The organism is Desulfovibrio sp. 3_1_syn3 (genome assembly GCF_000145315.2).
GTDB classification, from domain to species: Bacteria; Desulfobacterota; Desulfovibrionia; order Desulfovibrionales; family Desulfovibrionaceae; genus Desulfovibrio; species Desulfovibrio fairfieldensis.
Genome location: NZ_ADDR02000001.1, coordinates 2,477,179 through 2,707,864, shown reverse-complemented (window position 1 = coordinate 2,707,864; position 230,686 = coordinate 2,477,179). Strand labels below are relative to the sequence as shown.

Below are 230,686 nucleotides of genomic sequence, written 5' to 3'. Positions count from 1 at the left end.
TCAGCGCCGTGACAGTGGCGGCGCTGTTTCTGTTCACCCGCCTGCTGATCAGGAAAGTCTCCCGTCCGGCCAAGGCCCTGGCGGACTGGGCCGCCGAACTGGACGAGCAACGCCTGAAAGAGACGCCGCCGGACTTCTGCTATCCGGAATTGAACAAGCTGGCCGCATTGATCCGGAAAAGCCTTGTGGCCGAGCATCGAAGCCTGGAGCGTGAACGGCTGTTTTTGCAGTACAGCAGCCACGAATTGCGTACGCCCATCAGCGTTGTGCTCGCGGCCACGGAACTGCTGCGAAAGATTATGAGCCGCCGTGGCACGGACCGGGAAATGGAAAAATCCATTGTCCAGCGCATTGACCGCGCCGGGCATACCATGACCCATCTGGTGGAAACGCTGTTATGGCTTGGACGGGATGTGGCGGAAATGCCCGCGCCCGGCATGGTGGATGTCGATGCGCTGCTGAAGGAGATAGTCCATGATACAAATAAATTATATATTGAAAAAGATCTGAAGTTCGTTCTGGAAACGGCCCCCTGCCGGATGCTTTTGCCGGAGGCCGCGGCACGTATAGTCCTGGGCAATGTTGTGCGGAACGCATTCCAGCATACCTTGCGCGGCATCATTCACATCAGCCAGCACGGCGGCGTGGTCGAAGTGGTCAATTACATGGCCAGAGAAAGCGATCTCGCGGGAGACATCGGTTTCGGGCTTGGACTGGAATTGACGCGGCGGCTGACGGCCCGGCTCGACTGGCTTTACACAAGCCAGGCTTTTCCCGGCCGGAACGTGGTGACTGTGCGCCTGTCGGAAACGGTGGCTTTGCCCTGTTGACGCACGGCAGCCGTTGCGGCGGATTTTTCAGCAAATCGACAGGAGTTATGAAAATTATCTTGACTTTGAAATTCATTTTCAATTATAAAGAAGTCACGTAAAGCGGATACAAACGGTTCTTTTCGCCACGGGGGTCAGCGGGAAGGCCATAGCCAGGAGAAAAGCTATGTGCGTTACCTTGATCGGCGGCATGGACAGGCTGAAGCCCGAGTATATCGCGGCGGCTAAGGAAGGCGGCCACAGTCTTAAGTGCATTAGCCGCAATGAACGGAATTTCATGGACAAGATCGGCAATCCGGACAGGGTGATCGTGTTCACCAACAAAATTTCCCACGAGGCCAAGCGCAAAGCCATGCAGTTGGCAAGGTCGCGCAATATTCCCATCCATATGGTGCATTCGTGCGGCGTCTCCTCATTGCGGGAATGCCTGCGTTCGTCATGAATGCTTGACATCCGGAGGACAAGTAGCTAGTTCATTTCGGAAATGAATTTCATTTTTATGGAGTCCCGGCAATGAGAGATATTCGGGTCACGGATTGTGGGCGGCAGGTGGTCCCTGCCGCCGATTATGCCATGGGGGAGGTTCCGGCATGAGTGCGGTGAGGCAGTTCAAATCGGTGGAGGAAATGCACGGCGGATCGTCCGCGATGGTGCGCATTGCGCTGGCGGGCAATCCCAACTGCGGCAAAACCACGGTGTTCAATGGGTACACCGGGGCCCGTCAGCATGTGGGTAATTACCCCGGCGTGACAGTGGACAGAAAGGAGGGCCAGTTCGTCTTCAACGGCGAGCCGGTGACACTTGTGGACCTGCCCGGAACCTACAGCCTGACCGCCTATTCCCAGGAAGAACTGGTGGCCCGGCGCGAACTGGCGGCCAACAATGTGCAGGCCGTCATCGATGTGGTGGATTCCTCCGCTCTGGAACGCAATCTGCTGCTGACCGTGCAGATGCTGGAAATGGGCATGCCCGTTGTGCTGGCCTGCAATATGATGGACGAGGCCCGCGCCGCGGGCATCCATATTGATATGGACCGGCTGAGCCGGATGCTGGACATTCCGGTGGTGCCCATGGTGGCCCGTACCGGCGAGGGACTTAAAAAAGCCATGGAGCTGGCCGTTAGCCTGGCCCGGGCGGGCAAACGGGACCCCTTGCGCCTTTCCTACGGCGCGGACCTGGATACCGCGCTTCTGGAGCTGGAAAAAGGCATTGAGAGTTCCGGACTGCTGGCCGCGCGGTACCAGTCCCGCTGGGTGGCGCTCAAGCTGCTTGAGGGCGATGGGGACATGCTCAAGGAAGCCCGCGCCGCCGACGCCAAAACCACGGTCGAACTGGAAGCCATCTGCAAAAAGGCGGTGGCGCATGTCCGCGACACGCTCAACACCAGTATGGAATCCGTGATCACGGACCATCGTTACGGCTACATCCGCAGCATTCTGCGTGACGGCATTGTGAGCCAGGATCCGGGCAAGAGCCGTCTGGCTCTTTCCGACAAGCTGGACAAAGTGCTGACCAATGCCTTTTTCGGCCCGCTGATCATGCTTGGCGTGCTCTACATGATCTATCAGATCACCTTTGAGGTCGGCGCGTATCCCCAAGGCTGGGTGGAAGACGGTTTTGCCTGGCTGGGCGACTTCTGCACCAGCGTGCTGCCCGGGGGCTTGGCCCAGTCCCTGGTCGTGGACGGCATCATCGCCGGTGTGGGCGGCGTGGTCAGTTTCGTGCCCCTGATCATGATCATGTTCGCCCTGATCTCCTTTCTGGAGGACAGCGGCTACATGGCCCGCATGGCCTATATGATGGACCGGATTTTCCGCTTCTTCGGTCTGCACGGCGCCTCGGTGATGCCCTATGTCATTTCCGGCGGCATCGCGGGCGGCTGCGCCATTCCCGGGGCCATGGCCACCCGCACCTTGCGCAGCCCCAAGGAAAAGCTGGCGACCCTGCTGACCTTGCCGTACATGACCTGCGGGGCCAAACTGCCGGTTTTCCTGCTGCTGGCCGGGGCCTTTTTCCCGGAAAACGCGGCCACGGTCATGTTCCTGATCATGATTACCGGCTGGGTGGCGGCTCTGGTGGTGGCCCGCCTGCTGCGTTCGTCCATCGTCAAGGGCGAAGCCACGCCTTTTGTCATGGAACTGCCGCCGTACCGCATGCCCACATTGTTCAGCGTGTTGCTGCACTGCTGGGAACGCGCCTGGATGTATTTGAAAAAGGCCGGTACCGTGCTTCTGGCCATTTCCGTGGTGATCTGGGCCGCCATGACCTTCCCGTCCCTGCCTGAAGAAGCCGCCGCTCCTTTTGAGCAGAAGATCGAACAGCTCGAAACGCAGGTCAACGCGCTGCCTGAAGGCGCCGAGGGACGCGAGGCCCTGGAAGGGGAACTGGCCGATGCGCGCGACCAACTCGGCGAAGAGGAGCTGGCCTACTCCGTGGCCGGGCGTCTCGGCAGGTTCGTGGAGCCCGTGACCAAACCCGCCGGTTTCGACTGGCGTACGGACATCGCCCTGCTGGCCGGCATTGCCGCCAAAGAAGCCGTGGTCGCCACCATGGGCACCGCATATGCGCTGGGCGAGCAGGACCCCGAAGACGCCGCGCCTCTGGCCGAACGCCTCAAGAGCGATCCCTCCTGGTCCAAGGCCACGGCCCTGTCCCTGATGCTCTTCGTGCTGCTCTATTCGCCCTGCTTCGTGGCCCTGGTGGTCATCCGGCAGGAGGCCGGAAGCTGGGGCTGGGTGGCTTTCAGCATCCTGTTCAACACGGCGCTGGCTTATGCCATAGCTGTGGGGGCCTACCAGGTCGGCCGGACCGTCTGGGGCTAGCGACAATTCCCTGTTTGCAAAGATCTGGCCGCGCGGGCGGCGGCTTTCGCCGCCCGCGCGGCACAGGTGACGCCCCGCGCCGCATGCCTTGACAAAGGCGTTGCGGCGCGGGCATTATTTCCGGCATTGCGTTCCGCCCGCCGCCGATCCGCGTCGCGGACGGAATCACGCGACGTCGCCGCCGATATTTCGGCGGCAGAGGAGGGCGCATGAGTATGCGGGCCGGAGCCTGTTTGCTGGTCATTTTTCTTTTCCTTTGGCTCTGCCCTGACGCACGCGCCTGGGATGCTTATGTGGTGCGGGTGGAGGACGGCAACACCGTCTCGGTCAGCGAAAAGGCGGACAGGGACGAACCTACCACCATTCTCCGTTTTTACGGCATTGACGCGCCCTCCCTGAGCCAGCCCTTCGGCCCCGATGCGCGGGACTTTCTGCTCCGCCTGATGCCCAAGGGCACCAAGGTGGGCGTGGACAGCGTGGGCGAGGACGACAAGGGCGCGGTGAGCGCCCTTGTCCAGGTTGCCGGAACATCCGTCAATTACCAGCTTTTGGTCGAGGGCCTGGCCTGGGTGAACCGTTCGACGTGCAAGGCCATGTTCTGCCGCCGCTGGTACATTCAGGAGCATCAGGCCGTTGTGGACCGGCGTGGTCTCTGGGGCCTGAATATGAGCACGCCGCCCTGGCAGTGGAGCCGGTGAGCGGCGGGCCTGGAGCAGAGTAACTTTGAAATTTTATAAATTTCAAAGTCGGCATTCTGGCGAAAAACGTGGTTATCGTTGCTGTCGCTCCCCGTATGGCTCCGTTGTCGCAACGGGGAAGTCCTTCGGGCTGCCTTCGGTCGCTTCGCCGGAATCCAAGCCGCGTTGCTCTCGATGTCTGTACGCCCTTTGGGCTACAGGCACGGCCCTGCGGGCCGCCCGTCGGGTCGGTCTTTGTGGCGGCTGCCGTTTTCGCGTCAGCAGGGCAATTTCAAAATGAAATTGTTCTAAAATGCAAGGAGTGGATATGAGCGCTGTGTGCCCGCAGGACGTGCGGGATTTTCTGGACAACTGGCAGGCTGATCCGTTGAAGGCCAAAGAGGCTTTCGTGGTCTACAAGGACTTTCTCGTGGGCCTGTCCGGCGTGAGCCTGGATTTCAAGGCCCGGCCGGGCATCAGTTATTCCCTGCGCGCCCGGCATGAGGCGCAGCGGAAGCGCGAGCTTTTCGTGCTGGTGGACGTGGTGGACGACGAACCGGAAAGCCGCTGGCTGTCCGTCTGCTTTTACGCCGACATGATTACGGATCCGGACGAAAAGGGCGATTACGTGCCCGAGGGCCTGATGGGCGAGGACGCCTGCTGCTTCAACCTGGATGAGGACGACGCGGCCATGCGCGCGTATATCGCCGCCCGTCTGGCCGAAGCCGCCCGTGCCGCTGCCGCCGGGGCATGAGCGTACTGAGCGGCCCCTGTGTGGCCATTGATTTTGAAACGTCCGGCTATGCGGCCCACAGCGCCTGCGCTGTGGGCCTTGCGCGCATTGAGGACGGCCGCGTTACGGATTGCTTTTACCGTCTGTTGCGGCCGCCGTCCGCGCGCGTGCTGTTTACGGAAATTCACGGCCTGACCTGGCCCATGCTCAGGGACGCTCCCTCCTTCGCCCAGGCCTGGCCGGAAGCGGGCGCGATATTGTGCGGAGCGCATTTTCTGCTGGCGCACAACGCCTCCTTTGACCGGCGCGTGCTCCTTGCCTGTTGCCGTGCCGCCGGTCTGCCCGCGCCGGAGGCGCCTTTTCTCTGCACCCTGAAAGGTTCGCGGCGCAGCCTGCCCCTGCCGTCCAAAAAACTCAATCTGGTCTGCGAGTATTTCGGCATCGCGCTCAAACACCACAACGCCGCCTCCGACGCGCAGGCCTGCGCCGAAGTCTATCTGCGGCTGCGCGGCCTGGGCGTCACGGACGCCCAGATGCGCCTCTGAGCGGCGCCATGTGCCTGTTCGGAAAAACGCCCTTGCCGGAGTCCTGACTCTCGCCGCATCCTGTTCCCGTTCCGAAGGAACTTCGGCCGCGCCAAAACCTTGGCGCGGCTTTTATTTTTTATCTGCAATTATCTGAATTCGCACATAAAACAGACTGTGGAACAAACTTTGCTTCTCCGGGGCAGGCATTCCTGTCGGGAATGCGGGAGGCTTTATGAAAAGTATGTTCAACAGCCAGATCGGTCTTGTCAGCCGGGTCATGGATATGCAGCTGCAGCGGCAGAACGTGATCACCAGCAACCTGGCCAACGTGGAAACGCCCAACTACAAGCCGCGCGAGCTGGCTTTTGAAAAAGAACTGCAAAGCGCGCTGGGCCTGGACATGAAGGGGCGCATGAGCGCCACCAGCGAAGGGCATATGCCGGCGGCCTTTAATCCGGACAATTTCGGCCCTGAATGGTCCAAGCAGTTCAAGCCGCGCCAGATCCACGGCGAGGACCGCGTCAGCCTGGACAAGGAAATGGCCAAGCACGCCAAGAACCAGCTGCAATACACCGCGCTTACCCAGATCATGAGCAAAACCTTCGAAGGCATGTCCACCATAATCCAGGACGGCAAGCAGGCTTAGCCGGGAGATCGTTATGGATTTTCTGACCGCACTCGATATCGGCGCTTCCGGACTGACGGCGGACCGCACCCGTATCAACACCATCTCCATGAACCTGGCCAACGCCAAAACCACGCGCACGCCCCAGGGCGGCCCCTACCGGCGGCGCACCGTGGTGCAGGCGGCAACGGACGTGGACGATCCTTTTTCCGTGCACATGCGCTCGGCCCTGGACCGCGAGCTCAAGGGCGTGCGCGTCATGGCCGTGACCATGGACAAGCGCCCGCTCAAGCAGGTCTATGAGCCTGGGCATCCCGACGCCAACGCCGAGGGCTATGTTTCGTATCCGGACATCAATGTGGTGGAGGAAATGGCCAATCTGATGAGCGCCCAGCGCAATTACGAAGCCAATGTCACCACCGTGGAAGCCATCAAGGGCATGTACAACAAGGCTCTGGAAATCGGCAAGTCATAGGCCGTGCAGTCGATAGGAGTATGTCATGAGCGTTCAGGCACTGGGCTTGCGGGCCTACAGCGATGCGTTGCAGCACTTCAACAAGGTGGACGGCTCCCTCAAGCAGGGCATGCCCGTGGGCAAACAGACCTTGTTTTCCCACACCCTGGACCAGAGCCTGCTGCGTGACAGCGTGGACAAAGGGGAGACTTTCGGCGCGCAGGCCGATTTCATCCGCTACCCCGACCAGCAGCACACGCCCGTCACGCCGTCCAACAGCTTCGGCGACACGATCAAAGGCTCGCTGAACAAGGTCAATGAGCTGCAGAGCGCCAAGGCCCAGGCCATTGACGACTTCGCCTCGGGCCGTAGCCAGAACGTGCATGAGCTGATGATCACCATGCAGAAATCCAGCCTGGCCATGAAGCTGACCAGCGCCGTGCGCGGCAAGGTGTTGGAGGCGTATAAGGAAATTTCCAAGATGCAATTCTAGAAAGTGCCGTCACGAGTATCTTTTCGGTTATCTCTGCGTCAAACTTTCGCCCGCTTTTTCAGTCGAGTACCATAAGAGTACACTCCTTTAAAGCGGGCTTGTTTTCCTTGATATAACACGAAAATCTATCTCGTGACGACGCTTTCCTACGACAGGTCCGCATTTCCCACACGATAAAAAAATTTCTTTCCGCACAACAGTCAGCCTCGCGTCCGTGTCCGGCGCGAGGCTGACTGTTTTCAGGTCTTGCGTCACAAATTTGAACAATCGGGACGACTCGCCTTGTATTTTATTAAATATTGTTGTTTTTCAATGAGTTAAGAATTGGCATGGCAATTGCTATTCCTGGGCAATGCCCGGCTTGCTGCCGGAAAGACTGAGAAAGGACCGGGGGAAACGCCATGCCCGCTTTCATTGCGAATTTCGTGGACACTCTGAAGGGAATCTGGAGCAAGATGAGCGTCATTCAGCGCGTGGCCGTGGCAGGCGGCGCGGTGGCGCTGCTCGCGGCTGTCATCGGACTCTCGGTCTGGGTGGGCCGACCAGAATACCGCGTGCTCTATTCCAATCTGGGGGCGGAAGACGCCAGCCATGTGGTCAAGGCCCTGCAGACCGACAAAATTCCCTATCAGCTGGCCGACAACGGGGCCACCATCATGGTGCCCAAGGAAGTGGTCTACGACCAGCGCATCAAGATCGCCGGAGAAGGCGGTCTGGTGGGGCAGGGCATCGGCTTTGAAATTTTTGACAAGGTCAAGGTGGGCCAGACCGACTTTGTGCAGAAAATCAACTACACCCGCGCGCTCCAGGGCGAACTTTCGCGCACCATCAGTGAATTCCCCAGCGTGGAAAGCGCCCGTGTGCATTTGGTCATCCCCCAGCGCAGTCTTTTTGTGGAGGAGCGCCAGTCCCCCTCGGCCTCGGTGGTGCTCAAACTGACCAATCCCAACAGCAAGCCCGATCAGAAAGAAATCAGCGCCATCCTGAATATGATGCTTATGGCCGTGGAAGGCCTGGACAAGGGCCATGTGTCCATCACGGATAACGGCGGCAAGGTGCTCTATCAGCCGGAAGAAGACAGTCTGGCCGGGGCCAGCAGCACCCAGATGGAGCATCGCCTTCAGGTGCAGCGCAATCTGGAACGGCGCATTGAGGAAATGCTGCAACCCCTTTTCGGGCCGGGCCGGGTCATCGCCAAGGTCAACGCGGACATGGATTTCAGCCAGAAAACCATTCGCCGGGAATTTTTCGACCCTGAAAAAACCGCCGTGCGCAGCGAACAGCGCAGTGAGGAAAGCCAGCAGGGCCGGGCCAATCTTGAAGCGGGCGCGCCGGACACCAATTTTCGCGGCGACGGCATCACCGGCTCCGTTTCGGACCAGAACGGCACCCGCGAAACCCGCACCACCAACTACGAAATCAACAAGGAAGAGCAGCAGATCGTCGCCAATGTGGGGGATTTGCGCCGCCTGACCGTTGCGGTTATCATTGATGGGACGTATGAAAAGGCTGACGGCAAATGGTCCTTTGTGCCCCGCAAGGCGGAAGAGCTGGATCGCGTGCGGCAGCTGGTTTCCAACGCCGTGGGCCTGGACAAGGGGCGCGGCGACTTGCTGGAGGTGAGTTCCGCTCCCTTTACCGATTCGGAACCGCCCAAGGACCCCAATTTCGCCGACTTGCTGGCCGATTACGCCGAGCGTCTGGGCAAACCGTTGCTTAATGCCCTGCTGGCCTTCCTCTTCCTGATGCTGATCGTGCGGCCCGTGGTGCTGGCACTGATCCGGCCCAAGGTGGAAGCCGGGGAAATGGTGGAAGGCCTGGAAGGCCTGCCCGCGGCCGAGGAACAGCTTGCCCTGTACGAAGCCCTGGAGGAAGCGGCCAAGGCCGACGAGGAAGGTCCCGAACAGGAAGAGGATGACGGCGAGTTGGTGTTCAAGGATATTGAAGCCCTGAAAGCGCACATCTTTACCCTTTCCGACAATCACATGGAACAGGTGGTGACCTTGGTGCGCGGATGGATGAGGAATGATGAAACAGCAAAGGCCTGATCTTAAATCGCTGCCGTCCGGGGGCGGGGGGACGTCCCGCCTGCCTTCCCTGGCCGAGCTCAAGGCTTTGCGGCATGCCCAGAAGGAAACCAACCAGCGGGTGGAGGAGTTGAAATTGCGCCTCTTCCACTTCACGGAGCAGCACATGGACCAGGCTGTCCGGCTGATCCGGCGCTGGCTTGAGGACAGGGAAAAATAACAACGGACGCCCTCCTGTGCGCGTGTACCCGAGCTTTAGAGCATTTTTCACCATGAAATTCTCTTTACTGTTAAAATGCTCGGCCTTGCGAGACGAAGTGGAGCAAGGCTCGCGAGATTTCCGTAGGCGGGCTTTGCCCGCCGTCAAGCGGAAATCTCAAGTGTAATTACTTTTAAGGAGTAGGGGATGGAGTTGACCGGCCATCAGCGTATTGCCGTGCTGTTGCTCGCCATGGGCGACAAATTTACGGCTGACGTCTTCAAGCGCATGGAGCGGCAGGAAATAGCCGACGTCTCCAAAGCCATTGTGGAACTGGAGCCCGTGCCCAGGGAAACCGTGGAGGAAGTGCTGCGCGAGTTCCATGAATCCCTGGTGGACGGCGTGGATATGATCTCCGGCGGCAGCGATACCGTGAAGCGTCTGCTGGTCAAGAATCTGGATCCGGAAACCGCCAAATATGTCATGGACTCCCTGAGTCTGGATACCGGCCCCGCGCCTTTCCGGGAACTGGAACAGGTCAGCCCGCGTCTGCTCTCGCAGATCCTGCGCAATGAGCATCCCCAGACCCTGGCCCTGATCATGGGCCACCTCAATCCGGACCAAGCCGCCAATTTGTTGACAAGCCTGCCCGCCGGCGTGCGCTCCGAAGTGCTCACGCGTCTGGCCAAACTGGAATCCGTGCCCGAAGACATGCTTATGGAAGTGGACAAGGTGCTCACCAGCCAGCTTATCGCCATGGGCGGCAAGGAAGGCAAGAAGGTGGGCGGCGTGCAGTCCGTGGCCGAAATCCTCAACGCCGTGGACCGTGCCACGGAAGAGGAAGTGCTGTCGGAAATCGAGGAAGACTCCGCCCAGATGGCCGAGGATATCCGCAACCTCATGTTCGTCTTCGAGGACTGCAAGAATATCGACGACCGGGGCGTGCGCGAACTGCTCAAGGAGATTTCCAACGAGGATCTTACCCTGGCCCTGCGCGGCGCCAGCGACGACCTCAAGGACAAGTTTTTCAAGAACATGTCCGAGCGCGCGGGCAACATGATCCGCGAGGAGCTGGAATTCATGGGGCCCACCAAACTCTCGGACGTGGAAACCGCCCAGCAGAACATCGTCAAGATCGTGCGCCGCCTGGAAGCCGAAAACAAGGTGGTGGTCAGCCGGGGCGCGGGCGAGGTTTTCGTCTAGAGCGGATCAGCTTTGAAATGCACTGCATTTCAAAGCTGACGCCGCCACCAGAGCATTTCAACATTTTCAACGTTGAAATGCTCCAATCTTCGTGCGGCCCCGGCGGCGGCTCAATCTGTAACTGCGGGAAGCGGCCATGGCGTCAGACGAATTGCGCAAAAAATGGGGCACCATCTTCATGGGGGAGCGCGAAGCCACCGTGGAGCAACTGGACGCCATGCAGGAGCCCATGCGCCGCGAGCGGCTCAAGCGGGAGCAGCAGGAAGATTATCTGGAGCGGGTGCGCGCCAGGGCGGCGGACCGGGCGCGCGAGATTCTCGGCGCTGCCTATGCCGAACGCCAGAAAGTGTTGGAAGAGGCCAAGGCCGAGGCCGAAGCCGAGCGCCAAAAACTGGTCCGCGAAGGCGAAGCCCTCAAGGCGGCGGGCAAAGCCGCCCAGGAGCAGGCCGCCGCGGAACTGGCCTCGGCCAGGGCCGCGCGTGAAGAGGCCGAACGCATCCGCGAGGCGGCCCACGACGAGGGCTTTCAGGCCGGTATGGATCAGGCCGGGGATGAACTCAGGGAATTCCGCGCGGATCTGGGGCAGTCCCTGGCCGTGGTGCTGCGCGCTATTGACGCCCAGCGGCAGGCCATCGGCGATTCCTGGCGCGAGGAACTGGTGGAGCTGGTGCGGACGGCCGTCGGCGCGGGCACGGGCTGGTTGCTGGACAAAGAGCATGTGGCCATTTTGCGCTCCCTGGTTCTGGAGGCCCTGAATCTGCTGGAAGACCGGGCTACCGTGACCGTACGCGTCAATCCCGAGGATGAGGCCACGGTCAGCGACATGTTCATGGCCGCGCGCGAGCGCGCGCCGGAACTCAAGCAATGGATCGTCAACGGCGACACGGCCGTTGAACGCGGCGGCCTGGTGGCTGAAAGCGTCAGCGGCAGCGTGGACAGTCGGCGCGAGCATTTCCGGGATCTGGTGGACGGCATTCTGAGCCATCTGGCTTTGCCCGTACGCGAGGACGAGGAAAAGGACGCGCCCGCCGTGCATGAGCTGGTGGAGCGCGAAGTACGCAGAATCGCGACGCTCGCGCCCGAGCCGGACCATTCGCCTGAGGCCGCCCCTGATGCTGCTTCCGAGATTATCCCTGAGCCGGAAGCTGTGCCCGCTGTTGATACGGCCTCTGAATCCGACTTCGAACCGGACCTGCCCCAGGAAGCTGCCGTTCCCGGGGCGATACAGCCTCCAACGCCCGTCCCTGCGGCCCCGTCAGCGCCTGAGCCCGGCGCGGCCTCCATTTCTGCGGAAGAGTCCGAACCTGGCCGCGCGGCAACGCCGCCGACCTCGGTCGCACCGGAGCCGGAAGACGAAATTTCCCCTGCCCCCCCGGTACAGGAAGTACGGCCCGAACCCGCGCCGCCCATGGATGCGGGCGTACAGCCCAATGTTTTGGCCGAGGATTTGCCCGAAGATTTACCCGAAGCCTGGCTGCCCCCTTTGGGCGAGGAAGGGCCCCGTATCAAAGCCGCTCCCTCTGCCGCCGCCCGGCCCGAAGCTGATACGGGCGGCTACGAAGGTACGGCGGCTGCGGCCGTATTTGACGCGGCCCCAGATACGCCCGACGCTTCGGCCAAGGAAAATCCCAGCCTCGCGGAGCTGGAGGAAGAGCTCTTTCCCGTGGAGAACGGGGACGAGCGCGAGGTGCTTTCCAATGGCGGTTTTTTGCCGGGCGCGGATGGCAAGTAGAATTTAACACTTGAACTGCTCTAGCGGCGGATCTGGAGTAAGAACGTCATGAAACTGGACCCGCGCGCCTGTTCCCAGCTGTTGCGCACCAGCAATCCCATCCGGCTGTTCGGCAAGGTCAACAAGGTGGTTGGCCTGGTGGCCGAGGGCGGCGGATTGCGCGCCCCCCTGGGCGCGGTCTGCCATATGCTCCCCGACGGGGAAAGCGAGGGCATCGCCGCCGAAGTGGTGGGCTTCCGTGACGGCAATCTGTTGTTCATGCCCTACGGGGATATGCGCGGCATCCGGCCGGGCAGCCTCATCCGCAATACCAGCTTGCCGCCGGTTTTTCCCGTGGGGCCGGAGCTGCTGGGCCGGGCTTTTGACGCCTTCGGCACGCCCCTGGACGCCGGGCCGCCCGTGAGCGCGGAAATCTACACCTCGCCCCTGCCCGCCGGGGATCGGGGCCAGGCCGACTTTCAGCGCCAGCTGGAAATCCAGGCCCCTTTCACGCCGGAATGGGCCATAAAGGCCAGAGCCCAGTGGCATCCCGAGCTGACCCCCATTTACGCCGACCCGCCCAGCCCGTTGCAGCGTCCGCGCATTACGGACATTCTGGACGTGGGCGTGCGCTCCATCAACAGCCTGCTGACCCTGGGCAAGGGACAGCGCGTGGGCATTATGGCCGGTTCCGGCGTGGGCAAATCCACGCTCATGGGCATGATGGCCCGCTATACCAGGGCCGACGTCAACGTCATCGCCCTGATCGGCGAGCGCGGCCGCGAAGTGGTGGAATTCATGGAACGGGACCTGGGCCCCGAGGGCATGGCCCGCTCGGTGCTGGTCATCGCCACCTCGGACCAGTCCCCACTGGTGCGTATGCGCGCGGCCTACGCGGCCACGGCCGTGGCCGAATATTTCCGCGACAAGGGCATGGACGTGCTCTTGATGATGGATTCCGTGACCCGTTTTGCCATGGCCGCGCGCGAAGTGGGCCTGGCCGTGGGCGAGCCGCCCACCACCAAGGGCTACACCCCCTCGGTCTTCGCCCAGCTGCCCAAACTGCTGGAACGCGCCGGGCGCTCGGCCAAAGGCACCATCACCGGCATTTACACCGTCCTGGTGGACGGCGACGACTTCAACGAACCCATTGCCGACTCGGTGCGTTCCATTCTGGACGGGCATATCGTGCTCACCCGTGATCTGGCGGACCAGGGGCATTTTCCGGCCATCGACGTGCTGCGCTCCATCAGTCGTCTGCGTTCGGACATCTGCCAGAGGGAAGATGTGCTGGCCGGGCGGGTGATCACCCGGCGCATGAGCACCTTCCGCCGGGTGGAGGACATGGTCAATATCGGGGCCTATGCCAGGGGCAGCAATGCGGAAATAGACGAAGCCATTGCCGCCATGCCGGACATCAACGCCTTTCTCTGCCAGGATGTGGGCGATCCGCAGTTTCTGGAGCAGTGCATGGCGCAGATGCGGGCCCTGGCCGAGGTGGGTCGGCCCGAGGCACCCGCGCCGTTGCCCGGAGGCGCCCGGGTGGCGCCCCTGCCGCAGGGCTAGGGGATGTCGCCATGAGTGTCTTTTCGATTATTTCTGCGTTGAATTCGCCTTTTATTCCGGTCAAGTACCAGAAGAGTGCACTCTCCTCATAAAAGGCTCTTTCTCCTTGATATAACACAAAAATCCATCTCATGACGACACCCCCTGAGCAGTCCAGGCGGCCCGCCTTGGGGGCATGCCGCGTCCGTGCGGCAAGCCCTGACGGCCTTCGCACAGATGTGCCCTCTCTCTTCGTCGGGACCTCTCTTGAAGCGGTTCGGAGATTGTGCTAGAAAAAACAATCCCCGCAATCCGGCGGAGCAACGCGGCGCGGCTTGGCGCGCGGCATGCGCATCCACCCTCACGGGGCGGCAGAACCGCCGACGGAGTCGCCATGTCCCTTTCCCGTCTGTTGGGTTTTCTCACGCGCTCCACAAAAAAAGCCTCCGGCGGGGCTGCGTCCGACGTCGGCGAAGCCGAGCGTTTTTTCGCCCTGCGCCATCACTCCTTCAAGCTCTTTCTCACCGCCTGGAATAAGTTTCAGGAAACCATGACCGAAGTGGAGTATACGCTCTGTTGCGATCACCCCTTCGGCCTGTACCGCGTCCGCGCGCTCTGCACCAGGGTCGCCACCCAGGTCTTTCAGTGCATCCAGCAATTGGAACGCCTGGATCCCACCCCCGGCCCGGCGCTCTATGCACGTTTCGCGGAGCTGCAAAAGACCGTGGCCGCCGAAGTCTATGAGCCGGAATCCTGTCTGCTGGGGCCGCTGGTGCTGCCGCTGGGCCACGGGAATCTGGACGACGCCGGAGAGGAAGCCCTGGTGGACCCGGCCACGGCCCGTCTGGAGAGCCTGCGCGGGCGTTTTCCGCAAGCCGTGCCCCTCGGCTTTGTGGTCACGGCGGCGGGCTGTCAGCATTTTTTCCAGAGCGGCGACCTGCAAAGCGAGATCAATCGCCGGATTCAGGCGGCGGGTGGTTTTGGTCCGGAGCATCTGTCCAAGCTGTCCGAAAGTTTGGGCAGTCTGGTGGAAAACACATTGTTGCCCGAAGATCTGGCCGAAGCCGTACTGGCCGAGGTGCGCGCTCTACGCGACCGATGTCAACGGCCCATGCGTCTTTTGCTGCGGGGTCGCCTCTGGCCGCGCCCGGTTCCTGAAGGTGAAAACGAGAGCGACGATCCGGGCGCGGCGGAAAACGTCACGGATCCCGGCCTGTTGCTCTGGGGGCCCTCCGTGCCGCTGGACGCGCCGGACAAGGAAATTCTGAATGCCCTGCACGTCACCCTGGCCCGCAAGCAGCGGGCGCAGGCCCTGATCTACCGGCGGGCGCGCGGCCTTACCGAGGCCGGGGCGGGCGTCTGCGTGACCTGTCTGGCCGTGGAGGAGGGCGCCTGGGGCGGGCTGGCCCACACGGGCAATCCCCTGCAGCCGCATGGCGTCAATGTGCATGTTTATGCCTGTGACGGCCTGCCGCAGGACATGGAATATTCCGCCCTGCCTGTGGACCTGCTGCGCGTGAGCCGCAGCGCGCCGCACGAGGTGCGCGGCCGCGAACCACACGACCCGGGGCATCCGGTTCTGGATGACGCCACAGCCCTGCGGGTCACGGAACTGGCCCTGGCCCTGGAGGATGTCGAAGGCCGCCCGCTTTCGTTGACCTGGGTCTGCGCCCCCGGCGCCCCGGTGCGGCTTTTGCTGGTACGGCCCATGATGTTGGCGTCGCAGGCGGATACGTCGGTCCTGCCCGTTCCGGACGAGGCCGCGTTGCCGTCGCCCCTGCTGGCGGGCGGCATGACGGCCAACCCCGGCCGGGTCTGCGGGCCCGTGGTGCCGGTCCGGACCTGGGAGGACGCGCGCCGCTTCCCGCAGGGCGGCATTCTGGTGCTGCCCGACGACAGATATCTCTGGGCTTCGCTCATTGACCGGGCCGCCGGTCTGGTTGTCGAGCGCGGCCTGCTGGGCTCCCGCCTGGGCTCTCTGGCCCGCGAATTCGGCAAACCGGCCCTTTTCGGGTTGAACGGGGCTCTGGAAACCCTGCCCAAGGGACGGAAAGTCACTCTCTGCGCGGATTTGGGCCGCGTGTACGACGGTCGGCGGGACGAACTGCTGGCCGGAGCCGCGAAACCGCGCGACTTCATGCCGGGCAGCCCGGTATTTCGCATTCTCCAGCACGCGGCCACCCATATTCTGCCCCTGACCATCGATGTGGACAGCGTGGACTTCAAAGCCGCCAACTGCGCCACCTACCACGACATCGCCCGCTACTGCCATGAAAAGGCGGTCAGCGCCATGTTCGCCCTGGGCGCGGAAAAAAAGTACGCGCCCCAGCGGGTCAAGCAGCTGCGGGATACGGTGCTCAAGCAATTCTGGGTGGTCAATCTCAGCGACGGCTTTGCCGCCACCCCTGCCGGGCCGGTCATTGATGTGGAGCGGATCGCCTCGCGGCCCATGCTCTCCCTCTGGCGCGGCATGAACGCCCATCCCTGGCAGGGGCCGCCGCCCGTGGACGGCAAGGGCTTTTTGTCCGTGCTGTTCGAGGCCACGGCCAATCCGCATCTGGACCCGGCGGCCCAGACCGCGTATTTTTCTGAAAAGAACTATTTCATGATTTCGCGTGATTATTGCAGCCTGCATTCGCGCTTCGGCTTTCATTTCGTCTCGGTGGAAGCGCGCCTGGGCGAGCGCAGCAAGGAAAATTATCTGCTGTTCCAGTTGCGCGGCGGGGCGGCAAACATTGAACGGCGCATCCTGCGGGTGCGTTTCGTGGCTGATCTGCTCTGGGAATTCGGCTTCGCGCCCGTGCTGCGCAACGACGCCGTCAGCGCCCGCCTGGAAGGCATGGACCCTGACGAAGGCGAACATCTGCTGGCTGTGGCCGGGTATATGACCATTCATACCCGCCAGTTGGACATGATCATGCAGGATACGGCCCAGGTGGCGGCCCGGCGCGAGGAAATGCTCGCCCATTGCCGGGATTTGTTCACGGGCCGGACGCTGCCCGCAACCGACGCTCAGGAGGCGCCCCCATGCCGTTGACGTCGCCCGCCCCTCTGCGGGGCTACAGAGCCATCTACCGCCGCCTGCTGCTGACCCTGCTCCTGCTGGCGCTTACGCCGCTGGCGGCTTTGGGTGTGTTCTGCCTGGACCGCATCAACAATATCTACGACGAGAAAATCAGCGCGGGCCTGGAGGCCGTGACCAGCAGCAAGCACCGTGCCCTGGACACCTTCATTGTGGAGCGGGTGGCCCAGATCAAAACCCTGGCCTTCACTCACCCCTATGCCGAATTGAGCGATCCCGCCCGACTGAGCGAGATTTTCAGCGTCATGCAGAACAACAGCCGCTCGTTTGTGGATCTGGGCATCATCGGCATGGACGGCCGCCATGTGGCCTATGTGGGCCCCTATGATCTGAACGACGCCAATTACGCCGAGACCCCCTGGTTCCACGAAGTGCTGCGCAAAGGCGTCTATGTCAGCGATGTGTTCATGGGCTACCGGCACGTGCCGCATTTCATCATCGCGGTGCTCCGGCACGAAGGCGGACGCAGCTACATCATGCGCGCCACCATCGACATGGAAGCCATCGACGCCCTGTTGCGCCGGGTCTATTCCGGCCAGCACAGCGACGCCTTCCTGGTCAGCGAGCAGGGCGTGCTCCAGACCGATTCCCTGTATCACGGCAAGATCATGGGCAAGTTCAAGCTGCCTTCGCTCAAGGCCGCGCACAACGGCATGCTGACCATGCCCTTGGACGCGCCCGCGGGCAAGGAGGGCGGCCAGAACCTGCTGGCGGCCATGATGCGTCTGGATTCCATGCCCTGGGTGCTGGTGGTGGTGGACGATGTGGGCGAGAGCCTGCAACCCCTGCGCCAGCTTCAGGTGCTGATCCTGCTCTTCGTGCTGCTGGGCAGCGCGGTGGTCAGTGTGGGCGCGGTGGTCTGCACCCGGCATTTGGTGGCCTCTCTGGCCGCTTCGGACCAGAAGCAGGCCCATATTGACGCCCGGATGCTGCAATCCAGCAAGATGGCGGCCCTGGGCAAGATGGCCGCCGGTGTGGCCCATGAGGTCAACAATCCCCTGATGTTGATTCAGGAGAATGCGGGCTGGATCCGGGATCTGCTGGAAGACGAAAAACCGGAGAGCATGAAAAACTATCAGGAGGTCTTGGAAAGCACGGAAAAGATCGAGCAGCATGTCAAGCGCGCCAAGGGCATTACCCAGCGCATGCTGGGCTTCGGCCGCCGCATGAATCCCAGCCGGACGGAAATACTGCTCAATTCCCTGGCTGACCAGGCCGTGGAAATGCTCAAAACAGAGGCCGCCAGCCGTAATATCGTCATCAGTAAGAAATTTGATCCGCAGCTGCCCGTGATTCTGTCGGACCCGGCCCAGTTGGAGCAGGTCTTCATCAATATCATCGACAACGCCATTGACGCCATCGGCAAGGACGGCAGCCTGCGCATCCGCACCGAAGCCTGCGAGCAGGGCGCGCGCATTTTTTTTACGGACAGCGGGCCCGGCATGGACGAGGAAACCCTGAAACGCATTTTCGACCCCTTCTTCACCACCAAGAAGGTGGGAGAGGGCACGGGCCTGGGGCTGGCCATCTGCTTTACCATTCTGGAAAAGCTGGGCGGCAGGATTGAGGTTCAAAGCCAACCGGGCCAGGGCACCACATTTTGCATTACGTTGCCGCTTGAACCGGCTGAAAGCCCGCAGGAAGAGGACGTTGAGGAGTACAGCCAACATCAGAGGTTGTCGTCATGAGTGCCCTTTCGGTTATTTCCACGTTGAATTCGCCTTTTATTCCGGTCGAGTACCAGAAGAGTACACTTCCTTTATAAAAGGCTCTTTCTCCTTGATATAACACGAAAATCCATCTCATGGCGGCACCCTCAGGGCTTGAAATTTCCGTTGCGGTAGCGGACGGCAGAGTCGGAAGTCAGATGAACGTTTTGAGCCAGGAGCGCCTATGCGTGTATTGTTCGTGGACGATGAAGTGGAATTCCTGCAATTGATGGAAAAGCGCCTTTCCCGGCGCGGCATGGAAGTGAGCACCGCCCCGGACGGGCAGAGCGCCCTGGATATGCTGGGTGCCGTCCTGGCGGAAGGCGGGGAAATGTTCAAAGTGGTGGTCATGGATGTGCGCATGCCCGGTATGGACGGCCTGGAAACCCTGCGGCATATGAAGGCCAAGGCCCCCGAACTGCCGGTGATCCTGCTCACCGGGCACGCCTGCATGGGCGTGGCCGTGCAGGGCATGGATCTGGGTGCCTACGACTATATGCTCAAGCCCGTGTCCATCAGCGAATTGATCATCAAAATGGAGGAAGCGGCCCGTTCCGCTGCCTGATATGACCATGTTGAAGCACCTGCGCCGCTGGCTGGGCCGCGGGGAACCGCCCGCGCCTGATTCGGCCGCATTGGCTCGCGAGGAGGAATTCAAAGCCCGCCTGCGTGAGCGTTGCGCGCGTTTCCGGCGTTTGCTTTCAGCCAACAAAAGCGCCCTGGAAGCCATGAGCGATGTGGAAGAGCGCCTCGGCGGCGCCAAAGCCTTCGGCATGGACTATGTGCGCGCCGTGAGCACCCGCGCGGTGACCGCCGTGTTCCAAATGGTGCGCGAGCTGAACGCTCTGTCCGACAACGGCTACGCCCCCCTGCAGGAGGCTTTTGACCGCATCCGGGGGGACATGGAACGCCTGCTGGCCCAGCCGGAGCATCTCGCGCAAGGGCCGCTGATCCTGCCTCTGGCCGAGGTGCGGCTGGCCGATCTGCCCAGGGTTGGCGGTAAAATGGCCAATCTGGGCGAGCTGGCCGCCAATGTGGGCCTGGCTGTGCCCGACGGCTTTGCGGTGACGGTGGCAGCCTACTATCGTTTCATGGCGTACAATGGCCTGCAGAGCGAGCTGGAGCGCCGTATCCAGGCCACGGACATGCGCAGCCTGGACGAAGTGTTCAGCCTGTCTGCGGCCCTGCAGCAATGCGTGCTGGCGGCGCCTCTGCCTCCGGACTTGGAAGCGGCCATTACCGAAGCCGTGGCGGCCATGAAAGCGCGGGCCGGGGACGACCTGCTTCTGGCGCTGCGCAGCAGCGCCGTGGGCGAGGATACCTTGGGCGTGACCTTTGCCGGGCAGTATCGTTCGGAACTCAACGTGCCTCCCGAAGAGGCCTGCGAAGTCTGGAAGGAAATCGTGGCCAGCAAATATGCGGTCACGGCCATGAGTTACCGCTATCAGCGCGGCATTCCGGATGACGCGGCTCCCATGTCCGTGGGCGTGCTGGCCATGGTTCGGGCCGCGGCGGGCGGCGTGGCCTACAGCCGTGATCCGGTGGCCGCCTCTCAGGGGCGGGAGAGGGTCGTGCTCAACGCCGTGTCCGGTCTGCCCCAGGCCGTGGTGGACGGGGCGGTCACGCCTGATGTTTTTGCATTCAGCCGTGAAAATCCGCCGCATCTGCTGGAAAAGCATCCGGCGGATGCGGAAGCCGCACCCAGCCTCACCGACGCCCAGGCCGCCAAACTGGCCCGCGTGGCCTTGGCCCTGGAAGAATATTACAATGAACCGCAGGACGTGGAATGGGCCCTGGAAGCCGGGGATGGACGCATTGTGGTTTTGCAGAGTCGGCCTTTGCACGAAGCCTACAGGGGGCACGAAGCCTACGGTGAGCGCGAGGCCGAGAGGGGGCGGAATCCGGGCGTTCAGGCGGCGGAACTGCCGCCGGGACTGACCGTGCTGGCGGGCGGCGGCGTGCCGGTGAGCCCCGGCGTGGGCATGGGACCGGCCTTTGTGGCCCGCAAGGAAGCGGACATGCTCTCGTTTCCCGAAGGCGGCGTGCTGGTGGTGGAGCGGGCCTATCCCCGCTGGGCCACGCTGTTGGCGCGGGCCTCCGGTTTGGTCAGCGAAACCGGCGGCATGGCCGGGCATCTGGCCTCCGTGGCCCGTGAATACCGTCTGCCCGCTATTTTCAGCCTGCCGGACGCCTGCGGCCTCCTGGAAAAAGCCGGTGACGTGACCCTGGATGCGGACCGCAATGTGGTTCTGGCCGGGCGTCAGGCCCAGTTGATCCCGTCCGTGAGCGCGCCGCCCAACCTCATGGCGGGCAGCCCCGTGTATCTGCGTCTGGAGGCGCTGGCCCGGCTCATGACTCCCTTGCATCTGCTGGACCCGGACGCGCCGGAATTCGCGCCGCAACATTGCCGGAGCCTGCACGATATCACCCGGTTCTGCCATGAAAAGGCGGTGCGGCTGATGTTCGACGACGATGCGGGCGTCGGCCGGCGCATGGGCAAGCAGCTCAAGGCCGGTGTCAAATTGCAGTACTGGGTGGTGGACATGGGCGGCGGTTTCACCCGGCAGGTCAGCGGCCCGGTGGTGGATTTGTCCGAAATCGCCAGTGGGCCCATGCTGGCCCTTTGGAAAGGCATGGTGGCCGTGCCTTGGGCCGGGCCGCCCGTCAGCGGGGCCGCAGGCTTTATGAGCGTGGTTTTTGAAAGCGCCATGAATCCGGAACTGGAAAGCACCGCGCCCACCACCATGGCGGAACGCAACTTCTTTATCATCGGCGAGCATTACATGATTCTGCAGGCGCGCTACGGCTATCATTTCTGCACCGTGGAATGTCTGGCCGGAGAAGACAGCCATGAAAACTTCGTAAACTTCCAGTTCAAGGGCGGCGCGGCGGACCGAGAGCGCCGCCGCCTGCGCGCCCGGATGCTGGCGGGGCTGCTGGAAGGGCACGGCTTCCGCGCGGACGTCAAGGATGATTCGCTTTTTGCCGTGGCCGAAGGCTTCGGCGCTGTGGAGACTCTGAAGAAAACACGTCTGTTGGGCTATCTGCTGATTCACAGCCGCCAGGTGGACATGATCATGCTGGAAAGCGCCAGGGCCGAGGCACTCAGGGAAAAGCTGGCCGGGGATATGGCCGCCCTGGCCGAAACGTCCCTGAACGCCGGGAAAAAACGGACGCATTGACAGCGCCCGGCCCCTGCCATATTACTATGGCCGTTGACGCATCACGGGCAGTTAGCTCAGCTGGTGGAGCACCGCCCTTACAAGGCGGGGGCCACAGGTTCAAGTCCTGTACTGCCTACCATAAATAAATCAGGAGCTTGGGAGTAAAACCACAAGCTCCTGTTGTTTTAGGGTGATGAGACGGCACAAGCCCCTGGCAATCATGATTGCCAGGGGCTTTTCTATATCTTTGGCTGACGCATATGCCGGTACGCTTGTTTTCTGTACCAGGTTAAAATCCGCCAGTTGGGAGCAGACCGTATCGAGCAGATTGAGCGGGCGGGCGAGGTTTTCGCCTATCGGGCGCAGCTCAAAGCCGGATATCCCGTTCGGCGTAGCCTATGCCTAATGGTGCGTGTTCGGCATTTTCGGGGCGCTTGTCATTGGCCTCCTGGCCTTCCACCAGAAAATCTCCCGCCGTAAACGTATTGGCATAATCCTGCTGACCATAGGCATTATCTGTATGTCTCTCGTCTGACAGGTCTGCCGGAGGTTCAGCGTAGCCGGAAGGCAAAAGGCAGCTGGACCAGCGTATTCACAGGCTGCCCCTTGAGTTTGCCCGGGACGAAGCGCATGCTGCGCGCGGCGTCGAGGGCGGCTTCCTCAAAGTAGCCGCCGGGGGTCGCCTTGACCACAACGCAGTTGCGTGGCTTGCCCGCGGTATCCACGACCAGTTGCACGGTTACAGTCCCCTGCACGTTCATGCGGCGCGCCTTGGTGGGATATTCCGGCGCCACCCGGCGGGTGATGCTGGGCCGCTGGTCCAGCGCGTCGTTGTCATATGCGCTGAGCCCTCCCACATTGCGGGGGACGGGTCCGGCAGGCGCGGAGGAGACTGCGGGCGTGGGGGCGGGTTTCGCCTTGGGCGCTGCTTTTTCACGCTTTTTGGGGCTGATTTTTTTCACGTCCGGTTTGGGAAGCGGCTTTGGGACTTCCTGTACCGCTTCTTTGGGTTGCGGTTGCGGCTCTTCCGGGGGCTGCGGAGGCGGTGCGGGCGGTTCGGGAGCTGCCTGTACGGGGGCCGGTTGGCTGGGGGTTGGGGCCAGTTCAGCCAGAGCTACGCGATAGACTCTTTCCGTACTGGTGGTAACATCCCGCGCCAGCAGCAAAAAGCCGCCCAGCAGCAGGGCGTGCATGCCCAGCGAGAAGGCCAGGGCTGTGCCGCGGGTTGCGGTCCGCATGGCTAATTCCCTCCCCTGGCTGTCGGCGTAACCGGCATTGCGGGAGTCGCCGGGGGCTCTTCGACCGGCGTTGATGTGGTGACCAGTCCCACATCGGCGATGCCCGCTCCGCGGATGCGGTCCATGACCTGCATCACCATGCCGTAGGGTACGTCCTTGTCAGCGCGCACGAAAAGCTGCCGGTCCTGTCCCTTGACCTGGACGGCCAGCACATCGGGCAGATCGGCCAGGTCTGTTTCGTATTCGTCCAGGAACAGCGCTCCGTCGGCTTTGATCGTCAGAATGAGGTGATCGTCTTCGGTGGGCAGTACCTCGGAGGACTCCACCTTGGGCAGCGCCACGTCCAGGCCTTCGGTCATCATGGGAGCCGTGACCATGAAGATGATGAGCAGAACCAGCATGACGTCCACAAAGGGAGTCACGTTGATGTCGGCCACGAAATCGTCGTCAGAGGAAGCGGCCATGCCTAGTCCTTTCCTGCGAAGCTGATGCCGTCGCCGTGTTCGGCGGCTTCGTGCTGCAGGCGGTTGAGCAATTGCCCGGCGTAGTTGATGCATACGCCCTCAATGCCGGTCAGCTTGGCCCGAAACATATTATAGCCGCATACCGCGGGAATGGCCACGAACAGGCCGACCGCCGTGGCGATGAGGGCTTCCGCGATTCCTGGAGCGACCGTTGCCAGTGATACGCTCTTCATTTTGGCAATGGCGGTAAAAGAATGCATAATGCCCCATACCGTGCCGAAGAGACCGATAAAAGGAGCGGTGTTGGCCGCAGTGGCCAGCAGGGCCAGGGACGACTTGAGTTTCGCAATTTCCTCGGCAATGCCGAAATGCAGGGCGCGGCGAACGTTGTCGTTAAGCAGGCGTTCCGTATCTCCAGTGCGGGTAATGCGATTGTATTCGCGTACCGCGCGCCGGGTGATGCCGTAGAGAGGAGAGCGCTCGTCAGCTGCGACTATGGGCAGCGCCCGTTTCAGCTCGCCGGCCTTGTCGAAGGCTGACAGGCCTTCATGCGCACGACGCTGCGCAGCGCGTAGCGTCAACCATTTGCCGCACATGTATGTCCAGCTGGCGATGGACATGGCCAGCAGCAGTACCAAGACGAATTTGGAAATAAGAGTCGCTTGCAGTACTGCGTGAATCAAGGAATCCATTCTGTCATTCCCCCTCTATATGAAATTGAAATTTAAATCTCTTTTCATAAAAGGACAAGCCGTTTCACCCGACACGCAGCCGCATGACCGGCATGGCGTCTGCGAAGGTGCTATGCCGGTCTGCCCGCAATGGCCGTAAAATCCGGCGAGAGCGGTTTGTCTGCACGGAGTTTCATTTTGCGACCAGCCAGAAAGTGTGCCTGACCCTTCGCGCGAGAAGAAAGCTCACGATAAAAAGACTTATGGTCAGAGACAGCCACCAGCCCCGTATGCCCAGCAGATCGGGAGAAAGTCCAAGACCCCAGGGGAGTGGCATGCCTGACAGCACATAGCCGACCGGTAGGCAGAAAAGCCAATAGACGATTGCCGTGATTACAAAGGGAGCTGTGGTATCCCCCACTCCGCGCAGTACGCCGTTGAGGCAGACCTGCATGGAGTCGGCCAGTTGGAAGAAGGCGCCGAAGCGCAGGGCCGAAGCCGCCAGAAGGGCTACCGCCGTGTCTTTTGAGAACATGTATGCGAGACTGGGGGCGCCTGCCAGCATAAGAACAGTAAAAACCAGTCCGATGATGACGCTCAGGGCCATGATGCCCTTGATGGCGTCGCGTGATTCCGCGACGTGCTTTTCTCCCCACAAATTGCCCACCCGTATTGAGGCGGCCATGGAAAGTGCTGCGGGGGTGGCGAAAAACAGCATCATGCAGCTGAAGGCCACCTGGTGGGCCGCAACGGCTGTAACTGTTGTTGTGCTGATAAAAATGGTGATGACGGAGGCAACGAGATATTCGGATGTTATACCGAAAGCAACGGGCAGCCCCAGCTTGAAAAATTGTTTTATGGTCTGAAAGCGCGGCCACTGGATGTGGCGCATAAATCGTCTTGCGGCGAAGTGCTTTGAAAAGCTGATATAAAAGGCGAGCATAAGCAACAGAAGGCCCATGGATATGGCCGAAGAGAGGCCGCAGCCCTGAACTCCCAGGGCCGGTGCTCCAAGGTTGCCGAACATGAGGGCGTAATTGAGAATGGTTTTGCAGCCCACAATGATGACGGCCATGACCGTGACGGGAAAGACGACATTCTGCCCTTCACAGAAAAAGCGCAGGCTGACGGCCATGCCGCCCAGCGGAAGCCCCCAGGCCACGGACCATATGTACGCGCGGGAGGTCTGCATGAGTTGGGCGTCCGCGCCGAACCAAGCGGCGTACTGCGAAAGCGGGATGATGATGCACGAGGCCGCGAGCCCCAGAACGCCGCCCATCCAGAGTCCCTGGTGGCCCAGAACCACCGCGCCGTCCCGGTTTCCCGCGCCGTGACTTTGCGCCACGAGGATCAGCACGCTGATGAGTATGCCGATCACGAACATATAGACGGGCATCCAGATGGCCACGCCGACAGCCACGCCGCCAAGCTCGACTGTTCCCAAGCGCGCGGCCATGGCCGTATCAATGATGCCGTTGGCGATCTGGGCGTACTGGGAGATCAGCAACGGTCCGAATATTTTGAAAATATGCGGAGCTTCCTGACGCAGGGCTCTGAAATAGGGCATCATGTTCTCCAAAAAAACGGGTTGAATGCTGTCATTCCCAGCCAATCTGAACAAGTCTATCCGTCCCGGCTTCTTAAAACTGCTCCATTCGGCAGAAAATATGTACAAAAGCGTCACGGGTTCCCGGCCGTCCGGCTACCATGCCGGTGGGATATAGCCCGCGGCCGCCGCCACGGCGTATACGGCGCTGCCCAGAAACAGCAGAAGAATGATGGCCTGCACCGGGCGGCAGGCATACCAGCCGCACTGCCACGGCAGGCGCTCGGGGTTGGCCTTGCGCGCGCGGTTCAGCATGAATATGGGCAGGGTGGCTATAAACACGCCCCCGAAGGTTCCGGCGAAGTAAAGCGCGTCCACAAAGTTCGCGGCATTGGAATATGCCATGAAAAAGGGAGGAATGCAGACCAGGGTGAGCACGAAAAGACGCTTTGCCGGGATGGTGTCCCTTCCGATCATAAAGTGGTCAAAAATATTGCTTACAAGGCTGCCGCTCAGGCCCCAGTATGAGGTCAGCATGGCCAGCAGCGCGAAAACATTGGCCGTGTAGTACGCCCATACGCCAAGCGTGGTTCCCCAGGTGATGGTCGCCACCTGGCTCAGATTTTCCATGCCGTCCAGGCTGATGACGGCGGCGGGCACCGCGGCCAGCAGGATGAAGCTGCCCGTGATTCCCGCGATGATGGCGGGAGCGAGCCTGCGGGGCGTGTCCTTGTTGCCGCGGGCGATTTCAGGAACCATGTACTGGGCTGAAAAACAGAAAACCGCAATGTTGAAAACCGGCAGCATATTCTGCCATTGCGCCTGCCACAGGTTTTGCAGGGTGGATTTTTCATGGGTGATGGTCGCCGCAATGAGAGTGGCGATGAGCAGCACCATGGAGCCGCTAATCAATGTTATGCCTTTGCCCACAGCCTTCAGGCCCGTGTACAGTATGATGACGGCGGGGATGAAGAACAGCAGGCTGCCGATGGGCCTGGTGACGCCCATTGAGCCGAAGAAACTGTTCATGATTTCTCCACTGCCTGCTATGTAGGCCGTCAGCGCGCCGTAGCTGTTGGCCGCCACGCCCGCGAAAAGCAGCCATGCGCCCGCCCTGCCCAGATGGTGCTCCGCAAGTCCGCTGAGCTGGTGGTTGCCCTTGGTGCGCAGGCATATTTCCGCGACATACAGCATGGAAATGCATGTAAAAATACCGGCGACGGCAAGCCAGAGCAGCAGGGGCAAGTAACCGGCCTTGCGCGAGGCATAGGCCAGTCCCAGTATGCCTGCGCCGATATTGGTGCCGACGATGATTCCTATGCTTTCCGCAAGAGTGAGTTTGTGCAGGGAGAGGCCGGAGTCACGAACAGGGATGTTTTTGCTGTCCAAAGCAGAACCTACATATGGCCGCACGTGGGTTTCCAAGGGAAAGCCTCCTATATTGCGGGCACGTTTTCATGCGCGCGGGCATGCAGATATTCGAGCGTTTGCCCGCACAGCCATCCGGCGACCGTCAGCCATATGAAGGCCAGCCCGTATTCATATCCGGGAACCAGCGCCAGAAGCAGGCCCGGATCTTGGACGCCGAAGAGTTTGAGGTATTCAGCCGCGGCGTCCGCGAGCCCCCAGAGGGCCGCCGCGTAGCAGGCGGCTCTGAGGCCTCCTGTAAATCTGCTGAGAAAGGCATGGCACAGGGCCAGAGCTATGCACGGCGGATAGATGAATTGCAGTATTGGCGTAGCCCAGGTGAATATGGCTTCAAATCCGGCGCAACTGACGATGAATGCCGTCAGAAAGCAGAGCAGGGAGGCAGTTTTGTAGGATATTTTCCCCCCTGAAGCCTCTTCGATAAAGGAAGCCGTTCCGGCAAGCAGTCCTATGGCTGTGCTCAGGCAGGCCATGAAAAGGCAAAAATTGAAGACTATGCCTCCCGCCACACCGAGTTGCACCAAAGCGAGGGTGGCTGAGAGTTTGGCATAGCTCAGATCGGGAAAGACGCTGCTGGCCGTGCTGCCTCTGTACATCTCGCCGAATTGCGCGCAGGCCATGATCAGAAAGCCCAACAGGCCCGCCACGGCCAGAGCGCGATTGACGGACCGCGTATCTTTGCCCAGACGCATTTGCAGGTCATAGATGATAAAGCCCGAAAACATGATGGCGCAGATAAGGTCCATGGTCTGGTAGCCGTTGATGAATCCGTAGCCCAGCGGGTGAAGCGCATAGTTTTTCCCGGCGGCCTCGCCGACAGGCATGTATATGGAGACCGCTATGATAATGATTTCCATAAGCAGAAAGACGGGAACAAGTATTTTCCCGACCCGGTTAACAATGGCGCCCTTCTGATAGAAGAACCACAGCGTCACAAGGTAAAAGGCAAGCATGAACAATATGGACAGCAGAAAGGCGCGACCCCCGGCCTCTATGGAAAAAAGCCTGCTGACGGCGTCCCAGGATGCCGCGCTCATGCGGGGCACGGCAAAGAGCGGCCCGAGAGCCAATACAGTGATGCCGCCGTAGATCAGGCAGAATTTGCGGCCGACGTTTCGCGTCAGGCCGTAAAATGTGGCCTTGCCCTTGCTGACGGCCAGATATCCCAGCCATGGCAGAAAAATGCCCGAAAGGAAAAAGCCCATGAAGGCCACGGGGTAGCTCAGGCCGGAATCCCGCCCCCAGGTTGTGGGCCAGAGCATGGAAGCCGCCCCAAAATGCAGGGAAAAGATGGTCGCCGAGACCAGAAGGAGAGCGCGGAAAGACAATTTGGCGCGTGGTATTTTGCCCATGCTACCTCCGCCATACGGGGCAGGGAGTGAATGTTGCTGCTGGTTTTATTTGAAATATCGCCTTGTTGTGAAAAAGATCAGGCCTGCCCGGCGTCGAACACGCGTCGCAACACGGCCATGTCGCGGCTGTCGATGTCGTCGGTGGAAGCGTGCGTGCCGGGCGAAGACGGGGCGGAGGGGATTTTCCCCGTTTCATCAATGCGTCGGCACAGGGCGTTGACGGTCTTTGTCTCAAACACGTCCTTCATGCTGAAGGTGATGCCCTCTTCCTGTGCCAGGCGTATCATATGCAGCACATGCACGGAGTTGCCGCCAAGTTCGATAAAGGACGTGTCACGATCCACCGGGTGCATGCGCAATATTTTTTCCCAGATGGCGGCAATGACATCTTCCATCCGGCGCGCCCCGGCGCGGCTTTCCCCGCCCTGCGGCTGGGATATTCCGGCATGTTCGACGGGTTCGGCCGGGGGGTGGACAGCGGGCGTTTCTTCCGGGGAGATCCAGATGCGCCTTTTCCGCATGGGAAGCTGCGGCAGGGGGCAGCGGCGCGCGTCAGCGCGGATGCCCCGCCAATCTATGTCCGCCCCGTTGAGCCACAATTCTTCCGCTATCGATGCCGGGACCTGATGCCCGCCGTCTTCGGCAAAGGGAGAGAAGGCGATAATGTCCGGGCCGACATGCTGCCGCAAAAGGGAAGACAGCACACTGCCCGGACCGACTTCCAGCGCCATGCGCGGGGTGGCGAAGGCCGTCTCGAGGCATGCGTCGAATCGCACGCAGGAGCGGATGTGGCGCACCCAATACTGGGGCGACGCCATTTCATCTCCCGCCCAGCGGCCGGTGACGTTGCTGATGACCGGAATGGACGGGGCGTTCATGGGGATGGAAGCGGCAACAGTCTCAAAAACTTCGAGAATGCCGTCCATGGCGGAGGAATGGAAGGCATGGGACGTGCGCAGGAAAATACCGGCCCCGCCTGCGCATTCCAGCGCCTCCCGCGCCTGCTCCAGAATATTCTCCGGCCCGGAAAGCACGCAATTGGACCGGCTGTTGATGACGACTGTTTCCATTCGGTCCAGAAGGGGGCCAAGGGCCAGGCTCAACTTTTCGCGCGGCAGCAGGGCCGCGAGCATTCTTCCCTCGGGGGCCTGCTGCATCAGGGCTCCGCGTTTTGTAACCAGCCGGGCCGCGTCCACCGGCGTGAACACTCCGGCGAAGCAGGCGGCGGCAATTTCGCCCAAACTGTGTCCCAGCAGGCATGCAGGTCGGACTCCCGCTTCCTCGAGCAGGGTGGCCAGGGAAAGCTCAAGGGCGAAAAGAACCGGCTGCATCATGTCGGTCCGCGTGATGCGCCCAAAAGAACCCGGCTCGTCATCCCAGCTCTCGCACAGCAGATTGAGAATGTCCGGACCCCCCGCCGCAAGAATATGCCTGCGGTTTTCGGCCAGCAGTTCACGAAAGCGCGGGTTTTGCCGGTAAAGACTCCGCAGCATGTGGGGCGACTGCGAACCCTGGCCCGGGAAAAGGAAGCAGATTTCTTTTTTGCCGTCCGCGCTTTTTACGGGAAAGCGATCATGATTGCCGAGCGCGGCGAGAACGTCCTGTGGGGCCTGGCCTGTGACAATGCGCCGTAAACGCCCGTGCCGACGCCCGGTGGCGAGGGTAAAGGCGAGGTCCCGCAGTGGGGGAGGGCTTGGCTCTTCACGCTGAAGGCAGGTGGAAAGGGCCTGCTCAAGCCTCTCCATTTCCCGCTCCGTGTCCGCCGACAGGAAGAGAGGCTGGGGCTCGGGCGGGGAGGATACCGGGGTGGACGTTTTTTGCCGTGCGCCCTGCAGGATCATGTGCACATTGGTGCCGCCGAATCCGAATGAGCTGACTCCGCCGATACGGTTTTGCGGGTCGTCGTCAAGAGGACGCGGCTCCGCGTTGACCTCGAACGGGGCGATGCCGTCGCCGAAGCGGGGATTGATGCGGGTGAAGTTGGCGGTGCCGGGAAATACGCCGTGGTGCAGACTGAGCGCTGCCTTGATGAATCCGGCCAGGCCGGAAGTGGCGTCAAGGTGCCCCACGTTGCCCTTGACAGAACCCAGATATACAGCGCTCTTTTTCTCATGACCGGCATAGGCCGCGCGCAGGGCCGCCACTTCTATCGGATCCCCCAGAGGTGTGGCTGTGCCGTGCCCCTCCACAAAAGCCATGTCGGACGGGCATACCCCGGCCATGAGCATGGCCTCCTGTATGACGGCGGCCTGGGCGGCCAGGTTGGGAGCCGTGAAGCTGACTTTTTCCCGCCCGTCGTTATTGATGGCGCTGCCGCGTATGACGGCCCAGATTCCGTCTCCGGCTTCCACGGCGTCTTCCAGCCTCTTCAGCACAACCGCCGCGACGCCGCTGCCGAAGATCGTTCCGGCGGCGTTTGCGTCATAAGGTCGGCAGCGGCCGTCCGGCGAGCGCATGCCGCCGGGTATGTACATATAGCCAAGTTCGGCGGGCAGGGGAATTGTCGCCGCGCCGGCGAGGGCTCTGTCGCACTCGCCGGAAACAAGCGCCTGGCAAGCCATATGCAGGGCGGCCATCGACGATGAGCAGGCGGTCTGGACGTTGACGGCTGGGCCGCGCAGCCCCAGTCTGTAGGCTATGCGGGTGGCGAGATAGTCCTTGTCGTTTCCGAGCAGCACCTCAAAGGGATCGAGCGTTCCCGTCAGCATGTGGCTGTACAGGTTGCCCAGCATGTATGAGCTTATGTTGACGCTGGCATAGACGCCGGTTCGCGTTTTTTCGGCGTCGGGCCGCGTGTCGCCGGAATTTTCCAGCGCGCGCCAAGCCGTCTCCAGCAGCAGGCGGTGCTGCGGGTCCATAATTTCGGCTTCAGCCGTGGAAAGGCCGAAAAAGTCCGGGTCAAAGAACTCCACATCCTCAAGGCGGCAGCACATGCGTACATATCCGGGAAGCCGCCAGACGTTTTTATGCGGACCCGCGTTGAGCGCTTGTTCACCGACAGGGCTCATGGCCTGCCGACCGGTCAGAAGATTTTCCCAGAATTCCTCAAGCGAGGCCGCGCCCGGAAAACGGCAGGCCATGCCCACCACGGCCAGAAAATCATTTTGTGTTTTGTTGCAGTCCATCAGTAATGCTCCCGCCGGAAAGAAGCCGCTCTCGCGGCGATTCTGCGCGCCCGCATGCCGGAAGGCGGCTGCCCCTGCGCGGGCGCGCATGCCTGAGGCCTTCCGCCTACCTCACGTCTGCGCAACAGGGCCGCCTGACTTTCAATCGTGGGGTGTCGGAACAACTCGGTGAGGGGGAACTCCGTGTGGAATTCTTTCTGGATGCTTTCGTGAAGCTGGACGAGTAAAAGAGAATTGCCGCCGGCTTCAAAAAAGTTTTTTTCCGTGCAGATGTTCTGAAGGCCGATGGCTTCCCGCCACAACCTTTCAAGAGTCCTTTTGACGCTGTCCCCGATCGTCGGCATACCGGACGGACGTTCCGTATTTTCCGTCTCCAGAGATTTCAGAAGAGTTTGCCTGTCGATTTTTCCCGAGGGCGTCCGGGGCCACTGGGCGACCACCCTTATATTGTCCGGCACCATTACGGTTGGAAGCCTTTCGAGCAAAAAACCGCGTAACTCCTGCGCATAGCGGTCCTGTTGTTCTTCCGGAACATGATTCTCCATGGTAATGAAACCGGCCAGACGCTGATGCCCGAATCTGTCACTCCAAATCCCGACAACGGCCTCCTGCACGCCCACGTATGCCTGCATAGCATCCCTGACCGCATCGGCCTCGATGCGAACGCCGCGTATTTTTATCTGCTGATCCCTGCGTCCCAGATAGTGGAGGTTACCGTTCTCATCTATCCGGCCCAGATCACCGATGCGGAACCAGCGGCGTTGGCCGTCCTCGCCGTCAAGGCGCAGGAAGGCTCTGTTATGGTCAGGCGTCCTGTAACCCCGCGCCAGGCTCGGCCCGGCGATATGAATGACGCCCGTGCTTCCGGCCGCGACCAGCAGGGAGAAATCGTCCATAAGAGCCACGCTGGTCCCGTCAATGGGGACGCCGAGCGGCACGTCCTTCATGGCGGCGACATCTTCCGCATTGTCCCCGGATATGCAGAAATACGTGGCGTCCATGACTTCGGTGGAGCCGTAGAGATTTACGATGAGAATGCCGGGGATGGCCCTGACGACAGAAACCGCCAGCTCCGGGGCAAGGGGTTCGCCGCTGCTCAGAATGGTTTTCAGACCGGGCAGTCTTCCCGCGATTCCTCCCGGGACCCGCGTCATGGCTGAGAGCAGGGAGGGGACAAGGACGATCTGCGTTACCCCGTGGCGTTCCATTTCCTCCACCATGGCGGGCACATTCCGGGCCGGGGCGCGGTCTGTGATCAGAAGCGGCGTTCCGGCCAGCAGCGCGCCGAAAACTTCCCACAAAAAATCCACAAAAAGCGGAGACGTCTTGAGGTAGGCCAGGTCGCCGTCCTGCCAGGGCAGGCGACGCCACATCCATTCCCAGCGATGGGCCATGGCTCCGTGCGTAAGTTCTATCCCCTTGGGAACGCCCGTACTGCCGGAGGTGTGGAGAATGCATGCCAGGTCTTCGGCGGAGGTCGTGCACGCGGGCGGAGGCGGAGGGAGTTGGGCGGCGTAATCCAACCGGAGGGGAGCGGGCAGCAGGCGGACGGCCCCATCGGGCAATCCGCTCCGGCACAGGGCTTCCAGATGCTCGGGGGCGGCAACAAGAATGGACGCGCCGGAAGATAAAATAATATCTTTGTTGCGGGTGGACGGATGGTCGGGGTCGAGAGGAACCCAGGCCGCTCCCGTGCGCCATACGGCGAGCATGACGACAATCAGATCCAGGGACGAGGCTGGCATCAGGGCCACGATTTTTCCGGGACCAAGGCCCTGTCCGCTCAGAAGGCGTGCCGCGCCGTCAACCATGGCCGCAAGCCGGGCATAGGTGATATCCTGTTCCGGCGCATCCGCATGCCTGGGTGGACGGATTTTCAGGGCCACGGATTCGAAGCGGGTGTGGACGCAGCCCATAAACCTGCTCCAGACATCCCGAAATGCATGGGGCTTTTCAGGTCCGGAAATGACGGATTCATGACCGCTGAAGGGAAAAGAAAAAATTTCGGGGTCACGCAGCAGCACGCGCAAGGGGGGAGCGGGATCGGATGCCAGCTTTTCCGCCATGACGGACAAGGCCCGGCAGGCGGCCTTTGCGGTCTGAAGGGAAAAAATATCCGTGGCATAGGTCAGGTAGAGGGTGTGTCCTTTCGTCCCGGGCTCGACAAGCAGCTCCATATCCAGGTGGGTCGAGTTTGAGGGAACAAAGATGGAGCGCAGTTCAAGACCTGCAGGCAGATTGCGCGGCATAGGCGCGTTCTGGTAGGTGAGGGCCGCCTGGTATACAGGGTTGCGGCTTATGTCGAGGTTCTGTCCCAGGCCCTCGGCGATAAACTGGAAGGGCAACCCGGCGTGCTCAAGGGAGAGCAGCACGCTTTGCCGGATGTTCCGGAGGTGGGAGATAAAGTCCGCGTCGGAGTTAATATCCGTCCTGACCACAAGATTGTTCAGAAAAAATCCTACCATCCGCTCTGTCAGCGGATGTTCCCTGCCGGATATGGAACTGCCGACGGCAAAGGAGGACTGTCCGGACATGCGGCCCAAGATAAGGGCGTATATTGCCAGCCAGGCCATGAAGGGGGTGGCTCCATGCCGGTGGGCCAGTGCGTCGATGGCGGAACTGACTTTGTGCGGTACGGAAAAGGAAAGGGTATGCCCCTTGAAGCTCTGCACGTCGGGCCGGGGGAAATCTGGGCGCACTTCCAGACTGGGCAGATCGTCCAGGTGCTTTTTCCACCAATCTCTTTCCTGCCGGGCATGCGGCCCGTCCATGCCGGCCCGCTGCCATCGGGCGAAGCGCGCATAGCTTGGCGGTTTCGGCAGGTCCGGGACGTTTCCCGTGCATATGCCTTCGTAGACGGCGAAAAGTTCATCAAGAAAGACAGCCAGCGACCAGCCGTCAAAAATAATATGATGAAACGTATAAAGCAGTGTATGGCTGGTATCCTCAAGTTGATAGAGCGTGCCGCGCGCCAGGGGGCCGGAAGCCAGGGAAAAACCGGTCGCAGCTTCTTTTTTCATGGCTTCCCGAAGCGTTTTTTGCCGCTGCGCGCGGTCGGAGGCTCGTATGTCGACCATGCGCAGGGCGCATTGTTCCGCATCAATATGCTTCAGTTCCGGCGTGCCGTCCGGCGTGGCGGGGAAGACACTTGTGAGGCATTCATGCCTGGCAATGACCGCAAGCCATGCCTGCCGGAAAGCCCTATGATTCAAGCTTCCTGTAATTTCAAGGCCAAATGGGATATTGTAGAAAGGATTTTCCGGGGAGAGACGATCCATGAACCAGAGGCGCTCCTGAGCAAGGGAAAGCCCGTTTGCGCCTTCATTCTCCGGGATCATTTCCCACGGCGGCGCATCATGCGGTTCGGCCGGACCTTTTTCAGCGGCAGCCTGTTTTTGAGGGTAGATGGAAGCCGCGAGGGCAGCCAGTTCCTCAAGGGACAGAGCCCGCAGATTTTTCCCGGATATGGTCACGTTGAACCTCCATGGCGGGAAGGAAAGCGTCGTTGACAGGAACCCGCCGGATTTCCCCGGCGGGTTCCCAATGCGGTTAGAAGCGGTAGGCCAGCTCCACGCCGAAGGTCTGCGGAGGCGCCATGACGCCTATGGACGTTGTGGATGCATAGGACTGAAGGTAACGCGTACCGAAAATATTTTTTCCGTACAGATAGATGTCGAAGTTGTCCCCTTCATATCCGAGACGCGCGTTGAAGACGGTTACGGGATCACGGTAATAGTCATTGGCGTCATCCCAGTAGAGCTTGTCGGCATAGATGGCTTCCATGCGGGCGAAGACTCCTGAGGAATGCCTGTACTGCAACCCGGCGGTGCCGGAAAAGGTCGGCGTGTAGGGAATGCGCTTGCCGTCATAGGAGACGTCCTTGCCGGTCGTGGTATCCATGGTGCTGTAGTCGTCATACTGCGCATAGGTATAGCCGCCGCTCAGATCGAATTCGAGGCCTTCGAGTATCCTCCAGGTAAGGTCCAGTTCTGCGCCGTAGCTGGAAGCCCTGCCGGCGTTTCTCGCCACATACGCGGCAAGGGTGGGGTTGTATTCCATGATCTGGAGATTTTCGAAGGTCGAGTAAAACAAGCTCAGATTTGCCAGGAATTTGTTGTCAAACCAGCCGGTTTTGGCGCCGATTTCATAGTTCCAGGCGGTCTGGGAATCGTAGGTGAGCTCGGTCGGCGTGGAAGCACCGTAGTTGAAGCCGCCGGGCACGGCACTGCGACTCACGCCCGCGTAGATCATGTCGCTGGGGTTTATCTGCCAGGTGAGCGCAAAACGGGGCAGCAGCTCGCTCCAGCTCTTGTCCGGGCTGGTCTCCATGGGTTTGGAACCGAAAAGCGCCTGCATGTCGCTGTTGGGCTCATATTTGATGGTGGCGGACTTGTAGGCGTTATACCAGCGCAATCCGGCGATGGCATGGACCGATTCCGTAAGCGGAATGTCAATCTGACCGAAGGGCGCTATTTCCTGAGTGGTCTGCTTGAAGGGCTGATTCAGTGATATGTTGTCGAAGCCATACATGGGCATGTAATTGGCGTAGATGTTTTTGATGTCCAGGTCGGTATAACTTCCGTACAGCCCGAGCAGCCACTGCACTTTACTGTCTTCAGGGGAATTGAGCCGGAATTCCTGGGTGACTTCTTTGCGTACGATATTGCGGCCGGAGGTGTCCGCCATAGGCATCACCGGATTGAGATATGCCTGGAAGTCTATGGTTTCAGTGCGATAGGTCGTTACGGAGTTGAAGGTCATGAAGTCCATGTCCACCGAGGCGGTCAGGGCCAGATTCAGGGTGTCGCTGTCGGAGTAGTCCTTGTTGGTGGAAAAGGAGTCCAGAGTCGGTTCGTCTCCCTTGATGTAGGCGGGCCGTTCGCGCGAGCGGGTGTAGTCGCCGTGCAGGGAAATATCAACCTGCTTTGTAGGCGTGAGGCGAAGCGTTCCCTTGAACCTGTCTTTCTGACTGGTATTGCTTCTGTCGCGGCCCGAGACGTCCATGTAGCCTTCCGACTGATCATGCATGGCGGACAGGGAGATATAGAACAGGTCTTCTTTCAGAGGGCCGCTCACGGTTCCGCCGAGGGCGTAGCCCTCATATGACTCGGCGCGGGTAAAGACCTTCCCCCTGATAGTATTGTCCGGCTTTTTGGAGATGACGTTGATAATACCGCCGAAGGAATTTTTGCCGTACATGACGCTCTGCGGGCCTCGCAGCACTTCGACCCGTTCGATGTCCAGAAGAGAGGCGTCCATGTTCATAAAAGTGTCCGCGGGAACGCCATCCACATAGATCACCAGTGGGTTGGTTTCCGTGGGGATGACCGTGGGCGCGCCGCGAAAGGACATATAGTTCATGCCGCCCATGCCCCGGTTGACGGAGAGGTTGGGTACGCGCCGCAACACGGCGTCAATCTTGGTGACGCCCTTGTCGTCAAGCTGTTGTGAATCCAGCACGGTCAAGGTCATGGGCGTCTTCTGTACCTCGGTTTTTCTTTTATCCACCGTCACGATAACCGGCGGCAGTCCGTACGGCGTGGCATTATTGGTTTTTGCCTCATCCGTGCCCGAATTTTGCCGGGGTTCTTTGGCGTCGTCTTCCTCCGCCATGGCGACGACTGGCGCAGCGCACAGGCATGCGGTGATCATAAGGTACAGGCAGTAGTTGCCAAGTTTGCTCTTGGCTGGCGACATGGGTTCCTCCTTGGAAATAAAAATGAATTTCTTTTTCAATTGGACGACGTGCGTCCACCCCCAATACGTGTGTTTGGACACGGAACTGCCCAAACACACGTCAACCTGTTCAAGGATATGGATAGCAATACAAAAAGCACCCCCGGAAATGTAAAAAAATTATCCTATTGCGCTCCGGGATTGGGAAGCCATCCCTCCCTGAGCATAACGCTGTGGTATTTTTTAAAAAGTTCAAAGGAAAACGGGGGAATTTTCGGTGCGGCCATGCCGAGAGTGTTGCTCATGTCGATGCGCAGGGGCTTTATGCTGTCGCCGCCGTCCTGCCTGACCATGGAAAGCAGTATTCGCAGATTGTCGTCATTGCTGCCTTCCGCCTCCCGATTGAGATGCCGTACCCAGTCCGAGGAGGGCACAAGTGAAACGTTGTAGCCCAGGCGGTTCAGGTAGTCTGTCCAGCAGCCCCACGGTTCCGGTCTCGGATTGCAGATATGAAAGGCGCGGCCGTAGCTTCCCGCGCGGGTCGCTATGCTTGGAACGACAGAGGCCGCCACATTAACGGGAACAATGTCCACAAGGCGACGGCTTTCAGGCACAAGACCCATCTGGCAGCAGACCCGCAGGAGCCGCCAGTAAATTTCCGTCGTATCGCAATGATGGCTGACAGTGTCGCCGCCGACGGTGTTGAACCTGTAAATGGCTACCGGCAGCCCCCGGTTCCCGGCCCTGCGCACCATGGCATCCATAACCCATCTGCTGAGGATATAGCCGCTTGAAAGTCCCTTGTTGGATGTGAAATCATCGTCTTCCCGGATGATGCTGTTCTCTTCACGCGCACTGTGGTCGGCAATGGACAGGCTGCTGATAAAATGCAGAGGCTTGCACCGGCCCGTGCAGCAGAACGCAATGGCCTCTTTTGTGCCCGCCACATTGATCCGGCGCAGGTTGCGATAACTTTGCGCCAGATTCACCTTGAGGCCGCTGTGCACAACAAGATCGATGTTGTCGGCCAGGCGCGCCCACTCTGCCTCGCCCAGTCCGAAACGCTCCTCGCCCAGCCGCCCGTGAACCATGCGCAGATGGCGCGCGTAGTCGCTGTGCCAGCAATGGGATTCGCGCATGCGCTGTTGCAGGCACTCCAGCGGACCGGCATTGCCGGTGGAGCCTTCCGGCTCTTCCAGGCAAAGGATGGTGCAATCGCGCCGTTCCAGCAGATGAGACAACACCCAAAGCCCGATGGCTCCAGGAGCGCCTGTCACAAGGATGCGCTGGCCGGGGAGCAGGGGATGAGCCGCCAGGGAGTCCGGCACAGCGGCGTCAGCCATGTGAATGTCCTCCTCGGGCAGCCCCTCGGGGATATTGAGATGGGCGTCGGACAGGCCCTCGACGCACCCGGGCTTCACGTTTCCGGCAAGATAGGCGGCCATGTCGCGAAGGGTGGGAACCTGGTAAAGATCCCTGAAGTTCACATGATTGCCGAATTCTCCTCGCAATATAAAAGCCAGTTGCGTAATGGAGATGGAGTTCCCGCCCAGCCTGAAAAAGTCGTCTTCCCTGAAAACATGCCGCACTGCGAGCAGGCCGCGCCATATCTCGGCCAGCTTTTTCTCTTCGCTTGTTTGCGGCAGACTGCCCTTTGCATCCTGTTCCTGGCGGAAGGGATTGGGCAGTTGCTTGACGTCAATTTTCCCGGTGAGGGTTTTGGGTATGAATTTTGAAAACAGCAATATTTCCGGTCTCATGGGAGCGCTCAATTGCTCCTCAAGATATTTTTCAAGCTCTGTGCGCAAGTTGATCTGTACGCGGTTCTCAACGGGAGAGTTGGATAGCGGGCCTTCCGTGCGATCATCAGCGCCGGAAAGGGGAAGTGCGGCTTTGCCGCTGCCCTTGGGACGGAAAAGCGCGTCGATGGAAAGTCCGTCAGAAGCAAAATGGACATCCACCTCGCATTCCGTTTCCTGGGCAAGATCATGCAGGGCTTCGCGGGTAAATCCCGCACTTTCTTCATGAGCTTCGCTTTTTTGTAACAGCATGGACATGGAGGAGAACATTTCGCCTGAAGCCACGGCATCTTCAAGCGCCATTTTGAAACGCAGCCAAGGGGTCAGGCGCGCGTTGGCCATGCGCCGGACGCATAAATCCATCCCCTTTTGCGTGGCCTGGCGGACCATTCGGGCAAGTTCCCGCCGCCCGTGCCTTGCCGCGTCCCATTGGACGGAGCTGCCGCAAAATTCGCGCAGCGGGATGGTATCCAGGTAAAGAAAAGCCTCATAGCGGAACCGTGTCAGTTCGTTGTCGGCATGTCCGCGCTTGGGCATGGTTTCCACCGCGCGGACGCGAGGCAGGCTGCCGGGCAGTTGATGGAAAAAGCGCGGAGACACCAGCAGTTCTTTTTCGCCGCTCTTCATCCTGGCCGTACGGCTCAGCACGTCCGTAACCAGGAACTCGTTTTCCGTGCCGCGCTGGTCCTTGTGGCTATGTATCAATAGACTGTAGCGAAAAATATCTTCCGCATCATAATTGCGCAGATCTCCAAGATATATCCTTCCGCCGTGGCCCAGCTTTCCTATGGCCTGTTCCAGGGCCGTGAGCAGGTATTTCCTGTCGGGAAAATACTGAACAACGGAATTGTATACCGCAGTGTCATAGGGCTCGTCCCTGATCATGGAAAGATCGTGCGCATGCCCTTCGTACAGGCAAACGCCCTTTGTGGATGCCTGCCCGTCCCGCCACGGGGTTTCCAGGGCCTGGGACAGGCGCAGCAAGGCTTCCGGCGCATTGTCCGTGCCTGTGTACTGGCGGCAGACGGCCTTCAGGGGGAAGAGCAGAAAACCTTGCCCGCAGCCGATCTCAAGAATGCGCTCCGGATTCAATGCCGTGATGGAACGCACGGTTTCAGCCATGCACTCGTCCATTTCCTCCCGCGTGAGCGGCAGGCCGGTATAGCTGCTGACCCATATATGGTAGTCTGCGGTGAAGTTGCCTTTTTGCGCGATCTTTTCATAAGTCGCGTTGTAAAGATGCTTCCACTGCTCAAGATGGCTTGTACCGGCATTGACATGATCATTACGGCGGCTGTCAGGAGCGATATAGGCCACAAGCCGTTTTTGTTCCGTCCTGTCAAGAACGCCGTAGACAACGGCCTCTGAAACGGCGGGGTGCTTTTCAAGGATGTGGCGCACTTCATCAGGCTCCACGCGTACGCCACGTATCTTGACCTGCCTGTCTTTGCGGCCCTTGTAATAGAGGAGGCCATCTTGACCTATATGGGCCAGGTCGCCGGTGGAGAACCATGTCGCGCCGGGACTGAATGCCTCCAGTGCCGGAAATTTGCGGAAGCACTTGCGGGTCATGTCTTCGTTATTGTGGTAGCCTGTGGCAAGGCAGGCCCCGGAAACAAGAATCTCTCCCTCTTCCCCGCGTGGCAGGGGGCGTCCGTTTTCATCCACGACGGCGACAAGGGTGTTCGCAATGGGCTTGCCGATGGAGACCGTGTCGCCCAGGCTACCGGAAGCGGAAGCTTCATGCCAGGTCGCGTCCGCCGTCACTTCTGTCGAGCCGTAGAGGTTCAGGAGGCGCACTTCCGGAACTTGGGCGAGTATGCTTTCCACCAGCCTCGGTGAAAGGGACTCGCCGCTGCAGGACAAAAGGCTGAGACGGTTCATCCACCTGCCGAACAGTCCGGAGCCCACCAGGGCGGAAAGCAGCGAGGGCGTGATGACCAGACGGCTGACAGCATGCTCGTGGACAAGTTCCGCGAGAGAGGCAATGTCCTTGGCGGAGTCGGCGCTGGGAATCACCACGGGCGTGCCCGCCAAAAGAGCGCCAAAAATTTCCCAGAAAAAGTCTGCGAAAGCAGTGGTCGTTTTGGCGCAGGCCCGCTCGCCTTTTTGCCAGGGGTACTCTTTCCACATCCACTGAAGGCGGTTGCCGAGACCGGCGTGGCTCAGGCAAACCCCTTTGGGCCGCCCCGTTGAGCCGGAGGTATACAGTAAGCAGCCCACATCCCTCTGGTCTGCCGCAATATGCGAGGGTAGAGAGTGTCCCGCATCGTCCGTGGTGTCGCTGTCGAAACCGTCAATAAAGAGAACGCTGTTCAAGGAGCCGGGCATGTGTCGGTCATTCCACAGGCCTTGTCCGGCAATAAGAACGGTTATCCCGGAATCTTCAATTATTCTCACTGATTGTCTTTTAGGATAGATTGGGGGCAGGGGCATCCATGCGCCGTTCAGCCGCCATACGGCCAGCATGGCGGCGATCATGTCGGCGCCGGGTACAGCGCGGATTCCGGCCTTGTCTCCGGCGGCGAATCCTCGGCCATGAAGCAGGGCGGCAATATGATCCGCCTTCTTGTGCAGTTCGCCGTAGCTGACAATGATATCCCGCTTTTTGCCACTTTTTTTGTCCGCCGGATCTGCCGCCAGTATAAGGGCCGGTTCGTCCTCTTTCCGTTTCACCAGGGAATCAAAAACAAGCCAGGGATCAAAGGGGGGAAAAATATGCTCCTCCCCGGCAAGTATAACAGCCTTGTCCGCAGGGGCTGCGGAAAGAGCGGTGGTGATCTGGGAAAGAGGGAGATCCCGGCCATGCGCCAGGGCGAGCATGAACTCCTTCATTTGCAGAAGCATGGTTTCCGCATCGAAGTCGGAAAAAAGTCGACGGTCATAGATGAGCACCAGGCGAAGCGTATGTTCGGGAAAGCCCATGACGGTCAGGGGGTAACTGGTTTTTTCAAAGCTTTCCTCAACGGTCATCTCAAAGGGAAGTTCCCCGTTGCCTTGGCCGGAAATATTCTCGAATACGGTCATGGTATTGATAAAACTGCCGTCGGCGCTGGCGGTGCAGAGTTCACGCAATGCGGTGACTGACACATGGCCGTGCTCGGCTGCTTCAATCATGTCATTCTGGATGGATTGCAGCCAGTCGCGGCATATCTGCCCGTTGAAGGCAATGCGAATGGGAAGAACGTTCAGCAGCGGGCCGAAGATTTTTTCAACATCGGGAATTTCGGCTGGGCGGAGCGCAAAGCTTGAGGCGAAAAGTACGTCGGCACGGCCTGAGTTTACGGAAAGAACATGCGCCCATGCCGCCTGAAAAAAGACGTTCAGGGTCAGGCCCAGCCCGGCGGCGGATCGTGTCAGAAACGCCGTTTCGTCCTCAGTCAGTGAATGCTCCAGCCTGCCCGGCATGCCGCTTTGATCCGCTTCTTCTCCGTCGCCCTGGGGATGTTTTTCCCTCCGTGGCAGGGGAGGGCATTGGGCGGCGTCAAGTTTGGCGGCCCACCAGCGCAAGGAGGTTTCGTTGTTTTTGGCTCCCAGATAGGCCACATATGCGCGCATGGAGGGGAGGTTGCCTCTGCCGGTCGGTAGTGGAGAAGATCCGCAGGAATAGGCTTTGCAAAACTCTTCGAAAAGCACACCGATTGACCAGCCATCCGCCACAATATGATGCAATGTCAGCAGCATATGCAGATGGTCATCCTTGAGGTGGTGGAATGCCAAACGAACCAGCGGAGGTCTGTCGAGTGCGAAGCTCACGGCCCGGTCTTCCTCCATAAAGCGGCGCAGTCTTTTTTCCTGTCCATCCGGAGGCAGGGCGCGCAGGTCTTCATGGTGAAATCTGTAGTCAACCTTGGCATGCACCGCCTGCAGGGGTTTGCTCAGTCCTTCCCAGTGAAAGGAAGTACGCAGGGAGGGGATCCTTTGGAGCGTCAGCATCCAGGCCGCGTCCAGTTTTCGCATGTCAAAGCGACCCCTGACGGCAAAGGCGTACTGCTGGATATAGACAGAGGCGCCCGGCTCTTTAAGGTCGTGGAAGAGCATACCGGCCTGGAGCGGAGTTACGGGGAAAACCTCTTCAATATTGGGGGGCAAGTCCATGACGACCTCGGGAAGTAATCTTTGATGTTATAGAAAAGAATTTTAATTTCATTTTCATTAAGTGCCTGGGCCGATGGAATGATTCTCCCATGGCCGGTCGCGGCTAAATGCTCCAGGACTTCAGGCGTTCCTGGCATTGCCAGAATTGATAGTAAATGCCCTTGCGGCGCATTAGTTCCTCATGGCTTCCTTTTTCAGCAATGCCGCCTTCCTTGAGCACGAGTATCTGATGCGCCCCGCGCACGGTGGACAGCCGGTGGGCGATGATCAGCAGAGTCTTGTTCTTGACGAGGGTCTTGAGCGCCTCCTGGATCAGGAGCTCGTTTTCGGGGTCCACGGAGGCTGTGGCCTCATCAAGCACCAGTAGGGGAGCGTTTTTCAAAATGGCTCTGGCTATGGCAATGCGTTGGCGCTCGCCGCCGGAAAGGCGAGCCCCGCCTTCCCCGACCATGGTGTCGTACTTGTTTTCCAGTTCCATGATAAATTCATGGCAGTGAGCCTTGCGGGCCGCCTCCATCACTTCTTCTTCGCTCGCCTGGGGAGAGGCCATGCGTATATTGTTCAGCACGGTATCGTTGAACAGGTATACATCCTGAAATACCACGCTGAACAGTTTGTAGAAATCGTTTTGCGAAAACGTCCGAATATCGGTTCCGCCGATACGGATAGATCCGCCGCTGACATCCCAGAATCTCAGCAGGAGGTTGGCTGTGGTGGTTTTGCCGCTTCCGGACTCCCCGACAAGGGCGGTAACCGTACCCTGAGGCATGTGAAATGATATATCGTTCAGGACCTGGCGTTGCCCATAGGAGAATGATACACGGTCAAAAGTAATGTTCAGATCAGCTGGTGGCGTGTAGCCGGGCAACTGGGGTAAGCTCTTTTCCTGAAAAATCGACGTAATACGGCGCAAGGATTCCGTAGCGAATCTGAATTCCGTCAAAAAGACGCCAATATTTTGCAATGGTTCGTAAAACCTGCCGCTGATAAGAAGGATGAAAAGCAGTACGGCAGCATCAGCCCTGTGAGTGGAAACGGCCCACCCGCCGACAGCCACGGTAGCGATAAAGACTATATCCAACAGAGAGATATAGGAGCGGCACAGGTCGCCGACCTTGATTTCCAGCTCAAGGGCGAGCTTGCGAAAGCGGGCGTTGGCCATTGTCCAGGGCGTAAAGCCGCGTCCCGTGATGCCGTTGGCCTTGAGCTCAGCGATGCCGCCGAGGTATTCCAGGAGCGTGCTGTCCGCCAGAGCTCTGCTGTCCAGGAACCCCTGCGTTTTTGAGCCGGTGGCGGTGTAGGCCCTGTAAAGGATGGGCAAAGAGGCTGCAATCCCCACCAGGGGGATGAGGCTCAGGGGGCCGGTCACGAATGCCGTGGCGATTCCCAGCATGAGAACAATGGCTATGCAGGCGGCCATCTCTTGAATGTATACGCAAAAAATGGACTCAGCGTCGACCATGTCGTGCAGAAAGCAGCCGCTGATCTTGGCATTGTTGGTGCGCCTGAAGTACGAGAGCGGCAGTGTGCGCAGATGGGCGGCAAGGCGAACCCTTATGTCGGCGACAATATCATAGCCCGATTTCAGCGAAGCGGATGATGCCGCGAAGCTGACAAAGTAGTACCCCAGCGCGAGCAGGAGCAGAGCGAGGCTGAATGCATGAATGCCGATGTATGTGGGATCTGACGTCAGATAGAGCATTAAAAAGAATACCAGAAGATAGGCTGCGGTCTGTACTGCCTGAACGGAAAAAGTCAGTACAATGGCCTGTAACAGGGGCTTTTGCTTTCCCTGGATAAAGGCAAGTATATTCTTAAGCATCTTTGCCCCCGGAGCTGTTTTTTTCAGAAGGAGAACAGAGTTCCCACGAGCGTGTGGTTTGCCAGGCATCCCACATGCGGCTGTATACGCCGTTCTGCTGTAGCAACTCCGCATGGGTTCCGCTTTCTGCAATGGCTCCCTTGTCCAGCACGATGATGTTGTCGGCATGGGCGATGGACGACAGCCGGTGCGCGACGACGATGACGGTCTTGTTTTTCAGAAAATTTGACAGTCCTTTCTGAATGGCTTCCTCGCTTTCGGGATCGACAAAAGCGCTGGCCTCATCAAGCAAAACAACCGGGGCATTATGCAGAGCCATGCGGGCCAGGGCCAGCCGCTGGCGCTGGCCGCCGCTGAGGTGGACTTCGCCGCCGGAACCGATCCGGGTGTCGTAACCGTTGGGCAGGCTTTTAATGAATTTGTCACACTGGACCATGCGGGCGGCGGCTTCAATTTGTTCCTGTGAAGGGTTGTCCAGGCCAAGGCAGAGATTTTCCCTTACTGTTCCCGAAAAAATAAAGGGATTCTGAAAAACCAGAGCCATCAGTTTGCCGAGCTCGCCGCTTGCGAACTCCTGCAGATCTATGCCGCCCACGGTGATTCGGCCGGAACTCAGGCGCTCCATGCCTGCAAGGGCCGCGACCAGAGTGCTCTTACCGGAACCGCTAAAGCCGACAATGGCGGTTATGGCGGATGCGCTGGCCTCAAAGCTTATGTTTTTCAGCACAGGTTTGTCGTCATAGTTCACTGACAGATTTTCAACCCTGAGGTCCGGCACGATGGAGCTGTCGTATTTGCGGTCGCCCCGTACTTCTTCCGGCACGTCCAGAAGCTGTTTCATGCCATGGTAACCGACACCCGCCTTCCACAAAAAAGTGATGAAGCGGGGCATGCGCGTAAGAGGGACGAAGGATATCCACCCCACCATTATGAACAACAGCATGATATCAAGCTGAATGTAACCGGACTTGTATAAATAGGCGCCTGCCATGGCTGTAATAACAAAGGCCATTGCGGTTATGGTAAGAAAATACATGCACCTGTGTAAAAAAACTTTTTGTATATCTATTTGTATTTTTTTGAAATTTTTTATTGCATCGTCCATTCTTCGATATGATTCATTTGTTCTGTTAAATATCTTTATATCCTGCATTCCATGTATAAACTCTATTGTATCAGAATGAAGTATTGATACTGTTTTGAAATATTCATCATTAAGAGTTGTATTCTTCATGAGTTTAAATGTTATATAATGAATATATATTGCAATTATTATTATTGAAAGGATTACAAAGGAAAGTGTTGTATTGATAAAGAAAAGGATGCATATGCACAGTATGGGAAGTAAGACACAGGCTATGCTGTCAGATATGTTATGAGCAATAAAATACTCCATTAATTCGATGTCATGTTTAAGAATTTTCTTTAATTCTCCAGTACTTTTATTTGAAAACCAGTGCAGGGGGATTTTTCCCAAATGGTCCATCAATACCGCACAGATTTTTGTCCCAAATATGAAAGAAGCCTTATGCGCAAAGGCCGTGCACCGCGCCCTGCAAATGAAGACCAGGATGATAGCAATAGTTGCAATGGCGAAAAAAAGCGCCAGCAAACTGTTGCTCGTACCGTTTTGCAGGCTGCGGAAAACCATCCAGGCCATAAAGATGGGAATAGGATAAAAAAACGCCGCCGCTGCGGCGAAGAAGACGGCCTGGCGCATAGGAGGAACGCTTTCGGGTGCCAGTTTCATGAGATGACGTATAGCGCATATGCAAGACATGTTTTCTCTCCCTGATTATTCTATAAAATTGGGGTTCTCAACAAGAGAAAGACTTTTTTCAACAATGTACTCAATGAATCTGTCATATTCTTTTGCGAAAAATAACTGATCCTCTTTAAATTTTTGAGCCATGAACAGATTGCTCGTGTATATACTCCATTCAAGGATATCATGCTCAGGAGTTATTGCATCTTTTTCTCCATAACATACTGATATTGGGAATAAAAATTTGCATTTTGGATATGGTAAAATAAATTTTTCGTCCATTATAAAATCTGATTTAAGCATTGGTAAGTATAGATCGAGAAGTTCTCTGTTGCTAAGCACAATATCGGAAATAAATCCAAGCCGGTGCAATGTGCTGATAAAATCATCATCTGTCATGCCGCTGACGGGTACAGGTGGGGGAGTGTGCGGGGCCCTGCCGCCCGCAACGATGATGCCCACGGGAGGGCGTCCGGCTGCGGTGGTGAGCTGGGCTGTCAGGTAGGCGAGGCCGGCCCCGTAGCAGAGGCCGAGCATGACATAGGGCTTATGGATGTGGGCAAGAACGGATGCGGCAATGCTCTGTGCCAGTTCATGAATGTCGTCGGGCAGTTTTTCGGCACGGCGTTTTTCCTTGCCGGGCAGGGACACCGGACAGAGGCGCAAACGGTAAGGTTGCAGTGACTTGTCCCACCCATGGAATACGGATGGCCCTCCGCCTGCGTATGGGAATGCGATGATTGCGGCCTGGTCGTTCTCGTCCGGCGCCTGGGTCAGCCATTTGTCCGAAGCCGTGCCCGGAAAGGCAGACGTCTTGGTAAGGGACATAGGTATCCTGCTGTTTGTGTTTTTAGTAGGCTTATCCCAAAAATGCCGCTTCCCTCTGCTCAAAAGGGCAATAAAAATATCCAGTTTGGGAGAGAGGAAATAATCTTGAGGTGTAAATGAAATTGACTTTCAATGTCTAATGACCTATCGTGCGAACAAAACTTGGTTTTTTGTGACTGCCTGGTGTCTGGACGGCAGTAACCGAATGGACTCGGGGTGTCAGCCCTCCTTTGCCGTTGCGGCGCCTTGCCTGAAAAATTCCTCTGTGCGCCGGAATCCCGGAATGGCAGGAGGACCTCGCCGGAGATTGTTTTGTGAATGCGCAGGGCGGTGTTGAGCAAGGCCGACCAGTCGCCGCCCGACCCTTCATTGCGGCGCTGGTTCTGCCTATATAGACCAATTGCACGCAGTTCCTTGCCTGAAATATCGAATTTACCTGTAGAGGGCGGCAAATAGGTTTTAAGAAAATCAATGAACATCAGATACAGCCTTCAGGAGATTGCTGAATGGACGCAAAGACTTTGTTTGAAAGAGACTTTACTCTTTCCCGTGTTGCTGAAATCAGCCGGATGCATCGTTGCCATGAAGAACCGAGAAATGTCTCTTTTTCCTGCGACTGGGCAGAGGGAAGCGGTGTGGCCTTTGAGCCTTTTAAGGGCGTTCAGTTTGGGGTTTGCGGTCCAATCACTGTTACACGGGAAAAGGTTTCCCATCTTCGTTGTGAATCCTCCGTGCTGGTATGCATTGTTGTCGCTTCAGGCGAAACACATATAGAGTTTGACTGCAAATCTGAAAATACTGTTTCTGTAACTTCAAATATGTTTGCGCTTGGGGAGCTTTCGGATGTGGATGTCGCGCTGCGTTTGCCGAGACAGAATGATTACAGGCATGTCGGCATTTTCATCTCCAGGAATTTTTTGGAAAGCACTTTCGGGCAGGGAGCCTATGCACATTTGAAAGAAGTGCTGCGCGGAATGGGAAGCAACGGCAGGACGCCCATAATGGCTGCCGGCATCGCCAGCGCGGAATGCATGAAATGCGTGAGGTGCTTCATCGAAAACAGGGGATGCTTTAATAATAATGAGCTCTATGTTAAATACTCCATCCTTGAATTCTTTTTCAAGGCTATGCGCAGCGCTGAAAAAAGGATGGAAAGCTCTGACGTTTGTTTTATGGACGATGAGATATGCAGGATAAAAAAACTAAAAAATGAAATAGAGAATCAATTTCTGATGATAGACACTGTTGAGGAATTGTATTCAAAAGTCGGCATAAACAGATCGAAAATAAACCAGGGTTTCAAGCATCTTTATGGAGTAAGTATCGCCAAGTTTGTTCATAAATGCAAAATGGAATATGCCTATTCAATGCTGGAAAAGCGTCGGATGAACGTCAGCCAATGCGCGTTTGCTATAGGCTATTCCAATGTCGGGCATTTTATCAGTGCATATAAAAAGCTTTATGGTATAACACCCAAGCAGACAATGCGCCAATTTTCGACACTGTCCAATTAGGACCTGTCGGCACTGCGTTCTTTATCCGTAGGCAGCTTGCTGCAACGGTTGAGGCAAGAATACACTTCTTTTATAAAAGTCTCGCTCTCCTTGCCTGACTGACCTGAAAGGAGTTGAAGCCGTGGCTGTAGGCGTGCAGCGCCATACGCGCATCAAGAGCGGAGCGAACAGAATCACAGTAGTATCAGGTCTGGTGCGCGTTGGGGCAGGGCGAGCCCCAGGGTATCGACAGCCGCGGTAAATTGCGTTTTTTGCGGCAGAGGGCAGCGTGCATTTTGAACTGTGCAATATTTATGCTCTAAAGAAAAAATGCCCGGTTCGCCGGGCATTTTCTCTTTTCAGATCACTGTGCCGTCACGCTGAAGTTTCGTGCCGGACGGCATGTCCGTATCAGCGAAGCGTAAGATCTTGAGCTGCCGCCCCCATGATGTGTCGGGCCAGAAAGTCCGGCATATCATTTTTTGTATCGTAAAGATAAAAATGTTCGCCGGGAAAAAGATGGATGGTGCAGCCGCCGGTGGTAAGCTTTGCCCATTCTTCAAGGAGGGGCAGGGGCGAGTCCTGGTCCCTGTCGCCGCAGCAAACACAAATGGGGCAGGAGACGGGTGGACTTGCTGCGGATGTATGCGTTTCCACCAAGCGGAAGTCATCGCGCACCACAGGTAACAGCACATCAAGGAAATCCCTGTTTTGAAGAATGTCTTCCGGGGTTCCGCCAAGCCTGCGCAGCTCGTCGAGCAGGCTTGGCGTCGGAGCACGGAACAGCGCTTGCTTATGATTCTGCATCACATGTGGCGGATATCTGCCGGAAACAAAGAGCAACGCAGGAGTGGGAATGCCCAGACTTTCAATTTCTCTCACGGTTTCCAGGGCGATGATGCTGCCCAGACTGTGTCCGAATATGAAATAGCGGCTGTCGGGCACGCAGGCCGCGACGCATTGCGCCGCTTTCCGGGCCGCTAAGGCGACTGAAGGACAGAATGGCTCGGCCATGCGCCGTCCGCGGCCCGGCAGTTCCATGGGATATATGGTGGCGGACCCGCTGAGTGCTTTTTGCCACTGGCGATAGATATCCGCGCTGCCTCCGGCGTGAGCGAAGCAGAACAGGGGTGGAAAGAGAGGCCTCCCAAGAGGCACGTCCGGCAGCCAGGCGGCTATTTCCGCCGGAAAAGAATATTGGTCAGGCATGTGCGCCTTCCATTTTTTCCGGGTCCTGGGCGTAAAAAAGAGCGGTCAGCGAGAGGCCGTCCCGGTGATCAAGCAGAATATCCGCCCTCATGCCGTGAGCCTGGGCCAAGGCGTGTACTTCTGCGGGCAACAGCCCAAGCTCCCGGGCTGACCCTGCCGCGTTTTCCGCCAGATCGAGGGCTGATGCAAGTGTCAGGGCCGGGGAGGACCCTTCTGCGAGCATGCTGGTACAAACGCTTCTTTCCTTATGGGTTCTGGCGTCAGGAATGCCCGTGACGCTTAAACCGCATGTCTGAGGGACAGGCAGCAACAGACCGGCCAGAATCCCGGCCAGAATGTCCTGAGGCTTTCCCGCCTCCGAAATTTTTTCCCACGGCAGGACCAGTTTCGCGGACAGAGGCGGGGTTTTCTCATCCACAAGGGTTACGTCATAGCGGAATTTCATGAGCTCATTATACGCGGAACCCGGTTTGGGCCTGGTGAAAGCACGCATGCGTGCGAGACGTTCCCCCTGTAAAGAGTGCCAGAACTCCGGGGGCACAAGAAGTTCTTCTTCGTCGGCCATGGAATTCAGCTCTTCGCGGAATCGCGCGGCGCTTGTGCCGCCGGGGAGCTCGCATAAGAGCCTGGATATCCGGAACAACGGCAATGCGGCGGCGTTTCTGACGTCTCCTATGAAAACCTTGCCCCCTTTCCGGATGTGTTTCAGGCCGTGCTCCAGCGCATGCAGCAGATACGCCGTGTCAGGAAAATATTGTACTACAGAATTGTATACGAGGGCGTCAAAGATTTCTTCGCCGACGGAGGCCAGATCGGTGGCTTCTGCCTGGCAGAGATCCACATCGAGATTCTCAAGCTGCTCCGGCGGGAGTTTTTCCAGCGCTTTGCAAAGGCGGTTCAGCGCGGCGGCCGAGAAGTCCACACCGACATAGCGTGCGCATTCGCCGGCCAGGCGCAGCAGCAACAGGCCATGCCCGCAGCCGACTTCAAGAATGGAATCCGCGTGGAGGTCTCTTATGGCATCCAGGGTATCTTCCAGCCATTGCCGCATTTCATTGCCGGGAATGGGGTCGCCCGTGCAGGCGCTTTTCCAGAGGGAGAAGTTTTGAAGCAGCGGCATGGAGCTATCCATTTGCCGGTATGTTTCCTCATATACTGCGGCCCATTGCCGGATTCGCTGCCGGCGTTCCTGTTCCGTCATGTCAGGCTTCCTGCGCGGCCTGTTGAGCCGGGGCTTCAACGGCCAGGCGTTCGAGGATGGCGTTTGCAACACCTTCCACAGTGGGAGAGATAAAGAAAACAGAAAGCGGCAGAGGCACGGGGATAACTTCCCTGATGCGTCCGATGACCTGCATGGCGCGCAGAGAGTCACCGCCGGAGTGGAAAAAGTTGGCGTCAAGGGGAGGCTCCTCCGTATCCAGAACTTCCGCCCACTGGCGTGCCACAAGTTTTTCCAGAGGCGTCTGCGCCGGACGGCGGACGTTTTTCCCCTTCATGCTCCCCTTTCCGGCGATTTCTGCCAGAAGACGACCCACGGTTTTTCTGTCCACCTTGCCGTTGGCGGTCATGGGCGTTTGGTCTTCTATGGCCCAAAGCCGTGGAATCATGGCGAGGGGAAAGGATTTTTGCAGAAACTCCGACAACTCTTCGGGGAGCGGGCGTCTGCCTTCCGTCTCAACCCAGGCACCGAGCACGGCCCTGCTTTCCCCGTCGCTGCCGTCGGCGCGCATGGACACCGGCAACAGAAGGGCGCGCACGACGCCGGAGCAGGTTGTGAGAGCCGATTCAATCTCGACGGGATCAGCGCGGTAGCCGCCTATATTTATTTGAAAATCTTTTCTGCCCAGGATTTCGATAATGCCGCCGGGCCGGTAGCGCCCCATATCGCCGGTTCTGTATAGGCGCTCGCCCGTACGGGGATGTGCGACAAAAGAATTTTCATCCCCGCCGGTAGTGTGAATGCATACCCCTATGCCGGAGCAGTACATTTCGCCTGCAACCCAGTCAGGAAGCTCGTTCAAGGCAGAATCCATGATATAATAACTGTTGTTGGCTATGGGGGCGCCGTAGGGAATGGAAGGCCACTCCGGGTCAAGACCCCGCACGGGGTGAAGGATGTTCCAGAGGGTGGTTTCCGTGGGACCGCCGCAGGAGTATAGTTCCGAGCCGGGGCAGAATTCCGCTATGCTCGCCAGGGTGACGGGGGGAATCCAGTCTCCGCCAAGAATATGCAGTCGTAGAGGAAGCTGAATCCCCTGTTTCCGACAATGTTTCATGAGCGCAGAGTGGAATCCGGGCACGCTGTTCCAGATGGAAGCGCCACGCCGCATTATGGTTTCAACCCAGTGCCGGGGATCGGAAGCCTTTTCCGGGGCAAGGATAACTATGGCCGCTCCGGCCGTCAGCGCTCCGAAAATGTCATACATGGACATGTCGTGGTGCATGGCGGTAATGGCCAAAAACCTGTCTTCCTGCGTCACCTTGAAGCGTCTGTTTGAATGGAGCACGGCATTCATAAGGCCTTTCTGCCCGATGGTGACGGCCTTGGGCGTTCCGGTGGTCCCGGAGGTAAGCATGACATAGGCCGCTGCATGTGGCGCGTGAAGAAACTGTCGCTCATGAACCGGGGAATGCCGGTCGGAGCCCGCCTCCGGGGAAGACGAGTCAAAAACGAGCCTGGGCAGGCGCAGATTTTCCGCCGCATGGCTGCACGGCTCATCCGTGATGACAGCCACGGCGCCGCCGATGCGCACGAGGGTCTCGAGACGCGCGGCAGGGCAGGAGGCGTCAAGGGGCAGGAAGGGTCTGCCAGCCGCCATAATCGCCAGAACAGCGGCAACAGCCTTCCAGCCGCGTCGCATGAGGACGGCCACGCATCCGCCATGAGGCGGAAGCTGTTCCGGCCTTGCAACGACACCGCACAGCATCTTTTGAATCTGTTGAGAAACACGGAAGACTGCATCATGCAGGGCGTGGTAGGAAACGGCATCCTCGCCGCAGAAAATGGCGATGTTCTCCGGATGGCTCCAAGCCTGGTGAGAAAAGAGGCGCAGCAGGTCGGTGTCGGGTAAAGGTTCGGGGGCCGCCGCCGCTGTCTGGCGCGCCTTTTTCTGTGTTTCGGGCAGTTCCGCCAGCCTTGGCCGCTCCCATGCTTCTTTTTGCGACGCAAGCAGACGGACAAGACGCATGAACTCCTGAAACATATCCCCAATAAGTCCGTCGGGAAACTGGCTGTCTCTGGAATCCCAATATATATGCAGTTTACCGGAAAAAATCGAAAAAACGCAATCCAGGTGGACCTGAGGCGTTGAGCCGTACAGGCGGTGCAGAATGCCCATGGCGCGTATATGCTCATCCAGGTCCGCGCCGTCGGAAGCGCCGTCGGGCATAGCCGTGAACACAACGGGCATGGAGGCGGACTCGGCGGAACCTTTTATCCGCGCCAGTTCGCGCAGCAGCGACATGCCTGAAACCTGCCCGTGGCGGAGGCTGGTCCAAGTTTCCTCCTGAAACTTTGCCGCCTTGTCCCTGAAAGATACGCCCTGAGCGTCGTCAAATTCCAGCAGGGTGAATGTGGCGAACTCTCCGATGATGTTATTGATGTCGGGGTGCCAGCTCAACTCCCTGTTAAAACGGGGGGTGTTCAGCGTAAAGCGTCGGGTGCCGCTCCAGAGGGCCAGAACCTCTCCATAGGCCGCCCCCAGGGCGGAGGCATGGGAAAGGCCCATTTCAGCGCAGATACTCTTCAGAGCCAGCGTTTCTTTTTCCGTCAGAATATCCGCCCGCCGCGTTACCATGTCAGGTGTGGCCGGAGAGGCGGGGGAACTCCGTCTGGGCAGGGGAGGGGGCGGAGGCAGGGATTTGAGCCTGTCCTTCCAGTAACGTTCGCTCTCAAAATATTCCACGCCGTTTTTGGACTGCTCAAGCGCGGTCAGATAGTCGCGGAAGGTTATGCGCAAGGGGGGCAGAGCGGTTTGCGGAGACGCGTACAGTGTGCCCAGTTCTTCGAAAATAATCTGAAAACTCCTGCCGTCTATGGCCCATTGGTCAAAACGGAAATGCAGCCTGCCCGCTCCGGAAGGGGACAGGCGGCTGAAACGCACCTCGGACTGGGGCCAGACTGAAAGATCGCTGACCGTGGCGATCATTTCCACGGCGATATCGTTGAGGCGCTGCTCCCGAGCCTCGGCGTCAAGATGCTGAAGATTCTCTTCACGCACGGACAGGCGACGGGGAAGCGGCAAAACCTGCTGTCGCCCGTCTTCCAGCACGACCGCGCGAAGCATCGGATGGCGTGAGACGAGCGTGTCCAGTGCCCGTTGCAGCCGCGCGACATCCAGAGCCGGACAATCTATTTCTACGTAACTCTGCATGGCAACACCGCCTCCGCCGATATCCTTGTCTCTGCCAATCCAGTAGGCCTGCTGCATGTCGCTCAATGGGAAGGGCTTATACATGGCATCCGGCGCTGCTTTGACAACCCACCGGGAAGGCAGTTTCTTGTTTTTTGCCCTCAGGGCAAGAGCATTCAGTTTTTCCATGCCTGACAAGGCAGTTTTGGAGATGCGCTCTGACTGCATGAAAGGGCCTCGCTTATGCTATTGTTCCGCCGCGTCGAGCTGTTCGGCGATTTTCCGAATAAGCCCGTCAACCGTACGGGCCTCCATAAATGTGCCCATAGTGAGCTTGATTCCGAGCTGAAGTTCGATGGCCGCGAGTATCCGTAAGGCGGTCAGGGAGGTGCCGCCCGCGCGGAAAAAATCGTCGTTGGCGGCCAGATCGCCGATGCCCAGGGCTTCCCGCCAGATATCAAGCAGAAGCCGCTCGGCTGGAGGCGTATCGTCCTCGCTCGATGCCCGGGGCGGGGAAAGGGGGGGCTGATCGTCATAGTTCAGGGGCAGCCAGTGGCTGTCGGGAGAGAACGTATAGCCGGGCAGGAAAATGTGGGGCGCTTCTTTATCGGGCAGGAGCGGAGAGAAGCCGCACAGAAAAAGCTCACCAAGGACAGACGCCCAGTTTCGGGCGGGCGAGGCTTGCGCGTCCGTCAGGTCAAAGACGGCCGCAGGCCCCGGCAGAGGCGCATTTTTGTCGCGTTCCAGCCGGTATTCAAGAAATGTCAGGGGCGCTCCGTCCGTCATTCCGACCTCTTCGACGGATGCATGGAAAGGCAGCGTGGAGAAGCTGATTCCTGCGTCCGCCGCCCGCCATGCCCGGTTTCCGGCCTGGAACCGTGCAAGCCCGCGCAACCCTTCCTCCCGCGACAGGATGTTTGCCTGACACATACCTGCAATGGCTCCGGTTCCCTGTCCCACGACAGCAGATATGGGCAGCTTCGCCCGGCGCAGAATATCGGACAGCGCATACCCCAAGGCCAGCGCCAGACTTTCTCTGCACAGGACGTTTTCCTCCAACAGGGGAAGGGATGAAGACAGTTGTTCCAGCTTTATTCCCAACGGGGCGAGGCAGAAGGAGAAAACGTCGTGTTGCTCGGGATATTCTCCGAGTAATTTCATCGAGACGGCGAGCAGCCAATCGGCCGACTGCAAGCCGTAGTCCGGATGAACAACCGCGAGGCGTGCCATCTGCGGCGAGGTAGCCATGCGGATGTGCCCGTCGCGCAGGGCGGAAGCCGCCTCATCGGTGGTGGAGACCATGAGCAGGGCCCGGTGGGAAAAATGTTTTCTGTGGCGGCAAAGGGCGGTGCACACAGCAGCCATATCGGCATCGGCATGTCGCGCGAACCATATCTCGAAGGTTTGAAGCTGCCGACACAGGCTGTCATGGTCGGGGGCGCTGAACATAAGGGGGTAGAGGGGCCGAACGTTTCTGTCTTTCACGGCGTTCGGCGGGGCGCTCCGGGCGTGCGGGGACGATATGCCGTTTTCACGGGCCCATGCGGGTGTTTGCTCAACCACAAGGTGGCAGTTGGTGCCCCCAAAGCCGAAAGAACTCACACCGGCAAGGCGCGGCATGTCTTCGGGCCAGTCCGCGCCCTTGAGGCATAGCCGGAACTGGCTGTTTTCAATGTCGATCTCCGGATTGCACTGATGATGATTGACAAGTGGGGGCATATATTCATTTTCGAACATGAGAACGGTTTTGATAAGCGACGCTGTTCCGGCCGAGATGTTAAGATGGCCGATATTGCCCTTTACGGAGCCGATTCGGCAGGGTTGCCGCCTCGGAGCGTCAAAAGCCGCGCGCAGGCCCGCGAATTCGACGGGATCGCCGAGATTTGTGCCAGTGCCATGAGCCTCGACATAGCTTATGTCCGCATTGCTTACGGCTGCGGATCTGTGCGCCATGCGTATGACTTCCGTCTGACCCTTGACGCTGGGCGCGGTGTAACCGGCCTTTCTCGCGCCGTCATTGTTGATTCCATAGCCGCGTATGACCGCCCGGATATGATCGCGTCCGTTGATGGCATCCCCGAGACGGCGCAAAAGCAGCGCGCAGACGCCCTCGCCCATGATCGTGCCGTTGGCGGACGCGTCAAACGGGCGGCAATGCCCGTCGGGCGAAAGAATCCCGCCCGGCTCCGCCCAATAGCCCCAGTGCCGCGGGCTGAAAACGGAAGCGGTGACGACCAGGGCAAGATCGCAACTGTAGTCCAGGAGGCTCTGGCAGCCTGAGGCCACCGCCACAAGCCCCGTGGAGCAGGCCGTGTTGATGTTCAGGCTCGGACCGGTGAGATTCAGTTTGTGGGATATCCATGTGCTGTTGAAACCCTGCCCGCTTAAAACCAGATTTTGACCGAATGCCGCACTCAGGTGATCGCGGACCGTGGGCCGGGTGTGAAAAAGCCAGTAGAAACTCTGAGCCGCACCTGCGAATACGCCCGTAACGCCGGCACGCTCATCGCCCGGGATATGGCCGGCATCCTCAAAGGCATGCCAGGACGTTTCCAGCATCAGCCGCAATTGTGGGTCAAGGGCACGGGCCTCGGCCGGGGTAAAGCCGAAAAAGTTCGCGTCAAACAGGTCCGCTCGGTCTAGCTGCGCGGTGACAGGCACATGGCAGGGATGCTCCATGATCGGAACCGGGCAGTCTTGCGCCGCAAGCTCTTCTCCGGTCATGCGGTGCAGGGTTTCCCGGCCGTCGCGCAAGACATCCCACAGAGCTTCAATGGTATCGGCATCGCGAAAGCGCCCAGCCATGCCCACAATGGCTATGGCGTTGGCATACTCTTCCTGTTCCCAGGGGGAAGTTGCACTCATGAAAACACCTCGTGCTGACGTTTTCTTTGTTGCCGGACTTTGCGCTGGAAGGTTTCCCGGGATGGCACGGGAGCTTCGGAGGGCAACGGGCCGGGAGATGCGGCGTTGTTTGCCAGTGATGCAATGTGCATGTGGAGGTCATTAAGGTTGGAGTAGGTGAATATACCCGCCATGCCGATGTCCACGCCGAGGTTTTGCCGGATTTTGTCCCGAAGAGGCGGAATCAGCACGGAACTGCCTCCCACATCGAAAAAGTTGGCTTCCGGATCAGGATCATCCAGCTCCAGAACTTCCTTCCAGATTTGGACGAGCGTTCGCCAGACTTCGGATGCGCCGTTTTCGGAGGCATGGGCGACAAGACGCGGCGCTGTCGGCAGGCTCGCGGCCAAGACCAGGGGGTGCGGTAACGGCGGGAGTGCATCGCCCTGGCTGACCCTGATGTGCAGATAGCGGGCGGGGTAGGCAAAGCCCTGCATATGTCCGGATGCAATCGCATCCGCCGGGCTTTTCCCTGCAATGACGTTGTCATGGCCGCTTTGCAGCATGCGAAAGATGCGGCTGGCCGCCAGTCGTGCCGTATCCGCATTGCGCCAGACAGGGAGGCACAGGCACAGATGGGTATGCGGGGCAAATTTGTTTTGTCCGGCGAAATAGTCACACAGGGCGTCAAAGTCTTCTCCCGCCATGCCCGCCCGGTGCCGCGAAGAGAACGAGGGCGAGCCTCCATCCCGCAAAAGGCAGATAACCGGCGCTTCCGGAGCCTCCAGATGAAATGGGTGGTAAAATTTTTCTCCCAGTTTTTCCGGGGAAATATGCCTGCCGTTGCCCTGGGGGCTGGGCACGAGATGCAGCAGGCCGCCGGGGAGGGCATCGAAGCTTTGCCGTCCTCGTTCCAGGGCTTGCCTGACGGTCTGGTCGGGAAGTGCCGAATCGGAAGAGCCGGGTTGTTCCAGAAGAAAAAAGCGGGCTGTGGACCGTTGTCGTAGTGCCCGGACCAGCATGCGCCCTTCATCTCCCGCCCCATTTATCAGCAGGCAGAAGCGATCGGGTGCAAAGGGACGATCCCAGTCGGGCACGGAGGCGGCGTCCGGGATGACGGGGCGCGCGAAACGGTCGGCCCCTTGCGTAAAAAGTACATCGCGAGTCAAGGGTTCTGGATCATGGGGATCTGTGGCTTTCACCTCATAGGCGCCGGCAAGTTTTTGTACCTGATCCGCAAAAAAGTCGTTTTCGGCAATGTACAGCCCTTGCCGTGCAAAAGAGCTGTGAGAATAGCGCTGGAAAAAACGCTTCAGAAGCTCTTCTGTCGCGATCGGAAGCAGTGACAGGTAATGCCGGTCAGGACGCAACCTCCGGTTGTGAGAAACCCGGATATGCGGCATTTGCGTCAGTTCGACCGCGTGCGCGTGGGGCAGCCAGGAGGGTATGCGGGAAAGAAGGTTTTTCACAGCATCGGAAGCAACGCTCCCGTCATGCCAGAGGATGCATTCGCCCCGTATATCCAAGAGGGAATCAGACGTTTCAGGAGCTGCGAAAGCAAGGGCCGCATGAGGCGAAGAGCCCGGCGTGTCCGCCAGCAGAAAATCGGTCAGCGCATCAAGGTTCACAGAGCGTCCCTTGAACCAGAGGTGGTCGGCAATGGCGGACGGCAGCGGAATGGACAGCGTATCGGATGACAGGGGCACGGCGCGGAACAGGTTGCCCAGAGCAGCCGGTTCGCCGCAGACGCAGTCCGCGGGAAGGATATTCTTTCCGATGACGGCCCGGCAGAACCGCTCGTCGCCCTGCCAGCCCTGTCCGTCGAGCAATGCTGTTGCCCAGCGCAGGCTGCGGGGGATACGCAAAAAAAGCCGGCAGCGGTCGAGTGCGGACCGGTTTTTTGCCAGAAAGGCGGCTGTGGGCAGATCATCCATGATCCATAGCGATTGCACGCCGTTTTGCAGCAGGCGTAGCGCACTTTCCCAGTTTGTTGTGACGGGAAGCGCGTTTTCGCATATTGCGTCGTCAGGATGGCCCCAGACAGGAATTATTCCCTGAAGCAGGGCGGACAGAGCCACAATGCCGGCGCGGTCGGCATCTTCGTTTTCAAGAAAGCGGATCTGCCCCTGCCCTCCGCTCAGGTTTTGGCAGGTTTCCTCCAGACCCGCCATGAAAGCGTTCGCGTCATAAGCCTGCCATGCAGCCGGACTTTCCCCGTCATTGACCAACAGCGGAGGAATGCCTTTTCCCTCGTGGAAAAGAGCATCTCCAGCCGGAAGGTCCGTGATTTGCAGCAGGTCTTCCCACAGGAGGTTCACAATTTCGCAATATTTTGTTTCCGGCATGGCCGGACGGCTCAAGCTTTTTTCCCCTACCGCGAGGACGCCCAGTGGAGGATGCCGCATAGCTGTTATGAGGGAGGAAACGTCTTCATCCTCATAAGCCAGAGCAAGTGTAATCCCGCCGAGTATGCAGGCTTTTTGCAGCATATGTCGCGCCTGGGTATTGCCTCCCCGCCACAGGCACAGCACTTCCGACGGCCGGGCTGAAGGGAAATGCGTTGCGAGTGCCTGCAGCAGGCGACCCAGAACCGCCGCATTTTCATCTGTGCGCAGGGCGGACAGAAGACGCCGTAGTCCCTTGGCGGGTTCCGCATGCTCTTTCGGCCCAGGATATGGGCGGGCATCGGATGTCAGGCCACGGGCAGTATGTTCTTCGGCATGAGGCAGTGCTTCGCAGGTGCGGGAAAAGTTGTCCATAAGGAGCTGGATACGTTCTTTTTCAAAAAGATCTTCTCTGTATTCCACGTGCAGCCAGGTATTTTCAACGCCGAAATCCCACACGATAAAGGAAAGCTCATGCTCGGTGACAGGATGGTCAGGAAGGCGTACGCGCATTTTTCCGGCATTGCGGCCTGCAAAGGCATTCTGCAGCAGAAACATTATCTGACCGATGGGCTGCCATGCCCGGACACGGGGCAGCCCAAGGGCATCAACAATGGAGCAGAACGGAATATCCTGGTTGTCCAGCGCCGCCAGCACGGCGGCATTGCTTTGCCGGAGCTCTTCGCATAGAGGAGCATCGCCATCCAGCGGGCAATAGAGGGGCAGCACATTGATAAAGCAGCCCACCATCCTCGCGGTACCTTCCAGTTGTTGCCGGTTGGCGGAAACGGTGAGGATGGGAGCGTCCTCCTGCCCGCTCGCGCGGTAGAGCGCCACGCGCAGGGCCGTATGCAGGGCGGCAAAGAGACTGCAACCGTGCCGTGCCGCCCATTGCCGCAGTTCCGTAAGCAGTTCCGGGCGGAGGCGCGTTTGGATAAGCCCGCAGCTCCGGACGGAGTCGTTGCCTCGGGCGACTTTTGTGGGAAAGGCGTGTGGAGCGGACCCGAGGGGCAGCACGTTGCGCCAGTATGCGTCCTGTTTTTCCCGGACGGCTGGCAGCAGGATCTCTGCGGCCCATGCGGCGTAGTCCGTATACTGAAGCTCCTGTTGCCGCTGCGCGGCTGCAATGGATCCGGCTTCAGGCGAGAGGAGTCTTTGCCAGTCTTCAAGAAGTATCCCAACCGACCATCCGTCCATGATCAGGTGATCCACGCAGAGTACAAAAGCGGCCCTTTGCTCCGGCACAGCCACATAGGACGCCCGTATCAAGGGGTCGGAAGCCATGGAGAAGGGGGTTCTTTTATATGCTTCCAGAATTTCAGCAATCTTGTCGTTGAAATTCTCCGGCGAAGTCTGGTGGATCTCAGGACGTACAGGGCGTCGCACGTCCAGAAACTGCTCCGGTTTGCCGCCAGTAGAAATCCTGATGGACAGGCGCAACGCCCCGTGAATCTCAAGCAGCTTTTCAAAGGACGCCATAACCTCCTGCTCCGTAGGAACAAAAAGCAGATCGAGAACTCCCGTCTGGTTCAGCACATTGGTATTGTCGCGCTCGTCAAGGTGCAGATTGTACAGTCCCAGCTGATAGGGGGACAGAGGGGCTTTTTCCGCATAACGAGTAGAAGGCGGCGGCAAGCGCTGGACAGGAGAGGCATTCGCGCTTTCGAGCCGTCTGAGAAGCATACGCGAGCCGCGCTTGAGTTCCATGCGCAGATCCGGCGTCAATGCGCTGGCCGGATTCACAAGAAGTCGTCCGTTTTTCCCTTCAACCTGTATGTTGCGGTCCGCGCACCGGCGGAGGATGTCTTCCGCTCTCATTGTTCGTCTCCCACAGCTTTCTCAAGAGAAGAAGGCCGTCTTGTGCGCCTGTGGAAAGAAAACCTGACCGGCTCCGTTTTTGGGGCGTCATGAAACGTGTTCACACCGGAATTCCGGGCACTCTCGACATAGGCCTGTACTTTGGCGGCGGTATTGTCTTCAAGAAGCAGACTGAACGGTACCGGGACCTGTGTCGCCTGTCTGATCTCACCGATGAGGCGCGCGGCCTTGATGGAGGTGCCACCCGCATCGAAAAAGGAATCCTGGAGCCTGTAGTCACAGTTGCCGAGAACTTCGCGGAACATCCCGAGGATACTGCCGTCTTCGACCAGCGTGGGAGTTGGCACCGTGGGAAGGCGGCTGCGGTCAACTTTGCCGTGCGTGTTCAGGGGCAGACTGTCCACCAGGATGTAGTGCCTGGGAACCATGTATTCGGGCAGACGGGCAAGCATGTGATCTTTCAGACCGGCCACGAAACGTGCCCGAAGATTCCGGTCGGTCAGCATCTCGGGGGATTCGGGCGTGACATAGGCGACAAGTTCTCTGTCGGCGCCCTGCGTGAGGGAGATAAAGGCCATTTTTACATCCGGCGCCCCCATGGCTGTGGAGCAGATTTCTCCAAGTTCCACGCGGCGTCCGGATATTTTTATCTGGTTGTCCTTTCTGCCGAAGACCGTCAGGCTGCCGTGTTCGTCCAGGGTTCCATAGTCGCCGGTCCGGTAAACGGGTCCCTCGAGGTACGGCAAGTGCACAAAGGCGCGGCCCGTCCGCTTCGCATCCCCGATGTAGCCCAGACCCACGCATGGTCCGCTTATGATCACTTCGCCCACGGAACCGGGCGGAAGCGGGCGCATGTCGTCGTCCACGATAAGTATTCCGGCGGCTGCAATGGGGCGGCCCGCAGGAACTACGGCAGGTTCAAGGCTTTTCGGGGTGATACTCTCCCGCGTGACGTATATGGTGCATTCCGCCGGTCCGTAGCAGTTGTGGATAGTGGTGCCGGGGCATGCCGCGCATACCTTCATGATGGCTTCGCGATTGGGCATTTCGCCGCAAATGCATACGTCGCGCATGCTTTTCAGGGTCGTAACGTCCTGTGTGGACAGAATGTTGAAAACTCCAGTGGAGAGTATGGCCCAACAAATGTCGTAGCGGCTGATGTGGGATTTGAGGCGTTCCGCATCCAGGGATACTTCGGTTTCCGTTACAATGATCGTTCCGGCATGCAGAAGGCTACCCCAGACCTCCATCATGGAAAGGTCGAATGTGACGGCGATGACGTGCGCCATGCGGTCATGTTTTCGCACGCCGTATTCCGAGGGATTTTGCAGTACTGCGTATGTGTTGGCATGGGTCAGGGCGACGCTCTTGGGTTCTCCGGTGGAACCCGAAGTGTGGATGACATACAGAGGCAGGGATTCTTCATCGCGGGATTTTTGGACACGTATCTCAATAGCGGGGGCGTTGTCCGGCATGTCCAAAAAATCCGCAACATCCAGCACCTCGACCGGCAGGTCCCGTGGAATGATTGCCGCGCAATCCCCGCCGGTGAGCACGACCTTTATGCTGCAGCGGCGCAGGATGCCCTGAATTCTCGCCGGGGGCCAGTCCAGCCCGATAGGGGCATAGGCGATGCCCGCCTTTGCCGCTCCCAGCCAGCAGGCCACGTTGCCGATCGAACGGGGCAGCAGCACACCCACAACCTTGACCGGCTGCTCAGGAGTTTGGGAGTATGACCGCTGCAGGCGCGCCGCAATGCGGTTGGACACTGCATCAAGCTCTGCATAGGTGATGCTCTGTTCTCCGTCCACTACGGCTTCCTGATCGGGGAAAAGCCGTGCATTTTCCAGAAATGAAGCGATGAGTCTTGTCTTGTTCAGTTCCAGCGATGCGTTGTTATTGCACATGATGTTCACCCACGTGTGCGACACATCCCGTGATCACGTTGAATTGACTTACGCAGCAACAAAAAGATTTTTCCGGAGTACCCGCCCAAGCCACGGATACGACCCCTTCTTCCACGCTGTTCGCCAAGTGGACAAAACGCACCGGCGCGGGGCGGCCGTCGATGCGGATGCTGCCGGTACTCATATCCGTTTCCATGGAAGGAAAATGGAGCAAAAGTCCCAGTCCAAGGACTTTTGAAACGGCTTCCTTGGCAGTCCAGAGCCGAAGAAACTGATGTGCCGGGCGTCCGGCTTGCGCCATGCGCTGCTGTTCATTTTCATGGCATACCAGGGGGATCAGGGCCTGCCAGTCGCCCAGATGTTCTTGAAGCTCCACATCCACTCCACAGCGTCCGTGGCGGCAGAAAGCAATAGCGGCCCATGGCCAGGAATGGGAAATGTTAAAGTCGCAGAAGGCGTCGGCGACAAGGTAGGGTCTACCGTAATTACTGGAGGCGAAAAGCCACTCATGCGGCAAACGGCGGCCTTTTTCCAGGCTTAATAACATGCGCAGTGCAGCATGGGACGCCATATACAGGATTCCGTCATTCAGTCGGTGAAAACGAAGCGCTTTGTATTGTTCCTGTGGGGAAAGCAGGGCAAAAGCCCGGCCCAGCGCGGACGCCGGATCTTCACGTTCCAGCAACGCCTCCAGGCCGTGCCCCTGCTGCGCCGGAGAGGCCAAGTCCATCAGGTCGCGGGCGTGGGTAAGGTATACGTGCACTTTCTCCTCGCCTTCAGTCTCTGTATCAAAGGGGGCCGGACGCAGGACAACATGCTGCTTGGCCGGATTTTCCCGTGGGCTTTTCATGTCAGCTCTCCTTGCGATGGGCATGCTGCATTTCAGACCCGATCCAAGATATCGCATGATCCGACATGGGGCTGCTCATGTTTGTATTTTTTTTATCCCAAAAAAATTATGGGCATTTTTAATTAATATATGGATAGTTATCATTCATATATGGCCGTGAATATTTTGTTATTATGGGCAAAAAAATAACCAAAATGGGCATGACAGCGAGTGCATCGCGTGTATCATCGACAAACATTCTCACATTGCTTTGTGAGGATTGTTTTTACCATCCAGTAAGAGAGGAGTCATGGCAACAGATCTGCTCAGACGCTTTACAGAGGTAGCGCGCTCCAACCCAGGCGTCCCGGCGGTTATGGGGCCTGACCTGTGCCTGTCGTTTTCGGATCTCGATTTGCTTTCCGACAGAGCCGCCGCAATTTTTACCCGTGCCGGCGATGCCGGGATTCTGCAGGGAGAGATGCCATACTCGATAGATACCTTGCCGGTCATCGGGTTCTATCACTGCCGCTCGGCGCGGCATGTCGTGGCTGCGGTGGGGGCCGCCAAAGCAGGCATTCCCTATATGCCCCTGGGCTGCGACTGGCCGGACAACCGTCTGAAAGCGGTCAGGGGCAACTGTCGCATGTGCCTGCTTGTGTGCGACAAGGAGGGTATGTCCGTGTCCGGCTGGGGCGGTGAAACGCCCGTTGTTTATACCGATGATCTGTTTGGAGCCGAGAAGGTTGTTTCAGCCTGGAGCAGAGTGGAAATGAGAGATGTGATGCGGGCCCGGTATGGGGATATGCCCCCGCCGCTGTATGTCATCCACACCTCGGGCTCCACCGGAACACCCAAGGGGGTGGCCCTGCCCCATGACGGCATTTGCGCCAATTTTGTCGGCTCACGTGGCATGCCCGGATTCAGCGCCGGCAAGAGAGTGCTTTACGGAGGGGCACTTACTTTTGATCTTTCCATTATAGAGCTCTGGATCAGTCTGCTGAACGGCTGCACGCTCGTGCTCACCCCGGAAGAAACGCTGCTTGATGCCCATAGTCTGAAAATGCATCTGAAAAAATGGGAGATCAATACGGCAGCCATGCCTGTAAGCGTCATGAGCGCGCTTGCCGCACAGGATGAAAGCGTTTTCAGCGGTCTTGAAGTCCTGATTTTCGGCGGAGAATTGCCCAATAAGGGTCGTATAGAAAAGATCATGCGCGCCTGCCCCGGCATCGTAATGAACAACTCTTACGGGGCGGCGGAAACCTGCGCGGTCGCCGCCGCCGGGAACATAAGTCTTCCTCTGCCCGAAGGTCCCCTTGCAGTGGGAAAACCCTTTGGCGATGCCGAGTTGCTGGTCGTGGATGACGATCTTGCGCCTCTGCCTGCAGGACAGGTGGGGGAACTGCTTATCGGCGGTCCGGGCGTGGGGCTTGGGTATATAAATGATCCGGAACGGACGGCCCGTTGCTTTGTGATTGACCCCCGAAGCGGAAAACGCTGCTACCGGACAGGTGATATGGCCTATCTGCAACCCGACGGGCGGCTTGTTCTGGTGGGGAGAAGAGATGCGCAGTTCAAGATCGGGGGCAAAAGGGTGGACCCCGATGAAATCAGTTCGGCCGTCATGCGCCAACCCTGTGTGTCCAATGTGCATGTCGCCTTTGTGCGCGGGGACTACCCGACCATTGTCGCCTATGTGGTGGCCCACGGCTCCGCGTTCGGCATGGAACCCGGGATTTTCGCTGAGAACCTGCGCAAGGTTCTTGCGGAAGAACTTCCCGCCCATCTCGTTCCCGGGCACATCCTTGTTGTGGAATCCATTCCGCTGACCGCCCACGGCAAAGTTGATCAAAAGCGCCTGCCGGCACCCCCTGCCGTGAAACCATCTTCCTCAGGTGGTGACGTTTGCGCGGCCTTTCAGGCAGTGTTGCGGTCTGAAGCTTTCAGCGAAAATGACGCTTTCTTTGATCACGGCGGCACATCATTGCTTGCCGCGCAACTGATTGCCGTTTTCCGCTCCGTCTTTCAGGTGGCGGTTCCTTTCAGACTTTTTTCACATCCGCGCACCGCCTATGTGGTCAGGCTTTTCATTGAAAATGCCAGAATGAACGGCCCGGCGGCCGCCGGGAGCGGTGCGGGAGCGCGGCTCCTGCCCGTCCGCGGCACAGGGCTTAATGCCCAGGACGAACTGACCGTCAAGATTTAGGGGTATGCCATGAATGCCGGGTATCCAGCGGAACTTCTCGAATTTGTTTTTGAACTGCGCAGTCAGGGCATAGTCTTATATGCTGAAGAGGGGGAGATTGTCTGCCGCGGCCCGCGAGAGGCCCTGACAAGCAGTCGTCTGGATACTCTCAGGCTGCGCAAGCGGGAGCTTTTGCAATTGCTTGAGGAAGAAGAGAGGGCCCTGCGGCAGGAGATTCCGGAACTCAGTCCGGATGTCCAAAACCGTTTTATGCCCTTTCCGCTGACGGACAACCAACAGGCATACTGGATCGGGCGCGGAGACACGCTGCAATATGGGCAGGTGGGCATTCACGCATACTTTGAGCTTGAGGTCCCGAGCCTTGATGTGGAGCGCCTGGAAAAATGCCTGAATACGCTGGTGCAGCGACATGACATGCTGCATGCAGTGGTCGTCGGAGACGGCATGCAGCGCATCCTGAGGGAATATTCCCCCATCAGGATAATGCGTACGGACGCCTCGGACCTGTCTGCGCGGGAAGCGGACAAGACGCTGGACTCCATCCGCCGCGATTTGTCCTGCCGCTGCTATTCACTCGAAACATGGCCTCAGTGTGCGTTTCACGCGGTGCGGCTGCCGGACGGAACTGACATTCTTTTTGCCAGCCAGGACACATGGTGCCTGGACGGGCAGAGTTACCGCGTGCTCATGGAAGAATTGACCGCCCTGTATCACGGCCTGACGCTACCTCCCCCGCCGGGCTTGAGCTTCAGGGATTATGTACTTGCCGTGCAGTCCTTCCGGAATTCCTCCGCCTATCAGGCCAGTTTTTCCTACTGGAAAACCAAAGTGACCACCCTGCCGGCAGCACCCATGCTGCCGCTTGAAAAAAAGCGGGGCTATCGTCCGGAGGCCCGTGGCTCCGGTAAAAAGAGCTCGAACGACCCCGTGAAGTCCTATCGTCTGGAAGCAAGACTTTCGGAAGCAGAGCTTAAAACGCTGAGAAATTCCTTGCGCGGCAAGGGAGTGACCTTGGCCGCCTTTTTGCTTGCCTGCTATGCGGAGACCCTGGGGCACTGGTCCGAAGAACCCGCGTTCACCATCAATGTGCCCTGGGGCAACAGGCTGCCCGTGCATGCGGATGTGAATGCGTGCGTTGGTGAATTCGCCAGCATGACGCTGGTAAAATACGACTGCATGGCGGGCGGGAGTCTTCTGGAAAGGACCCGTCTTGTCATGGCGCAACTGCTGGAAGACCTGCAATATTGCCATGTGTCGGGAGTGGCCATCCTGCGTGAATGGCGTCAGGCCAATGCATTGGGGCCGGAAGCCTGCATGCCCTTTGTTTTTACAAGTGAAACGGATGCGGGAGAGGGTGCGAGCTCTTCCTGGATGGAACCCCTTGAACGCATAGGTCGTATCCGCAAGGGGCTCAGCCAGACGCCGCAAGTTTGGATTGATGCCCAGTATGCCGTGGTGCGCGGAGAACTGCGCCTTTCATGGGATATTCTGGATGGCGTTTTCCCCGAAGGGCTTGCGGAAAACATGTTTGCCGCTTTTGAGGCCCTGGTACGCGCCTGCGCCGACAGGGACGGCATCTGGCATGAAGCATTTCCCCTGTCTGTTCTTGCCCTCCCTGTCCTGTACAGTTTGACCTGGGGTGGAGATTGCTCGATTGCCGACATGGACGTTGCCGCCGTTATTGACGAATTTTCATCCACGCGCGCGGAGTATGTCTGCATTGAGGATGTCCGGGGCGCTCTCATGTGGCGTGACGTGCCCGCACTCGTGTGCGGCGCATCAGCACGAATGTGCGAGGCTGGCCTCAAACCCGGCGAAGGGGTGGCCATTCTTTTGGAAAAAGGCCGCTGGCAGAGCATCATGCCTTTTGCCGTGAAATCTGCCGGGGGCGTGTGCATTCCGCTGGATGTGGAAAGCCCCGTTGAGCGGCTGGAAGAAATCGTGCGGCGTTGCGGCGCGGCCATGGTTGTGACCGACGCGTCGCTTCGGGAAAAAGCGGCGGCCTTCGGCCTGCCCATCCTGGATGTGGCATCGGGTGAACCGGTGCGCACAGCCCTGCCGACCGGGCGGCGAGTGTGGGACAAGAGCGTCTTCTGCGTCATCCACACATCGGGCAGCACCGGCGTCCCCAAGGGAGTGGAACTGCCTTTTGCCGGTATTCTCAACGTGCGCGCCCACATGGGCAGGCTGGGGCTGGGGGCCGATGACGTGGTTCTCGCCCTGTCGCCCCTGCAACACGACATGTCCATACCGGAGTATATGGGCAATATGCTGTGCGGCATGCGCGCGGTTTATCCCGATCCCCGCCTGCGCAAGGATCCCCGGCACTGGTTTGAGCTGATCGAAAAGCACGGCGTGACGTTCTGGCATACCGTGCCCGCCATGCTGACCATGCTTGTGGATTATTGCCGCGGACTGTCTGAAGAAAAGGTCAAAAGCGTTCTGGCATCATTACGTGTCGTATGCCTCGGCGGCGACTGGACGCCGCTGGAAACCGCACGGACGCTGTTCCGGCTGGCGCCCGGAGCAAAGATCGTTACGGTTGGGGGCCCCACGGAAATAACAATCTGGAATGTCACCCATACGGTAACCAGGGTGGAGGATTGCTGGAACAGCCTGCCGTATGGAACCCCCATAGCCAATTGCGGCTGCCGCGTCGTGGACGCGGCAGGCAATATCCGCCCGCGCGGGGTGGTGGGGGAAATGTGCTGCACGGGGCCTTTTATGTCGCCGGGATATTCCAATGACGATCGCCTGACCCAACAGCTTTTTCCCACCTGCGGGAAAAATGGCGAGCGCCTGTTCAAAACGGGCGATATGGTCCGTATGCATGCTGACGGCGTTTTGGAATTCGTGGGGCGCAAGGACAATCGGGTCAAAATTGGCGGTTACCGCATCGAACTGAGCGAAGTCGAACACCATCTTCAGACCTTTCCCGCCGTGGAGGAAGCTGTGGTTCTCGCCAGGACCGGCCCGGCAGGTTCTCCTGTCATGGTTGCCTGGGTCAGGGGGAGAGAAGGCAAAGATATTTGTCTGAAGGAGCTTCGAGCCCATCTTATGCGCTTTCTTCCTTCGTACATGATTCCGCCATTTATCGGCTTGTGTTCGTCTTTTCCGGTGACCTCCAACGGCAAGGTAGACAGAAAGGCCATTCTTGAATGGCAACTGCCCCGGACTGGCGAGGACGTGCGGCTGGATACGCCGCTGCGCTCAACCTTGGCAAAAGTATGGGAAGAATTGCTTGGCCGCAGGCCTGAATCAGAAACAAGCAATTTTTTTGAATGCGGCGGCGACTCCATTACGGCCATTCGTCTGCTCAACAAACTCATGTCCGCCGGTTTTCCGCATCTGGGCATACTGAGCGTATTCCAGCACCCTTCATTTGCGGCGCTTGTCGGATATATAGCCAGCTTGGGTGCGGGGGAGGAGCGTAACAAACTGCCTTCCCTCAGTGAGGCGGCGCAGTTGCAAAGTGCTTCCGGCCTGTACCCTGCTTCGCGCGCGCAGCAACGTATCCACGTGGACGAAATGATTCAGCCTGTCAGCGGGCTGTACAATCTGCCTTTCATGTTCAGTCTGCGGGGTCGGATCGACACTGACCGCATTATTGCCGCGTTCGGGACGGCGATAAACGCGAATCCGGCATTGCGCACTGTTTTTGAAGAGAGGCCGGACGCGGCCGGGGGCATGCTGCTTGTTCAGCGGGTGCTGCCTCGGATTGAAGCGCCTTTTGAGGTGCTGGATCTGCGAAACCTCTCCCCGGACAGCGCCGCCGGCAGGTGGGCGGACGCCGCCAGGAAGAGAGGGGCGGAGGCGCTGAATATGCTGGAGGGGCCTCTTGTACGGGGAACCCTTGCCCTCATGCCGGTGGAAGAGGGGCAAGCCCAGGCCGCCGAGCTGCTGCTTGTGGTCCACCATGCGGTTTTTGACGGCTGGTCCATGAAGATCTTTCTGGCCCAGTGGCGCTTGGCCATGGAAGGCATGGAAGTGCCCATGGCAAAATATTCATATGGCGATTTTGCCTGCTGGGAACGTCTGCCGGAAGTCATGGACGCCATGCAGAAGCACACGGACGCCTATGCTGCGGCCCTGCGCAGCCTGGATGCGCAGCCGGCTTCTTTTCACGCAAGCCTGGCCGGGGCAAGGCCACAGGCGAGAGAGGGAGGCGGAAGTCACAGTTTCTTTCGGCATACCCTTCCTCATGCTCTGGCAGAGCAGGTGCGTCGGGCGGCGGCGCAGGAAAAAGTAACGCCCTTTATTTTCCTTCTGGCCGGTTTCGCCCTCGTGGCCTCACGCTACTCTGGAAGTGAGCGCATTCTTCTGGGCACCTACTCGGCGCAGCGTTTTCTTCCCGACCTGGAAAGTATCGTGGGTATGCTGGTCAACCCGCAGCCCCTGGCTTTTGATTTTGCCGGAGCCCAAACCTTTGAAGATATTCTGGAAGCCGCCCATAAGGGACTGATGTTGGCCAAGCAACATGAGCTCGCCCCTTTTGAACTGCTGGTAAGAAGCGACGACTCAAGCATGGAATCCGCCGGAAAGACATTTTTCTCCATAACGTTCAGCCAGGACAATACCGACAAAAGCCTGGTCAGGGCCGGGGACGTGACCTTATCCATTGCGGCGGGAGGAGAACACAAGAGCGGTATGGACATGGAGGTTGCTCTGCATGAGGCCGATGGCGGCTTGAGCTTCGTTGTGGTGTTTGATGAGGCCGTGATGGAGCACAGACATGTGGAAAATCTGTTTGCCAGGCTGGAGTATGTCGTTGCTCAATGCGCCCGCCAACCGGATATGGCTCTTTCAGAAATGCGATATTGCCTTGACCGGGATGAGGTGCTGCTTGAGAGCGTGAACTGCCAGGCGGCCGTCCCCCTGCGGCATGCATCCCTGTGGGACTGGTTTGTTGAGACGGCACGCCGCCATCCGTATCAGGTCGCGATTATGGAGTATGCGGGCCGGGACCGCCGGGAATACAGTTACCTTGAGTTATTTTCACGGGCCGTAGGCATGGCGGAAACAATGAAAAACCTTGTCCCCGCCCTTTCAGCCGAAACTCCCTTGGAGCATTCACGCCTCATCGCACTCTACATGCCGCGAGGAGCCGAGCTTGCGGCGTCCATGCTTGCGGCATGGCGACTGGGAGCGGCGGTCATGCCTATAAGCGTCACGTTGCCCGCCGAAAGAGCGCTTTCCATACTGGAGCACGCCAGTCCCGTTGCACTTGTGGCAAACTGTCCGCAAGACTTGGCAGGACTTTGGGGCCGGTGCCTGGAAAGGGCTTTCACAGGTCCTGTTGTGCTGGGGAGCGATATTGTGCAGGGAAACGCCGGAGCAGCGGTTCTCGCGGTCGAACGCCCAGCCGGGATGTTGGAGCGAACTGCCTGGGTGATCTTCACCTCCGGTTCCACCGGCAGGCCCAAGGGAGTGGCTCTCTCCCATGCCGGTCTTGTGGGAAGGCTTGAATGGGGAGAAAAATTAATGCCGCCAACCGTGCAGGACAAGGGATGCTCCAAGACGGACATGGCATTCGGCGACTGCTTTTGCGAGATTTTCGGGCCGCTGTTTTATGGCTTCCCTGTGTTTTTCATGGAAGAAAAAAGCATCGCCCATGTGGATACGCTGTATGAAATTTTGAAGACCGAAAAAATCACGCGGCTTGTGGCGGTGCCGAGCCTGCTGCGTGAATTTGCCGCCATGGCGGAACGAGGAAAGGGGACTCTAGACGCCTTGCGGCATATTGTGTCCAGCGGCGAACCTCTGCCTTCTGCTTTGGCGCACCGCCTACAACGCGCCTTCCCTTCAGCGAAAATCTATAATTTCTACGGCAGTACCGAGATAACCTGCGATGCCTCATGGCATCTCTGTTCTTCATCCCTCACGGGCACATCAGCTGTCCCGGCCGGAAAACCCATCGCCGGTGGCCGTATCCTTCTCATGGACAAGACCAGAGCCGTGCTTCCTCCCGGCATGCGCGGGGAAATCTGCGTATGCGGCAGAATGGTTTGCCAGGGCTATCTTCAGGAAAACGGCAGCATAATCAAAACAGACGTCTTTTTCAGGCATAAGGAAGAACCCGCCTTTGGCACCGGTGATATGGGAGTCTGGACGGAAGACGGGAATCTGATTTGCCTTGGAAGAACTGACCGGCAGATCAAGATCCGTGGACAAAAGATCGCTCCTCAGGAAGTGGAAGGGCTGCTTCTTGCTCTGCCCGGCGTTCAGCAGGCCTCGGTGCTCTGCATGGATGACAATGGTCACGACAGCCTTGTGGCATGCCTTGCAGCTGACTGCGGAAATATGCCCCGCGTGGAAAAAATGCCTGTGTTGGAGCTCTTGCCGGCGGCCCTGCGCTTGCAACTGGAGGGAAGGCTGCCTGCCGCTTTCATCCCACGTTATGTTCTCTGGATGGAAGATATGCCGCGTATCCATACGGGAAAAATCGACCATGCCGCTTTGCGCTCCATGTGCAAAGAAGAAATGACGCGACTGGCCGAGCGGAGCAGGGAACAACCGTCCGAATTCGATTCCGGGGTGGCCAAGGCCCTTAGCGGCTGGTGGAGCGATGTGCTCCATGTTCAACCGGGGAGTGACAGCAATTTTTTCAGCGATGGGGGAAATTCCCTGCTGGCGGTACGGCTGGTCCATTTCATGGAAAAAGAGTTCGGCGTTTCAATGCAGGTGCGCCAGATTTATAGCTTAATTTGTTTTTCTGGGATGGTAACCTACATTGAAGAACAACAACGCGGCAGTGTCGGCGAATGGGAAGAGATTTGACAGTAAAGCGACTGCATACCGGCTTGGTTTTTATCGGCACTGGCGAACTCCGGCGAGCGACTTGTTCCGCCTGCCGTAACTCTGTCTTTTCCCGTCCGGCGGCAATGTGGATAGGGACCGGGAAAGAAGGGCCTTTGTATTAAGCAGACGCATTGTCGCCTATGACCTGTTTTGGAAAAACCGGGAAGAGGTCTCATGACAGCCAGTTCAAAAAGCAACCGCGACATTGTGACGGAAGAGATATCACAGCTGCCTGCATTGCCACTCTCTGGCGATATTTTGGAAGCTGTCGCGTTCCGCGATGGCTGTGGCCTGCCGTAGCTGCCGCTTGTGGTCTGACGGGTAAAATCCCCCTGGACAACATGCGCTTCGCCTCTTCGTGGCGTTCTCTGGCGTCCTTGAGCGATACGGTGGGATATTCCCCGAAACTGAGCAGCTTGCTTTTGCCGTCAAAACGGTAGGCCATTCTCCAGAGTTTGCTTCCGTTGGCGGGGATGAAGAGAAACAGACCGCCGCCGTCAAAATACTTGCGGGGCTTCACGTCGGGTTTCAGACTGCGGATGTGGGTATCGGTAAGAGGCATGGGCACTCCTTGGCTGTCGTTGGACGAAGAGATACCCACATGGATAAAAATATTTTTGATTCCGCGCGGTTATTCATGTAGGTATCAGAAATGTCGTACCACATTTCTACCTACGGATATACCCATAAAATGTTTGGATGCAAGCGGACAAGGCTGGACTTTGGGAAACCATACCGGAAGGAAAAAACAAAGAATGCCAAGGTCTTTTAGACCTTGGCATTCTTCTTTATAAGGGGCTTTAGCCAGTTGAGCGAGCGTTTGCGAGCGAAACAGAAATCCACCCGCTATGCGGGTGGAAATAATTTGTTATACAAAAAACACCTTTCCCATACGATAGAGTTGTTCAAGCCCATCGTAATTTTTAAGGGAAAGGTGTTTTTATATGGGAACTCGAGTTCAAAGTTTAGCCCACACAAAATGGTTGTGCAAGTATCACATTGTCTTTTCTCCAAAATACAGGCGGAAAATAATATTTGCCAACATTCGAGAAAGTATCGGAGAAATTCTTAAGGACTTATGCAAATATAAAGGTGTTGAAATTATCGAGGGCCATCTCATGCCGGATCATGTGCACATGCTGGTGAGTATTCCTCCAAAAATCAGTGTATCAAGTTTCATGGGGTACCTGAAAGGAAAAAGCTCATTGATGATTTTCGATAAGCATGCAAACCTGAAGTACAAATTTGGCAATAGGAAATTCTGGGCGGAAGGATATTTCGTCAGTACGGTAGGACTCAATGAGGTAACGGTCAAAAAATACATTCAGCAGCAAGAGAAGCATGATATTCTGCAAGATCGAGTAAGTACCCGAGAATACCAAAACCCCTTCCAGGGGTAAGCCAAAGCGGCAAGGGCACTGGGCTTGAACAAAGTGAAAGCCAGCGCCTTTAGACGCTGGCCGGTAACAAGCCCTTATAGGGCTGGAGCAAACCACCCGCTATGCGGGTGGTTTTGATTGCCCTGAAAAAATACCACGGTATTTCCCGCCTTGCCCTTTTGGAAAATTCACTGTAGGTCGATAAGTTATCTAGACCTATTCATAAGCGGCAGGGATGACATGACTATTCGTAATAAGATTCTGATTTCCATCATTGTCTCCGTTTGTGTGGCTGTTGGCGGCTGTGCTCTGCTGGCCTTCTGGCAGAGTCGGAAGGCGGCGGTGGAGGACTTCAGCGCCAACGCTGGTGGTCGCCTGCGGCTGGCCGGGCAGTATCTGAGCCAGATGGTCGGTAGTTCCAAGGGCATCGTGGATATTCTAGCCCAGCTGCCGTCCGTGGCCGAGGCCGACGGGCAGGTGACGTCCTATGCGGACAACACCGAGAGCGTCAAACCGCAGGGCGCGCGGCTCAGCGGCCCGGAGCGCGTGCTTTATGACGAATTCAGCACCTTCATCAAGGTCTATCCGCAATTTGAGCTGATTTATTACGGCACGCGGGGCGGCGGTTTCGTACAGGCACCGGACGACACGCTGAGTGCGGGCTTTGATCCGCGCAAGCGTCCCTGGTATGAGGCGGCCCAAAAAAGCGACGGCGTGGTGCTGACTGAATTCTATCAGTCCGACAACGGCAACCTGGTCACCACGGTGGCCAAAAGCGTGCGCCGGGACGGCACATTGCTGGGCGTGGTGGGCATCGACATCAATCTCAATGCCCTGAGTGCGTTTCTGGATACCCTCAAACTGGGCAAAACCGCGCGTCTGCTGCTCACCGAGGATACGGGGCTGATTTTGTACAATCCCACCCGGCCCGAGCGTGTTCTGAAAAACATCCGGGACGTGGGCGAACCCGGCCTGGCGGCGGCCTTTGACCAGGGCACGGGCAGCGGCGAGGTGAGCTACGACGGCAAGACCTATGTGGCCGTGAGCCAGGTGACGCAGGGCGGCTGGCATCTCATTGCCCTGGTGGACCGCGCCGAGCTTCTGGACAATGCCATGAAAGCCGTCCGGCGCATGCTGTATACCGGTCTGGGCTTGGTCGCCGTCGTGGCCTTGCTGGGTCTGCTGATCTCGCGCAGCATTGTTTCCCCGTTGCGCAGGCTGGGCACGGCGGCCCAAGGCGTGGCTGACGGAAATTTTGACGCCATTCCGCGTGAGGACTGTTTTCACGGAGAGCTGAAGGGATTGCACGCCGACATGCTGCGCATGGTCGATCAGTTGCGCGAGCTTATCGGCACGGCCCAGAGCAAGACGGCCCAGGCCGAGGCGGCGTTGCGGCAGGGTGAGGCGGCTCTGGCCGAAGCCGAACAGGCGCGCAAGGAGGCGGAAAACGCCCGGCGCGAAGGCGTGTTGCAGACTGCGGAGCAACTGGCGGGCGTGGTGGACGCGTTGGATTTCACCTCTTCGCATCTGAGCGAACAGACCCGTTCCATCGCCGGTGCTGTGGACACCCAGCTGGCGCGCACCACGGAAACGGCGGACGCCATGCGCCAGATGAACGGCGCGGTGGCCGAGGTGGCGCGCAATGCCTCCGATGCCTCGGGAATCGCGGCCAGCGCCCGCCGGGAATCCATGGACGGCCGGGAAAAAGTGCAGGATGTGGTGCAGAGCATCAATCAGGTGGCCGCGTTCACTGAAAAAATCAACGAGAGCATGGAGCAATTGCTGCAACAGGCCACGGACATCGGCCAGGTCATGAATCTTATCACCGATATTGCCGATCAGACCAACCTGCTGGCGCTCAATGCGGCCATTGAAGCGGCTCGGGCCGGAGACGCCGGGCGCGGCTTCGCGGTGGTGGCCGACGAGGTGCGCAACCTGGCGGAAAAGACCATGGAAGCCACCAGAAGCGTGGGCACGGCCATCAAAAATATTCAGGATGGGGCGCAGGCCAACAGCGCCTTTATCCGGCAGTCGGTGGAGCAAGTGGGCATTTCCAGAGAACTGGCTGGCAAAGCCGGTCAGGTCTTGGAAAGCATTGAGCGGATGGTCATGAACACGGCGGACCAAGTGCACGCCATAGCCGCGGCCAGCGAGCAGCAGTCGGCCTCTTCGGAAGAGGTGAACAAGAATACAGAGGTCGTGAGCCATATCGCCGGAGATGTGGCCCAGGCCATGGCCGCTGCGGACGAGGGCATGCAGGAGCTGAACCGGCTTGCCGGTCAGTTGCAGAGCATCATCCGTTCATTGAAGGAGGGCGCGTCAGGCTAGGGCCAGCCCCTTCGCAAAAAACATGCTTTTACCAGGACGTTCCCGGCTATATGCGGGTTTCCCCTACAGCTTGTGCTCCTTGCGGAAGGCCGGAATTTCCCGATGGGAAAACAGCCCCGGCGCGTCCACCCGCACGCCTCGCGCGCGGCGGGGCTGTCCGGTAACAATCCTGTTCTTGGTCGGGAAATCCCGCTGCCCGGCGGCCCGGTTTCTTTGGGCCTGGGGATGGGTCTGGTCCGGCTGTTTTTTCAGTCGGCCGGGCGGGTCAGCGGCGCATAGGCGCCTTGCGTGGCGCGCAACAGGTCGTTGGGCCCAAGCTGGATCTGCACGCCGCGCAAACCGGCGCTCACGTAGATGCGTTCGTGTGCCGCGGCGCTTTGGTCAATCAGGACGGGGTAGGCCTTTTTGGCGGCCAGCGGGGAGCAGCCGCCCCGGATATAGCCGGTGAGCGGGCGGACTTCCTTGAGCGGCACCATTTCCGCGTGCTTGTTGCCCGAAGCCGCTGCCAGGGCCTTGAGGTCCAGTTCCGCGGCCGCCGGAATGCAGGCCATCAGCACGCCGTTTTTGTCCCCCCTGGCCACCAGGGTTTTGAACACGCGTTCCGGTTCGGCGCCCAGCTTGCGGGCCATGCTCACGGCGGAAAGATCTTCCTCGTCCACCTCGGCGCGGTGCAGACTGAACTGAATGCCCAGCCCTTCCAGCAGGCGGGCGGCATTGGTTTTGGGAATCCTGGCGGTGGTCATGGGAGGGAAATCCGGAGCTCAGCGGCGTTTGAGCCAGTAGGCGAGCTTGTTGCGCAGCACGGCCGCGTCAAAGGGTTTGGAGATATGGTCATCCATGCCCGCGTCCAGAATCTCGTCGATATTCTCGGGCAGGGTGGCGGCGGTCATGGCGACAATGGGCAGCGTAGAGGATTTTTCCCTGACGGTCAGTTTCTCGCGGATCAGCCGGGTGGCTGTCAGCCCGTCCATAATCGGCATGCGCACGTCCATGAGCAGCAGGTCATAGTCCTTTGCCAGAGCCATGCTTACGGCTTCTTTGCCGTTCTGGGCCAGATCGCAATCCAGACCCAGCTGATGCAGCATGGCGCGGGCGATCTCCTGGTTGATTTCATTGTCTTCCACCAGAAGAATCCGGGCTCCACCGGGCAGAGGCAGAGAGCTCTGGACGGTCGGGCAGGCACCCGGAAGCTTTCGCGAAAGGATACAGGGGATGCTCAGATGAAAGGTGCTGCCGTTGCCCGGCTCGCTTTCGCACCATAAATTGCCGCGCATCAGACCGGCGATGCGCTTGCAGATGCTCAGGCCCAAGCCCGTGCCGCCGAAACGGCGGGCAATGCTGGCATTGGCCTGGGTGTATGGGTCAAAGAGATGCTGCTGGTATTCCCGGCTGATGCCCATGCCCGTATCCGTGACCATAAAATGGAGCAGATCCTGGCTGTCGCTGTTTTCCCGTCGGATGCGCAGCCGTACGCTGCCTTTGGAAGTGAATTTGACCGCGTTGCTCAGCAAATTGAGCAATACCTGTTTGAGGCGCAGGCCGTCTCCCCAGAGCTTGAGCGGCACGTCGTCGGCCACTTCGCAGATATATTCCAGCCCTTTCTGGTCCAGCGGGAAACGGATGGAAGTATAGACGAAATCCAGCACTTCTTCCATGGTGTAATTGACGTTTTCCAGGACCATCTTGTTGGCCTCGATCTTGGAGAGGTCCAGGATGTCGTTGATGATGGCCAGCAGGCTGGTGGCGGAAGAGCGGATCTTGTGCAGATAGTCTTTGTGTTCCGGCGAAGGATCGCTTTGCAGGGCCAGATGGGTAAGCCCGATGATGCCGTTCATGGGCGTGCGGATTTCGTGGCTCATATGCGCCAGAAATTCGCTTTTGGCCTGGGAAGCGATTACGGCCGCCTGTTTTTCGTGCTGCGTTCGCAGAAGATCGGTGACGTCGGTGCTTATGGACAGGCGCACGGGATGCCCGGTATCCCAGTGGATGACTTTGTCCACCACCGTGTACGTCCGCTTGGTGAGCTCGTTTTCATAGGTCCACTGGTAGGGTTCGTTTCTGGAGGCGATGATGGCGTTGGTGCAAAAGGGGCAAGGGCTGTCGCGCCCTTGCAGGCGCTTGTAGCAGATATTGCCCATCGGCCCTTCCGGTTTGGGAAAGCTGGCCTCCACGCTCTTGTTCAGGAAGAGCAGCTCGTAACTCTCCATATCAATGATGTAGACCGGGTCCACAAAGGCGTCCAGAATGTCGCACAGCTGGTCGTGTTTGTGGCGCAGGCGCTCATAAAGGCGGAAATGCGTCAGGGTAATTGCCAGCATATTGCCCAGCAAATGGCAGATGCCGGCATCCTCCGGCGTCCACTGGCGTGGGGCCACGCGGTGCAGAAGGCAGATGCCCCCGAACAGCTGGCCGTCATATAGAATGGGCAGGCAGAGCAGGGATTTGACCTGGAGCCGCAATAAAAGATCCCGCTTCGGACCGGCGGGCATCAGGCTGGTGTCCGTGGCGCAGAAACTTTTGCGGTGCAGCAGGATGTCGAGAATGGGCGCCAGGAGTTCCGTGTCGGCGGGGGGAGAAGCGCCGTGGGCTTTCTCCAAAACTTGATTGAACCAGACGAGCGGCTCCCGCCAAGTCTTGTTTTCGTACTCAAAAAGACAAACTTGGCCGCAGTGCAGTGATTCGCCGATACTGGCCAGAGCTGTTTTGAGAAAAGGCTCTTTGCGGTCGTTCAGAAGGGCGGAGCTTGATATTTCCAATGCCAGGGCCAGCGGATTAGAAAAGTGTTCCCCCGAGAACTGCGCGGTAGTCGGCATACATTCACCACAAGGAGTTTACTGCGTTTCCTAGCATCGGAATAAGTAGTATAGGTGGCTAGATGGGACCATGTCAAGTGGACAATTCTTCAGGCAGAAAAGCTTGTTGCGTGTCAGCCGCCTGGAACTCATTTTCGAAATAAGCAAACAGACCTCTGCGGAACGCCGTTATTTTGGCAAGATTGAACTCCAGTATGGCCCAGACGTTGATTTTGAAAAGGCAGGCGGCTAAAGTCCAAGGTGCGATGTGTTATGACTTCAACCGCCCACAACTCTTTTTTAGAATAGAATTCTGCTTTTTTCAATTAGAATTGTGGGTAAAATATTAAAATTCTGTTCAAAGTATTATCTCCAATCATTTCAGAATATTAATAGTATTCTGGCTTGAATTGTGAGGATAGTCTCTTGAACAGTGGAACTTTTACCCATGAATTCTACACTTGGGCAGCGCATAAAACTAGCTCGCGGGAAACAGTCGCAGGGGGCCTTCGCCCAGGCTATGCAGATCAGCAAAGGGGCCCTAGGTTTCTATGAACGGGACATAAATCTGCCCAACAGCGAGGTCGTGTTAAAAATCTGCTCGGTTTCCGGTGTGAATATCGAATGGCTTCTGACCGGTCTGGGGCCCATGCGGAGAGGGGAAGTGCGGGTGGGACCGCACGAAGCGGCCGCCGCCCCGGCGGCCTGGGCTCAGGAGGATTTCCGCTGTGCCAGGCTGGAGGAAAAACTCGACCGCGTGGAACGCCAGCGCGATGAACTGATGGATGAAAACCGACGGCTTTATGCCAGAAAAGACAGTCTGATGGAGGAAATCGCGGCTCTGCGCGAACGCGTGGCTCGCCTTGAGGCCAGAATCGGCAGGATGGAGCTTTCCGGCGGCTGCGAACCCTTGCCGGACCCGCTTGCCTAGGGTCAGCCCTCCTTAACCCGTCGCCATGTTCTTTTGTCCGCAGGCTGCGTCGCTCGCCCCGCGCGGCGGCTTTGAACAGACCCCACCGCCCGGGACTCACCTTTCCTGCCGAGGAACGAAAATCTTCGCTCGCAAACAGCCCCTGGAAGCGTCGGCAGTTTTCAGATAGCCACCGTCCGCACCAGCGGGCATCACTGCCAGAGCGCTTCCAACGCGCGCCGCCGCGCCGCTTCCTCTTCCCGGCGGAGGTCCTCCAGACGGCCGGTCAGATCCCTGGCCGCATTTTCCAGCGCCTCCGGCGAACCGCTGTTGTCCACCAGCAGATCACAGGCCGCCTCCTTGCGGGCTTCCGGCCATTGCCAGGCTTCCAGGGCGGCGGTCTTTTCCTCGCTCCAGCCCCTGTTGGTCATGATCCGTTGCAGTCGCAGGGGCAGAGGGCAGTGCACGCCCACGGTCAGGGGCGCGGGATTGAACGCTGCTTGCCAGCCGCATTCAAAATACAGCGGCACTTCGGCCACGGCCAGAGCAGCGCCCGCCGCTTCCTGCGCCTGCCAGAAATCCTTAATGGCGACGCGCACCAGGGCGTGTACCAGTTCTTCCACTTCGCGGCGCAGGGCCGGGTTTGCGCGCATGGCCGCCAGCAGGGCCGTCTTGTCAACGCCGCCGTTCTCCGCCAGCAGGTCCCGGCCCGAACGTCGTTCCAGCCATGCGGCGACTTCGCCGCCCGGCGCATACAGCCCGGCCACCAGGGCGTCGGCGCTGACGCAGGGCAGGCCCAGTGCCGCCAGATGCCGGGTGAGTGCGGACTTGCCGCTGCCCGGATTGCCGGTGACGATCAGCCGCCGCATCCGGCGACAGGCCGCCAGAGCCGCCTGGGGCAGGTCGTCGGGCGGCGGGCAGGCGAAATGCATTTCCTCTCCGCTGTCCGGATGGCTGAAGGCCAGATGCCAGGCGTGCAGCATCTGGCGTGGGGCCAGCTCGCGCACCGGCGCGGGCGCATACAGCTTGTCGCCCAGCAGGGGATGGCCCAGATGGGCCAGATGCACGCGGATCTGATGGGTACGCCCGGTATGGATGCGCACGGCCAGCAAGGAAACCCGTTGATCCGGCGTATTCCAGAGCCGCTTCCAGGTGGTATGCGCGGGCTTGCCGCCGCGCGTTTCGGGCAGTACGGCCATTTTGATCTTGGCCGTGGGATGGCGTCCCAGGGGCTCGCGGCATTCCCCCTGTTCCGGCGGCAGGCCGCTGACCAGGGCCAGATATTCCTTGTGCACCTCGCGCCGGGCAAAAGCCGCGCTCAGCGCCAGGCGCGCGGGTTCGGTCAGGGCCACCAGCAAAAGGCCGCTGGTATCCTTGTCCAGACGGTGGACAATGCCGGGGCGCAGGCCTTCCAGTCTGCCCAGTTGCGGAAAGCGTCCCAGCAGGCGCTGCACCAGGGTGTGTTCCGGGCAGGAAGGGCAGGGGTGCACGGTGAGTCCGGCGGGCTTGTTGCAGACCACCAGGCTTTCGTCCTGCCAGAGCAGTTCAAGATGGCCTTCCTCGGGGCTGAGCGCGTTTTCCGTCGGCGGCAACTCCAGCAGCACTCGCTGACCCGGACGGGTTTTGGCGTCAGGCCGGGACACGGGCAGGCCGTCCACCAGGCAGCGCCCGGCAAGCACGGCCTTTTGCAGGGCCGCGCGCGAAAGTCCGGGCGCGGCGTCCCGCAGGACGCGGTCCAGGCGTCGTCCGGCCGTGTCCGCCGTGATCAGCAGCTCAATACGGTTCACGGCGTGATCCCGCCAGGGTGGACAGGGTGCGCAGCCGGTCGGCAAAGGTCATGGGCCGGTATAGATTTTTCAGCTCCGCGCCGGGCGTGATGGAGGTGACCACAGCCCGGCCGATGATGAAGCGCGCGTCGTCGTTGCCGTCCTCAATGGTGCGCACGCCCCAGACGTTGTGGAAGATGGCGGCCCGGCCCTTGTACTTGCCCACATAGAGGGTAATATGCCCGCGCATGCCCACCAGGCTTAAAAACGGCACGCCGTTGTTCAGGATCAGGGCTTCCTTTTCCTTGGCGCTCAGGCCTTCCAAGGGCTGCACCACGCCCATGCGCGCCTGCGCCCCGGAGTTGCGCGGCAGCCAGAGGCCGAAGGGCGTGAACAGCTCGCGGGTCAGGGCGGAGCAGTCCCGGTCGCCGAACATGCCGCCCCAGCCGTAGCGTTGGCCCATCATCACATTACCGACCCCGGCTACGTTGCCGGGGGTCAGGGGCAGAGGCTTGGGCACGGCGTCGCCTTTGGCGAGAACGACTTCCGCGCTACGGGCCATGCCGTCCGGTCCCTTGAGCGGCACCAGCACCCGCAGGCCGCCTTCCGCGCTTTCGCTGTTCAGGGGCAGCATGGTACCGATATTGGCCTGGCCGTCGCCGCCATTGGGGCCGACGCCGGGCAGGGTTACCTTGTCGCGCAGCAGGGCCGCGTAACGGCCCGAGCGCCAGACGCTTTTGAATTCCTGATCCACCAGGGCCACGTCCTCGGCGTCCACCCAGCCTCCGGCCACCGGGCATTCCACAAAATGCCAGCGTCCGTCCAGACTGGTATGCGCGATGAGCAGCGGCGTGCCCGGCGGCAGCAGGGAATACTGGAAATAATCAAAGGGATTGGCCCTGGAATCGGGCGTGGGCTCGGAAAAGCGGGTTTCGTGGGTGGGCATTTCACGCAGGTCCGTATTGCGTACGGTAATGGCGGCCTGCGCGCGCGAGGGAAAGGTCCGCAGATGGGCGTTGCGGCTTATCTGATCCCATTCCGTCTGGGACCAACGGATGTCGTCGCGTTTGAAGCCGCGCGCCCGACGGAAAATGGCCGCCACATCGCGTTTGCGCATGGAAGTTTTGCCCATGTCCCAGGGGCCGAAAAAAATCCGGTTGAAGCGCGCGTCCTGTGCGGCCTGTTCCTCGGCGTCGAGCAGGGCTTTGTCCGGGCCGGCGGCCTTGGCGTAGACGTTCAGATCCTGCGGAAATTGACGCAGATCCGCCAGCGTGCCCATCCAGGGGGGCAGATCTCCCTCGCGGGTGGGTACCTGTTTGCCGCCGCAGGCCGTAAGCAGCATCAGGCAGAATACGGGCAGGAGGAGGCGGAGGACAGTTTTCATGGGCGTTGTTTCCTTCTCTGGCGGGAAAAGCAATGACGCGGCGCACGCGAGATGGATTGCGTGCCGTCGTTCGGGCCAAGGGCATACATAGCATCAGGGCCGCTGTTCCGGCAACGCCTTCTTTGCGGACCGGATATCTCACGCGGGCACTTGACAAAGCGGCCCGTTCCAACTATTACAAACGCGCTGTCACCATCGTCTATCCGGTTAGGACGGCGGCCTCTCAAGCCGCTAAGACGGGTTCAAATCCCGTTGGTGACGCCAAGTTTCCAGGTTTTGCGATTTGAGCATGTGCAAATTTATGTGCAAATCGCTTTTTCCAGGGGGGCGAAGGGTACGACCTTCGCCCCCTTCTTTTATGATCGAAAACTCCCCGCTAATGTGGTCTGACCCTGGTCTGACCCCTGTCAAGTAGACAGGTAAAAATCCCCCGGGGCAACGATTACGCGGCCAGCTTTTCTCGGTACTCTACCGGGGAAAGCTGGCCGAGCCTTTTCTGAAACCGTTCCTTGTTGTAGAAGAGGATATATGCTTCTACCAAGGCAATAGTTTCATCCTTGGGTAACGGTTGGTTGTCTGTAAATAATTCTGTTTTGAGATGAGAGAAGAATGACTCCGCACAGGCGTTATCCAGGCAGTTCCCCTTACGGGAATGGCTGCCAAGAATCTGCAAACTGCCAAGCCGTTCCTGATATGTCTTGTGGGTGTACTGAAAGCCCTGATCAGAGTGCAACACGGCTCCAGGCATGGCCGGAAGTCTAGACAGTGTGGCAAGCACCAGTTCAAGGTCATTTCTGGCTGAGAGGCTGTATGCGATAATCTCGGTATTGTGCAAATCCTGCACTGCCGACAAGTAAATAAAACCGGAGCTTGTCGGCAGATAGGTGATATCTGTCGCAAGTTTTTTACCGGGAACATCGCTTTTGAAGTCACGGCCAAGGAGATTCGGAAACACAATACTGCCCGATTTGCCAACGTAACGGCGTTTTTTACGGATAACCGATTGAATGCCAAGTTTTTGCATCAAACGATGAACTCGCTTATGGTTTACGATAAGCCCTTCACGATGCAAAGTTGTCGTTATACGAAGATATCCGTAGAAGGGGCGTAATGAGTGAATCGCTTTAATGTACTCCACGATATCTTCATTGTTGTCTTGCTTGGGTACACTCTTCTTCCATTTATAATATCCAGACCTGGATAATCCAGAATAAGACAGCAAAATTGACAACGAATGCCGCGTCCGCAATTCATCAATTATTCTGAAATGCTGCCACTTTTGTCTGCTCCCCATTCGTGTCCGAATCGGGAGCGATATAACTTTTTTAAGTAATCACGTTCCGCCTTCACATAGGACAACTCTTCTTCAACAGATGCGAATTGAGTGCGAGGTCTCCCTCTGCGAGAACCCGTTGCCTTGCCGCGTCCATCTTCGAGAGATTCGCCTCGCTGAAATTTGGTTACCCATTCACGGAGTGTTTTCTTGTCTTTCAGGCCAAGCTCATCCGCCAACTGCTGCTAGCTTCGCCCTCCTTCAAGGTAGCGCCGTACAGCTTCTTCCTTGAAGGAGGGCAAATAAGTCGTCTTCTTTCCGTTTGCCATGCAAGCCCCCATCAGGGTTCTAAAGTTTGAGCCTAGAGGGGCTTTTTTACTTTGTCTACCTTGATGGGGGCATATCATTAGCGGGGAGTTCCAAAAAGGCGAAGCCTATAGCTGTCAAAAAGAAGCTCTCCTTTGCTACAAAAAAGTTATCCTGACTTCCGTAGTAGCAAAGGAGAGCGACAATGGATGATCAAAGTTTAGAGCACACGCGTTGGAATTGCAAATATCATATCGTGTTTGCACCGAAATTCAGGCGCAAAATTATTTATGGCAAATACAAGAAAGAAATTGGCCTGATATTAAGGAGGTTGTGTGAGTATAAAAAGATTGAAATATTAGAAGCGCATGCATGTATTGATCACGTCCACATGTGCATAAAAATACCTCCCAAGTATAGCGTGGCACAAATCATGGGATACTTGAAGGGAAAAAGCGCGTTAATGATATTCGAGCAGTTTTCGAACTTGAAATATAAGTTTGGGAACCGTCATTTCTGATGCAAAGGCTATTTTGTCAGCACGGTAGGGGTGAATGAAGCCACTCTTTTGAAGTATATTCGTGAGCAAGAGATACGAGACAAAATAGCCGATCAGCATAGTTTGTTTGAACATAAAGACCCATTTATGGGTCGCTAGGAATAGCGGCGGAAGTCAGGTCTGGCCTCCCTCAGGGGGCGGACGAGTAACAGGCCCTTATAGGGCCAAATCAAACCGCCCCTTGAAGGGGCGGTGCTGATTGCGACACTTCGTTGACTTGCACCCCCTTTTGGAGGCAACCTTGGGCATCCGCTCCATGGTTTGAAGCCTCCACACGCTGGAGCCGCGTCAAACGACACATGTCGCAAAACCGTAAAGGCTTGCGCGCCGCTGCGGGCGGAGTGACATCTTACTGGTCTGAAAAGGAGTTGCCGCATGGCATTTTTCGCCGCCCGTGACGCTGAAACCACGCTCGCTTGCCCCCGCTGCGGAGCGCGCCTGCACATCGCCCGCACCTGCCACGAAGCCTACATGCGTTGTCCGGCCTGCAAGGCGCAATTCCCGCTCAACGACTATATCAACCAGGTGGATGAAGTCATGGAACGCTTTCTCGAAAACGTCTATTGCGACCGGATTTGAGCCGTTTCAAAAAGGCTTGTGTCCTTCTCACGAAGTGAGCCTGACGCGGGCAGAGGGCAAAAAGCCCACTAATCACTGCTTCCTTATATTCCGTCCGGCAGCCATGCCGCTGGCCCAGGCCCAGTGCAGGTTATAACCGCCCAGCAGGCCGGTCACATCCAGCAATTCCCCCACGATGTACAGGTTCGGGCACAGCAAACTGGTCATGCTCCGTGGGTCCACCTCGCGGGTGTCCACGCCTCCGGCGCAAACTTCGGCCTTTTTCAGGCCCGCCGTGCCGTCGGGCGTTATCATGCGGGCCTGCACGGCCTCCGCAATCCGGCTGCGCGCGGCGCGGGACAGCTCGGCGATTTTGCGGCGGGCCAGAGGAGAGGGCAGCAGTGCGTCCGCCAGTCGTTGCGGCAGATGGCGGGCCAGCAGGGCGCGCGGGGTCTGGCGTCCGGCTTCGGGCGCATCCAGCAGCGCCGCCACATCCCGACCGGGCAGGAAATCCAGCCGCATGGGCGCGCCCGGCCGCCAGAACAGCGAGGCTTTCAGCGCCGCCGGGCCGCTCAGGCCGTCATGGGTGAAAAGCAGGTCGTCTTCCCATGTATGCTCGGGCCATGCGCGCTCCAATCCCACGTTCGAAACGGTCCGCTCCTGATTGCCTGCCTCCGGCAAACTGATCCGCACCGGCAGGCTGATGCCGGAAAGCTCCAACAGGGCCGCGCTGTCGGGATCATCGGCGGGCAGGCGCAACGGAACCAGAGCCGGGCGCGGCGGAATGACCGTATGTCCCAGGCTCTGGGCCAGCCTGTAGCCGGAGCCGCTGCCGCCCGCCTGCGGCCAGGCCGGGCTGCCCAGCGCCAGTACCAGGGTTTTGCCGCGCCAAAGCGCGCCCCCGGCCTCCATGCTGAAGCCCTCGCCGTCGTGGCTGACGCTGGTTACGGTCGCGCCGCAGACCAGACGGCACCCGCGATCCCGGCAGTCGCGGACCAGGGCCTGAACTAGGCGCTGAGCCGGAACGGTCAGAAATAATTGGCCGTGGGTGCGTTCTTCCACGGGCAGATTCCAGGCGCGCACCAGGGACAGCATGTCCTCAGGCCTGAAGGCGGCCAGAACCGGGACGCAGAAGGTGCCGTCGCGGTGCGAGTGGTAGTCCCGCGGCGTGATTCCGCGATTGGTGAAATTGGCCTTGCCGCCGCCGCTGACCGCCAGCTTGCGGCCCGGCACGGCGGCCCGCTCCAGCAGCACGACGCGCAGGCCGCGTCCGGCCGCCTCCCGCGCGCAGAACAATCCGGCCGCCCCCGCCCCCAAAATGAGCACATCCGCCTGTTCGCACGCATCCGTCCGGCGTGCGGGCCTGACTTCGCCGCGCCGGGGAGCGGCATTTGACAGTTTTTCACGGCGAAGGCTAGAATCATATTTTGCGCACATGGCGCAAGCGTACACGAGGCCTTTGCCCATGCCAATACTTCCTTCCCGCTATACGGCCCCGCCGGGCCTTGCCAACGCTCACCTGAACACCATCTGGCCGGTGCTTTTCCGCCCCCGGCCCCGCTTGCCAGCCGATTTGCGGCGCATCCGCATCGACACGCCGGACGGCGATTTTCTGGATCTGGATCTGCACCCCTGCGCTTCGGGCGCGCCGCGTGGGCTGGCCGTCCTTTCCCACGGCCTGGAAGGCAACAGCCGCCGCAAGTATATTCTGGGGCTGGCGCGGCTGCTGACGGCACGCGGTTTTCAGGTGTTGGCCTGGAATATGCGTTCTTGCTCCGGCGAACCCAACCGCACCGACCGCCTCTATCACATGGGCGAAACCGGCGACCTGGGCACGGTGGTCCGCTATGCGGAGTCCTTTGACTTGCCCATTCTGCTGGCTGGTTTCAGCATGGGCGGCAATCAGATCTGCCGCTATCTGGGGCGGGGGCCGGTGTCGCCGCTGGTACGCGCGGCGGTGGCCGTGTCCGTGCCCTGTGATCTGGCGGGCGCTGCCCCGGTCATGGACGGGCCGTCCTGCCGCCTGTACATGACCTACTTTCTGCGCACCATGCGCCGCAAAGTACGGGAAAAGGCGGCTCGCTTCCCGCACTATCCTTCCGTGGAAGGCCTGGAGCGCATCCGCACCTTCGCGGAATTCGACGAGCGCTTTACCGCGCCGGTTTATGGCTTTGCCTCGGCGCGCGACTACTGGGAGAAAAACAGCGTGCTGGCCGATCTGCCTGCGGTTCGTATTCCTCTCTATCTGTTGATGGCCGCCGACGACCCTTTTTGTTCCCCCTCCTGTTATCCTTGGGACGCGGCGCGGGAAAACAGCTCCCTGCGTCTGGAAGTGGCCCCGCACGGCGGCCACGTGGGCTTTGTGCCGTGGGGAAAGCCCTACTACAGCGAGCAGCGGGTTCTGGAGTTCATGGAAGAGATCTGGAATTGAGCCGCGGGGCTTGCTTTCGGTTCGGACGGGCCTATCTAGAATGGCAGAGCATGTGCATTTCGAAGAGGCGGGATGCTTTGGCGGCATGAGCTGACGCCCGCGCCTGAAGGCAAGGAGACAAATGCTGTTTCCACTGTATGCTTCAAGAATATATGCAGGAGGCCCTAGCATGGAAAAATATCTCAAAAATCTGGATTACGCGGCAGCGCTGCCCCTGGCGCAGCAGGTGGACTATCTGCCGGGGCAGGTCATCAGCAAGACCCTGGCACAGAACAGCGCCTTTGGCCTGACGCTTTTCGCCATCGACAAGGGCGAGGAAATCAGCGCCCACCGCTCCACGGGCGACGCGCTGGTCATTGCCCTGGACGGCACGGGCGAAATCACTATTGATGACACGAAGCATATGCTGCATGCCGGGGACTGCATTGTCATGCCCGCCGGGCATCCGCACGCCGTGCGCGCCCCCGAGGCGTTCAAAATGCTGCTGGTTGTGGTCTTTCCACCGGAAAGCGCCACGGATTAAGCGTCATTTCCGGCCTGGGGGCCATGGGCGGCTCCTCCTGTGAGGGCTGTCCCTTGCCTTGAGGCTTTGTTTTCGGCAGCCAGTTTTTTCTTGGTCAGGGCCGTGGCCGGGGCCGTGAGCGGATCTTCCGGCCAGGGATGTTTGGGGTAGCGGCCCCGCATTTCCGCGCGCACGGCCTGGTAGCCGTTACGCCAGAAATGGGCCAGATCACGCGTAACCTGCAGGGGACGCCCCGCCGGGGAGTTCAGCCGCAAGGTCAGTGCGATCCGGCCGCGCGCGATGCGCGGGCTTTCCTCACAGCCGAAAAGCTCTTGCAGTTTGGCGGCCAGCCAGGGGCCGCCTTCCTCTCCGTAAACAATGGGCCGCATTGCGCCTGAGGGCACCTGCCAGCTGTCGGGAGCTTCCTGCTCCAGCCGCCGGGCCAGAGCATAGGGCAATTGCGCCCGCAGGGCCTCCAGCAGGCGGCCGGACGTTAACCGGCGCAGCGCGGTGCAGTCTATAAGGTAAGGAGCCAGCCAGGTTTCAGGGTGCCCCAGCAGGGCGGCATCGCTCAGATCCGGCCAGGGGTCGCCGTCCAACTCGCGCAGCAGACTTACCCGCGCCCGCCATTGGCGGATTTCGTCGTTCCAGGGCAGACGGGCCAATATCTGCGGGCCGCCTTGGTGTATGAACTCACACAGGGCCTCGGCGCATGTCCCGGCGTCGGGGCGGGGCAGCGGTTCGTCCCGCAGCAGCAGACTGCCCAGAGTTTGACGGCGGCGGGCCAGTACCGCGCCGTCGTCCGAAACGCTGACGCTGTCCTCGGTGCTGATCTGCGAGCCGAAGAGTTCTTCCAGTTGCTGGCGGTTGAGCTGAGCGGCCAGACGGATGCGCCCGCGCGAACCGTCGCCGGATACGGCGGCCACGGCCAGAAATTCGCAACGGGCCAGGGCGTCGCTCACGGGCAATTGCGCGGCCCGGCCGGAACGCAGCAGAAATGAAGCCATGGCTTGTCCCCCGGCTTGTCCGGGCTGGGGGGCGGGAAGACGCTGGGCCAGCCATTCGGGCCAGGCCAGGGCCAGCAGCGGCCCCAAGGCGTCCTGATCCGCCAGGGCGGTCTCGAAAATTTTTTGCCGGACGTTCAGCAGACCGGCCAAACGCCGGGCCCAGCGGCGCGGGCGCGTCTTTTCCGGCACATCGCGGCCCCGGCAAAGCCAGTCCAGGCGGCAGGCCAGATCGCTGCTTGTTTCGCCGTTGCCTTCCCGGCCCGCGCGCGGCAGCGGGCCGCGCTCTTCCAGGAGGGCGGCCAGACAGCAGGCCAGGGCCCCGTGCCCGCGTTCTTTGCCGTGGAGCAGCAACCGGGCCAGGCGCGGGCTTGCGGGCAGCGCGGCCATGTTCCGGCCCAGGGCGGTGGCGCGGCCCTGGTCGTCCAGCGCGCCCAGATCACACAGGGTCTGCCGGGCCACGGCCAGCCCGGCGGCGGGCGGCTGATCCAGCCAGGCCAGGGAGGACACTCCGTCCGGTCCTCCTGTTCCCCAGACCGCCAGCTGCAGCAGCAGGCCGCTCAGATCGGCATCCAGAATTTCGGGCCGGATCTGCGGGCGCATGCCGTTTTCCTCTTCTTTGGCCCAGAGGCGGCAGCAGATGCCCGGTTCCGTACGCCCGGCCCGCCCCGCGCGCTGGGCCGCTCCGGCCAGGGAGACACGGTCGGTGACTAGGCGGCTGAGGCCGCAGGAGGGATCAAAATGCGCGCTGCGCGCCAAGCCCGCGTCCACCACCAGGCGCACGCCTTCAATGGTCAGGGATGTTTCGGCAATGGCTGTGGCCAGCACCACCTTGCGCGTGCCGTGCCGGGCCGGAGCAATGGCCGCGTCCTGTTCGCGGGCGGAGAGATTGCCGTACAGCGGGCAGAGACGCGCGTCCGGCGGCAAACGGCTTTCCAGCAGGGCTGCCACCTGCCGGATTTCGCCCGCACCGGGCAGAAAGGCCAGCAGGCTGCCGGGTTCCTCACGCAGCAGTTGCAGGATTACCGCCGCTGTATGACGCCAGAGTTCGGGGCCAAAGGGCGTGCCCATGCCGCGCAAGGGCAGCCGCCGCGTTTCCACCGGAAAGCTGCGCCCTGCACAGCTCAGGCCGGGACAATTCCCCAGCAGCCGAGCCACGGCCTGCACGTCCAGCGTGGCGGACATGACCAGCAGGCGCAGGTCGGGCCGCAGGGCGGCCCGGCTTTCCAGGCAAAGGGCCAGGCCCAGATCGGCCTGAAGCGAGCGCTCGTGGAATTCGTCGAAAATCACGCAGGCTGCCTCGGGCAGTTCCGGGTCGGCCTGCAACAGGCGGGTCAGTACGCCCTCGGTAATGACTTCAATGCGGGTGTCCGGGCCAATGACACTTTCCTCGCGCATGCGCCAGCCCACGGTGTGCCCCGGTTCCTCGCCGAGCAGGCGGGCCATGTAGCGGCCCAGAGCCCGTGCAGCCACGCGGCGCGGTTCCAGCAGCAAAATCTTGCGGCCTGCCAGCCAGGGCGCGCCCAGCAGCCAGAGGGGCACGCGGCTGCTCTTGCCCGCGCCGGGCGGGGCACTGAGCACCAGGCTGCCGCCGCTCTCCAGGAGGCGCAGCAGCTCGGGGCGCAGTTCGTCCACGGGACAGGGGGGCCAGGGAGGGCAGGGCGGACAAGAACGGCGGGATGGCTCTTGCGAAGCGGGCGGGGTGGGTGCGGAAGGTATCTGGCTCATGGGCGATGTGTAAAAAAGTTGCGCCGGTGCGGCAAAACAAACCGGCATCCTGTTTTTTTCACTGGCAATTCAGCGCGCGTCAGTGTATTGACACCTGAAAAGCTCTGTAACGCGGGGAAGAGACCATGGAGCTAAATACAAGCGGCATTATCGGCCAAAGCACCACGCTGGCCGAAGTCTTCAAAATTCTCGGCAAAGTGGCCCCCACGGACAGTACTGTGCTTGTAACCGGCGAATCCGGAACAGGCAAGGAATTGCTGGTGCGCGCCCTGCACGCCAACAGCCGCCGCGCCGACAAGCCCTTTGTGCCCATCAATTGCGGGGCCATCCCCAAGGAATTGTTGGAAAGCGAACTTTTTGGGCATGAAAAGGGCGCCTTCACCCATGCCATCCGCTCCAGGCCGGGCCGCTTTGAACTGGCTGACGGGGGCACCATTTTTCTGGATGAAATCGGCGAGATGGAGCTGAGTCTTCAGGTCAAGATTCTGCGCGTGCTCCAGGAAAAGGAAATTGAACGCGTGGGCGGCAGCGGTTGCAAAAAGGTGGATGTGCGCATTGTGGCGGCCACCAACCGTGACCTGGAAGCCGAAGTGGAGGCCGGTCACTTCCGTGAGGACCTTTATTACCGTCTGAACGTGATTCCCCTGCATCTGCCTCCCCTGCGCGAGCGCGGCGGCGACGTGTTGCTGCTGGCGCGGCATTTCCTGGATCATTTCTGCCGTAAGAAATGCCGCCCGACTCTGGCCCTCGCGCCGGATACCCGCCGCGTTCTGGCGGCTTATGCCTGGCCCGGCAATGTGCGCGAGCTGGAAAATTTTATGGAGCGCCTGAGCATCCTGGTGGACGGCGCGGTGGTGCAGCCCTCGGACCTGCCGCGCAAGATCCTGGACCAGGTGGGCGATGTGTCGGCTCTGCCGGAAGTGGAAGAGCAGGGCGCGCCCGAGGATGCCGCCTCATCACCGCAACTTGCTCCGTCCACGCAATCGCTGCCGGGCGCGCCGCTCCCTGCGGAGCCCGGGCACGTACCGGCCCGATCCGGGGACTTTGTCTGGCCGGATCTGGGCGTGTTGGAAACCCATGGGCTGAATCTCAAGGATTTTCTGGACGCCGTGGAAAGCCGCCTGATCGACGAGGCGCTGAGACGGGCCGAGGGCGTGAAGAACCAGGCTGCGGAATATCTGGGCATCAAGCGCACCACCCTCATTGAAAAGCTCAAAAAGCGCAATCCCTGATGCCGATGGCGCGAAAGAGCTTCTTTTCCGCCATGCGCAGGCATATCTTTTGCATAAAACGGGGCGGATGTCTGATCCGTCATATTTTACTGCCATAGCCAGTGAATAGAATCCCGAGCGCCGGAATGTCCCGGTCTCATAGCGCCGTTGTGCAGGGTGCGTTCCGCCGCTTTTTGCCGTGGCTCTGCCTGCTGTTGGGCGTGTGCCTGCTCCGGCCGGAGCAGGCGTGGGCCATGCTCTGGCAATGGCTGCCCGGCGCGGATGCCGGACGGCTGATCCTGGTGCTGGACAGCCCCGGCCAGGCCCGCAGCGTGACGCGCACCGGCGCTGCGGATCTGGAGCTGCTGCTGAACAGCCCGGCCCATTCTTTGCGCCAAGCCGGGGTTGCCCCTGAGCCCGGCGCGTTGCTGCAAGCTCTGGCGCTCGACAACGGGCGGCTGCGCATCCGCCTTTCCCCGCGCGTCGTCAATTACGTGCTGACCCGCCCCGCGCCTGACAGGGTGACTATGGAATTCTTTGCCGCCCCGGCTGCGGGGGATCCGACGAATACGCCTGCCCAGGCCGCCGCTTCGGTCGCGGCCCCGGTCGACACGCGGGCGCGGCTTTCTACGGGCTTGGCAAACGCCGGGAACACGGTAATTCTTCCGGTCGGGCAGATTCCTTCTGATCTTTTGCGCCGCCAGTTAAGCGGATTACGCGCTTTGCCGTATTCCCGGCTGGCGGATCTGGCTGTGCCGACGCCTTTGGCCGCGCCTGTTGCGGTTGAGCAGCGATCCATACCGGATTTTTCCCCGTCCGGGGCCGAAAGCGGAGGCTTCTGGTCCGCACCGGCCTATGCCGCTGAGGTTCCGGAAAACAACGGCCCCAAAGAGTTGGGCGACAGGGGGATGATGCTCTCCCGCCAGGATCTGCTCGGCAAGGTCAATACCGGCGGCCCGGAAGACTGGCCCGAAGCCGGCGGCCTTTCCACGGCTACATTGCCGGAATCCGGTAAGAGCGCCTCCGCATCCGCCGGAAATAATGAAAACAGGACAGAGGCCCGTCCCGGCGGGGCCGACGGTAACGCGGCTCCGACGCAGAACGTTGAGGCGGCGCAACCCACTGCCGCGCCTGGGGCTCCCGCGCAAGAAAGCGGTGAGACCGCGCCACCCGTTGCCTCTGAAACGTCCTCCGCCCCCGTTGTGGAGCGGAAGGCTGCGGACGATGCCGTGGCTGCCACCCCCGAAGCGCAGACCCCCCAGGCCGCCCAAATCGGTCAGGACGAACAGGATGCGCCGGTTCCGCAGAACACTGTTTTGCGGGAGAGCCGGGAAAAAGCCCCGGACGCGCCTTTGGTACAGGATAAAGGGCCGGAGGCTTCCGGCGCGGTGAACAAGAGGGCCGTGGGCCTGCCTGTGGGCGAAAACAAGGACGAGAAAAAAGACGCGGCTGCGGAAAAGCCCCGGGAAGTCATCTACGTGGATGAGCAGGGCAATCCCGTGCCCAAGCCGCCGGAGCCGGATAAAATGCTGGCCGAGGCCGAACGCCTGATCAGCGAGAACAAATTTGACGAAGCCCTGCCGCAGCTGGAGAAAATCCGCGCGCTGACCGACATCACGCCTGAAATGCGGGAAAAGGTGCTCTATTATATCAGCGACTGCCTCTGGGCGCGCTATGCCGATAACCCTCTGGCGGGTTATGAGGCTATTGTTTCTTCCACCAGCGAAGCCATGAACGCCGACCTGCGTTCGCCCCGCGTACCCGATGCCCTGCTGCGTCTGGGTCTTGCCAACGTCAATGTGGGCAATCTGGTGGACGCGGGCGGCTATATTGTGGCCCTGCTCCGGCGTTATCCTGATTATCCCGGTGTGGCGCAGGGCTTCACGGCCCTGGGGCAGGCGCAGCTCAAGCGGAAGCTCAATGCCGAAGCGGAGCAGTCCTTTTCCATAGTGCTGGACAAATATCCCGAATCCTCCCAATTGCAGGCCGCCTCCGTGGGCTTGGCACAGGCGTTTTTCAATCAGAAAAAACACGACCAGGCCCAGATCATTCTGGATTTCATCAGCAAGCGCTGGCCGCGCTACTATATTGGCGAGCCCTCCTTCCTGCTGTTGCAGGCCGGTAATGATGAGACCCTGCAAAGGATCGACACGGCGCTGGATCTCTATTGGCTCTACATCAACCTGGAGCCCGGCCGCCAAGGCAACGACTCGATTCTGCTTAAGATGGGCGACACCTATCTGCGCCAGGGCAATGCCACCGCCGCTGACTTTATTTATCACGAGCTGGAGCGCCGCTTCGCAGCCTCGCCCGCAGCCTCCACGGCCCGGCTGCGTCTTGCGGAAAAGGGCATTTACGAATCGCCCATCACTTATGAGGAAATGAGCAAGGTCTTCGCCAAGGGTGGGGAGCCGCCGCTGTGGCAGACCTACGCGGCGCTGGCCGAATCCTCCAAAACGGCCCCGGACGCCGTGCTGGCCCGGCTCAAGCAGGCCATGTGGCTGTACTGGGACAAACAGTATACCGAGGCCATGGGCAAAGCGGCGGATTTCATCGACGGCTACCCCGAACACCCCGACGTGCCCCAGGCCCGTGAAATCATCTGGCGGGCTTTTCAGAAGGAACTGGCCAATTCCCTGGCTGAACAGAATTACGGCCGTATTCTGATCCTGTGGAACGGCTTTCCCCTGGTGCGTGAGCGCTACGGCGCGCCGGACCCGCGTTTGCGCTACGCCCTGGCCCAGGGCTGGCTGGAGCGCGGCAATGAGCAGAAGGCCTTTGAGCTGCTGGGGGAGTTTTTGAAGTCTCCCATGGACCTGCAGTACGGCGAAGCGGCCTTTACGGAATTTTTCAACCGTTATCTCAAGGCCGGGGCCTGGGACAAGGTTCTGGACTTGGGCAAGCTGGTTTCCACCTGGGATATGAAGCCCCAGTTGCGCAAGCAACTGGATTACGCACTGGCTCTCTCCGCTCAGAATCTGAATCTGACCGGACCGGCGTTGGCCATGTGGCAACAATTGGCGGCACGTCCCGATATTCCGCTCTACCAGCGGGCCTATGCCACCTATTTTCTGGCCCGTGACGCGGAAAACCGCAAGGATATCAAAAGCTCCTACGAGCTCAACCGCAAGGTTATTGACCTGTTCACCCAGCTGCAGGATGAGCGCTCCGACAAGGCCGATCCGCAGCGTATTAAGGACGCGGTGGCCGCGCTGATGGATATTTGCGAGGTGGGCAACCGCATCCCCGAGGCCCTGCAATGGGTGAACCGTTACAATGATTTTGTGCCGGAAAATTCGCCGGAATATCCGGGTCTGCGCTTCCGGGAGGCGCGCCTTTACCGCAAACTGGGCAATTCCAGCCGCGCTCAGGCCCTGCTGGAGGACCTTGCCCGACGTTTCCCCGACTCGCCCTTCGCCAAGGCTGCGGCCGCCGAACTGCGTACCTTTGAGGTTTCGCGCGACCTGCAGAACTACATGCCGGGGGGCGCCCCCGCGCCGCAACAACAGCCCTCCCAAGCGCAACAGCCGGCACAACAATAGAGCAGGTTACCTTTTGAGATTGTACAATCTCAAAAGGTTGAAACTGAGCCCTCCGGCAGGCCGGCGCATGTACATTACGCTTGCACCTATCTCTGCTGTCGCCATCCATAAGGCGGCATAGCCGCCAACGGCTGGCGCTCGCGTCGGGCGGCTGTCTTCGCGGCCGCCGGGGCAATTTACTCTGAAATTCTCCGATTCCCGCGCTTCCTTTCTTTTCTGCCGCCGTAATGGCGTTCTTTCGGCCGTATCCGGCCATTCGTTCCACTGTTCTCATAATAGTGATTGCCAGTCGCCGGGCCTTGGCATATGTTTGTAGTGGATAAGAAACAGTTACCCGGCGTCTGGCCGGATTAACGGTGGAACGCCGATCTTGAGGAGCATTGCGCAATGGCGATAAAACACATGCGTCTTTTCTGTGTGGCGGCTCTGGTGTTGCTGATGACCGGCTGTAATGCCGCGCAACAACGCGGCATGCTGGGTTCAGCGTATGTTTCCACAACCCGCCCGGCTATTTCCTTGGAGGCTAAAAATATGCCGCTGCTCACGGCAGGGCAGGGCTCGGTCAATCTGACCTGGAGCGGCATGATGGGCGGTCTGCCCATTCGAGTATGGCTTGCCGTTTACGGAACCGGCGACATCAGCCCCATGGTTGTGGTGGCCCAGGCCGAAGTGCCGCAGGGCTGGTACTGGGACGGCATCATGCGCCGCCCGTTCAGCGTGGATGAAGGCGTGGAGGTTTTCGACGGCGTGGGATATCAGGCCTGCACCTATATTGTGGATAACGGCCATGACCCCTTCGGGGCTCTGGTGGCCGACAAGACGACGACAGGACAGCCCGTGCGCTGGCTGGCGCGGGGCTTTGCGGCCCGCTATAATTTCAATGACGACAAAATCATTATGGAATATCGCGAACCGCTTCCCGCCGGTATTGAATCTCTTTCGGCCTTGCCTCTGGGTGCCGCCGATACGCTCAGAGCCTTTGAGCAACGGGCTCGGGAAACGTTCAGCGTGGGGCCCGTGCCCTCCGACCTTTCCCAGCTGCGCCAGGGCTATGCCCAAGGCGTGCAATGGCAGTACATGGATGAAAATTTCCTGGGCACCGTGTCAAAGTATGATTTTTTTAACGCCAATTGATCCGCTTCTGAATGGATGAAAAATGGCTGTAGCAACCCCAACAGAGCACAATACAATTGACGTGTTGAAAAACTGCGTGTATGGGTAAAAAACCATATAGTATGTGGGGGCTAAAGCTGTCCTGGGGCACGGCTCTGCATGTTAAGGCACCGTGCGTCGCGCTGAAAACAGAAGACATACCAAGAAGGGGTTAGGTAATGGACGATTATTTAAAAGAAGCGCTGGAAATAACCCGTGCGCAGGCCGGTGTACGGATCATGACCGAAGAGGAAATCGCGGCCTTTATTCAGAAGGTGGCGATGGGCATCCGTGCCGTGGCCGAAGGCGAAGCTCCTGTGGAGCTGGACAGCGCGGAAATGGCTCAGGAAGCCCGCAAGTCGGTAAAAGAAAAATCCGTTACCTGCCTTGAATGTGGAAAGAGCTTTAAAATCCTGACCAAGCGGCATCTGGCCAGCCACGGCATGGATACCGCCGAGTACAGGGAAAAGTGGGGCTTCAAGAAAGATGCGCCTCTTGTTTGCAAAGCCCTGCAACGCGAGCGTCGCAAAAAGATGAAAGATATGAAGCTGTGGGAAAAGCGGCGTAAAGTTAAATAAAACGGAAAAAAGCCCGCTGTATGGCGGGCTTTTCCATATCCGCTGTTGCGCCGGATGCGGTCGCGTATGCCGAAGTGCCTTTTATTGTTGTCTGACCCGTGGCTGATCGCGGTTAAAGCGTAATTTGTTCTGTACGGCGTCGGCCGTTGATGTCTGTGCCGCGTGTGAACAAACAGCGGCGCGGCTTTCTTTTTAGCGTATTTACTACGTAAAATGCTCGTTTCCGGCGAGCAAAGCCCGCCGCCGCGCATTTCGCGGCAAGAATTTCAAGGTCCTTATGCTCTCTCCGGCGCATGCCGGAGAGAGCACTTTCATGAATTCCGAAGGTTGGTACGATGAATATGTTTCCGGCGGCAACGCCCGCCCAGGCTCAGGCTCTTTTGTCTTTGCCCGCTGCCCGGCTTTTCGAACAGGCCGGGCGTTTGCGCGAGGCGGTCTTCGGGCGCAAGGTGGATCTTTGCGCCATCATCAACGCCCGCAGCGGCAACTGCGCCATGGACTGCCGCTTCTGTTCCCAGAGTCGGCACAATCACACGCCCATAGCTGTTTTCGATCTTTTACCGGACGAAACGCTTCGGGAACGCATTCTGGAATTGGCCGCTCTGCCCGTAAACCATATCGGCATCGTCACCAGCGGTGCCGCGCTCAGCGAAGCGGAGCTGGCGCGACTGCGCGCCGTGCTGGCCGCCTTGCCTGACAATGTGCGGCCCCGCGTCTGCGCCTCGCTGGGACGGCTGAACTCGGCCCAGCTCGAACAATTGGCCCAGGCCGGACTCACGCGCTATCACCACAATCTGGAAACGGCACAAGGCCATTACCCGCGCGTCTGCACCACTCAGACCTGGGAACAGCGTCGAGACACTGTGGCCCACGCCATGCGCGCCGGTCTGACAGCCTGTACCGGCGGCCTGTTCGGCCTGGGTGAGAGCTGGGAAGAGCGCATTGCCTTTGCTTTCAGTCTCAAGGCCCTGGGCGTACGCAATGTGCCCATGAATTTTCTGCATCCCCATCCGGAAACGCCTTTGGCCGGTCAGCAGCCGCTCTCCGCTGACGAGGCCCTGCGGATCATTGCCTTGTTCCGCCATATTCTGCCTGAAGCCACGCTGCGGATCTGCGGAGGGCGGCCCACGACGCTGGGGGCACGGCAGCATGAAATTTTCGCCGCCGGAGCCAATGCCCTGATGACCGGCGATTATCTCACCACCCACGGGCAGGGCATTGAAGAGGATTTGGCCATGATCGCGGCTCAGGGCCTGGAGGCGGGCGGTGATGCGTGATGCGGAATCCGGACGGGATGCGGTCCGTCGCCCTTTGTGCGCCGTTTTTGTCAGCGGCACCGGGACGGATGTGGGCAAAACCGTTGTCACGGCGGCCCTGTTGCGGGCTCTGCGTCTGGCGGGCGTGGCGGCCCAAGCTGTAAAGCCTGTGCAGACCGGCGTGCGCGCCGGGGAGGAATACGCCGCGTCCCAAGCCGACGCGCCGGTGTACGCGGCGGCTGTGGCCGATCTGCCGCCCCTGCCGGGGCTGGCTCCGGCGGCGGTGCTGCGTTGTTTTTCCCTGCCTGCCTCACCCCATCTGGCTGCCGCGCGTGAGGGCGCGCGCCTGGATGTGGCGGGTCTGGCCCGGACCATCCTGAATCATTGGGAAAGCCTGGACGGAGCGGCGGATATCCTGCTGCTGGAAGGCGCGGGCGGCCTGTGCGTGCCGCTCAATGAGCGCGAGGACATGCTGGATCTGATGTCCGACCTGGATCTGCCTGTGCTGCTGGTGGGCGGCAACGGACTGGGAGCGCTGAATCATAGCTTGCTTTCCCTGGCCTCTCTGCGCGACAAGGGGCTGGCGCTGTGTGCCCTGGCCCTGATTCCCACGCGTCCCGCTGCTGCGGATGCGCCGGATGACGACGAAGCCTGTATTCTGGCTGACAATCCCCAAATTCTGCGCACGAGGCTGGCTCAGGCCGGTTGCGGCGCGCCCGTGCTGGAACTGCCCCGCCTGGAACGATTGGACGGTGCGGGTTGGCAAATCCTGGCCTCTGGCCTGGCTCCGCTGGTTGAAGAACTGCGCCGCCTGGCGGAGCAAGGGCGCGGTCCTCAGGTTCCGGATTTGGTGGTACGCGACCATAGCGCTGTCTGGCATCCCTATGCCTCGGCCGTGCATTTGCCGCCCCTTTGCGCGGTTCGGCGCAGCCACGGCAATCGTATTGTCCTGGCCGACGGACGGGAATTGATCGACGGCATGTCCTCCTGGTGGGCGGCGGCGCATGGCTACAATCATCCCCGGCTGCTGGCGGCGCTGCGGGCCCAGGCCGGACGCATGCCGCACGTGATGTTCGGCGGGTTGACGCATGTTCCGGCGGTGGATCTGGCCGAACGCCTGCTGCGCCGCATGCCCCAAGGTCTGGAGCGTGTTTTTTTTGCCGATTCCGGTTCCGTGGCAGTGGAAGTGGCCCTGAAGATGGCCCTTCAATATCAGCAGAGCAGGGGAGAGACTCGGCGTACGCGTTTCCTGACACCGCGCGGCGGTTATCACGGCGACACTCTGGGGGCCATGTCGGTCTGTGACCCGGTTACGGGCATGCACAGCCTGTTTGCGGGCCTGTTGCCGCAACAGATCTTCATGGAACGGCCGTCCTGCCGTTTTGACACGCCTTTTGATCCGGCCTGTCTGGACGACGCCCGCTGTCAGCTGGAACGGCACGGCGAAGAAATTGCGGCCGTGATTCTGGAGCCCGTGGTGCAGGGCGCGGGCGGCATGTGGTTTTACCACCCGGACTATCTGCGAGCTTTGGCGGACCTCTGCCGTAAGGCCGGCACGCTGCTGATTTTTGACGAGATCGCCACGGGCTTCGGCCGCACCGGCAGATTTTTCGCCGCTGAATGGGCCGGAATCACGCCGGATATTCTTTGCTGCGGCAAGGCCCTGACCGGCGGCATGCTCACCCTGGCGGCCACGGCCTGCACCGGGGAAGTCGCGCAAGGCATCTGCCGGGAAGGCCGGGTCTTTATGCACGGGCCCACCTTTATGGCCAATGCCCTGGCCTGCGCCGTGGCCGGGGCCGCCTTGGACATTTTGGATGAAAACCGTTGGCAGGCGCAGGTGGCCGGGCTGGAAACGGCCATGCGCCGTGGATTGGAGCCCTGCCGCCGCGTGTCCGGCGTGGAGGATGTGCGGGTGCTGGGCGGCATCGGCGTGGTGGAAACGAAGCAGCCCGTGAATACGGCGGCCCTCCAGAATTGCTTTGTGGAGCAGGGCGTCTGGATCAGACCGTTCAACCGCCTTATTTACCTCATGCCGCCCTATGTGAGCCCGATTGAGGATGTCGCCCGGCTCTGCGAGGCTGTGGAGACGGCTCTGCGCCGGGGCGTGCATTGCGCATGAAGTTAGGGCCGTTCACGCATGAAACGCGCCGACTGCTCCGCGCGGTAGCCGTTAGCAGGCAGAGCCTGCTAACGGACAGAGACAGTAGTTTCCTGGCTGTCTGTCCACGTAACTAATTGCTGTCGCCGTCCGTAGCTGCGTTGCTGTCTTTATCCGTACAGCTCACAAATTCGCCTGCGGCTAAAGCTCCCGCGCCGACCGTTGCGGCGCAGGGCGCAGACAAATCCTTGTCGCGAAATGCGAGTAGGCGGCCTTTTCTCGCCGTAAACGAGCATTTCAAGTGTTAACTGTTCCAGACGACTGTTATTCGGCGGGAGGCGGCGGCACCGGCAGGCCCCGGAAGATGAGCCGCGTGGCTGTGGCGTCGGCCAGTTCAGCCACGTCCATGAGTTTTTCCAGCAGTTCCAGCAGATAAAAACGGTCGTTCTCGCAACCGTCTTTGAAATCCGCTTCCAGTTCGCCGGAACGCATGTAGGTTTCCAATTCTTCCAGATCGTTGACTGTCAACATGTTGCATCCTTTTGTTTCGCCGCCAAGTCGGCCAGGCAGCGCTCGGTCAGAGCGTCGGCCATGTCTTCCACTGCGGCGATTTCTTCCCTGCTGATGTCGTCGTAATGGATGCCCGCGCTCACGCAGACAACGCACTTCAAAACGTCGGCCATACGCCGGGCCATGCGTCGGGCCAGTTGGTCCTCCCTATGGCCGGGCAGAACAAATAAAGCTGTTTCAGAGGCCTTGTCCGGCGCGGCCAGAGCAACTGCTCCCAAGTGCGCCGCGCCGCCGCTCAGAATTACCTGGAGATCGCGTCCCAGGTGCTGGACGCGCAATTCCAGTTTCAGCCGTCCCCGTTGCAGACAAAAATGCATATCCGCTCCTTCAGGCGATCTTTTGGCAGGATGGGGCAGAATGGTTGTTATGGCAAGCCGGAGAAACTTGTCCGATAATGCGCCGAAATTATTGCCCGGTGATCTGACACAGATGAAATGTTCCCCAAAAGAGGACCCACAGGGCGAGCGGCAGGGCATTGGAGGAACGGCCCGATTCCTCTACTGTTTTTCACGGGGCCTCTCACGATTGAACCGCCTCAGGCGGGATCAGGCGGGCACACTCCCGGCAGCGCCGCCGCAACTCCAGCGCATTGGCATTTATGTCGATGTGCGCCGTGGAGCAGTCATAATCCCGGAGCGCCTCGGTACATTCTTCTTCCGTCAGCGGCGAGTTGTGCGCATAGCCTCGTCGCTCCATTTCCCGGACCAGTTCGCCATGCCGTTTGTACATCCGGCACGGGTCGATCAGGCCGCCAGACAGAAAGCCGGTGATGGATTTCCCTTTCTTCAGGGTGCCGAGAAGCATGTGCAGTTCCACATGTTCTCCCAAAAGGTGCTTCCGGCACATATGTGACGGCGGCACCAGCCACATCCGCATCGTCGGTCTCCTTGTTCACGTTATTGAGCCGTTACGGGGCTGTTATTATTGTTTGTAAGCATTTGAGGCCGCTTGCCAAGTCATTCGTATTGACCGGCTGAAAGGCCTGAGGTTTTCCCCGTCTGGACAAGGCGCAGCGGGCAACGTATATATAAAAGAACGATAATCTTCGGTTTCATATGGGAAAAATATTGCGGTTTTTCCTTGTAGTTCCCAGGGCTGAGGCGGCTTGGCGGCCGTCTGTTTCAGGCTCACGTGTTCCAGCAGGAGCAGGCGGCGCGCATGCCCATATTTTTCCAGTCTGACAAGCCGTTGAAACGGCGCGGCGGGGCTTTTGCCCAGGCCGTGGCCGTTGTGTGCTTTCTGCTGGCAGCGGGCGTTTACGGCTTTGCCGCGGATATCGCGCCTGGAGTTGTTCCGGGCGGCGACAGCGCTGTTTCAGAGCGTCCCAAGGTGCTGGATCAGGTGGACGAGTCCGCCTTCAGCGTCGTGCCGCCGTCGCTCCCCAAAGATGAATCTGCCTCCTTGCCCGACGGAATGCCGGACGTCGCGCCGTCAGTGACGCCGTCTCCCGATGCCGCTGCCCAGGTCGTTCAGAGCCCTCCAGATTCCACCTCCCCCGATAGTGACGGATATTCTCCCGCACAAGCCCGACGCCCCGTTTCCGCTGATACAGTGGGGGCGCCGCCCGCTGTTCTGCCCGAAAAGGACGATCTGCCTTCTGCGGCAGCTGCGGAACCTCCGGTCGCGTCTTCCGCATCTGCCGCGTCGAAAATCAAACTGTTCGGCACGGTAGAATTCAAGCGGCCGCTTTCATCGCTGCCCGCCTGGCTGGATCTGCTCAAGCGCAATCAGGTTGATCCCATTTTTCTGCCGGAAAAACATTTCAACAAGAAGATGACTTGGGCGCAGTTCAAGGAGAAAGCCAAGGGTAAAAATGCCATGGATCTTCTGCGCTACGTCAATTCTTTCTGGAACACCTGGCCGTACCGTGAGGACATAGACAATTGGGGCCAGGAAGATTATTGGGAGATCCCTGCGGAATTTCTGAAGAAATCCGGCGACTGCGAAGATTATTCGATCATCAAATATTTTACGCTTAAGGAATTGGGCATTCCGCCCGAAACAATGCGTATAGTGGTGGTGCGCGATACGATCCGCAATATGGCCCATGCCGTGCTGGTGGTGTATATGAACAACGACGCCTATGTGCTCGACAGCCTGAGCAACGCCGTTTTGTCCCATACGCGCTTCAGCCACTACAGCCCGCAATATTCGGTCAATGAATTCGGGCGCTGGGCGCATCTCAAAGGCCGCAAGCTGAAATAAGGTGAACTGATATGGAAATGCAGGAAATGAACGCGCAGGCCGTAGCCAGGCAGTACCGCATGAAAAAGACCGTCGTGGTGAGCGTGGGCCTGTTGCTCTTTGTGCTGGTGGCCGCCGTGGCCTTTGTGCTCTGCAATTTCCAGCTCAAGTACACCACCCAGGAGATTCTGAGCAAGCAGCGTGATATCCAGCAGGCCTGGGTGGACAAGTCGCTGGAATCCGTCCGCGCCTGGCGCAACAAACTTGTGGAGCAGGCGCGTTTCATCAGTTCGGCGGAAATGTTCCGCCTGTTCGCTGCGGATGTGCGCGGCCTGGGGCCCGAGGGGCTGGCCCGGCTCTCCGCTTCCGACGCGGCCCGGAGCGAGAATGAGGCCCTGCGCTCCATGGCCGAGCAGCTCTCCTATATGCAGGATATCCTGCAGGATTTCGTGCGCCGCAGGGGCTGGACGGCCGCCCGCGTGGTGGCTCCGGACGGGACTTCACTGGTGGCCCCGGCACAGGCCGCATCTCTCAGCCCGGCGCAGATCGCGCTGGTGCGCCGCGCCGATACGGCCAGGGCTCTGACTTTCGGCCCTGTGCGCAATCTGGGCGACGGTCTGGTCATGGACATGGTTGATCCGTTGTATGAGGTGCTGGGCGAGGGCGACCCCAAACCTGTGGCCTTTCTGCTGCTCACCGTGCCCGTGGAAAAAGCCATGATCGGTTTTCTGACCCAGAGCCCGGAGCAGCATGAGGATTTCCAGCCGCGCATTTGGGATCGGGGCCCCGAAGGCCTGGAGGTTGTGCTGTTGCGTGACGGCAAAGCCGTCCTTGTACCGGCCGCCTTTCAGCCGGGAAATGACCTGAATCTGCCTTTTATGCGTCGCAACGCCCTGGCAGGCGGTGGAGAAGTCTACTCCCTGGGCGCCAAACTCACGGACCTGGACTGGTGCTTGGTCGTGGAGGTGCCCGCCTCTCTGGTGGATTCCCAACTGGAAGGACAGGCCACCCAGATTTACGGCCTGGGCGTGCTGGGCAGTCTGGGTGTCGCCCTGTTGCTGGCTTTTGTCTGGGCCAGCATGGTCAGCCGATCGCACCGGGCCACGGCCCGCCATTTCCAGCATCTGTATACGGTGATTCGCCAGCAGAAGCTGATGCTGGACAGCATCAATGCCTCGCTGCAGGCCGGGCTCTTGCTGGTGGACGGCCAAGGCCGTGTGCAGGTCTGTAATCCGGCATTTTGCCAGATCGCGGCCCGAAACGAAGAGGACATGGCTAACGCGGCCCTGGCAGACGTGCTACCGCAAAAGGCCGCATCTGATTTACTCCAAGGTATGGAGCGCGTGAGCGGCAGCGGCCGGATGGACAGCATTGAAATTTCTCTGGACCGGCCTGACGGCGCGCGCCTCTACCGCGTGACGCTTTTTCCCTTTGAGGACAATCAGGAAGACGGGGCAAAGGTCAAGGGCGGCTGCGTGGGAATTTTCCAAGATATCACGGAATTCCGCCGTCGGGCCGAGGCCGCGCGCGAACGTCAGGCCAACAGCATTGCCGCCCTGGTACGGGCCATTGAAAGCGTGGACGTGAATCTGATCGGCCATTCGCAAAAAATGGAGCGGGTTTCGGGATTATTGTCCGCCAGCATGGGGCTGCCGGACAAGGACAGGGAAACCCTGCGCCTAGCCGCGCGGCTCTCTCAGGTGGGCAAGATCTTTGTGCCGCATCATCTTCTGACCAAGAAAGGCAAGCTCACACCCGAGGAACAGCAGGAAGTCCTGCGCGCGCCGGAATATGCCTACAAAGCACTGCACGATCTGCAATTCGGCCTGCCGGTGCCCGAAGCCGTTTATCAGATGGGTGAACGCGTGGACGGCACGGGCCAGCCCCGGCACCTCAAGGGTGAGGAAATCGTGGCTAATGCCCGTATTCTGGCGGTGGTCAACGCTTTCTGCGCCATGGTCAGCGCGCGTTCCTACCGGGCGGGCATGAGCCCGGATGAGGCGGTGCGCCTGCTTTCCCAGGATCCCGGCTTTGATCCCGCTGTGGTGGCGGCGCTGGCACAATTGCCGACGGATGCCGTGCAACGGGCCATTGAAACGCCTGTGGCGGATGATGGGCAGGAAAGCGGCGGGCCGGTGGATGAAAGGAGCGAGTCGCAAATCGATCCCGCACGGCATTGGAGGGGAGCATAAGCCGTTATGGATGACAGGCAAATGCCTCCCGTACCCCTTTCCGAGGGCGCTGAAACGGTGGACGTGGCGGTCAATATTTTCGCCAAACCGTTTCAAACCGCACTCTCGCTGCTGTCGCTGCTCAAGCACAGCGGAGAGCATGTGGGGGTGATCTGGCTGCAGTTTGAGCCGTATGGTTCGCGATACGATGCCATCAGCCCGTATTATATTGCCCGGTATCTGCGAGAGGAGTTGGACGAGCGCTGTCAGGTATTCCAGCCGAATTTCTGGCTGGCACGCGAAGCTGTCGATCCCGCCCGGCTTGACGATCCGGACTACCGGCTGGGCATCCGTTATCAATATGCCTTTGAGCAGAGCCGGAGCCGCAAGCTTTTTCTGATGCACAACGACGTGCTGGTGCTGCGCGATATTCTTGGCGACATGCTGCGGGAAATGGGCGACGCTTTCGCTGTGGGAGCCGTGGGGCAATGTTGGAACTGTCCGGCACGGTGTGAGGAACTGACGCGCGAGGTTATGGGCCGCAGCGCATGCGGCCCGTTGCGGTATACGGAATTCAGGCCGGAGTATGAGGCCTTGTGCCGTCTCTATGCCCTGGCGCGGCAGCGCGGTATTTTTGTGCGGCCTTATGATGAGGGATTCGCGGGCATGTTTGACAGCCGGCCCTGGCCCCTGCCGGAATGCCGGGTCAGCGAATGGGCCTGCCTGCTGGATCTGGAAAAGATCCGTCCGTTCTGCACGCCATGGGGTCCGGCCCTCACGCCGGGAGCATTTCGTCGTTGCGGTACGGAAAACCTTGATACGGGCGTGGCCTGGTTCAGGGATATGCACGCTCTCGGGCTGCGCGCCCGGCATTTCGAGCTTACGCGATACCTGAAACACTGGGTGGGCACGGGCAACAAAACTCCTCGGCGCTATGCGCTGGCCGAGTTAAATGCCCTGGAGTTGCTGCAACGCCAATATCCGGATTATGTGAAATGGCTGACGGAACAGAGCGGAGAGACTTTTTAGAACAATTCACTCATTTCAAATGTGAATTGTTCCAATAGACGCCTGTTTGAGGTAACAACAATGAAAAATATAGTTGGTATTATCGGTGGGGCTGGTGTTGCTGCAACAAATATGCTGCTTGAAATCATGGAGATTTCCAAGTTGCAAGATGGAGCAGTGCGGGATATGCACCATCCGGAAATGATTATATTTCAGGCAACGCAAGCACCCTCACGCAGTATGTTTCTTGAAGGGAAGGGGCCGTCATATATCGAGGCCTACCTTGAAGTAATCCAAAGACTGCGCTCTGCCGGAGCGACAAAAATTGCGATGTGTTGCAATACTGCGCATTGGGGAATAACTACACTTGAGAAAAAATCTGGTATGCCATTTATTAACATTGTCCATGAAGTAATCATGCAGGTAAAGGGAACTGGAAAGAAAAATATAGGGCTACTTGCTTCTGATGGTTGTCTTAAGGGGAGGGTTTATGAACCATATTTTGAGGAATTTCTGCCATATGCAACATTAATTTATCCTTCATTGCATTTGCAACGCGAGGTTACACGCGGTATATGTAATACAAAAAATAAATCGCGTTTACTTCCTGACGGGCATGAGAATCGACCCAAAACTATCTTTACGCGTGTTGCCGATGAAATGTTCGGTGCCGGTGCGGATCTATTGATCATTGGATGCACTGATATACGAGTAGACTTCAAGTGTGCTTATAATGCTATAGATTCTCTTGAAGTTTTGGCTCAATGTATTTTGAGGGAAAGCTGTTATGAATGATAATGCGCTTAATTTCTTTGAAAAAATGGCACACTCGGAGAAACTTTCTCCTAATTCAGTAAAATTGGCAAAAAATAGTGATTTTTCAGATATTGATACCGCTTTTATACGGAAATATACAGACAATAATTCTTCAGTTCTTGATCTCGGTTCTGGGACGGGCTTGATTGTAAATAAACTTTTTCCATATGTTAAGAGTATTATTGCTGTTGAGCCATTCATTCAGTTTACACAATACATTGCAAAAAATAATAAGATTACTGTAATTAATAGTAATATTGCTGAATTCTCTGTCGATATAAAATTTGATACAATTTTGCTTTTTGCCTTAATGCATTATGTAAATGAGAGAGAAGCAATGTCAATATACAAAAAGTATATAAATTATCTGTCAAAAAATGGGAAAATGATTATTAAAAATCAATTTGGACTGCATAAAGATGTTACTATAGATGGATTTTCTGAAGAATTGCAGGAAAATTATTTTGCACAATATCGTTTTATAGATAAAGAAGTGCGCCTGTTGCATGATGCTGGATTCGGCAACGTCGAAATCGTCGATATCTATCCCAAAGAGTGTAATCGCTGGGACAATACACACTTTTACGCTCTTGTCGCGGAGAAATGAAATTTATGACTTCCAGCCGCGCACGAACTGGATAGCACGTTCGTAGTCCTCAAAAGTGTCTATGTCACAGGCCCGTATTTTGAGCCCTTGCATGGGGAGGAAGGTCTCAAGCTGATTATAGACATTTCCTGAGGTATAGTGGACTTTATTACGATCGATACAGGCTGGTCCTGTCCATTCGAAATCGCCTTGTTGTGTGGAGAAGTTCACAACTCTACCCTGCTTGTCCACAACAACAAATACGGCGTCATCGGACATTTTTTCACTGTAGGCTATATATTCGCCTTCGGTTTCGAGGCAAAGCCGTACATCATCAGGGTGGACCAACAAATCTCCGTCGTACTCGATAACATATTTGTTGGCGTGGCGCGAACCTAGGTAAAAGCTGGCGCCTGTTTTGGTATCAAAATAGTTGTGATTGTAGATGAAGATTACGTCACTGCGGTATTTTAGTACTTCTTTAACTACCTCGTTGGCTTGATAGCCTATAACAACCCGCACATCTTCCACGTCTTTGAAGAGTTCCAACTGCCAAGCTATTAAAGAACGACCTTCAATTTCCAACAGGGCTTTAGTCGTCCCCAGCCCAAGACGAGAGCCTATGCCCGCGCAACTGATAACAATTGATTGAGCTGTCTGCATAATGCTTCCTCGCTGAAGACCAGATAATCCGCGATTGACAGAACACCGGGAGCCGGCCAATGGGTCAGCCCTGTGGCAATGGAAATGTCAGCCAGCCGCATTGCTTCGATATCGTTGTTGCCATCGCCGATAAAGACGGTAGTTGCGCCTAAATTTTTATAGTACGTGACAACTTTTTCTTTCTTCAATATACTTGTCAATTTGGCTATTCGGTCATTTTCAATCAAGCCGCCGGAGCAGTAAAAACGGGAACAAACCCGTTCCGCAAGCCGGGCAACCCAACAGTCCAGATTGCCTGTGGCAATAATGCAGTCTTCCGCGTGGGCATGGATGAAGTCCACAACCTTTTGGTACAGCTTAACTTGGCCGAGCAGCTCGGCGACTTCGTGTATAGGCAATTTCCCCAGAATATGAACACGCCTGATAAAACTTTCGACAAAGGGGACATTCCCTGCAATAGTCTCCTTGGTTAATTCTTTTATTTCATCCTGCACGCCAAAAAAGTCAGCAATCAATGGGAGTGTTTCCTGGGCGGTTACAGTACCATCCAGATCAAAAATAAACTTTATCATAAGACAAAGTATCCGCAGTAACAGGTTTAAAAATCAAGAAAACATGAAATGCATCATGTATATCATGCTTTTTATGAGCCTTAAAATATTTCGTGAGTGAATGTCTCAGCTATTTTACTTATACATATTCTGAGTTAGCTAATTTGTTTCAATGGTTAAAGGCAAAAAATAAGATCAAACCCCATCAAGTAGAATTGTTTTATGTCTGAGGGTAAGAGTTATATGCCATATTTTTGTATGTATTTGTCCCGATATAGATGATGATGGCCAATTCCTAAATCAGGTGGAAATTTCATAAAATCTTCAAATTCAAAGAGTAAATATTCTTTTTCCTTATTGGGGGCATAAAATTCAGTGTTTTCAAATTGTAGTTTTTTTAGTGGAAATATTATATCATATGGTATAAAATTAGTATTAAAGGGCTTGCTATAAGACATAACGCAATCAATGCCAAAGTAAATCTTTTTACTTTCTCTGACTATATTTTTATTGCATTTTATTTCTTGATCCAAGAAATTAATTATTTCTGCAATATTATCTATAGTAGACTTTTTTTGCGAAATATATTGCAAATATTCTTTATGTTCTGCAAAAGAATAGCTTTCATCATAAAAGTCATATGCCCAAAAGTCAATTGCCTTTCTGTCTCCTATGGATGTTCCATAAAAAATTTGGATTTGATCAAGCCAGATATCTAAAATATATTGGTTGGGATATTTTTTTAAATATGGGCGTAATTCGCTGTATCCAATAACAGAATTCCATTCACTTTTTTTATAATTTTTTGTGTAGTCTGTTACAATATAGTGTTTTTTGCAAAAATTGACCAGCTTGTCATAGTCTTCCCGCATCAAGCCAAAATCCAGATCCTCATCCCAGGGGATAAATCCCTTATGACGAACCGCGCCCAGCAAATTTCCTGCAATAAGAAAAGGCTTAATATTCAGCTCCTTAATTTCTTCAAAAAAATTCTTGGCAAAATCAACCAGTTCCAGTTGTTCCTGCCGCAATTTTCCTGTAGCGGGCTTTAATGTTGTAATATCGGCATGTTCTTTCAGATAGTCGAGCTGCGCCTGAGAGCTCTGCCAGAGGCGTTTATAATGCTCCGCTTCATACATTTTTTGTTGGAGTTTTTTCAGAATCATGTCGGTGGGAGAAGCGGGCATATAAAACCTCTATTCTAATGTGATGCATACTAAATGTGGCAATAACGCTGCTAAAAATATTATTGTATTTTCAGATGCTCGGCAATACGTTGTGCCGCCTTGCCGTCGCCATAGGGGTTGGCGGATTCCAGCATTTTTGCGATGCCCGAAGGGTTGCTTACAAGCCCGACGACTTCATCAAAAATATGTTGCGTATCGGTGCCCACCAATTTATTGACTCCCGCCTCTATCCCTTCGGGGCGTTCCGTGGCATCCCTCATGATGAGAACGGGCTTGTTCAGTGAGGGGCCTTCCTCCTGGATTCCGCCGGAATCTGTAAGAATAAGCGTACAGGCATCCATCAGGCGCACAAATGCCGTATAGGGCAGGGGAGCTTCCAGTAAGATATTGGGCACTTCCCCCAGCATTTCGAAAACCGGGCCCTGTACATGCGGGTTAAGGTGTACGGGATAAATAATCCGGACATGGGGCAGGGCCAGGGCTATTTTTTTCAAGGCCGCGCAAATGCGTTGAAAGCCGTCGCCGAAACTTTCCCGGCGGTGTCCGGTAACCAGAATAACAGGGTGGTTTTGCGCCAGAGCCGCCTCAATGCGGGGCGTCAGAACCGGCGGATGGCGGCGGATCGTGTCAAGCGTCATATACAGCGCATCAATGACGGTATTGCCCGTAACGATAACGGCTTCCGGCCTGATGCGCTCTGCCAGCAGGTTTTGCCTGGCACGTTCGGTGGGGGCGTAATGCCAGCGCGCCGTAAGTCCAACCACGCGTCGATTCAGCTCTTCAGGAAAGGGGGAGTCCAGATTCCAGGTGCGCAAGCCCGCCTCCACATGGCCAACAGGAATGCGCCTGTAAAAGGCGCTCAGGGCTGAAACCTGGACAGTCGTCGTATCGCCCTGCACAAGAACCACATCAGGGGCAAGCGTATCAAGTATGTTGTCCACTTCGGCAAACAGGCGGCTGCTGAGTCCGGCAAGGCTTTGATTGCCGGTCATGACACCGAGAGAAGAATCCGGCTTGAGACCAAAATCGGCCAGGGTTTGTTCAAGCATGCTCTGGTGCTGGCCGCTGGAGCAGAGGTGCACCTCAAAATCATCCGGCCTGCGACGCAGTTCGTGTACCACTGGGGCCAGCTTGACGGCTTCGGGCCGCGTACCGGCGATAACAAGTACCTTTTTCATAGGGCGCGACCGTTATACCTTTTTTCGGGTAGCGGCCAGACCGAAGAAAAGGCCGTCCCGGCGGTTTTCATAGGGCAAGTCGGCCGCAATATTTTCAACGGTGAATCCATTATTGTTGAGCAGGTCCGCCAGTGCTTCCCTGTCAAACCACTGCTCCCAGGGCGGAATGCCGCCGGGCCAGGCGGCAAGCCGATCAATATTTTTGTCAATGATAATCAGTTTGCCGCCGTCGCTCAGAATGCGGCTCAACTCTCTGACGGCCGCAGGCAGATCAATGCAATGTTCAAGCACTTCACAAAGCGTCACGGCATCAAAGGCGGCGTCATCCCAACCGGTGCGCAGCACCGTGCCGATGCCTGTCGCTACTCCTTTGGGCATGAAGCGGAAAAAGCTGGGATGCACATCCTGCGCCGTCATGTGCGCGGTGATGCCCATTGCGCGTAATCTGCGCAAATAACGTCCTTTGGCAGTGCCGATATCAAGAATGCGAGCCTCGGGAGAGCACGGCAGAGTATCGCGTACGAAAAGCAAACGGCCGTCGTCAGAGGCGATGTCATCCTGGAACAGCGGAAACTCCAAGGCAAAACGGCAGCGCTGCATGGCGGAAAGGGCATCCAGAAAGGCCTTTGCCGTCAGTGCGTCGAAAATATCGGATTGCAGCGCTTTGCTGTTGCCGTCCGCAAGGGCGGCGACGGCCCGGCAGAAAGCGGACTGTCCCAGCTCGTCATCACCCAGCGTCCATGCGCCCCACGCAAGCGCCAGAGAAAGGGATGCATATGTTTTTTGCATATGCCCGGCCTGGGGCGGAAGGCCGATGCCTGCCGCCACTTTGCGCAGCAAGGCCACGCCATTGGCGGGGGTGAGCAACTGCCCCACGCCGACAGATTCCAAAATCAGATGTACCGAAGGCGGCTGGTCCGGCAAGCCTCCCTGGCGCGTGGCCCAACTTCGGGCGCAATCCGCCCAGCTCTTTTCCCCTAACGTCATACCGGCATGCAACAGCTCGTTGAAGCAGTAAAAAAGACCGGGAGCTTCATGCACGGTTTGCCGTTGACGGCGAAATACGTTCAGACAAAGTTCCTTCAACGGGGCATCGCCTTGCATCATCCGCACTTCAGGCTGCCGGAAGACACGGATCAGATCACCCTGCAGGAACAGTTTTTCAGGCGCATCCCATGTAGTTGCGTCCATTGCTGATAGGGCATGTTTTACCAGCGCCAGTGCCTCGGCCCTGCGCCCCCAATCCAGAAGGGTGGGCACAGAATCGAGCTCGCTTTCCGCCGTAGCGGGAGAGTCGTACTGCGCCGCCATGCGCTTTTCGGACTCGAGATGTTTTATGGCCGCCTGTTCCAGACTGATGATGGGTATTTCCTTTTCCGAAAAGATACGGACTTCCTCTCCATATACGGCTACAGAATCGGATTGATCAAGGGGGACATCGTACTGTTCATAGTGCTGCAGCGCATCCAGCCAGAATTTGGCTGCCCAGGAGAGTTCTTCGTCGGGAAAGTACATCGCGCCGTTTCCGACACTGCCGGGAAATCCGCCCGACGCCGTCTGGAGCGAACCTGCCAGACGCAAGGCAGGCAGGGCGTGTTCCATATCTTTCAGCTTGAGCCAGACCAGAGCAGACTGAATCAGGCCCGGTGTGCAGATCCACGAGACATTTGCATACGCGGGTATCAGGCCGTTATCCCCCTGAATATCCTCCAATACGCGCATACCCAGGCGGCAAATATCGTCAGCGCCAAGATCAAAAAGCGCTTCCTGAATATAGCAGTAAAAATGCAGCAGCATGTTGGGCGCGAGAAAATTGGTCAAATTGCAGTGTGTAATATAGTAGTCCAGTGAGCACCGGGCAAAGTGGGCATACTCGGGCTTGTTGAGAACATCTCCTGCCGTGACCAGCCCCGGCAACACATAGAGGTGGATGGCTTCATTAACGAACCCACGGCCGTCCGGCAGACGCCACCCGTTCATATTTTCAGGCAGGGCCAGCCGGCCTTCGGGTGTGGCTGTGCGCATAATCCAGTCGCAGGCTTTTTCCAGAGCCACTTCCGCTTCGGGTAAAGAAGGAACGATAGCTGCGAGCCCGCGGATAATCTGCCCTGTATCAAAAGCAAAAGGTGTTGTCATGCCTGGGCCGGAAAAAGAGCCATCGGCATTTTGTACCGTTAACAGCCAGCGGGCATAACACATAGCCAGTTGCGGTTGATTCCATTTCAGCAGGGTGGGGATCAGGTAGCCGGTAACCTCAGGATAAGGGACGGTATTTTTATGGCTGACATTGGCTCCTCCATTGGATGAGTGCGTATGTAGCCAGCTTATGGCATTACAGGCGCTGTGCTGGATTGGGGTCATAGTATCAGCTGTATTGCATTTTTTCGCAATTGATATTTTATTTTTTGGGGAAGCCTGACAGTATTTCATGATAACATTTGCTGCGCGCTCACTGGAATGGCCATCTCTTTTTCCTAAAAAATATTCGATATCTACTGTAGTTACAGGAAATGTATTTTCAAAAAATTTTTCTATATATGTGGAAAGATGGTTTTTGGCATTGATGACAGGCGCAATTTCAAAAAGTTCCGGGTAAAATTGTTTAAGGGCTGGCCCATTTCGCGGGGTAAGAAAAACTGCCGGTTTGGAATTGATATAGAGGGATTCCAGGCTGGCTCCGCTTTTTGCATCGGTAATATAAAAATCAGCACAACTACAAATGTCCGTGAAAGAAGCATTTCCATCAAGAACTTTGTCAGAGATGGCATAAAGTCTTTCAAGATCATATGATTTTTCTGGTAGTCTTGCTGTACAATGATGCGGCTTGGTAAGTATATAAAATTTATCCCGCAATACTCCTATTTCATTTCCAAATAATTGTATGGACGTATCTTCATCATATGTTGGAAGATAGACAAGAATAGGTTTATTGGTAGCTATGTCAAGTTGATGCAGGAGAACATTTTTTTCTGGTTTGTTTTTAAAATAGCTGTCATGCTTTGGGTAGCCGATAGGATAGAGTACGTCCCTATCCATATAGGGGATAAGATTTTTTTGGGAAAAAAGACCATGTAAAATTCTGGCATCAAAGCCGAAGCAGGATTCGTTGCTGAGGCTAAAAATAGATTTTATCAGACTAACGCCATAAGATAAATGAATTTTAGTATTTTTATATTTTTTTAAAATATTAGATCTTTGTGTTGTAATAGAAACACATGCATCTGGATTGCACTCTGTGGAATAGTCAATATTGTTTTCTTCTAAAATTTTAATAGCTGTATTGTAATCAAAATAGCCGCCGCCAATATTTATAGAACATGGTTCAGAAATTATTTTTGTGTTAACGCCACGCTTTATAAGCTCATAATATATCGGTAAATAATGATATATCTCAAAGGCATCAACGAGGTAAAATTCGACCTCAGATTTTACATCTTTTTTTTGAAGCATACAAAATCCTGCCTTTATGGCGCGATTAGAAATCAGTATAGTTGAGCTGTGAAGCTGCCACTTGCTGCAGTAATTCGCTTTCTTTCAGCTCGGGAAGCGCGAACGTCGGGCAGCAGAAAGAATCTGTACCGATATAACGGCGTTGTTTTGCACAGTGCTCTCTGAGTTGAACAAATTGTTCCGGGGCGCTGATTTCCCCTTTGTGGAACAGATCTTCGGCATCCTTCCAACGTCCATGCCATGCCAATGCCACAGCGTAATTGCCCATAGCCGCAAGATCGTCGGGATGTTGCGCATATGCCGTCCCCAAGTATTTGGCGGCAAAGCCCTTAAGAAAAGAAGATGGTTCCAGAAACCTGCTGCCCAGTATCAAATGGGCGTGAAAAAAAGCGAGCTCTTTATCCTTGCAATGCGCGATCTGGGGAAAAAGCGCTCTCACGCCTCCGCTTTTTTCCACGCGCCGCAAAGCCCGAGCGGCTGTACGGGTTGAAGATAATCGAACTTTGTCCGATATCGTGGCGGTAAGGGAATTGTCATGATTCCGGTAGTGATACAAGACGTATGGTACATGGATTACCTTGGTGACCTCTAAAAGACGCAGCCACATATCCCAGTCTTCGGCACCTTCCAGGGCGGGATCATACTGCCCGACTTTTTGAGCCACATCCCGACGATACATAAAGGCCGCGACTCCCGCATTATTCGCCAACATCCGGTCCAATGAAATTTTGCTTTCCAATTTCCCCGTGATGAAACCTTGCCTGTCGACAATGGCAAAAGGTGCTGTGGCAAAGCCTGCCTGTGGGAAGGTCTGCAATGCTCTGGCCAGCCTGCCGCAAAAATGCGGCAGGCAGATATTATCCGCTGAAGTCCATGTCAGATATTCGCCACGTGCCAACGCGAAGCCCCGGTTCAATGCTGTGGGCAAGCGGGTGTTGGGACCACTCAGCGTCCGTATTTTGGGTGAAGAAAGGCCTGCCAGATAGTCATGCGTTCCGTCGGTGGAACCGTCATCCACGATAATCAGTTCGAAGTTTGGATAGTCCTGTTTAAGAACAGAATCAACTGCCTGGGGCAGAAAGGCAAGATGATTATAGGTCGGCAGGACAATACTGACCAAGGGACATACAGCATCGCCTAATTCCACAGCTTCGCAAGCTGTATCTTCCGTGTTTATGGCAGGCGCCGGGTCTGATGTCGTTGCCAAAACCATATCGTACATTCGCCATAGCATATCTCCGGCTCGCTCAGGGGAAAATTCCCTGGCCACCCGCTCCCGTCCCGCTTGACCCGCGCGGCGGGAAAATTCTTCATCAGCAAGTAAATATTCAACATGTTTTGCAAGAACAACCTCATTTCTTTCATCCACTACAAAACCGCTTTTCCCGTGCTCCACCACGTCATCTACTGCGCCGCAACGGGTAGTGACCACAGGAATTCCATAGCTCTGAGCTTCAAGAATGGCATTAGGCAGGCCTTCCACATGGGCCGTATGCAGAAATACTGAACATTGGGATAAAAATGCAGGTACATCCTTGATGAGGCCGGGAAAAAGAATGCGTCCGGCAAAGGGCGTATGGGCGATGAAGTGCATGAAGTCCTGATTGCCGGGGCCGCCGACAACAGCGTAAAGGTCTGGTATGGTCGAACAGGCCCGAATAGCAGTGCTGACCCAAAGTTCTGGATCTTTGATTGAAACAGACCGGAACAGACCTCCGAGTATACGTGCGTGATTAGGAATACTTAGGTTCTGACGTAGCCTCCCCATTTGTGCAACATCAGGATGCGGCCATTTTTTCAAATCAAAGATATTTGGAGTAAGGGAAACTGTTCCTAGAGGCAGGCCCAGCCATTCTTCATATGTCCTGCATCCAGCCCGGCTGTTATTGGTCATAAACACGTTGGGCAATTGCATGATATTGGCAAGAATACAGAACGCAGCCTGATCATTAACACTTTCAAAGCCATATGGCGCTCGTTGTGCAGGGGAAAGACTTTGCCCGGCGATAATAATTCTAGGTACACCAGCTATGACAGCGGCCAACAATGTTGCGAGATTATCGGCATTCCAAATATGCAATATGCGTGGCCGTATACATATCAACCATGCGGTATAGGCAGAAATGCTGTCACGTAGAACTGGAGAAAGGTCATCAATAAAATTTGTAATGATGTGGCGCGCTATTTTAAATAAGTCGTGATCTATCATCTTAAGTGAGAATTCTAGAACTTTAGAGCAAGATCTGGCATCTTCGAGGAAAAAATTATTTCCCTCATAGGTAATATTATAGCAGAGTAAAGTAATTTGTCGACCTCGTTCTTGAAAATACTTAGCGCTAGCTACTACTTGGCGCTCAATTCCTCCGCAGGTTAATGAATCGCTCCACCAAGCGATAGGGCCGATAAAATGTGAGGGAGGACGCATGGGGGCGCCCTTGATAAATTCCGAAACTGTCATGCCATGTCTCCAACAAGATCTTTGTGTATTTTTGATAATGCGTTATGATAGCCTTAGAGACATTTCAATAAAACAGTAATTCAAAATAAATATATATACTATAAAAAATTATCTTTGAAACGCTTTGCTGTTTCAGAAGATCATTTATCCGAAGGAATCAGCTATAGCTGCTGTCAATCTTCGCATAGCTATGTTGTCGCCAATAAGGATTGACAGTAGCGATACAGCGTTAGAATAGGCCAATTTAAATTATTTAGAACAGGCTGACTTTGAGATAGCAATAACTAGCAAGTTAATCTAGATCAGCGAGTGTAATGTGCTTTGATTGTCGTCATCATTCTCTCTTTGCCACAACATAGCCGAGGGAAAATTTTTTTTTGTTTTGCATCCAATGCATCGTTGTCCAGGGCAAGCTGAGAATAGTGTTTTGTAAGAAAGCTGACTGCCTTTTCCTGGCTGCGGCTGGAGAAGGCGGCAAAATTTTTGGCCCGCAAGAGGTATTCCCCGGCGAAGTAGCGTTCCGCCAGAGGCAGATACATATCCTCCGGCTTCGCTTGATCTGCCAGTGCTGCGGCTCTCAGTATGCCTTGGGCCGACTCGTCCATCAGCCTCAGGGCAAAATCCGAAGCGCGTTGGTACAAACCGCAAGCACTACCTATGGTTCCGGCAGCGTGCGCCAGCCAGCCGTAAAATTTTCCGGCCCGGGGAAAGTCCGGTCTGGTTTCCAGCAATCTGCTGATTTTAAAACGAATAGCACCGTCATGGGCCAACTGTCGTGACATCTGGCTGGTCATGCTTTGGCCGTGCTGCCGGTAAATGACCAAGCCCTCGGGATTGGCCCCAAAACGCTTGCCCAGAGCGGCGCAACGCAGCCAATAGTCCTGATCCTCGCAGGCCTTGAGATCGGGGTCAAAAAAGCCGATTTCCTGTGCGGCTTCGGCGCGTAGCATAAAGGTATGCACTGGAGAAATATTACTGTGGCAAAGGTGCATATCCAGATGGGCGCATTTGAGCGGCCACAGATAATTGCGTCTTTCGCTGTCAGATGAAAAGGTCTGAAGGCTCAGGCAGACACTGACGTCCAATTCTGGATGGACTGCAAAATTGTCCAGATGGCTTGCCAGTGTTCCAGAGGTCAGCAAATCGTCGGCATCCAAAAAAACAAGGTAGTCACCATGGGCAGCCCGGATGCCTGCATTGCGCGCTGCTGAAAGCCCCTGATTTTCCTGATAGATATACTGGATGGACGAACCCAGACGTTGAGCCACATCAGCAGTGTCGTCCGTGGAACCGTCGTCCACGACAATGATTTCTACTGCCAGCCCGTCTTTTTTCTGATCTAGCACGCTTTTAACGGCGTCAGGAAGAAATCGGCCGTAATTATATGTGGGAATGATGACTGAAATGAGGGGGAGTCTGTTTGTCATCTTCGCTCCGTTCAATGATATTTGGGACAATCGGCAAAGGCAAGTCCTTCCCGGTCTTTGGCGGAGACGACAAGTTCTTTGGCGAGTAATGGCCATGTAATGCCGGGAACTGGATCATCCCAGCGCAGACAGTATTCGTCATCAGGCGCGTAATACGTTGTGCACTTGTATATGAATTCCGCCTCTGAGCTCAGCACCAGAAAGCCGTGCGCAAAGCCGGGCGGTACCCAGAGCATATGGTGATTCACATCATCCAGCAGGGCGGCGAAACTCTTGCCGAACGTGGGAGAGGAAACACGCAGATCCACAGCCACATCATAGACTTGCCCTCGAATCGCCCGCACAAGTTTTCCTTGAGGCTGCCGGAGCTGATAGTGCATGCCGCGCAGGACGCCTTGCCGGGACTTGCTGTGGTTGTCCTGGACAAAAGCATGCGGGCCGCATTGGGCCTCAAATTCATTCTGGCGAAAAGTTTCCATAAAGAAACCGCGTTCGTCGCCGTGGACAGCCGGGATCATCAGCACTGGACCGTTAGGGGCCAACCTCTTGAATTCCATGTTTTTTCCTTCAGCGTGTCCGCAGCAGGCGCAACAGATATTGCCCGTAACCGGTTTTGGCAAAAAAACGTCCGGCCTGTTCCATGGCCGCGTCGTCTATCCAGCCCTGCCGCCAGGCGATTTCTTCCAGGCAGGCGACCTTGAGCCCTTGGCGTTCCTCAATGGTCTGGACATAGGCCGAGGCCTCCAGAAGGCTGGTGTGCGTGCCTGTATCCAGCCATGCAAAGCCGCGTCCCAGTTTTTCCACGCGCAGTTGGCCGCGTTCAAGATAGACTTGGTTGACACTGGTGATTTCCAGCTCGCCGCGCGCCGAGGGAAGGATATCCTTGGCGATGTCCACTACAACGTGGTCGTAAAAATACAGTCCGGTGACGGCAAAAGGCGACAGGGGCTTGGTCGGCTTCTCCACGATAGCCATGGCTTTGCCCGCATCGTCAAAGCTCACCACGCCGAAGCGTTCGGGGTCTTTGACCATATAGCCGAAAATGGTGGCTCCATGCCGCTGGGAAGCGGCGCGCAAAAGTTTTTCGGTGAAATGCTGGCCGTGAAAGATATTGTCGCCCAGAATCAGGCAAACCGGCGACGACTCCAGAAAGCGCTCGCCGATAAGAAAGGCCTGGGCAATGCCTGCGGGTTCGGGCTGCACGGCGTAACTCAGGCTCAGTCCGAAACGGGAGCCGTCTCCCAGCAGGCGCTGGTACTGGGGCAGGTCCAAAGGCGTGGAAATGACCAGTATTTCCCTGATGCCCGCCAGCATGAGCACGGACAGGGGATAATAGATCATGGGCTTGTCGTAAATGGGCAGAAGCTGTTTGGACACGCCCAAGGTAATGGGGTGCAGGCGCGTGCCCGTGCCGCCGGCCAGAACAATGCCTTTGTAGTCCATGCCTCTTCCCTTCCTCAGACCTGGGTTCCCAGGCGTTCGCAACGGTAACTGCCGTCCAGCACGGCCCGCCACCAGGCTTCATTGTCGAGATACCAGCACACGGTTTTGCGCAGGCCGGTGGCAAAACTTTCGCGCGGCCGCCAGCCCAGCTCCGCGGCGATCTTGGAGGCGTCAATGGCATAGCGCCCGTCATGGCCGGGCCGGTCGCGCACAAAGCGGATAAGATCCGCATAGCGGCTGACTCCCGCCGGTTTCTGAGGCACCATTTCTTCTAGAAGTTCACAAATGGCGCGCACCACGTCGATATTCCTTTTTTCGCAGTGCCCACCCACGGCATACGTTTCGCCCACACGCCCACGCGCCAGCACCAGGAGCAGGGCGCGCACGTGATCCTCCACATGGAGCCAGTCGCGGATCTGGCCGCCGTCGCCATACACAGGCAGCTCCCGCCCGGCCAGGGCATTGAGAATGGTCAGAGGAATCAATTTTTCCGGAAATTGGCGCGGCCCGTAATTATTGGAGCAATTGGTCACCAGAGTTGGCAGGCCGTAAGTGCGCTGCCAGGCCCGCACCAGATGGTCCGAAGCCGCTTTGCTGGCCGAATAGGGCGAACTGGGCGCATAGGGCGTCTCTTCAGTGAAAAAGCCCTGGCCGCCGCTCAGATCGCCGAAAACCTCATCTGTGGAAATATGATGGAAACGAAAATCCCGAGCCTTGGGGGAACCCGAGGCAGTCAGGCTTTTCCAGTAACGACGGGCCTCTTCCAGCAGGACAAAGGTGCCGTGCACGTTGGTTTCCAGAAAGGCCGCCGGGCTGTCAATGGAGCGGTCCACATGGCTTTCCGCCGCCAGATGCATGACCGCGTCCGGCTCAAAAATTTCAAAGGCCGCGCGCATGGCCGCAGCATCCGCGATGTCGGCCTGGATGAAATTATAACGCGGATTGTCCGCCACATCGGCCAGGGAGGCCGGATTGCCGGAGTAGGTGAGCTTGTCCACGTTGACCACGCGCCAAGCGCTGGCCGAAAGCATCTCGCGGACTACAGCCGAGCCGATGAAGCCCGCGCCGCCCGTAACCAGAAGAGTATGTGCCATCAATTCATCCTGTGGGACAGAAGCATAGTGATATGTCCGAAGTAATAGCAAAATCCGTTCCGCAAGGCAAAGTTCGCCGCGTACCCCGTAGCCTTTTGTTATGCACAAGTGCAAGGCCGTAAATTTTTTATTTAACTATAATAAATAATAAGGCATTTTTAGAACATGCGCCTCTTGTCAACAGGCGCGGATGGGGATACTTCAAAAGAAGTATAAGGTAATATATGAAAAAGCTGTTGCCCCTGACCTTCTTTTTGTTTCCGCTGTTCTTTTTCGGCGGCGGCTTTTTGACAATACAGAGCGGCGGAAAAAGCATTTGGAGCCATAACCATGACAGAGTCGGTCATCAAGGAGATGCTGGCCAAGATTGACGTACAGATAAACGGATCCCGACCTTGGGATATTCAAATACATAACCCTCGCCTTTGGGGCCGGGTCATCCGTCAGGGCAGCCTGGGCCTCGGCGAAGCCTATATGGAAGGCTGGTGGGACTGCCAAGCCTTGGACCAGCTCTTTTACCGGATTATGCGCGGCGACCTGGAAAAGCATTTCCGGCTGACCCTGCCGGTCTTGCTGGGCATTGCCGCCTATGCCTTGCGTAATTTGCAAAGCGTGGCCCGCGCACGCATGGTGGCCAGAGGGCATTATGACTTTGACAACGACATGTTTGAAGCCATGCTCGACCCATTCATGCAGTATAGCTGCGGTTATTGGGAACACGCCGACAGCCTGGAGCGGGCCCAGCAGGATAAAATGGAGCTGATCTGCCGCAAATTGCAGTTAAAGCCGGGTATGCGCGTCCTGGACATCGGCTGCGGCTGGGGCGGCCTGGGGCGCTATATGGCACAGCAGTATGGTGTGCATGTGACGGGCGTCACGGTTTCCTGGGCTCAGGCCCAATATGCCGAGAGCCACAGCCAGGGCCTGGATGTGGAGTGGCTGCTGAAAGACTATCGTTCCCTGATCGGGAAGTATGAGCGCGTTGTTTCCGTGGGCATGTTCGAGCATGTGGGCCACAAAAACTATGCCGTGTTCATGGATTCGGCCTATCATCTGCTCCGTGAGGACGGCCTTTTTCTGCTGCACACCATCGGCGCTAATCAGAAACGCCTTTCCGTGGACCCGTGGATTGAAAAATATATCTTCCGCAACGGCATCCTGCCCAGCATTGCCGAGATCGGTAATGCCATTGCCGGACGTTTTGTCATGGAAGACTGGCACAATTTCGGGGCCGATTACGACAAGACTCTGATGGCCTGGGCCGAGAACTTCAGACGAGGACGGGAAGAGGGAAAATTCTCTTGCTCGGAAAGCGTGTTTCGTATGTTTCATTACTATTTGCTGAGTTGCGCCGGGGCGTTCCGCGCGCGTGATCTGCAATTGTGGCAGATCGTACTCAGCCCGCACGGGGCTGTGGGAGGATATCGTCGGCCCTGAAGCCGCAATGCCATGCCGAAAGCAAATCATATGGAAAAGGCCGCGCGACGGTTGCGCATTATGGAAGGCGACATCACCCGCCAAGCAGTGGATGTCGTTGTCAATGCCGCCAATGAAGGCCTGCTGGGCGGAGGCGGCGTGGACGGAGCCATTCACCGTGCCGCCGGACCGGAACTCCTGGCCGTCTGCCGTCCTCTGGACGGTTGTCCCACGGGCGAGGCCAAAGTCACGCCCGGCTTTCGCCTTCCCGCGCGCTATGTCATCCACACAGTGGGCCCGGTCTGGCGGGGCGGCACGCACGGCGAAGCGCGTCTGTTGGCCTCGGCATACCGACGCTCTCTGGAAGAGGCCGTGGCCGTCAAGGCGCGGGTTGTGGCCTTTCCGGCCATTTCCACCGGTGTTTACGGCTATCCGGCACGGGAGGCGGCTCATATCGCCGTGGCCACGGTGCTGGATTTCCTGCGCGATCACTCGGAACCGGACGAGGTGCGGCTGGTTTGTTTTTCCCCGGCTTCCCGTATGGCCCATGAGGAAGCGCTACGGGAATGCCTCGGCATATGTAGCGATTCATCTTTGTAAGACATTGGCGGCAAAGCCCCCGTTCGGATTTCGGACGGGGGCTTTGTCGCGTTTAGAGCCTTTCAAGTAGAATGTCGGCTATGACAGGCCGAGCAGTTGCGGCAGGAATGTGGAAAGCCGGGGGAAGAGCACAATGACGGCCAGGGCCAGCAATGCCGCGAAAATCAGCGGCAGGGCCGGTTTGCTGATCTGCTCCATGCTCAGGCCGCTGATGTTGGCCCCCACATACAGATTGACCGCCACGGGCGGCGTGACCTGTCCCACGGCCAGGTTGACCGTCATCATGATGCCGAACCAGATGGGGTCCCAGTGAAAGTGGGCCATGATGGGCAGCATGAAGGGCAGAAAAACGTAATAAATGGAGATGGCGTCCAGCAGCATGCCTGCCAGTAGCAGGATGATGTTGATCATCAGCAGCACAACCCACTGGTTGTCCGAAAGGGAGAGCAGCACGGCCGAACCTTTTTCCACCAGGCCCACGGTGGAGGCCACCCAGGAATAAAGGCCCGCGCAGGTCACCACAATCATGACCACGGCCGTGGCCCGCATGCTGGCGGAAAAAATTTCGAACAGCATGTTCAGGCTGTTGATGGTGCGGTAAATGAACACGCCCACGAACAGGCCATAGAACACGGCCACAGCCGCGGCCTCGGTGGGCGTGAACACGCCGCCGTAAATGCCGCCGAGAATGACCACAGGCGTCATTATGCCCCAGAAGGCCTCGCGCAAGGCCTTGCCCACCGGCTGGCCGCGCTTTTCGCCCCGGTAGCCCTTTTTGCGCGAAATGATCAGCACCGCGCCCATGATGAACAGGGCCACAATGACGCCGGGGATAAAGCCCGCCGCGAACAGCGCCGGTACCGAGACGTTGGCCACGCCGCCGTAGACGATGAAGGCGATGCTCGGCGGAATGACGATGGCCAGACCCGAGGTCACGGAAACCGTGGCCGCGGCAAAGGCTTTGTCATAGCCCGCCATGGCCATGCCGGGGATCAGGATCAGGCCCAGCGCGGCCACGGTGGCCGGGCCGGAGCCGCTTACCGCTCCCCAGAAGGTGGCCACGGCCACGGTAGCCACGGCAAGGCCGCCGGTCATGGAGCCGGTCAGGGCTTCCATCAGGGCAACGATGCGCGCCGCGATGCCCGCGCGCTCCATGATATAGCCCGCCAGGATGAAGAAGGGGATGGCCAGGAGGGGAAATTTGGCGATGCCCGCGAAAAAGTTGTAGGAGAGCATGCTGAAGCCCATGTCCCACTTCCAGACGACCACCAGGGCCGCAAAGCCCAAGGAAAGGGCGATGGGCACCCTGAGCAGCAGGGGGATCAGAAAGAGCGTGAGCAGCCAGAACGCGGGGTCCTGAAACAAGGTTGTTTCCATGACGACCCCCTCTAGTAGTTGCCCGAGCGCAGATCGGCGCAGGACCGTTGCAGCATGCGGAAAATAATCAGCAGGGAAAAGAGCGGCGTGGCGATAGTGTACCACCAGACCGGAATGCCCAGGGACTCGGAAATGGATTCCAGATCGTACTCGTCCAGCACTTCCAGCGTGCCGGTCCAGCACAGCGCCCCGAAAAAGGCGATGCAGAGCAGCATGCCGAGCCAGTAGCAGATCCGGCGCGCGTTGCGCGGCAGTGCGTCATAGAGCAGGTTCATGCCCAAGTGGCTCCCTTCCCGGAAAGAGCGCGCCGTGCCCAGCAGCACCACCCAGACAAAAAAATTGACGGTCAGCTCCTCGGTCCAGGCGAAGGAAAAAGACGTGCAGTAGCGCACGATCACATTGATGAAGGCGATGCTCACCATGACCGCCAGCAACAGCGAACCGAGAAGTTCCTCAAAGCGCGTATCCAGAAAACGCAACATCCTGCTCTCCGCATTCCGGCGCGGATGCCGGAGCAAAGGCCCGTTCGCCAACAGGCGCTGAGCTTCGGCATCCGCCCGATTCTTTAGAGCATTTTCACTTTGAAATTGCTCTAACGCCGCACACGGTGCGGCGCGCCGCGAAGACCGACCCGACGGGCGGCCCGTAGGGCCGTGCCTGTAGCCCAAAGGGCGTACAGGCATCGAGAGCAACGCGGCGTGGATTCTGGTGAAAACCACGTTTTTCGCCAGAATGCCGACTTTGAAATTTGTAAAATTTCAAAGTTAATCTGCTCTAGTTACTTGGCGGCGGCCATGTCCTCTTCAGCGGCTTTGACCAGACCCGGGCCGATCTTGGCGGTCCAGTCCGCGCGCACCTTTTGGGTGGCCTCATGGAATTTGGCGATCTGTTCCGGGCTCAACCGGGTGACGACCATGCCCTGTTGTTCCATGAAGGCGTAGGGCTCGGTCACTTCCGGCAGTTTGTCGATGCTCTTCAGGTAGGACAGGGAAGAGCCGTCGTCCATGCCCAGGCGGGAAAGCGCCTTGCCGTATTTTTCGGTTTCCGAGGCGCATTTCAGAAGCAATTTCTGGTCCTCGGGGCTGAAGCTTTTCCAGACCGTGGGGTTCACGCCCATGAGCAGCGGGTCGATGATGTAGTGCCAGTCGCAGTGATACTTGTGATAATCCCAGATTTTCAGCGGGATATTGATGCCGTTGGTGGGATTTTCCTGCCCGTCCACCACGCCTTGCTGGAAGCCGGTGGTGGCTTCGCTCCAGTTCATGTTCACGGGATTGGCGCCCAGCGCCCGGAAGGTCTCAATGAAGATGGGGCTGCCCACCACCCGGATCTTGAGCCCGCTCATGTCCTCGGGCTTGCTGATGGGGCCCTTGCTGGTGGTCATTTCGCGAAAGCCGTTCTCGGCCCAGCCGATGATTTTCACGCCCTTTTTCTCAATGGCGTCAACCATCATCTTGCCGGATTTGCCCGCCATGACGGCGTCCATGGCCTTGTAGCGGTCCGGCTGCACGGCCAGGAAGAAGGGCAGGGCCGTGAGGTTCAGTTCCTTTATCTGGGGGGACCAGTTGATGGTGGAAGCCAGGGCGAAGTCAATGGCCCCGTTGCGCAGCATCAGGAATTCCGAGGTCTGCTTGCCCGCCAGCAGCTGGCTGGAAGGATAGACCTTGATGTTGATGCGCCCCTGCGAACGTTCGCGCACAAGATCGGCGAAATACGCGGCGGTCATGCCCCAGCCGGACGTGGCGCCGGGCACCACGCTCAATTTGTACTCGGCTTTGTAGGGGGCCGCCGGGGACAGGAGCGGCGCGGCCAGCAGACAGGCGCAGAGCGCCAGGGCGCTCCGGAGCAAACAGCGTTTCATCAGTAAAACCTCCTCTGAAGATATGCGCGGTAAAATCAGATATTTTATCGCGGGATCGACTGCGGCGCGCCGGGCGTCAGAGCCGCGGCAGGACCAGAAGCAGAGCGGGCAGCACCGCCACCAGAGCCAGTGTGCTGAAAATCCAGCAGGCATTGGCCAGATCCAGGTCCAGACTGAACAGGGACGGCGGCACCAGCGCGGTCATGGCCACGGGCATGGATGAGAGCACGGCCACCACTTTCAGGGGCAGGCCGTTGTCAATGGCCCCGTAACCGACTGCCTTGGCAATGCCGGTGATCAACAGCGGCACGCCGATGAATTTTATGGCGCACACGGCAAGGCTCTGGCGGGCATACCGGGCCAGACGCGACAGCCGCAGGCTCAGACCGATGGCAAACAGAAAAAGCACGGTAGCCAGAATCATGAAGCCGGAGGCCAGGCGGCCGCAGAATTCCGGGCGGGGCACATGCAGCAGATTGAGCGTGATGCCGAGCAGAAGGGCGCTGAGCACCACTTTTAAAATGGGATCAAAGCGCAGATTGCGGAAGGAAAGCCGTTGGTTGTCGTTTTCCCGGCTGTACCAGCGGGCGATGGGAAAGGAAACGCTGAAATAAAACAGTTCCTCGCAGAGCCGGTACAAGGCCACCAGGGCGATGGCGCTTTCGCCGAGAAAGAGCACGCAGACCAGTGAGCCCACGGCGCCGATGTTGGTGAAGGTGCCGCAGCAGTACAGGCTGCCGGTCTGGGCCCGGTCCAGCCTGAGCCAGCGGGCGAAGAGCAGTGAGAGGGCGCCGCCCCAGATCCAGGCGGCAAGGCCCAGCAGGGGGAGGGCCAGCAGGCGCGTGTCCGGCGAGGGCAGGCCCCAGAGGGAGAGCATGGCCGAGATGGGAATCAGCACAAAGACCGCCGCTGTCTGCAGGCGTTGGCGCGCAAGGATCAGGGTTCCCTCGGAAAGGCGGACGCGCCCGGTCGTGACGGCGTGCCGGAAGGCATAGCCCGCCGCCAGGCTGACGAAAATGATCCCGAGAGTGAGCAGCAACCTGTCCATGAAAAACCGGCTCCGGCCATTACAACATTTTGCGTTTGAAATGTTGCACATCTCAAACTCTATACCGCCCGAGTGCTGCGGGGTCCGCTCACGCGACCGCCAGAGCAATTAACATTTGAAATGAGTGAATTGCCTTGGCACGGAAGTTTCCCCAACGGGTTCCGAAACAAAAGGGGGAAACAGAATATGGTCTCGGCCAATCCTTGTCAAAGCAAACAGCCCGACGACGCCGTGCGCACATGGCGGACACGCACTCAGGGCAGGCTTTCCGTCACCACCCGTACGCTGCTCGCCCGGCCCAGGTCGTCAACGGCCGTGAGCCGGGTGACGCCCGGCGCGGCCTGCCAGAGCAGCGGTTCGTCCGGCCCGCTGCGGCCAAGATAGCGCGTATCCGCGAACCAGTAGACACAGCCCGCGTCGGCGTCCGCGTCGGCCAGCAGAGGAATTTTTTGCGGATGTTTGAGGCTCGCCGCATAGACCAGGCCCGGTTTGGGCGAAGAAATCAGCGGGGCGCGGCCGGGAACCTGCCAGGGGGTATCCGTCTCGCGGCATTCCGGAGCCAGAGGTGGGGCCGGGGGCTTGCGTACGCCGGCCTGACTGAAAAGACGACGCAGGTCGGCGGGCCAGAATTCCCAGACGACTTCCCTGGTGCGTCCCGGCACGGCCCGGCATTGACGAAAGCCCGTCGCATCATCCACCAGGATGCGCCGCAGAATGCCCGAATCGCGGATGGGCGAGATGCCGGGGATGAACCAGGTGCCGGTCTGGCGCGATGGTTCCGGGCAGAGGCTGAGGTCCGTATCGCCCGTGGCCGTGCAGACGGCGATACGGCGGATATTCAAGCCCTCGTCGTCGGCGGCCGGATCCGGCAAAGCGCCGGTCGGGTTCAGGGCCTCAAGGGAGCGCCGGATACTGAAGAAAATGGGGGCCGCCGCGTGCAGGCCATTGAAGCCGGGATTGGCCGCGCCGTCAAAACGGCCCACCCAGACCACCAGGACGTAAGGCCCGAAAACCCCGGCGGTCCAGGCGTCGCGCAGACCGTTGGACGTGCCGGTTTTCCAGTAGGTCGGCGTGCGGTCAAAGCCTTGGGGCGACGGCGCGCGCAACATTTGCAGAGCCACAAAGGCCGCTTCGGGCTTGAGCAGGGGAAGCGGACCGGTCGCGTGTTCGTCTCGCCGGAGCACGGGAGCGCGCCAGATGCCCCGGTTGGGCAACAGGGCATACAGCCCGGCCAGCTCGCGCATGCTCACCTCCGCGCCGCCCAGAACCAGGGCCAGTCCGTAATGCTCCGGTCCGTGCTCGAAATGCACCCCGGCTTTGCCCAAAAAACCGTACAGGCCCGGCGCGGGCAACTGGCTGGCCAGAGCGATGGCGGGGATGTTGCGACTGCCCAGCAGGGCTATACGCGCGCTGATAGGGCCGCGAAAACCGCCGTCGGCATTTTCCGGCTCATAGCCTTTGAACGCGCGCGGCGTGTCGGAAAGCAGGGTTTCCGGATGGATCAGTCCCTCCTGCAGGGCCAGGGCGTAAATAAAGGGCTTCAGGGTGGAGCCGGGCGAGCGTCGCGCCGCCGTGCCGTCCACCTGCCCCTGGATCGCGGCGTTGAAATAATCGGCTGATCCGGCCAGGGCGAGGATTTCACAGCTGCGCCAGTCCAGCAGCAGGGCGGCGGCATTGTCCATGCCCCACAGCCGTCCGGCCTCCACGGCCCGGCGCAACTGGCGCTCCAGCAGGCGTTGCAGGCCGAGATCCAGGGTGGTGGAGATACGGCCTTGGGGAAGTTCGCTTCCGGCCAGCAGGCTGTCCACGGCATGCGGCGCGGCAAAGGGCAGCTCTGAAAGCGCATGCACCCGCAAAGGCACATTGGGCAGGCCTTGGCCGGCATCCTGTGGATGGGCCTCGCGCCAGATTCTGTCCAGGCGCGCACGGGCCAGGGACAGGGCGCGGCCCCGGCTTGCCAGGGGATTGCGCGCAGCCGGGTGCTGGGGCACCGGTGCGAGGGCCAGAATTTCGGGCAGGCTGAGTTCGGCGGCCTCCTTGTGGAACCAGATGCGCGCCGCCGCGCCCACGCCTTCCACATTGGCGCCGTAGGGCGCAAGATTGAGGTAGGCTTCGAGAATTTCATCCTTGCCGTAATGCCGTTCCAGCACCAGAGCCTGCCAGATCTGGCGCAGTTTGCCGGGAATGCTGGCCGTGGAGAACTTCCGGGTCAGGCGCACCACCTGCATGCTGATGGTGGAGCCGCCCATGCGGCGGCCCCCGAGAGCCATCTGGGCCACGGAACGCAGCAGGGCCAGCGGATTGACGCCGGGGTGGCGATAAAAGGAACGGTCCTCGTAGAGCAGGGTGGCTTCCATGAGTTCCGGGGGCATGGCCGTCAGGGGCGTGAAAATACGGTATGCGCCGTCCGGGGCCAGGGTAATGCGCAGCACGCGGTCCCGGCGGTCCAGAAAAATGCGCGAGAAGCCCGCCTTGCCGTAAAGGTCGGGCCTGGGCGCGGCATGCAGCGCCAGCACAAAGGCCAGCGCCGCGCAGCAGAGCGAAAGCGGGAGGCCGACAAGGACCAGCCTCCCGCACGGACGCCGTTTACTCCTCAATGACTATCTTCTCCGGCAGGCTCAGGGCCCGGGCTTCCGGGTCGTACATGGCTTCGGCCTGCACGGGCGGCCAGGTAAATTCGCCCCGGCCCGTGATCTTGACCCGGTAGCGGAAAACCCGCTCGCTCGTCGCCAGATCCGTGAAAATCAGCATCCGGTCTTCCCGGCGTTCGGCATAATCGGGCTCCATGTCCCGGTCCTCGTGGACGCTTCCCTGATTTGTGGCCAGTTCCGCGCTTTCTCCGCTCTGGCTGACCACAAATTCAAAGCAGCCGGGCAGCATGTCCACAAGGGCGATATTCTCCCGCTCTCTGTCAAAGGCGCGGGCAATGACAGCTACCACCACCTCGTCGCCCTGTTGGGGGGCTGTGACGGGATCGCCTTCGGGCGTGCGCAGTTCGCGCCGTATGCTGAGCCCTTTGCTGACGGCCCGCGTGGGCAGATCTCGCCCGAAGCCCACGTTTTCCAGTTGCCAGAAAAAGGGCGCGTCCGCCGTGAAGCTCAGCCCGGCCAGTTGCTCCAGCAACGCGCGGGAGGGCGCGCCGCTTTCGCTGTCTAGGGCCAGGGCGCGCACGCCCTGGCCCTGAAGCGGCGGCAGGGCGAGAGTTCGGCCTGTCTGATCCAGCCCGCTGACCGAGGCCTGCGCCAGCCCGGCGTCCAGGCTCTGGCTGTACGCCATCAAGGCCCTGGCCGCCTGCGCCGCCGAGATGGTCGTATAGCGCTGTTGCGCCGCCAGGTCGAAGATGTCGTCGAGCATGTCCTGGGCCTTCTGCCCCCGGAGTTCCTCCGGGAATTGTCCTGCCAGCACCGTAAGAAACAGGGCGCGGGAGCTCAGGCCGTCGAAAGGATAATCCGCCCGAAAGGATTTCGCGGCCTCGGGACGGTATCCCCTGATCAACTCTCCGGCCAGTTTGTCTTCCCTCATCAGTTTCCAGCTGCCGGCCATGAACACGGTGGTCAGGTCATTGCGCCACTGCTCCGGCCCATAACGCTCCAGCCAGGCCGAGAGTGTGGCCAGGATGTTGCTGGTCAGTACGCCGTTGCGGGTCAGCACCCATGTCGCATAAGCCTTGACGCGGGCGTCTTCCAGGCTGTCGGGGCTCTGCATGGCTTCCTGTTCCAGAGCGGCCAGGAATCCTTTGTCCAAGCCTTCGGCCAGAGAGAGGCCCGCCGCCCTGGCGGTGGTCAGGAAGTCCGCCGCATAGGCGGAAAGGAAGAGATCGCCTCTGCCGCCGCCAGGCCAGGTCGCGAAATGCCCTTCATCCAGCTGCCGGGCTTGAAGCATCTGCATGGTTTCCAACACCCAGGCACGAATTTTCTGTGGCGTGTAGCGGGCGTCAGGCGGCGTCAATTCGGGCCGGGCCAGAAGCGCCAGGTCGGGAAAAGCCGCGCTGACGCGTTGCTCCGTGCAGCCGTAAGGATACGCGGCCAGCCAGCGCATTAGGCCGTGGGCCAGCGGCAACGGCAGGGCGGAGATGGAGGCGCGCAGTTCCGCGAACTGCGGGTAGAGTCGGCGGGGCGACTTGGCCTCGGCCGTGTACGGGGCCTGCCCGACCCGGCCCAGAAGCACGTCGGTGGAGCGCGGCAGCGCGGGCCGGATGGAAAGGCCCATGGGCCGCGTCACCGTTTCGCCGGGCTGGCCGGGCAGGGGCGTGGCGATAAAGCTCAGCTTGTGTCCTCCCGGCAGGTCCTCGGCACGGAAGCGCAGGCGCACGGTCTGTTGCCGCGCCGGTTTAAGATCCAGGGGCTCGGGCAGGGCGTCCAGCAGCGTGCAGCCGCCGTCGCTCCGCACGCCAAGAGCCACACGGCGAGCTGTGTCCTCCTGACCCTCCGAGCGTTCCAGCATGTCCGTCAGGCTGACGGAGGCCTCAAAGACATCACCCGGCGTCACGAAAAGCGGCAGCATGGGTTGGATGACGACTTCGGCCCTGGACACTGCCTCGGTCCGGGCCGCGCCCACGGCTCCGGGCGCGCAGCCCACGGCCATGATCCGCAGTTTGCCGTTGAATTGCGGCGGCACCGGGATCTGGACCAGGCTTTCCTCGGGCCCCACGTCAAGCACGCCGGACCAGAAGACCATGGGCGCTTCGCCGGGCCTGCGGAAAGGGTTCTGACCCAGGGCGGCCTGATTCGGCGGAGCGGGAGCTTCGCCGCCGCCAAAGGCCGAAATCATGCCGCGCAGATGGCGGTATTCCGGCATCAGCAGGTCGAAATACTGATAGGTGTCCACCTCCAGGGCCCGGTCGCCCAGCAGTGCCCGCAGGGGGTCGGGCGTGGCGTAGGAGGTGAGCTGCAAAATGCCTTCGTCCACGGCGAAAACAATGGCTTTGGACGGTTGTTCGGCGCGCACCCGCACGGGGAGGGTCTGCCCCGGCCTGACCAGCTGGCTTGCCGCGCGCGCGGCGTCCGCCTCGGTGCGCACGCTCAGGCCCAGATCGCGTCCCCGCATATTAATGCTGAACGGCAGCACCACGCCGGCCATGGGTTGGGTAAAGATATCAGCGTCGTCCATGGCCCGGAAATAGGTGATATTGCAATATACCCGGCCTTCAGTCCCCCTGGGCAGGGTCAGGCGCTGCACGCTCTGTCCGGCCATGGCTGTGAACCAGGTTTCAGCCAGCACGTCTTCCCGCTCCACCGTAATCAGGCCCGCGCCTTTGTAAGGCGTGTTCAGGGCTATTTCCATGGTTTCGCCCGGGGCGTAGTCCTGCTTGCTGAGTTTTGCGGTAAGCCTGGCCTCGTGTTCCTCGCCCAGGCGCGCCTGGGCCGTACCGGCTACTTCGTAGGGCACCCGCAGGACCAGATTGCCGGTCTTGTCGCGGGCTTCCAGCAGATGCGGGCCCGGTTCGTCCAGGCGCAGGTCCACAACCGCCTTTTTGTCCATGCGAAGCTTTTGCGTGCCCAACGGCTTGCGCCGGGGCAGATTTTGATAGCGGTACTGTCCCTGGCCGTCGCGGGTCAGACTGCGCGTATAACTGATGCCCACAAAGCTCAGTTCCAGTTCTCCCAGGTCCACGGGGGCGAGTTTATGGTCCACGGCCAGCAGGTCCAGCCGGGCTTTGCCGTGCTGGGGCAGATAGTTCAGGTCGGCGTCGCTACGCCAGCCCACTACTGATTCCAGAGGCGAAAACAGCAGGGAAGCGTCGGCCATGACGCTGCGCCCGCCGCCGGCGTCCATGCCTTCGGCCAGGGCGCTCAATCGGAAGGTGGACTTCTCGTAGCCCGCCAGATCCAGGGCGAACACGGCGTCCCCCTGGTCGTCGGTCTGCCGGGTCGGCACTTCCGCCGATTGGCCGTTCAGACTCCGGGCCGCATTGTAAAAGTTGTAGTCGGCATATTCGCGGAAGTGAAACGCCGCGGGCGCGAAGCGCACTTGCAGTTTGACGTCGTGGCCCACAGCGGGCGCGCCGAAGAGATTGACCAGATTCACCCGCGCGGACAGGCCGTTTTCCTGATCCTTTTCCGGCCCTTGTTTCAGGTCCTGGGGCCGCAGCCAGCCCTTGCCCGCGCCGGGCGTGAGCCGCAATTGCAGGCGAAGGGTTTCGGGCTGGAATTCCTCCACCATGACCCTGGACACGCGCAAAACTTCGCCGCGCTGTCCGCCGTCGGCGGTGCTCAGGCGCAATTCCCAGGGGCCGGTGGGGGCTGTTTCCTCCAGGGGGAAAGATAGTTCGCCGAAACCCTCGGCCGTCAGTGTGATTTTTTTACCGGCCGCCTTGTTGCCGCGCGGATTGTACAGCGTGGCCCGCAACGGCAGGCCCGCAAGCTCCGTGGAGCCCCATTGTCCCTGTTTGACAAGATAGCCGAAATGCAGGCTTTCACCGGGACGGTACATGCCGCGCTGGCTGAACAGATAGGCGTTGAGCCCTTGGTCGGAAAGCCGGTTGCCGCCCACGTCGAAGCGCGAATAATTGAGCTTGCGTGCATATTGCTCCAGGGGCAGGAAGGCCAGATCGCTCCCCTGGGCCGCCGCCAGGGCCAGGGGTTTCTTTTCGCGCGTGAAGCCCGCGAGAGAGGGCAGCACGGCCTTGCCGCGCGCATCGGTTCTGGCGCTGAACACAGGCAGGCCATTGGCTCCGATCACCTGGACGTTCACATTGCCGCGCGGTTTGCCGTCGGCCAGGCTGACGGCATAGACCACACTTCCGCCTTGGGCGGAGGTCTTATGGATCAGGCCCAGGTCCGTCATCAGCACAAAGCGGTTTTCTTTACTCACGCTGTCGGCGTCGCGCCGACCTGTGAGGCTGAGATAGAACAGGCCTTTCTGACCGTCGCGGAGCAGGGGGCGCAGATTGAGCGCGCTGAACTGGGCCGACATGGCGTCACGCCGCTGCAGCGGCAGGCTGCCCCGGCTGATGACGCTCAGATTGTCAAGATCCGGGCGGCTGCCGGTATAGGGCTGATCATAATCGTAATTGTCGTAGTCCAGTTGATCCAGGTTGGCCAGCAGAAAGGTATTGAGAAATTCGGGCCGGATCTGGGCCACTTCATAGTCCACGGCATCCAGATTGCGGCTGTAGATGGAGACCACGGCGTCGCCGGTCAGAGCCAGCACGCCGCCCTTCTGCATAATACGCAGAGCTTCGGGAAAGGCGGGCGTTTGCAGCAGCTTCCGGCTTTCCGCGCCGGAATGCAGCCCCGCGGCGCTGGCCAGGCCCTGGGGCAGGCACAACAACAGGCTGCGGTCGGCCTCCAGGTTGTCGGCAATAGCGAAGAAAATATCCGTGGACGGCTTGTCCTCCTCATCCCCGGCTTGCAATGCGAGCCGGGGAGCCTGGGAGACTATTTCCGGAGTGAGCTGTTCCATGGTCCAGGCCGGGGCTCGCCGGGATTTTTCGTTTCCATCGCCCTCTTCGTCTTCGTTGTCGGGCTGTCTTTGTTCCTCACTTTCCAGGCCCGGCGGCAAGAGGCGCACGTCCAGCTTGCCCAGAACCTCCGAAGGCTTGACCGGCAGGGAAAAATGCAGCGCAAGCACCATCTGCGCCCGCAGGTCGGGCCGGGTGGCGACGCTGAGATCAGCGGCGTTCAGTGTGAACAGGTTGTCGATGGTGGGCAGGCGCACGAAAAAGTCCTCGCCCTTGGAAGGGGGGCCACCGTACACCGCCGTGAAGCCCGGCGCCAAGGAGACGCGCAGGCCCGCGTCGTTTGCCGCCAGGCGCAGGACCGGCAGGCTGTAGTTCAGACGATCATCACCGTTAAAATGCAGCACGGGCTCACCCAGCAACAGGCCTTCGCCCTGGGGAGTGGCGCTGAAACGGCTCTCCACGCCGGTTTTGTCCACAGACGAATTGAAGTGTATTTCGCCGCTGACGGCCATGGTTTTGAGATTTTCAGGATCAAATTTGAAACTGCCCGTAATTTTTGCGCGCAAGGGCGCGCTGCGGAAGGTCACCGCGCCGGACACGGCTATGCGCGGCGGCAGGGCCCGGCTGATATCCACCTTGTAGGCCGTGTCCACGGGCCAGCCTTTTTCCGGGAAAAAGAGCAGGCGGTCTCCGCTCCATTCCCAGTGGCCCGGAATGGGCGGCGTGATCGTTACTTCGGGCGCGGGCCGTCTGCCGAAATTACGCCGACAGACCGATTCGCCGTCCTCGCCGTAGGCATCTCGGCACTTTTGCTTGTCCATGCTGAAGCCCAGTTCCAGCCTTTCCTGGCCGCCGGGTTGCTCCACCGGGCCTTCAAAACGCCAGTAACTGATCAGGCCGTTGACCTTCTGGGGGATCGGAGCCTTGTATTCCGGCGCGGCCCAGGCGTTTCCAACAGACAGGAACAGCAGAAAAAGGGCAAATGCAAGCCTGTTGCGCACAGTGCCGAAAATGAGCTCGGGCGTGGACATGCTGATTCTCCGGGCTTGGAGGTGGGATAAAAATGTTTTTATTTTGAGCTTGCCTAAAGCCGCACTGTTGTCAAGTACGGGGCGGCCGTGGTGCAGGGCAGACGCATCTAAATTCTGAGAGCCTGAAGGAGAAAATCTTCACTCAGCGCAATCTTGAACCTCTTGCCCTTCAAGCTCGATTTCCCTGGCATGCGCCGAAGTAAATTGAGGCAGATACTTCGCAAAATTCCAAGATTTTTGCCCGCATTACGAACCCGTGCTCGACTTTGATCTTCATCAAAAACTATATCAAGACACCAGTGCAAGGCGTTTTCTATCTGCCAATGAGCTCTCACGCTTTTAGCGGCACGCACTTCATCCTGAGCTAAACTACTTATGTAGTAACGACGGTTTGTCTCGATTTTTCCTCTACTTTCACGCACTGACTCAATAAGTACAAAGCTTTGCAAGCCAGCCCACTGCTCCTTATCGCTATACCAGTCTATTGAAGGTGATTGCCAACACCGCCGGGTTTCAATACGGCCATGTTCTTTCTCAATTTGTTCAAATCCCGGTGGAACGTCACAGGATAGAGCATCCATATGCATACGTACTTCCTCGTAAAACATAGGATGATTGCTCTTCAATGCCAAAAGGTAAGCAGTCTGTTTCTCGATGGCTTTAGCCGCTACAACTTTTTGGCAGTTGAGCGTATCGGCCGTTACTACACACCCTTTCAAGTCCAGCATATCCATTAATTGGGGAATGGCTGTAATTTCATTACTCTTTTCTTCTACGGCCAGTTGTCCGAGAACCAAACGATTTTCCACGGACCAAGCGTTGAGCATATGTAAAGCTGTCCCATTCTTCCTGGTAGTGCGCCGGTGTGTTTTTCCGTCAAAGGCCACTATGTCGCCGGTCACTTTCTCCCGAAGACGTCGGGATAATTCAAGGAGACATTCGCCAAAGCAACTCGGGGAAATTGCCTGAAATACGCGGTTGAAGGTATCATGACTGGGAATGCTTTGCATGCCTATATGGCTGCTGAGCCAATCCTGTCTGGCATGGGCATAATCTTCCATGTCATAAAAGCCGTCACCGCCTGACAAATACGAACATAAAGCAATAAACATAATAGTCTCAAGACTATGTATCTTTGTGCGCTCTACTCGTGGGTCAGTCAGGTCACGGAAAATAGCCAATGTGATTTCAATAGGGTCTTCCATAGCCCCCAGTCTATAGATCTTTTTTAGATGCGTCTGCCCTGGGCCGTGGTGCCGCAATGCTTGCGGGCGGCATGGTTCAGGTGGTAATTTGAAATGTTGCATTCAGGCGGCGTCTTTTCGGCCGGCCGGATGCATCGAACGTATTTAGTTGTGATGGAGATATGGCTAAAAATCTGACTCAGGGCAGCCCGGCGAAGCTGATTTTTTTCTTCGCGCTGCCGCTCTTTATCGGCAATCTTTTCCAGCAGATCTACAATATGGCCGATACCCTGATCGTGGGGAGGACCATCGGGGTCACGGCCCTGGCGGGCGTGGGCAGCACCGGCAGCCTGCTGTTTCTGGTCCTGGGCTTTGTCATGGGCATGACTTCGGGGTTTTCCATTGTCACGGCCCAGTTTTTCGGCGCCTGCAACAAGGTGGGCGTGCGGCGCAGTTTTTGCGCCGGTATTCTGCTCAGCGCGGTTGTGGCGGTCGTTCTGACGATCTCCGGCGTGTTGCTTTCACGCACGGTGCTTGTACTCATGCTCACGCCGCCAGAGATCATGGAGGACGCCCACAGTTATATCATCGTCATTTCCTGGGGCATCGGCGCGGCCGTGCTTTTCAATCTGCTTTCCAACATGATCATGGCCCTGGGCGACAGCAAGACCCCGCTGTTTTTTCTGATCATCGCCTGCCTCCTGAATATTGTTCTGGATTTCATCTTCATCCTTTACTTTAAGATGGGCGTGGCGGGCGCGGCCTGGGCCACGGTGCTGGCCCAAGTGGTATCGGGCCTGCTCTGCGTGGGCTACATCCTCAACAAGCAGCCCCTGCTGCGGCCGCACGCCAAGGACTGGAAACTCGGCTTCAAGGATATCTGGAAACCCATGCGCATCGGCTTGCCCATGGGCTTCCAGATGTCGGTCATCGCTGTGGGCGCGATCATTCTGCAGGCGGCCCTGAACAGCCTGGGCCCCCTGGCCGTGGCCGCCTACACCGCCGCGCAGAAAATCGACATGGTGGCCGTGCTGCCCATGATGTCCTTTGGTCTGGCCATGGCCACCTACACGGGACAGAACTACGGCGCGCGCAATCTGGAGCGCATCCGGCAGGGCGTGCGCCAGTGCTGTTTCATGTCCGTGGGTTTCAGTATCGCTATTGCCGTGGTCAATATTACGGGCGGACACCATCTTATCGCGCTTTTCGTGGGTGAGGGGCAGGAGCGAGTCATCGAGATGGGGCAGACTTATCTGGAGATCAGCGGTTGCATGTACTGGGTGCTGGCACTGCTCTTTATTTACCGTAATACCCTCCAGGGTCTCGGGCAAAGTCTGATCCCCACGCTGGCCGGGGTCATGGAGCTGCTCATGCGCGCGCTGGCCGCCGTGGTGCTGGCTGTCTGGTGGGGCTTCAACGGGGTTTGCCTGGCCAATCCTCTGGCCTGGCTGGGGGCCGCGTTGCCCTTGGGCATCGCTTATTACGCGAGTATGCGCCGCCTGAAGCGTGAGGGCCTGCCCCCGCCCGAGGCCGTGTAACACACTGTGCCCGAGGATTCAGATCAGGCTCTCCGCGCCGGGCCGCCGCGACAACAGCCGGGCCCGGACCACAGCCTGGGATTGATTGGCATAACAATAGACGCAGGCGTGGGCGCAGGTGCTGTACGCGCCGATATCCTTGGCGGGCAGGCATTGGCAGTGCTTGCGGCGGCTGGGATCTTTGGCGGCCTTGCCGGGTCTGCTTCCAGGCAGTAAGGACGCGCGTGTCGGGTCCAGGCCGCAGAACCGCTGGATCTCCGCGTCGTCCGGGCAGAGGCGACTGATCAATGCCGGATCCACGCAGGCATTGGGCGCGATGCCCAGGGCGGAAAGATTCAGAGCTTCGGCGCAGGTGCACAGCGCCAAGGGATGCGGCCACGCGGCGTTGCGGCGGGCCAGGCCTTGAGCCAGGGCCAGCATTTCCGCTTCCGAAGGCGCGCGCGGCACTGCGGCATGGGCGGCCAGACGGCTTCTGATCTTCAGGTACATATCCAGAAAGCTGATTACCAGCTTGTCCGTATACGGACTGATCCTGCGGCCCAGGGCATCCAGGCGTTCCAGCAGGGCTTCCGGAGGCAGTTGCGCGGCCAGCAGCAGCGGGTCCCAGCGCCAGATCACCCGCTGCCTGCCGAGCCGTTCCGACAGGCGCCAGAAGGTTTCCAGGCGCTGCTCCAGCGGGGGCAGGCCCGGCTCCAGGCCCTCGGCTTCATAATTGTTGAGCGTGAACTGAAAGTAATACTTGAAGCCGTAATCCTCGATTTCCGACAGATGCGGCAGCAGGGGCAGGGGATTTTTGCTCCAGAAGATCAGCAGCCTGCAACGCTCGAAGGAGACGTATTGTCCTTGTCCGGCGTTAAAGGGATTGCGCCAGAGGCAATATCCGGCGCGCAGGCGTTCCAGCAGCCAGCGGACGTGAAAAGCCGGAATGTCCGTGGCCCGGCTGGCTGAAATGACATACGGGGCCACGGCCCGGCTCGGGCCGTGGGCTGTGGTGATCTGAAGAGTGGGCCAGGGGGACATGGCAGCGCGCGGGTTCAGGCCCGCCGGTGCCCGCGCAGGGCGGCCCAGACGCAGCTTGCCGCGAACCAGCAGCAGGAAACCAGAATTATGGTGGCTCCACTGGACGTGGCCAGCCAATCCTGGGCGGACAGAGTCAGCCCGGCGAAGCCGGAACTGATGCCCACCAGCAAGGCCCACCAGAACATGCCGCCTGCGGTGCGGGCCAGATTGCGGGCTGTGGCCGCCGGTACGATGAGCATGGCCGTGACCAGCAGCACGCCCACGGCCCAGACCGAAAACATGACCACCAAGGCCAGCAGGCCCGCGAAAAGATATTGCCAGAGAGCCACGCGTATGCCGTGCACCCTGGCCATGACCGGATTGAGGGCTATAGCCAGGAGGCGGTTGTAGCCCACGGCCTGAAAGAGCAACATGCCCAGGAAGAGCAGGCCCAGAAAGGCGATTTCGCCTTCGCTGATAGTCAGGATGTCGCCGTAGAGGAATTGCTGCATGTCGCGGGCCACGCCGCTGGCCCGGCTGACCACGGCCAGGCCGAAGGCCACCACCGCTGAAAACACGATGCCGATGGCCGTATCGGCGGAGAGATTGCTTTTGCGGCGCACGACCATGACCGCCAGCCCCACCAGCACGCCGAAAAGCGGCATGGACAGCCGGGGGTTCACAGCCAGAATCAGGCCTAGGGCCACTCCGGCGAAGGCCGAGTGCCCGATGGCGTCGGAAAAGAAGGCCATGCGGAAATTGATGACCTCCACGCCCAGCACGGCTGCCATGGGCGTGAGCAGCAACAGACCCAGCAGGGCCTGTTGCATGAAGCGGGCCTGCAGGCAGTCCAGGGGCAACAGGCCGATCAGCGTGTAAACCGGCGAGAAATCAGGCATGAGGATTTCCCCCGGCGGTATTGCCCGCTTCGGCCGGATTGTCCGGTGCTGCCGTGGCCGCCGGGGGCACGTGCAGAGCGCAGCCCCGGCAGGGAAGGGGGGCCAGGACGTTCAGCCGCTGTCCCGGATCGGACGGCAGATGATCCGGCCCGTGCAGCGCCCCGCACTGGGGGCAGGCCGGGTCCGCGCCGTCGCACTGGTCCGGATAGAGGTGGATGGGCACACCGAAGAGATTCAGCAAGGTGGCGGCGGTCAGGGTGGTGCGCGGCGGACCCTCGGCGCGCACATATTTGTTCAGGCAGATCACATGCGTGGCGTAATGGGCCGCCAGGGGCAGATTGTGGCTGACCATGAGCTGGGTAAAGCCGTATTCGCGCCGGGCCGTGTCCAGGACTTCCCAGAACAGGCGTTCGCCCTGAAAATCCACGCCCGCTTCCGGTTCGTCCAGCACCAGCAGCTCCGGCTCATGGCCCAGAGCCGCTGCCAGCAGCACACGGCGCAGTTCGCCGCCGGAGAGGTCGCCCAGGCGGCGGTTTTCCAGATGTTCGGCCCGTACCAGAGCCAGCAGGCGGCGAGCCCGTGCGCGCGCCCCGGCTTTCAGCCCCAGCCAGAGCGGCCTGCGCTGGCGCTCCAGAGACAGAAATTCGCTGACCAGCAACGGCAGGCCGCCGTCCATCTGCAATTGCTGGGGCACATAAGCCAGGCGCGGCCAGGCCGCGCCGCGCCTGCCGTCGGGAAGGATGCGCCCGGTATAGGGCGCTTCGCCGATGAGGCAGAGCAGCAGGGTGGTCTTGCCCGCGCCGTTGGGGCCCACCAGCACGGTATTGCCGCCGCGCGGCACGCCGGCGCAGATGTCCTCAAGAATCTGATTGTTTCCCCGGCGTACGCTCAGATGCTCAAAGGCGATGGCCGGGGCGGAGTCTTCAACGCGGGTCAAAATAATGCTCAAGGGTTTTGCAATTGGCGGTCATGACGGTCTCATAGTAGCTCAGGGGCGCATCGGCGGGACCCGAGGCCACGGGATCAAGCTGCGCCGCGGGCACGCCGGTTTCGCGCGCCAGGGTCTGGGCGGGTTTGTCCGAATACTGCGGCTCGCCGGCAATGAGCACGGGCTTTTCTTCGCGGATGCGCCGCACCAGTTCCATGAGCCGGGCCGCCGAGGGTTGAACGTCCTCGCTTTCCTGAATCACGTCCATAACCTCCAGGCCCGCGTCATGGACCAGATAGGCCAGCGCGTCGTGTTGCAGCACAATGCCCTTGCGCGGGGCGCAGGCCCCCACCTCGGCAAGACGGCGGCCCACGGAAAGCAGGCGCGCGGCATAGTCCTCGGCGGCGGCACGATAGGCCGCCGCCCCTTGAGGATCAACGCGGGCCAGGCCTGCGGCGATATTATAGACCATGGCGGCGGCTTGCCGCGGTCCGGCAAAAATGTGCGGATTGACATTGCCGTGGTCGTGTCCGGCATGCGGAGAAGGCGACATGCCGCGCGGCAGGGGCAGAGGATCAATGCCTTTGCTGCTGTCAATGACCGTGACCTTGGCGTTGATTTTTTTCAGGGGGGCGGCCAGGAACTCTTCCAGCCCCAGGCCGTTCATTACCACCACCTGGGCCTGCGCCAATTTTTGCAGATCGAGGGGCGTGGGGGCGTAGTCATGGGGGCAACCGGCCTGAGCCGGAATCAGTAGCTCCACCCGCACATAGGGGCGGCTGTGGGCCACATTACGGGTGAACAGATATACCGGAAACGTGGTCGCCAGCACGCGCAGTTCAGCGGGTTGGCCGGAGGCTTGGGGCGGTGCGGCCTGCACGGGCTGGGGCCGTATGCTGAAAAAAAGCCCGGCCAGAACAGCCAGGACAAGCAGAATATGGGTCAGACGGACAGGCGGACGGCCCGGCGCGGCGGAATGTGCGGACATGGCGGTATTCCACGGTTAAGATAGTAGCAAGACTACCTTTCATAAGACCCGAAATGGGCGCTGTCAAGGCGGCGGACGGGCCTGCGACGTTGCCGGGGCTTGCCGAGCCGCCTCGCCCACAGTACTCTGAAAGAACGTGCATGCCCGGCACGCGGGTGGTGTAGAGTTTGAACTGTGTCACATTTCAACCCTAAAATATTCTTAATGACAACAGGCTGTGCCGGAACAATCCGGTACGGCGGGAGTTTTATATGATTGAAAATATTTCCGCTTTGTTGCGTCTTAATGACGGCATGGAGATGCCCGGTTTCGGCTTCGGCTGTTATAAGGCTTCAGGGCCTGAACTGGCTCTGGCCGTGCGGGAAGCCGTGGCCTGCGGCTATCGCTATATTGACACGGCCGCGTATTACCACAATGAAGGCACGGTGGGCGAAGCCTTGCGGCGAAGCGGCCAACCGCGCGAAACGCTGTTCGTGCTTTCCAAAATCTGGCCCACGGACTTTGCCGAGCCGGTACGCGCTCTGGATCAGAGCCTCAAGCTGTTGGGCCTGGATTATCTGGACGGCTGTCTGTTGCACTGGCCGGGCCTGGACGACGCCCGGCGGCTGCGCGCTTTTGAGCAGTTGTTGCGCCAGAAAGAGCAGGGCAAGATCCGCGTCCTGGGCGTTTCCAATTTTCTGGCCGAGCATCTCAGCGAAATGCGCGACACCTTCGGTTTCTGGCCTGCGCTCAACCAGATTGAAGTCCACCCTTTGTTCAGCCAGGCGGGGCTCTGCCGTTTCTGCGCCCAATGCGGCATCCAGGTCGTTTCCTGGAGCCCGTTGGGCCGGGGACGGGACATGGAGCAGCCTGTTGTGCGGGAACTGGCCGCCACGCTCAACAAAACACCGGCTCAGATACTGCTGCGCTGGCATCTGGAAAAAGGTCTTTTGCCCATTCCCAAATCCGTCCATCGGGAACGGATCAGGGAAAACAGCGAGGTTTTTGATTTCCGACTGACCTCGGAGCAGGTGGCGGCCTTGGATAACCTGGAACTACCGGACGGGCAGGGACGTATGGGACCGGACCCGCTGACCTATCCCCGTTGACCTATCCCCGCTGTCCCCCACTGATCCACTGTCCGGCCTCTTGTCTGTTTGCCTTTTCTCCCGGCCCTCCTCATATAATCTTCTTTTCCCGGTATCCTGGCCCCCCCAGGGGCGGCCCAGATACCGGGGTTTCGGCCCGTTCAATAAGCCGCATCAAACACTTGGGATGACCCTTGTGATGTTCCGCCGGGAACGATTGCCGACAGACAAAATAACCGGGGTCGACCAGCAATCTCCCATATATATTTTTTAATAAATATGATCATATGAAGGCAAGGCGTTTGCCTGTTCCGGGCCGGAGGCATTCATGGGCCCGTGGTTCAGGTCGGCCCGTTGCGAAGGACTTCAGCGCACAGCCGCGGACGTTGCGGCCGTGCGTCTATATACCGCAATGAAGCGGGTTTCTCCACATAACGAGGCGTTCTTATGTTTACGAGCAGTATAGGCAAAAAAATCGGCAGCGGTTTCGCGCTGCTTCTTCTGCTCGCCTGTCTGGCGGGCTACCTTTCTTCGGCGGAAATGCGGCGGGCGGCCGATGATTCCCGGCGCGTGGCCGCCGAATATATTCCCAAGGTCAAATTCGCCCTTAACCTGGGCTGGAGCCTCAACGACGCGTTGACCCGCATCAATGAGGCCCCCGGAAGCGAACAGGCCGGACAGGAGGCGTTACAGGCTCTGGAAAAAGTGCGGGCCGACTTTGAAAAAATGCGTGAGCATTCCATAAAATACCCCTCGCATGTGCCCTTGGTGGAATTCGTGCGCGATTTCCCGGCGCCGTTTGAAGCTCTGGTAGCATCCACCCGGGAAACTATTGAAACCGGGGAACACACGCGCGCCGTCATAGCGCGTATGGAGGGGCTCGGCGCGGCGGCTCTGGAATCCCTGACGGCTCTGGAAGATCTGGTCCGGGAAACCACACGCGAGTTTGTCGAGGCCGGCAATACGGCCATGAGCCTGCAATATGCCGACAATCAGCGTGACGCGGCGCGTCTTTACGCCATGACCCAGGAAATCCGCCTGTTGATGAAAGGCGTTATATACAACAACGATGCGGCGGCTTTTGCCGCGGCGGAAGAAATTTTCACGCGTATGAACGCGCTTGCCGCGACAGTAAAGGGAAGGCTGGTCAAGCCCGCCTGCCAGGAAGCCTTTGCGCGGGCGGAAAAAAGCATGAGCGAATATATGACCGGCGCGCGCGAAATGTTCGCGGCCAAAGGCAAAGAGGCTGAGATTTCGACGCGGCTGGCAGACTATGCCGCGGCCACAAGCCGTCTGACGCACGACATCGGGGTAACGGGCTTGCGCATTGCCGAAGGCATTGTCAACAGCAATTACGAGGATCTGAAATCCACCGTTCGCAACAGCCTGATTATTCTGGCGGCGGTATTGCTTTTGGGCGCCGCGCTGGCTGTGGGCATTACGCGTATGATCACCAAACCCCTGCGCGCGACCGTGGACTTCGCTCAGGGAGTGGCTGCCGGAAATCTGGACCAGGAACTGGCTCTGCACGCACGGGATGAGACCGGCCGTCTGGCCGATGCCTTGCGCAGCATGGTGGGCAGCCTGCGGCAGCGTCTGGCGGAAGTGACCGAACAGTCGGAACAGGCGCGCCGCAAGGGCGAGGAAGCCCGGCTGGCCTTGGAGGAAGCCCATGCCGCGCGCAAGGCTGCCGACAGCGCCCGCAGGGAAGGCATCCAGTCCGCGGCCGCGCGGATGGAGGACATTGTGCGCGCCGTGTCCGAGGCATCGGAGATTCTGAGCAGCCGCATTGCCGGAGCCGGGGCCGGAGCGGAAGATGCCGCGGCGGGCATGGGCGAAACCTCTACCGCCATGGATGAGATGAACGCCACGGTCTCAGAGGTGGCGCGCAATGCTTCTGAAACGGCTTCGTTCAGCGACAGGATGCGCAGCCGCGCCCACGAAGGCGCGGGTGTGGTGCGTGACGCCGTGAACGGCATTGAAAAAGCCCGTAATCAGGCCTCGGTGCTCAAAGAAGCCATGGAAGCGCTCGGCGAGCAGGCCGAGGGCATCAGCCGGATTATGACCACTATCTCGGACATTGCCGACCAGACCAATCTTTTGGCTCTGAACGCCGCCATTGAGGCGGCGCGGGCCGGGGACGCGGGACGCGGTTTTGCCGTGGTGGCCGACGAAGTGCGCAAGCTGGCGGAAAAAACCATGAGCGCCACCACGGAAGTGGGCAGCGCCATCGGCGACATTCAAAAGGCCACAGGCAACAATATCCGGTATGTGGAACAGACCGTCGCAATGATCGTCAGCACCTCGACCCTGGCGGACAGCTCCGGCGCGGCTCTGGAAGAGATCGTCTCCATGGCCGTTGAGGCTTCGGACAAGGTGCGCACCATAGCCACGGCCGCTGAGGAGCAGTCTTCGGCTTCGGAAGAGATCACCAGGGCCGTGGGCCGGGTGAACGGTATTTCCGGCGATGTGGCCGAAGCCATGCGCGAGGCTTCGCGGGCTTTGGAAAGCCTTGCGGCGCAGGAAGAAGTGCTGCGGCAATTGATCATGGAACTGAAGCAGGGATAAGGAAAGGCCGGGAGCGTTGATTGTCAACGCTCCCGGCCTCCGGTTTTCGATAATGATTCGCTGATGCTCTGGGAGCTATTTCTAAATTAGGCTTTTCGTTCTCTGCCAAGAAAGGCGTATCCTGGGCGGAGGGAGCATATTCAAACATATTCGACCTTCGCACGGGCGAGCCTGACGCCGGCAGAGAGCGAAAGGACAATTTAGAGACAGCTCCTAGCCGCGCAGCACGCGCTGGAACAGGTCCCGGCGGGAGATGTTCCGGGCGGGCTGCGTTTTTTCGGTGCTGGCCAGCATGGTCCGTGAGGCGTCGGCCACGGCATGCTCAAAGTAGGCGGCCGGGGCTTCTTTGAAGAGATAGATGACGCGCACGCTGTCCGCATCCCCCAGGCTGGCCTCGGGCCAGTCTTTTTTGACTTCCTCCAGGCGCTTCCCGGCGAGGGCCTGCATTTCTTCCTCGTCGCCGAAGTTCATGCAGCCCGTGGGGCATGAGGCCACGCAGGCCGGAACCATGCCCTGCGTAATGCGGTCAAAGCACATGTCGCACTTGGTGATCCGGCCGCTTTCCTCGTCTTTGCGGGGAATGTCATAGGGACAGGCCGAGCGCACGCCTTCAAAGTCCACTTTGGCCGAATCCGGCATGGGCACCACGGCCCCGGTGGCTTCATCGTGCAAAAAGGCGCTTTCCGATTCCATATCCGCCTGTGCTTTGCAGGGGGCATCCACACAGTGGCGGCACTGCTCGGGGAAGAAGTTCCAGCTGACCTTGCCGTTCTTGTCCGCTGCTTCCTTGAAACGCACCACCCTGATGGTCTGCCCCGAGAGATCGGGCGGGTTCTGGTGCGAACCGCTGTTGCGGGTTTTTTCAGCGGGCAGGTTTTTCCATTGCTTACAGGCGATCTGACAGCCACGGCAGGCTGTACAGCGCGTCAAATCCACAAAGAACATCTTGCCCATGACTAGCCCGCCTTCTTTTCAATGTTGACCATAAAGGCCTTGCTTTCCGGAATACCCGTGTTCGGGTCGCCCACCATGGCGGTGAGCAGGTTGGCGGCGTCGCCGCCGTCTTCCGGAACCAGCCAGCCGAAGTGCCAGGACGTGCCGATGACGTGCACTGTCTTGCCGTTGGCGGTGTAAGGCTTCAGGCGCGGGGTGACCATGGCCACGCATTCTATCTTGCCGCGGGGGCTGGTCAGCACGACCTTGTCGCCGTTTTTGATGCCCTTGGCCTTGGCCAGTACCGGGTCCAGCTCCGCGAAATTCTGGGGCTCGGCCTCGGTGAGCCAGGGCACGCGACGGGTCATCAGGCCGGTCTGCCAGTGCTCGGTCACCCGGTAGGTGGTGCCGATGTAGGGGTATTTTTTGTCATTCACGGCCAGTTGCTCGCCCGGAGCCTTGTAATAGACCGGACTGCGCGCCTGGGACGAGAAGTCGTGCTTGGCGAAGGGAGATTCGGCGGGTTCGTAATATTCGGGGAAGGGCCCGTCAGCGCAGCCCGGCCCGTAAATGGCCCCGAAGCCGTCCTTCTGCATAATGAAGGGATGCTTGGCCCCCGGACCGCCTCCGCCGTCCACGATGTCGCCTACCCAGGCCTTGCCGTCCCAGGCGATGACCGCCTTGTCCGGATTCCAGGGGTTGCCGTTCTTGTCCACCGAGGCACGGTTGTAGATGATCCGGCGGTTGGCGGGCCAGGAGAAGGACCAGTTGGGGAACAGGCCGATGCGCGCCTGGTCCTCTGTCTGGCTGTGCTCCTGCCGGGCCATCAGGTTGCCCTTTTCAGTCCACGCGCCGGAATGCAGCCAGTTGCCGCTGGCCGTGGAGCCGTCGGCCTGGAGCACCACAAAGTTGGGCACCTGCTCTCCGGCTTTGTATTCCTTGTCGCCGATCTTCACGTCGCGGGTGAAGTAACCGTTCATGATCTTGGCCACCTTGGCCGGGCTGAAGGCATGGCCTTCCTTCCAGCCGTCGATGCCCAGCTGCAGCACCGGTTCCGGAAACGCGCCGCCCTGCTGGTAGAGCTTGCGGATTTCCTCCATCAGCTCCAGCATGATGTCGCCGTCGGGCTTGGTTTCGCCCCATGGGGTGGGCCCGGCATAGCGCCACTGGATCCAGCGTCCGGAGTTGCTCACCGAGCCTTCTTTTTCAATGGAGACGGCGCAGGGCAACAGGAAGACCTCGGTCTTTATCTGGGCGGGGTCCATGCCGGGACCGCGCCAGAATGAGCCGGTTTCATTATCAAAGAGATTGACGTTGACCAGCCAGTCCAGCTTGGTCATGGCCTGGCGGTGTTTGTTGGAGTTGGGACCGGAGCAGGCCGGGTTCATACCCCAGGCGAACAGGCCCTTGATCTCTCCTTGGCCCATCTTGTGGAATACGGACTGCCAGTAGTAGTCCAGCAGGGATTTGCCCGCGTCCACGCGTGGCAGCAGGCTATAGCCCTCCTCGGGCGAAAGCGCCGGGAAGAAGGATTTGATCAGGCTGGCCATGTACTTGGGCCGGTGCTGCCACCAGTTCACGCTCATGGGGTCGGCGGACTTGGGCGTGGTCGCGTTGTAGTCCGCCAGGGTCGCATGGGCGCTGGTGGGACCGGCCAGATAGCCGGGGAAGCTGGACGAAAGCAGGCCGTGGTCCGTGGAGCCCTGCACGTTGGATTCGCCGCGCAGGGCGTTGACGCCGCCCCCGGCTACGCCGATGTTGCCCAGCAGCAGCTGGACCATGGACATGGTGCGGATATTCTGCACGCCGTAGGTGTGCTGGGTCCAACCCATGGCGTACAGAATGGTGCCCGCCTTGTCCGGCCTGCCGGTGGCGGCAAAGGCCTTGTAGACGGTTTCCAGATCCTTGGCCGGAGTGCCCGTGGCCTTGGCCACGGCGGCGATGCTGTAGCGCTTGTAATGGCCGCGCAGCAGGTTGAGCACGCAACGCGGGTTCTTGAAGCTCGCGTCACGCACGGGCACGCCCTTGTCGTCCAGCTCAAAGGCCCAGGCCTTTTTGTCGTACGCGGCTTTCTTGGCGTCAAAGCCCGCGAACAGGCCGTTTTTAAAGCCGTACTTCTTGTTCACCACCAGAGGGGCGTTGGTGTATTCGCGCACGTATTCCTCGAAATAGAGCTTATTGTCGAGGATGTATTTGATCATCCCGCCCAGAAAGGCGATGTCCGAGCCGGGGCGCAGGCCCACATGATGGTGGCACAGGCCCGAGGTACGCGTGAAGCGCGGGTCCACATGGATGAGCGTGGCGCCCTTATCTTTGGCGCGCAGCACCCACTTAAAGGAAATGGGATGGTTTTCGGCAGCATTGCTGCCCATGATCAACACACAATCACTGTTGGCGATATCGTTCCAGTGATTCGTCATCGCACCGCGTCCGAAAGACTCTGCCAGAGCCTTGACTGTGGAGCTGTGTCAGAGACGCGCCTGGTGCTCGATATACACCAGGCCCAGGGCGCGCTGCATGGCCTGAAGGGCCCAGCATTCTTCATTGTCCAGAGCGGCGGAACCCAGGGAGGCAATGGCCTCGGTGCGGTTGACCACCTGACCGGCCGCGTTTTTCTCCGTAAAGGTGGCGTCGCGGGTGGCTTTGACGCGTTTGGCGATCTCCGGCAGGGCCCAGCTCCATTCCACTTCCTTCCATTCCGTGGCGCCGGGCGCGCGATACAGCGGCTTTTGGGGCCGGTCTTTATTGGACGCCAACTGGAAGGTGGACGCGCCTTTGGCGCACAGGCTGCCTTCATTGATGGGATGGTCTGGGTTGCCTTCCACGTTGATGGCCTTGCCCGGCCCGTCGGGGTGCCCTTCGGCGCTGGTGCTGACCAGCAACCCGCAGCCCACGGCGCAATAGCAGCAGACCGAGGTGGTCTGCCTGGTCCATTTCAGCTTGGCGTCCTGCGCCGCCGCGGCCACCGGAGTCAGGCTGATGCCCAGACCGCCGAAGGCCACACTGGCGGTGGCGCCCGCGCCCAGCTTCAGAAAGCCTCTGCGCGAAAATTGCATATGCTCTTCTCCTTGGTAGAGGAATGCGCTGTCCGGCATTCTTTATTTTATTATGCTTTAAAAAACATAATAAAAAATTTGTGTATAACGCGCTCATGCCATCAGAATATTCTCGCCATCCTCATATACTTCTTCCTTAAGCGATGAAAATGACAGTCATCATGGGGTATGCTGCGTTATGGTAACGGTATATGTGCCTTGCTGCCATGTCAATATAGTGAAAAAAAATTCATGATTGCCTCTCAACTTCCGCTGTTATAAATTCCGCCGTATTGTCAGATACGGGCGGGACAAAGGGCCTCGGAGGCGGCCAAGGCGACGCGTAAAATTTTTCGCGCGGTTGCACGGTTCCGGCTTCTGTCGTATAGCACGAGCGGGGGATTGTCCCGCATCCTCCGTGGTCCTGCTACTTTTACCCGGCACCCTCAGCGCCTATGGAAGAAATATATGGTCACTCTCTTTTCCCTTGATGACGCCGCCCTGAGCCGCCGCCTGGAGCGTCTTGCCTCCCTGGCCTGGCTGCCCGGAGCCCTGCTGGAAATTGTGGGCGGCACGCTGCGTCTGCAACGGGCGGCTCGCAGCAGCCTGAACCCGCCGGATGCGGCGCGTCTTGCTGTAGCCGGACCCGGGGCCCGGGCCCAGAGCGCGCCCTTGCTGGCCGCCGCTGACTTTCCCTATGATCCTGCTCCGGCCCGTCCGCTCTGGGACGAACTCTGCGTCCTGCTGGCCTCGCTCCGGGGCAGCCCGGCCGAGGCCGTGCAAACCCTGCGCCGGGAAACTGCGGCGGATGAGATGCTGCCCGCCAAAGCCTTCGCGGCCTTCATGCAAAACGATGAAGCCTTTTTCTCCGCCTGGGCCGGCCGCCTGCCGCAGGCCCCGGCCCTGATTCATTTTCTGGCCCAGGCCACCCTGACTCCGCAACTGGCCGCCGTGACCGATGCTCTGGCCACCGCGCGCGACGACCGGCGCGTCTGGGAACACGGGCATTGCCCGCACTGCGGCCGTCCGCCCTTCATGGGCGAACTGCACGGCAAGGAAGGCCTGCGCCGGCATACCTGTTCATTCTGCGGCGCGAGCTACAGAGCGGCCAGGTTGCAATGCCCCTTCTGCCTGGAGCGTGGAGAGGACAAGTTACGCATGTTTACCACCGACAGCCTGCCGTTCTTTGAAGTGCATGTCTGCAAGACCTGTAACAACTACATAAAGCTGGCCGATCTGCGTGAACAGGCCGAAGCCCTGCCGGCGGCCCTGAGTGATCTGGCTTCGCTGCCGCTGGACATGCTGGCCCGGCAGGAGGGCTACAGTCGCCCGACGCCGTCGGCCTGGGGTTTCTGATGCATAGCGCCCGCGGCGGATGGCCGTCCGGCCCGGCCCCTCTGGATGTGCGGGCCCGGCGCTTCCGGCGCGGCCGCTGGGAGGATCTGCCTGAGGTGGCCGCCCGTGAAGAAGCCGTACGCGTGCTTCATCCCGGCGGAAGCGCCGACCTCTGGGCTTGGCCGCATGAGCTGGAGGATCTGGCCTTGGGGCATGTGCTGCTGGACTGCTCCCCATGCGGAACGGCGGTATCCCGCTCTGACCGAGGGCAGGGGAATGTCTTGGGGGACAGGCCCGTGCCCCTGCGAGCCGGGCGGGTGGAGCGTCTGGACACGCCAGAGGGACGGCATTGCCTGCGGGTGTGCTTGGAGCTTTCTTCGGCTGATCCCGCTGCCCCTGCCACGACGCCGCGCCTCGGCGCCACCGCTCTGCTGGCGCGGATGAATGATTTTTTTGCCGAACCGGGTCTCTGGGACGGCACGGGTTCGTTCCACCGCGCGGGCTTGTTCCACCCCGAAAAAGGGCTGGTACGGGTGGCCGAAGATATCGGACGCCACAATTGTCTGGACCGCCTGGCCGGATTCTGCGCCCGACAGAACCTTGAACCCGCTGCGCATGCGCTGTTTATCTCCGCCCGGATCACCGGCAGCCTGTATGCCAAGGCCCGGCGGGCGGGCTTCGCGTTGCTGGTCAGCCGGGGCGCGGTGACCGGCGCGGCCCTGACAGCGGCCATGGCCCAGGACATAACTCTGGTGGGCTTTTGCCGCCCTGCGGAGGAACGGTTGACCGTGTTCTGTGACAGTGCCGGGCGGGTGACGGCATGACCAAAACCACCAGGGGCGATGTGGCCGGTGTGGTGCTGGCCGGAGGACTTTCTTCCCGCCTGGGACAGGAAAAGGCCCTCTTGAGGGTGCACGGCCGGGAACAGCCGGATCTGCTGTGCCGCACGCACAACCTTTTGACCGCGCTTTTGCCCCAATGCTGGGTGGCCTGTCGTCCGGGACGCCCGCGTCCGGGCTATGACTGTCTTTATGATCAGGTGGCGGGCCTGGGCCCGTTCAGCGGCGTGCATGCGGCCCTGCGCGGGGCAGCGCAACAGGGGTATGCCGCCGTACTGGCCTTGTCCTGCGATCTGCCTTTCATGGACGACGCCACCTTGCGCCGCCTGCTGGCCGCGCGCGACGCCGCGTCCTCCGACCGCCTGCTCACAACATTCTGCCAGACCGAAACGGGTTTTATCGAGGCGCTCACGGCCATCTATGAAGTGGCGGCGCTGCCCTTGTTCGACAAGGCCCTGGCCCAAGGCGAGCGCAAGTTGAGCCGCATCATTCCCCTGGAACGGCAGGAGCGCATCGCCTACAGCCAGGGCGAAGCCCTGCCATTTTTCAACATCAATTATCCCGCTGACCTGGAGCTGGTGCGCCGCCTGCTGGCCGCAGTCTAGACCGGATTACCTTTGAAACGCTTTGCGTTTCAAAGGTTCATTCAGCCGAAGAACGCGGTCTTCGGCTGAATCCGCTCCGCGCTGCTCTTGATGCATGTATGCCCTTTGGGCTACAGGCACGGCCCTAGGGGCCGCCCGTCGGGTCGGTCTTCGCGGCGCGCCTCACCGTGTTCGGCCTCAGAGTATTTCAAAGTTGAAATGCTCTGAGGCCGCCAGATACGAAAGGAGCCGATGAAAGAAGGTCACGCCATCCTTTCATCGGCCCGGTCTCAGGAATATTGGTAGGCGTATACGATTACGCTCGGGCTCCCGCGGTCTTTTTGGCGTGCTTGATAAAGGTGCCGTCCTCCAGTTCCTGGAAGGCTTCGCGCAGTTCCTCCTCGCTGTTCATAACGATGGGGCCGCCCCAGGCCACGGCTTCGTGCAGGGGCTTGCCGGATACCAGTACCAGGCGCGCGCCCTCCGGGCCGCCGGTCAAAGCCACGGCGTCGCCTTCCGTAAAGAGATAGGCATGCTTGGCCGACAGCATGGCGTTGTTTTCCGTAAGCGCGCAGGTGCCTTCCACCAGATAGGCGAAGACCGTATGCGAGGGCTTGGTCTCCACGGTCCAGGTGTAGCCCGGCTTGAGGGTCATATCCAGAAAACGCACATCCACATAGTCGCCCTTGGTTGCGCCTTCCACATTCTTATACCGCCCGGCCACCACAGCCACGGTGCCCGCCTCTTCTTCCACCTTGGGCACCATGTCCACGGTGATGTCGCGGTATTTGGGCTCTACCATCTTGTCCTTGCGGGGCAGGTTGATCCAGAGCTGCAGGCCCAGAATCCTGTCGCTGGCCTGCGGCATTTCCTGGTGCAGAATGCCGCTGCCCGCAGTCATCCACTGGCAGCAGCCGTCCAGAATCTTGCCCGAATTGCCCAGGCTGTCCTTGTGGTCGATCTCGCCCTGGATAAGGTAGGTGAAGGTTTCAATGCCCCGATGTGGGTGCATGGGAAAGCCCTTGATGTAGTCAGCGGGATTGCGGGAGTCGAAAGCGTCCAGCATCAGAAAAGGATCAAAACTTCTTACAGTGGGGGAACCCAAAACGCGGACCAGATGCACACCCGCGCCGTCAATGGCGGGATGGCCGGTAACATCGCTTTTAATAGTGCGGTATTTCATGGTGCGCTCCTTTTCCCGGCCGCTCCATGCGCCGCATGGCGGCGGAAAGGAAATATATATGTAACCGGATCACGCGGCCCTGGGGCAACGTCCCCGGCAAAAAAGGATTGCGCTTCGGAGCCGGAGGAGCGGACGTAACGCTTGCCCGGCAGCGGCAGCGCGGCTGCCGCCAAGCAATCCTAACGGATTGCATATAATTCCGAAAAACAGACTGTCCAGTGGTGGAGCGGCGAGCATAAAAAACTCCCCGGCGGTAACCGGGGAGAATATGAAGACTGTCCGGGCTGGTCGCGCTCAGGGCTTGAGCTTGTCCATCAACTGTCGGATTTCGGCCATCTGGCCGTTGAGCTGCTGGGCGGCGTTGTTGGCGTCGGCAATGACCACGGCCACATCCTTGAGGGTGCTGTCCACCGCTTCCACGGCTTCGTTGATCTGCGCCGACGAAGCGGACTGCTGTTCCGAGGCTGTGGCAATGGCCCGCACCATGTCGGCGGACAGGGCCGTGATTTCCACAATGTCCTTGAGCCGGTCGCCCGAGGTGTTGGCAAGGCCGGTCACTTCCTCGATGCTGACCACGGCGCGGTCCACATGTTCCATATTGCGGCGGGTGCCCTGCTGGATGTTTTCAATGGCGCTGCCCACTTCCGTGGTAGCGTTCATGGTTTTTTCAGCCAGCTTGCGCACCTCGTCGGCTACCACGGCAAAACCGCGCCCGGCATCACCGGCGCGGGCGGCTTCAATGGCCGCATTGAGCGCCAGCAGGTTGGTCTGGTCGGCGATATCCGAGATCACGGTCATGATCTGGTTGATGCTCTGGGCTTCGTCGCTCAGCTTTTCCATGTCCGCGCGCAGAGCCAGAGAGTTTTTCTGCACCAGGTTGATGGAGGAAACCACCTGTCCCACGATGTTCTGGCCGTCCGTGGCCGTAGTGCGCATGTTGTCGGAGCTGGCGGCCGCGTCGCTGGCGTTTTTGGAAATGTCCAGCACGGCCATATTCATTTGTTCCATGGCCGTGAGCGTATCGTGCATGCGTTCCGTTGTTTCGGCGGTGGCCTTGTCGGTTTTCACCAGCACGCTGACCAGTTGCTCGCAGGCCGCATTGGCCGCTTGCAGCAGATCCAGCACCGAGGCAGCCACGCCGCGCATGGTTTCGCTGTTGCGCTTGATGGCTTCCTGCTGCTCAAAAGTTGTAGTGGTGTCCAGCAGGATCAGAATGGCATGCGACAAGCGGCCCTTGTCGTCGCGCATGGGCTTGGTGAAAACGTCCGCATGCATGGGTTTGCCTGTTTTCCGCTCGACAACGAAGTCCATGCTGGCCGCTTCTCCGCTTTCCAGGCAACGAGTGATGGAAGTGGCGCGTGCCTCGTCATTGTAGTAAAATTTGCCGGATGTCATGCCGATGAAGCCTTCCATCTTTCCCGGATGGCCAAAGGTGCTCAGCATGGGGGCATTGGCGAAAGCCAGTTTGTTTTCCGTGTCGAACACGGCGCAGGGCACGGGCAGGGTGTCCAGTACGCCGCGCGAAAAGGCGAGTTGGCCTTCAAGCTTGTCCAGCATGCCATTGAGGGCTTCGGACAACGTACCGATTTCATTGTTCGAATGTGTTTCAATACGCGACGCGTAGTCGCCGGCCATGACTTTTTGGGCAAAATCGGAAAGGCGCTCCAGTGGCCGGCAGATGCCCCTGCGGGCGTAGACGGCTGAGATCAGACTGAGCAGCAGGGTCAGGACCAGAGCGAAACAGAGGAAGAGGCCGTTACGATCGACACGCTCGACGCTGCTGTCCACCTGGGCGCTGGTGCGCTTTTCCAATGCGGCGAAAAACTCATTGAGCGGGGCCATGATTTTTTCGGTTTCCGCATTATAGGCCGGACCAAAGACCAGTTCACGGGCCCGTTCCATATTGGGTTCGCCCTTGATCGTGTAGTCGCCCTTGGCGTCTTTGTAGATGCCTTTGACGGCGTTCATGGCTTCGGTTTCCAGGGCGATCAGCGCGTCGGAAAGCTGGTTGCCTTTTTCCACCAGAGCGAATTCACCGGCGGTGACTCCGTACTGCTTCATCAGGTCGGTAAGCGCGATTTTCTGGCCCGGGGCCACGTCGCGGCTGGCCGCGCGGGGCGTTTTGCCCGCCCGCTCGTCCACAATGCCGAAATAGATTTTTTCATACCTGCTGTCCCCGGTGGCGGCGTATTGGCGGACATTGCTGGTGAGCTGCTTGGAGGACTCCATCAGTTCACCGGCAAGCTGAACGGCGATTTCCTTGTTGCGCGCGAGATCCAGATTATTTTGAATGGCGTAATACAGCTGGAAGACAAAATAACCCACAAGGCATGTCAGGATAATAATCCCAGCGTTTATGGCGGATGAGGCCTTGCTGATGCTCATGCAGTGCTCCTGAGGCAGAGGTAGTTTTTATCACGAACGTTCGTGTTTGCCTGATTAATCGCCAGAAATCAGAAAAGTTTTAGGGCAAAATCCTTGTCAATCGGCGATTTTTAATGATTACGGGAAAAAAGAGCTTCGTGTTTCCTTGCCATGGCGGGACTTGACGCGCAAGCCCCAGGCGGACAAAAAGGCGTAGTATATTCATCATGGGAGGCCGAGTTTGAAAACCATGCTGCACCATGCCGCCGTTACGGCTTTGTTCCTAGCTCTGTCGGTCGCCTTGCCTTGCCTGGCGGCGGAGGAGAGCGGCGTGCCGCAAACCCCGGCCTTGCCTCCGGCCGCTGATGACGGCAGCGCGACAACGGCTGCGCCGCCCTTGTCCGTTGAGCGGGAAGCGGGCAAACTGCCGCCCTTGGCGGAAATGATCACCTCGCCCTTCGGGCGGCGGCGTATGCCCGGTTGGCTGAGTCGGCGCGGCATGGTGATGCGCGAGCATTCCGGCCTGGATATCCGTGCCCGGCTGGGCTGGCCTGTGGTGGCTTTTGACGGCGGCATGGTCAGCCATGCCGGGCCGCACGGCCTTTCCGGCATAGTGGTGGAAATCCGGCAGGATGACGGCATGACCGCACGCTATGCCCATCTGCAGAAGGTCCTGGTTTCTGCGGGACGGCGGGTGCGGCGCGGCGAAGCCGTGGGCCTGGTGGGCTGTACCGGCAGGACCACGGGCGCGCATCTGCATTTCGGCCTGCAAAACGCCAAGGGGGAGCTGGTGGACCCCCTGCCGTATCTGCGCAGCGCCGAGCAGTTGTTGCGGCCCGTGCCCGAGCAGGTTCCCGCTGAACTCACGCCGCAGCAGTGCGGCCCGGTGATCCGGGGCCGTAACGGACGACCCGCGCGCATGGGCGACCTTAAGGCCCTGGAGAATTACAGCCCGCCACCCCTCCCCGCCTGGGACGAAGGGCGGTAGCGGCATCCGGCGCATCCGGCCGCCTGCCTGAAATTTAGTCTCCTTTTTCTTTACGCCTGTTTTGCCGTCCCTCGCCGTTTCCGTGCGCGGGGCGGCGTTTCTGTTGTTTCCGCGCGCCGCAACACAGGCGTCAGCCATAGAGCATTTACCATTTGCCCTGAGCGCCGGACTTCGTAAAATCTCTTTCTGGCCCGGACATTGCATATCTACTTAACGTTTGGCCGGCTATGCCGGACAAAGGGCTTTTGTTGGACAGGTTGAACAAGGCGGTTCGCGCCCACATTCTTGGAAAATGGCGTTGTGGGCCGCCGCGGACCGCTTCACGCAGGCCATATGGACCGTTTTGCGCAACCTGTTGTTCTGTATAATTGTTATACAGGTGGCAATAATTTTTACAGCTGCCTGTATAGACCAAACAATAAGGATACAAACATGACCACTCTTGGTACGAGATACCCCACTTTGGCGTTCATTTCCGGCGGCGTTGGCGAAGCGGAAGACGGCATCCCGCCGCAGCCCTTTGAAACCTTCTGCTATGATTCCGCCCTGTTGCAGGCGAAAATTGAAAATTTCAACGTCATCCCCTATACCTCTGTTCTCCCCAAGGAACTCTACGGCAACATTCTGCCCGTGGACAAAGTGGAAAAGAACTTCAAGCACGGCGCCGTGCTGGAAGTGATCATGGCCGCCAACGGCGCCCGCATCGAGGATCACCGCGCCATCGCCACAGGTCTCGGCATCTGCTGGGGCAAAAAGGACGGCAAGCTCATCGGCGGCTGGGCCGCTGAATACGTGGAATACTTCCCCACCTGGATCGACGACGACATCGCCAAATCCCACGCCGAAATGTGGCTGAATAAATCCCTCAACCATGAACTGACCCTGCGCGGCGTGGAAAAGCACAGCGAATTCCAGTTCTGGCACAACTATCTGAACATCACCAAGCCCTACGGCTACTGCCTGACGGTCATGGGCTTCCTCAACTTTGAATTTGCCGATCCCGTTGTGGTGAAAAACTAGGAAAACCGCTCCGGCCTGTCCGTGAGCCTTTGTGCGCCCGGCCCGCGACGGATTGTTAGCGTGGGCCGGGCGTTTGTTTTAGGAACTTTTGCCGCTGCCGGGCGGCACGGTTCCGACGCAGACCCGATCCGGACTTTGTTCCGCCCGGTCGGCCTTTAAGTAAATTATTTCCATGAAGCCACGCCGGCACAAGGGCGAGGTTTAACATATAGAGGATAGAGCAATGGCGCAAAGCACAACCAAAAAACTCGGGGTCGTGGCGCTGGCCAGCGTGGTGGTCAGCTCCATGGTCGGCGGGGGCATTTACAGCCTGCCGCAGAATATGGCCGCCGCCGCTTCCGTGGGCGCGGTACTCATTGCCTGGGTGATCACAGGCCTGGGCATGTATTTTCTGGCCAATTCCTTCCGTATTCTTTCGGATATCCGCCCGGACCTCAAAGCGGGCATTTATATGTACGGGCGCGAAGGTTTCGGCCCCTTTGTGGGCTTCCTCATCGCCTGGGGTTACTGGCTTTGCCAGATCTTCGGCAATGTGGGCTACGCCGTCATTACCATGGACGCCCTGAATTACTTTTTCCCGCCGTATTTCCAGGGCGGCAATACCATCCAGTCCATTATCGGCGGTTCCATTCTGATCTGGATGTTCAACTTCGTCGTGCTGCGCGGCACGCATCAGGCCGCCATCATCAACACCATCGGCACCATCGGCAAGCTGATCCCGCTGTTTATCTTTATTATCGTGATGGTGTTCATGTTCAATATCGACAAGTTTGATTTCGACTTCTTCGGCAAGCTGGCCGTGGACAACGGCCACCACCTCGGCGGCCTGGGCGCGCAGGTCAAGAGCACCATGCTGGTGACCCTTTGGGCCTTTATCGGCATTGAGGGCGCGGTAGTGCTGTCCGACAAGGCCAGGACCCCGAATGACGTGGGCAAGGCCACGGTTATGGGCTTTCTGGGCTGCCTGGTGGTCTACGTTCTGCTGTCCGTGCTGCCGTACGGCTTCATGACCCAGGCGGAACTCTCCGCCGTGCCTACGCCGTCCACCGCCGGTGTGCTGGAGCGCGCCGTGGGCCCGTGGGGCAGCTGGCTGATGAACGTGGGCCTGATCATCGCCGTGCTGGCCAGTTGGCTGGCCTGGACCCTGATCACCGCTGAAATGCCATATGCCGCGTCCAAGAACGGCACCTTCCCCCGCCAGTTCAGCAAGGAAAACGCGGCCGGGGCGCCGTCCGTGTCCCTGTGGGTCACCAGCCTGCTGATGCAGCTGGCGCTTCTGCTGGTTTATTTCTCCAACAACGCCTGGAGCATGATGCTGAGCATCACCGGCGTGATGGTGCTGCCCGCTTACCTGATTTCCATGCTCTTCCTCTGGAAGACCTGCGAGGATGGGCAATACCCCCAGAAGGCCCCCACCGGGCGCGCCGCGGCCCTGGCCTGCGCCGCGCTGGGCACGCTGTACGGCTTCTGGCTGATCTACGCCGCCGGTCTGCACTATATGCTGATGGCCATGGTGCTGATCGCCCTGGGCATTCCCGTATACATCTGGAGCCGCAAGCAGCATCCGGATCAGACGCCGCTGTTCAAGAACTATGAAAAGGTCATTCTGGTGCTGCTGGTACTGGCGGCGCTGGTCGCGATCTATCTGTTCGCGCGCGGCATCATCACGTTGTAACCTCTTGCCTGGAACGGAGACGTTCCCAGAAGGAGTGCCATATATGTCAATAAAATGGAAACAAATCGGCGGATTCGCCATAGCGGCCTTTCTGTTCGTGGCCGTGCAGTCCCAGGCCGCCCAGGAAGACAGGGCGGCGGAAGGCCAAAAGCTGTACGACGACCTCTGCGCCATCTGCCATACGGAAAAACCCGCCAAGATGATGGGCCAGCCCGTGGATGGCCTGGTCGCCAAGATGAACAAGGTGAAAAGTCTGACTCCGCCGCCCAATGAGAAGGTGGAGCAGATGCAGGAAGCGCTGAAGCCGCTCTCCGATCAGGATCTCAAGGATATCGCCGTGTATCTGAACGGCCTGAAATAGCCGTTTGACGAAATAACTCATAGAGAGCAGCCCGGAAAACAGCGTCAATCGCGATTTTCCGGGCTGCTTTTGTTTGCTGCGGAACGTGGTTGTTGCGTGCTTATGACGACATCCGCGCCGCGATTGCGGTTGCGCCTACGCGGATGGAGACAGAAACCGTTCCGCTTCCACCACGGCGATGCGCCGGACCAGCTCGTCCGCCAGCGCGCGTGAGGACAGCCGTTGCAGGGCCTCATAGTCTTTTTGGCGTTCCCACGCCGTTTCTCCGTCCTCGTAAACATCCTCCGTCTGTCGCCGGAACCGGCAGGGACCGGCCCCGCTCAGAATCCATTCCGGATTGACGTTTGCCACACGCAGCAAGGTCAACAGCCATTCCGCCGGGATCATGCCCGTGCGCTTGGCATTGGTTACGGCGGAACGGCGCACGCCCAGATAAGCGGCAAGCCCGCTCTGGTTGTGCGTGCCGCTAATCTGGTGGATACGTTTAAGTTGTTCGGTAAATTGGGAGGAATTTTCTGCGTATATCATTACTTCACTACCAGATAACTGATTAATTTATTTTGATAATTGTGCCTTTACATCTACCGGTCAAAAATTATTTTCTGACCTAGCTTACCTTATTGCGGGTCTGAAAAGCGCCTTCGTTGTATCGATGATCTATTAGAGAATAAGATAAGCTATGTTTTGATTTATAAATCAAAATCTTGGCTTGGTAAAGATATATGGTTCATGTTGTGCCCTACAAAAGAAAGTTACCCTTCCTCTCCGGAGGGCGGCATGAACGATAATAGCTTAATTTTGCTTGGAAAACGAATCAGGGAATTGCGAGTAAAACACGGATTGTCGCAGGAAAAACTTTCCGAACTGTCCGGCATCAGCTCTCGCCATATCAGTGAAATGGAACGGGGAGAATCGAATCCGAGTTTTCAGGTCATGGAACAGCTCACTTTCGCCCTTGGCGTCTCAATGAAAGAATTTTTTGACTTTGAACACCATGCGGATGACGAGGCAATCCGTGACGAATTGTGTCGAATGCTTGTCGGGTTTTCGCGTCCCAATCTGCAATTGGCCTACAAGTTGCTGCGAGAGCTGTCTGACGGCTGACTCCGTATTGTGCCGCATCTCAATAGGCGGAACCTATTATCATCCACCCCCGCGACTGCCCCAAAGAGGGCGTCAGCTCCCGCACGGTTTCCCTCGTTCCTTTCCTAGCTTCGTTTCTGGCATGGCGACCGACACCGGCGGCACTCCGCCGGGATGGTGCTCATGCTTTTGGGCGTTGACCACGCAGAGCGGCGCGCGCCTAGATAACTATTAGTCAGAGGGGCGACCAACTATTGCTAGCCAATCGACCTACTATAGTCGGTCGAGTTTGTAAATAGGCATTGTATGTGGGAGGTATGAAACCCAAATTCGACGAAGATAACCTGGCAAAAACCTTCATGCCTGCGGTGCTCAGACGGTATCGGGATGCGGCCGGACTTTCCCAGCGGCAGCTCGCCGACAGAGTGGGCATAACCAAGAGCTATGTCTCTTCTTTGGAGCTCGGATACCGCGCGCCTAATCTCAATCTGCTTATCAAGATCGCGCGGTCGCTGGAAGTGCGCCCCGGCGAGCTGTTGGATGCACTGGTTGATGAGGCTGAAAAAAATTAGCGTGACATGGGTATATCGGCATGGGGAGTATGCAACGACGGGAGATAGGTAACCATGCCGGAATACTGCAAAGCTGACGCTGAGATTTTGAAACAGTTTGGCGCGGCTCTCGGAGCCAAACGAGAGGCATTGCATATTTCGCAAGAAAAGTTGGCGGAGAGGGCGGGCCTCCATCGAACATATATTGGAGGTGTCGAGCAAGGACGCAGGAATCTGAGCCTTCTGAATATTGTAAAGATTGCCACGGCCCTTGGCGTAAATCCCGAGGAATTTTTTATTGACTGCGACTGTATGAAAAAAATGTGATTCTCGTGATGGTATGTGAGGTTAACGAGATTTACAAAAATGAGTGTGAAGTCAGTTTTTACCAAAGAATATGCCGTAATGCTGGATGTGCTGATCCAAGCAAGAAAAAGCCAAGGATTCAGCCAACAATATGTTGCGGATCGCTTGGGCAAGCCGCAATCGTTCGTGTCGAAATATGAAAACGGTGAACGGCGGCTGGATATCCTGGAGTTTTTTGCTATTGCCGAGGCTTTGCAAAAAGATCCTGTTTAGTTGCTGAAAAAGACCGGATTACTTTAATCTTACGCCACGCTGCCCCATTTTTTGTGTCTGTCTAGAGCGGATTTGCTTTGAAATTGGCACAATTTCAAAGCTGACGCTGCCCTCAACCTGCGGCGGGAACATGGTCCCGCCTTGGCTTCAGGCGCGGGCGTCCGCTCACGCGGCCGCCAGAGCATTTCAACATTTTCAAAGTTGAAATGCTCTAAAGGGATAAAGAGCAAAAGGCGGCCCCGAAAATTTTCCGGGACCGCCTTCATGCTACGCAGTTGGAATCCGCTTTACATGCATCAAGTTATAATCAGCCAGGACGGAACCGGTTTTGCTCAACATTCCCAGCGAGCGCGACAACAGCTCTCCAATCTGGTAAAGAGTGAAGTTGGTTATCCTGGTGTCGGCGTCATAGCCCTTCATAAGAAAGACCGTGGCGAAAAGGTCGTTGTAAATGGCGTCCAGGGCGGCGGCGATATTCTCGGCCTTATATCGGTCAAGAAGCTCGCCTTCTTCCGTGAGGGCATACGGCGGCAAGTGGTATTGCCGGTATTCTCCCGGCTTACATCCGTGCTCGACGAGCTCCGCGTCGTCTTCCGTTTTTGATGAATCCTTTTCAGCGCTCGTGGAACGGCAAAAGGCCAGCATTGCTTCCGCCGTTTCTTGTAGTTTGCCCGCCAGGACTAAAAATGCATCAAAAGGGAACTCGCAACGGCTGAAATTGGTTGCATCGGACATAAAAACTCCAATGGTTCAGTAGTGGCGGCATTTGGAAATGAGAAATGCCGGGACTCAACTACGCCCATTGGAGCGCTGCTCTTATTCCCCTCACGGGTATTTTATTCGGAGCTATCGACCCGGCAATACTATGCTGTTTGGGCAAAGCCCAAAAAGAAACCCAGCACAAAAGCCGGGCAGTGCACACCTGATTATCCAGCGGTGTGGACGCTGCCAATGGAAGTAGTATAAGAAAGATGAATTAAGAATAGAAAAAAGTCAAGAGGTGCTAGCCAAGACGGTCTTAATCTGCATGCAGTTATGATGAGGGCCTTTTTTATTAAACTCGTTTGAGTATACCGCGGAGTCAATGATGTTTTTCTTAAAAATATTCATCAATGTAGTGATATCTCTTTCTAAATCTAGGAATTCTTTCTCGGAAAACTTTCTTCCCTCGCCATGCGCAATAGCATGTCTTACCGAAACAAAATTATAGTCAATGAACTGTAATCGAGTTTCAAACTGAGAGAAATTAGCCCCCACTAGTTCAGCAATCTGTTTAAGATTTTTTGAGTCCAGATTTGATTCCGTTCTTATAATCTGGTCAAGAGTGGAGCAAATTTGAGAACCTTCACTCAAGCAATGTAATGAGTGGTAAGCACGTTCAAATTTTGAATATTTGGCTTCAAGAGTATCACTCATTCTCGCTAGGTGCGAGATTAAAACATATTCAGGAACAGTGTTTATGTTTGCTTTTGCAAAGCAGTCTAGAAATTTTTGACTGATATGCTTTATGAATCCCTCCCAATGAGCATATAACAGCAGAATACCAGCTCTTGCCAAAGTATTCTTTTGGTATTCGTCAACTTTTGAGAGAGCTTGCTTAAAAAAGGTAAGTTCTCTTTGTCGCCAAACCCAATCTCTCTCAATGCTAGAGAGAAGCTTTTCAAGTTTAGCGTCGTTCATTGCTTGAAGTAATCAATTGCATGGGGGACAGTTTTAGGTATACGACTGTTCGCTCGGACTCCAGAACCACTAGCTGATAAGAATTCAGGGCTAACTGAAAAATTTTCAATTTTCTTCTTTAAAGTGCTGTTATCAAGAGTGGTAGAGATTGATGAAATATTTCTTGCTATACCTGTAGAAATAGCTTCAAAAAGAGCAATCGAGAAGCCACCTTTATGTTTATTATCGGATGGATAAAATTTCCTAAATGCATCGCTTCCCAATGCAGCATTTATGAGTTGAAATGATTTAGAAAAAGTATCATTCATAATCTTGGTGTCAAAAGAAGTGTTCTTCGCTAAAGCAACTATTTTATCATTGAGAAATTCACCTATATCATCAATTGTCGAAGAAGTGACATTGCTCCAGTCGAGCGTGAAGAAAACGATGAAGCGCATCAATAATTCGAGATTGTATTGTTCAGAATACTTGTCATCACTAAGTGGCGTTGTTTCTATGAAGTCTGCATTTTTTGATAGAGCAATTACCCACTCATAAAATTCTCTGTTAGTCATTAAGAGCAAACAGTTTCGAACTTCTTGATCAGAAAGTTCAGAGCCACCCGTATTCAAGCGTCTAAACAAATCATATTTTGTATCAGAAGTGCTTTCCTTTTTAATGATTTTGAAATCTATTTTTTCACGGCGGAAAGACAGTTTCAATGGTTTCGATATTTTTTCTTCATCATTCCACGTTGCGCCATCAAGTTCCGAAAGATAGCCTCCCTTTGTCAGGGCCAATGGAGGTAGTTTTTCTCCATCTTCATTCTTGAGCTCGCCCATGAAAGACAAAATTGTCGAAAATCTTTGAAGACCATCAACTAAGTCCCATACCCCATCTTCGCGCTGAGCCACGAAGAAAGAGGGGATTGGTATACCGAGAAGTATTGACTCTATGAACTTGGACTTTTGAGGCAGAGTCCACCTATAAACGCGTTGAAATTCTGGATGGATATCCATTTCACCATTTATATACATGCTGACCGCTTCGCCAATAGACATTGGGTAAGAATCAGAGTGAATCTCTTTTTTATGCTGTTCAATTTCTTTGTCTAGCGAAGTCATGATTCCTCTCATACATTCTTAATAGTTTAGTGGAACGCTCATCAGAAATATTTTGATAGCCGAAAAATATGGAAGAAAGTAATAAGCGGGGGGTAAAAGGCCTAATTAGAAAAAGGACTTACGGCACTCACCGTAAGTCCTAAATTTTTGGTCGGGATGAAAGGATTTGAACCTTCGACCCCTTGAACCCCATTCAAGTGCGCTCCCAGACTGCGCTACATCCCGACGCAAGAGAAGTAACTACGCGGCAAGGCCCTTTCTGTCAAGAATTTTTTGTTTTTTAATCTTCGCGCCGCAGCACCAGAGCCACCAACGGCGGTAGGTATAGGGTCACGTCCTGTTCACGGCGGTCGGGCAGGGGCGTGGTGAAATGTTCCACCGGCGGGCGCGTCACGCTCAGGTTGCCGTGACCGGCAAAGCGTGCTTCGTCGGAGGAGAGCAGCTCCACATACTTGCCCGGCGTCACGGCAAAGGTCAGGTCCTGCCTGGCCTCCAGCTCATGGAAGTTGAAGGCGAAGAGCAGCCGCCCGCGTTCAAAGGCCAGCAGGCGTTCTTCCTCATGGATGAAGCGGAACAGCGGAGCCTGCTGGAAATCCTCCATGTGCGCGGCCGCCAGATCCCACAACTGGGCCTTGTCCCAGGCGGCCAGGCCCACATACTTGAGGTCGGGGCGGTCCGCCAGATACCACTGACGGTGGGCGTGGGCCTCGGCGTCCAGCCATTCCGGATGCCCGAACTCATTGCCCATGAAGTTGAGATAGCCCGCGTCCGCCGTGGCCAGGGTGATCAGCCGCATCAGGCGGTAAAAGGCCAGCCCGCGCGAAACATTCCAGCTCTCCGTGCCCACGGACATATAGTGGTACATATCGTCGCCCAGCAGCCGCCAGATCATGGCGTCATCGCCGTTGATGCACTGGTCGTGGCATTCCACATAGCTGATGGTGCGGTCATAGGGGCGGTGATTGGTCATCTCGTACCACAGGCTGCCCATGTCGCGCGGGGCCTCAATGCACTTTTCCCAGTAGTCGGGAATGCCCATGGCAAAGCGGTAGTCAAAGCCCAGGCCGCCTTCCTGCGGCGGGCAGGTCAGGCCGGGCATGCCGGAAAATTCCTCGGCAATGGTCACGGCCTGGGGCCGCAGTTCGTGGGTCAGGGCGTTGGCAAGGCAGAGATAGAGCTCGCCGTCCTCATCCGCGCGCGGCTCGCCGTCTTTGCCGTAAAAGCAGCGCCCCACATGCGAAAAATCATCGTCCACGCCGTGGTCGCGGTAGAGCATATTGCCCACCGCGTCAAAGCGGAAACCGTCCACGCGGAATTCCTCCAGCCAGTAACGGCAGTTGGAGAGCAGAAAGCGCCGCGTCATCTCCCGGCTGTAATCAAAGGAGGGCGTGCCCCACTGATTGAATTTTTCGCTGAAAAAATACCGGCTGCCGTCATAGCGGGCCAGGCCCTGCTCCGTATTGGGGCAGGCATGGCCGTGGGTGATATCCAGAATCACGGCCAGGCCCAAGCCGTGCGCCGTATCCACCAGGGCCTTGAACTGGTCCGGCGTGCCGTAGCGCGAGCTGGGCGCGAAATAGCTGCTGACCTGATAGCCGAAAGAGCGGTACAGGGGATGCTCCAGAATGCCCATAAGCTGCACGGCGGTATAGCCGTCGGCCTTGATCCGGGGCAGAACGGAACCGCTGAACTCGTCGTAGCTGCCCACGCTTTCGCCGTGATGGGTCAGGGAGGACTGGGCCATGCCCACATGGGCCTCATAGATACGGGGAAAGACCGGCGCACCGGGGCGGCGGTGGCGGAAGCGGTAAGGCTGCCCGGGCGTCCAGAGCCGCGCGCACCATTGGGTGGGCACAACTTTATCCTGCTCCACCCAGTGGGCAAAGGCGGGCACGCGGCGCAACGGCGGCGTGCCGGACTTAACTGTGGGCAGGCCCGGCTGGTCCGGCTGATTCCACGCCGCGAGGGGCAGCACGCGCAGTTCCAGGTAGTCGCCGTGCGCGAGCGCCTCAAGCGGCAGGGTCAGCTCAAAGATGCCGTTCTGCTTGCGCTGGAAACGATGGCTGGCATGGCGCTGAAAATTCAGTTTGTCCGTGGTCAGCCAGACGGCTTCGGCCTGGGGCATATATTCGCGCCAGCGCCAGCGGGTTTCGCCCTTGGCATTGTTGACGCGGTGCAGGCCCAGGCTGGTGTGCAGATTGGCATAGGCGCGCAATGAGCCGTATTGCGTGGTGATGCGCAGCAGCTCGTCCGTGAAACGGCGGCTGCGGCGCAGCAGAAAAGCCCGATAGGGTTCCAGGGCCGGGTCTTCCAGGGGATTCTGAGGCGGGAGAATGGGCATGGCGGCCTCACAAAGACGTCTGTCAGCGTGGTTGCAGCCCGACAGCAGCGGGGCTCAGGCGCGGCATGCGGCGGCCCCGGCCGACGTCCACATCATGCCGGGACGTCAGCCGGGCTGGGCAAAGATTATTCGTGCTTGCGCCATTCCTTGCCGGAAAGCGTGGCCAGGCACTGGATCAGAGCCTGTGTGCCCAGGCGGCCGTGGCCCTGGGCCTGCATCATGCGGTAGAACTCCTCGGCCAGGGTCACGCCCGGCAGCACCAGACGCATGCGGCGGCATTCCTCCAGGCAGAGGCCCAGATCCTTGATGAAATGGTCGATGAAGAAGCCGGGGGCATAATCGGTCTTGAGCAGGCGGCGGCCCAGCGTGCCCATGGCCGTGCTGCCTGCCGCGCCGGGCACCACCAATTCCAGCCATTGGGCCACATCCAGACCCGCTTCCTGGGCAAAGAGCAGGGATTCGCAAACGCTGAACATCACCCCGGCCACAGCCACCTGATTGGCCAGTTTGGCCTTCTGGCCGGAACCGGCCGGGCCGCAGTGCATCAGGCGCTGGCCCATCTTGGAAAAGCAGGGTTCAACGCGCTCAAAGGCCGCCTTGTCGCCGCCCACGAAAATGGAGAGCCGGGCTTCACGCGCGCCCACGTCGCCGCCGGTCACGGGCGCGTCCAGAGCGGCGCAGCCTTGGGCGGCGGCCGCTTCGGCAATGCGCTGGGCCAGAGCCGGGCTGGAGGTGGTCATGTCGCAGACGATGCCGCCCTTGTTCAGGCCGTGCAACGCACCGTTTTCGCCCAACATGACTTCTTCCACATCCTTGGGAAAACCCACAATGGAAAAAACAATATCCGAGGCGGCGGCCACGGCGCGCGGACTCTCGGCCCATTGCGCGCCCTGGGCGAGCAGGCTGTCGGCCTTGGCTTTAGTGCGGCTGTAAACGGTCAGCGGCCAGCCGGCCGCCAGCAGATGGCCGGCCATGGACGAACCCATGACGCCGGTGCCGATCCAGCCGATACGCAATTTTTCCGCCATTGTTGTGCTCCTTTGCTACTGGAAACGGCGTTCCAGAATTTCCTTTAGCATGGCCTCACGCGAGAGCGGTTTGTTCTTGCGGAACAAATCCACGTGCTTGCGGAACAAGGCCAGATTGCGGCGCATATTTTCATTAAAGGGATCGTTGCCGCTGAAATCCTTGCCGAGCGATTCCTCGACGGCGGCCAGGGCGTCCGGCGCAAGCTGCGTGCCGTCTTCCACCTTGCTGCGGTAAAAGGTCAGGGACTTGTCCAGACTGGTGTCCAGCATGGCAAGGCCCCTACCGGCAGTATCCATGATCTGACGCAGTTTTTCAAGGGTCTGCCCTTTAGCGGTCTTGCTGTCGCGTTCCATGCTCTGCAACTGGCTTTGCAGGCTGTTGCGGCGGCTGGCGTAATTGCGGATGGTTTCAATCATATAGACGCCGGTGCGCAGCAGGGATTGGGCCTCCAACTGCTTTTGCCGCTCCAGCATGATGTTGTTTTCCTTGATGGTGTCGCGCAGCTTCTGCAGATTGTTTTTGACCGCCGGATCCTGGGCCAGGGCCAGCATGCGGTCCAGTTCCTCCAGGGGATTGCGGGCCGCCTGCATGCCGGGAGTCATGCTTTCACCGGCCTTGTTCCATTCGGCCAGCAGTTCCTCGGGGCGGTTGCCGCCCGGCGTGTTGATGCCTGAAATTACCGGCCTGAAGCCCAGATCGCGGGCGTGAGCCGGTCCGTCGGCCAGAAAGAAGGGCGTTTCCTCGCGGCGGCCCGGCAGAATTTCCGCATCGCCGGAGAGAAAGGAGCCGCCCTTGCGCACAAAGCCCCCGGCGGAACCGTGCAGGCGTCCGGCCAGAGAAAAGCGGAAGCTGTCCAGCACCATTTCCGCCGCATTGCCCGCCGTATCGTAAAGGCCCAGGGGGTTGGGCTTGCGCGAGCCGATGCGGGCCGTGCTTTCGGGAATATGGGCCGCGCCTTCGGGGCGGTACACAGCGTAATCCCCTTTGCCGTCCCCTTGCGGCAGCGGGAAGAAATCCTCCTGCAAGAGTTGTTGGCTGCCCGCTGTCTGGCCGCCGCGCGCCGCGTATTCCCATTCGGTTTCCGTGGGCAGACGCACAAAACCCACATTGCGGCTGTCCCCGGCGAAGCGGGGCAGGGCGTCCGGCGCGTTTTTCAGCAGCCAGGCCGTGTAGCGGCGGGTGAAGTCCACGGCGTCGTACCAGCTCACGTCGGTCACGGGCCGGGCCGCGTCCGCCGGAAGATTCTGGCTGTCCGGGCAGGAGGCATCCATGACGGCTTGCCATTGCAGATTGGTGACTTCGTATTTGGCGATAAGATAGTAGTAATTCTGCCCCTGCGGGGCCGGCTTGCGCCAGGCGGCGGGCAGATCCTCCAGGGCGAAGGGGCCGGAAAGAGCGGCGTTGTAGCGCCGGTCGTAAAACGCCCGCTCGGCATTGGCGCTGTCGTCCAGGCCGGGGCGCACGGGCATGTCCCAGAGAAAGCCCTTGGCCGGTACGGCCACCAGCTTGAACACCATGCTCAAGCCGCAGGGCATGGGCAGTACGATATCATCGCCAGCAGGCTGCGGATTATAGGCGTCGGTCAGGTTGACGCTGCCTTTACGGGCCAGGGCCGCATCGGCGGGACGGACGCCGCCGAGGATCAGGCCCAGCGCCAGAAGGCAAAGGCAGAGCGGCCGAAGACGGCGCTTTACATCAGACATCGCGGATCACCTCCGAAGGTTCCACGCGCGCGGCGCGCAGGGCTGGCCCCAGGGCTGCCAGCAGGGAAAGCCCGGCCACCAGGGCGAAGGCCAGCAGAAAATGCTCTGGCAGCAGGCGGCAGACCTGCTCCATGCCGTTGAGGCTGGCGGCGAAAAGATGGTTGATGACCGCAGCGGCCACGGCGTAGATGCCCGCAGCCAGGGTCGTGCCCAGCAGGGCGGTGAGCAGAGCCTGCACCAGGGGAAAGAGCATTAGCGCGCCCGTGGCAAAGCCCGTGAGCCGCAACAGACCCAGAATCCGTTCCTTGCGTTTGACTCCGGCCAGGGCGCTGCTGGCTGTGGAGGCCAGAAAACCGGCGGCCGCCGCCGCGCAGATCAGGCCGAAGATCAGATTCAGGGCTTGGGCCAGGGTACTGACCTGCTCAATTTCCTCGGCATGGGTATACACGTCCAGCTTTTGCCGGGCAAAGCCCCGGCGCAAGGCGCTCACCGCCGCCAGGTTGCGGGCGTACAGGCGGAAGCCGGGATACACGCGCGGGCCGTCGGGCCGGGGCTCGCCAGTCCAGCCGTTGCCCGCGCCCAGCTCCGGCACGGCGCGCCCGTCGCGGAAGTCCTCGGTGGCTTCCAGCAGAGGCAGAGGCACATAGGCCACATCCTTCTGCTGGGCCGCCAAAGGCAGCACCGCAACCACCTGCAGGGGCACGCGGGCGCTCTGCACCTGTCCCTGATAGCGGCGTTCCACCCGCCCCAGCAGCGGGTCGCCCTGGCGCACGCCCAGCTTTTCGGCGGCGGTGGCTGAAAGCGCCACGCCGATGGGCGTGAGGGCCGGAGACGCTGCATTGCCGTCCACATTATTCTTTCCCACGGCTGTGGGCATGGCCGGGACGGTCGCATGGTAGCGGGCCAGAAGGGGGTCGCCGGGGGCTGTGGGCTCCAGAGAGGCCAGCAGAGTTTTACGCGCCTGCCCCTCGCCGTGGCTGAGATCCATAGTGGCGGCAATGGAGCGGGTACGCGGCAGCACGAAGCTCACATCCGGGTGCGCGGCCAGGCGGGCCAGGTAGTCGGGCGTATAACGTCCGCTGGTCACTGGCGAGATTTCCAGCGTGCGCGGATCCTCCAACAGGCGGTCCGTAAGGGTCTGGACCACGCCGAACTTGACCCCGTAAAGCACCAGCAGCGGCGTGAGCACGGCGGCCAGTCCCAGCACGGAACAGGTCGACAGCAGGCCTTCATGGGCATAATCTCTGAGCGCCAGCAGGCAGGCGCGGGCGACTGTCCGCATACGCTTACCCCCTCCCGGCTTTATGGCGCACATCGGCCACAACGCCGTCGGGACCGGATTCCACGGCAAAGTGGACCAGGGTGAAACCAACATCCGCCGCCATGTCCGGGGCGTGCGTAACCATGATCATGGTAATGCCCAGTTCCCGCGTCAGATCCGTGAACAGATTCAGCACATTGCGGGCGTGCCAGGGGTCCAGTGCGGCGGTGGGTTCGTCGGCCAGCACCACGCCGGGGCCGTGGGCCAGAGCACGGGCGATAGCCACCCGCTGGCGTTCCCCCACGGAAAGCGTGCCCGGATATTGCCCGAGCAGATGGCGGATGCCCAGGCGTTCCACAATGGCATCCACGGCTTCCCCGCGCTGCCTGACAATGCCCAGACTGCGGCAGTGCAGGAGGATGTTTTCCTTGGCGGACAAGAAGGGCAGCAGGCCGCCGGTCTGCAAAACATAGCCCAGATGGCGCAGGCGCAAGGCCGCCAGGGCATCCGTGCCGCCGCGCCGCCAGGCGGCCAGTACATCCTCACGCCGTTCAGGCGTGGGGGCGAAGGAAAAGCGGACGTTGTCTTGTTCCGCGTCCGCCGCCGGAATATCCGGTCTGAGTATGCAGGCCAGCAGATCCAGAGCCGTGCTTTTGCCGCAGCCGCTGGGCCCGGCCAGGGCGAGCAGGCTGCCGCGCGGCGCGTCAAAGGCCGCGAGGCGCAGATGAAAACCCTCATGGCCGGGACGGCGTTTTCTCACGCCGCGCAGCGAAAAGACCAGATCGCCCGTACCTTCCATATTCGTGGTCCGGGCTACGGCAGCATGTTCAAGGGCACGCGGTAGACCCAGTCTCCGGCGTTGGGCTGGCCGAAGCTCTCCCAGTTAGCGCGGTCCCGGTCATATTCCTCGTAACGGGCCAGGCGGGACTTGAGGCGGTTGATGAAGGCCGTCTGCTCGCCGATGCTCATGCGGTACCAGTCCTCCTCGCGCAACAGCATGATGTCGCTCTTGTAGGGCAGGCCGTCCAGGAATTCGGACAACACGCCCAACTCGGCTAGGTTCTTGCCCTGTGTGGGCAGGTTTGGATCGCGGGCCATGCGCGTGGAAGCCGAAAGAATGCCCTGGAAAAAATCGCGCGAGTCGGTCTTCTTGGTGCGTTCGGCATTGTCGATAATGGCCTTGAGCTGCGCGCTGAGGTCGTTGAGCTGATTTTTTGTCAGCAATACGGCTACTTCCACGCTGGGGCTCTGTTCATGTTTGGCCAGCCTCTTGAGGTCCATATCCGCGATCCAGGAATTGACCACGCTGGGGGCCTGGTTCTCGCGCGCGCGGCCCAGATATTCCAGTTGCATTGCGTACCCCAGGGTGGCGGCCAATTGCTCCGCCCGCTGTTCGGGCGTGGCCTGCTGCGGCGTTTCATCCTTGGGACGGGTCATGATTTTACCGGCGGCCGTATTTTTGACCATGTCCACCATGCCGGTGGCCAGGGCCTTGGCCACGGTCGCGAACTGGCGCGCGCCCTCCGCCGGGGTGGGCGCGGCCACGGCCTGATAGTTGGAGCGGTTGCCGGAAAGTTTGCTCAGGGCACGGTAGCTCTGCTCGGCGTAACCGTGATTTTTGGCTCCGCCGGGGCTTTTGATATGCAGCACCGTAATCCAGATGCCTTTCTGGCGTGCAAAGTCGTTGAGCTCGTTAACGCCCATTGTCACCGAGGCGTATTTATCCCCGTTTTTCAGGGGGCCCGCGTCGGTGATCAGGAGGATCAGACGCGAGGAATAATCGCCCCAGTTCAGGGCTTCCACGGCCTTGTACACCCCGGCCAGAGAGTCTTCGTTAAAGTCGTGGCTGGAAACCGTGGCCTCCCGCACCTGGGCCAGTTTGTCCTCCAGACTCTTGCGGTTTTTGGCCGTAGCGAAGTCGCTGACCACTTTGGACACATATTCCAGGCCGGGCGTGGCTGTGGTGCTGCTGCGAAACGCGACCACCGCGAAGCCCACATTGTCGGCCATCTTGTCCGTTTCAATCTTGTCGTAGATCTGGCGGACTACGTTGAGGCTCTGCTCAATATAGGGCTTCATGGAAATGGATGTGTCGATGACCAGGGCTATGCCGGTTTTGGGCGGCCCGTTTTTGCCGCCGTTCTTGTTTTTCGCATAGTCGCCGGGGTCAATGGAGGCCACGCGCAGGAATTTTACTCCGTCAAAGGGATCCTGCATGGCCAGAATGGGCATGAGATAAAAACGCTTTTCCGAAACGGCCCCCTGACTTCCCTCAGGTTCGCTGGCCACAATGGGCAGGTCGGCGGGAACCGTCCCCCCCTTGGCGGCCTGCGTCGCGGCGGACAGCAGTGTACCCAGCCGTTTCTCCATGTCGGCGGCCGAGCAGAGGGCATTGAGATCCTGCTCGGTTTTGAAAAAGAGCACCGGGTCGCGTCCCGTGCGCGGGGTGAACAGCAGGGTCAGGGACTGGTTCCAGTCCGTGGCTTTGGCCGCCTCCAGCCATCCGGCAGGCTGGGTGGTGGAGGGACCCACCTGCAACCATGCGTCCTTGCGGGCATAGACATAGAGCACGGTAAAGGGGACGACCGCTTCCTGCAGCACCTTGGCGTCGGCCTTGGGCTCTGCCAGCAGTTTGGCCCCCGGATGGCTGACCACCCGCTGGAAAAGGCTTTTTTTGCCCTGTTGCAGCAACGGGCTGACGGAAACCGGAGACGGTTCGGCCTGAACCGCCATGGCGGCCAGACTCAGACACAAGGCCGCAAGCAGCGCCGACCACAGACGGACGGACATACGCATTATTTTCTCCCGGCGCGCCGTGTGGGCACGCTCTACTTCCAGTTTTGCAGCAAACTTCGGGCCTCGGCATTGCCCTTGTCCGCTTCGGTCTGCACATGGACGCGCAGGGCGTCCAGAGCTTTGGCCGCTTCGGCCTGGCCTTTTTGCCTAGCCTGTTCATACCAGTGTTTGGCCTGTCCCATGTCCACGGGAATGCTGCCGCGCGGCAAGGAGCTGACTGGGTCATAAAATTGCCCCACCAGCAGCATGGCCTCGGCATTGCCCTTCTGGGCCGCGTCTTCCAACAGCAGAAAGGCCGCGTCGCTTTCTTCCGCTCCGGCTCCGGCCTTGCGCATGGGTTTGGCCAGGGCCAGGCTCATTTCAGGCCGGGCTTCGCCGCGCAATTGTTCGCGGGCGGCGGCCAAGGGAGATTGATTTGCGGATGCGGCGGGTGCTGTCTGGTTCTGGGCCGCCGTGGGGGCTGACGGCAGAGGCGGTTTTTCCGGCGCGCGCAGCATAAACCACCACACAGCGACGCCTGCCACCAGCACAAGCAGCGCAAGGCCGACCAGCAGGCCGCCCTTACCGCTTTTTCCCTCTCCCGGTTCCCGGGCCATCCGCAAGGGAGGCTCCGTAACAACAGGCTCCGGTTCGGGGGCTTCCACTGCGGGCTCTGTTTCCGGCACGGCCTGCAAAGGCTCGGTCGGCGGCGCATAGACGCCCACGCCCTGGCCGCCGCTGATATGCGAATAAACCAGATTCTGAACCACCAGTACACAGGCCCCCGCGCCGGTCAGGCTGATGCGGTAGGCGTCCAGATTGTCCATCTCATCGACCACGGCCGGGCCCACGGCCAGGCGCAGGCTGCCGCCGTCATTGTCCCAGGCGTCGGGCGTGAGCGCCGTTTCGCTTTCCTGCCAGCCGCCGCTGGAAAGGGTTTTGCCGTCCGAGCCCCGGCGCAGCACGAAAGCGGGGGCGAACACATTGCCCGCGTCGTGGATTTCAATAATGCCGTAACCGGGACCGCGCGAAGGGTCCGCTGTGATTGTGGCGCGCATGCGCTATTCCTTGAACGCCTGCAAAATATCACGCAGGCGGTTGTTTTGTTCTGGGTTGACGGTCTGTCGGCCGTCAAAGTCCACATTGGCCGTCACGCTGTAGGCCAGGGCCCGCAGCCAGTCCGTATACCAGAGGCGGTCATAGGGCGATTCTTCTTCCGCGATATGCGGCTCACCCGTGATGACCGGCGGCGGATTGAACAGGCTGACGCTTTTGCCGCCGAACAAAACTGTACGCGCCGCCTGATCCTTGAAGCGCGGGTCAAAGCCCAGCCAGTCCACAAAGGCGTTGATAGCGTCGGCTGCCAGGCTGACCTGCTTCCAGACCAGACGTTCGCGGGCCATATTGCTGTAGGCGGAACTTCGCCGCAGTTCGGTTTCCAGGTTTTCGCGCAGCTTGCAGCGTGCGGCGGCCGTGATCAGTTCGTGGCAGAACTGGTCCAGCTCCTTGGCGGGCAGGCCGAAATAGTTGCGGGCCTCCGCATCACCGGCCAGATCGCGCAGCCGCCCGATCCAGTGCTCCAGCGCCAGATTGGCGAAAACGGCGGCCGTGTCACGGGCGCGGTCCTCTTCTTGTATTGCGGATGCCGCCGGTACTGCCTGGGCGTCGCCGAAAATGTCGCCCAGAATGTCGTCGGCGGAAACCCGCGCGCCTACCACCGGCGCGGGCGCGACGGAAGCCGTCCCCTGCTTCGGGCTTTGTCCGGCCCGGAAGCAGATTTCATAGAGGTCAAAGTCCCGCACCTGCAGGGCGCGCAGAAATTCGCCGAAAAGCTGCTTCTCCGCCAGCCGGGCCAGCAAGGCCACAAGGGTGCGCGAAAGCTGTTCCTGCCGACGGCGCAATTCCTCGCGGTCGTCGCTTTTATAAAAGGGGGTGAGCTTGGTCAGGACCTGCTCGCGTTTTTCGTCCAGGCTGACCGTGATCTGGCGGCGTTTGAGCTCGGGATTGCAGAGCGGACGCAGTCTTTCGCGCAGCAGGGCCACGCCGCCGTCATTGAGGGTCATGGCCGCCTGCCAGACAATTTCCGGCTCGGCCACATGGCGCTGGACCAGGGGCGACTGCAAAAAGGCCTGACGCACCTCTTCCACGTACAGTGTCTGTTCCGGGCGGATGCCGCTCTCCTTGTCGCCGTCAAAGCTGAAAATGGCTTCGCTGCGGAAATTGGGATTGCGCAGCAGAAAGACATTATTGAAAGGATGGCTGCCGTCCCAGTTTTCCGGCCAGTCGTGCTGTTTGCCGAAGAAGTCCAGAAGGGAGGATTGCAGGCGCGTGGTCCAGCGCGTTTCCACGGAGGGCGTGCCCTTTTTCTTTTCAAACTCCATGTCCATCTTGGTCAGCACAAAGAAGAGAGCCGGAGCCTTGCCCGCGCGGTGGGCCGGGTTTTCGCCGTGGGTGGAGCAGATCCATTCGTACACGGCGCGGGGCAGGTCCTGTACCTCCTGATTGCCGGGTCCGATGCAGAGCAGCATGCTGGTGAGTTCCTTTTCCTCGCAGTAACGCTCGAAAAGGTAGGCCACCTTGCCGCGCAGAAAGAGGTTTTCCAGCGTGCCTGGTCGCTCCAGCTCCTGATTGAGATTTTCGAGTTTCAGGCGCGAACGGTAGCCGGGGAAGTCCAGCAGGTCGGTGTGGTCAAAGAAGTCGTCCGGCTTTTCGCGCATGTGGATAGTGATTTCAGCGGTCAGAGCCGTGACCACCGCGCGCGGCAGAGAGGCCTTGCGACCCTCGGCCCCCAGAATCGTCAGCATGTCCGTGGCGGGTTCGCTGAGCCCGTGCAGCAGGGCCACGTCGATGATGCTGGTCTTGCGCGGAATCAGGGCCTCAATGGGACATCCTGCTTCCGCCGGATTGCCCAGATCGCGCAATGCGCCGCAGAGTTGCAGATAGAGGCTCTGGAATTGCGGCACATTGTCCCAGATCAGGCCCAGCAGTTGCGCCCTGTCTTCCAGGCCCAGGCGCGGAGCGAGTTCCACAGCCCGCAGCCAGAATCCTTTTTGCAGCATTTGCACGCGCGGCCGGGAACTGAAATTTTTGTTAATGTAATCCCTTAAGTCTTCCAGGTCATCGCCGCTCAGCACGCCCGCGCTGACAGGAGATTGGGCGGCGCGGGCTTCCAGGGCGTCCAGAGCCGCTGTCAGGGCTTCGGGCTGCGGGGCTTCCTTGTGTTCGCAATCGGCGTAATAGGTGTTGGCCAGCACGCGGGCCACGTCCGTCTCCGTAAGCAGACGCAGGCGGATGGGAAAACCTTCGCTCAAACCTTCGGGCGGCGTTGTGGTGAAGCGGGTCACCAGGCCGGTGGATTCCTTGCCGCCCTCGGGATTGATCTGGGTGATGAAATCATAGGACTTGCCCCCGAAGTCCGCCAGCAAGGAGCCTTTGGCATCGCGGGCCAGAGCCGAAATAAGATAAGATTTTCCGGATTGGCTGGGGCCAAAAACGCCCACGCACATCTTGCGGCGCGCGGCCTGCTCGCATTTGTGAAAAAAGCGGGCGGCATGGCGCATGTCCTTTTGCAGGGCCGCGCATTCGTTGCCCACCAGTTCGCAATTGTCCTGAAGCCAAGCCACGGCCTGGCGGGATTCCTTTGCCAGATCGCGACAAAGCCGGGCCAGATCGGTATCCTGCTGCTGCATGGTCATCCTCGTTTAGCCGGCGTCGGTCACAATGCCGGTATCCAGCCAGTAGCCTTCGTCCAGTTTCAGGGTTTGCAGACGGATTTCCAGATCGCGGCGGTCCACGCTGCGGCCCTGGTTGTCCGTAATGGCATCAATGCTGAATTCGCCTTCGCTGCGGCGTTCCTTGTCGTCGTCCGTGCGCGGGGCGTCATCCCAGACGTCCTCCACGCGCAGGCGTACTTCCACCGTGTAGGGCAACCGCCCGGAAGCGCGGGAGCGGGCCTCCTCGCTGGCAAAAGCCAGCAGGTGATAACGCGTGGTGGGCCAGCGTTCGGCGTCCAGCTGGCGGTAGCCGATGGACAGCGGGCCGCTGAAAGCCACCTGGCGGCTCTGTTCCGTGCCGTCCTTGCTTTCCACATCCACCTCAAACCAGACCTTGGGACGTTTGAGCTGGCTGTTGATGTCCATCTCGCCGATATAACGGGCTGTAGATGTCAGGCGCAACGCGCCGGAATCAAAGGAAAATCCCTCCAAATGGCCGTCGGCCAGGGCGCAGAGAATGGCCCCCACCACAACCGTGGTTTTGGGGTCCGTGATTCGGCCCAGGGCGTCGGCAAAAGGATACCAGCTGCCCACATGATACTGGCGCATGGGAATGATCCTGTCCGGCGGCACGGGCAGCTTGGCGAGCACCGGCGCGATGACGCCCTGCCAGGCGCTGGGGCGTCCCGTGAGCAGAAGCACATCGCTGTCGTACAAATGGACCAATTCGCAGAGCGCGGACAGGGTGGGACCCAGGGTGGCGCGGATCGTGGCGTCCACCGCGCGCGGGCGGACCTGAATGGGCACGTCGAGAATATTAAAGTTTTGGATGAAGGGCGCCGCGCGGCGCACCAAGTGATCCACGGCACGCAAAATGGCGGCCTGAGGCCGGGGAGCGCGTACGGCCGGAGTGAAGCCGCCGCCTTCTTCGTCGTCCGTGGAAGGAGCGGTGGTGGCCGCGGCCAAAGGATCCGGCTCAAAAAAGTCGCCCAGAACGCAGCTGTAACTGTCGTCCCGCATGTCCGGATTCTCGCAGGCGGCCAGCAGGCCCAGAGCAACGGGCACGGCGATCTGGCGCACCAGGCGTACGCGGGTATTGCGTTCCTCCTGGGACATGCCGATGGCGTCGCGTCCGAACAGCTGGCCCAGCAGTCCGCGCGGTTCCGCCAGGCCCTGCTTGACCAGAGCTTCGCCGATGGCCGGGATGACGTGATTTGCCGCAACTTCACGTAAAACTTCATCACCCGCGATGTTAAAGCCGTCGCGGAATTCCGTATGCGGCACGATACGGGCCGTGTCGCCCTCGCCGCTGGCCAGCTCATAGGTGGTAATGGAGAGATCCGTGGTGCCGCCGCCGATGTCGATGGAGGCAATGCGTACGCAGGGATGATTGCCGTAGGCGGCGCGCGGTTTGCCCATCAGCCGGAAAAGATGGTGGGCGTCGCCGTGCTGTTTGACGGCCAGCTCATTGTAGAGCAGGACCAGCTGCGAACAACTGGCTTCGTCCCAGTCGCAACGCACCTGCGGGCTCAGGCGGTAATCGCCGCTCTGGCCCTTGTTCTGTTGCTGGGGCAGATACCATTGGCCCCAGCCCAGGGCGTCCCAGATCACCCGTACGGCCCAGAGCACCCAGCGGCGGAAAATGCGTTTTTCCGCCACGGGCATGGCCGTGGGTACGGTGAAAATCAGCCGTCGCAGCCGCCGGGGCAGATTGGGCAGTTCCCGCCGTGCCCGGGTGGCCGGGGAATTGATGGTCACCAGGGCCTGGGTGAGGATCTCGCCCATCATAAAGAGCATCAGTGACGAACGGGTGAACAGGGACTCAAAAATGGGTTCGGCCTGTTGTTTTTGCAGGGCAGGGCTTTTCTTGAACAGCGGATCGTCAAAGCAGGCCAGGGGCGTGCCTTGGGGATTGAGCTGGCGGGCGAACAGCCCGCGGCTGACCATGGGCTCGGCCTTGCCGCCGGTGTTGTAGCGCCAGCTCTGCTGCCAGGGGCGCTCGTCCCAGAGATAGCGTTTGGGGCTGGACATGCCGGTGGTGCCTTCAGCGCAGACGGCCTGGGTTGCCAGGCGCGCGGCCTCCGGCCCGATACGCACGGCCGCAGGCCAGGCAAAGGCCGGGCTCTGGCGGCCCGAACGCCGGGAAAGGGCGTCGTTGCCGAAAGCCGCGTCCACAAATTCGACGCGGGTTTCAAAGGGCTCGGCGTAGATCCGGTCGGGCTGGCTGAGATCACGCAATTCCAGCAGATAACTGTCATTGAGATTAGTGACGCGCTGGGGCAGGGTTTCCACCAGTATGCCCGTGGTGCGGGAATTGCCGATATCCAGAATCAGGTCCACATCCACCGGTGTGTCGCGGTCCGGATTGATGACCTGGGCGGCCAAATCGTCGAGAGCCAGGCGCACCACTTCCAGCCAAGTCAGATAGCTGGCCAGGTGTTCAAGAACATAGGGCGTTTCCTCCTGCCAGGAGCCGCGCCCGTGGTGTTTGCCCTGTCGCCAGGCGCTGTAAATGCCGGAAAGCCATTCATCCACCCAGGCAGCGTTGAGGAACCAGGAATTGTCGCGCACCTGACAGGCCAGCATGAAATGTCCGTGGGCCGCCACGTCCTGCGGCGAAAGGGCGTAATATTCCTCGCCTTCGGCGGGACGCGGCTCCACGTTGGTGTCAAAAGCCAGTACGACGCGCAACCGGCCGGGATGCTGCTCCGAACGCATGATTCTGGCCCGCGCCCAGTTGGAGGGGCCGCATTCAAAGCGCCTGCCGCCGTCGGGCCAAAGCTGGTCCAGGGTGCGCAGAAAGGGAATGGGCAGCCACTGTCCTTCCCAGACGTCCAGGGCGCGGCGGGCGTCCATGTCGTAGTCGTAGTCGCAGGGCTGGCCGGTCAACTGGTCCACAAAGCCGTTTTCCGTTTCCACCAGGCAACGCAGATAGTGGGTATAGCGGCCCCCGGCGTCGCCCTCCTGCTTTTTTTCCTCGCGGAAATAGCGGCGCAGGCGGTGGATGGCTTCCTCCGGGAGGGCGAAATCCAGAAACTGCGGGCAGCCGCCGGGAATGATGCTGACGGGCGAGAGATAACGGGGAATGGCGTCCATGCTTATTTCCTTCTGAAACGGGCGTCCCACTTATGGCGGGCCCCGCCCAGTTCATTGCCTTTGCACTGGGTGCTGCTTTCACTGCCCGTGCACTCCACTTTCTGGGGCACATAGGTGCCGCCGCGCGGGCAACGGGCCGGATCGGAATCAAAGAGCAGGCGGTTGCCCTGGAAGCGCGCGCTGGCCGAACCGCTGCAAACCTGTCCATTGCGTTCGCGCACGAAACGGCGGCCCTTGCCGTTCTTGTCAAAGCAGTATTCGGCAATGATCGGCTCATTGGAAGGATGCGAATACAAGCCCGTCTCACTGGTCCAGCAGCCTTCCAGGAAGGTGAGGTCGTTCTTTTTGGCCGCATCGCTGGGGATGTTCAGGTCCTCGTTCTTTTTGGGCGCTGGCCTGGGGGCAGGAGGTTCGGGCTTGGGCTCCTGCTTTTGGGGCTTTTCCTGTTTGGGCTTCTCAACCTTGGGGTTTTCCGGCTCCGGCGGGGTTTCACCCAGGAAGGGTTCCACCACTTCCGGTTCCTTTTTAGGTTCTTTGACCGGTTTTTCCGGTTCCTTCGCCGCCACCGGCGGGATCACGGGCTTACAGAGGGCTGCGCGTTCCTGCAATTGCTGCCAGAGTCGGGCCAGCTCGTCGTCCAGTTGAGCGGCACGGCTTTTTTCGGTTTCCAGAGCCGCTGTGTCCGTTCTGAAGCAAGAGGCCGGAAGAGGCGAGGGCAGAATGCCCAGAGCCGCCAGCAGCAACCAGAGCAGAAGCAGGAGCAAAAGCAGGGGCAACAACCAGGGCAGGCAGCCGCTTCGGCTCGGGGGCGGCGGAGGCGTGGGGGCGGCCATTGGCGCGGGGGGCGGTACGGCCCCCAGGCGGGAAAGATCCTGGGGCTGGGCGCCCACGGCTCCGGGCGCGAAACCCCAGTTGATCAGGACCGGTTTGCCGCCCACGGACCAGAGGTCATCTTCTGTCGGGTGCTGCAGGGCCAGTTGCAGCAATTGGCCTGAAAGAGCCTGCCGGGCCTGGGCCTCGGCGGTCAGGGACCGGGAAAGGTTCAGGATATCCTTGGCGAGGCCGCCGGCTTCGGCGCGCAGGGCCTGGGCCTCGGCTTCAGGCAGTTCTTTGACGGGCCGTGCCTCTCCCTGGCCTGCGGCATACCAGTCCACATTACGGCCTTCCGCGTCGTGCTGGGGTTCGGCCAGCAGGGCCGCGTGCTCCGGCCCCAGTTTCTGAAGCAGGATGGCCCGCATCTGGGCATAGCAATCCGTGGCGAAAATACCCTGGCTGGCAAGGGCCCGCATCTGACCGCGCAGGCTGACGGCAATCCGGGCGCTCATGGCTTGCCTCCCCCGGCGGCTTTGGCGGCCGGAGCGGCGGGCGGGGCCGCCAGACTGAATGGAATCCCCACGGAACGCAGGTAGTCGGCCAGGCTGGCGCTGACGATAGCCAGGCTGGACTGGCGGTAGGATTCGTCGTCCAGTTTGATGAAAGTATTGATGCCCGCCACCTCGCCTTTGTCGTTGACCAGCGGGCCGCCGCTGTTGCCTTGGGAAACCGTGGCCGTGTGCACGATGAGCGGCGGATCGCGTTGCAGGATCACGCTCACCGAGCCGTCGGTATAAACGACTTCCGGCGCGGCGGCGGCATTGCCCTGCAAGAGGGCAGCGAACTTGGGATCATCCACGGTGACCGCGCCGGGGAAGCCCCAGGCGCTGACCCGTTCGGTGCGCTTGATGTCGGCGGCCAGCTTGAGCGGCGTGATCGAGGGCGCGCCCTGCACCTGGAGCACGGCGAAATCGCGCCCGCCGGACTGGGTGGTGCGCAGAACCTTGGCGGTCAGCAGGCCCCTGGTGGCTTTGTTGGTGACAATGGCCTGGGTGGCGTCGCCCACCACATGGGCATTGGTTACAATGTAGCCGGGAGCCACAAAAAAGCCGGAGCCCATGGAGAGCCCTTCCTTTCTCTGGGCCAGCACCAGTACCGTGCCCTGCTCCAGAAGTTCAGCCACGCTGGTCGGCGGGGCGGGCGTCGAGGCCTGCGGCTGGACAGCCGGAGGCGACGCGGGCGTTGCCACAGGAGCTTCAGGCCTGGCGGCCGGAGAAGGGGAGGGAGTAGACAGCGGCGGCCAGACCACGCCCGGCGGCGGGCTGAGCCTGTTCAGCTCGCGCTGAATATCGCAGGGGTCTTTTTCAAGCAGCAAGCGCAGTTGCCGCAAAAAAGCCTCGCGCGCCTCGTTGTTGTGCCGGGCTTCCGCTGTTTGTTTTTCCAGGGCCGCACGTCGGGCTTCCGCAGCCTGCCATTCCTTCCGGAGCAGCCAGGTCGCCAGCAGCAGGAGGCACAGAAAAAGCAGCAGACCCCAGAACCAGGGCCGCCGATACCAGGGAATCGCCACGGGGGGCGTCCGGGGCGCGACGTTTTCCACCGGAGGGGGGGGCGTACCGGCGGGGGAGCCGGAAGTCTTATTTTCGCCGTCTGTCATGCGCAAGCTCCGCTTTCACAAGCTGCCCGGCAGGGCAAAACGCGTCCCGCCCCGCAACAGAAACGCCGTGCGGGGCGGGCGCGGGTCAGATCAAGAGATTGTCCACTGTCTGCTGATAGGCGTTCAGGCGCGAGTCCACATCCTGTCGCGTGCTTTCCAGCTCTTCGCGGGAGGTCTTCCACTGTTCGGCCTGGGCTGTGACGTTGCTCTGGCTCGGGGCCGGAGCCGGTCGCGCGGTCGCGCGCTTGCCGCTTTTGGCCGTGCTGGCGCGCTTGGCTGAGGCCGGTTCGGCGGCGGTGTATTGTTCGGCCAGAGCCCGCTGATATTCGCTGTCCTTCTGGGCCATGGTCGTGGCCGTGCTGTTCAGGATGAAGGACGTCTCCTCCAGGCCGCTGCGGATCTCATTGTAGCGGTCCTGAAAGTCCAGCCGGGTGATCTGTCCGGCCTTGAACTGATTGGCCGCCAGCTGAAACTGTTCGTCATAACACTTGGCCGCCACCTTGGCCGCCGCCGTGGCGCGGTTCATGCTGGCCGCTTCGGAACCCAGCTGGCGCGAATAGGCCTGAAGATAGGCTGCGTCCCGGTCCCGGGCCTGGGATTTGCCGTAAATGTTGCCGGCCACCGCGCCGGACACGCCGCCCACGGCCGCACCGGCCACCGCGCCTTCCACTTTGCCGGTAGCCAGGCCGCCGATCAGCGCGCCCAGCAAAGCGCCCCCGGCCGCGCCGACGGCGGTGCTGGTGCCAGTGCTGTTCTCATCCTGCCGCAACTGAGCCACGGGCTGGTAGCACTGCGGATAATAGTTGACCTTGGTTTTTTGCGCGCCGTACTGGCTGGCGCAGCCGGTGAGCAGCAGGCTGCCCGCCAGAAGCAGAGCCAAGCCCGGAAGAAAAACGCGGTGTTGCATGGGACGGCCTCCTCGGATGCGGTTATGAAATACCCACGTATTTTTGCATTTTACTGCAAAGCAATGGTAAACGGCAAGCGGCAATCCTCTGTCGCGCCAACCGACCCAGAGCCTGGTTCAGGCGCGTCGGAGCGCTCTTGATTTGCTTTTGGCACCTCACTGGTGTATGCATACATAGTTCCCATCGTTTTTCCACCCGTGGCGCACGGCGGTCGCATTGGACGCGGCCCGCCTGTCTGACGGGTCAACCCTGTTCAAGGAGTATCCCCAGATGAAAAAAGTTTTCAGCCTTGTTCTGGCCGGCGCTTTGATTCTGGCCGCCGCCACGGCTTTTGCCGATGCCAAACGCCTGACCCTGGCCACCGGCGGCACCTCCGGGGTCTACTTCCCCCTGGGCGGCGCCATCGGTCAGGTGCTCACCTCCAAAAGCAACGGGGCTCTGGCCATCACCGCGCAGGCCACGGGCGCCTCGGGCGAAAATATGCGCCTGGTGGAGGCCGGCGACGTGGATTTCGCCATCGTGCAGAACGACGTGGCTGACTCCGCCTTCAACGGCAAGGCCCCTTTCCGTACCAAGCTCGAGGACGTGCGCGCCATTGCCCGTCTCTATCCTGAATACCTGCACGTGGTCGCCAGTAAGGACAGCGGCGTGACCAAGCTGGAAGACTTCAAGGGCAAGAAGGTTTCCGTGGGCGCGCGCGGCAGCGGCAATGAAGTGAACTGCCGCCAGATCTTCGGCTTCTACGGCCTGGACTACAAGAACGTGGAGCCCATCTTTTTGCCCTACGGCGAAACCGCCGACCAGTTCAAGGACCGCCAGCTGGACGGCTTCGTCTTTACCATCGGCACCCCGAATCCGGCCATCCAGGACATCACCACGGCCCAGGAAGTGGTTTTCGTGCCGCTGGACGGGGCCAAGGCCGATGAAATCGTGGCCAAGTTCCCCTATCTGGTAAAGGACGCCATCCCGGCCAAGACCTACAAAGGCCAGGAAAATGCCGTGCCCACGCTTTCGGTGCAGGCCATTCTGGTGGCCAACAAGAATATGCCCGACGACGTGGCCTACGCCCTGACCAAGACCCTGTTTGAAAATCTGGGCGACGTTGCCAAGGCCCACAACAAGGGCGCGGAAATCTCTCTGCAGCATGCGGCTGACGGCGTGACCATTCCCTTCCATCCCGGCGCGGCCAAGTACCTCAAGGAAAAAGGCGCGTTGAAGTAAAACCTTGGGGCGAGGGGCTTTCCCTCGCCCTGTTTCGTTTCAGAGCTATTTCAAAGTGGAATTGCGCTGACGGCTGTGCGAGTGGACACCCGCTCAAACGAAAAATGCCGTAGACGATGACGGCCGGGCGGGGGCAGGGCTTCCGCCCGACGCGGCCTGCGGGCGGAATGGACATGCCGAAATTTTTTTTGTACATGCCGACAGCTTTGCTGTGTCTCTGCACACTGCTCTGGGCAGGGGCAGCGCGGGCGGCTTCCCCGGACGGAACGGACGGCGACCTGGTGCTGAAGAATGCTGACGGTGTTGTGCTCTTTTCCTGTCCGGCGCGGGAAGGACTGAGCTTCGGCATTCGTTACATCCATTCCGTGGCCAAAAGCCCGGTGGAAGACTGGTTCCGCGTCAGTCATCAGACAATTTTTCTGGAAAAAACGGTTTATCAGGATTTCGGGGCGGGCCTGCCGCACACTCCGGGGCCGGGGCAGACCATGTCCACCGGCGACGGGCACATTGTAATCAGCGGTTATCACAAGGCGCTGCCTTCTTTTGATGTGCGCGTGGGGCGCATTGCGCGGCATACGCTGCTGTTGCCGCGGGAGGGCGCGGCTGAAGGAAAATCCGCGCGCGGCATGACGCGCGAGATTCCCTTGGCGGAACTGGCGCCGCCGGGCAGTGCCGTTACCTTTACGCTGGTTCCGCGCGTCCGCGCGGGGGCTGCAATCCGGTAAGCGGAACGGTCGCCGCCCCGGCGCATGACAACGTTTAGTTTTGAGGCAGGTAAGGATGAGCCATAAAGAGCGGATGAAGGTTATCGAACAGGAGGGGTCCGGCGGTTTTGCCTTGGAAGAGGCCGAAAAGCTGGATTCCGCGACGGTGGAAAAGGTTCAGGACACCGTCGACGTTTCCGAAATCGTAGCCAAGTATGATAAGGAATCAGCCTATCGTACGTTCAGGGGCGGCCTGGAAGTTTTTATCCGCGTGCTCTGTATCGCCCTTTCCGGATTCCATCTTTTTACAGCGGCCACCGGCGCGTACCCGCCGCAAATCCAGCGCGCCGTGCACCTGGGCTTTGTGCTGGTGCTGATCTATCTGCTGTATCCGGCGCGGGCCACAGGCAGCAAGCATAAGCTCGCCTGGTACGACGTGTTGCTGGCCGCTGCCGGAGCGGCGGTCTGCGGCTATATCGTCTGGAATTACGACGTGATCGTGCTGGATGCCGGGCCGCCCACCGAGATGGACTTCATTTTCGGCTGTGCCTCCATTCTGCTGGTGTTGGAAGCCACGCGGCGCATCGTGGGGCTGCCCATCACCCTGGTTGCCGTCTGCTTTCTGCTCTACGCCAAGTTCGGCAACCTGATTCCCGGCATGATGGGCCATCCCGGCTTCTCAATGAAGCGTATCGTGGCCCATATGTATCTGACCACGGAAGGCCTGTTCGGCATGCCGCTGGGCGTTTCAGCTTCCTTTGTCTTTCTGTTTATTCTGTTCGGCGCGTTTCTGCACAGTACGGGCCTGGGCAAGTTTTTCATTGACCTGGCCCTGGCAGCCGCCGGACGCTTTGTGGGCGGCCCGGCCAAGGTGGCCGTGCTGGCGAGCGGCTTTTTCGGCACCATTTCCGGTTCTTCCGTGGCGAATACCGTGTCCACGGGCACCTTCACCATCCCTCTGATGAAAAGCGTGGGCTACCGGGGAGCTTTTGCCGGTGCGGTGGAAGCGGCTTCCTCCACGGGCGGCCAGATCATGCCCCCGATCATGGGCGCGGCTGCCTTCATCATGGCCCAGTTTCTGGGCGTGGGCTATGTGGAAATTGCCAAGGCCGCGCTGATCCCGGCCCTGTTGTATTATCTGGCCGTGGGCTTCATGGTCCACATGGAAGCCAAGCGCCTGGGCCTCAAGGGCATTCCCAAGGAACGCCTGCCGCGCGCATGGTTCGTACTGCGCCAGGGCGGCTATCTGCTCATTCCCATTTTCGTGCTCATCTATCTGCTTATTCAGGGCTATACGCCGCTCAAATCGGCTTATTACTGCATTTTGGCGACCGTGATCATTTCCTTGGTGGCCAATAACTGGAAGGCCTGGGCCGGAGCCGGTTCCAGCGGCATGAAGGTCGGGCACGCCCTTGCGCAGTGTAACCGCCAGGCCGGAAAGGACATCCTGCAAGCCATGGAGAACGGCGGCCGTCTGGCCTTGGGCGTGGCCGCGGCCTGCGCCTGCACGGGCTTTGTCATCGGCGTGGTGACGCTCACCGGCGTGGGGCTCAAGCTGGCTAACGCCATTCTGACCCTTTCCGCCGGCAGCTTTGCCCTGACGCTCTTCTTCACCATGCTGGCCTCCATTGTGCTGGGCATGGGCCTGCCCACCACTGCCAAGTACATCGTGCTGGCCACCATTGCGGCCCCGGCCATCCAGACTTTCGGCGTGCCCATGCTGGCCGCGCATCTCTTCATCATGTACTTCGGCATCCTGGCCGACCTGACTCCGCCGGTGGCCCTGGCCGCGTATGCGGCAGCGGGCATTGCCCGGTCGGAACCCAACGCCACGGGCTTTATGGCCGTTAAGCTGGCTCTGGCGGGTTTTTTGATTCCCTATATCTTCTGCTACAATCCGGGCCTGCTGATGATCGGCGCCAGCAATACGGAGATTGTTTTCATCGTCTGCACCGCGGCTGTGGGCATTGCCTCACTTTCCTTCGCGAGTGTGGGCTACTGGCTGCGCAACCTTTATCTCTGGGAACGCTTGGTGCTGGTGGCCGCGGCCATTACGCTGATCACCCCGGGACTGGTTACGGATATCATCGGCCTTAGCTTGATGGCGGCGGTCTATGTCTTGCAGAAGGTATTCAAGGAAGGGCCCCGGCATCCGGAAGCGGTCGCGGCGTAAGTCCGGCTTTGCGTCGAGTGGCTGATCGAGGCGACGGACGGGTTCTGAGATAGTAGGCACAAAACTGCTCGCTGATCGCGAGGCACGGATCAAACAAAGGGCGCGGCATCACTGATGATGCCGCGCCCTTTGTTTGATCAAAACGAGAGGTCGGGTTTTATCGGCGTGCGTGCTCAGGCGCTTGCCGCGGGCCAGAAAGAGGAGGCCTTGCGGCCTTCTCTGTCCACGGCCCATCCCAGCAGCCAGCCGGCCAGGGAGAAGGCGAAACCCACAAAGAAAGGCGGAATCAGCGCGGCCTGTTCCCAGAGCAGGGGGGTCAGCGCGAAACTTTTATGCGCCAGCAGATACCAGAGCATGCAGCTGGTGAAGCCCGCCACGCAGCTTATCCAGGCAGCCAGGGAGCTGCGCTTGCCGAAGCGCACCAGGGCCACGTAGGCCACCAGAACAGTGGCGCCCACGATGCTCCAGCTGGTGGTGCAGAGCAGGGCGATGAGCTGGCCCTTGATCTGGGCGCAGCCCCCGGACAGCAGCACGCAGAAGGCGATGCCCAGCAGCCACATGGAGCGCGAGGCCTTGCGCCCCGGCAGATCCTCGGCAATGGCCGAGACGGCGATATGAAAGATGGCCGTGGCCGTGGAAAGCGAGGCCGAGACAATAGCCAGCACAAAAATCTGCAGGCCCACATTGGGCAGCAGCATTTTGACCAGAGTGGGCATTACGTCATCCGGCGAGGCCACTTCCGGCAGGATCAGGCGGGAAAGCGAGGCCACGAAGTAGGCTCCGCCCACCAGCACGGTAAGCACCAGCATGGCCAGCGGCGTGATTTTATTGACCTGCTTCGCCGAATTCAGGGCGAAATGGCGCTGGATCATCTGCGGCTGGGCCCAGACGGCAATGGAGGTCACCACCACCAGGGAAATGATGAACCAGCCTTGTTCGCCGCTGGACAGGGCCAGGAATCCTTCATTGGCCTGGGCCGTGGGAGCCAGCTGGGCCAGATCGGCAATGCCCTGGATGGGGCCGCCTACTTTACTGAACACGGCCCAGACCAGCATGCAGATGCCCAGCAGCATAACAAGGCCTTGCATGGCTTCGGTGTAGAGCACGCCGCGCAGCCCGCCCACAAAGACGGCGAAGCCCACCAGCAGGGCCACCAGCCAGATCAGGGACCAGAGCGGCAGCGGCAGAATCTGGGCCAGCAACAGGGCCGCGCCCTTGATGACCGCCGAAGCATAGACGCCCAGAAAGACCGCGAAGAGCAGAGCCAGCGCTTTGCCCAGAAACGGGCTTTTGTGCCCTTTTGCCAGGAGCTGGGTGGGAGTGCGGGCCTGGAGGTTGCGCTGGCAGACCCGGGTGGGCCAAGCCAGAAAACGGTATACGATCCAGGTGCCCAGCCAGACGTTGCCTGCGGCCACCAGGAGCATTTGCAGGCCGTAGGCATAGGCCAGACCGCCGAAGCCCACCAGAGCCACTGCAGAAATGTAGGTCGCCACGTAGGCAAAGGCCTGAATGCCGAAGCCCACGCGACCCGAAGCCAGGGCGTCATGCCCTTGGCCTTTGCGGGCCAGCCAGACAAAAACAGCGATGTAGGCGATCCATATCAGGGCATCGAGCAGCATGGTCAGCTCCGGCGGCGGACCTGGCGGCCCAGGCCGACCAGGGCCAGCAGCAACGACCCGGCCAGAGAGAGAATGGCTATGCACACGGCGGTATCGGCCAGCAAAAGCGTGGAGAGAGTATCCATGGAGCCTCCTTCAGGCATAAAAAAACCGCCGACCCCATTGGTCGGCGGTATATACCATCTTTGCATGCTGTCTGAAAAAAACGGCGACGCAACCGAACCGGGGTCAGTGGCTGACTCTGGCGACGTAATATCGAAAAAATCGAAACGTCATGGCTGCGTTCATGCCTCAACCCTTATCCTCCACCGGGCGGGCTGTCAATGCCCCCGGAGTGGAATATGCCGGAAAAGATCAGGCCTTGATGGAACGGGCCACAAAGTCCAGCACATCGCTGTACAGGGTGGGCAGGGCGTAAGGGGTCAGCACTTGGGTACGGTTGGCCCCGACCATCAGCGAAATGATCACCTGGGCCGTGGCCTTGCTGTCCACCCTGGCCAGGCTGCCGTCATTGACGCCGCGCGCGATGAGTGTTTCCAACAACTGATGGACCTGTGAGAACATGGAGTCCATCAGGTCGCGGTCGGTCTTGGTCTTCATGTCGCTGTAGGGCGAACAGCGCACCAGAACCAGCCAGTTGGAATTTTTGTCAATGGAGAAATCAAGGTAGGCTTTACAGAAGTGCATCACGGCGTCAAAGCCGGAATCCGCGTCTGCGGTGGCCTCGCGCAGTTTGGTCAGGAAGTGCTCCAGCACATCCAGCCCGGAGGCCAGAAACAGTTTTTCTTTATTTCCGTAATGATGGGTCAGAAGGCCCAGAGCCACGCCGGCCCGGTCGGAGATTTTCTTGAATGTGGTTTCCACATAACCGCATTCGCCGAAAAGCTCCTTGGCCGCCTGGAGCAATGCTTCTTTTTTGCTTTTGTTCATATTCATTTCGTGGCGCTGGTACAAGGCCGGGCTGAAGTATTGTCAGGGCCGAAAACCATTACCGCCTGGGAACGGCAAAGTCAATAAAAGAACCGATTTTCAACTTTTGCGGGGCCTGCGGAAGGCATTTTGCGCATATCCCCCCAGGCGTTCCAGACGTCTGTCCGCCAGATCATACAGACTGCCCGACGTAAAACCGCCGCTTTTGCGTCGCCGTCCGGCGGGCAGGCCGGTGAGCAAGGTCAGCGCTTCTTCAATGCGGCGTACCGGATAAATGGCAAACTGTTTTTTCTCCACCGCCGTCAGCACGTCCGGCGCAAGCATCAAATGGTCCACATTGTCGCGGGGTATGATGACGCCCTGCGAGCCAGTAAGCCCGTGCCGGGCGCAAACCTTGTAAAAGCCCTCGATTTTGCGGGTTACTCCGCCCACGGCCATGATCTGGCCGGAATGGCTCACCGCGCCGGTAAAGGCCAGATCCAGGCGCACCGGCACGTCGGCCAGGGCAGAAAGCAGGGCCACCAGTTCCGCTCCCGAGGCCGAATCGCCTTCAATGCCGGCGTAACTCTGTTCAAAATAGAGCGAGCCGGAAAGCACCAGCGGTTTTTTGCGGGCGAAAAGGTCTGTGAGATAGCTTTTCAGAATCATCATGGCCTTGGTATGGATGGGGCCGCCCAGCTCCGCCTCGCGCTCCAGGTCGATGATGCCTTCGTGCCCCACGCCCACAGTGCAGGAAATGCGGTGCGGCAGGCCGAATTCAAAGTCGCCGTGCCAGGTGACCGAAAGCCCGTTGACCTGCCCTACGGCCGAGCCGGAGGTACGCACCTTGATCATCTCGCGGTCGTATTCCTCCATGAAGATTTCTTCCACCAGATTGGCGCGATAGGTGCGCGCGGCATAGGCTTCTTCCAGAATGGCGGCACTGACCAGAGGCAACCGGCGCATCTCGGCCAAGGCCGCCGCTTCGATCATCAGCTCGCGCAGCAGAGGGAATTTGAGCGAAAGGCGGCGCTGGTCCTCGCAGAGATGCGAGCCCAGATCCACCAGCCAGGCCAGAGCAGTGCGGTCAAAGGGCCGCAGCTTGTTTTCCTCGATGATCCTGGCGATATGGCTCAGGTAAATACGGATGTTCTCGGCGTTGCGCTCAGTCACGTCGGCCATGTGGGCCTTGATGCGGAAGAGTTTGGCGAAGCGGTCGTCATTGACCAGCAGGGTTTCGTAAAGTTCTTCGCCGCCGATCAGCACCACCTTGAGATCGAGCGCCAAGGGTTCAGGCGTGATGCCCTTGGTGCGGATGGCCGTATCCGGCGTGTCGCCGGTGTCCTCAATGCGCGCCTGATTGGAGCGCAGCGCGCGCAACAGGCCTTCCCAGGCGTTGGGATGCTGGAGAAGGTCCTCAATGTGCAGGACCAGGAAGCCGCCGTTGGCCTTGTGCAGGCTGCCCGCCTTGATCAGGGTGAAATCCGTGACCAGCGCGCCCATTTCCGACTCGCGTTCCACACAGCCCAGCAGATTGATCGCCGTGGGGTGGTCCTCCACTACAATGGGCGCGCCGTTCTGCCCGCTGTTGTCCACCAGCAGGTTGACTTCGTAGCGGTAGAAAATGTTTTCCATGGGCGGCAGGGCGTGCCCTTCGCCGCCGGGCTGCCCCGGCATGCCGTCGCGCGGCAGAAAGGATTCGGTGTTTTTGAGGATATCTTCGCGCAGGGCCGCGAAATAGTCCGCCAGCCCCGGCACGGGGCAGGCCTTCAGGATGCGCTGTTGCGCCGGAGTGAGCAGGGCGTCCAGCACCTGGGCCATGGCCTGGCGTTCCAGGTCGCGTTCATCGTCGTGAAAGGATTCCTCGGCCTTGTTCAGTTGGCGCATGAAACCGGCCATGGCCTGCACCAGACTGTCGCCCCGACGCTTGAGGTTGAGGCGCACCGTATTGTCCAGGCGCTCGAACTCCTCTTCGCTCAGGCGCTTGCCTTCTACCAGAGGGTAGAGGGTCAGGCCGCCGTTTTCGTCCATGTCCAGATTGAAACCCTTATGCACGGCCACCGAGTTCATCTTGTGCAGCAGACCGATGCGCACGTTCTGGAACTGGTCCACCAGCTTGGCCCGCTGCTTGACGTAGGTTGTGGCCTCAAAACGCCGGGCCAGCTCTTTGCCGACGTTTTCCAGTGTTTCTTTCAGGGATTGCTTGAACTTTTTACCCTGTCCGGCGGGCAGGGCCAGCAGGCTGGGGCGGTCCGGGTCCGCGAAGTTCTGCACATAGACCAGATCCGGCGGCGTAGGAGCCTTGCGCGCCTGGGGACGCAGATAGGAAAGCAGCATATAGCTGCGGCCGAGGTCCGCTTCGCCGGAAAGATATATGTTGTAACCGGCTGTGCGGATTTGCAGGGCCAGGTCCAGAGCCTGCATGGCCCGTGGCTGGAAGGGATTCTTGCGGCTGTTGCCGTTGCGCGGCAGCGGAATGGCCCGGCTGTCCTCCCAGGGAATGCGGGCCGGATCAAACGTGGCGTGCAGCCGGGTGGTGGGCAGAGGTGTGATGCTTGGCATAAATATATAGTTCTTACTGTTGTTGGTAAAGTTTTTCCAAAATGGCGCGGCCGCCCTTGTTCAGGAGTTCCCCGGCCAGTTCCAGGCCCAGGGCGCGGGCGTCCGCGGCATTGCCGTTTTTTTCGCCGCGCAGGATCAGGCTGCCGTCCACTTCGGCCACCAGTCCCTTGAGGCTGACGGTTTCCTCGTCCACAAGGCGGGCATGCCCGGCGATGGGCACCTGGCAGCCGCCTTCCAGTCCGGCCAGAAAGCCGCGTTCGGCATCCACGCAGACGCGGGTGGCGCGATTTTCCAGGCTCGCCAGCAGGACGAGCAGATCATAATTGTCTTCGCGGCATTCAATGCCCAGCGCGCCCTGGCCCACGGCGGGCAGAAAGCGTTCGGGGTCCAAAGGGGCCATGTACGGCGCACTGAGCCCCAGACGATTGAGTCCGGCGGAGGCCAGGATGATGGCGTCGTATTCCCCATTCTGCAGTTTGCGCAAGCGCGTGTCCACATTGCCGCGCAGGCTGGAAATACGCAGATCCGGCCGCATGGACAAGAGCTGTGCCTGCCGCCGCAGACTGCTGGTGCCCACATGGGCCTTTTGCGGCAGGGCGTCCGGGTCGGCATAGTGGACGGAAAGGAAGCAGTCGGTGCAGGCCTCGCGCTGCGGCACGCAGCCCAGAATCAGGCCTTCCGGAAGGACCATGGGCACATCCTTGATGCTGTGCACGGCAAGATCCGCCCGCCCGTCCAGCAGGGCTTCCTCAATTTCTTTCACGAACAGCCCCTTGCCGCCCACTTTGGAGAGGGGCACGTCCAGAATGATGTCGCCTTTTGTTTTGATGACGTTGAGCGAAACCGTGAGCCCCGGATCCTGGGCTTCCAGGCGGCTTTTGACATGTTCGGCCTGCCAGAGAGCCAGACGGCTGCCGCGGGTGGCGATGACGAGATGCTTGCGCATAGCTTCCTGTTCTTTGTTCCTAGTGTCTGATTACAAAAATTTCGAACATATTTGTGCTCTCAATTTTTGCAGGATCGTCAGCGAAAAAGCGTGGTTTTTCGCTGACTCACGGCTACGCCGCCGCAAAATCCTTCGGATTTTGTGTGTCTAACTTGAAAAATTAGACACTAGTGAAGGGCGATGCCCGTGTCAGTTTTGTCCGGCGCGGTGCGCGTGGTTTAATGCCCGCAACTGGCGCAATTGCCGCCGGAGCATCCGGCGCAGCCGCCGCCTCCGCCGGAGGACGGCGCGGCATACTCGCCGCCGTCGCTGCCGCCCGTACAATGGGCGCAACGGGACATGAGCTTGTGCGTTTCACGCGAACCGCAGTGGGGGCAGACGGGCGCGGCGTCGTCAAAAAACAGTTCCTCAAATTCCCGGCCGCATTTTTCGCAGCTGTACTCATAAATGGGCATGCTCAATCCTTCTGTTCCTGGTCTGATTGGAAATACGGCGTAAGCGCCGTAACATTTTCAAACAGATAATAATCAGTGAGCTGGCAGAAAAGATGTCCGGCGGCAATATGCAGCTCCTGAACGAGCGGCGTGTGCCGCGTGGGCGTTTCCAGCAGGATATGGCAGAGCGGGGCCATTCCGCCGCCGCCCTGGCCCGTGAGCCCCACGGTGAACAGCCCGGTCCGCCGGGCCGTCTGCAGGGCCGCGAGCACATTGGCGCTGTTGCCGGAGGTCGAAATGCCCACCAACAGATCGCCTTTGCGCCCCAAAGCCTCCACCTGCCGCGCGAAAATCTGGCTGAAATCCAGATCATTGCCGATGGCGGTCAGGGCCGATGTATCCGTGCTCAAGGCCAGTGCCGGCAGGGCCGGGCGGTCCATCAGAAAGCGGTTCACGAATTCGGCGGCCAGATGCTGGGCGTCGGCCGCGCTGCCGCCGTTGCCGCAGAGCAGAATCTTGCCGCCCCCGGCCAGGCAGAGGGCCGCGCGCAAGGCGGCCTCGCGCAGATCGGAAGCCTGCGCGCGGAAAAATTCCTCACGCAGGCGCGCGCCGTCCTGGGCATGGCGGGCTATGATCTCCAGGGCAGAGTCTTTCATGCTGCGCATCCTTAGAGCATTTTGCGTTTGAAATGTCACACATTTCAAACGGTACACCGCCCGCGTGCTGCGGAAGCGGTAGCCGTTGGCGAGTCTTCGAACCGTACGGATACCGACAGCAATGCTAAAACGTGGTTTATCGCCGCTGTCGATGCCCGTTAGCCCAAAAGGGCTACGGGCACGGCTGCGCCGCCTTCGGTCGCTCCCTTGCACTTGGGCATGGGTGACCGCTCACGCGACCACCAGAGTAATTCACTCATTTCAATCGTGAATTGCTCCAGGACTTGTGTCTAGAGCATTCAACACTTGAAATGTTCGTTTACGGCGGCCAAGGGCCGTCTACTCGCATTTCGCGGCAAGGATTTTGTCTGCAAATCCTTGCAGAGCAATTAACGCATTTCATGCGTGAACTGCTCCAATGAGGATTTTTGTTCTCTGCCCGGAAAGGCGAGCTTCGGGCGGAGGGAGTATCTTCAAATTGTTGACCTTCACACGGGCGAGCCTGTTGCAGGCAGAGGGCGAAAGGACAAATTTGAAACAGTTCCCGGCGAGTGCCGCGCGAACGCCGTTTGATTTCGGGATGCCCATACTTATGCCAAAGCGGCGCGGCTGACAAGCGCGCCCGGAACACGTACTTGCGGTCGCGGCCCTGATAACGTAAATTACCTGCTTATGCAAAATACAGTCTTCCGGCATGTACTTCTGGTCTGCAAGGCCCGCCACGAACGCGCCTGGGAGCTCGGTTGCGAAATCCTGCAATGGTTGCGCGCACAAGGGCACACAGCGGTGATGATTGAAGCGGGACATGAGGATTCCGCCTATGCCGCCGAACTCGATTTCGTGGTCGTGCTCGGCGGCGACGGCACCATGCTGGGCGTGGCCCGTCGCATGGTGGGGCGGTCTGTGCCCCTGTTCGGCATCAATTTCGGCCGGGTGGGTTTTTTGACCGACGCCCAGCCCGAGCACTGGGAAGAGCGGCTGGTGGCCTGCCTCAAGGGCGAACTGGCGGTGCGCACCTGTCTGGCCTTGAGCTGGAAGCTCACGCGCGGCGGCAGCCTGCAGGCCGGCGGCTCCGCCGTCAACGACGTGGTCTTGAGCCGGGGTTCCCTTTCCCGCCTGGTCTGCGTGAACATCACCGTGGACGGACAGCGTATGGGCCTGCTGCGCAGCGACGGGATAATTCTTTCCACGCCGGTGGGCAGCTCGGGCTACAGCGTCTCCGCCGGCGGCCCCTTGCTCTATTCCGGGATGAACGCCGTGGCTTTCACGCCCATCTGTCCTTTTTTGAATACTATTTCCCCCATGGTCTTTCCGGGCAAGACCGTGTTCAGCATGCGCATTGAAGCCGGTTCCACGGATTGCTACATCACCGTGGACGGACAGGAGGGCCAACGGCTGGAGATCGGCGATCTGGTGGAAGTCACCGGGCTGCCTGCGGCCGTGCGCTTCATGGGCGATGAAATTTCTTTTTTCGAGCGTCTGCGCACGCGGGGTTTTGTGCTTGAGCGGGCCTCCGGCGCCGGTGCGGAGAAAGCATGAAAAAATCCCGCGAGCCGTCCAGCGTGCGCGACATTCGCCTGGGCCGGGACGTCTGTTTCGACGCTTGGCTTTACAGCATGCTGATGGACAACAACCTGGCCTATCGGATGAACCCGGACATCATCGCGAGCCCGGAACAACTGGCGTTCATGATCCAGCTGGACGACAATCAGGTGTATCTGCCCTGTTCCGATGCCACTTTCGCCATGCTGCGCGCCGATAATCTGTTGCCGAAACTGCAGGCCCAGTATAACCGCGCCTGGCGCATCATCATGCGCCTGATCCGCTCCATGGTGCAGGACCGCGCGGAGCGGCGGCGCATCCTGCATTTCTGCCGCTACCGTTTTTTGCAGTATATTGCCCAGCGGACGCTGATTCCGTCGCGTCTGGTCAAGCGGATGACAGATCTGGTTCTGGCCCAGAGCTACAGCCTGGGCGATCCCTGGCGGGAACGCCGCAGCGCTTCCACATTGCGCCAGCAGGAAATGCTGGATATGCCCGAGATCAGAAACAACCTGGAAGCCATGCCGCGCGGCAAACTGCCCGCCGATATGTGTGAAACCCGGCAGTTGCTCGACAGCCTGGAACTGGTCCGCTTTTTCTGCCTTTCGGCCATGGCCAAGGAATGGCAGGAGCGCTTGCCTTCGGCCCAGGGCATCCATAGGGCCATGCGCGAGGCCGAACAGGCGGCCGCGCCGCTGCGCGGCTATTTTTCGCGCACCGCCGGGCGCTCGGCCACCGTGCTTTTTTTGTGCGACGCCGACGGTGGCATCCTTTTTGATCTGGCTATGTTGCAAAGCCTGATCCGCATGGGGCACCGGGTCATTTGCGCGGTCAAATCCGGTTTTTATTTTTTCGCGCCGACCATGGACGATATGGAAAGCGATCCCACGCTGGAGCGCTGGCTGCGCGGCGGCATTGTGCTGCGCGAAACTCAACTCGGCAAAAACGACCTTTTGCGGCATCTGCGCGAACACCGGCTGGTGGTTATTGACGACGGCACGCGCGAGCGCCTGAATCTCTACCGGGTCTCCGTGACCTTTTCCCGGGCCTGGAAAGAGGCCGACGTGGTGCTGTGCAAAGGCTGGCGCGCGGCGGACATTTTTTTGGGCAGCAGCCATGAATTCACCCGCGACATTGTCTGCTATTGGCGGGACGAAAGCGGCTTTCGCATCGAATTGCGCAGGCACGCGGCCGCGGCGCGCAAATTCAGCGAGGAAGACATCGCCGCCCAGGCCGACGCCATTATCAAGGAGATGCGCGCGGCCCACAGTGAAGGCCGCTCGGTCATGTTCTACAGCTGCGTCATCGGCAGCATTCCCGGCCAGACGTCCGTGGCCGTGACCCTGGCGCGGACCTTTGTGGACAATCTGCGAAAAAAAATGGATAATATTTTGATTATCAACCCGGCGGAGCACTTCGTGGAAGGCATGGACGGGGACGACCTGATGTTCATGTGGGAGCGGGTGCAGCGCAGCGGCCTCATCGACGTCTGGCGCTTCCAGACCGTGGAGGACATTGAGGAAAGTTTCGCCTTGCTGGGACGCAAGGTGCCGCCGTCCTGGTCCGGTAAGGACGCCACCTATTCCACGGGTTGCACCAAGGAAATGCGCATCGCCCTGGACATGCAGGCCAAGAATCGCGAAATGCAGATCATCGGGCCTGAGCCCCGGCTCTTTTTCCGCCGGGGCGAGTACGGGGTGGGTAAATATTTTGACGCCAGCATCAGCCGGCCCACGGGCCGTTGAGGCTCGGCCGCAACACAAAGCATGCGGGTTCCAGCCCCCGCGACAGGGAGTGGATTGAGATCATGGCCGCCTATGAAGCCGTTATCGGCCTGGAAGTGCATGTGCAACTGGCAACGGCCTCCAAGCTGTTCTGTTCCTGTTCCACCAGATTCGGCCAGCCGCCCAACACCAATGTCTGCGAAGTCTGCGCGGGCATGCCCGGCGCGCTGCCCGTCCCCAACCGCCAGGCCGTGCATTACGCCGCTCTGGTGGGCCTGGCCACCAATTGCGCCATCAACCGCCGCTCCATCTTCGCCCGTAAAAACTATTTTTATCCGGACCTGCCCGCGGGTTACCAGATCTCGCAGTTTGATCTGCCCATCTGCGAGCACGGCCACCTGGATATCGTGGCGGAAGGCCAAAGCAAGCGCATCGGCATTACCCGCATCCACATGGAAAATGACGCGGGCAAAAACATCCACGCCCAGGGAGAGAACGCCAGCTACGTGGATCTGAACCGCGCGGGCACGCCCCTGGTGGAGATCGTTTCCGAGCCGGACATGCGCTCCGCCGCCGAAGCCGTGGCCTATCTCAAGACGCTCTACGGCATCGTGACCTATCTGGGCGTCTGCGACGGCAATATGGAGGAGGGCAGCTTTCGCTGCGACGCCAATGTTTCCCTCCGGCCGGTGGGCGCGACGGCCTTCGGCACGCGCACCGAGCTCAAAAATCTCAATTCCTTCCGCAACGTCCAGCGGGCCATTGAATACGAAATAGCCCGCCAGCAGGATGTGCTGGACGACGGCGACAGCGTAGTGCAGGAAACGCGCTTGTACGACGCGGTGAAAAACCTTACCGCCTCTATGCGCAGCAAGGAAGAGGCCCACGATTATCGTTACTTCCCGGACCCGGATCTGTTGCCCGTGGAAATAGAAGCCGCGGAACTGGAACGCTGGCGGGCCGAACTGCCCGAATTGCCTCAGCCCCGTGCCGGTCGTTTCATGGAGCTGACCGGCCTGCCCGAGGCGGAAGTGGAAGTGCTGGTGCAAAGCCGGGCTTTGGCCGACTTCTTTGAGGCCGCCGCGCAGAAGGCTGATCCCCGCAAGGTGGCCAATTACGTGCTGGGACCGCTGTTGCGCGAATGCAACGCGCGCAACGTACCCACCGGCGACCCGGCCCGGTGGGCGATGAAGCCCGAAGCCCTGGCGGAGTTGGTGCGTATTGTGGATCAAGGGTTGATCAGCGCGAAGATCGCTAATGACATCTTCGGCGACCTGTTCAGCAACGGCGCCATGCCCGAAGCCTACGTCAGGGAAAAGGGCCTGGGACAGATTTCCGACTCCTCGGCCCTGGAAGCCGCCGTGGATGCGGTAATTGCCGCCAACCCGGCGGAAGTGGAGGCCTATAAGGGCGGCAAGACCAAACTGATCAGCTTCTTTGTGGGCCAGATCATGCGCGCCACCAAGGGCAAGGCCAATCCCGCACTGGTCAACGAGCTGCTGAACAAAAAGCTGCAATAGAGCAGTTCACGCATGAAATGCGTCAATTGCTCTGCAAGAATCTGTCTGCAACTTCTTGCCGCGAAATGTGAGTAGCGTGTTAAATGCTCTGGCAAAACCGGGTCAAGTGAATAAAAGACTCGGGCCTGTCGGCGATGTCGTCGGCAGGCCCGTTTTTTCGTCAGAGCGCTCTGTTGGTTTCGAGGTCGGAGAAAAGGCTAAACATTGAGGTTCAACCCGGACAGCAGGGAGAGATTGCCGCCCGAGTAATTGCCGAAATAGGAACTGGCGCTGCCCGAATCCGCCCACCAGGCGGCCATGGATTCGATCTGGATGCGTTTGCGCATGGCCGTGGGCGAAACCTGCATGGCTTTGCGGGCGTCGTCAATGCCGGACAGGGTTTCGATCTGCCGGTATTTCTTGATCAGATCGGGGTTGTCGTCAAAAAACTGCTGTACCTTGTCGCGGTCGGCATGGTCGCTGATGACGGTCACGCTGCCGTCGTCATTGACCTGGATGGAAAACTTGATGTTCGGGTCAACGCCTAGGCTGTCCAGGCCGTCATGGAGTTTTTTGCCCGCCTCGCCCTGCTTGTCCAGCACGGCCTGGATATCATTGAGCCCGGCATTATTCACGCTGATCTGCACAGGGCCTTCGCTGTTCAGGCGCAGACTCACGGCCGAGGCGTCCACATCGCGTTTTTCCAATTGCGCCTTGACCGCGTCGGCCAGTTTGGGATTTTCCTTCAGCCATTGGTTGATGGCCTCGGCCTGCTCCACATCATTGCCGACAGCCAGATTGCCTTCGTCGTCTAATTTGAAGTTCAGGCCGTTGGTCATATCCACGCCCATTTTCTTAAGCGCCGCGCGCAGATCGTTGGTCAGGTCCGCATCGCTGTTCAGTGCCGACTGCATATTGTCGGCGGTGGTATTGATCACACTGAGCTTGCCGCCGGAACCGACGCGCAGATCCACCGCGCTTTCGGCGTCAATGCCGGCATCGGTCAGAGCTTTGCGCAGATCCTTGCCCAAGGCGGGATTGGCGTCCAGCCAGGCCTGCGCGGCCTTTCTGTCCGAGGCGTCGTCGCTCGCGGCGGTCAGCTTGCCGTTTTTATCCAGGCTGAAACTCAGGCCGTTGATGTCATCGATGCCTATCCCGGCCAGGCCGTTTTTAACGCTTGCGCTAAACTCGTTCTGCAACTGTTCGCGGTATTTGGTGATCTGGTTGAAGGTCACCCGGCTGTCGTTGGAAAGCCCCATGGCATCCATGGCATATTTGGTCAGCTCCACCATGCTGGAAAGCTGGTTGGTCATGGACGTGTTGCCGAAGAGGCTGTTCAGGCTGTTGGCGGAGGAGCTCTTGGAGCTGCCCGAGCCCGTGTTCTTCAATTGCTGGCCCTGCCACTGGAGCAGAATATTGTTGTAGTTGCCGATGCCTGATATGCTCATGGTTCCTCCCGGCAGATTTTGCCTGTGTCCGGCGCGCGGGCCTGCCGCAGACAATTTTTGCAAATATCGGGCCAGGAACGATGCGGGTCGGCTTCCAGGCATGCCGCCGACCGGGCCTGTCGTTTGAAAAGATGGACAGTCCCGCTGAAATAGGCTAGCTATGGCCTATGGCAGTACATTCCTCCATGCTGGAGACAGTGGAGTTTGACGACCCCGCCCTAGCCAACCAGCTTTTCGGTCCCCACAATGCGCATCTCGACCTCTTGGCGGCAGCCAGCGGCGCGCATATCGGCAATCGCGGGGCCAGCATCTTTATTGAGAGCCCGGATCCGGACGTGCGGCAGAGCCTGTGCAATGTCTTTGTGCAGCTCTACGATCTTCTGCGCGGCGGCCTTGCGCTGAGCCAACAGGACATGACCCGTGCCTACGAGATGCTCAGGGCCGATCCCGGCTTGAACCTCGGCCAGGTCTTCCGTGACGCCGTCTTTGTGAATACGCCGCGCAAAACCGTCACCGCGCGCAATGTGGCGCAAAAGACCTATCTGGAACTTTTGCGGCGGCATGAGCTGGTTTTCGCCGTGGGGCCCGCGGGCACAGGCAAGACCTATCTGGCCGTGGCCATGGCCCTGTCCATGTTTCAGCAGCACCGGGTCAAACGTATCGTGTTGACCAGACCGGCTGTGGAGGCGGGCGAACGCCTGGGCTTTCTGCCCGGCGACCTGGCCGATAAGGTGAACCCGTATCTGCGGCCCCTGTATGACGCCCTGCACGACATGATGCCCCAGGCCAAAGTGGCCTCCATGCTGGAAGTGGGCTCTATTGAAGTGGCCCCCCTGGCTTTTATGCGCGGGCGTACCCTCAACGACGCCTTCATCATTCTGGACGAGGCCCAGAACACCACCCAGGAGCAGATGAAGATGTTCCTGACCCGCATGGGCTTCGGCTCGCGCATGGTGGTCACCGGCGACACCACCCAGATCGACCTGCCCATGCAGCCCGGCGGCGCCCGGCCGCGCTCGGGCCTGATCCATGCCCTGAACGTCCTGCATAACGTGCCCGGTCTTGCCGTTCATCGTTTCAGCAAGGCCGACGTCGTGCGTCACCCCCTTGTAGGAGCCATTGTCAGCGCTTATGACCACGCAGAAAAAGACGGTGCGTCCGGCTAGCATCCTGGCGCTTATCCAAACGCTGAAAGTGCGGCATCACTGCGGTTGGGGCCTGTGGGCGCTGATCGGCACGCTGCTTTTTCTGGCCCTGCTGGCCGGGGCCAATTTCGAGGCCGTGCAGCGGATTTACGTGGCCGGTCAGGTGGCGGAAAACGACGTCATCGCGGACCGGGATATTTTGGTGGAGGACACCCAGGCTACCAAGGCCCGCCGTAAACAGGTGCTCTTGCTGCAACCTCCGGTCTATGACCTGAGCCTTGAGCCCTATACCCAGTTTCAGAGCCGGATTCTGGAAATCCTGCGCAGCCTGAACAATGCGGGCGAGCAGAGGCCCGTGCCCGACGCCCCCTTGCAGCGTCTGGTGGAAGAACTGACTCCCGCCGTGGCCGACGAAGTGCTGCCGGAACTGGCCCTGCCCGAAGTGCAGACCTATCTGCTCAAAAAACTGCTGCCTCAAATCCGCGAGCACATGGCCGAAGGCCTGGTGGGCGACATCCGCTCGGCGCGGGTGGGACGCTCGGGCGTGATCATCCGTAATCTTGACACCAATGCGGAAATTTTGCGCCCGGACGTCAACTCCCTGCCGGACGTGCAATCCTTCCTGGCCGAGATATCCTCGCAGATCCGGCAGGCTCCCAGCCTTAATCCGCAGTCCCGCCGGGCCATCAATATTTTGCTCTCAGCCACCTTGCCCGCTTCCCTGACCCTGAACCGCGAGGCTACCCAGAAACGCGGCGCGGCCGTGGTGGCGACGGTGGAGCCGGTTTATTATCAGATCCAGAAGGGTGAGCTGGTGCTGCGCAAGGGCGAGCGCGTGAGCCGCGAGCAGCAGATCAAATTGCAGACCCTGTACAAATCCGCCTCTGACCCAATGCGCTGGAGCACGGCGGGCGGCGCGTTTCTCTGCACTCTGCTGCTTTCCGTGGGCTTTTTCGTGGCCCCCAGCGGCAAGCCCGGCACGCCGTTGCGCTGCAAGGACATGCTGCTCATCGCCCTTTTGCTCTTCCTGTTCGGCGTGGGCGCCAAGAGCGTCTATCTGCTGGGTCTGCGCATGGACAGCATAAGTCTGCTCAATTCCTTTGCCGCCGCTTTTCCCGTGGCCGGGGCCGTGGGTCTGGTAGCCATGGTGTTCGCGGCCCGGCGCTACTGTACCATGGGCCTGTTGCTTTCTCTCCTCTGCATGCTCATGTTTCAGGCGGACTATCCGCTCTTCATTTACTATTTTCTGGGCGGCATGCTGGCGACCTGGCTGGTGACCAGCGCGCAGAGCCGCCAGGATGTGGTCTGGAGCGTGATTCCCCTGACCGTGGGCCAGATTTTGATCTGGTTCGGCACGACGCTGCTGGCCCAGACGCCTCCGGCGGAAATCCCCGTGCAGCTGACCGCCGTGGCTATCAACAGCCTGCTTTCCCTGATTCTGCTTTTCGCCGTGAGCCCGGTGCTGGAGCTGACCTTCGGCTACAGCACGCGCTTCCGCCTTATGGAGCTGATGAGCCTGGAACAGCCCCTGATGCAGGAACTGATGGTCACCATTCCCGGCACCTACCATCACTCCTTGGTGGTAGCCAACATGGTGGAGGCCGGGGCCAAGGCTATCGGCGCCAACAGCCTGCTCTGCAAGGTGGCGGCCCTGTATCACGATGTGGGCAAGCTCTCCTATCCGGAATATTTCATCGAGAATCAGTTCGGCGGCCCCAACAAGCATGACAAGCTGGCCCCGTCCATGAGCGCCCTGATTCTGCTCTCGCACGTCAAAAAAGGCACGGAGCTGGCCGAGCGCTATAAGTTGGGCCAGGAAATCACGGACATCATCCGCCAGCACCACGGCACGCGTCTGGTCCGTTTCTTCTATCAGAAGGCTCTGAACCTGGGTGAAAAGCCGCGCGAGTCGGATTACAGCTATCCCGGCCCGCGTCCGCAGACCAAGGAAGCGGCCATCCTGATGCTGGCGGATTCCGTGGAGGCTAGCAGCCGCACCCTGACCGATCCCACGCCCGCGCGGATCAAAAGCCATATCGACACTATTATCAAGGGCATTTTTTCGGAAGGGCAGTTGGACGAATCCGAACTGACCTTTAAGGATCTGCATTTCCTGAGCGAAAACTTTCAGCGTATCCTGACGGGTATTTTCCATCAGCGCATCGCCTATCCGGAAGCCAAGATTAAGGACGTGGCTCAGGCCGACAAGAGCAGGACGGAGGCCAAGCCTTGCGACGGCAAGACCCAGCCCTGCGGCAAAAACGGCGCGCCGCTTGCTCGCCCCGGCGGAGAACCCCTTGGTCTGCCCGCTGCCAAGACGCGCAAAAACGAGACCGGCCGCCCGGGAACCCCGGCGACCGAGCCGCAGTCCGGCAGCGGAAATTGAGACCATGGCCCTGGCGAAAGTCCATACGCAAGCCGCGCGATGCGCGGAGCGGGTGCGGATACTGCCCCATTACGCCGCTCATGCCTGGCTGTTGCCCCTGAACCGCCGCGAGCTGGCTTTGGCCCTGCGGATCATGTTGCGCGCCCTGGCCGATGCCGAAAGAGGCGCGCCTGACAGCGTGGAACTGCATCTGTTGGACGACGCGGCCGTCAGCGCGGCCAACCGGCGTTTCATGAACTGCATAGGGCCCACCAATGTGCTTTCTTTTCCCGGCGGCGAGGACCTGCCGGGCATATTGCTGCTTTCTCTGGATACGCTGGCGCGGGAATGCCTGCTTTACGGACAGGAGCCGGCGGAGCACGCTTTGCGGCTGCTGGCCCACGGCATGGGCCACTTGGCGGGTTTGGACCACGGCCCGGCCATGGACCGGGTGTGCGCGGCCTGTTTTGATGCCGCGCGGCAGGCTCTGCGCGTCTAGAGCAGATTACCTTTGAAATGCTTTGCGTTTCAAAGGGGGCATTCCAGAAAAAAAGCGGTTATCGCTGCTGTCGATCCCCGTATGGTCCCGTTGTCGCCAACGGGGACAGCCCTTCGGGCTGCCTTCGGTCGCTTTTCCGGAATCCATGCCGCATTGCTCTTGATGTCTGTACGCCCTTTGGGTTACAGGCACGGCTCTACGGGCCGCCCGTCGGGTCGGTCTTCGCGGTGCGCCTCATCGTGTTCGGCATTAGAGCATTTCAAAGTTGAAATGCTCTAATGCGTTGAGATATTGTCAATATCAAAACGCTCTAAGGCATCATTGCGTTGAAGCGGGGTCAGCGGGCAGTTCCGCCAGAGCCCGGCAGTGCAGTTCGCGCAGCTTGCGCGCGGACTGTTCGCCTTTGTTTCGCCAATCCGGCGGCAGGCTGACGGCCAGCAGGGCGGCCAACTGTCGGCGGGCTTCAATGCTGACGCGGCTGTTGCTGTCCGCGTCGGCCAGCCGCCAGAACGGCGCGCTCAGACCGGCCTGATGCACGCGCCAGAGCAGGTCGCGCCGGGTGCCGGGACGCAGGGTCGGGAACATCCCGGCTTTCATGTGCTCGGCGGCGGCCAGCGCGCCCGCCTTGCGAAAAAGCACGGGCAGGCGCACGCGCTCGGCCAGGGCCAGTGCCGGAGCGACGCCGCGTCGCTCGTGGCCGTAATGGTGCGGGAGCAGGGACGGGTCCGTGCTGACTTTGCCCAGGTCATGGCACAGCGCCATCCAGGCGGCCAGGGCGTCGCCTGCGGTGAGATTCATGATCCGCAACGTGTGGCCCAGGACAGAATTTTTATGCCAGCGCGCCGGTCCGGCCGGAATATCGCGGGCGGCCTCCAGCTCCGGGAACCAGGGAGACAGCGCGTTTCCCTTTGCCAGGATCTCGAAAAAACGCGCGGGTGCGGGCGCGGCCAGGGCTTTGCGCAGTTCACGGCAGACCCGTTCCGCCGGGATGGCCGCCAGAGTGGCGGCGGGCAGGGCGCGCATCTGTCCGTAGGCAGCGTCGTCCACTTGCCAGTCCGGCCACTGGGCCGCGAAGCGGGCTAGACGGAAGACCCGCGCCGGGTCGTCGGCCAGGGCCGTGGACGAGGCGGGCCGCAGGCGGCGGGCGCGCAGATCGGCCAGGGCCTCGGGATGGAAGCGCAACAGGCCGCGGCTGTCCAGAGCCATGGCATTGACGGTGAGATCCCTGGCCAAAAGGTCCGCTTTCAGGCTGCCGCCGCGCAGGGGCATGCATTCCCGGCCGCGCCAGAGGCAGACACGCACGCTTTTGCCCACCGGCCGGGCGTCGGGATGGGCGGCCAGAAAATCGGCCATGTCGCCGGAAAAAGCGAAATCCAGCTCAACGGGCACGCGGCCCAGCAAGAGGTCGCGCACGGCCCCGCCCACGAGGTAAAGTTCCATGAGTTCAGTATGCCACAGCCCGGAGCGCGGGGAAAGCGCCTCCGTGCCCGCCGCGAACGACGACGGTTCTGTCCGGCCGCCTTTTGTCTGGCGTTTCGGCGAGGTCTCGTCCAGTCTGGACGTGGCTTTTTTGTTGTCCGGGCGCGGGTGGCTGGACGTCTGGGACAGCGTCCAAGCCGTCAGCCAGACGTCGGGACGCGGGCAGTTGCGGCGGCACTGGGTGTCGCCGCCGGGCAATATCTATGCCGCCCTGCGTCTGCCCTCGCTGCCGCCCTTTGACGGCACGGCCGCGGCCCCGGCCACGGGCCTGCTGCTGGCCTGCGCCCTGCGCGCCGAAGGCTGGCCCGTGCTGCTCAAATGGCCTAATGACCTGGTGCTCTCCCTGCCTGAAGGCCCCCGCAAGCTGGCGGGCATTCTGTTGGAAGAGCGGGGCGGCGTGCTGCTGGCCGGCATCGGCGTCAATGTGTCCTTTGCGCCGCCCGACAATGCGTTACGAGCCGACGCGGCCCTGCGCGCCGCCAGCCTGGACCGGCACCCTGTTCCGGGACGTCCCGCGCCTCTGGCCGAAGAACTGTGGCAGCGGCTTGTAAAGCATGTGCATTCGGCATATAACAACGGCCACTCTCTTTCCGAGCAGTGGAAAACACGGGCTGAACAATTGCTGCTCTGGCGCGGCAGGGACGTGGAGCTGATCGACGGAGGTCGCAGCGTCCGCGGCAGACTGGAAGGTCTGACCCCGGCGGGGGGGCTGCGCCTGTTGCGCAACGGCCGCTGTGAGGAATGGTTAAGCGGAAGCCTTCGGCTTTCCGAAAGATTATCATAAAGGGCTGAAAAGGCATGGCCAACAAGACATTCGCGGAAGTGCAGGATTTTCTGAAGGGCAAGGTCATTCTGGTGGCGAACCGGGGCATTCCGGCCCGGCGTATTTGCCGTTCCATCCGGGAGCGCTTTGACGCGGTGGCGGCCATGACCGCCACAGACGTGGACAAGACCGCTCCCGCCGCCTCCACGGCCCAGGAGTTGGTGCTGCTGGGCAGCGAGCCGCGCGCGTATCTGGACATCGACAGAATCATCGACATGGCCAAGCAGCGCGGCGTGGTGGGCATCCATCCCGGCTGGGGCTTCGCCTCCGAGGACACGCGCTTTCCTCAACGCTGCAAGGAAGCCGGTATTACCTTTATCGGCGCCACGGCCGAGGCCATGAACCTCCTGGGCAACAAGGTCCAGGCGCGCGAGGTGGCCCGTAAACTGGGCATTCCCGTGGTGCCCGGTTCCGACGGAGCGGTGGATATTTCCACGGCCCGCCGTCTGATCAGCGAGATCGGCCTGCCCATTATGCTCAAGGCCGAGGGCGGCGGCGGCGGCCGGGGTATTTTCGCCATTCATAACGAAGCCGAGCTGGAAGACGCCTTTTTCAAGGCCTCTTCCATGGCCCAGGCCTCGTTCGGCAACCCGCGTCTTTTTGTGGAAAAATTTCTGAGCGGCGTGCGCCACATTGAAATCCAGGTCATTGCCGACATGTACGGCAATGTCTTCGCCTTTGATGAACGCGACTGCACCGTGCAGCGCAACCATCAGAAGCTGATCGAAATCACGCCTTCGCCCTGGCCGGGCGTAACCCGCGAGCTGCGTGAGCGCCTCAAGGATTATTCCCGCCGCCTGGTGCGCGCCGTGGGATACCATTCTCTGGCCACGGTGGAATTTCTGGTTACGGCCGAGGGTACGCCGTATCTGATTGAAGTGAATACCCGTCTGCAGGTGGAACACGGCATCACCGAGTGCCGCTACGGCATCGACCTGGTGGAAGAGCAGATCGCTGTGGCTTTCGGCGCCGAGCTGCGCTACCGCGAGGAAAACCTGCGGCCTTCCTACTGCGCCATGCAGGTGCGTATCAATTGCGAAAATCCGCAGGACAACTTCGCGCCCAACTCCGGCCTGATCTCGCGTTATGTTTCGCCCGGCGGCCTGGGTGTGCGCCTGGACTCCAATATCAGCGCTGGCTATGAGTTCCCGGCCAACTATGATTCCGCGGGCGCGCTCCTGATCGCCTACGCCCATGACTGGGAAAAGACCCTGGGCATCATGGACCGCGCTCTGGGCGAATACGTCATCGGCGGCATCAAGACCACGATTCCTTTCTTCCGCAAGGTCATCAAGAATCCTTTGTTCCGCAAGGGCGACATCAATACCAATTTCATCGCCGACCATCCCGAGCTGATGCTCTATACGGATCTGGCCCCGGAAGGGGAGCGCCTGGCCCGGCTGGTGGCTGAAATTTCGGCCAAGGGCTTCAATCCCTATGTGCAGCTCGGGGAATACCGTTCTGCCACCACGCCCTGTCTCGGCCCCTTCGAGCCGGTGCTGCCGACCATCAGCACGGCCGCCCGGCGGCAGCCCTCGCCCTACCCGCAGGGCGACAGGCTGGCGACCCTGGATTTCATTCGTGATTCCGGCTACGTGCACTTTACGGACACCACGCCGCGCGACTTCACCCAGTCCAATTCCGGCAACCGCTTCCGCTTGGCCGAGGACAGGCTCATCGGTCCTTACCTGGACAATGTGGGCTATTTCTCCATTGAGAATGGCGGCGGCGCTCACTTCCATGTGGCCATGATGGCCAATATGACCTATCCCTTCACCGAAGCCCGCGAGTGGAACAGCTTCGCCCCCAAGACGCTCAAGCAGCTGCTGGTGCGCTCCACCAACGTGCTGGGCTATACGCCCCAGCCGCGCAACCTGATGCGCAAGACCGGGGAAATGATCTGCGATTACTACCAGGTGGTGCGCTGTTTCGACTTCCTCAACCATGTTGAAAACATGCGGCCCATCGCTGAAGTGGTCATGTCCCGCAAGGACGTCATCTTTCAGCCCGCTTTGTCCATGTCCTGGGCCAAGGGTTTTGACGTGGCCCATTACCTCAACGTCACCGAAGCAATTCTGCGCATGGTGGGCGACGTCATGGGCGTGGACCCCAAGGAGGCTTCACGCCATATCATCCTGGGGCTCAAGGATATGGGCGGCGTCTGCCCGCCGCGCTTCATGACCGCTTTGGTCGGCGCCCTGCGCAAGGCCTGGCCGGAACTGGTTCTGCATTACCATCGCCATTACACGGACGGTCTTTTCGTACCGGCCTGCGGCGCGGCGGCCAAGGCCGGAGCCCACATCCTCGACGTGGGCCTGGGCGCGGCGGTGCGTTCCTACGGGCAGGGCGACGTGCTCTCCACCATGGCATATCTTGAGGACGAACTGGGCCTCCAGTGCCACTTGAATAAAAACGCCCTCCGCGACGCCAACTTCGTCTGCAAGCAGATCATGCCCTACTATGACCGTTACTGCGCGCCCTATTTCCAGGGCATCGACTATGACGTCACCCTGCACGGCATGCCCGGCGGGGCCACGTCTTCCTCGCAGGAAGGGGCCATGAAGCAGGGCTACATCCATCTGCTGCCCTATATGCTCAAATTCCTGGAAGGCACCCGCCAGATCGTGCGCTACCATGATGTGACGCCCGGTTCGCAGATCACCTGGAATACGGCTTTTCTGGCCGTCACCGGGGCCTGGAAGCGCGGCGGCGAGGAAGAAGTGCGCTTTCTTCTCGAAGTGCTGGGCGAAGTGACCCGCACCCCCGAGGCGGAACTCTCGCCGGAAATGCACAAGGCCCGGCTTTCCATCTATCAGGATTGCAACGACGCCTTCCGCAACCTGCTGCTGGGCAAATTCGGTAAACTGCCTCTGGGGTTCCCGGCGGACTGGGTATATGAAAGCGCCTTTGGTTCCGATTGGAAGTCCGCCATTGCCATGCGCACCGAAAATTCGCCTCTGGAAACGCTGCCGGACGCCAATCTGGCCGCGGAGGAAAAGGCCTGCACCGAAATTCTCAAGCGGCGGCCCAATGAAGAAGAGTTTGTGCTCTACCTCAACCATCCGGCCGACGCCCTGAAAACAGTCCAGTTCAAGGCCAAGTTCGGCGATCCCAACAATCTGCCGCTGCATGTCTGGTTCGAAGGGCTGAAAGTGGGACAGGATCTCTATTTTAACGATACCAGCGGCAAGCCGCACCATCTGGCTCTGCTGAGCATTTCCCGTCCCAACGAAGCGGGCATTTCCATCTGCCGCTACGTGCTGGATTCGGAATTCATGAGCTGCGAAGTGCAGGTCAGCCAGCCCTCCGCCCAGAAGGGCAAGGGCACGCTGATGGCCGATCCCTCCAACCGATACCATGTGGCCGCGCCCAGCAACGGCGACCTGTGGGTCATGTACGTCCATCCCGGCGAGGTGGTAAAGGCCGGCGAAGAACTCTTCAATGTCTCGATCATGAAGCAGGAAAAGGCTGTGCTGGCCCCGGTGGACGGCATCGTCAAACGCGTGCTCAAGACCGCCGACTTCAAGGAAAGCAAGCAGATGGTTTCTGTGCGCGAAGGCGAACTGATCGTGGAACTCGGGCCGGTGCCGCGCATGTGCAGCAATGAAGCCTGCGGACAGCCCATTCCCATGGAAAACGCGGCCTTCTGTCCCTACTGCGGTTCTCGCGTGGGTTAGGAAGCTATGGACAGTTTTGCATTACTGGTATATGTCGCATAGAAGAGCGCTTTTTCTTTCCCGTCATACCGGAGGAAATCATGGCTAAAAGTCCCGCCGCTAAAACAGCGCAGGCCAAGCCCAAAACCAATTCTGCCGAATTGATTCAGAAGAAGCTAGTGCTGACCGGCGCGGACATCGTGAAGCTCGGGCCCGAGGCGGAATTGCTTGTCGGCGGCAAGAACTATAATACGGCCCTGATCAGCCAGATTGAGGGCATTCAGGCGCCGCATTTTCGTGCGGTCTCTTCGCTGGCCTTTCATCGTCTGCTGGATGAAACCAAGGTCAATGGCCGTGTAGTGCGCTCTGTGGTGGATAAAGAGTATGGTCGCATTGACTGGAACGATCCGGAAATAAATCAGGATCCCGATTTCCTGCAAAAATTTGTACGCCAGTTGGGCAAGCAGAGCCATGACGCCGCCAAGGCCGAGGGAGAGCAGTCGCATACCAAATTGCGAACCTTTATCAATAATATTGTGGAAGGTTTTGCCACGTCTCCTGAGGGTATCGACCAGCTGCGCAAGCGCTCGGTGATGGTGCAGGCCGCCATTCTTTCCGTGGATATGCCCGCTGAAGTGGATGAGGCCGTGCGCGGGGCCTACAAAGCCATCTGTGAGGAAAACGGCGACGACATGACCCCTGTGGCCGTGCGTTCTTCCGCCGCCGGCGAAGATTCGCGCAAAAAAGCTTTTGCCGGTCTGCAAGATACTTATCTGAACATGGTAGGCGCGGATAAGGTGGTGGAAGCCTATCACTGGGACTGTTCCTCTGCTTACAATCTGCGCTCCATGACCTACCGGCGAGAAGCCATCCTGGACGCTCTGGCCCGTGCTGAAGAGACCGGCGACGAATCCATTGCCGAAATGGCAAAACAGGAATGGGCCATTGAGCATACGTCTCTCTCCGTCTGCATGATGCAGATGATCAATCCCGTGATTTCCGGCACGGCCTTTTCCGCCGATACGGCCACAGGCTGTCGGGGCACGGATCGCAAGGATCTGGTGAGCATCGACGCCAGCTATGGTCTCGGCGAGGCCGTGGTGGGCGGCAAGGTGACGCCTGACAAGCTCTATGTCTTCCAGCGAGACGACGGCAGCGAGGTGGTTATCCGCCAGATGGGCTGCAAGGATATGAAAATCGTCTATGACGAAAAGGGCGGCACGCGCGAAGTGCCCGTGCCCGAGCTGGAAGCCCTGCGCTGGGCTTTGTCTCTGAGCCAGGCTGAACGGGTTGCCAAGGGCGTGCGCGCCGTGAGCAAGGCCTACGGCGGCATGATTATGGATACGGAATTCTGCATCGACGCCAACGACAAACTCTGGTTCGTGCAGGCCCGGCCTGAAACCCGCTGGAACGAAGATCTGGAACTGCACCCCACCACCATTTTCATGCGTCGCCGCGAGGTGGACGCCAAGGCTGCGGCCGAAGCGGAAATTCTGGTGGAGGGCAACGGCGCTTCACGCGGGGCGGGTCAGGGCACGGTGCGTTTTCTGCGCTCCGCCCTTGAGCTGAATAAGATTGCCAAGGGTGACGTGCTGGCCGCTGAACGCACAGATCCGGACATGGTGCCGGGTATGCGCGTGGCCTCCGCCATCATGGCGGATGTGGGCGGCGACACCAGCCATGCCGCCATCACGTCGCGCGAACTGGGCATAGCGGCGGTCATCGGCATTCAGCGGGTGGACGTGTTGCGCGCCCTGGACGGCGCGGAAGTGACCGTGGACGGTACGCGCGGGCGGGTCTACCGCGGCTTGCTGCCCCTGCATCAGGTGGGCGGCGAAATGGACGTGGCGAAACTGCCGCCTACGAAAACCAAAGTGGGCTTGGTGCTGGCCGACGTGGGCCAGGCGCTCTTCCTTTCGCGTCTGCGCAACCATCCCCAGTTTGAAGTGGGCCTGTTGCGGGCGGAATTCATGCTGGGCAACATCAGCATCCATCCCCAGGCTCTGGAGGCCTTTGATAACGGCGAACTTGACGGTGTTGTCCAGGCCAAGGTCAAGGAGCTGGAGAATCGCCTTTCCAAGGTGTTGCGCGAGCAGATGGCCGCCGGTCTGATTGTCTTTAATTTCAATCTGCGCGAATACGTGGGTGAAATCACCGGCCTGTCCGCTGAGGTCAGCGCTCTGGCCGATGCCGACAAAAGCCTGAGCGCCGAGGAAGTCCTGCTGCAGCATCGCAAAATGCGCGAGCTGGACCACAAGATTGACCAGCATATGGAGATGGCCTCGCGCCGTATCGAGGTGCTGAAGACCTCGCCCGATCTGGCGGATCATGTGCGGATCATCATGGGCTACGACGACGAACTGGCCCTGCTGTCGTCCGCTGATCCGGAATCGGCCAAGCGCGCTGCGGAAATCGAAGCCAGCGTGGAAGCGCATGTGCAGCGGATTCAGGATCTGCCCGCCGTGGTCAAGCTGCTGGAAAACATCCTCCATCTGCGCGAGGAGATTGGCCTGCGTACCGGGCTTAAAAAGGAAATGGACGATGTGCGCAACCTGCCGGAAAAAATCCGCGGCCTTATCAAGGCGCGCGGTTTCCGCACCGGCAAGGAGCACTATGTCCAGACCCTGGCCCAGAATCTGGCCCTTTTTGCCATGGCCTTCTACGGCAAACCCATTACCTACCGCACCACGGACTTCAAGAGCAACGAATACCGCAACCTTCTGGGCGGCAATCTTTTCGAGCATCAGGAAGCCAATCCCATGCTGGGTTATCGCGGCGTGTCGCGGAATATCCATGACTGGGAAATAGAGGCCTTCAAGTTGGCGCGCGGCGTTTACGGCGGCAGCAATCTGCGTATGATGCTGCCCTTTGTGCGTACCCTTGAGGAAGCCCGCTCCATGCGCTGCTATCTGGACCAGGTGCACAAGCTCAAGAGCGGCCACGACGGCCTGAAGATCATCCTCATGTCCGAACTGCCCTCCAACGCCATTCTGGCGAAGCAGTTCGTCAGCGAGTTTGACGGCTTCTCCATCGGTTCCAACGACATGACCCAGATGGTGCTGGCTACGGACCGTGACAACGCGCGCCTTGCCCATATTTATGATGAAGAGGACCCGGCGGTGGTCTGGGCCATCCTGGTCAGCATCTTTACCGGCCAGAAGTACGGCAAGAAGGTGGGCTTCTGCGGTCAGGGCGTTTCCAACAGCGTCATTCTGCGCGGCTTGGTGGCTATTGCCGGGATTACCTCGGCCTCGGTGGTGCCGGACACCTATTACCAGACCGTCTTTGACATCGCGGCTGTGGAAAAGGAAAACATCCCCACTTCCCAGCTCGGCAAATGGCTTGGACAGCAGCACCATAAGCGGCTGGCGGAGCTTATGGAAACAGCCGGTTATGGGCATATTCTCAAGAAATACACGGAACCGCAGGACATTCAGGAATGGTACGAAGGCGAGCTGCAGCGGCGGCATGAACAGTTGCGCGAGCATCTGGACACGCCCAAGGAAGGCTTCTACCGCGCCGAGTTGCAGAGCTTCCGTTCCACCTTCCACAAGCCGGTGATCTACGCCACCTGGAATTGGGACGATACCGTGCTGGATGCCCTGCATCAGTCTGGTTTTGAGAACTTCGATGAGCAGGCCAAGGCGTTGGAGATCTCCCGCGAGCTGAATGCCTAACCTTAGAGCAAATTGACTTTCAAAGTTAACCTTTTCTAAAAAAGAAACATACTGAAAGAGGCCTGGACCCTGTGGGGTCCGGGCCTCTTTTCTTTAGGAAGGTGGTTGGCTTGTTCGCGTCCGGCGATCATGGAAAAACGTGTAAGCACCCGCGCCTGTCACGCTATGCGCGAGCGGCTTGAATTTCTGCTGCCACAGGGGAGGAATGAGAGGGGCGACAGATGAAAAGGGGAGCTTGAGCTCCCCTTCATTGTTATTGCTTTGCCGTGGCGGCAAATTGTTGCTGCTGTTTGCCCTGGTCTCCGCCAGGCCCCATACTCACGGCCTTGGAGGTGGACATGAGGTAGATCTCATGCGGGTCAAGGATCAGAATCACGGAGCCGTCGCCCATGATAGTGGCCCCGGAAATGCCTTTGAGATCGCCAAGATACGCACCCAGGGGTTTGATGACGATTTCCTGGCGTTCCAGAAGTTGATCCACGACCAGACCCAGACGGCGTTCATTATCATGGATGACCACCACGGACAGGACATCGGGCAGAGGGTCGGTACGCGGCAGGCCGAGCATTTCCGAAAGTTCCACAATGCCCAGCACTTCGCCGCGCAGTGTGACGGCCTTACGTCCCTTGACGTCGGTGAGACGTTCAAATTCTATCTTGGTGGTTTCCGACACGGCGTCCAGCGGAATGGCGTACATCTGGCCGGACACATTGACCATCAGAGCGTCGATGATCGCCAGGGTCAACGGCAGGCTCAAGGTGAAGCGCGTGCCCTTGCCCACTTCGGAATAGGTGTTGACGCTGCCTTTGAGATTTTTGATGTTGGTGCGCACCACGTCCATGCCCACGCCGCGCCCGGAAATATCCGTGATTTTTTCGGCGGAGGAGAAGCCCGGCGCGAAAATCAGTTCCATGGCCTCACGGTCATCCAGCTGAGCCGCTTCCTCGGGCGTGATGACGCCCTTGCGGATAGCTACTTCGCGCATTTTATCCGGGTCAATGCCCTTGCCGTCGTCTTCAATCTCAATGGCGACGGAATTGCCCTTGTGAAAGGCGCGCAGGGTGACCTTGCCCTTGGGCGCCTTGCCCGCAGCAAGACGCACGTCTTCCGATTCAATGCCGTGGTCCACGGAGTTGCGGATCAGATGCACCAGAGGATCGCCGATAACCTCCACCACGCTCTTGTCCAGTTCCGTTTCTTCGCCTTCCATGATCAGATCGACTTCCTTGCCGCTTTTGCGCGAAAGGTCGCGGACCAGGCGGGGGAAGCGCGAAAAGACCGAAGAAACGGGCACCATGCGGACTTTCATGATGGTGTCCTGCAAATCGTCGGAAATACGGGCCATGGCGTAGGTGGTTTCCGAAAGGCTCTGGGCCACTTCCGAAATATTCACGTTCTCGCCGCCGCCTTCAAGGGAACGGGCAATAAGGGTGTAACGGTTACGGTTGATGATCAGCTCGCCGATCAGATTCATCAAATGATCAAGGCGCTCGTGATCTACGCGGATAGTGGAGGAACTCTTGTGCGCTTCACCCGCCGGAGCGGCAGCCGCCGCTGCCTTTGCGGCGGAAGTCATGGGTTTGGGCTTGGCGGCGGCCGACGCGGGGGCGGGAGCCGTTTGGGCGGCTGGGGCCGGAGCGGAGGGAGCTGATGGGTTTGGTCGCGCCGAAGTTTTAGGCGTGGGCTCGGTTTTGACTTCTCCGGCAGGCGAGGGAGCGGATTGCTGCTTGGCCGACTCCGGCTTGGGGGTCGCCGTTACGGCGGAAGTCGACTGAACTTCGGAAGTCTTGGGAGAGGTCTCGGGTGCGGAAGAGGCTTCGGGAGTCTGGGCGGATGAACCCGCGTCAGCACTGATTTTACCTTCATCCAGCGCCTTCTGCACCATATCGTCGATAATGCTTACTTCCTGGCTCAGCAGGTCAACCATCAGTCCGAAATCAATGCCGCTGACGCGGCCCTGATCCACAATGCCCGCCGTGCGTTCAGCGTAGACCTTGATTTCCGTCTGGCCCACAAAGCTGCAGGCGTTTCTGACGGCGACAAGACAACGGTATACAGCGTCTATGGATTCCTTGTGACTGCCGTCTTTTTGCAGGGTTGCCAGAGCGGCGCGGATGATTTCGATCTGCTGGCGCACCGTCACGCGAAAAACTTCGGCGTCGTCGCCCTCGGAACCTACGGGAATAATGGTGGGATTGACCACTTCCACAGGCGCGGCCTCTTTTTCCGGAACCTCGTCCTGCGTGTCGCTGCCGTTGTCCGCCATGCCGGGCGTCCCGTTCTGGGCAGCCAGCAATTCTTCGGGCAGAGAAATAGCGCCCCCGGCCAGAACCTGCTGTAACTGTTTGATGACCGGGCTGGTGTCGAAAGGCGTGGCTTGGCCGCTGGCGACCTCGATTTTTTGCACCAGGCCTTCCATCACGTCCGCAACCAGCAGGAGCAGGTCAATAAGCTCATGGCTGGGCGTGATTTTGCCCTGGCGCACATTGTTGAGCAGCGTTTCGGCTTCATGGGTCAGGGCATTGAGCTCATTGTAGCCGATAATGCCGCTGTTGCCCTTCATGTTGTGGAAAAAACGGAAGAGATCGTTGACCAGATCGTCCCGGCCGGTGGGGTTTTCTTCCAGTTCCAGCAACCCGTCATTCAGGCTCGCGATAATTTCATAGGATTCGTCGATGAAATCCTTGAGATGGCCTTCGCCAAAAGCGGTAAGCGCGTAGGACTCGCGACAGGGCAGAGCGGCGACCCATTCCTTGGTGCTCAGACCCGGGCTGTCATTGTCTTCAGCCGGGCTTCCTGCAGACTGTGCCGATGCCTCGGCTTTCGCCACCGGTTCGAGAGCTTCGGCGGCAAGCGGAGTGTCTCCCATCGGAGGCGCGGCCTCTTGCGGCGCGGCGGGTTCCGGTTGGGGCGTGCTGTCGCCGGCCATAATGGCTTCGATCTGCGCCATGATGTGCTCGATTTCCACATCGCCTTCGGCATTGGTGACTTCGAGATTGTCGATCATCTGGCGCAGGGCGTCCGTGGAGGCCAGGATTACATCCATGATCTCCGAGGTCACCACCATGCTGCCTTTGCGCAGTTCATCCAGGATATTTTCGGATTTGTGAGCCAGCTGGTTGATACGGTTCAAGCCCAGAAAGCCGGAAGCTCCCTTGAGAGAGTGCATGGGCCGGAAAATATCGTTGAGCAAGGCCAAGTTGTCCGGAGTTTTTTCAAGCTCCAGCAGATTCGGCTCGATGGTTTCGAGGTGTTCCTTGGCTTCAGCGATAAAATCCGCGAAAAGTTCCGGATCAAAAAATTCCTGGCTCATACCCATACCTTCGTTTGGCTGAAAGAGCAGAAGTGCTCCAGGTGGGGCACATACTGCTTTTCTTATCGGCTAGCCAAGAAGCATCTTTATGTTCCGGACCATTTTTTCCGGCTGGGCGGGTTTGACCATGTACAGGTTGGCTCCCAGGCTCATGCCGGTCTGGATGTCCTGTTCCTGGCCTTCGGTGGAAAGCACGATGATGGGGATGTCCTTATAGGCGTCCTGCGTGCGAATGGTCTTGATGAAGGTGAAACCGTCCATACGCGGCATATTGACGTCTGAGACGATCAAATCCACCGGCTCAAGGCTGTACAGTTTTTCAATGGCGTCCAGCCCGTCTTCGGCGGTACTGACTTTGAAGCCTTCGGACTTGAGCACAAAAGCCACCAGATTGCGGATGGTCTTGGAGTCATCAACGACCATAATGTGTTTAGGCATAATTCGTTCCTGTCCGTCATATGTGGGACTGTCATGGATTCCGGAATATATCTGGACACGTTAGTCAGTCTTTGTCACTTTTGCAAGCAGGTCTTTCTGAAAAAATTATTTGTAATGATGCAAAAACACAGCATATCAGGTTGCAAGAAGTTTTTGTACAATCATGTCAGGAGCAAGAATGCCGCATACATGATCATTTATATCGGCTATCCCGCATAAAAAATCCGCACTGGTGCCCAGCTGAACTTCGGCATTCCAGGTTATTTTATCTTGTTCAACAGTATGCATAGTTTGCACTTTGTCGATAATCAGACCTAGTTGCATTTGTTCAGCGGTGCAGACAATGATGAAACTCTGCGGCGTGTAGCGATAGTCCCGCTCCAGGGTGAGCAGGGCGTCCAGATGGAGCAGGGGAGTTACGCGCCCGCGCAAGTTAACGACCCCGGCCACAAACTGCGGGGCCAAGGGCAGCCTGACCAGTGGCATATGCCGCAATACTTCCTGAATGGCCGTCACGGGCAACAGAAAGGTCTGCTCCCGCACAAAAAATGAAACCATCTGAACGCGGGCTTCGTTGCGCAACCTTTGCTTCAGTGAAAGCTGTTGCGTCGTCGCCGCTGCCTCTCCGGCGACCGGCAACGCCGCGTCCGGTTCCAACACGGGCAGACCGGCCAGAGCGTCATTGCCGAGATACTTCTGGACGAAAGCCTGTTCAGCGTCGCTCAACCCGTCGTGCGTGCAACGGGAATCCAGTGCCTCAAAGCACTGGTCGGAAAAATATTCTTCCGGCGTCTTTACCATAAACCGAGCACTTCCTCAGCCAGGGCGTCATAACTCAGCGCGCCCCTGGATTGCGCGTTAATATCGTAAATAGTGCAGCCCAAGGCGCTGGCTTCGCGAAAATGCGTGTCCACGCCGATGATTGTTGTGAAGAGGGCATGTCCCATTTTGCGCCGCATCAATTCCAGCACCCTGGTGCAGGCCTTGGCCCTTTTATCATACATGGTGGGCACCGCCCGATAACGGACGGGAGTCGGCAGCACCTTGTTCAACGTGTGCAATGTGTCAAACAGTAATTTAAGGCCGTGCAAAGCCAGAAAATCCGTCTGAATGGGGATAATCAGCAGGTCGGCCGCCACCAGGGCGTTGACCAGCAAAATGCCCACATGCGGCGGACAATCCAGCACCACAAAGTCATAGCCGTCCGTGAGGCTGCATAAGCTGCGGGCCAGTACGCTGCCCTTGGCGCGGCGCTCCCGAAAATCCACTTCCAGCTCCGAAAGACGGATGCTTCCCGGCGCGATATCCATCCCCTGCAAGACCGCCGGGCGGATGAGCTCCGGCCAGATTTCAGGCCAAGTGCCGTCCCGCGCCAGAAAAATATCATACAGGCTGGTGCGCAGTTCCTCCGGATAAATCTTGGCGTGCAGCGTAGCGCAGGCATGCGGGTCAAGATCCAGTAGCAGGATCTTTTTACCTCGGCGTGCCAGCGCGCTGCCCAGCGTCAAGGATGTGGTGGTTTTGCCCACCCCACCTTTCTGATTAGCTATGGCCAGAATTCTCGCGCCCATGACGGCATGGCATCAACCCAGTTTGCGGTAGACGATTGTACCCTTGTGATGCTCAAGTTGGAACGCTCGGCTGATATTGTGCAGCGATTCCGAATGGCCGATGAGCAGCGCGCCGCTGGGTTCCAGATTATCGTAAAAGGCATTGATGACCTTCCGCTTCATTTCGTCGTCAAAGTAGATGATGACGTTGCGGCAGAATACGATCTGCGATTTCTCCACCCGCCGGAGCTGTTCCTTGTCGCTCAGGTTGATCTGCCCGAAGGAGATGAGCCGCTTGAGCATGGGGTCCACTTTGTAAAGATTGCCTTCCTTCCCGAAGTAGGTGGAGACAATTTCCTTGGGCGTGGTGCGCAGGGCGTATTCATTGTACACGCCGCGCCGGGCCGCGGCGAGCACGGCTTCCGAAAGGTCGTTGGCCGTGATCTTGATGTCCCAAGTGCGGATGTCGCTCTTAAGCACCTCATGCAGGATGATGGCCAGCGTGTAGGGTTCTTCGCCCGTGGAACAGCCGGCGGACCAAATTCTCAGCTTCTTCTGGCCGGACTTTCTGCATTGCTCCAGGGTTTCAGCCAGCACGGACTTCTGGAAGACCTCCAGTTGCGGTGGATTGCGGAAAAAACTGGTTTCATTGGTGGTGACCACCTCAAAGAGTTTGTTCAGCTCCTTGCGCCGATTGGCGTCGAAACGCAGAAAATTGTAATATTCATTATAACTTTTGAGGTTCAGTTCCTTGATCCGGTTGGAGAGCCGGTTTTCCACAAGATATTTGCGGTTTTCGGCAATAAAGATGCCGCATTGCAGATAGATGAAATCGCGCAGCAGCACGAATTCCTCGTCGGAAATTTGCAAATCCTTGCGAAAGGGCGAGGTGGCCCGGAACGCGGGAACCGTCTGCCCCTGTGGCCGGAAGGCCGAACCGGGCTGCAGCGTCGGGCGCTGGGGTTCGGCGGTCTGCTGACGGAGCAGGGAAGGACGCGCTGTTCCGTCCGCCCTGGCGGCAGGCTTGGCAAGGGAACGAGACGTCGTCTGGCTCTGCCTGTCCGCTGGCGTCTGACCGGCGGGTCGGAAAGTGGAAAACGGGCGCGTGCCGGTCTGGGGAGCGGCGGGTGTACTTTGCGCGGATCTGAACGGCGAGCTCGCAGGTGCGTCAGCGGCCGGGGCAGGCGTTCTGAAAGCCGATCCGGGCTGGTTTTGTCCGGCGCCGGAAAACGCGGATGGCTGTCTGGGCTTGTACAGCGAGGTGGGCCGCTCCGCCGCGCCCGTGGCGGCGGGTTGAGCGCCGGGCTTATTCTCGGAAGCCTCTGCCTTGGAGTCCGATTCGCCGTTTTTGAATAAGGACGTTTTGGGAAAAAGCGTGGGAGGGGTAGCCATAATTACTCCTGTTCCGCCTGAATGGCGGCCACGGCATCAGCCGCCGCATGCTGGATTTCGAGATCTTCGTGATCCATCATGCCCAGCAATACGCTGAAGGCGACATTGCCGCCGATCCTGCCCAGCGCTTCAATGATCTTAAAAGCGATCATGGGACTCGCGTGTTCCAGCATCTGCGCCAGGGTGGGCACGGCTTCGGTATTTTTATTCACGCCCAAGGCTTCAATGGCGCGGATACGTACCCAGTCGTTCTCATCCCTGAGGGCGGTGACCAGATGCGGCATGACCGCCGATGTGCCGATTTGCCCCAGAAGATCCACCAGTGCCACGCGCACATCTTTGTCTTCGTCAAACAACCGGGGCAGCAGGCGAGGCAGATAGCGCTCCGCCGCGCCCCCCATATTCAGAAAGGACTCCACCGCCACCCGGCGGATGGCGGGATCCGCGTCCTCCAAAGCTTCCGTGATTTCCGAAAGGTTCTCGGACACGCTGTAACGCCCCAGAGCATACACGGCCATCATGCGCTGTATGGCATCGTCGCTGCGGAAGCGCTCTTTGAAGCGCTCGTTCAACTTGGAACTGTGCAGGTTGATGCAAGCCTCCAGGGCCATTTCCTTCACGTCCACATAGCGGTGTTCGAGCTGGCTGAAGACCACGTCCTCCACGTCCGGACAGGTATGCTGATTGCCGAAAAAGACCAGCGCGCTTTTAAGCACTTCGGCGTCTTCGCATTCGTCGATGATGGAGAGAAAGAAGGGCATATCGTCGCAGCTGCCCAACTGCGCCACTTCCGCCACGGCGGCGCGTTGCAGTTCGCGGCTCACGCGCCAGAAGAGGTTCTTGATTTCCTCCACCGGGCGGTGGTCGTCCATGAGCTGGCAGGCTTCCATGGCGATCATGATCCGATTTTCGTCCGCGCTGCGCAAGGCGTCGCGCACAATATCGTTGTAGCCGATGGAAGCCAGGGCCCTGATGGCGGCTTCATACAGCTCGGCCTTACGTTCCGGGTCCAGCTCAGATGCCAAGTCGAGGATGGCGCTGCTGGCCTCTTCCTTGCCAATGGCGCTGAGGCCCTGCAGGGCGGCCATCTGAATATCCTCGTCATTGTCGGAAAGCGCATCCAGGAGGTAGGCGCGCAGGCGCTCCTGGGATTTGGCGGCCAGGAGGGAGAGCGAGCGCCCGCTCAGAATCTGGACAATGGCCTTGACGATCTTGTGGCGCAGAATCACGCTGACGTTTTCCAGAGAATTGAACAGCAGAGGGATGGTTTTGATGTCGCCCAGACCGCCCAACGCGTCAATGATGGCCGAGCTGACCAGCATGGAAGATTGCGGCAGCAGTTGCACCAGAGCGTTGATGGCTGACGGATCCTTGATTTTGGCCAGGGCCTCCACCACGGCAAACTGCACCCATTCCTCATCGTGCATGGCCTGGCAGAGGTCGCCCACGGACTCGGGGAAGGCCAGGTTGCCCAGACTGACGGCCGCCTGGTAGCGCACATTGACTTCCGGATCCTTGAGCAGCGCGTCGCCGAGCAGCAGCGCGGACTGGTGGCTGCGGCAATAACCCAGAATATCGGCGATGAAGATGCGCAGGTCGGGATCGTCGTCGCGGAGGTAGGGCTGCATGCTTTCAATGCTGTCCACCCCGATTTCCCGCAGGATGTCCATGGCTACATTGCGCACCGGCGCTTCGTCGCTACGCAGCAAAGGCAGCAAAGCCTCAATGGCTTGCGGCCCGCGTATTTTGCGCAGGCCGTATTCCGCGGCTTCCTGCACGCCGATGTTTTCGCTTTTGATTCGTTCGCAGAGCAGAGGCACAGCCTCTTCCATGCCCATATCGCCCGCGCTGAAAGCCGCGCTGCGGGCGTTGTCGTTATCACCGGATCGAAGGGCTTCGAGAATCTGCGCCGCGCTGTATTGCGAATTTTCCATGCTCATAGTGGGGTATCCTGATGAAATACGGGTCAGCCTTTGACCGTAGAGATAATGGCTTGAGCTATATCGTCGGCATCCAGAATCAGATTGGCGAGTCTGGCGTCCACCACGGCCTTGGGCATGCCGTAGACCACGCAGGATGCCTCGTTCTGGGCAATGAGGCAGCCACCCTTTTCCTTGAGAATACGGGCCCCTTCGCAACCGTCGGAACCCATGCCCGTGAGCATGACCCCCATGGTACGGCGCCCAAGACAGCGCCCCGCCGTTTCCATGAGCACGTTGACTGTGGGCTTGTACAGCGCGTCGCGCGGCTCATCGGTCACGGCCACTTCGGGCAGGGGGCCGCGCATGCGCACGCCGATATGCTTGCCGCCCGGGCAGACATAGGCGTGGCCGTTTTTAAATTTGTCGCCGTTGACCGCCTCGGAAACCGAGATTTTGCATACGCTGTCCAGGCGCTTGGCAAAAGGACCGGTAAAGGTCGCCGGCATATGCTGGGCGATGAGGATGCAGGCCGGAAGATCAGCGGGCAGGGCGGAAAGAACTTTCTGCACGACCGGCGGTCCGCCCGTGGAAACGCCGATGACCACCAGATCGCGCGGTCCGTGGCAGGGCGTCTGGACATAGTCCGCAGGTTGCGAAGGTTGGCTGCGATGGGCAAGAGGTTGCACGATATGGTTGATGCGGCGGTATTTCAGCTTCACGATGGTTTTTTTACGGGCAATCGCCTTGACCTTGCGACGCAACTCGTCCCCGAAACAATCGCGGTCGTTGCTCATGGTTTTGAGAATAAAATCCAGAGCCCCGTATTCCATGGCTTTCAAGGTGCTTTCAGCGCCGCTTTCCGTGAGCGAACTGACCATCAGCACTGGCATGGGGTGCGTTTTCATAAGTTCCTGAAGGGTCGCCAGGCCGTCAAGACGCGGCATTTCCACATCCAGAGTCATGACGTCGGCATCCAGCTCTCCGGCTTTCTGCAGAGCCTCCTGGCCGTCGCGTGCCGTACCGGCCACTTTGATTTCCGGATCCTGCTCCAAGAGGGAAACCAGGGCATGGCGCATGAAAGTTGAATCATCCACAACAAGGACACGGATCATAAAAACGCTCGCTCCGGAATGAAGTTTTCCCGCGTTCCGAGAATACATCGGCCATGTTACGCCAGGAGGGTTGATTTGACAAACAAAAAAAAGCCTTGCCAAATGTATTCGTCCGGCGTAAAGTGCCTTTCTTAACGGGATGTGGCTCAGCTTGGCTAGAGCGCAGCGTTCGGGACGCTGAGGCCGCGCGTTCAAATCGCGCCATCCCGACCAGGAAATTCAGGGCTTGCGTATCCACGCAAGCCCTTTTCCATAAGGGGCTTTAGCCAGTTGAGCGAGCGTTTGCGAGAGAAACAGAAATCCACCCGCTAATGGTCTGACCCCTGTCAAGTAGACAGGTAAAAATCCCCCGGGGCAACGATTACGCGGCCAGCTTTTCTCGGTACTCTACCGGGGAAAGCTGGCCGAGCCTTTTCTGAAACCGTTCCTTGTTGTAGAAGAGGATATATGCTTCTACCAAGGCAATAGTTTCATCCTTGGGTAACGGTTGGTTGTCTGTAAATAATTCTGTTTTGAGATGAGAGAAGAATGACTCCGCACAGGCGTTATCCAGGCAGTTCCCCTTACGGGAATGGCTGCCAAGAATCTGCAAACTGCCAAGCCGTTCCTGATATGTCTTGTGGGTGTATTGAAAGCCCTGATCAGAGTGCAACACGGCTCCAGGCATGGCCGGAAGTCTAGACAGTGTGGCAAGCACCAGTTCAAGGTCATTTCTGGCTGAGAGGCTGTATGCGATAATCTCGTTGTTGTGCAAATCCTGCACTGCCGACAAGTAAATAAAACCGGAGCTTGTCGGCAGATAGGTGATATCTGTCGCAAGTTTTTTACCGGGAACATCGCTTTTGAAGTCATGGCCAAGGAGATTCGGAAACACAATACTGCCCGATTTGCCAACGTAACGGCGTTTTTTACGGATAACCGATTGAATGCCAAGTTCTTGCATCAAACGATGAACTCGCTTATGATTTACGATAAGCCCTTCACGATGCAAAGTTGTCGTTATACGACGATATCCGTAGAAGGGGCGTAATGAGTGAATCGCTTTAATGTACTCCACGATATCTTCATTGTTGTCTTGCTTGGGTACACTCTTCTTCCATTTATAATATCCAGACCTGGATAATCCCGAATAAGACAGCAAAATTGACAACAAATGCCGCGTCCGCAATTCATCAATTATTCTGAAATGCTGCCACTTTTGTCTGCTCCCCATTCGTGCCCGAATCTGGAGCGATATAACTTTTTTAAGTAATCACGTTCCGCCTTCACATAGGACAACTCTTCTTCAACAGATGCGAATTGAGTGCGAGGTCTCCCTCTGCGAGAACCCGTTGCCTTGCCGCGTCCATCTTCGAGAGATTCGCATCGCTGAAATTTGGTTACCCATTCACGGAGTGTTTTCTTGTCTTTCAGGCCAAGCTCATCCGCCAACTGCTGATAGCTTCGCCCTCCTTCAAGGTAGCGCCGTACAGTTTCTTCCTTGAAGGAGGGCAAATAAGTCGTCTTCTTTCCGTTTGCCATGCAAGCCCCCATCAGGGTTCTAAAGTTTGAACCTAGAGGGGCTTTTTTACTTTGTCTACCTTGATGGGGGCATATCACTATATATGCGGGGGGGGTTGATTTTTATTTCTGAAATCTCCGGCTCAGTCTCAGCGTTCTCCGCTCGTCTCTGCGTTTTCATTGCATATGCCGCACTTGCCGTGCAGGGCGGGTGCCGCACGCCTGTCAGGCTGCGGCCACGGAGAATTTTTCAGCCGGGCCCGGGTCGACAGGTCAGCGGTTGATGCCGTCCCGTTCCTGCCAGACGGCCAGGGTGCTGGAAATATAGTTGCAGATGGCGGTGTGTTCTTCCTTGCCCTGGCCCTGGACGCATATGGGTCTGGCAAAACGGTACCGTACAGTCATGCCCGCCTTGACCGGTCCCAGCTCCTTGATTTTTTTACCCTGGCCCCAGGCGTCCGTCTTGAGCGCCAGCGGCACGATGGGCACCCCGGCCCTCCGGGCCAGCTTGACGCCGATGCTGTTGAAATGCCGCTCGTCAAAGACGCTGGACCGCGTACTCTGCGGAAAAACAATGATGGAAACGCCTTTTTTGAGACGTTCCACACCGCCGTTCAGTACGGCCGAAAGATCCTCGCGGGGGTTAACCCGGCCTACCACGATGGGGTCGCGCGAGCGCATTACCGCGCCGAAAAAGGGCATGGTGGTCAGGCTTTTCTTAACCACAAAGGTCACGGGGCGTCTTGGGCGAATCATGCCCGGCAGCATGAACGTTTCCAGAGTGCTCATGTGGTTAGCCACAAAGAGGCAGGGGCCGTCCACGGCATTGATGGCGTCCATGCCTTCCACCTCAATGGGGCAGCCCATGCGTTCCATGAGATCCGCCGTCCAGATACTGGCATAAACCCAGGCAGCGTCGTCGCATCTGCCTTGAGAGGCCCGACGGCAGAGCCAGCGAACGGGCCCCAGAAAAAGGCGGCTGTAAAAGGAGAGCGAGGGCAGCAGGCGGCTGAACGCGCCCGCCCGGACTTCCGGGCTGCGGTAAACGTCGCCGGTGAGGAATTTTTCAAGAAAAACGCCGTCAACATGCTGGGGGATCATGACTGCTCATCCGTCTTTTTGATTTTATGGATTTTGCGCCACCACTGGGAAAGGCGCGGCTCCTCGCCGTTGTCGCGCGGCTGGTAAAAGCGCCTGCCCTCCAGTTCGGGCGGCAGATAGGGCTGTTCCACCCAGGAATCGGGGTAATTGTGGGGATATTTGTATTCCTTGCCGTAGCCCCATTCCTTCTGCATTTGTGTGGAAGGATTGCGCAGATGCAGGGGGACGGGCCGTGCGCCGTTGAGCTTCACCTCGCGCGCGGCATTGAGGTAGGCCGCATAGGAGGCGTTGCTTTTTCGGGCCAGGGCCAGATAGACCACGGTTTCGGCGAGGGGGATGAAACCTTCCGGCATGCCCACGAACTCCACGGCCTGCTGGCAGGCCACAGCCAGGGGCAGAGCGCCGGGGTCGGCCAGCCCCACGTCCTCTGAGGCGGAAAGAATCAGGCGGCGGCAGACGAAACGGGGGTCTTCGCCGCCTTCCAGCAGGCAGGCCAAATAGTAGAGAGCCGCGTCCACATCGCTGCCGCGAATGGATTTGATCAGGGCCGAGGCCAGTTCGTAATGGCTGTCGCCGTCTTTGTCGTGGCGGACCAGCACTTCGGGCAGGGCTGCCTTGATCTGCTCCAGGTCACGCTTGTCCTCGGGCAGGGCGGCCACGTATTCCACAAGATTGAGCAGACTGCGGGCGTCGCCGTGGGCCACTCCCGCCAACAGGTCCAGCACCTCATCGTTCAACTCTACCTGAAGATCCTGCGCGCCGC

General features: G+C 59.2%; 161 protein-coding genes, 4 tRNA genes and 1 pseudogene (2 of these 166 running past the window's edge). 72 read left to right on the top strand and 94 right to left on the bottom strand.

Annotated features, from left to right (window positions below; genetic code table 11):
• The 19 genes from HMPREF0326_RS11325 to HMPREF0326_RS11235 all read left to right on the top strand — a co-directional run.
• Positions 1–830, top strand: the 3' portion of a protein-coding gene (locus tag HMPREF0326_RS11325; RefSeq protein WP_008683648.1) for a sensor histidine kinase. 460 nt of this gene lie to the left of the window's left edge; 830 of the gene's 1,290 nt are visible here — the last part of the coding sequence; its start codon lies off the left edge, out of view; its stop codon occupies positions 828–830.
• Positions 831–996: 166 nt separating this feature from the next.
• Positions 997–1,272, top strand: a complete 276-nt coding sequence (locus HMPREF0326_RS11320; RefSeq protein WP_008683651.1) for a DUF2325 domain-containing protein — start codon at positions 997–999, stop codon at positions 1,270–1,272.
• A 148-nt stretch (positions 1,273–1,420) separates the two neighbouring features.
• Positions 1,421–3,652 (top strand): ferrous iron transport protein B, encoded by a 2,232-nt coding sequence (feoB, locus tag HMPREF0326_RS11315; protein ID WP_009301329.1) that lies wholly within the window; start codon positions 1,421–1,423, stop codon positions 3,650–3,652.
• Between the two features lie 209 nt (positions 3,653–3,861).
• The gene (locus HMPREF0326_RS11310) at positions 3,862–4,350 is read left to right on the top strand and encodes a thermonuclease family protein (protein WP_009301331.1); all 489 of its coding nucleotides are present in this window, start codon (positions 3,862–3,864) and stop codon (positions 4,348–4,350) included.
• Positions 4,351–4,657: 307 nt separating this feature from the next.
• Positions 4,658–5,083, top strand: coding sequence for a hypothetical protein (locus tag HMPREF0326_RS11305; RefSeq protein WP_008683657.1), 426 nt, complete (start codon positions 4,658–4,660; stop codon positions 5,081–5,083).
• A complete protein-coding gene (locus tag HMPREF0326_RS11300) occupies positions 5,080–5,607 on the top strand; it encodes a 3'-5' exonuclease (protein WP_008683659.1) in 528 nt (175 codons plus the stop codon). The genes HMPREF0326_RS11305 and HMPREF0326_RS11300 overlap by 4 nt, the downstream gene beginning before the upstream one ends.
• Before the next feature lie 214 nt (positions 5,608–5,821).
• A complete protein-coding gene (gene flgB / locus HMPREF0326_RS11295) occupies positions 5,822–6,235 on the top strand; it encodes a flagellar basal body rod protein FlgB (RefSeq protein WP_008683661.1) in 414 nt (137 codons plus the stop codon).
• Between the two features lie 13 nt (positions 6,236–6,248).
• The gene (gene flgC, locus HMPREF0326_RS11290; RefSeq protein WP_008683663.1) at positions 6,249–6,689 is read left to right on the top strand and encodes a flagellar basal body rod protein FlgC; all 441 of its coding nucleotides are present in this window, start codon (positions 6,249–6,251) and stop codon (positions 6,687–6,689) included.
• A 25-nt stretch (positions 6,690–6,714) separates the two neighbouring features.
• Positions 6,715–7,161, top strand: a complete 447-nt coding sequence (fliE, locus tag HMPREF0326_RS17530) for a flagellar hook-basal body complex protein FliE (RefSeq protein WP_008683665.1) — start codon at positions 6,715–6,717, stop codon at positions 7,159–7,161.
• Positions 7,162–7,562: 401 nt separating this feature from the next.
• Positions 7,563–9,209: a flagellar basal-body MS-ring/collar protein FliF gene (gene fliF / locus HMPREF0326_RS11280; RefSeq protein ID WP_008683669.1), complete on the top strand. Its 1,647-nt coding sequence runs from the start codon at positions 7,563–7,565 to the stop codon at positions 9,207–9,209.
• A complete protein-coding gene (locus tag HMPREF0326_RS11275) occupies positions 9,187–9,408 on the top strand; it encodes a hypothetical protein (protein ID WP_008683671.1) in 222 nt (73 codons plus the stop codon). Before fliF ends, HMPREF0326_RS11275 begins: the two co-directional genes overlap by 23 nt.
• Positions 9,409–9,594: 186 nt before the next feature.
• Entirely contained in the window at positions 9,595–10,590 is a 996-nt protein-coding gene (fliG, locus tag HMPREF0326_RS11270; protein ID WP_008683673.1) for a flagellar motor switch protein FliG, read from the top strand.
• 136 nt (positions 10,591–10,726) lie between these two features.
• A complete protein-coding gene (locus HMPREF0326_RS11265) occupies positions 10,727–12,322 on the top strand; it encodes a FliH/SctL family protein (protein ID WP_008683675.1) in 1,596 nt (531 codons plus the stop codon).
• A 48-nt stretch (positions 12,323–12,370) separates the two neighbouring features.
• On the top strand, positions 12,371–13,867 hold the full coding sequence (locus HMPREF0326_RS11260) for a FliI/YscN family ATPase (RefSeq protein ID WP_008683678.1): 1,497 nt from the start codon (positions 12,371–12,373) through the stop codon (positions 13,865–13,867).
• 373 nt (positions 13,868–14,240) lie between these two features.
• Entirely contained in the window at positions 14,241–16,883 is a 2,643-nt protein-coding gene (locus tag HMPREF0326_RS11255) for a PEP/pyruvate-binding domain-containing protein (RefSeq protein WP_008683680.1), read from the top strand.
• Positions 16,874–18,616 (top strand): sensor histidine kinase, encoded by a 1,743-nt coding sequence (locus tag HMPREF0326_RS11250; protein WP_008683681.1) that lies wholly within the window; start codon positions 16,874–16,876, stop codon positions 18,614–18,616. The genes HMPREF0326_RS11255 and HMPREF0326_RS11250 overlap by 10 nt, the downstream gene beginning before the upstream one ends.
• A gap of 205 nt (positions 18,617–18,821) precedes the next feature.
• Positions 18,822–19,202, top strand: coding sequence for a response regulator (locus HMPREF0326_RS11245; RefSeq protein ID WP_008683684.1), 381 nt, complete (start codon positions 18,822–18,824; stop codon positions 19,200–19,202).
• Between the two features lies 1 nt (position 19,203).
• Entirely contained in the window at positions 19,204–21,819 is a 2,616-nt protein-coding gene (locus HMPREF0326_RS11240; RefSeq protein WP_008683686.1) for a PEP/pyruvate-binding domain-containing protein, read from the top strand.
• Between the two features lie 45 nt (positions 21,820–21,864).
• Positions 21,865–21,940, top strand: a tRNA-Val gene (locus HMPREF0326_RS11235).
• A gap of 412 nt (positions 21,941–22,352) precedes the next feature.
• On the opposite strand, the gene HMPREF0326_RS11230 is transcribed toward HMPREF0326_RS11235, so the two are convergent.
• The 14 genes from HMPREF0326_RS11230 to HMPREF0326_RS16865 all read right to left on the bottom strand — a co-directional run bounded on the left by HMPREF0326_RS11230 (position 22,353) and on the right by HMPREF0326_RS16865 (position 48,092).
• Positions 22,353–23,039 (bottom strand): energy transducer TonB, encoded by a 687-nt coding sequence (locus HMPREF0326_RS11230; RefSeq protein WP_008683690.1) that lies wholly within the window; start codon positions 23,037–23,039, stop codon positions 22,353–22,355.
• 2 nt (positions 23,040–23,041) lie between these two features.
• Entirely contained in the window at positions 23,042–23,503 is a 462-nt protein-coding gene (tolR, locus tag HMPREF0326_RS11225; protein ID WP_008683692.1) for a protein TolR, read from the bottom strand.
• 2 nt (positions 23,504–23,505) lie between these two features.
• Entirely contained in the window at positions 23,506–24,195 is a 690-nt protein-coding gene (locus HMPREF0326_RS11220) for a MotA/TolQ/ExbB proton channel family protein (RefSeq protein WP_008683695.1), read from the bottom strand.
• A gap of 172 nt (positions 24,196–24,367) precedes the next feature.
• Entirely contained in the window at positions 24,368–25,741 is a 1,374-nt protein-coding gene (locus tag HMPREF0326_RS11215) for an MATE family efflux transporter (protein ID WP_008683698.1), read from the bottom strand.
• A gap of 135 nt (positions 25,742–25,876) precedes the next feature.
• Positions 25,877–27,145: an aromatic amino acid transport family protein gene (locus tag HMPREF0326_RS11210; protein WP_020990540.1), complete on the bottom strand. Its 1,269-nt coding sequence runs from the start codon at positions 27,143–27,145 to the stop codon at positions 25,877–25,879.
• 11 nt (positions 27,146–27,156) lie between these two features.
• Entirely contained in the window at positions 27,157–28,500 is a 1,344-nt protein-coding gene (locus HMPREF0326_RS11205; protein ID WP_008683702.1) for a branched-chain amino acid transport system II carrier protein, read from the bottom strand.
• Between the two features lie 77 nt (positions 28,501–28,577).
• Complete coding sequence (locus tag HMPREF0326_RS11200) at positions 28,578–31,625, bottom strand: type I polyketide synthase (protein ID WP_008683704.1); 3,048 nt, start codon at positions 31,623–31,625, stop codon at positions 28,578–28,580.
• Positions 31,625–35,098 (bottom strand): non-ribosomal peptide synthetase, encoded by a 3,474-nt coding sequence (locus HMPREF0326_RS11195; RefSeq protein ID WP_008683706.1) that lies wholly within the window; start codon positions 35,096–35,098, stop codon positions 31,625–31,627. Before HMPREF0326_RS11195 ends, HMPREF0326_RS11200 begins: the two co-directional genes overlap by 1 nt.
• 76 nt (positions 35,099–35,174) lie before the next feature.
• Entirely contained in the window at positions 35,175–37,322 is a 2,148-nt protein-coding gene (locus HMPREF0326_RS11190; protein ID WP_020990539.1) for a TonB-dependent receptor, read from the bottom strand.
• Positions 37,323–37,486: 164 nt separating this feature from the next.
• Positions 37,487–43,198 carry a non-ribosomal peptide synthetase gene (locus HMPREF0326_RS11185; RefSeq protein ID WP_008683710.1) on the bottom strand — a complete coding sequence of 1,904 codons (5,712 nt, stop codon included), beginning with the start codon at positions 43,196–43,198 and terminating at the stop codon, positions 37,487–37,489.
• A 103-nt stretch (positions 43,199–43,301) separates the two neighbouring features.
• Positions 43,302–45,020 (bottom strand): ABC transporter ATP-binding protein, encoded by a 1,719-nt coding sequence (locus tag HMPREF0326_RS11180; protein ID WP_008683713.1) that lies wholly within the window; start codon positions 45,018–45,020, stop codon positions 43,302–43,304.
• Positions 45,013–46,800 carry an ABC transporter ATP-binding protein gene (locus tag HMPREF0326_RS11175; RefSeq protein ID WP_008683715.1) on the bottom strand — a complete coding sequence of 596 codons (1,788 nt, stop codon included), beginning with the start codon at positions 46,798–46,800 and terminating at the stop codon, positions 45,013–45,015. The genes HMPREF0326_RS11180 and HMPREF0326_RS11175 overlap by 8 nt, the downstream gene beginning before the upstream one ends.
• A 15-nt stretch (positions 46,801–46,815) precedes the next feature.
• The gene (locus HMPREF0326_RS11170; RefSeq protein WP_008683717.1) at positions 46,816–47,613 is read right to left on the bottom strand and encodes a thioesterase II family protein; all 798 of its coding nucleotides are present in this window, start codon (positions 47,611–47,613) and stop codon (positions 46,816–46,818) included.
• Positions 47,614–47,672: 59 nt separating this feature from the next.
• The gene (locus HMPREF0326_RS16865; protein ID WP_147568422.1) at positions 47,673–48,092 is read right to left on the bottom strand and encodes a hypothetical protein; all 420 of its coding nucleotides are present in this window, start codon (positions 48,090–48,092) and stop codon (positions 47,673–47,675) included.
• 27 nt (positions 48,093–48,119) lie between these two features.
• Between HMPREF0326_RS16865 and HMPREF0326_RS11165 the strand changes: the two genes are divergently transcribed.
• The gene (locus HMPREF0326_RS11165; RefSeq protein WP_008683719.1) at positions 48,120–49,127 is read left to right on the top strand and encodes a helix-turn-helix domain-containing protein; all 1,008 of its coding nucleotides are present in this window, start codon (positions 48,120–48,122) and stop codon (positions 49,125–49,127) included.
• Between the two features lie 390 nt (positions 49,128–49,517).
• Here the strand turns inward: HMPREF0326_RS11165 and HMPREF0326_RS11160 are convergent, their stop codons facing one another.
• The 7 genes from HMPREF0326_RS11160 to HMPREF0326_RS11130 form a co-directional block, all read right to left on the bottom strand.
• Entirely contained in the window at positions 49,518–50,315 is a 798-nt protein-coding gene (locus tag HMPREF0326_RS11160; protein ID WP_008683721.1) for a thioesterase II family protein, read from the bottom strand.
• Complete coding sequence (locus HMPREF0326_RS11155) at positions 50,308–51,435, bottom strand: class I SAM-dependent methyltransferase (protein WP_232224934.1); 1,128 nt, start codon at positions 51,433–51,435, stop codon at positions 50,308–50,310. Before HMPREF0326_RS11155 ends, HMPREF0326_RS11160 begins: the two co-directional genes overlap by 8 nt.
• 82 nt (positions 51,436–51,517) lie before the next feature.
• On the bottom strand, positions 51,518–54,856 hold the full coding sequence (locus HMPREF0326_RS11150) for a non-ribosomal peptide synthetase (RefSeq protein WP_232224942.1): 3,339 nt from the start codon (positions 54,854–54,856) through the stop codon (positions 51,518–51,520).
• A gap of 57 nt (positions 54,857–54,913) precedes the next feature.
• The gene (locus HMPREF0326_RS11145; protein ID WP_008683728.1) at positions 54,914–57,532 is read right to left on the bottom strand and encodes a beta-ketoacyl synthase N-terminal-like domain-containing protein; all 2,619 of its coding nucleotides are present in this window, start codon (positions 57,530–57,532) and stop codon (positions 54,914–54,916) included.
• Positions 57,529–61,602 (bottom strand): condensation domain-containing protein, encoded by a 4,074-nt coding sequence (locus HMPREF0326_RS11140; protein WP_232224933.1) that lies wholly within the window; start codon positions 61,600–61,602, stop codon positions 57,529–57,531. The genes HMPREF0326_RS11145 and HMPREF0326_RS11140 overlap by 4 nt, the downstream gene beginning before the upstream one ends.
• Before the next feature lie 107 nt (positions 61,603–61,709).
• A complete protein-coding gene (locus tag HMPREF0326_RS11135; RefSeq protein WP_020990538.1) occupies positions 61,710–63,620 on the bottom strand; it encodes a non-ribosomal peptide synthetase in 1,911 nt (636 codons plus the stop codon).
• Positions 63,610–64,527, bottom strand: coding sequence for a 4'-phosphopantetheinyl transferase family protein (locus tag HMPREF0326_RS11130; protein ID WP_232224932.1), 918 nt, complete (start codon positions 64,525–64,527; stop codon positions 63,610–63,612). The genes HMPREF0326_RS11135 and HMPREF0326_RS11130 overlap by 11 nt, the downstream gene beginning before the upstream one ends.
• A gap of 232 nt (positions 64,528–64,759) precedes the next feature.
• On the opposite strand from HMPREF0326_RS11130, the gene HMPREF0326_RS11125 reads away from it, so the two are divergent.
• Together HMPREF0326_RS11125 and HMPREF0326_RS11120 are read left to right on the top strand one after the other, a co-directional pair.
• Positions 64,760–66,658 (top strand): non-ribosomal peptide synthetase, encoded by a 1,899-nt coding sequence (locus tag HMPREF0326_RS11125; RefSeq protein ID WP_008683732.1) that lies wholly within the window; start codon positions 64,760–64,762, stop codon positions 66,656–66,658.
• Between the two features lie 9 nt (positions 66,659–66,667).
• Entirely contained in the window at positions 66,668–73,435 is a 6,768-nt protein-coding gene (locus tag HMPREF0326_RS11120) for a non-ribosomal peptide synthetase (protein WP_008683733.1), read from the top strand.
• 193 nt (positions 73,436–73,628) lie between these two features.
• Here the strand turns inward: HMPREF0326_RS11120 and HMPREF0326_RS11115 are convergent, their stop codons facing one another.
• Positions 73,629–74,018, bottom strand: coding sequence for an Arm DNA-binding domain-containing protein (locus HMPREF0326_RS11115; protein WP_009301369.1), 390 nt, complete (start codon positions 74,016–74,018; stop codon positions 73,629–73,631).
• 382 nt (positions 74,019–74,400) lie between these two features.
• Here HMPREF0326_RS11115 and tnpA (HMPREF0326_RS11110) point away from each other — a divergent pair, with 382 nt between their 5' ends.
• Entirely contained in the window at positions 74,401–74,856 is a 456-nt protein-coding gene (gene tnpA / locus HMPREF0326_RS11110; RefSeq protein ID WP_008686514.1) for an IS200/IS605 family transposase, read from the top strand.
• Between the two features lie 219 nt (positions 74,857–75,075).
• Positions 75,076–77,163 (top strand): methyl-accepting chemotaxis protein, encoded by a 2,088-nt coding sequence (locus tag HMPREF0326_RS11105; protein WP_008683735.1) that lies wholly within the window; start codon positions 75,076–75,078, stop codon positions 77,161–77,163.
• Between the two features lie 248 nt (positions 77,164–77,411).
• Here HMPREF0326_RS11105 and ybaK read toward each other — a convergent pair whose 3' ends face one another.
• Positions 77,412–77,906 carry a Cys-tRNA(Pro) deacylase gene (ybaK, locus tag HMPREF0326_RS11100; protein ID WP_008683737.1) on the bottom strand — a complete coding sequence of 165 codons (495 nt, stop codon included), beginning with the start codon at positions 77,904–77,906 and terminating at the stop codon, positions 77,412–77,414.
• A gap of 18 nt (positions 77,907–77,924) precedes the next feature.
• A complete protein-coding gene (locus tag HMPREF0326_RS11095; RefSeq protein WP_008683738.1) occupies positions 77,925–79,976 on the bottom strand; it encodes an ATP-binding protein in 2,052 nt (683 codons plus the stop codon).
• Between the two features lie 427 nt (positions 79,977–80,403).
• Between HMPREF0326_RS11095 and HMPREF0326_RS11090 the strand changes: the two genes are divergently transcribed.
• A complete protein-coding gene (locus HMPREF0326_RS11090) occupies positions 80,404–80,886 on the top strand; it encodes a helix-turn-helix domain-containing protein (protein WP_009302420.1) in 483 nt (160 codons plus the stop codon).
• 191 nt (positions 80,887–81,077) lie between these two features.
• Here the strand turns inward: HMPREF0326_RS11090 and HMPREF0326_RS11085 are convergent, their stop codons facing one another.
• Entirely contained in the window at positions 81,078–82,652 is a 1,575-nt protein-coding gene (locus HMPREF0326_RS11085; RefSeq protein ID WP_008683741.1) for a dephospho-CoA kinase, read from the bottom strand.
• Entirely contained in the window at positions 82,639–84,015 is a 1,377-nt protein-coding gene (locus tag HMPREF0326_RS11080; protein WP_008683742.1) for an NlpC/P60 family N-terminal domain-containing protein, read from the bottom strand. Before HMPREF0326_RS11080 ends, HMPREF0326_RS11085 begins: the two co-directional genes overlap by 14 nt.
• Before the next feature lie 188 nt (positions 84,016–84,203).
• On the opposite strand from HMPREF0326_RS11080, the gene HMPREF0326_RS11075 reads away from it, so the two are divergent.
• Positions 84,204–84,279: transfer RNA gene (locus tag HMPREF0326_RS11075), tRNA-Glu, on the top strand.
• 178 nt (positions 84,280–84,457) lie between these two features.
• Here the strand turns inward: HMPREF0326_RS11075 and HMPREF0326_RS11070 are convergent.
• Positions 84,458–85,309 (bottom strand): IS3 family transposase, encoded by an 852-nt coding sequence (locus HMPREF0326_RS11070; RefSeq protein ID WP_035073009.1) that lies wholly within the window; start codon positions 85,307–85,309, stop codon positions 84,458–84,460.
• A 490-nt stretch (positions 85,310–85,799) separates the two neighbouring features.
• Here HMPREF0326_RS11070 and tnpA (HMPREF0326_RS11065) point away from each other — a divergent pair.
• Both tnpA (HMPREF0326_RS11065) and HMPREF0326_RS11060 read left to right on the top strand, forming a co-directional pair.
• A pseudogene (tnpA, locus tag HMPREF0326_RS11065) lies at positions 85,800–86,252 on the top strand (IS200/IS605 family transposase).
• Positions 86,253–86,528: 276 nt separating this feature from the next.
• Positions 86,529–86,732, top strand: a complete 204-nt coding sequence (locus tag HMPREF0326_RS11060) for a dual CXXC motif small (seleno)protein (RefSeq protein WP_008683744.1) — start codon at positions 86,529–86,531, stop codon at positions 86,730–86,732.
• A gap of 72 nt (positions 86,733–86,804) precedes the next feature.
• Here HMPREF0326_RS11060 and HMPREF0326_RS11055 read toward each other — a convergent pair whose 3' ends face one another.
• Entirely contained in the window at positions 86,805–88,037 is a 1,233-nt protein-coding gene (locus HMPREF0326_RS11055) for an NAD(P)/FAD-dependent oxidoreductase (RefSeq protein WP_020990535.1), read from the bottom strand.
• 139 nt (positions 88,038–88,176) lie between these two features.
• On the opposite strand from HMPREF0326_RS11055, the gene HMPREF0326_RS11050 reads away from it, so the two are divergent.
• Both HMPREF0326_RS11050 and HMPREF0326_RS11045 read left to right on the top strand, forming a co-directional pair.
• A complete protein-coding gene (locus HMPREF0326_RS11050; protein ID WP_009301498.1) occupies positions 88,177–89,142 on the top strand; it encodes a YheT family hydrolase in 966 nt (321 codons plus the stop codon).
• A gap of 169 nt (positions 89,143–89,311) precedes the next feature.
• Positions 89,312–89,665: a cupin domain-containing protein gene (locus HMPREF0326_RS11045; protein ID WP_008683748.1), complete on the top strand. Its 354-nt coding sequence runs from the start codon at positions 89,312–89,314 to the stop codon at positions 89,663–89,665.
• Here HMPREF0326_RS11045 and hrpB read toward each other — a convergent pair.
• A complete protein-coding gene (gene hrpB, locus HMPREF0326_RS11040; RefSeq protein WP_020990534.1) occupies positions 89,662–92,283 on the bottom strand; it encodes an ATP-dependent helicase HrpB in 2,622 nt (873 codons plus the stop codon). The two genes, HMPREF0326_RS11045 and hrpB, sit on opposite strands and share 4 nt — an antisense overlap.
• A gap of 218 nt (positions 92,284–92,501) precedes the next feature.
• On the opposite strand from hrpB, the gene HMPREF0326_RS11035 reads away from it, so the two are divergent.
• The 6 genes from HMPREF0326_RS11035 to bioA all read left to right on the top strand — a co-directional run bounded on the left by HMPREF0326_RS11035 (position 92,502) and on the right by bioA (position 102,237).
• On the top strand, positions 92,502–93,608 hold the full coding sequence (locus tag HMPREF0326_RS11035; RefSeq protein ID WP_008683750.1) for a sigma-54 interaction domain-containing protein: 1,107 nt from the start codon (positions 92,502–92,504) through the stop codon (positions 93,606–93,608).
• Between the two features lie 125 nt (positions 93,609–93,733).
• Entirely contained in the window at positions 93,734–97,129 is a 3,396-nt protein-coding gene (locus HMPREF0326_RS11030; protein WP_020990533.1) for a tetratricopeptide repeat protein, read from the top strand.
• Between the two features lie 387 nt (positions 97,130–97,516).
• The gene (locus HMPREF0326_RS11025; RefSeq protein WP_008683752.1) at positions 97,517–98,263 is read left to right on the top strand and encodes a DUF4851 domain-containing protein; all 747 of its coding nucleotides are present in this window, start codon (positions 97,517–97,519) and stop codon (positions 98,261–98,263) included.
• 197 nt (positions 98,264–98,460) lie between these two features.
• Positions 98,461–98,859: a MucR family transcriptional regulator gene (locus HMPREF0326_RS11020; protein ID WP_008683753.1), complete on the top strand. Its 399-nt coding sequence runs from the start codon at positions 98,461–98,463 to the stop codon at positions 98,857–98,859.
• A 335-nt stretch (positions 98,860–99,194) separates the two neighbouring features.
• Positions 99,195–100,136, top strand: a complete 942-nt coding sequence (bioB, locus tag HMPREF0326_RS11015) for a biotin synthase BioB (protein WP_008683755.1) — start codon at positions 99,195–99,197, stop codon at positions 100,134–100,136.
• On the top strand, positions 100,129–102,237 hold the full coding sequence (bioA, locus tag HMPREF0326_RS11010) for an adenosylmethionine--8-amino-7-oxononanoate transaminase (RefSeq protein WP_020990532.1): 2,109 nt from the start codon (positions 100,129–100,131) through the stop codon (positions 102,235–102,237). Before bioB ends, bioA begins: the two co-directional genes overlap by 8 nt.
• A gap of 303 nt (positions 102,238–102,540) precedes the next feature.
• Here bioA and HMPREF0326_RS11005 read toward each other — a convergent pair whose 3' ends face one another.
• The 3 genes from HMPREF0326_RS11005 to HMPREF0326_RS10995 form a co-directional block, all read right to left on the bottom strand.
• Entirely contained in the window at positions 102,541–102,747 is a 207-nt protein-coding gene (locus HMPREF0326_RS11005; protein WP_020990531.1) for a hypothetical protein, read from the bottom strand.
• Positions 102,741–103,103, bottom strand: coding sequence for a hypothetical protein (locus HMPREF0326_RS11000; RefSeq protein ID WP_008683762.1), 363 nt, complete (start codon positions 103,101–103,103; stop codon positions 102,741–102,743). The genes HMPREF0326_RS11005 and HMPREF0326_RS11000 overlap by 7 nt, the downstream gene beginning before the upstream one ends.
• A 202-nt stretch (positions 103,104–103,305) precedes the next feature.
• Positions 103,306–103,656, bottom strand: coding sequence for a pyrimidine dimer DNA glycosylase/endonuclease V (locus HMPREF0326_RS10995; protein WP_269545688.1), 351 nt, complete (start codon positions 103,654–103,656; stop codon positions 103,306–103,308).
• A gap of 360 nt (positions 103,657–104,016) precedes the next feature.
• Between HMPREF0326_RS10995 and HMPREF0326_RS15590 the strand changes: the two genes are divergently transcribed.
• Genes HMPREF0326_RS15590 through HMPREF0326_RS16175 form a run of 5 tightly spaced genes read left to right on the top strand, consistent with a single transcriptional unit; the run spans position 104,017 to position 109,572 of the window.
• Positions 104,017–104,991 carry a transglutaminase-like cysteine peptidase gene (locus HMPREF0326_RS15590; RefSeq protein WP_232224931.1) on the top strand — a complete coding sequence of 325 codons (975 nt, stop codon included), beginning with the start codon at positions 104,017–104,019 and terminating at the stop codon, positions 104,989–104,991.
• A gap of 11 nt (positions 104,992–105,002) precedes the next feature.
• A complete protein-coding gene (locus HMPREF0326_RS10985) occupies positions 105,003–107,162 on the top strand; it encodes an HD domain-containing phosphohydrolase (protein ID WP_020990529.1) in 2,160 nt (719 codons plus the stop codon).
• A 6-nt stretch (positions 107,163–107,168) separates the two neighbouring features.
• Complete coding sequence (locus tag HMPREF0326_RS10980; protein ID WP_020990528.1) at positions 107,169–108,170, top strand: hypothetical protein; 1,002 nt, start codon at positions 107,169–107,171, stop codon at positions 108,168–108,170.
• A 60-nt stretch (positions 108,171–108,230) separates the two neighbouring features.
• Positions 108,231–108,944 (top strand): aspartate/glutamate racemase family protein, encoded by a 714-nt coding sequence (locus HMPREF0326_RS16180; protein ID WP_008683769.1) that lies wholly within the window; start codon positions 108,231–108,233, stop codon positions 108,942–108,944.
• Complete coding sequence (locus tag HMPREF0326_RS16175; protein WP_008683770.1) at positions 108,937–109,572, top strand: class I SAM-dependent methyltransferase; 636 nt, start codon at positions 108,937–108,939, stop codon at positions 109,570–109,572. Before HMPREF0326_RS16180 ends, HMPREF0326_RS16175 begins: the two co-directional genes overlap by 8 nt.
• Positions 109,573–109,575: 3 nt before the next feature.
• Here HMPREF0326_RS16175 and HMPREF0326_RS10970 read toward each other — a convergent pair whose 3' ends face one another.
• From HMPREF0326_RS10970 to rfbB, 10 genes are all read right to left on the bottom strand, one after another.
• Complete coding sequence (locus tag HMPREF0326_RS10970) at positions 109,576–110,214, bottom strand: phosphocholine cytidylyltransferase family protein (protein ID WP_020990527.1); 639 nt, start codon at positions 110,212–110,214, stop codon at positions 109,576–109,578.
• Positions 110,172–110,786 (bottom strand): HAD-IB family phosphatase, encoded by a 615-nt coding sequence (locus HMPREF0326_RS10965; protein WP_008683772.1) that lies wholly within the window; start codon positions 110,784–110,786, stop codon positions 110,172–110,174. The genes HMPREF0326_RS10970 and HMPREF0326_RS10965 overlap by 43 nt, the downstream gene beginning before the upstream one ends.
• Positions 110,787–111,004: 218 nt before the next feature.
• Entirely contained in the window at positions 111,005–111,952 is a 948-nt protein-coding gene (locus tag HMPREF0326_RS10960; RefSeq protein WP_008683773.1) for a LicD family protein, read from the bottom strand.
• Between the two features lie 59 nt (positions 111,953–112,011).
• A complete protein-coding gene (wecB, locus tag HMPREF0326_RS10955; protein ID WP_008683774.1) occupies positions 112,012–113,130 on the bottom strand; it encodes a non-hydrolyzing UDP-N-acetylglucosamine 2-epimerase in 1,119 nt (372 codons plus the stop codon).
• A gap of 12 nt (positions 113,131–113,142) precedes the next feature.
• Entirely contained in the window at positions 113,143–116,580 is a 3,438-nt protein-coding gene (locus HMPREF0326_RS10950; RefSeq protein ID WP_035073001.1) for a methyltransferase domain-containing protein, read from the bottom strand.
• Between the two features lie 25 nt (positions 116,581–116,605).
• Positions 116,606–119,038, bottom strand: coding sequence for a glycosyltransferase (locus tag HMPREF0326_RS10945; protein WP_008683776.1), 2,433 nt, complete (start codon positions 119,036–119,038; stop codon positions 116,606–116,608).
• 302 nt (positions 119,039–119,340) lie between these two features.
• Complete coding sequence (locus tag HMPREF0326_RS15585) at positions 119,341–120,465, bottom strand: glycosyltransferase family 2 protein (RefSeq protein ID WP_020990525.1); 1,125 nt, start codon at positions 120,463–120,465, stop codon at positions 119,341–119,343.
• A gap of 11 nt (positions 120,466–120,476) precedes the next feature.
• Positions 120,477–121,022 carry a dTDP-4-dehydrorhamnose 3,5-epimerase gene (rfbC, locus tag HMPREF0326_RS10935; RefSeq protein WP_008683778.1) on the bottom strand — a complete coding sequence of 182 codons (546 nt, stop codon included), beginning with the start codon at positions 121,020–121,022 and terminating at the stop codon, positions 120,477–120,479.
• 10 nt (positions 121,023–121,032) lie between these two features.
• Positions 121,033–121,908 carry a glucose-1-phosphate thymidylyltransferase RfbA gene (gene rfbA / locus HMPREF0326_RS10930; protein WP_008683780.1) on the bottom strand — a complete coding sequence of 292 codons (876 nt, stop codon included), beginning with the start codon at positions 121,906–121,908 and terminating at the stop codon, positions 121,033–121,035.
• 14 nt (positions 121,909–121,922) lie between these two features.
• Entirely contained in the window at positions 121,923–123,002 is a 1,080-nt protein-coding gene (rfbB, locus tag HMPREF0326_RS10925; RefSeq protein WP_008683782.1) for a dTDP-glucose 4,6-dehydratase, read from the bottom strand.
• A gap of 224 nt (positions 123,003–123,226) precedes the next feature.
• Here rfbB and HMPREF0326_RS17220 point away from each other — a divergent pair, with 224 nt between their 5' ends.
• Genes HMPREF0326_RS17220 through HMPREF0326_RS16855 form a run of 3 tightly spaced genes read left to right on the top strand, consistent with a single transcriptional unit; the run spans position 123,227 to position 125,018 of the window.
• Complete coding sequence (locus tag HMPREF0326_RS17220; protein ID WP_190276387.1) at positions 123,227–123,373, top strand: hypothetical protein; 147 nt, start codon at positions 123,227–123,229, stop codon at positions 123,371–123,373.
• On the top strand, positions 123,333–124,439 hold the full coding sequence (gene cfa, locus HMPREF0326_RS10920; RefSeq protein ID WP_008683783.1) for a cyclopropane fatty acyl phospholipid synthase: 1,107 nt from the start codon (positions 123,333–123,335) through the stop codon (positions 124,437–124,439). Before HMPREF0326_RS17220 ends, cfa begins: the two co-directional genes overlap by 41 nt.
• 30 nt (positions 124,440–124,469) lie before the next feature.
• Positions 124,470–125,018 (top strand): O-acetyl-ADP-ribose deacetylase, encoded by a 549-nt coding sequence (locus HMPREF0326_RS16855; protein ID WP_008683784.1) that lies wholly within the window; start codon positions 124,470–124,472, stop codon positions 125,016–125,018.
• Between the two features lie 78 nt (positions 125,019–125,096).
• Here HMPREF0326_RS16855 and HMPREF0326_RS10910 read toward each other — a convergent pair whose 3' ends face one another.
• The 7 genes from HMPREF0326_RS10910 to HMPREF0326_RS10880 form a co-directional block, all read right to left on the bottom strand.
• A complete protein-coding gene (locus HMPREF0326_RS10910) occupies positions 125,097–126,395 on the bottom strand; it encodes a TRAP transporter large permease (protein WP_009301520.1) in 1,299 nt (432 codons plus the stop codon).
• An 11-nt stretch (positions 126,396–126,406) separates the two neighbouring features.
• Positions 126,407–126,877 (bottom strand): TRAP transporter small permease, encoded by a 471-nt coding sequence (locus HMPREF0326_RS10905; RefSeq protein ID WP_009301521.1) that lies wholly within the window; start codon positions 126,875–126,877, stop codon positions 126,407–126,409.
• 296 nt (positions 126,878–127,173) lie between these two features.
• A complete protein-coding gene (locus HMPREF0326_RS10900) occupies positions 127,174–128,256 on the bottom strand; it encodes a DctP family TRAP transporter solute-binding subunit (RefSeq protein WP_008683787.1) in 1,083 nt (360 codons plus the stop codon).
• 76 nt (positions 128,257–128,332) lie between these two features.
• Positions 128,333–129,304 carry an AEC family transporter gene (locus HMPREF0326_RS10895; RefSeq protein ID WP_008683788.1) on the bottom strand — a complete coding sequence of 324 codons (972 nt, stop codon included), beginning with the start codon at positions 129,302–129,304 and terminating at the stop codon, positions 128,333–128,335.
• 254 nt (positions 129,305–129,558) lie between these two features.
• Positions 129,559–131,901 (bottom strand): penicillin-binding protein 1C, encoded by a 2,343-nt coding sequence (gene pbpC, locus HMPREF0326_RS10890; RefSeq protein ID WP_008683789.1) that lies wholly within the window; start codon positions 131,899–131,901, stop codon positions 129,559–129,561.
• Positions 131,891–137,737, bottom strand: coding sequence for an alpha-2-macroglobulin family protein (locus HMPREF0326_RS10885; RefSeq protein ID WP_008683791.1), 5,847 nt, complete (start codon positions 137,735–137,737; stop codon positions 131,891–131,893). Before HMPREF0326_RS10885 ends, pbpC begins: the two co-directional genes overlap by 11 nt.
• A gap of 107 nt (positions 137,738–137,844) precedes the next feature.
• Positions 137,845–138,942 carry an ISAs1 family transposase gene (locus HMPREF0326_RS10880; protein ID WP_035072995.1) on the bottom strand — a complete coding sequence of 366 codons (1,098 nt, stop codon included), beginning with the start codon at positions 138,940–138,942 and terminating at the stop codon, positions 137,845–137,847.
• A 161-nt stretch (positions 138,943–139,103) separates the two neighbouring features.
• On the opposite strand from HMPREF0326_RS10880, the gene HMPREF0326_RS10875 reads away from it, so the two are divergent.
• A complete protein-coding gene (locus HMPREF0326_RS10875; RefSeq protein WP_008683793.1) occupies positions 139,104–140,459 on the top strand; it encodes an MATE family efflux transporter in 1,356 nt (451 codons plus the stop codon).
• A gap of 18 nt (positions 140,460–140,477) precedes the next feature.
• Here HMPREF0326_RS10875 and HMPREF0326_RS10870 read toward each other — a convergent pair whose 3' ends face one another.
• Genes HMPREF0326_RS10870 through HMPREF0326_RS10855 form a run of 4 tightly spaced genes read right to left on the bottom strand, consistent with a single transcriptional unit; the run spans position 140,478 to position 144,273 of the window.
• A complete protein-coding gene (locus tag HMPREF0326_RS10870; RefSeq protein WP_008683795.1) occupies positions 140,478–141,479 on the bottom strand; it encodes a DUF1848 domain-containing protein in 1,002 nt (333 codons plus the stop codon).
• A gap of 14 nt (positions 141,480–141,493) precedes the next feature.
• Positions 141,494–142,357 carry a metal ABC transporter permease gene (locus tag HMPREF0326_RS10865; RefSeq protein WP_008683796.1) on the bottom strand — a complete coding sequence of 288 codons (864 nt, stop codon included), beginning with the start codon at positions 142,355–142,357 and terminating at the stop codon, positions 141,494–141,496.
• On the bottom strand, positions 142,350–143,294 hold the full coding sequence (locus HMPREF0326_RS10860; RefSeq protein ID WP_008683798.1) for a metal ABC transporter ATP-binding protein: 945 nt from the start codon (positions 143,292–143,294) through the stop codon (positions 142,350–142,352). Before HMPREF0326_RS10860 ends, HMPREF0326_RS10865 begins: the two co-directional genes overlap by 8 nt.
• Positions 143,281–144,273 (bottom strand): metal ABC transporter substrate-binding protein, encoded by a 993-nt coding sequence (locus HMPREF0326_RS10855; RefSeq protein WP_008683799.1) that lies wholly within the window; start codon positions 144,271–144,273, stop codon positions 143,281–143,283. Before HMPREF0326_RS10855 ends, HMPREF0326_RS10860 begins: the two co-directional genes overlap by 14 nt.
• Before the next feature lie 251 nt (positions 144,274–144,524).
• Here HMPREF0326_RS10855 and HMPREF0326_RS10850 point away from each other — a divergent pair, with 251 nt between their 5' ends.
• Together HMPREF0326_RS10850 and HMPREF0326_RS10845 are read left to right on the top strand one after the other, a co-directional pair.
• Positions 144,525–145,361, top strand: coding sequence for an aldo/keto reductase (locus HMPREF0326_RS10850; protein ID WP_008683800.1), 837 nt, complete (start codon positions 144,525–144,527; stop codon positions 145,359–145,361).
• A gap of 426 nt (positions 145,362–145,787) precedes the next feature.
• Entirely contained in the window at positions 145,788–147,908 is a 2,121-nt protein-coding gene (locus HMPREF0326_RS10845; RefSeq protein WP_020990523.1) for a methyl-accepting chemotaxis protein, read from the top strand.
• 213 nt (positions 147,909–148,121) lie between these two features.
• On the opposite strand, the gene HMPREF0326_RS10840 is transcribed toward HMPREF0326_RS10845, so the two are convergent.
• Both HMPREF0326_RS10840 and fdnG read right to left on the bottom strand, forming a co-directional pair.
• Complete coding sequence (locus HMPREF0326_RS10840; protein WP_008683802.1) at positions 148,122–148,862, bottom strand: 4Fe-4S dicluster domain-containing protein; 741 nt, start codon at positions 148,860–148,862, stop codon at positions 148,122–148,124.
• 2 nt (positions 148,863–148,864) lie between these two features.
• Positions 148,865–151,897, bottom strand: a complete 3,033-nt coding sequence (gene fdnG, locus HMPREF0326_RS10835; protein WP_147568419.1) for a formate dehydrogenase-N subunit alpha — start codon at positions 151,895–151,897, stop codon at positions 148,865–148,867.
• Between the two features lie 447 nt (positions 151,898–152,344).
• Here fdnG and HMPREF0326_RS10825 point away from each other — a divergent pair, with 447 nt between their 5' ends.
• From HMPREF0326_RS10825 to HMPREF0326_RS10815, 3 genes are read left to right on the top strand one after another with little or no spacing between them, the layout of a single operon-like run.
• Positions 152,345–153,232 (top strand): formate dehydrogenase accessory protein FdhE, encoded by an 888-nt coding sequence (locus tag HMPREF0326_RS10825; protein WP_008683807.1) that lies wholly within the window; start codon positions 152,345–152,347, stop codon positions 153,230–153,232.
• A complete protein-coding gene (locus HMPREF0326_RS10820) occupies positions 153,232–154,035 on the top strand; it encodes a formate dehydrogenase accessory sulfurtransferase FdhD (RefSeq protein ID WP_008683809.1) in 804 nt (267 codons plus the stop codon). The genes HMPREF0326_RS10825 and HMPREF0326_RS10820 overlap by 1 nt, the downstream gene beginning before the upstream one ends.
• Positions 154,032–154,655 (top strand): molybdenum cofactor guanylyltransferase, encoded by a 624-nt coding sequence (locus HMPREF0326_RS10815; protein WP_008683810.1) that lies wholly within the window; start codon positions 154,032–154,034, stop codon positions 154,653–154,655. Before HMPREF0326_RS10820 ends, HMPREF0326_RS10815 begins: the two co-directional genes overlap by 4 nt.
• A gap of 295 nt (positions 154,656–154,950) precedes the next feature.
• Here the strand turns inward: HMPREF0326_RS10815 and HMPREF0326_RS10810 are convergent, their stop codons facing one another.
• The gene (locus HMPREF0326_RS10810; RefSeq protein ID WP_008683812.1) at positions 154,951–155,817 is read right to left on the bottom strand and encodes a pirin family protein; all 867 of its coding nucleotides are present in this window, start codon (positions 155,815–155,817) and stop codon (positions 154,951–154,953) included.
• 294 nt (positions 155,818–156,111) lie between these two features.
• A complete protein-coding gene (locus HMPREF0326_RS10805) occupies positions 156,112–158,202 on the bottom strand; it encodes a methyl-accepting chemotaxis protein (protein WP_008683814.1) in 2,091 nt (696 codons plus the stop codon).
• Positions 158,203–158,431: 229 nt separating this feature from the next.
• Here HMPREF0326_RS10805 and HMPREF0326_RS10800 point away from each other — a divergent pair, with 229 nt between their 5' ends.
• The 4 genes from HMPREF0326_RS10800 to HMPREF0326_RS10785 all read left to right on the top strand — a co-directional run bounded on the left by HMPREF0326_RS10800 (position 158,432) and on the right by HMPREF0326_RS10785 (position 162,225).
• The gene (locus tag HMPREF0326_RS10800) at positions 158,432–159,169 is read left to right on the top strand and encodes a M23 family metallopeptidase (protein ID WP_020990522.1); all 738 of its coding nucleotides are present in this window, start codon (positions 158,432–158,434) and stop codon (positions 159,167–159,169) included.
• Positions 159,170–159,601: 432 nt separating this feature from the next.
• The gene (locus HMPREF0326_RS10795; protein ID WP_008683816.1) at positions 159,602–160,189 is read left to right on the top strand and encodes a pyruvoyl-dependent arginine decarboxylase; all 588 of its coding nucleotides are present in this window, start codon (positions 159,602–159,604) and stop codon (positions 160,187–160,189) included.
• Positions 160,190–160,412: 223 nt separating this feature from the next.
• Entirely contained in the window at positions 160,413–161,864 is a 1,452-nt protein-coding gene (locus HMPREF0326_RS10790) for an amino acid permease (RefSeq protein ID WP_008683817.1), read from the top strand.
• Between the two features lie 43 nt (positions 161,865–161,907).
• Positions 161,908–162,225, top strand: coding sequence for a c-type cytochrome (locus HMPREF0326_RS10785; RefSeq protein WP_008683818.1), 318 nt, complete (start codon positions 161,908–161,910; stop codon positions 162,223–162,225).
• Positions 162,226–162,360: 135 nt separating this feature from the next.
• On the opposite strand, the gene HMPREF0326_RS10780 is transcribed toward HMPREF0326_RS10785, so the two are convergent.
• A complete protein-coding gene (locus tag HMPREF0326_RS10780; protein ID WP_008683819.1) occupies positions 162,361–162,753 on the bottom strand; it encodes a helix-turn-helix domain-containing protein in 393 nt (130 codons plus the stop codon).
• Between the two features lie 249 nt (positions 162,754–163,002).
• On the opposite strand from HMPREF0326_RS10780, the gene HMPREF0326_RS10775 reads away from it, so the two are divergent.
• The 4 genes from HMPREF0326_RS10775 (at position 163,003) to HMPREF0326_RS10760 (ending at position 164,438) form a co-directional block, all read left to right on the top strand.
• A complete protein-coding gene (locus HMPREF0326_RS10775; RefSeq protein ID WP_008683820.1) occupies positions 163,003–163,329 on the top strand; it encodes a helix-turn-helix domain-containing protein in 327 nt (108 codons plus the stop codon).
• A gap of 296 nt (positions 163,330–163,625) precedes the next feature.
• On the top strand, positions 163,626–163,880 hold the full coding sequence (locus HMPREF0326_RS10770; RefSeq protein WP_009301537.1) for a helix-turn-helix domain-containing protein: 255 nt from the start codon (positions 163,626–163,628) through the stop codon (positions 163,878–163,880).
• A gap of 54 nt (positions 163,881–163,934) precedes the next feature.
• Positions 163,935–164,186: a helix-turn-helix domain-containing protein gene (locus HMPREF0326_RS10765; RefSeq protein WP_008683823.1), complete on the top strand. Its 252-nt coding sequence runs from the start codon at positions 163,935–163,937 to the stop codon at positions 164,184–164,186.
• A 78-nt stretch (positions 164,187–164,264) separates the two neighbouring features.
• A complete protein-coding gene (locus HMPREF0326_RS10760; protein WP_232221520.1) occupies positions 164,265–164,438 on the top strand; it encodes a helix-turn-helix domain-containing protein in 174 nt (57 codons plus the stop codon).
• A gap of 267 nt (positions 164,439–164,705) precedes the next feature.
• On the opposite strand, the gene HMPREF0326_RS10755 is transcribed toward HMPREF0326_RS10760, so the two are convergent.
• The 16 genes from HMPREF0326_RS10755 to HMPREF0326_RS10685 all read right to left on the bottom strand — a co-directional run bounded on the left by HMPREF0326_RS10755 (position 164,706) and on the right by HMPREF0326_RS10685 (position 186,513).
• On the bottom strand, positions 164,706–165,173 hold the full coding sequence (locus HMPREF0326_RS10755; RefSeq protein ID WP_008683829.1) for a hypothetical protein: 468 nt from the start codon (positions 165,171–165,173) through the stop codon (positions 164,706–164,708).
• 258 nt (positions 165,174–165,431) lie between these two features.
• A complete protein-coding gene (locus HMPREF0326_RS16850) occupies positions 165,432–166,118 on the bottom strand; it encodes an MAE_28990/MAE_18760 family HEPN-like nuclease (RefSeq protein ID WP_008683831.1) in 687 nt (228 codons plus the stop codon).
• Complete coding sequence (locus HMPREF0326_RS10750) at positions 166,115–167,221, bottom strand: DUF262 domain-containing protein (protein WP_008683833.1); 1,107 nt, start codon at positions 167,219–167,221, stop codon at positions 166,115–166,117. Before HMPREF0326_RS10750 ends, HMPREF0326_RS16850 begins: the two co-directional genes overlap by 4 nt.
• Before the next feature lie 148 nt (positions 167,222–167,369).
• A tRNA-Pro gene (locus HMPREF0326_RS10745) sits at positions 167,370–167,446 on the bottom strand.
• 55 nt (positions 167,447–167,501) lie between these two features.
• Entirely contained in the window at positions 167,502–169,562 is a 2,061-nt protein-coding gene (locus HMPREF0326_RS10740; protein ID WP_008683836.1) for an alpha amylase C-terminal domain-containing protein, read from the bottom strand.
• 125 nt (positions 169,563–169,687) lie between these two features.
• Positions 169,688–170,590, bottom strand: a complete 903-nt coding sequence (locus HMPREF0326_RS10735; protein ID WP_008683838.1) for an NAD(P)-dependent oxidoreductase — start codon at positions 170,588–170,590, stop codon at positions 169,688–169,690.
• A 15-nt stretch (positions 170,591–170,605) separates the two neighbouring features.
• The gene (locus tag HMPREF0326_RS10730; RefSeq protein WP_008683839.1) at positions 170,606–172,294 is read right to left on the bottom strand and encodes a formylglycine-generating enzyme family protein; all 1,689 of its coding nucleotides are present in this window, start codon (positions 172,292–172,294) and stop codon (positions 170,606–170,608) included.
• Entirely contained in the window at positions 172,287–173,576 is a 1,290-nt protein-coding gene (locus tag HMPREF0326_RS10725) for an ABC transporter permease (RefSeq protein WP_008683841.1), read from the bottom strand. Before HMPREF0326_RS10725 ends, HMPREF0326_RS10730 begins: the two co-directional genes overlap by 8 nt.
• Before the next feature lie 4 nt (positions 173,577–173,580).
• Positions 173,581–174,354 carry an ABC transporter ATP-binding protein gene (locus HMPREF0326_RS10720; protein ID WP_008683843.1) on the bottom strand — a complete coding sequence of 258 codons (774 nt, stop codon included), beginning with the start codon at positions 174,352–174,354 and terminating at the stop codon, positions 173,581–173,583.
• A gap of 14 nt (positions 174,355–174,368) precedes the next feature.
• The gene (locus HMPREF0326_RS10715) at positions 174,369–176,351 is read right to left on the bottom strand and encodes a vWA domain-containing protein (RefSeq protein WP_009301543.1); all 1,983 of its coding nucleotides are present in this window, start codon (positions 176,349–176,351) and stop codon (positions 174,369–174,371) included.
• A 32-nt stretch (positions 176,352–176,383) separates the two neighbouring features.
• On the bottom strand, positions 176,384–177,388 hold the full coding sequence (locus HMPREF0326_RS10710) for a sel1 repeat family protein (protein ID WP_008683848.1): 1,005 nt from the start codon (positions 177,386–177,388) through the stop codon (positions 176,384–176,386).
• A gap of 3 nt (positions 177,389–177,391) precedes the next feature.
• A complete protein-coding gene (locus tag HMPREF0326_RS10705; protein ID WP_020990521.1) occupies positions 177,392–180,019 on the bottom strand; it encodes a virulence factor SrfC family protein in 2,628 nt (875 codons plus the stop codon).
• 12 nt (positions 180,020–180,031) lie between these two features.
• Entirely contained in the window at positions 180,032–183,139 is a 3,108-nt protein-coding gene (locus tag HMPREF0326_RS10700) for a virulence factor SrfB (protein WP_008683852.1), read from the bottom strand.
• Between the two features lie 2 nt (positions 183,140–183,141).
• Positions 183,142–184,464, bottom strand: a complete 1,323-nt coding sequence (locus HMPREF0326_RS10695; protein WP_008683853.1) for an SrfA family protein — start codon at positions 184,462–184,464, stop codon at positions 183,142–183,144.
• Positions 184,461–185,606, bottom strand: a complete 1,146-nt coding sequence (locus HMPREF0326_RS10690) for a S1C family serine protease (RefSeq protein ID WP_009301547.1) — start codon at positions 185,604–185,606, stop codon at positions 184,461–184,463. The genes HMPREF0326_RS10695 and HMPREF0326_RS10690 overlap by 4 nt, the downstream gene beginning before the upstream one ends.
• Positions 185,607–185,691: 85 nt before the next feature.
• A complete protein-coding gene (locus tag HMPREF0326_RS10685) occupies positions 185,692–186,513 on the bottom strand; it encodes a YMGG-like glycine zipper-containing protein (RefSeq protein ID WP_020990520.1) in 822 nt (273 codons plus the stop codon).
• A 271-nt stretch (positions 186,514–186,784) separates the two neighbouring features.
• On the opposite strand from HMPREF0326_RS10685, the gene HMPREF0326_RS10680 reads away from it, so the two are divergent.
• The 3 genes from HMPREF0326_RS10680 to HMPREF0326_RS10670 all read left to right on the top strand — a co-directional run bounded on the left by HMPREF0326_RS10680 (position 186,785) and on the right by HMPREF0326_RS10670 (position 190,612).
• Positions 186,785–187,735: a TAXI family TRAP transporter solute-binding subunit gene (locus HMPREF0326_RS10680; RefSeq protein ID WP_009301549.1), complete on the top strand. Its 951-nt coding sequence runs from the start codon at positions 186,785–186,787 to the stop codon at positions 187,733–187,735.
• Positions 187,736–187,908: 173 nt separating this feature from the next.
• Positions 187,909–188,460, top strand: coding sequence for a DUF1850 domain-containing protein (locus HMPREF0326_RS10675; protein WP_009301550.1), 552 nt, complete (start codon positions 187,909–187,911; stop codon positions 188,458–188,460).
• Positions 188,461–188,515: 55 nt separating this feature from the next.
• Complete coding sequence (locus HMPREF0326_RS10670; RefSeq protein WP_009301551.1) at positions 188,516–190,612, top strand: TRAP transporter permease; 2,097 nt, start codon at positions 188,516–188,518, stop codon at positions 190,610–190,612.
• A 173-nt stretch (positions 190,613–190,785) separates the two neighbouring features.
• On the opposite strand, the gene HMPREF0326_RS10665 is transcribed toward HMPREF0326_RS10670, so the two are convergent.
• The 7 genes from HMPREF0326_RS10665 to HMPREF0326_RS10640 all read right to left on the bottom strand — a co-directional run bounded on the left by HMPREF0326_RS10665 (position 190,786) and on the right by HMPREF0326_RS10640 (position 197,738).
• Positions 190,786–192,231: a sodium:solute symporter family protein gene (locus tag HMPREF0326_RS10665; protein ID WP_020990519.1), complete on the bottom strand. Its 1,446-nt coding sequence runs from the start codon at positions 192,229–192,231 to the stop codon at positions 190,786–190,788.
• A gap of 2 nt (positions 192,232–192,233) precedes the next feature.
• Positions 192,234–192,356, bottom strand: coding sequence for a hypothetical protein (locus HMPREF0326_RS17525; RefSeq protein ID WP_009301553.1), 123 nt, complete (start codon positions 192,354–192,356; stop codon positions 192,234–192,236).
• Between the two features lie 229 nt (positions 192,357–192,585).
• On the bottom strand, positions 192,586–193,161 hold the full coding sequence (locus HMPREF0326_RS10660) for a TetR/AcrR family transcriptional regulator (protein ID WP_035060207.1): 576 nt from the start codon (positions 193,159–193,161) through the stop codon (positions 192,586–192,588).
• Between the two features lie 99 nt (positions 193,162–193,260).
• Positions 193,261–195,702, bottom strand: coding sequence for a Lon protease family protein (locus HMPREF0326_RS10655; protein ID WP_008683866.1), 2,442 nt, complete (start codon positions 195,700–195,702; stop codon positions 193,261–193,263).
• Positions 195,703–195,715: 13 nt separating this feature from the next.
• A complete protein-coding gene (hemC, locus tag HMPREF0326_RS10650; protein ID WP_008683868.1) occupies positions 195,716–196,648 on the bottom strand; it encodes a hydroxymethylbilane synthase in 933 nt (310 codons plus the stop codon).
• Positions 196,649–196,866: 218 nt separating this feature from the next.
• On the bottom strand, positions 196,867–197,103 hold the full coding sequence (locus tag HMPREF0326_RS10645) for an FmdB family zinc ribbon protein (RefSeq protein WP_020990518.1): 237 nt from the start codon (positions 197,101–197,103) through the stop codon (positions 196,867–196,869).
• A gap of 2 nt (positions 197,104–197,105) precedes the next feature.
• Positions 197,106–197,738, bottom strand: a complete 633-nt coding sequence (locus HMPREF0326_RS10640) for a D-sedoheptulose 7-phosphate isomerase (RefSeq protein WP_008683872.1) — start codon at positions 197,736–197,738, stop codon at positions 197,106–197,108.
• A gap of 672 nt (positions 197,739–198,410) precedes the next feature.
• Here HMPREF0326_RS10640 and HMPREF0326_RS10635 point away from each other — a divergent pair.
• The 3 genes from HMPREF0326_RS10635 (at position 198,411) to gatB (ending at position 202,524) form a co-directional block, all read left to right on the top strand.
• Complete coding sequence (locus HMPREF0326_RS10635; RefSeq protein ID WP_008683873.1) at positions 198,411–199,277, top strand: NAD(+)/NADH kinase; 867 nt, start codon at positions 198,411–198,413, stop codon at positions 199,275–199,277.
• Positions 199,274–201,025: an ARMT1-like domain-containing protein gene (locus HMPREF0326_RS10630; RefSeq protein WP_008683875.1), complete on the top strand. Its 1,752-nt coding sequence runs from the start codon at positions 199,274–199,276 to the stop codon at positions 201,023–201,025. Before HMPREF0326_RS10635 ends, HMPREF0326_RS10630 begins: the two co-directional genes overlap by 4 nt.
• A gap of 62 nt (positions 201,026–201,087) precedes the next feature.
• On the top strand, positions 201,088–202,524 hold the full coding sequence (gatB, locus tag HMPREF0326_RS10625; protein ID WP_008683876.1) for an Asp-tRNA(Asn)/Glu-tRNA(Gln) amidotransferase subunit GatB: 1,437 nt from the start codon (positions 201,088–201,090) through the stop codon (positions 202,522–202,524).
• Positions 202,525–202,721: 197 nt separating this feature from the next.
• Here gatB and HMPREF0326_RS10620 read toward each other — a convergent pair whose 3' ends face one another.
• Positions 202,722–203,951, bottom strand: a complete 1,230-nt coding sequence (locus HMPREF0326_RS10620) for a hypothetical protein (protein ID WP_008683878.1) — start codon at positions 203,949–203,951, stop codon at positions 202,722–202,724.
• A 167-nt stretch (positions 203,952–204,118) separates the two neighbouring features.
• Here HMPREF0326_RS10620 and HMPREF0326_RS10615 point away from each other — a divergent pair, with 167 nt between their 5' ends.
• Genes HMPREF0326_RS10615 through ybeY form a run of 3 tightly spaced genes read left to right on the top strand, consistent with a single transcriptional unit; the run spans position 204,119 to position 207,960 of the window.
• On the top strand, positions 204,119–205,117 hold the full coding sequence (locus tag HMPREF0326_RS10615; RefSeq protein WP_008683880.1) for a PhoH family protein: 999 nt from the start codon (positions 204,119–204,121) through the stop codon (positions 205,115–205,117).
• Entirely contained in the window at positions 205,083–207,482 is a 2,400-nt protein-coding gene (locus HMPREF0326_RS10610; RefSeq protein ID WP_008683882.1) for an HD family phosphohydrolase, read from the top strand. Before HMPREF0326_RS10615 ends, HMPREF0326_RS10610 begins: the two co-directional genes overlap by 35 nt.
• A gap of 4 nt (positions 207,483–207,486) precedes the next feature.
• A complete protein-coding gene (ybeY, locus tag HMPREF0326_RS10605; protein ID WP_020990517.1) occupies positions 207,487–207,960 on the top strand; it encodes an rRNA maturation RNase YbeY in 474 nt (157 codons plus the stop codon).
• Positions 207,961–208,278: 318 nt separating this feature from the next.
• Here ybeY and HMPREF0326_RS10600 read toward each other — a convergent pair whose 3' ends face one another.
• The gene (locus tag HMPREF0326_RS10600; RefSeq protein WP_035060213.1) at positions 208,279–209,400 is read right to left on the bottom strand and encodes a polynucleotide adenylyltransferase; all 1,122 of its coding nucleotides are present in this window, start codon (positions 209,398–209,400) and stop codon (positions 208,279–208,281) included.
• On the opposite strand from HMPREF0326_RS10600, the gene HMPREF0326_RS10595 reads away from it, so the two are divergent.
• The 3 genes from HMPREF0326_RS10595 to HMPREF0326_RS10585 all read left to right on the top strand — a co-directional run bounded on the left by HMPREF0326_RS10595 (position 209,399) and on the right by HMPREF0326_RS10585 (position 217,595).
• Positions 209,399–210,223, top strand: coding sequence for a biotin--[acetyl-CoA-carboxylase] ligase (locus HMPREF0326_RS10595; protein ID WP_008683888.1), 825 nt, complete (start codon positions 209,399–209,401; stop codon positions 210,221–210,223). The genes HMPREF0326_RS10600 and HMPREF0326_RS10595 overlap by 2 nt on opposite strands.
• A 14-nt stretch (positions 210,224–210,237) precedes the next feature.
• Complete coding sequence (locus HMPREF0326_RS10590; protein WP_008683890.1) at positions 210,238–213,939, top strand: pyruvate carboxylase; 3,702 nt, start codon at positions 210,238–210,240, stop codon at positions 213,937–213,939.
• A gap of 80 nt (positions 213,940–214,019) precedes the next feature.
• Complete coding sequence (locus HMPREF0326_RS10585; RefSeq protein WP_008683891.1) at positions 214,020–217,595, top strand: PEP/pyruvate-binding domain-containing protein; 3,576 nt, start codon at positions 214,020–214,022, stop codon at positions 217,593–217,595.
• A gap of 253 nt (positions 217,596–217,848) precedes the next feature.
• Here the strand turns inward: HMPREF0326_RS10585 and HMPREF0326_RS10580 are convergent, their stop codons facing one another.
• The 5 genes from HMPREF0326_RS10580 to HMPREF0326_RS15580 form a co-directional block, all read right to left on the bottom strand.
• Complete coding sequence (locus tag HMPREF0326_RS10580) at positions 217,849–220,908, bottom strand: chemotaxis protein CheA (RefSeq protein WP_009301563.1); 3,060 nt, start codon at positions 220,906–220,908, stop codon at positions 217,849–217,851.
• A 69-nt stretch (positions 220,909–220,977) separates the two neighbouring features.
• Complete coding sequence (locus HMPREF0326_RS10575) at positions 220,978–221,346, bottom strand: response regulator (RefSeq protein ID WP_008683895.1); 369 nt, start codon at positions 221,344–221,346, stop codon at positions 220,978–220,980.
• 135 nt (positions 221,347–221,481) lie between these two features.
• Positions 221,482–222,072: a chemotaxis protein CheW gene (locus tag HMPREF0326_RS10570; protein WP_232224929.1), complete on the bottom strand. Its 591-nt coding sequence runs from the start codon at positions 222,070–222,072 to the stop codon at positions 221,482–221,484.
• 68 nt (positions 222,073–222,140) lie between these two features.
• Positions 222,141–222,917, bottom strand: a complete 777-nt coding sequence (locus HMPREF0326_RS10565; protein WP_008683902.1) for a ParA family protein — start codon at positions 222,915–222,917, stop codon at positions 222,141–222,143.
• A gap of 12 nt (positions 222,918–222,929) precedes the next feature.
• On the bottom strand, positions 222,930–223,766 hold the full coding sequence (locus HMPREF0326_RS15580; protein ID WP_050801240.1) for a CheR family methyltransferase: 837 nt from the start codon (positions 223,764–223,766) through the stop codon (positions 222,930–222,932).
• Positions 223,767–223,986: 220 nt separating this feature from the next.
• Between HMPREF0326_RS15580 and HMPREF0326_RS16845 the strand changes: the two genes are divergently transcribed.
• Entirely contained in the window at positions 223,987–224,193 is a 207-nt protein-coding gene (locus HMPREF0326_RS16845) for a hypothetical protein (RefSeq protein ID WP_147568416.1), read from the top strand.
• Between the two features lie 97 nt (positions 224,194–224,290).
• On the opposite strand, the gene HMPREF0326_RS10555 is transcribed toward HMPREF0326_RS16845, so the two are convergent.
• Both HMPREF0326_RS10555 and HMPREF0326_RS10550 read right to left on the bottom strand, forming a co-directional pair.
• Positions 224,291–226,228, bottom strand: coding sequence for a HEAT repeat domain-containing protein (locus tag HMPREF0326_RS10555; RefSeq protein WP_020990516.1), 1,938 nt, complete (start codon positions 226,226–226,228; stop codon positions 224,291–224,293).
• Between the two features lie 26 nt (positions 226,229–226,254).
• A complete protein-coding gene (locus tag HMPREF0326_RS10550; protein ID WP_008683908.1) occupies positions 226,255–227,322 on the bottom strand; it encodes a protein-glutamate methylesterase/protein-glutamine glutaminase in 1,068 nt (355 codons plus the stop codon).
• Positions 227,323–227,457: 135 nt separating this feature from the next.
• Here HMPREF0326_RS10550 and HMPREF0326_RS10545 point away from each other — a divergent pair.
• A tRNA-Pro gene (locus HMPREF0326_RS10545) sits at positions 227,458–227,535 on the top strand.
• Between the two features lie 148 nt (positions 227,536–227,683).
• Here the strand turns inward: HMPREF0326_RS10545 and HMPREF0326_RS10540 are convergent.
• The 4 genes from HMPREF0326_RS10540 to HMPREF0326_RS10530 all read right to left on the bottom strand — a co-directional run.
• Positions 227,684–228,535 carry an IS3 family transposase gene (locus tag HMPREF0326_RS10540; protein WP_035072983.1) on the bottom strand — a complete coding sequence of 284 codons (852 nt, stop codon included), beginning with the start codon at positions 228,533–228,535 and terminating at the stop codon, positions 227,684–227,686.
• The gene (locus HMPREF0326_RS17620) at positions 228,499–228,843 is read right to left on the bottom strand and encodes a transposase (protein ID WP_198012620.1); all 345 of its coding nucleotides are present in this window, start codon (positions 228,841–228,843) and stop codon (positions 228,499–228,501) included. The genes HMPREF0326_RS10540 and HMPREF0326_RS17620 overlap by 37 nt, the downstream gene beginning before the upstream one ends.
• 252 nt (positions 228,844–229,095) lie before the next feature.
• Entirely contained in the window at positions 229,096–229,923 is an 828-nt protein-coding gene (locus tag HMPREF0326_RS10535; protein ID WP_008683911.1) for a lysophospholipid acyltransferase family protein, read from the bottom strand.
• Positions 229,920–230,686: the 3' portion of a replication-associated recombination protein A gene (locus HMPREF0326_RS10530; RefSeq protein ID WP_008683912.1), read on the bottom strand. 463 nt of this gene lie beyond the right edge of the window; only the last 767 of its 1,230 coding nucleotides appear in the window; the start codon falls outside the window, past its right edge — the gene reads right to left on this strand; its stop codon occupies positions 229,920–229,922. Before HMPREF0326_RS10530 ends, HMPREF0326_RS10535 begins: the two co-directional genes overlap by 4 nt.

Coding starts and splice junctions, on each gene's coding strand:
- HMPREF0326_RS11320 (WP_008683651.1), top strand. CDS start 997: ATGTGCGTTACCTTGATCGGCGGCATGGACAGGCTGAAGCCCGAGTAT.
- feoB (WP_009301329.1), top strand. CDS start 1,421: ATGAGTGCGGTGAGGCAGTTCAAATCGGTGGAGGAAATGCACGGCGGA.
- HMPREF0326_RS11310 (WP_009301331.1), top strand. CDS start 3,862: ATGAGTATGCGGGCCGGAGCCTGTTTGCTGGTCATTTTTCTTTTCCTT.
- HMPREF0326_RS11305 (WP_008683657.1), top strand. CDS start 4,658: ATGAGCGCTGTGTGCCCGCAGGACGTGCGGGATTTTCTGGACAACTGG.
- HMPREF0326_RS11300 (WP_008683659.1), top strand. CDS start 5,080: ATGAGCGTACTGAGCGGCCCCTGTGTGGCCATTGATTTTGAAACGTCC.
- flgB (WP_008683661.1), top strand. CDS start 5,822: ATGAAAAGTATGTTCAACAGCCAGATCGGTCTTGTCAGCCGGGTCATG.
- flgC (WP_008683663.1), top strand. CDS start 6,249: ATGGATTTTCTGACCGCACTCGATATCGGCGCTTCCGGACTGACGGCG.
- fliE (WP_008683665.1), top strand. CDS start 6,715: ATGAGCGTTCAGGCACTGGGCTTGCGGGCCTACAGCGATGCGTTGCAG.
- fliF (WP_008683669.1), top strand. CDS start 7,563: ATGCCCGCTTTCATTGCGAATTTCGTGGACACTCTGAAGGGAATCTGG.
- HMPREF0326_RS11275 (WP_008683671.1), top strand. CDS start 9,187: ATGATGAAACAGCAAAGGCCTGATCTTAAATCGCTGCCGTCCGGGGGC.
- fliG (WP_008683673.1), top strand. CDS start 9,595: ATGGAGTTGACCGGCCATCAGCGTATTGCCGTGCTGTTGCTCGCCATG.
- HMPREF0326_RS11265 (WP_008683675.1), top strand. CDS start 10,727: ATGGCGTCAGACGAATTGCGCAAAAAATGGGGCACCATCTTCATGGGG.
- HMPREF0326_RS11260 (WP_008683678.1), top strand. CDS start 12,371: ATGAAACTGGACCCGCGCGCCTGTTCCCAGCTGTTGCGCACCAGCAAT.
- HMPREF0326_RS11255 (WP_008683680.1), top strand. CDS start 14,241: ATGTCCCTTTCCCGTCTGTTGGGTTTTCTCACGCGCTCCACAAAAAAA.
- HMPREF0326_RS11250 (WP_008683681.1), top strand. CDS start 16,874: ATGCCGTTGACGTCGCCCGCCCCTCTGCGGGGCTACAGAGCCATCTAC.
- HMPREF0326_RS11245 (WP_008683684.1), top strand. CDS start 18,822: ATGCGTGTATTGTTCGTGGACGATGAAGTGGAATTCCTGCAATTGATG.
- HMPREF0326_RS11240 (WP_008683686.1), top strand. CDS start 19,204: ATGACCATGTTGAAGCACCTGCGCCGCTGGCTGGGCCGCGGGGAACCG.
- HMPREF0326_RS11230 (WP_008683690.1), bottom strand. CDS start 23,039: ATGCGGACCGCAACCCGCGGCACAGCCCTGGCCTTCTCGCTGGGCATG.
- tolR (WP_008683692.1), bottom strand. CDS start 23,503: ATGGCCGCTTCCTCTGACGACGATTTCGTGGCCGACATCAACGTGACT.
- HMPREF0326_RS11220 (WP_008683695.1), bottom strand. CDS start 24,195: ATGGATTCCTTGATTCACGCAGTACTGCAAGCGACTCTTATTTCCAAA.
- HMPREF0326_RS11215 (WP_008683698.1), bottom strand. CDS start 25,741: ATGCCCTATTTCAGAGCCCTGCGTCAGGAAGCTCCGCATATTTTCAAA.
- HMPREF0326_RS11205 (WP_008683702.1), bottom strand. CDS start 28,500: ATGGGCAAAATACCACGCGCCAAATTGTCTTTCCGCGCTCTCCTTCTG.
- HMPREF0326_RS11200 (WP_008683704.1), bottom strand. CDS start 31,625: ATGGACTGCAACAAAACACAAAATGATTTTCTGGCCGTGGTGGGCATG.
- HMPREF0326_RS11190 (WP_020990539.1), bottom strand. CDS start 37,322: ATGTCGCCAGCCAAGAGCAAACTTGGCAACTACTGCCTGTACCTTATG.
- HMPREF0326_RS11185 (WP_008683710.1), bottom strand. CDS start 43,198: ATGGACTTGCCCCCCAATATTGAAGAGGTTTTCCCCGTAACTCCGCTC.
- HMPREF0326_RS11180 (WP_008683713.1), bottom strand. CDS start 45,020: ATGCTTAAGAATATACTTGCCTTTATCCAGGGAAAGCAAAAGCCCCTG.
- HMPREF0326_RS11175 (WP_008683715.1), bottom strand. CDS start 46,800: ATGTCTTGCATATGCGCTATACGTCATCTCATGAAACTGGCACCCGAA.
- HMPREF0326_RS11170 (WP_008683717.1), bottom strand. CDS start 47,613: ATGTCCCTTACCAAGACGTCTGCCTTTCCGGGCACGGCTTCGGACAAA.
- HMPREF0326_RS16865 (WP_147568422.1), bottom strand. CDS start 48,092: ATGTTCATTGATTTTCTTAAAACCTATTTGCCGCCCTCTACAGGTAAA.
- HMPREF0326_RS11165 (WP_008683719.1), top strand. CDS start 48,120: ATGGACGCAAAGACTTTGTTTGAAAGAGACTTTACTCTTTCCCGTGTT.
- HMPREF0326_RS11160 (WP_008683721.1), bottom strand. CDS start 50,315: ATGCCTGACCAATATTCTTTTCCGGCGGAAATAGCCGCCTGGCTGCCG.
- HMPREF0326_RS11155 (WP_232224934.1), bottom strand. CDS start 51,435: ATGCCGCTGCTTCAAAACTTCTCCCTCTGGAAAAGCGCCTGCACGGGC.
- HMPREF0326_RS11150 (WP_232224942.1), bottom strand. CDS start 54,856: ATGGAAAAACTGAATGCTCTTGCCCTGAGGGCAAAAAACAAGAAACTG.
- HMPREF0326_RS11145 (WP_008683728.1), bottom strand. CDS start 57,532: ATGAGTGCAACTTCCCCCTGGGAACAGGAAGAGTATGCCAACGCCATA.
- HMPREF0326_RS11140 (WP_232224933.1), bottom strand. CDS start 61,602: ATGGAACTCAAGCGCGGCTCGCGTATGCTTCTCAGACGGCTCGAAAGC.
- HMPREF0326_RS11135 (WP_020990538.1), bottom strand. CDS start 63,620: ATGTGCAATAACAACGCATCGCTGGAACTGAACAAGACAAGACTCATC.
- HMPREF0326_RS11130 (WP_232224932.1), bottom strand. CDS start 64,527: ATGCGATATCTTGGATCGGGTCTGAAATGCAGCATGCCCATCGCAAGG.
- HMPREF0326_RS11125 (WP_008683732.1), top strand. CDS start 64,760: ATGGCAACAGATCTGCTCAGACGCTTTACAGAGGTAGCGCGCTCCAAC.
- HMPREF0326_RS11120 (WP_008683733.1), top strand. CDS start 66,668: ATGAATGCCGGGTATCCAGCGGAACTTCTCGAATTTGTTTTTGAACTG.
- HMPREF0326_RS11115 (WP_009301369.1), bottom strand. CDS start 74,018: ATGCCTCTTACCGATACCCACATCCGCAGTCTGAAACCCGACGTGAAG.
- tnpA (WP_008686514.1), top strand. CDS start 74,401: ATGGGAACTCGAGTTCAAAGTTTAGCCCACACAAAATGGTTGTGCAAG.
- HMPREF0326_RS11105 (WP_008683735.1), top strand. CDS start 75,076: ATGACTATTCGTAATAAGATTCTGATTTCCATCATTGTCTCCGTTTGT.
- ybaK (WP_008683737.1), bottom strand. CDS start 77,906: ATGACCACCGCCAGGATTCCCAAAACCAATGCCGCCCGCCTGCTGGAA.
- HMPREF0326_RS11095 (WP_008683738.1), bottom strand. CDS start 79,976: ATGCCGACTACCGCGCAGTTCTCGGGGGAACACTTTTCTAATCCGCTG.
- HMPREF0326_RS11090 (WP_009302420.1), top strand. CDS start 80,404: ATGAATTCTACACTTGGGCAGCGCATAAAACTAGCTCGCGGGAAACAG.
- HMPREF0326_RS11080 (WP_008683742.1), bottom strand. CDS start 84,015: ATGAAAACTGTCCTCCGCCTCCTCCTGCCCGTATTCTGCCTGATGCTG.
- HMPREF0326_RS11070 (WP_035073009.1), bottom strand. CDS start 85,309: ATGGGGAGCAGACAAAAGTGGCAGCATTTCAGAATAATTGATGAATTG.
- HMPREF0326_RS11060 (WP_008683744.1), top strand. CDS start 86,529: ATGGCATTTTTCGCCGCCCGTGACGCTGAAACCACGCTCGCTTGCCCC.
- HMPREF0326_RS11050 (WP_009301498.1), top strand. CDS start 88,177: ATGCCAATACTTCCTTCCCGCTATACGGCCCCGCCGGGCCTTGCCAAC.
- HMPREF0326_RS11045 (WP_008683748.1), top strand. CDS start 89,312: ATGGAAAAATATCTCAAAAATCTGGATTACGCGGCAGCGCTGCCCCTG.
- HMPREF0326_RS11035 (WP_008683750.1), top strand. CDS start 92,502: ATGGAGCTAAATACAAGCGGCATTATCGGCCAAAGCACCACGCTGGCC.
- HMPREF0326_RS11030 (WP_020990533.1), top strand. CDS start 93,734: ATGTCCCGGTCTCATAGCGCCGTTGTGCAGGGTGCGTTCCGCCGCTTT.
- HMPREF0326_RS11025 (WP_008683752.1), top strand. CDS start 97,517: ATGGCGATAAAACACATGCGTCTTTTCTGTGTGGCGGCTCTGGTGTTG.
- HMPREF0326_RS11020 (WP_008683753.1), top strand. CDS start 98,461: ATGGACGATTATTTAAAAGAAGCGCTGGAAATAACCCGTGCGCAGGCC.
- bioB (WP_008683755.1), top strand. CDS start 99,195: ATGAATATGTTTCCGGCGGCAACGCCCGCCCAGGCTCAGGCTCTTTTG.
- bioA (WP_020990532.1), top strand. CDS start 100,129: ATGCGTGATGCGGAATCCGGACGGGATGCGGTCCGTCGCCCTTTGTGC.
- HMPREF0326_RS11005 (WP_020990531.1), bottom strand. CDS start 102,747: ATGTTGACAGTCAACGATCTGGAAGAATTGGAAACCTACATGCGTTCC.
- HMPREF0326_RS11000 (WP_008683762.1), bottom strand. CDS start 103,103: ATGCATTTTTGTCTGCAACGGGGACGGCTGAAACTGGAATTGCGCGTC.
- HMPREF0326_RS10995 (WP_269545688.1), bottom strand. CDS start 103,656: ATGTGGCTGGTGCCGCCGTCACATATGTGCCGGAAGCACCTTTTGGGA.
- HMPREF0326_RS10985 (WP_020990529.1), top strand. CDS start 105,003: ATGGAAATGCAGGAAATGAACGCGCAGGCCGTAGCCAGGCAGTACCGC.
- HMPREF0326_RS10980 (WP_020990528.1), top strand. CDS start 107,169: ATGGATGACAGGCAAATGCCTCCCGTACCCCTTTCCGAGGGCGCTGAA.
- HMPREF0326_RS16180 (WP_008683769.1), top strand. CDS start 108,231: ATGAAAAATATAGTTGGTATTATCGGTGGGGCTGGTGTTGCTGCAACA.
- HMPREF0326_RS16175 (WP_008683770.1), top strand. CDS start 108,937: ATGAATGATAATGCGCTTAATTTCTTTGAAAAAATGGCACACTCGGAG.
- HMPREF0326_RS10970 (WP_020990527.1), bottom strand. CDS start 110,214: ATGCAGACAGCTCAATCAATTGTTATCAGTTGCGCGGGCATAGGCTCT.
- HMPREF0326_RS10965 (WP_008683772.1), bottom strand. CDS start 110,786: ATGATAAAGTTTATTTTTGATCTGGATGGTACTGTAACCGCCCAGGAA.
- HMPREF0326_RS10960 (WP_008683773.1), bottom strand. CDS start 111,952: ATGCCCGCTTCTCCCACCGACATGATTCTGAAAAAACTCCAACAAAAA.
- wecB (WP_008683774.1), bottom strand. CDS start 113,130: ATGAAAAAGGTACTTGTTATCGCCGGTACGCGGCCCGAAGCCGTCAAG.
- HMPREF0326_RS10950 (WP_035073001.1), bottom strand. CDS start 116,580: ATGCTTCAAAAAAAAGATGTAAAATCTGAGGTCGAATTTTACCTCGTT.
- HMPREF0326_RS10945 (WP_008683776.1), bottom strand. CDS start 119,038: ATGACAGTTTCGGAATTTATCAAGGGCGCCCCCATGCGTCCTCCCTCA.
- HMPREF0326_RS15585 (WP_020990525.1), bottom strand. CDS start 120,465: ATGACAAACAGACTCCCCCTCATTTCAGTCATCATTCCCACATATAAT.
- rfbC (WP_008683778.1), bottom strand. CDS start 121,022: ATGGAATTCAAGAGGTTGGCCCCTAACGGTCCAGTGCTGATGATCCCG.
- rfbA (WP_008683780.1), bottom strand. CDS start 121,908: ATGGACTACAAAGGCATTGTTCTGGCCGGCGGCACGGGCACGCGCCTG.
- rfbB (WP_008683782.1), bottom strand. CDS start 123,002: ATGGCACATACTCTTCTGGTTACGGGCGGCGCGGGCTTCATCGGCTCG.
- HMPREF0326_RS17220 (WP_190276387.1), top strand. CDS start 123,227: ATGAAAAAGCTGTTGCCCCTGACCTTCTTTTTGTTTCCGCTGTTCTTT.
- cfa (WP_008683783.1), top strand. CDS start 123,333: ATGACAGAGTCGGTCATCAAGGAGATGCTGGCCAAGATTGACGTACAG.
- HMPREF0326_RS16855 (WP_008683784.1), top strand. CDS start 124,470: ATGGAAAAGGCCGCGCGACGGTTGCGCATTATGGAAGGCGACATCACC.
- HMPREF0326_RS10910 (WP_009301520.1), bottom strand. CDS start 126,395: ATGGAAACAACCTTGTTTCAGGACCCCGCGTTCTGGCTGCTCACGCTC.
- HMPREF0326_RS10905 (WP_009301521.1), bottom strand. CDS start 126,877: ATGTTGCGTTTTCTGGATACGCGCTTTGAGGAACTTCTCGGTTCGCTG.
- HMPREF0326_RS10900 (WP_008683787.1), bottom strand. CDS start 128,256: ATGAAACGCTGTTTGCTCCGGAGCGCCCTGGCGCTCTGCGCCTGTCTG.
- HMPREF0326_RS10895 (WP_008683788.1), bottom strand. CDS start 129,304: ATGGACAGGTTGCTGCTCACTCTCGGGATCATTTTCGTCAGCCTGGCG.
- HMPREF0326_RS10885 (WP_008683791.1), bottom strand. CDS start 137,737: ATGTCCACGCCCGAGCTCATTTTCGGCACTGTGCGCAACAGGCTTGCA.
- HMPREF0326_RS10880 (WP_035072995.1), bottom strand. CDS start 138,942: ATGGAAGACCCTATTGAAATCACATTGGCTATTTTCCGTGACCTGACT.
- HMPREF0326_RS10875 (WP_008683793.1), top strand. CDS start 139,104: ATGGCTAAAAATCTGACTCAGGGCAGCCCGGCGAAGCTGATTTTTTTC.
- HMPREF0326_RS10870 (WP_008683795.1), bottom strand. CDS start 141,479: ATGTCCCCCTGGCCCACTCTTCAGATCACCACAGCCCACGGCCCGAGC.
- HMPREF0326_RS10865 (WP_008683796.1), bottom strand. CDS start 142,357: ATGCCTGATTTCTCGCCGGTTTACACGCTGATCGGCCTGTTGCCCCTG.
- HMPREF0326_RS10855 (WP_008683799.1), bottom strand. CDS start 144,273: ATGTCCGCACATTCCGCCGCGCCGGGCCGTCCGCCTGTCCGTCTGACC.
- HMPREF0326_RS10850 (WP_008683800.1), top strand. CDS start 144,525: ATGATTGAAAATATTTCCGCTTTGTTGCGTCTTAATGACGGCATGGAG.
- HMPREF0326_RS10845 (WP_020990523.1), top strand. CDS start 145,788: ATGTTTACGAGCAGTATAGGCAAAAAAATCGGCAGCGGTTTCGCGCTG.
- HMPREF0326_RS10840 (WP_008683802.1), bottom strand. CDS start 148,862: ATGGGCAAGATGTTCTTTGTGGATTTGACGCGCTGTACAGCCTGCCGT.
- HMPREF0326_RS10825 (WP_008683807.1), top strand. CDS start 152,345: ATGGTCACTCTCTTTTCCCTTGATGACGCCGCCCTGAGCCGCCGCCTG.
- HMPREF0326_RS10820 (WP_008683809.1), top strand. CDS start 153,232: ATGCATAGCGCCCGCGGCGGATGGCCGTCCGGCCCGGCCCCTCTGGAT.
- HMPREF0326_RS10815 (WP_008683810.1), top strand. CDS start 154,032: ATGACCAAAACCACCAGGGGCGATGTGGCCGGTGTGGTGCTGGCCGGA.
- HMPREF0326_RS10810 (WP_008683812.1), bottom strand. CDS start 155,817: ATGAAATACCGCACTATTAAAAGCGATGTTACCGGCCATCCCGCCATT.
- HMPREF0326_RS10805 (WP_008683814.1), bottom strand. CDS start 158,202: ATGAGCATCAGCAAGGCCTCATCCGCCATAAACGCTGGGATTATTATC.
- HMPREF0326_RS10800 (WP_020990522.1), top strand. CDS start 158,432: ATGCTGCACCATGCCGCCGTTACGGCTTTGTTCCTAGCTCTGTCGGTC.
- HMPREF0326_RS10795 (WP_008683816.1), top strand. CDS start 159,602: ATGACCACTCTTGGTACGAGATACCCCACTTTGGCGTTCATTTCCGGC.
- HMPREF0326_RS10790 (WP_008683817.1), top strand. CDS start 160,413: ATGGCGCAAAGCACAACCAAAAAACTCGGGGTCGTGGCGCTGGCCAGC.
- HMPREF0326_RS10785 (WP_008683818.1), top strand. CDS start 161,908: ATGTCAATAAAATGGAAACAAATCGGCGGATTCGCCATAGCGGCCTTT.
- HMPREF0326_RS10780 (WP_008683819.1), bottom strand. CDS start 162,753: ATGATATACGCAGAAAATTCCTCCCAATTTACCGAACAACTTAAACGT.
- HMPREF0326_RS10775 (WP_008683820.1), top strand. CDS start 163,003: ATGAACGATAATAGCTTAATTTTGCTTGGAAAACGAATCAGGGAATTG.
- HMPREF0326_RS10770 (WP_009301537.1), top strand. CDS start 163,626: ATGAAACCCAAATTCGACGAAGATAACCTGGCAAAAACCTTCATGCCT.
- HMPREF0326_RS10765 (WP_008683823.1), top strand. CDS start 163,935: ATGCCGGAATACTGCAAAGCTGACGCTGAGATTTTGAAACAGTTTGGC.
- HMPREF0326_RS10760 (WP_232221520.1), top strand. CDS start 164,265: ATGCTGGATGTGCTGATCCAAGCAAGAAAAAGCCAAGGATTCAGCCAA.
- HMPREF0326_RS10755 (WP_008683829.1), bottom strand. CDS start 165,173: ATGTCCGATGCAACCAATTTCAGCCGTTGCGAGTTCCCTTTTGATGCA.
- HMPREF0326_RS16850 (WP_008683831.1), bottom strand. CDS start 166,118: ATGAACGACGCTAAACTTGAAAAGCTTCTCTCTAGCATTGAGAGAGAT.
- HMPREF0326_RS10750 (WP_008683833.1), bottom strand. CDS start 167,221: ATGACTTCGCTAGACAAAGAAATTGAACAGCATAAAAAAGAGATTCAC.
- HMPREF0326_RS10740 (WP_008683836.1), bottom strand. CDS start 169,562: ATGCCCATTCTCCCGCCTCAGAATCCCCTGGAAGACCCGGCCCTGGAA.
- HMPREF0326_RS10735 (WP_008683838.1), bottom strand. CDS start 170,590: ATGGCGGAAAAATTGCGTATCGGCTGGATCGGCACCGGCGTCATGGGT.
- HMPREF0326_RS10730 (WP_008683839.1), bottom strand. CDS start 172,294: ATGTCTGATGTAAAGCGCCGTCTTCGGCCGCTCTGCCTTTGCCTTCTG.
- HMPREF0326_RS10725 (WP_008683841.1), bottom strand. CDS start 173,576: ATGCGGACAGTCGCCCGCGCCTGCCTGCTGGCGCTCAGAGATTATGCC.
- HMPREF0326_RS10720 (WP_008683843.1), bottom strand. CDS start 174,354: ATGGAAGGTACGGGCGATCTGGTCTTTTCGCTGCGCGGCGTGAGAAAA.
- HMPREF0326_RS10715 (WP_009301543.1), bottom strand. CDS start 176,351: ATGCGTATGTCCGTCCGTCTGTGGTCGGCGCTGCTTGCGGCCTTGTGT.
- HMPREF0326_RS10710 (WP_008683848.1), bottom strand. CDS start 177,388: ATGCGCGCCACAATCACAGCGGACCCTTCGCGCGGTCCCGGTTACGGC.
- HMPREF0326_RS10705 (WP_020990521.1), bottom strand. CDS start 180,019: ATGCAGCAGCAGGATACCGATCTGGCCCGGCTTTGTCGCGATCTGGCA.
- HMPREF0326_RS10700 (WP_008683852.1), bottom strand. CDS start 183,139: ATGGACGCCATTCCCCGTTATCTCTCGCCCGTCAGCATCATTCCCGGC.
- HMPREF0326_RS10695 (WP_008683853.1), bottom strand. CDS start 184,464: ATGAGCGCCCGGATTGCCGTCAGCCTGCGCGGTCAGATGCGGGCCCTT.
- HMPREF0326_RS10690 (WP_009301547.1), bottom strand. CDS start 185,606: ATGACAGACGGCGAAAATAAGACTTCCGGCTCCCCCGCCGGTACGCCC.
- HMPREF0326_RS10685 (WP_020990520.1), bottom strand. CDS start 186,513: ATGCAACACCGCGTTTTTCTTCCGGGCTTGGCTCTGCTTCTGGCGGGC.
- HMPREF0326_RS10680 (WP_009301549.1), top strand. CDS start 186,785: ATGAAAAAAGTTTTCAGCCTTGTTCTGGCCGGCGCTTTGATTCTGGCC.
- HMPREF0326_RS10675 (WP_009301550.1), top strand. CDS start 187,909: ATGCCGAAATTTTTTTTGTACATGCCGACAGCTTTGCTGTGTCTCTGC.
- HMPREF0326_RS10670 (WP_009301551.1), top strand. CDS start 188,516: ATGAGCCATAAAGAGCGGATGAAGGTTATCGAACAGGAGGGGTCCGGC.
- HMPREF0326_RS10665 (WP_020990519.1), bottom strand. CDS start 192,231: ATGCTGCTCGATGCCCTGATATGGATCGCCTACATCGCTGTTTTTGTC.
- HMPREF0326_RS17525 (WP_009301553.1), bottom strand. CDS start 192,356: ATGGATACTCTCTCCACGCTTTTGCTGGCCGATACCGCCGTGTGCATA.
- HMPREF0326_RS10660 (WP_035060207.1), bottom strand. CDS start 193,161: ATGAACAAAAGCAAAAAAGAAGCATTGCTCCAGGCGGCCAAGGAGCTT.
- HMPREF0326_RS10655 (WP_008683866.1), bottom strand. CDS start 195,702: ATGCCAAGCATCACACCTCTGCCCACCACCCGGCTGCACGCCACGTTT.
- hemC (WP_008683868.1), bottom strand. CDS start 196,648: ATGCGCAAGCATCTCGTCATCGCCACCCGCGGCAGCCGTCTGGCTCTC.
- HMPREF0326_RS10645 (WP_020990518.1), bottom strand. CDS start 197,103: ATGCCCATTTATGAGTACAGCTGCGAAAAATGCGGCCGGGAATTTGAG.
- HMPREF0326_RS10640 (WP_008683872.1), bottom strand. CDS start 197,738: ATGAAAGACTCTGCCCTGGAGATCATAGCCCGCCATGCCCAGGACGGC.
- HMPREF0326_RS10635 (WP_008683873.1), top strand. CDS start 198,411: ATGCAAAATACAGTCTTCCGGCATGTACTTCTGGTCTGCAAGGCCCGC.
- HMPREF0326_RS10630 (WP_008683875.1), top strand. CDS start 199,274: ATGAAAAAATCCCGCGAGCCGTCCAGCGTGCGCGACATTCGCCTGGGC.
- gatB (WP_008683876.1), top strand. CDS start 201,088: ATGGCCGCCTATGAAGCCGTTATCGGCCTGGAAGTGCATGTGCAACTG.
- HMPREF0326_RS10620 (WP_008683878.1), bottom strand. CDS start 203,951: ATGAGCATATCAGGCATCGGCAACTACAACAATATTCTGCTCCAGTGG.
- HMPREF0326_RS10615 (WP_008683880.1), top strand. CDS start 204,119: ATGGCAGTACATTCCTCCATGCTGGAGACAGTGGAGTTTGACGACCCC.
- HMPREF0326_RS10610 (WP_008683882.1), top strand. CDS start 205,083: ATGACCACGCAGAAAAAGACGGTGCGTCCGGCTAGCATCCTGGCGCTT.
- ybeY (WP_020990517.1), top strand. CDS start 207,487: ATGGCCCTGGCGAAAGTCCATACGCAAGCCGCGCGATGCGCGGAGCGG.
- HMPREF0326_RS10595 (WP_008683888.1), top strand. CDS start 209,399: ATGAGTTCAGTATGCCACAGCCCGGAGCGCGGGGAAAGCGCCTCCGTG.
- HMPREF0326_RS10600 (WP_035060213.1), bottom strand. CDS start 209,400: ATGGAACTTTACCTCGTGGGCGGGGCCGTGCGCGACCTCTTGCTGGGC.
- HMPREF0326_RS10590 (WP_008683890.1), top strand. CDS start 210,238: ATGGCCAACAAGACATTCGCGGAAGTGCAGGATTTTCTGAAGGGCAAG.
- HMPREF0326_RS10585 (WP_008683891.1), top strand. CDS start 214,020: ATGGCTAAAAGTCCCGCCGCTAAAACAGCGCAGGCCAAGCCCAAAACC.
- HMPREF0326_RS10580 (WP_009301563.1), bottom strand. CDS start 220,908: ATGAGCCAGGAATTTTTTGATCCGGAACTTTTCGCGGATTTTATCGCT.
- HMPREF0326_RS10575 (WP_008683895.1), bottom strand. CDS start 221,346: ATGCCTAAACACATTATGGTCGTTGATGACTCCAAGACCATCCGCAAT.
- HMPREF0326_RS10565 (WP_008683902.1), bottom strand. CDS start 222,917: ATGGGCGCGAGAATTCTGGCCATAGCTAATCAGAAAGGTGGGGTGGGC.
- HMPREF0326_RS10555 (WP_020990516.1), bottom strand. CDS start 226,228: ATGAGCATGGAAAATTCGCAATACAGCGCGGCGCAGATTCTCGAAGCC.
- HMPREF0326_RS10550 (WP_008683908.1), bottom strand. CDS start 227,322: ATGATCCGTGTCCTTGTTGTGGATGATTCAACTTTCATGCGCCATGCC.
- HMPREF0326_RS10540 (WP_035072983.1), bottom strand. CDS start 228,535: ATGGGGAGCAGACAAAAGTGGCAGCATTTCAGAATAATTGATGAATTG.
- HMPREF0326_RS17620 (WP_198012620.1), bottom strand. CDS start 228,843: ATGGCAAACGGAAAGAAGACGACTTATTTGCCCTCCTTCAAGGAAGAA.
- HMPREF0326_RS10535 (WP_008683911.1), bottom strand. CDS start 229,923: ATGATCCCCCAGCATGTTGACGGCGTTTTTCTTGAAAAATTCCTCACC.